181 protein-coding genes, 1 tRNA gene and 5 pseudogenes (1 of these 187 cut by a window edge) are annotated in these 230,686 nt (G+C 66.9%); 103 read left to right on the forward strand and 84 right to left on the reverse strand.

The window, feature by feature from the left end; translation table 11 throughout:
• Nucleotides 1-263: 263 nt before the first annotated feature.
• The 4 genes from rimK to HEP73_RS05510 all read left to right on the forward strand — a co-directional run bounded on the left by rimK (nt 264) and on the right by HEP73_RS05510 (nt 3,891).
• Nucleotides 264-1,157, forward strand: a complete 894-nt coding sequence (rimK, locus tag HEP73_RS05495) for a 30S ribosomal protein S6--L-glutamate ligase (protein ID WP_185822423.1) — start codon at nt 264-266, stop codon at nt 1,155-1,157.
• Between the two features lie 274 nt (nt 1,158-1,431).
• Nucleotides 1,432-1,860, forward strand: coding sequence for a hypothetical protein (locus tag HEP73_RS22575; protein WP_255423680.1), 429 nt, complete (start codon nt 1,432-1,434; stop codon nt 1,858-1,860).
• Nucleotides 1,861-1,874: 14 nt separating this feature from the next.
• The gene (locus HEP73_RS05505) at nt 1,875-2,552 is read left to right on the forward strand and encodes a response regulator transcription factor (RefSeq protein ID WP_046978044.1); all 678 of its coding nucleotides are present in this window, start codon (nt 1,875-1,877) and stop codon (nt 2,550-2,552) included.
• Nucleotides 2,545-3,891 (forward strand): sensor histidine kinase, encoded by a 1,347-nt coding sequence (locus tag HEP73_RS05510; protein ID WP_185822424.1) that lies wholly within the window; start codon nt 2,545-2,547, stop codon nt 3,889-3,891. Before HEP73_RS05505 ends, HEP73_RS05510 begins: the two co-directional genes overlap by 8 nt.
• A gap of 146 nt (nt 3,892-4,037) precedes the next feature.
• Here HEP73_RS05510 and coaE read toward each other — a convergent pair whose 3' ends face one another.
• Genes coaE through HEP73_RS05525 form a run of 3 tightly spaced genes read right to left on the reverse strand, consistent with a single transcriptional unit; the run spans nt 4,038 to nt 6,801 of the window.
• Entirely contained in the window at nt 4,038-4,658 is a 621-nt protein-coding gene (gene coaE / locus HEP73_RS05515) for a dephospho-CoA kinase (protein ID WP_185822425.1), read from the reverse strand.
• Between the two features lie 13 nt (nt 4,659-4,671).
• On the reverse strand, nt 4,672-5,535 hold the full coding sequence (locus HEP73_RS05520; RefSeq protein ID WP_046978035.1) for a prepilin peptidase: 864 nt from the start codon (nt 5,533-5,535) through the stop codon (nt 4,672-4,674).
• Nucleotides 5,536-5,541: 6 nt separating this feature from the next.
• Nucleotides 5,542-6,801 (reverse strand): type II secretion system F family protein, encoded by a 1,260-nt coding sequence (locus tag HEP73_RS05525; protein ID WP_185822426.1) that lies wholly within the window; start codon nt 6,799-6,801, stop codon nt 5,542-5,544.
• Nucleotides 6,802-7,186: 385 nt separating this feature from the next.
• Here HEP73_RS05525 and HEP73_RS05530 point away from each other — a divergent pair, with 385 nt between their 5' ends.
• The 3 genes from HEP73_RS05530 (at nt 7,187) to HEP73_RS05540 (ending at nt 9,999) form a co-directional block, all read left to right on the forward strand.
• On the forward strand, nt 7,187-7,579 hold the full coding sequence (locus HEP73_RS05530; RefSeq protein WP_185822427.1) for a pilin: 393 nt from the start codon (nt 7,187-7,189) through the stop codon (nt 7,577-7,579).
• A gap of 142 nt (nt 7,580-7,721) precedes the next feature.
• A complete protein-coding gene (locus HEP73_RS05535; RefSeq protein ID WP_276568899.1) occupies nt 7,722-8,105 on the forward strand; it encodes a pilin in 384 nt (127 codons plus the stop codon).
• Between the two features lie 52 nt (nt 8,106-8,157).
• Nucleotides 8,158-9,999 carry a hypothetical protein gene (locus HEP73_RS05540; protein WP_185822428.1) on the forward strand — a complete coding sequence of 614 codons (1,842 nt, stop codon included), beginning with the start codon at nt 8,158-8,160 and terminating at the stop codon, nt 9,997-9,999.
• Between the two features lie 262 nt (nt 10,000-10,261).
• On the opposite strand, the gene HEP73_RS05545 is transcribed toward HEP73_RS05540, so the two are convergent.
• The 4 genes from HEP73_RS05545 to HEP73_RS05560 form a co-directional block, all read right to left on the reverse strand.
• On the reverse strand, nt 10,262-11,428 hold the full coding sequence (locus HEP73_RS05545; protein ID WP_185822429.1) for a glycosyltransferase: 1,167 nt from the start codon (nt 11,426-11,428) through the stop codon (nt 10,262-10,264).
• A 63-nt stretch (nt 11,429-11,491) separates the two neighbouring features.
• On the reverse strand, nt 11,492-12,448 hold the full coding sequence (locus tag HEP73_RS05550) for a lysylphosphatidylglycerol synthase domain-containing protein (RefSeq protein ID WP_185822430.1): 957 nt from the start codon (nt 12,446-12,448) through the stop codon (nt 11,492-11,494).
• The gene (locus HEP73_RS05555; protein WP_185822431.1) at nt 12,445-13,233 is read right to left on the reverse strand and encodes a class I SAM-dependent methyltransferase; all 789 of its coding nucleotides are present in this window, start codon (nt 13,231-13,233) and stop codon (nt 12,445-12,447) included. Before HEP73_RS05555 ends, HEP73_RS05550 begins: the two co-directional genes overlap by 4 nt.
• A 33-nt stretch (nt 13,234-13,266) precedes the next feature.
• Nucleotides 13,267-14,124 carry a glycosyltransferase family 2 protein gene (locus tag HEP73_RS05560; protein ID WP_185822432.1) on the reverse strand — a complete coding sequence of 286 codons (858 nt, stop codon included), beginning with the start codon at nt 14,122-14,124 and terminating at the stop codon, nt 13,267-13,269.
• A 149-nt stretch (nt 14,125-14,273) separates the two neighbouring features.
• On the opposite strand from HEP73_RS05560, the gene pilB reads away from it, so the two are divergent.
• Complete coding sequence (gene pilB, locus HEP73_RS05565; RefSeq protein ID WP_185822433.1) at nt 14,274-16,013, forward strand: type IV-A pilus assembly ATPase PilB; 1,740 nt, start codon at nt 14,274-14,276, stop codon at nt 16,011-16,013.
• A gap of 155 nt (nt 16,014-16,168) precedes the next feature.
• On the opposite strand, the gene HEP73_RS05570 is transcribed toward pilB, so the two are convergent.
• On the reverse strand, nt 16,169-17,557 hold the full coding sequence (locus HEP73_RS05570; protein WP_185822434.1) for a sigma-54-dependent transcriptional regulator: 1,389 nt from the start codon (nt 17,555-17,557) through the stop codon (nt 16,169-16,171).
• Between the two features lie 74 nt (nt 17,558-17,631).
• Complete coding sequence (locus HEP73_RS05575; protein WP_185822435.1) at nt 17,632-19,245, reverse strand: sensor histidine kinase; 1,614 nt, start codon at nt 19,243-19,245, stop codon at nt 17,632-17,634.
• 299 nt (nt 19,246-19,544) lie between these two features.
• On the opposite strand from HEP73_RS05575, the gene sucC reads away from it, so the two are divergent.
• From sucC to HEP73_RS05595, 4 genes are all read left to right on the forward strand, one after another.
• Nucleotides 19,545-20,708, forward strand: a complete 1,164-nt coding sequence (gene sucC, locus HEP73_RS05580) for an ADP-forming succinate--CoA ligase subunit beta (RefSeq protein WP_179566646.1) — start codon at nt 19,545-19,547, stop codon at nt 20,706-20,708.
• A 173-nt stretch (nt 20,709-20,881) separates the two neighbouring features.
• Nucleotides 20,882-21,754 (forward strand): succinate--CoA ligase subunit alpha, encoded by an 873-nt coding sequence (gene sucD, locus HEP73_RS05585; RefSeq protein WP_179566644.1) that lies wholly within the window; start codon nt 20,882-20,884, stop codon nt 21,752-21,754.
• A 535-nt stretch (nt 21,755-22,289) separates the two neighbouring features.
• Nucleotides 22,290-24,365: a pyrroloquinoline quinone-dependent dehydrogenase gene (locus tag HEP73_RS05590; protein ID WP_255423681.1), complete on the forward strand. Its 2,076-nt coding sequence runs from the start codon at nt 22,290-22,292 to the stop codon at nt 24,363-24,365.
• Nucleotides 24,366-24,882: 517 nt separating this feature from the next.
• Entirely contained in the window at nt 24,883-26,520 is a 1,638-nt protein-coding gene (locus tag HEP73_RS05595) for an NAD+ synthase (RefSeq protein WP_185822437.1), read from the forward strand.
• A gap of 158 nt (nt 26,521-26,678) precedes the next feature.
• Here HEP73_RS05595 and egtD read toward each other — a convergent pair whose 3' ends face one another.
• Together egtD and egtB are read right to left on the reverse strand one after the other, a co-directional pair.
• A complete protein-coding gene (gene egtD, locus HEP73_RS05600) occupies nt 26,679-27,662 on the reverse strand; it encodes an L-histidine N(alpha)-methyltransferase (protein ID WP_185822438.1) in 984 nt (327 codons plus the stop codon).
• Nucleotides 27,659-28,948, reverse strand: a complete 1,290-nt coding sequence (egtB, locus tag HEP73_RS05605) for an ergothioneine biosynthesis protein EgtB (RefSeq protein ID WP_185822439.1) — start codon at nt 28,946-28,948, stop codon at nt 27,659-27,661. Before egtB ends, egtD begins: the two co-directional genes overlap by 4 nt.
• 154 nt (nt 28,949-29,102) lie before the next feature.
• Between egtB and HEP73_RS05610 the strand changes: the two genes are divergently transcribed.
• Nucleotides 29,103-30,299, forward strand: a complete 1,197-nt coding sequence (locus HEP73_RS05610; protein WP_185822440.1) for an aminotransferase class V-fold PLP-dependent enzyme — start codon at nt 29,103-29,105, stop codon at nt 30,297-30,299.
• A gap of 517 nt (nt 30,300-30,816) precedes the next feature.
• Here HEP73_RS05610 and HEP73_RS05615 read toward each other — a convergent pair.
• The 4 genes from HEP73_RS05615 to HEP73_RS05630 form a co-directional block, all read right to left on the reverse strand.
• The gene (locus HEP73_RS05615) at nt 30,817-32,304 is read right to left on the reverse strand and encodes an ABC transporter permease/substrate-binding protein (RefSeq protein ID WP_185823312.1); all 1,488 of its coding nucleotides are present in this window, start codon (nt 32,302-32,304) and stop codon (nt 30,817-30,819) included.
• 8 nt (nt 32,305-32,312) lie between these two features.
• Nucleotides 32,313-33,050: an ATP-binding cassette domain-containing protein gene (locus HEP73_RS05620; protein ID WP_185822441.1), complete on the reverse strand. Its 738-nt coding sequence runs from the start codon at nt 33,048-33,050 to the stop codon at nt 32,313-32,315.
• A gap of 61 nt (nt 33,051-33,111) precedes the next feature.
• A complete protein-coding gene (locus tag HEP73_RS05625) occupies nt 33,112-34,074 on the reverse strand; it encodes a hypothetical protein (protein WP_458309655.1) in 963 nt (320 codons plus the stop codon).
• Between the two features lie 339 nt (nt 34,075-34,413).
• The gene (locus HEP73_RS05630) at nt 34,414-35,292 is read right to left on the reverse strand and encodes an outer membrane protein assembly factor BamD (RefSeq protein WP_185822442.1); all 879 of its coding nucleotides are present in this window, start codon (nt 35,290-35,292) and stop codon (nt 34,414-34,416) included.
• Between the two features lie 115 nt (nt 35,293-35,407).
• On the opposite strand from HEP73_RS05630, the gene rluD reads away from it, so the two are divergent.
• The 4 genes from rluD to HEP73_RS05650 all read left to right on the forward strand — a co-directional run bounded on the left by rluD (nt 35,408) and on the right by HEP73_RS05650 (nt 38,387).
• Complete coding sequence (gene rluD, locus HEP73_RS05635; RefSeq protein ID WP_185815520.1) at nt 35,408-36,415, forward strand: 23S rRNA pseudouridine(1911/1915/1917) synthase RluD; 1,008 nt, start codon at nt 35,408-35,410, stop codon at nt 36,413-36,415.
• Between the two features lie 241 nt (nt 36,416-36,656).
• The gene (gene pgeF / locus HEP73_RS05640; RefSeq protein WP_185822443.1) at nt 36,657-37,430 is read left to right on the forward strand and encodes a peptidoglycan editing factor PgeF; all 774 of its coding nucleotides are present in this window, start codon (nt 36,657-36,659) and stop codon (nt 37,428-37,430) included.
• The gene (locus HEP73_RS05645) at nt 37,415-37,957 is read left to right on the forward strand and encodes a DUF4166 domain-containing protein (RefSeq protein ID WP_255423682.1); all 543 of its coding nucleotides are present in this window, start codon (nt 37,415-37,417) and stop codon (nt 37,955-37,957) included. The genes pgeF and HEP73_RS05645 overlap by 16 nt, the downstream gene beginning before the upstream one ends.
• Nucleotides 37,944-38,387, forward strand: a complete 444-nt coding sequence (locus HEP73_RS05650) for a thiol-disulfide oxidoreductase DCC family protein (RefSeq protein ID WP_185822444.1) — start codon at nt 37,944-37,946, stop codon at nt 38,385-38,387. Before HEP73_RS05645 ends, HEP73_RS05650 begins: the two co-directional genes overlap by 14 nt.
• A gap of 71 nt (nt 38,388-38,458) precedes the next feature.
• Here the strand turns inward: HEP73_RS05650 and HEP73_RS05655 are convergent, their stop codons facing one another.
• The 6 genes from HEP73_RS05655 to HEP73_RS05680 all read right to left on the reverse strand — a co-directional run bounded on the left by HEP73_RS05655 (nt 38,459) and on the right by HEP73_RS05680 (nt 50,004).
• Nucleotides 38,459-40,312 (reverse strand): methyl-accepting chemotaxis protein, encoded by a 1,854-nt coding sequence (locus HEP73_RS05655; RefSeq protein WP_185822445.1) that lies wholly within the window; start codon nt 40,310-40,312, stop codon nt 38,459-38,461.
• Nucleotides 40,313-40,630: 318 nt separating this feature from the next.
• Complete coding sequence (locus tag HEP73_RS05660; protein ID WP_185823314.1) at nt 40,631-43,060, reverse strand: membrane-bound PQQ-dependent dehydrogenase, glucose/quinate/shikimate family; 2,430 nt, start codon at nt 43,058-43,060, stop codon at nt 40,631-40,633.
• 303 nt (nt 43,061-43,363) lie between these two features.
• Nucleotides 43,364-44,731, reverse strand: a complete 1,368-nt coding sequence (gene otsA, locus HEP73_RS05665; RefSeq protein ID WP_185822446.1) for an alpha,alpha-trehalose-phosphate synthase (UDP-forming) — start codon at nt 44,729-44,731, stop codon at nt 43,364-43,366.
• On the reverse strand, nt 44,728-46,509 hold the full coding sequence (locus HEP73_RS05670) for a glycoside hydrolase family 15 protein (protein ID WP_185822447.1): 1,782 nt from the start codon (nt 46,507-46,509) through the stop codon (nt 44,728-44,730). The genes otsA and HEP73_RS05670 overlap by 4 nt, the downstream gene beginning before the upstream one ends.
• Before the next feature lie 68 nt (nt 46,510-46,577).
• Nucleotides 46,578-47,330: a trehalose-phosphatase gene (gene otsB / locus HEP73_RS05675; protein ID WP_185822448.1), complete on the reverse strand. Its 753-nt coding sequence runs from the start codon at nt 47,328-47,330 to the stop codon at nt 46,578-46,580.
• Between the two features lie 235 nt (nt 47,331-47,565).
• A complete protein-coding gene (locus HEP73_RS05680; protein ID WP_185822449.1) occupies nt 47,566-50,004 on the reverse strand; it encodes a TonB-dependent receptor plug domain-containing protein in 2,439 nt (812 codons plus the stop codon).
• A gap of 238 nt (nt 50,005-50,242) precedes the next feature.
• On the opposite strand from HEP73_RS05680, the gene HEP73_RS05685 reads away from it, so the two are divergent.
• From HEP73_RS05685 to HEP73_RS05705, 5 genes are all read left to right on the forward strand, one after another.
• Nucleotides 50,243-50,722, forward strand: a complete 480-nt coding sequence (locus HEP73_RS05685) for a DUF3574 domain-containing protein (protein ID WP_185822450.1) — start codon at nt 50,243-50,245, stop codon at nt 50,720-50,722.
• A gap of 53 nt (nt 50,723-50,775) precedes the next feature.
• Entirely contained in the window at nt 50,776-51,237 is a 462-nt protein-coding gene (locus tag HEP73_RS05690; RefSeq protein ID WP_255423683.1) for a GNAT family N-acetyltransferase, read from the forward strand.
• A gap of 106 nt (nt 51,238-51,343) precedes the next feature.
• A complete protein-coding gene (locus HEP73_RS05695) occupies nt 51,344-52,942 on the forward strand; it encodes a hypothetical protein (RefSeq protein ID WP_185822451.1) in 1,599 nt (532 codons plus the stop codon).
• Between the two features lie 52 nt (nt 52,943-52,994).
• On the forward strand, nt 52,995-54,179 hold the full coding sequence (locus HEP73_RS05700; protein WP_185822452.1) for a lysozyme inhibitor LprI family protein: 1,185 nt from the start codon (nt 52,995-52,997) through the stop codon (nt 54,177-54,179).
• A gap of 157 nt (nt 54,180-54,336) precedes the next feature.
• Nucleotides 54,337-55,170, forward strand: a complete 834-nt coding sequence (locus tag HEP73_RS05705) for a DUF3014 domain-containing protein (RefSeq protein WP_185822453.1) — start codon at nt 54,337-54,339, stop codon at nt 55,168-55,170.
• 304 nt (nt 55,171-55,474) lie between these two features.
• Here the strand turns inward: HEP73_RS05705 and HEP73_RS05710 are convergent, their stop codons facing one another.
• Entirely contained in the window at nt 55,475-56,179 is a 705-nt protein-coding gene (locus HEP73_RS05710) for a glutathione S-transferase (RefSeq protein WP_185815534.1), read from the reverse strand.
• Between the two features lie 285 nt (nt 56,180-56,464).
• Here HEP73_RS05710 and clpB point away from each other — a divergent pair, with 285 nt between their 5' ends.
• A complete protein-coding gene (gene clpB, locus HEP73_RS05715; protein WP_185822454.1) occupies nt 56,465-59,050 on the forward strand; it encodes an ATP-dependent chaperone ClpB in 2,586 nt (861 codons plus the stop codon).
• Nucleotides 59,051-59,150: 100 nt separating this feature from the next.
• Here the strand turns inward: clpB and HEP73_RS05720 are convergent, their stop codons facing one another.
• Nucleotides 59,151-59,903: a hypothetical protein gene (locus HEP73_RS05720; RefSeq protein WP_185822455.1), complete on the reverse strand. Its 753-nt coding sequence runs from the start codon at nt 59,901-59,903 to the stop codon at nt 59,151-59,153.
• A 199-nt stretch (nt 59,904-60,102) separates the two neighbouring features.
• On the opposite strand from HEP73_RS05720, the gene HEP73_RS05725 reads away from it, so the two are divergent.
• Both HEP73_RS05725 and HEP73_RS05730 read left to right on the forward strand, forming a co-directional pair.
• Nucleotides 60,103-61,389 carry an O-acetylhomoserine aminocarboxypropyltransferase/cysteine synthase family protein gene (locus HEP73_RS05725; RefSeq protein ID WP_185822456.1) on the forward strand — a complete coding sequence of 429 codons (1,287 nt, stop codon included), beginning with the start codon at nt 60,103-60,105 and terminating at the stop codon, nt 61,387-61,389.
• Between the two features lie 349 nt (nt 61,390-61,738).
• Nucleotides 61,739-62,842, forward strand: a complete 1,104-nt coding sequence (locus tag HEP73_RS05730) for a sterol desaturase family protein (protein WP_185822457.1) — start codon at nt 61,739-61,741, stop codon at nt 62,840-62,842.
• A gap of 62 nt (nt 62,843-62,904) precedes the next feature.
• On the opposite strand, the gene HEP73_RS05735 is transcribed toward HEP73_RS05730, so the two are convergent.
• Both HEP73_RS05735 and HEP73_RS05740 read right to left on the reverse strand, forming a co-directional pair.
• On the reverse strand, nt 62,905-63,219 hold the full coding sequence (locus HEP73_RS05735; protein WP_185822458.1) for a PsiF family protein: 315 nt from the start codon (nt 63,217-63,219) through the stop codon (nt 62,905-62,907).
• 213 nt (nt 63,220-63,432) lie between these two features.
• Complete coding sequence (locus HEP73_RS05740) at nt 63,433-64,182, reverse strand: SDR family NAD(P)-dependent oxidoreductase (protein WP_185822459.1); 750 nt, start codon at nt 64,180-64,182, stop codon at nt 63,433-63,435.
• Between the two features lie 97 nt (nt 64,183-64,279).
• On the opposite strand from HEP73_RS05740, the gene HEP73_RS05745 reads away from it, so the two are divergent.
• Complete coding sequence (locus tag HEP73_RS05745) at nt 64,280-64,651, forward strand: winged helix-turn-helix transcriptional regulator (RefSeq protein WP_185822460.1); 372 nt, start codon at nt 64,280-64,282, stop codon at nt 64,649-64,651.
• Nucleotides 64,652-64,745: 94 nt separating this feature from the next.
• Here HEP73_RS05745 and HEP73_RS05750 read toward each other — a convergent pair whose 3' ends face one another.
• Nucleotides 64,746-65,525, reverse strand: coding sequence for an AraC family transcriptional regulator (locus HEP73_RS05750; protein ID WP_255423684.1), 780 nt, complete (start codon nt 65,523-65,525; stop codon nt 64,746-64,748).
• 93 nt (nt 65,526-65,618) lie between these two features.
• Between HEP73_RS05750 and HEP73_RS05755 the strand changes: the two genes are divergently transcribed.
• Entirely contained in the window at nt 65,619-66,848 is a 1,230-nt protein-coding gene (locus HEP73_RS05755) for an MFS transporter (protein ID WP_185822461.1), read from the forward strand.
• A gap of 103 nt (nt 66,849-66,951) precedes the next feature.
• Nucleotides 66,952-67,842: an AraC family transcriptional regulator gene (locus tag HEP73_RS05760; RefSeq protein WP_255423685.1), complete on the forward strand. Its 891-nt coding sequence runs from the start codon at nt 66,952-66,954 to the stop codon at nt 67,840-67,842.
• Here HEP73_RS05760 and HEP73_RS05765 read toward each other — a convergent pair.
• From HEP73_RS05765 to ybaL, 8 genes are all read right to left on the reverse strand, one after another.
• The gene (locus HEP73_RS05765; RefSeq protein ID WP_185822463.1) at nt 67,839-69,035 is read right to left on the reverse strand and encodes a type III PLP-dependent enzyme; all 1,197 of its coding nucleotides are present in this window, start codon (nt 69,033-69,035) and stop codon (nt 67,839-67,841) included. The genes HEP73_RS05760 and HEP73_RS05765 overlap by 4 nt on opposite strands.
• Complete coding sequence (locus HEP73_RS05770) at nt 69,032-70,795, reverse strand: IucA/IucC family protein (protein WP_185822464.1); 1,764 nt, start codon at nt 70,793-70,795, stop codon at nt 69,032-69,034. Before HEP73_RS05770 ends, HEP73_RS05765 begins: the two co-directional genes overlap by 4 nt.
• Complete coding sequence (locus HEP73_RS05775) at nt 70,773-71,942, reverse strand: MFS transporter (protein ID WP_185822465.1); 1,170 nt, start codon at nt 71,940-71,942, stop codon at nt 70,773-70,775. Before HEP73_RS05775 ends, HEP73_RS05770 begins: the two co-directional genes overlap by 23 nt.
• The gene (locus tag HEP73_RS05780) at nt 71,939-73,759 is read right to left on the reverse strand and encodes an IucA/IucC family siderophore biosynthesis protein (RefSeq protein WP_185822466.1); all 1,821 of its coding nucleotides are present in this window, start codon (nt 73,757-73,759) and stop codon (nt 71,939-71,941) included. Before HEP73_RS05780 ends, HEP73_RS05775 begins: the two co-directional genes overlap by 4 nt.
• The gene (locus tag HEP73_RS05785; RefSeq protein ID WP_185822467.1) at nt 73,756-74,982 is read right to left on the reverse strand and encodes an ATP-grasp domain-containing protein; all 1,227 of its coding nucleotides are present in this window, start codon (nt 74,980-74,982) and stop codon (nt 73,756-73,758) included. The genes HEP73_RS05780 and HEP73_RS05785 overlap by 4 nt, the downstream gene beginning before the upstream one ends.
• Nucleotides 74,983-75,235: 253 nt before the next feature.
• Nucleotides 75,236-77,287 carry a TonB-dependent receptor family protein gene (locus tag HEP73_RS05790; protein WP_255423772.1) on the reverse strand — a complete coding sequence of 684 codons (2,052 nt, stop codon included), beginning with the start codon at nt 77,285-77,287 and terminating at the stop codon, nt 75,236-75,238.
• Between the two features lie 97 nt (nt 77,288-77,384).
• Nucleotides 77,385-78,116 carry an HpcH/HpaI aldolase family protein gene (locus HEP73_RS05795; protein WP_185822469.1) on the reverse strand — a complete coding sequence of 244 codons (732 nt, stop codon included), beginning with the start codon at nt 78,114-78,116 and terminating at the stop codon, nt 77,385-77,387.
• Nucleotides 78,117-78,301: 185 nt separating this feature from the next.
• The gene (gene ybaL, locus HEP73_RS05800) at nt 78,302-79,981 is read right to left on the reverse strand and encodes a YbaL family putative K(+) efflux transporter (protein WP_185822470.1); all 1,680 of its coding nucleotides are present in this window, start codon (nt 79,979-79,981) and stop codon (nt 78,302-78,304) included.
• A 665-nt stretch (nt 79,982-80,646) separates the two neighbouring features.
• Between ybaL and HEP73_RS05805 the strand changes: the two genes are divergently transcribed.
• On the forward strand, nt 80,647-82,161 hold the full coding sequence (locus HEP73_RS05805; RefSeq protein WP_185822471.1) for an MASE1 domain-containing protein: 1,515 nt from the start codon (nt 80,647-80,649) through the stop codon (nt 82,159-82,161).
• Here the strand turns inward: HEP73_RS05805 and HEP73_RS22580 are convergent.
• Together HEP73_RS22580 and HEP73_RS05815 are read right to left on the reverse strand one after the other, a co-directional pair.
• Nucleotides 82,151-82,408 carry a hypothetical protein gene (locus tag HEP73_RS22580; RefSeq protein WP_255423686.1) on the reverse strand — a complete coding sequence of 86 codons (258 nt, stop codon included), beginning with the start codon at nt 82,406-82,408 and terminating at the stop codon, nt 82,151-82,153. The two genes, HEP73_RS05805 and HEP73_RS22580, sit on opposite strands and share 11 nt — an antisense overlap.
• Nucleotides 82,409-82,899: 491 nt before the next feature.
• Entirely contained in the window at nt 82,900-85,287 is a 2,388-nt protein-coding gene (locus HEP73_RS05815; RefSeq protein ID WP_185822473.1) for a TonB-dependent receptor plug domain-containing protein, read from the reverse strand.
• A gap of 160 nt (nt 85,288-85,447) precedes the next feature.
• On the opposite strand from HEP73_RS05815, the gene HEP73_RS22585 reads away from it, so the two are divergent.
• From HEP73_RS22585 to HEP73_RS05840, 5 genes are all read left to right on the forward strand, one after another.
• Nucleotides 85,448-86,134, forward strand: coding sequence for a hypothetical protein (locus tag HEP73_RS22585; RefSeq protein ID WP_255423687.1), 687 nt, complete (start codon nt 85,448-85,450; stop codon nt 86,132-86,134).
• 222 nt (nt 86,135-86,356) lie between these two features.
• Entirely contained in the window at nt 86,357-86,968 is a 612-nt protein-coding gene (locus HEP73_RS05825) for a hypothetical protein (protein WP_185822474.1), read from the forward strand.
• 225 nt (nt 86,969-87,193) lie between these two features.
• The gene (locus HEP73_RS22590; RefSeq protein ID WP_255423688.1) at nt 87,194-87,616 is read left to right on the forward strand and encodes a hypothetical protein; all 423 of its coding nucleotides are present in this window, start codon (nt 87,194-87,196) and stop codon (nt 87,614-87,616) included.
• Between the two features lie 54 nt (nt 87,617-87,670).
• Nucleotides 87,671-88,522 (forward strand): hypothetical protein, encoded by an 852-nt coding sequence (locus HEP73_RS05835; protein WP_185822475.1) that lies wholly within the window; start codon nt 87,671-87,673, stop codon nt 88,520-88,522.
• Nucleotides 88,519-90,858, forward strand: coding sequence for a hypothetical protein (locus tag HEP73_RS05840; protein ID WP_255423689.1), 2,340 nt, complete (start codon nt 88,519-88,521; stop codon nt 90,856-90,858). The genes HEP73_RS05835 and HEP73_RS05840 overlap by 4 nt, the downstream gene beginning before the upstream one ends.
• Before the next feature lie 263 nt (nt 90,859-91,121).
• Here HEP73_RS05840 and HEP73_RS05845 read toward each other — a convergent pair whose 3' ends face one another.
• Both HEP73_RS05845 and HEP73_RS05850 read right to left on the reverse strand, forming a co-directional pair.
• Nucleotides 91,122-93,506, reverse strand: coding sequence for a TonB-dependent receptor plug domain-containing protein (locus HEP73_RS05845; protein WP_185822476.1), 2,385 nt, complete (start codon nt 93,504-93,506; stop codon nt 91,122-91,124).
• Nucleotides 93,507-93,754: 248 nt separating this feature from the next.
• Entirely contained in the window at nt 93,755-96,145 is a 2,391-nt protein-coding gene (locus tag HEP73_RS05850; protein ID WP_185822477.1) for a TonB-dependent receptor plug domain-containing protein, read from the reverse strand.
• Between the two features lie 284 nt (nt 96,146-96,429).
• Here HEP73_RS05850 and HEP73_RS05855 point away from each other — a divergent pair, with 284 nt between their 5' ends.
• Together HEP73_RS05855 and HEP73_RS05860 are read left to right on the forward strand one after the other, a co-directional pair.
• Nucleotides 96,430-98,286, forward strand: a complete 1,857-nt coding sequence (locus HEP73_RS05855) for an ABC-F family ATP-binding cassette domain-containing protein (RefSeq protein WP_185822478.1) — start codon at nt 96,430-96,432, stop codon at nt 98,284-98,286.
• A gap of 117 nt (nt 98,287-98,403) precedes the next feature.
• Nucleotides 98,404-98,916 (forward strand): YcxB family protein, encoded by a 513-nt coding sequence (locus HEP73_RS05860; RefSeq protein ID WP_185822479.1) that lies wholly within the window; start codon nt 98,404-98,406, stop codon nt 98,914-98,916.
• A gap of 152 nt (nt 98,917-99,068) precedes the next feature.
• On the opposite strand, the gene HEP73_RS05865 is transcribed toward HEP73_RS05860, so the two are convergent.
• Nucleotides 99,069-99,359, reverse strand: coding sequence for a hypothetical protein (locus tag HEP73_RS05865; protein WP_185815559.1), 291 nt, complete (start codon nt 99,357-99,359; stop codon nt 99,069-99,071).
• Between the two features lie 329 nt (nt 99,360-99,688).
• Between HEP73_RS05865 and HEP73_RS05870 the strand changes: the two genes are divergently transcribed.
• Together HEP73_RS05870 and HEP73_RS05875 are read left to right on the forward strand one after the other, a co-directional pair.
• The gene (locus HEP73_RS05870) at nt 99,689-100,135 is read left to right on the forward strand and encodes a hypothetical protein (RefSeq protein ID WP_185822480.1); all 447 of its coding nucleotides are present in this window, start codon (nt 99,689-99,691) and stop codon (nt 100,133-100,135) included.
• Nucleotides 100,074-100,922, forward strand: coding sequence for an alpha/beta hydrolase (locus tag HEP73_RS05875; protein WP_185822481.1), 849 nt, complete (start codon nt 100,074-100,076; stop codon nt 100,920-100,922). Before HEP73_RS05870 ends, HEP73_RS05875 begins: the two co-directional genes overlap by 62 nt.
• Nucleotides 100,923-100,994: 72 nt before the next feature.
• Here HEP73_RS05875 and ampR read toward each other — a convergent pair whose 3' ends face one another.
• Nucleotides 100,995-101,873, reverse strand: a complete 879-nt coding sequence (gene ampR / locus HEP73_RS05880) for a LysR family transcriptional regulator AmpR (RefSeq protein WP_185822482.1) — start codon at nt 101,871-101,873, stop codon at nt 100,995-100,997.
• Between the two features lie 98 nt (nt 101,874-101,971).
• On the opposite strand from ampR, the gene bla reads away from it, so the two are divergent.
• Together bla and HEP73_RS05890 are read left to right on the forward strand one after the other, a co-directional pair.
• Nucleotides 101,972-102,862 carry a class A beta-lactamase gene (gene bla / locus HEP73_RS05885; RefSeq protein ID WP_185822483.1) on the forward strand — a complete coding sequence of 297 codons (891 nt, stop codon included), beginning with the start codon at nt 101,972-101,974 and terminating at the stop codon, nt 102,860-102,862.
• A 252-nt stretch (nt 102,863-103,114) separates the two neighbouring features.
• Entirely contained in the window at nt 103,115-104,089 is a 975-nt protein-coding gene (locus HEP73_RS05890; RefSeq protein ID WP_255423773.1) for an alpha/beta hydrolase, read from the forward strand.
• Nucleotides 104,090-104,171: 82 nt separating this feature from the next.
• Here the strand turns inward: HEP73_RS05890 and HEP73_RS05895 are convergent, their stop codons facing one another.
• Together HEP73_RS05895 and HEP73_RS05900 are read right to left on the reverse strand one after the other, a co-directional pair.
• A complete protein-coding gene (locus HEP73_RS05895; RefSeq protein WP_185822484.1) occupies nt 104,172-106,322 on the reverse strand; it encodes a phosphocholine-specific phospholipase C in 2,151 nt (716 codons plus the stop codon).
• A gap of 84 nt (nt 106,323-106,406) precedes the next feature.
• Nucleotides 106,407-108,791 carry a TonB-dependent receptor gene (locus HEP73_RS05900; RefSeq protein WP_185822485.1) on the reverse strand — a complete coding sequence of 795 codons (2,385 nt, stop codon included), beginning with the start codon at nt 108,789-108,791 and terminating at the stop codon, nt 106,407-106,409.
• Between the two features lie 320 nt (nt 108,792-109,111).
• Here HEP73_RS05900 and HEP73_RS05905 point away from each other — a divergent pair, with 320 nt between their 5' ends.
• Complete coding sequence (locus tag HEP73_RS05905) at nt 109,112-110,362, forward strand: cation:proton antiporter (RefSeq protein WP_185822486.1); 1,251 nt, start codon at nt 109,112-109,114, stop codon at nt 110,360-110,362.
• Between the two features lie 143 nt (nt 110,363-110,505).
• A complete protein-coding gene (locus HEP73_RS05910) occupies nt 110,506-110,841 on the forward strand; it encodes an FmdB family zinc ribbon protein (protein ID WP_185822487.1) in 336 nt (111 codons plus the stop codon).
• Between the two features lie 115 nt (nt 110,842-110,956).
• On the opposite strand, the gene HEP73_RS05915 is transcribed toward HEP73_RS05910, so the two are convergent.
• Nucleotides 110,957-111,928, reverse strand: a complete 972-nt coding sequence (locus tag HEP73_RS05915; RefSeq protein ID WP_185822488.1) for a DUF3011 domain-containing protein — start codon at nt 111,926-111,928, stop codon at nt 110,957-110,959.
• Between the two features lie 158 nt (nt 111,929-112,086).
• On the opposite strand from HEP73_RS05915, the gene aspS reads away from it, so the two are divergent.
• Complete coding sequence (aspS, locus tag HEP73_RS05920) at nt 112,087-113,844, forward strand: aspartate--tRNA ligase (protein WP_185822489.1); 1,758 nt, start codon at nt 112,087-112,089, stop codon at nt 113,842-113,844.
• 3 nt (nt 113,845-113,847) lie between these two features.
• On the forward strand, nt 113,848-114,369 hold the full coding sequence (locus HEP73_RS05925) for a GNAT family N-acetyltransferase (protein WP_185822490.1): 522 nt from the start codon (nt 113,848-113,850) through the stop codon (nt 114,367-114,369).
• Between the two features lie 305 nt (nt 114,370-114,674).
• Here HEP73_RS05925 and HEP73_RS05930 read toward each other — a convergent pair whose 3' ends face one another.
• Complete coding sequence (locus HEP73_RS05930; protein WP_185822491.1) at nt 114,675-116,876, reverse strand: ricin-type beta-trefoil lectin domain protein; 2,202 nt, start codon at nt 116,874-116,876, stop codon at nt 114,675-114,677.
• A 503-nt stretch (nt 116,877-117,379) separates the two neighbouring features.
• Here HEP73_RS05930 and HEP73_RS05935 point away from each other — a divergent pair.
• The 17 genes from HEP73_RS05935 to HEP73_RS06015 all read left to right on the forward strand — a co-directional run bounded on the left by HEP73_RS05935 (nt 117,380) and on the right by HEP73_RS06015 (nt 131,010).
• Complete coding sequence (locus HEP73_RS05935) at nt 117,380-117,691, forward strand: I78 family peptidase inhibitor (protein ID WP_255423690.1); 312 nt, start codon at nt 117,380-117,382, stop codon at nt 117,689-117,691.
• A complete protein-coding gene (locus HEP73_RS05940) occupies nt 117,663-118,349 on the forward strand; it encodes an esterase/lipase family protein (protein WP_185822492.1) in 687 nt (228 codons plus the stop codon). Before HEP73_RS05935 ends, HEP73_RS05940 begins: the two co-directional genes overlap by 29 nt.
• An 82-nt stretch (nt 118,350-118,431) precedes the next feature.
• Nucleotides 118,432-119,163 (forward strand): YebC/PmpR family DNA-binding transcriptional regulator, encoded by a 732-nt coding sequence (locus tag HEP73_RS05945; protein ID WP_185822493.1) that lies wholly within the window; start codon nt 118,432-118,434, stop codon nt 119,161-119,163.
• 142 nt (nt 119,164-119,305) lie between these two features.
• Nucleotides 119,306-119,818 carry a crossover junction endodeoxyribonuclease RuvC gene (ruvC, locus tag HEP73_RS05950; protein ID WP_185816517.1) on the forward strand — a complete coding sequence of 171 codons (513 nt, stop codon included), beginning with the start codon at nt 119,306-119,308 and terminating at the stop codon, nt 119,816-119,818.
• A gap of 124 nt (nt 119,819-119,942) precedes the next feature.
• Nucleotides 119,943-120,527 carry a Holliday junction branch migration protein RuvA gene (gene ruvA, locus HEP73_RS05955; RefSeq protein ID WP_179566538.1) on the forward strand — a complete coding sequence of 195 codons (585 nt, stop codon included), beginning with the start codon at nt 119,943-119,945 and terminating at the stop codon, nt 120,525-120,527.
• A 52-nt stretch (nt 120,528-120,579) separates the two neighbouring features.
• Entirely contained in the window at nt 120,580-122,499 is a 1,920-nt protein-coding gene (locus HEP73_RS05960; protein ID WP_185822494.1) for a potassium transporter Kup, read from the forward strand.
• A 131-nt stretch (nt 122,500-122,630) separates the two neighbouring features.
• Nucleotides 122,631-123,665, forward strand: coding sequence for a Holliday junction branch migration DNA helicase RuvB (gene ruvB, locus HEP73_RS05965; protein WP_185822495.1), 1,035 nt, complete (start codon nt 122,631-122,633; stop codon nt 123,663-123,665).
• Nucleotides 123,662-124,162, forward strand: a complete 501-nt coding sequence (ybgC, locus tag HEP73_RS05970; protein ID WP_185822496.1) for a tol-pal system-associated acyl-CoA thioesterase — start codon at nt 123,662-123,664, stop codon at nt 124,160-124,162. The genes ruvB and ybgC overlap by 4 nt, the downstream gene beginning before the upstream one ends.
• Nucleotides 124,159-124,935, forward strand: coding sequence for a protein TolQ (gene tolQ / locus HEP73_RS05975; protein WP_003478956.1), 777 nt, complete (start codon nt 124,159-124,161; stop codon nt 124,933-124,935). The genes ybgC and tolQ overlap by 4 nt, the downstream gene beginning before the upstream one ends.
• Nucleotides 124,936-124,975: 40 nt before the next feature.
• Complete coding sequence (gene tolR / locus HEP73_RS05980) at nt 124,976-125,413, forward strand: protein TolR (RefSeq protein WP_179566534.1); 438 nt, start codon at nt 124,976-124,978, stop codon at nt 125,411-125,413.
• Complete coding sequence (gene tolA, locus HEP73_RS05985) at nt 125,403-126,404, forward strand: cell envelope integrity protein TolA (RefSeq protein ID WP_058362288.1); 1,002 nt, start codon at nt 125,403-125,405, stop codon at nt 126,402-126,404. Before tolR ends, tolA begins: the two co-directional genes overlap by 11 nt.
• 236 nt (nt 126,405-126,640) lie before the next feature.
• Nucleotides 126,641-127,960 carry a Tol-Pal system beta propeller repeat protein TolB gene (gene tolB / locus HEP73_RS05990; RefSeq protein WP_185815574.1) on the forward strand — a complete coding sequence of 440 codons (1,320 nt, stop codon included), beginning with the start codon at nt 126,641-126,643 and terminating at the stop codon, nt 127,958-127,960.
• A 71-nt stretch (nt 127,961-128,031) separates the two neighbouring features.
• Complete coding sequence (gene pal, locus HEP73_RS05995) at nt 128,032-128,550, forward strand: peptidoglycan-associated lipoprotein Pal (protein WP_185822497.1); 519 nt, start codon at nt 128,032-128,034, stop codon at nt 128,548-128,550.
• Between the two features lie 3 nt (nt 128,551-128,553).
• On the forward strand, nt 128,554-129,366 hold the full coding sequence (ybgF, locus tag HEP73_RS06000; protein WP_185815576.1) for a tol-pal system protein YbgF: 813 nt from the start codon (nt 128,554-128,556) through the stop codon (nt 129,364-129,366).
• A gap of 46 nt (nt 129,367-129,412) precedes the next feature.
• A complete protein-coding gene (gene queE, locus HEP73_RS06005) occupies nt 129,413-130,090 on the forward strand; it encodes a 7-carboxy-7-deazaguanine synthase QueE (protein ID WP_185815577.1) in 678 nt (225 codons plus the stop codon).
• Nucleotides 130,091-130,205: 115 nt separating this feature from the next.
• Entirely contained in the window at nt 130,206-130,871 is a 666-nt protein-coding gene (gene queC / locus HEP73_RS06010; RefSeq protein WP_185815578.1) for a 7-cyano-7-deazaguanine synthase QueC, read from the forward strand.
• A gap of 63 nt (nt 130,872-130,934) precedes the next feature.
• Nucleotides 130,935-131,010 (forward strand) — tRNA-Lys (locus HEP73_RS06015).
• 258 nt (nt 131,011-131,268) lie between these two features.
• On the opposite strand, the gene HEP73_RS06020 is transcribed toward HEP73_RS06015, so the two are convergent.
• A complete protein-coding gene (locus tag HEP73_RS06020) occupies nt 131,269-132,177 on the reverse strand; it encodes a LysR family transcriptional regulator ArgP (RefSeq protein ID WP_185822498.1) in 909 nt (302 codons plus the stop codon).
• Between the two features lie 102 nt (nt 132,178-132,279).
• Between HEP73_RS06020 and HEP73_RS06025 the strand changes: the two genes are divergently transcribed.
• Nucleotides 132,280-132,897, forward strand: a complete 618-nt coding sequence (locus HEP73_RS06025; RefSeq protein WP_185822499.1) for a LysE/ArgO family amino acid transporter — start codon at nt 132,280-132,282, stop codon at nt 132,895-132,897.
• A 99-nt stretch (nt 132,898-132,996) separates the two neighbouring features.
• Here the strand turns inward: HEP73_RS06025 and HEP73_RS06030 are convergent, their stop codons facing one another.
• Nucleotides 132,997-133,629, reverse strand: a complete 633-nt coding sequence (locus HEP73_RS06030; RefSeq protein WP_185822500.1) for a TetR/AcrR family transcriptional regulator — start codon at nt 133,627-133,629, stop codon at nt 132,997-132,999.
• A 187-nt stretch (nt 133,630-133,816) separates the two neighbouring features.
• Here HEP73_RS06030 and HEP73_RS06035 point away from each other — a divergent pair, with 187 nt between their 5' ends.
• Nucleotides 133,817-135,925 carry a TonB-dependent receptor gene (locus tag HEP73_RS06035; protein WP_185822501.1) on the forward strand — a complete coding sequence of 703 codons (2,109 nt, stop codon included), beginning with the start codon at nt 133,817-133,819 and terminating at the stop codon, nt 135,923-135,925.
• A 296-nt stretch (nt 135,926-136,221) separates the two neighbouring features.
• On the opposite strand, the gene HEP73_RS06040 is transcribed toward HEP73_RS06035, so the two are convergent.
• The 4 genes from HEP73_RS06040 to HEP73_RS06055 all read right to left on the reverse strand — a co-directional run bounded on the left by HEP73_RS06040 (nt 136,222) and on the right by HEP73_RS06055 (nt 140,088).
• Nucleotides 136,222-136,722, reverse strand: coding sequence for a hypothetical protein (locus tag HEP73_RS06040; protein ID WP_185815583.1), 501 nt, complete (start codon nt 136,720-136,722; stop codon nt 136,222-136,224).
• A 174-nt stretch (nt 136,723-136,896) separates the two neighbouring features.
• Nucleotides 136,897-138,705 (reverse strand): DNA helicase RecQ, encoded by a 1,809-nt coding sequence (gene recQ, locus HEP73_RS06045; RefSeq protein ID WP_185822502.1) that lies wholly within the window; start codon nt 138,703-138,705, stop codon nt 136,897-136,899.
• Between the two features lie 59 nt (nt 138,706-138,764).
• Nucleotides 138,765-139,301, reverse strand: a complete 537-nt coding sequence (locus HEP73_RS06050) for a hypothetical protein (RefSeq protein ID WP_185822503.1) — start codon at nt 139,299-139,301, stop codon at nt 138,765-138,767.
• Nucleotides 139,302-139,521: 220 nt separating this feature from the next.
• Nucleotides 139,522-140,088 (reverse strand): Dps family protein, encoded by a 567-nt coding sequence (locus HEP73_RS06055; RefSeq protein WP_255423692.1) that lies wholly within the window; start codon nt 140,086-140,088, stop codon nt 139,522-139,524.
• 94 nt (nt 140,089-140,182) lie between these two features.
• On the opposite strand from HEP73_RS06055, the gene hrpA reads away from it, so the two are divergent.
• Entirely contained in the window at nt 140,183-144,367 is a 4,185-nt protein-coding gene (gene hrpA / locus HEP73_RS06060) for an ATP-dependent RNA helicase HrpA (RefSeq protein WP_185822504.1), read from the forward strand.
• Between the two features lie 268 nt (nt 144,368-144,635).
• On the opposite strand, the gene HEP73_RS06065 is transcribed toward hrpA, so the two are convergent.
• The 7 genes from HEP73_RS06065 to pqqA all read right to left on the reverse strand — a co-directional run bounded on the left by HEP73_RS06065 (nt 144,636) and on the right by pqqA (nt 150,345).
• The gene (locus HEP73_RS06065) at nt 144,636-146,411 is read right to left on the reverse strand and encodes a chloride channel protein (protein ID WP_458309678.1); all 1,776 of its coding nucleotides are present in this window, start codon (nt 146,409-146,411) and stop codon (nt 144,636-144,638) included.
• 16 nt (nt 146,412-146,427) lie between these two features.
• Nucleotides 146,428-146,940 (reverse strand): hypothetical protein, encoded by a 513-nt coding sequence (locus tag HEP73_RS06070; RefSeq protein ID WP_185822506.1) that lies wholly within the window; start codon nt 146,938-146,940, stop codon nt 146,428-146,430.
• A gap of 151 nt (nt 146,941-147,091) precedes the next feature.
• Entirely contained in the window at nt 147,092-148,213 is a 1,122-nt protein-coding gene (gene pqqE / locus HEP73_RS06075; protein ID WP_185822507.1) for a pyrroloquinoline quinone biosynthesis protein PqqE, read from the reverse strand.
• The gene (gene pqqD, locus HEP73_RS06080; RefSeq protein ID WP_185822508.1) at nt 148,210-148,488 is read right to left on the reverse strand and encodes a pyrroloquinoline quinone biosynthesis peptide chaperone PqqD; all 279 of its coding nucleotides are present in this window, start codon (nt 148,486-148,488) and stop codon (nt 148,210-148,212) included. Before pqqD ends, pqqE begins: the two co-directional genes overlap by 4 nt.
• Nucleotides 148,485-149,231, reverse strand: a complete 747-nt coding sequence (gene pqqC, locus HEP73_RS06085; RefSeq protein WP_185822509.1) for a pyrroloquinoline-quinone synthase PqqC — start codon at nt 149,229-149,231, stop codon at nt 148,485-148,487. The genes pqqD and pqqC overlap by 4 nt, the downstream gene beginning before the upstream one ends.
• 25 nt (nt 149,232-149,256) lie before the next feature.
• Nucleotides 149,257-150,156, reverse strand: a complete 900-nt coding sequence (gene pqqB, locus HEP73_RS06090; RefSeq protein ID WP_185822510.1) for a pyrroloquinoline quinone biosynthesis protein PqqB — start codon at nt 150,154-150,156, stop codon at nt 149,257-149,259.
• Nucleotides 150,157-150,219: 63 nt separating this feature from the next.
• Nucleotides 150,220-150,345: a pyrroloquinoline quinone precursor peptide PqqA gene (gene pqqA, locus HEP73_RS22810; protein ID WP_206259900.1), complete on the reverse strand. Its 126-nt coding sequence runs from the start codon at nt 150,343-150,345 to the stop codon at nt 150,220-150,222.
• A 210-nt stretch (nt 150,346-150,555) separates the two neighbouring features.
• Here pqqA and HEP73_RS06100 point away from each other — a divergent pair, with 210 nt between their 5' ends.
• Together HEP73_RS06100 and HEP73_RS06105 are read left to right on the forward strand one after the other, a co-directional pair.
• Nucleotides 150,556-152,712, forward strand: a complete 2,157-nt coding sequence (locus HEP73_RS06100; RefSeq protein WP_185822511.1) for a RelA/SpoT family protein — start codon at nt 150,556-150,558, stop codon at nt 152,710-152,712.
• 179 nt (nt 152,713-152,891) lie between these two features.
• Nucleotides 152,892-154,304 (forward strand): hypothetical protein, encoded by a 1,413-nt coding sequence (locus HEP73_RS06105; protein ID WP_185823320.1) that lies wholly within the window; start codon nt 152,892-152,894, stop codon nt 154,302-154,304.
• 348 nt (nt 154,305-154,652) lie between these two features.
• Here the strand turns inward: HEP73_RS06105 and HEP73_RS06110 are convergent, their stop codons facing one another.
• Nucleotides 154,653-156,749: a glycosyltransferase gene (locus HEP73_RS06110; protein ID WP_185822512.1), complete on the reverse strand. Its 2,097-nt coding sequence runs from the start codon at nt 156,747-156,749 to the stop codon at nt 154,653-154,655.
• Between the two features lie 93 nt (nt 156,750-156,842).
• Here HEP73_RS06110 and mrcB point away from each other — a divergent pair, with 93 nt between their 5' ends.
• The 5 genes and pseudogenes from mrcB to HEP73_RS06135 all read left to right on the forward strand — a co-directional run bounded on the left by mrcB (nt 156,843) and on the right by HEP73_RS06135 (nt 163,693).
• Entirely contained in the window at nt 156,843-159,287 is a 2,445-nt protein-coding gene (gene mrcB, locus HEP73_RS06115; protein ID WP_185822513.1) for a penicillin-binding protein 1B, read from the forward strand.
• Between the two features lie 16 nt (nt 159,288-159,303).
• A pseudogene (locus tag HEP73_RS06120) lies at nt 159,304-159,826 on the forward strand (hypothetical protein).
• Between the two features lie 172 nt (nt 159,827-159,998).
• Nucleotides 159,999-161,999 (forward strand): ATP-dependent DNA helicase, encoded by a 2,001-nt coding sequence (locus HEP73_RS06125; RefSeq protein WP_185822514.1) that lies wholly within the window; start codon nt 159,999-160,001, stop codon nt 161,997-161,999.
• A 78-nt stretch (nt 162,000-162,077) separates the two neighbouring features.
• Nucleotides 162,078-162,779: a tRNA (adenosine(37)-N6)-threonylcarbamoyltransferase complex dimerization subunit type 1 TsaB gene (gene tsaB / locus HEP73_RS06130; RefSeq protein WP_185822515.1), complete on the forward strand. Its 702-nt coding sequence runs from the start codon at nt 162,078-162,080 to the stop codon at nt 162,777-162,779.
• Entirely contained in the window at nt 162,776-163,693 is a 918-nt protein-coding gene (locus HEP73_RS06135; RefSeq protein WP_185822516.1) for an ADP-ribosylglycohydrolase family protein, read from the forward strand. The genes tsaB and HEP73_RS06135 overlap by 4 nt, the downstream gene beginning before the upstream one ends.
• A 66-nt stretch (nt 163,694-163,759) precedes the next feature.
• Here HEP73_RS06135 and HEP73_RS06140 read toward each other — a convergent pair whose 3' ends face one another.
• From HEP73_RS06140 to gshB, 3 genes are all read right to left on the reverse strand, one after another.
• Nucleotides 163,760-166,747 carry a TonB-dependent receptor gene (locus HEP73_RS06140; RefSeq protein WP_185822517.1) on the reverse strand — a complete coding sequence of 996 codons (2,988 nt, stop codon included), beginning with the start codon at nt 166,745-166,747 and terminating at the stop codon, nt 163,760-163,762.
• Nucleotides 166,748-167,414: 667 nt separating this feature from the next.
• Nucleotides 167,415-168,296 carry an energy transducer TonB family protein gene (locus HEP73_RS06145; RefSeq protein WP_185822518.1) on the reverse strand — a complete coding sequence of 294 codons (882 nt, stop codon included), beginning with the start codon at nt 168,294-168,296 and terminating at the stop codon, nt 167,415-167,417.
• Nucleotides 168,293-169,243 carry a glutathione synthase gene (gene gshB, locus HEP73_RS06150; protein WP_185815602.1) on the reverse strand — a complete coding sequence of 317 codons (951 nt, stop codon included), beginning with the start codon at nt 169,241-169,243 and terminating at the stop codon, nt 168,293-168,295. Before gshB ends, HEP73_RS06145 begins: the two co-directional genes overlap by 4 nt.
• A gap of 243 nt (nt 169,244-169,486) precedes the next feature.
• On the opposite strand from gshB, the gene pilG reads away from it, so the two are divergent.
• The 11 genes and pseudogenes from pilG (at nt 169,487) to HEP73_RS06205 (ending at nt 190,126) form a co-directional block, all read left to right on the forward strand.
• A complete protein-coding gene (pilG, locus tag HEP73_RS06155) occupies nt 169,487-169,888 on the forward strand; it encodes a twitching motility response regulator PilG (protein WP_003472648.1) in 402 nt (133 codons plus the stop codon).
• 17 nt (nt 169,889-169,905) lie between these two features.
• Nucleotides 169,906-170,268 carry a response regulator gene (locus HEP73_RS06160; RefSeq protein WP_179566488.1) on the forward strand — a complete coding sequence of 121 codons (363 nt, stop codon included), beginning with the start codon at nt 169,906-169,908 and terminating at the stop codon, nt 170,266-170,268.
• A 1-nt stretch (nt 170,269) separates the two neighbouring features.
• Nucleotides 170,270-170,800, forward strand: a complete 531-nt coding sequence (locus HEP73_RS06165; RefSeq protein WP_185815603.1) for a chemotaxis protein CheW — start codon at nt 170,270-170,272, stop codon at nt 170,798-170,800.
• A 40-nt stretch (nt 170,801-170,840) separates the two neighbouring features.
• Nucleotides 170,841-172,877 carry a methyl-accepting chemotaxis protein gene (locus HEP73_RS06170; protein ID WP_185815604.1) on the forward strand — a complete coding sequence of 679 codons (2,037 nt, stop codon included), beginning with the start codon at nt 170,841-170,843 and terminating at the stop codon, nt 172,875-172,877.
• 112 nt (nt 172,878-172,989) lie between these two features.
• A complete protein-coding gene (locus HEP73_RS06175) occupies nt 172,990-180,132 on the forward strand; it encodes an Hpt domain-containing protein (RefSeq protein ID WP_185822519.1) in 7,143 nt (2,380 codons plus the stop codon).
• Nucleotides 180,119-181,480: a chemotaxis protein CheB gene (locus tag HEP73_RS06180; protein WP_185822520.1), complete on the forward strand. Its 1,362-nt coding sequence runs from the start codon at nt 180,119-180,121 to the stop codon at nt 181,478-181,480. The genes HEP73_RS06175 and HEP73_RS06180 overlap by 14 nt, the downstream gene beginning before the upstream one ends.
• A 44-nt stretch (nt 181,481-181,524) precedes the next feature.
• Nucleotides 181,525-182,007 (forward strand): chemotaxis protein CheW, encoded by a 483-nt coding sequence (locus HEP73_RS06185; RefSeq protein WP_185822521.1) that lies wholly within the window; start codon nt 181,525-181,527, stop codon nt 182,005-182,007.
• Between the two features lie 408 nt (nt 182,008-182,415).
• A complete protein-coding gene (locus HEP73_RS22415; RefSeq protein WP_221899381.1) occupies nt 182,416-187,002 on the forward strand; it encodes an RHS repeat-associated core domain-containing protein in 4,587 nt (1,528 codons plus the stop codon).
• Between the two features lie 456 nt (nt 187,003-187,458).
• Nucleotides 187,459-188,825: pseudogene (locus HEP73_RS06195) on the forward strand (RHS repeat protein); the annotation flags it as partial.
• Nucleotides 188,826-188,898: 73 nt separating this feature from the next.
• On the forward strand, nt 188,899-189,474 hold the full coding sequence (locus HEP73_RS06200) for a HEAT repeat domain-containing protein (protein WP_185822522.1): 576 nt from the start codon (nt 188,899-188,901) through the stop codon (nt 189,472-189,474).
• Nucleotides 189,475-189,778: 304 nt separating this feature from the next.
• Complete coding sequence (locus HEP73_RS06205; RefSeq protein WP_185822523.1) at nt 189,779-190,126, forward strand: hypothetical protein; 348 nt, start codon at nt 189,779-189,781, stop codon at nt 190,124-190,126.
• On the opposite strand, the gene HEP73_RS06210 is transcribed toward HEP73_RS06205, so the two are convergent.
• A complete protein-coding gene (locus HEP73_RS06210) occupies nt 190,118-190,474 on the reverse strand; it encodes a hypothetical protein (RefSeq protein WP_185823560.1) in 357 nt (118 codons plus the stop codon). The genes HEP73_RS06205 and HEP73_RS06210 overlap by 9 nt on opposite strands.
• Before the next feature lie 14 nt (nt 190,475-190,488).
• On the opposite strand from HEP73_RS06210, the pseudogene HEP73_RS06215 reads away from it, so the two are divergent.
• Together HEP73_RS06215 and HEP73_RS06220 are read left to right on the forward strand one after the other, a co-directional pair.
• Nucleotides 190,489-190,851: pseudogene (locus tag HEP73_RS06215) on the forward strand (DDE-type integrase/transposase/recombinase); the annotation flags it as partial.
• A 152-nt stretch (nt 190,852-191,003) separates the two neighbouring features.
• On the forward strand, nt 191,004-191,873 hold the full coding sequence (locus HEP73_RS06220) for an alpha/beta fold hydrolase (RefSeq protein WP_185822524.1): 870 nt from the start codon (nt 191,004-191,006) through the stop codon (nt 191,871-191,873).
• Between the two features lie 302 nt (nt 191,874-192,175).
• Here HEP73_RS06220 and HEP73_RS06225 read toward each other — a convergent pair whose 3' ends face one another.
• The gene (locus HEP73_RS06225) at nt 192,176-192,817 is read right to left on the reverse strand and encodes a hypothetical protein (RefSeq protein WP_185822525.1); all 642 of its coding nucleotides are present in this window, start codon (nt 192,815-192,817) and stop codon (nt 192,176-192,178) included.
• Nucleotides 192,818-193,169: 352 nt separating this feature from the next.
• On the opposite strand from HEP73_RS06225, the gene HEP73_RS06230 reads away from it, so the two are divergent.
• The gene (locus HEP73_RS06230; RefSeq protein ID WP_185822526.1) at nt 193,170-194,219 is read left to right on the forward strand and encodes a N(4)-(beta-N-acetylglucosaminyl)-L-asparaginase; all 1,050 of its coding nucleotides are present in this window, start codon (nt 193,170-193,172) and stop codon (nt 194,217-194,219) included.
• Nucleotides 194,220-194,233: 14 nt separating this feature from the next.
• A complete protein-coding gene (locus HEP73_RS06235; RefSeq protein WP_185823321.1) occupies nt 194,234-194,953 on the forward strand; it encodes a copper homeostasis protein CutC in 720 nt (239 codons plus the stop codon).
• Between the two features lie 642 nt (nt 194,954-195,595).
• Here HEP73_RS06235 and HEP73_RS06240 read toward each other — a convergent pair.
• The gene (locus HEP73_RS06240) at nt 195,596-196,684 is read right to left on the reverse strand and encodes a sialidase family protein (protein ID WP_185822527.1); all 1,089 of its coding nucleotides are present in this window, start codon (nt 196,682-196,684) and stop codon (nt 195,596-195,598) included.
• 424 nt (nt 196,685-197,108) lie between these two features.
• Between HEP73_RS06240 and HEP73_RS06245 the strand changes: the two genes are divergently transcribed.
• From HEP73_RS06245 to HEP73_RS06265, 5 genes are all read left to right on the forward strand, one after another.
• Nucleotides 197,109-197,375 carry a hypothetical protein gene (locus HEP73_RS06245; protein ID WP_185822528.1) on the forward strand — a complete coding sequence of 89 codons (267 nt, stop codon included), beginning with the start codon at nt 197,109-197,111 and terminating at the stop codon, nt 197,373-197,375.
• A 39-nt stretch (nt 197,376-197,414) separates the two neighbouring features.
• Nucleotides 197,415-199,616 (forward strand): hypothetical protein, encoded by a 2,202-nt coding sequence (locus tag HEP73_RS06250; RefSeq protein WP_185822529.1) that lies wholly within the window; start codon nt 197,415-197,417, stop codon nt 199,614-199,616.
• 23 nt (nt 199,617-199,639) lie between these two features.
• On the forward strand, nt 199,640-199,867 hold the full coding sequence (locus HEP73_RS06255) for a hypothetical protein (protein WP_185822530.1): 228 nt from the start codon (nt 199,640-199,642) through the stop codon (nt 199,865-199,867).
• Nucleotides 199,868-200,115: 248 nt separating this feature from the next.
• Nucleotides 200,116-200,679, forward strand: coding sequence for a sigma-70 family RNA polymerase sigma factor (locus tag HEP73_RS06260; RefSeq protein WP_185822531.1), 564 nt, complete (start codon nt 200,116-200,118; stop codon nt 200,677-200,679).
• 158 nt (nt 200,680-200,837) lie between these two features.
• Nucleotides 200,838-201,071: a RebB family R body protein gene (locus HEP73_RS06265; RefSeq protein ID WP_145702145.1), complete on the forward strand. Its 234-nt coding sequence runs from the start codon at nt 200,838-200,840 to the stop codon at nt 201,069-201,071.
• Nucleotides 201,072-201,117: 46 nt separating this feature from the next.
• Here the strand turns inward: HEP73_RS06265 and HEP73_RS06270 are convergent, their stop codons facing one another.
• Entirely contained in the window at nt 201,118-201,636 is a 519-nt protein-coding gene (locus tag HEP73_RS06270) for a hypothetical protein (protein ID WP_221899427.1), read from the reverse strand.
• Between HEP73_RS06270 and HEP73_RS06275 the strand changes: the two genes are divergently transcribed.
• The 5 genes from HEP73_RS06275 (at nt 201,608) to HEP73_RS06295 (ending at nt 205,093) form a co-directional block, all read left to right on the forward strand.
• The gene (locus HEP73_RS06275) at nt 201,608-202,039 is read left to right on the forward strand and encodes a hypothetical protein (protein ID WP_255423694.1); all 432 of its coding nucleotides are present in this window, start codon (nt 201,608-201,610) and stop codon (nt 202,037-202,039) included. The two genes, HEP73_RS06270 and HEP73_RS06275, sit on opposite strands and share 29 nt — an antisense overlap.
• Nucleotides 202,040-202,079: 40 nt before the next feature.
• Complete coding sequence (locus tag HEP73_RS06280) at nt 202,080-202,649, forward strand: hypothetical protein (protein ID WP_185822533.1); 570 nt, start codon at nt 202,080-202,082, stop codon at nt 202,647-202,649.
• Between the two features lie 596 nt (nt 202,650-203,245).
• Nucleotides 203,246-203,572, forward strand: a complete 327-nt coding sequence (locus HEP73_RS06285; protein WP_185815619.1) for a RebB family R body protein — start codon at nt 203,246-203,248, stop codon at nt 203,570-203,572.
• Between the two features lie 86 nt (nt 203,573-203,658).
• Nucleotides 203,659-204,000 carry a RebB family R body protein gene (locus HEP73_RS06290; protein ID WP_185815620.1) on the forward strand — a complete coding sequence of 114 codons (342 nt, stop codon included), beginning with the start codon at nt 203,659-203,661 and terminating at the stop codon, nt 203,998-204,000.
• Between the two features lie 232 nt (nt 204,001-204,232).
• Nucleotides 204,233-205,093: a Crp/Fnr family transcriptional regulator gene (locus tag HEP73_RS06295; protein ID WP_221899382.1), complete on the forward strand. Its 861-nt coding sequence runs from the start codon at nt 204,233-204,235 to the stop codon at nt 205,091-205,093.
• A gap of 153 nt (nt 205,094-205,246) precedes the next feature.
• On the opposite strand, the gene HEP73_RS06300 is transcribed toward HEP73_RS06295, so the two are convergent.
• From HEP73_RS06300 to HEP73_RS06335, 8 genes are all read right to left on the reverse strand, one after another.
• On the reverse strand, nt 205,247-206,380 hold the full coding sequence (locus tag HEP73_RS06300; protein ID WP_185822534.1) for an acyltransferase family protein: 1,134 nt from the start codon (nt 206,378-206,380) through the stop codon (nt 205,247-205,249).
• Between the two features lie 103 nt (nt 206,381-206,483).
• Nucleotides 206,484-207,224, reverse strand: coding sequence for a LytR/AlgR family response regulator transcription factor (locus tag HEP73_RS06305; RefSeq protein ID WP_185822535.1), 741 nt, complete (start codon nt 207,222-207,224; stop codon nt 206,484-206,486).
• Nucleotides 207,221-208,330: a sensor histidine kinase gene (locus HEP73_RS06310; RefSeq protein WP_185822536.1), complete on the reverse strand. Its 1,110-nt coding sequence runs from the start codon at nt 208,328-208,330 to the stop codon at nt 207,221-207,223. The genes HEP73_RS06305 and HEP73_RS06310 overlap by 4 nt, the downstream gene beginning before the upstream one ends.
• 171 nt (nt 208,331-208,501) lie before the next feature.
• Nucleotides 208,502-208,909, reverse strand: coding sequence for a DUF2251 domain-containing protein (locus HEP73_RS06315; RefSeq protein ID WP_185822537.1), 408 nt, complete (start codon nt 208,907-208,909; stop codon nt 208,502-208,504).
• A 58-nt stretch (nt 208,910-208,967) separates the two neighbouring features.
• Nucleotides 208,968-211,694 carry a hypothetical protein gene (locus tag HEP73_RS06320; RefSeq protein WP_185822538.1) on the reverse strand — a complete coding sequence of 909 codons (2,727 nt, stop codon included), beginning with the start codon at nt 211,692-211,694 and terminating at the stop codon, nt 208,968-208,970.
• The gene (locus HEP73_RS06325) at nt 211,691-212,128 is read right to left on the reverse strand and encodes a hypothetical protein (RefSeq protein WP_185822539.1); all 438 of its coding nucleotides are present in this window, start codon (nt 212,126-212,128) and stop codon (nt 211,691-211,693) included. Before HEP73_RS06325 ends, HEP73_RS06320 begins: the two co-directional genes overlap by 4 nt.
• Before the next feature lie 171 nt (nt 212,129-212,299).
• Nucleotides 212,300-212,737, reverse strand: a complete 438-nt coding sequence (locus tag HEP73_RS06330; RefSeq protein WP_185822540.1) for a hypothetical protein — start codon at nt 212,735-212,737, stop codon at nt 212,300-212,302.
• 107 nt (nt 212,738-212,844) lie between these two features.
• Nucleotides 212,845-213,753, reverse strand: a complete 909-nt coding sequence (locus HEP73_RS06335; RefSeq protein ID WP_185822541.1) for a LysR family transcriptional regulator — start codon at nt 213,751-213,753, stop codon at nt 212,845-212,847.
• A 111-nt stretch (nt 213,754-213,864) separates the two neighbouring features.
• Here HEP73_RS06335 and HEP73_RS06340 point away from each other — a divergent pair, with 111 nt between their 5' ends.
• On the forward strand, nt 213,865-214,731 hold the full coding sequence (locus HEP73_RS06340; RefSeq protein ID WP_185822542.1) for an NmrA family NAD(P)-binding protein: 867 nt from the start codon (nt 213,865-213,867) through the stop codon (nt 214,729-214,731).
• Between the two features lie 293 nt (nt 214,732-215,024).
• On the opposite strand, the gene HEP73_RS06345 is transcribed toward HEP73_RS06340, so the two are convergent.
• On the reverse strand, nt 215,025-216,362 hold the full coding sequence (locus HEP73_RS06345; protein WP_185822543.1) for a sensor domain-containing protein: 1,338 nt from the start codon (nt 216,360-216,362) through the stop codon (nt 215,025-215,027).
• Nucleotides 216,363-216,825: 463 nt separating this feature from the next.
• On the opposite strand from HEP73_RS06345, the gene HEP73_RS06350 reads away from it, so the two are divergent.
• From HEP73_RS06350 to HEP73_RS06370, 5 genes are all read left to right on the forward strand, one after another.
• On the forward strand, nt 216,826-217,650 hold the full coding sequence (locus tag HEP73_RS06350; RefSeq protein ID WP_185822544.1) for a DUF5694 domain-containing protein: 825 nt from the start codon (nt 216,826-216,828) through the stop codon (nt 217,648-217,650).
• A gap of 260 nt (nt 217,651-217,910) precedes the next feature.
• The gene (locus HEP73_RS06355; RefSeq protein WP_185822545.1) at nt 217,911-219,065 is read left to right on the forward strand and encodes an MGDG synthase family glycosyltransferase; all 1,155 of its coding nucleotides are present in this window, start codon (nt 217,911-217,913) and stop codon (nt 219,063-219,065) included.
• 209 nt (nt 219,066-219,274) lie between these two features.
• Complete coding sequence (locus tag HEP73_RS06360) at nt 219,275-219,970, forward strand: hypothetical protein (RefSeq protein WP_255423695.1); 696 nt, start codon at nt 219,275-219,277, stop codon at nt 219,968-219,970.
• 161 nt (nt 219,971-220,131) lie between these two features.
• Nucleotides 220,132-220,770, forward strand: a complete 639-nt coding sequence (locus tag HEP73_RS06365) for a DUF1629 domain-containing protein (protein WP_185822546.1) — start codon at nt 220,132-220,134, stop codon at nt 220,768-220,770.
• 35 nt (nt 220,771-220,805) lie between these two features.
• The gene (locus HEP73_RS06370) at nt 220,806-223,388 is read left to right on the forward strand and encodes an XVIPCD domain-containing protein (RefSeq protein ID WP_185822547.1); all 2,583 of its coding nucleotides are present in this window, start codon (nt 220,806-220,808) and stop codon (nt 223,386-223,388) included.
• 94 nt (nt 223,389-223,482) lie between these two features.
• Here the strand turns inward: HEP73_RS06370 and HEP73_RS06375 are convergent, their stop codons facing one another.
• From HEP73_RS06375 to HEP73_RS06395, 5 genes are all read right to left on the reverse strand, one after another.
• Nucleotides 223,483-223,716, reverse strand: a complete 234-nt coding sequence (locus tag HEP73_RS06375; RefSeq protein WP_185822548.1) for a hypothetical protein — start codon at nt 223,714-223,716, stop codon at nt 223,483-223,485.
• A 38-nt stretch (nt 223,717-223,754) separates the two neighbouring features.
• The gene (locus tag HEP73_RS22745; RefSeq protein WP_185822549.1) at nt 223,755-224,003 is read right to left on the reverse strand and encodes a SymE family type I addiction module toxin; all 249 of its coding nucleotides are present in this window, start codon (nt 224,001-224,003) and stop codon (nt 223,755-223,757) included.
• Nucleotides 224,004-224,450: 447 nt separating this feature from the next.
• On the reverse strand, nt 224,451-224,894 hold the full coding sequence (locus HEP73_RS06385) for a hypothetical protein (RefSeq protein ID WP_185822550.1): 444 nt from the start codon (nt 224,892-224,894) through the stop codon (nt 224,451-224,453).
• Entirely contained in the window at nt 224,891-225,391 is a 501-nt protein-coding gene (locus HEP73_RS06390) for a hypothetical protein (protein ID WP_185822551.1), read from the reverse strand. The genes HEP73_RS06385 and HEP73_RS06390 overlap by 4 nt, the downstream gene beginning before the upstream one ends.
• Before the next feature lie 666 nt (nt 225,392-226,057).
• A complete protein-coding gene (locus HEP73_RS06395) occupies nt 226,058-226,612 on the reverse strand; it encodes an AbiU2 domain-containing protein (RefSeq protein ID WP_185822552.1) in 555 nt (184 codons plus the stop codon).
• Between the two features lie 143 nt (nt 226,613-226,755).
• On the opposite strand from HEP73_RS06395, the pseudogene HEP73_RS06400 reads away from it, so the two are divergent.
• Nucleotides 226,756-227,028, forward strand: a pseudogene (locus HEP73_RS06400) (IS110 family transposase); the annotation flags it as partial.
• Nucleotides 227,029-227,036: 8 nt separating this feature from the next.
• Here the strand turns inward: HEP73_RS06400 and HEP73_RS06405 are convergent.
• The 5 genes and pseudogenes from HEP73_RS06405 to HEP73_RS06425 all read right to left on the reverse strand — a co-directional run.
• The gene (locus HEP73_RS06405) at nt 227,037-227,711 is read right to left on the reverse strand and encodes a hypothetical protein (protein WP_185822553.1); all 675 of its coding nucleotides are present in this window, start codon (nt 227,709-227,711) and stop codon (nt 227,037-227,039) included.
• A 67-nt stretch (nt 227,712-227,778) separates the two neighbouring features.
• A complete protein-coding gene (locus HEP73_RS06410) occupies nt 227,779-228,450 on the reverse strand; it encodes a hypothetical protein (protein ID WP_185822554.1) in 672 nt (223 codons plus the stop codon).
• A 517-nt stretch (nt 228,451-228,967) separates the two neighbouring features.
• Nucleotides 228,968-229,600: a hypothetical protein gene (locus HEP73_RS06415; protein ID WP_221899383.1), complete on the reverse strand. Its 633-nt coding sequence runs from the start codon at nt 229,598-229,600 to the stop codon at nt 228,968-228,970.
• Between the two features lie 315 nt (nt 229,601-229,915).
• Nucleotides 229,916-230,428 (reverse strand): annotated as a pseudogene (locus tag HEP73_RS06420) (beta-galactosidase); the annotation flags it as partial.
• A gap of 18 nt (nt 230,429-230,446) precedes the next feature.
• Nucleotides 230,447-230,686 carry the end of an SMI1/KNR4 family protein gene (locus tag HEP73_RS06425; RefSeq protein WP_185822555.1) on the reverse strand. Its footprint extends 315 nt past the window's final position, so the window shows 240 of its 555 coding nt (coding positions 316-555); the start codon falls outside the window, past its right edge — the gene reads right to left on this strand; its stop codon occupies nt 230,447-230,449.

Below are 230,686 nucleotides of genomic sequence, written 5' to 3' on the forward strand. Positions count from 1 at the left end.
TGGGGCCGGCGTGCGATGCGTGACAGCCAACACACGGCCTTGCGGCCCGCTCGCCACGATGCAACGGTTTTGTGAACGTTTCGGGGCGGTTCCGTGTCGTCTGTGGGACAGCGTGTCTGCAGATGCCGACGGCCGAGCGGGCATGCCAACGCCGGTCACGCGCCGCCGCCACGTTCGCGCGCGAGCTATCCGGCATGGCGCCGGCCCCGCAGCGCCGACGGCGCAACGTATGATGCCGAGCCAGCCACCGCCGTCGCGCCTCGATGAAGCTCGCCATCCTGTCCCGCAACACCAAGCTGTATTCGACGCGGCGCCTGGTCGAGGCCGGCCGCGAGCGCGGGCATACGGTGCGCGTGCTCGACCCGCTGCGCTGCTACATGCGCATCGCCGCCGGCGCCTTCACCATGCACTACAAGGGCAAGCCGATCACCGGCTACGACGCGGTGATCCCGCGCATCGGCAACTCCGTCACCCGTTACGGCACCGCGGTGCTGCGCCAGCTGGAGATGATGGGCGTACGTACGCCCAACCCGTCCGACGCGATCCTGCGCGCCCGCGACAAGCTGCGCGCGCACCAGTTGCTGGCGGCCAAGGGCATCGACATGCCGATGACCGTGTTCGGCGACAACCCCGACGACACCGGCGATCTGCTGTCGATGCTGGGCCCGCCGCCGCATGTGGTGAAGTTGAACGAAGGCACCCAGGGCACCGGCGTGATCCTCACCGAGAAGACCAGCGCCTCGCGCGGGGTGGTCGAGGCGTTGCGCGGCCTGTATGCCAATTTCCTGGTGCAGGAGTTCATCGGCGAGGCCGAAGGGGCCGACCTGCGCTGCTTCGTGGTCGGCAACCAGGTGGTCGCGGCGATGCGCCGGCAGGCGCCGGAAGGGGACTTCCGCTCCAACCTGCATGTCGGCGGCAGCGCGCAGTTGGCGGTCGCCAGCCGCGGCGAGCAGGAGGTGGCGGTGCGCTCGGCCAAGGCCCTGGGCCTGGGCGTGGCCGGGGTCGACCTGATCCGCTCGCGGCGCGGCCCGCTGGTGCTGGAAGTCAACTCCACTCCCGGCCTGGAAGGGATCGAGGCGGTCTGCGGGCTGGACATCGCCGGCAAGGTCATCGAACACCTTGAAGCTAGTCTGATTCGAAAGAAATCAGCAACTTAGGGCGATGTTTCGCCCTCCGTTCTGGCTTAACAAGGGTTTAATTCCTGCCTGCGTATGCTTCGTCGGACCGCAGCTCTGCCCTCCTCAGCAGGAACGGTAATCGGGATATATCTTTCGGCCCAAGCGGCCTTGCCGCTTGGGTCTTTTTCTTTGCGCGGGGCATTGCTGTCGGCACAGCCCCGGGCCTGCGTCGTACGCAACTTGCGGCCCCGTTCGCGGGGCGGCTACATTGTGACTCATACCACCAATAGGCGTAGGTGCGGGGATTGATGGGATGGCGCTCGCGCGCAGTGCGGCGGCCGCACCGAAAGGTGAGGCGCCCATGAACGTGAAGAAATCGTTCGCACAGCAACTCAGTACAATTCGCCAGCAGTTGGACGATGGCAAGACCTACTCCGAACTCAGTGCAGAAAATCGCAGCAAGGTGGAAGCCGCGCTGTCGCGCATGGCGACGGTGCTCAATTCCCATCCCGACGTCGATACGCTGCGCGAGGAAGACAAGGTGGTGCTGTTCAACGATCAGGAAACGGTCAACACGCTGCTGTCCAAGGCGTCGTCGGACAGCCGGATGATCTGCAGGCGCGAAGCGGTCCTCGGATCGCTGCGCACCACGACGCAATGCAAGACCGTGGCGGAACGCCGCCGCGACAACGAGGATGCGCAGGAATTGATGCGGCGCAATCCAACTGGCAAGTACGACTGACGGGGTAAATGTTGGTGCGAATTCTAGTGATCGAAGACAACAGCGATATCGCTGCCAACCTGGGCGACTACCTCGAAGACCGCGGGCACACGGTGGATTTTGCCGCCGATGGCGTCACCGGCCTGCATTTGGCGGTAGTGCACGAATTCGATGCCATCGTGCTCGACCTCAACCTGCCGGGCATGGACGGCATCGAAGTGTGCCGCAAGCTGCGCAACGAAGCGCGCAAGCAGACCCCGGTGCTGATGCTCACTGCCCGCGACTCTCTGGACAACAAGTTGGCAGGCTTCGATTCTGGTGCCGACGACTACCTGATCAAGCCGTTCGCGCTGCAGGAAGTGGAAGTGCGGCTCAACGCGCTGTCGCGCCGCGGCAAGGGCGTGCACACCCGCGTGCTGGAGACCGGCGACCTGGAATACAACCTGGACACGCTGGAAGTGCGGCGCCAGGGCAAGCTGCTGCAGCTCAACCCGACGGCGCTGAAGATCCTGCAGGCGCTGATGGAGGCCTCGCCCGCGGTGGTGACCCGGCAGGAACTGGAAACCCGCGTGTGGGGCGAAGAGCTGCCGGATTCGGACTCGTTGCGCGTGCATATCCACGGCCTGCGCGCGGTGGTCGACAAGCCGTTCGAGGTGCCGATGATCCAGACCCGCCACGGCATCGGCTACCGCATCGCCGCGCCCGATGCCTGAAGCTGGAGAGTTGCCGCGGGGGGTGCGGCGGCGCGGACGCTACCGCCGCCGCCTGCGCAGCCGCATCATCCTGTCCTTCGTGCTGTTGGGTTTCGGCCTGACCGCACTGTTCGCGTTCGCCACCAACTGGGCGCGCGCGCGGGTGGAGAACCAACTCGTCGAAGTGGTGTTGAACCGCAACATCGACGAGTACTCGCACCGGTATTTTTCCGAACCCTCCAAGAATCCCAATCCCGATCTGCCGGTGCAGCAGATGGTGGGCCGGGTGGTCAAGAGCGACCGTTTTGAGGCGCTCAAGCGCGAGCAGCCGGAGTGGTACAACTTCTCCGACGGCATCCACACCGTCTCCGGGCGCGACGAATCGGGCAAGCCGTTCTCCTACAAGATCGCCGTGCGCAAGACGCCGGAGGTGTGGTTCTTCCTCGCCTACGACATGACCCAGACCATCCAGGGCGAGGTGCAGCTCAATCGCACCCTGATCCTGTCGGTACTGGTGTTCAGTGCGCTGTCGCTGGTGATCGGCTGGTGGTCGGCGTCGCGGGTGATGCGCCCGGTCTCCGATCTGGCTGCGCGGCTGCGCGCCTACCGCGGCAGCAGTGATCCCAAGCCGCTGGCGCCGCATTTTCCCGACGACGAAGTCGGCCAGCTGGCCGAGGCGCTGGACGACTATTCGGGCCGGCTCACCGAAGTCGTGCAGCGCGACCGCGAGTTCAACGCCGACGTCAGCCACGAACTGCGCACGCCGCTGGCGGTGATCCGCGGCGCCACCGAACTGCTGCTGACCCGTCCCAATCTCGACGAGAAGGTGTTGCAGCGCTTGCAGCGCATCCAGCGCGCCGAACAGCAATGCAGCGACCTGATCGGCTCGTTGCTGCTGCTGTCGCGCAACGAGCGTGGGCAGGGCAACAGCAACGTGGCCAAGGTCGCCGAGCAACTGATCGAATCGCACCGCGCGCAACTGGGCGGCAAGCCGCTGCAACTGTTGCTGGAAGGCGAGCGCAACCTGACCATCGACGCACCGGAGTCGGCGCTGTCGGTAGCGCTGGGCAACCTGATCGGCAATGCGGTCAAGTACACCCAGGAAGGCCAGGTGGTGGTGCGGGTGCTGAGCGATGCGGTGCAGGTGATCGACTCCGGCCCAGGCCTGAGCGCGGAAGACGCCGCCAAACTGTTCCAGCGCGGCTACCGCGGCACCCACGCCGGACACTCGCAGGGCGGCGGCATCGGCCTGTCGATCGTCAGCCGCCTGTGCGATCTGTACGGCTGGCAGGTCAACGTGCGCCCGGGCGTGTCCAAGGGCGTGGTGGCGACGCTGTGGTTCAGGCCGGCGGCTGGTTGAGGTAGCGCCGCGAGATTGCCGAACGCATTCGGATTCTGCCGGCTATTGCAATTGTAGGAGCGGCTTCAGCCGCGACAGACATTCCCTGGAGAGCCTGTCGCGGCTGAAGCCGCTCCTACAAAAGCGCGCGGCCGTATCAGAAACGCCTAGCCGATCTTCGCCGCCGCCAACGCGCGACAGCGCCGATCCAGCGCATCCACCGCATCCTGCAGCCGCTCGGCGTCGCCATCGTTCACCACCACATCGTCGGCGATCGCCAGCCGCGCCGCGCGTGTGGCCTGCGCGGCAATCATCCGCTGCGCCAGCTCGGCGGTGATGCCGTCGCGCTGCATCAGGCGCGCATGCTGCAACGCTTCTGGCGCATCGACCACCACGATCCGGTCAAGCCACGGATACGCGACGCGCGCACCTACTTCGGTCAACAGTGGAATCGCCGCCACGGCATAGGGGCTGGCGGCCTCGCGGCATGCCTGCTGCATCAGCGTGCGAATCGCCGGGTGCGTGATCGCCTCCAGGTCGCGGCGTGCCACTGGATCTTCGAAGATGTGTTGGCGCAACGCGGCGCGATCGAGGCTGCCATCCTCGCGCAGGATCTGCGTACCGAATCGGGCCACGATCTGCGCCAGCGCCGGATGCCTGGGCGCGACGATCGCGCGGGCTGCCACGTCGGCATCGGCCACGACGATGCCCTTGGCCTCGAAGCGGCGGCTCAGTTCGCTCTTGCCGGAGGCCACGCCGCCGGTGAGGCCGACGATGAAATCGCTCACCGCGCCGCTCCGCTCAGCGCAGCCCGGACCAGCGCATATAGGTGTCGATGATTTCCGTGCCCCAGAAGAACACGATCCAGCCGGCGATGGCCAGATACGGGCCAAACGGAATGGGCGTGGCCCGGTCGCGGCCCTTGGCTGCCAGCCAGATCGAGCCGAGCACCGCGCCGACCAGCGAGGAGATCAGGATCGTCGGCAGGATGCCCTTCAGTCCGCACCAGGCGCCGATGGCCGCCAGCAGCTTGAAGTCGCCATGGCCCATGCCTTCCTTGCCGGTGATCTGCTTGAACAGCCACCACACCGACCACAACGACACATAGCCGACCGCCGCGCCGAGCAGCGCCGGCTTGGCCGGCATGTACAGATTGTCCATGCTGCCGACCAGGCCGAGCCACATCAGCGGTAGGGTCAGCTGGTCCGGCAACAAGCGGGTGCGCAGGTCGATCCCCGACATCGCCACCAGGAAGCAACTGAACACGATCGCGCCGAACCCCTGCCAACCGAAGCCGAAGCGCCAGACGCTGGCGACCACCAGCAGGCTGGTCAGCATCTCCACCAGCGGGTACTGGATCGAGATCGGCGCATGGCAATGCCGGCACTTGCCGCGCAAGGCCAGCCAGCTGAACAGCGGAATGTTCTCGTACCAGGACAGCTTGTGCTTGCAGTGCGGGCAGTGCGACGGCTCGACCACGATCCCGGGCGGCGGCGGATCGTAGATGTCCGGCAGCTCCAGGATCTCGCGCGAATCGCGCTTCCACTGCCACTCCATGCGCTTGGGCAGGCGCAGGATCACCACGTTCAGGAAACTGCCTACCAGCAAGCCCAGCCCCGCCGCGGCGGGAAAGCCGAGGCCGGGGTGTTGATCGAGAAATGCCATTAATGCTTATCCAACGACGGAGGCCAGCTTGAAGATGGGCAGATACATGCCGATCACCATGCCGCCGACGATGGTACCAATGAACACCATGATCAGCGGCTCGATCAGGCTGCTCAACGCATCCACCGCATTGTTCACTTCCTGCTCGAAGTACTCGGCCACCTTGAACAGCATCGCATCCAGCGCACCGGCCTCTTCGCCGATCGCGGTCATCTGGATGACCATGTGCGGAAACAGGTTGGTTTGCTTCATCGCTACGTTGACCGGGTAGCCTACCGAGACGTCGTCTCGCATGCGCAATACGGATTTCTCGTACACGCTATTGCCAGTGGCGCCCGCGACGATGTCCAGCGCTTCCACCAATGGCACGCCGGCGCGAAAGGTCACAGCGAGCGTTCGCGCGAAGCGCGCCACCGAGCTGTTGTGCATGATCTGACCGATGATCGGCACCTTCAGGATCAGGCGGTCCATGCCGTGTTGCATTGATGGCGAGCGCTTGTAGGCAAAGATGAAGCCGCCGATGCTTCCAATGATGACAATCAGCAGTACCCACCAATAGGCGACCATGAACTTGGAAGCAGCAACGATCATTTGAGTGAACGCCGGCAATTCTGCACCAAAGCCCTTGAACACATCTTCGAACTGCGGCACCACCCAAACCAGCAGGATCGAGCTGACAAGCAGCGCGACCGCCATGACCATGGCCGGATAGAACAAGGCCTTCTTGATTTTGCCCTTCAGTGCTTCAATATTTTCCTTGTAGGCAGCAACCGTCTCCAGTACGGTTTCGAGCACGCCGGCACCTTCGCCTGCCTTGACCAGGTTGCGGTAGAGCTCGTCGAACTGGATCGGGTGCTTGCTGATTGATTCATAGAGCGATGAGCCGCCTTCGATATCAGTGCGGATCTGATCCACCATTTTTTTCATGCGCGGGTTCTTGTGCCCGCTGGCGATGATCTCCAGCGATCCCACGATCGGCACGCCCGACTTCATCATGGTCGCCATCTGGCGGCTGAAGAAGGCAATGTCCTTGGGAGTGATTTTGCTGCCAGTAGAGCCAAAGAGAGGTTTGGGCTTCGGCTTGACCACCGATGGCGTAATGCCCTGGCGGCGCAATTCTGCCCGTAACAAATTGGCATTTTTGGCCGTCTGCTCGCCCTTCATCTTGACGCCGCGCTTGTCCGTCCCTTCCCAGACAAACGGCACCTGCTGGCTGGTATTGCGGGCGACGGGTTCTTTGGATACTGCGCTACGAGTTGCGGACATCAGGTGGGCTCCCCGTCCAGCCATCCCCAGGTGGACATGCACGGCATGGTATCGGTTTCTGAGGCGTCTGGCATCCGTGGTCAATGGGCGGGAACGCGGCCGGGGCGGGGAAAGCCCAAATTCCGCCGATGTGACGTTTTGCGTCACTTTGTGACACATTCGGACAGGGAGGAAGGCCCGTCGCAAATTCTTCGTTTGCCCATGCTAGGCGGCATTCGATGAGGCATCATGCCGCCTGGGGAACAGGGGGGGGCGCGTGAGGAAGTTGGCACGCGGCCTGCTTGTATCACCCGCACGTGGCGCTCTGCCGCGCGGCGCTCGAGGGGTAGCAAGCTCCGCGGGCCGAGTGTCTGCCAACTTACACACCATCTCTAGGGGATTCACCATGAAGAAGCAGCAGGGCTTTACCCTGATCGAACTGATGATCGTCGTCGCGATCATCGCCATCCTGGCGGCCATCGCGCTGCCGATGTATCAGGACTATGTTGCCAAGTCGCAGGCGACCGCCGGTCTGGCCGAAGTTACTCCGGGCAAGACTCAGTTCGAAGTCAAAAAGAACGATGGCAGCACTCTCGCTACGCCTGAACAGATTGGTCTGCAAGCCAGCACTGCACGCTGCACGATCTCTGTAACTGATACCACTATCGCCTGCGCCCTGAAGGGTAATGCGAGCAAAATTCAGGGTAAGATCATTACCTTGACCCGCGATGACAGCGGTATGTGGACTTGCAATGGCGGTGACTTGGAAGCCAAGTACAAGCCGACCGGTTGCACCTAATAAAATACGCATCGATTCCGATGTTGGAAAAGCCCCGCTTTATGCGGGGTTTTTCTTGAGTGGGATTAAATGTTCTCAGTATTTTTCTTGAGTGGCCATCCCTGTGAATAAAAAGCAAGGCTTCTCTCTGATAGAGTTAATGATGGTGATCGCGATCATTGCCATTTTGGCGGCAATTGCGATGCCGCTCTATCAAGGTTACGTGGCGCGCACACAGGTGGCGAGCGCGCTGGACGAAATTACGATTGGTAAGGTAAGTTACGAGACGCTCATCAGCCAGGGGGCGGATGATTCGAGTTACACCAATGATCGGCTGGGTATGCATGCCTCTACTGTGCGATGCAGTCGTATCAATGTGTATGCCCCAACTGGGGGCGCGGCCGAACCTGCGATTTCGTGCAATATGGCCGGCTCCAGCGGCGTGAACGGCGAGGTCATTCGATGGGATTTGGGTGCTAATGACGTCTGGAGTTGCGGCACCACAGTAGACGCCCGATATGCGCCCATCGGTTGTAAGGTTATTTAGTCTTCTTGAGGAAAACTATGCTTAGCATCTACTCACGTCGAAGCCGTAGCGAATGAGTTCGCTCCGCTATTTTGGGTGTGCTCTGTGCGTCGCCCTTGTGGCATGCGCTGCATTCATCCCTGGCCTGAGTGGTGGTTTCCTGTTCGACGACTTTCAAGCTGTTGTATCAAATCAGCATATCCAGCTCAAACAATTGACGCTGGAAGGCCTGTTGACAGCGGCAAGGGCATATGGAGGCCCGTACGGTCGTCCTGTTTCAACTATAAGCTTGGCGTTAAGTTACTGGTTGCACGGCATGAACGCATCCGCATTCAAGGTCGGCAATCTCTTTATTCATTGTTTGAATATTTTTTTGCTAGGCTGGTTGCTGCGCCAGTTGCTCCAACTCGCTTGGCCTTCGCTTCAGAAAAGAGCTAGAGATTGGTATGCTCTTGCAATTGCCTTGGCTTGGGGGTTGCATCCCCTGCAGGTTTCATCGGTACTTTATGTCGTGCAGCGAATGGAGCTGCTTGGGCACACTTTTACTTTGCTTTCGCTCGTGGTTTATATTTATGCTAGGAACAAGCAAGTCGTGGGCATAAGGTCCTGGCCATTGTTTCTGGCAGGTGGTATGGCCTGTCTGTTAGGGCTATTGGCCAAGGAAAATGCCGCTCAGTTTCCGCTTTATACCTTTGTTATAGAGTTGGTATTGCTGCGTTTTAGTGCGAGTAATCGAACTGTTTCTGCTTCCATTAAGGTGGCCTACGCGGGGCTGTTCTCTGCAGGAGTGCTTGTATTCGTGTGGTTTGTTTTGCCACGCGCCGCGGAACAGTTCAGCCTGCGAGACTTCACCATGTGGGAGCGCGTCATGAGCCAGTTCCGTGCTCTTCCCATGTATCTGTATTGGATGATTTGGCCGTCCCCGAGCAATTTGACCTTCTATCACGACGATTTTTTGCCATCGCGAGGGTTGTTGGCTCCTTGGACAACGCTTGCGGGCCTTACGCTACTGATTGCTCTGCTTCTCTTGGCGGTATTGACGCGCAAGCACCTGCCATTGGTATCCGTCGCGATTGGATTCTTTTTTGCATCCCATGCGGTCACAAGCGCCCCCATTGCGCTTGAGCTTGTTTTCGAACATCGCAACTATTTTGCTCTGTTAGCCCCGTTGCTGGTGATCGCATCTCTCATGCGATGGATGATTGATTCTGGACAGCGCATAGTCGCCTTTTCACTTGTCATAGCCTTGTTGATGGGCTTTGCATTTACTACCTTGCTCCGCAGTGCAATTTGGGGCAGTCCTCTGCTTTTTGCGAATTCGGCGACGATTGACAATAAGAATTCTGCGCGTGCAGCCTATGAGTTGGCGACAATATATCTTCAGAGGTCCGGGGGGGATGTTTATTCCTTTTATTATGCGCTGGCCATGGCTGAGTTGAAAAGGGCAGCCGCGCTGCCTCGTTCATCCCCTCTTCCCGAGCAGGCCATAATTTTAACAAAAATAAAACTTGGACAGCCTGTGGAGTCGGAATGGTGGGTTCGCATAAGAGATAAGTTCAAAAATCAAGCATTGGGTCCCCAGGAATTTAGCGCTTTTTATACGCTGCATAGTGAGCGCATGGAGGGTGTTCCAATAGCGGATGACAAGTTGCAGGAGATCAGTGAGATATATGTAACGCGGCAGCCGAGCTCTTTTGAGGCGCATATTCTCTATGCGGATTATGCTGGTAGGGTATTGCGCGATTTTTCCTTGGCTGCTCGAGAATATTGCGCGGCAATAAAAATAAGAAAAGACGATCCTGGCTATGGTCTGCGAGTGACCTCTTCTCTTGTCAGGCAGGAGCGCTTTGGTGAAGCGCGAGCTCTGGCACCATGTGTAGCCTCGCGAAGTAAGTTAGCGCAGGCGCTGCAATAAATATATGGATTTCAGCGAGTGTTATGGCTGTAAATCCGGAGGTGATGTTGTTGAGGTATTGAAGGCTCTAAGTGGCTCGTAAATGCTGCATCGCTTTAGGCATATAATATTGTTGCACCAGATGGGAGTGGCGCTCAGGCGCACGTTGTTTGTCCTTACTATTCGAATGTCCTGAGTGGTTGAAAATGTTTTGCCTTTCGCTGGGGGAGGGGGCGCAAATCTTCGCTGTGCCAGATTAAAAGCTAGCAGGCTTGGTTTATGGCTAGTTGTCCGTCGAGCGCACCCATTCTTGCCATCGTGATGCGATATTTTCCTGTCCGAGATGCTGGATGTAATAGATGCGGGCTCTCTCTCCTAGCTCGTTGCGAAGTTGGACATTTTCGGCCAAAGATAAAATTCCCTCGGCAATTGCCAGGGGGGTCGCAGAAGTAAAGTGGGCTGGAATTGGTGGGCAGCCGTCGGGTAAGCCATAAAGTTGCTGCGTGACGATCGGTTTGCCAGCTGCCATTGCAATATATAGTTTAAAAGGTAGTACGCGCGAGGCTTTGCCTTCGCCGCCGAAGATGCCTAGGCAGATATCTGACTCATTGACCCGCCGTTTGAGTTCCTCGATCGGTAGCCAATCGCGTAGCCACGTCACGCCAGGATGGTTCAATAAGTAAGGCTCAGCTGCCACTGCCGTCTGTCCATCTCCGAGTACGATAAATTCGAGGTCTATGCGATCACGTAGCAGGTCGAGTGCTTGTGCAATCTTCGTAGTACCTTGCAAGGGGACGAAGGTGCCGAAAAATAGCACTCGAATGGGGTGGTCTGTCGTCCGAGTCTGAGCTGGGCGAATTTGCGGCATTATTAACGCATCATCGGTTGCGAGTGGTAGGGCGTAAACGCGATGCCTGTCCAAGCCGAACGTCGTGGCAATATGATCTGCGTTGGCTGTCGTATCGACGACGACGCGTGTCGCGGCGCGGAGTGCGCGTGACTCAATCCGCAGTAGCAGTTTGGAGACTCGACTGGTGATTTTGCCGCCGATTTCCCTATCTTGGTACAGTGAATCCCAAACAGTAATGTATGCGTCGCATGTGCAGGCTGGGCGCCAGCGCAGTGGAAGCCACGACAGAGCCCAGAGTAAAAATATACCTGGATAGGGAACGTAGATGATGTCGTCCCGACCACGATGCATAAGAAGGCGAATGGCGGAAATTGCATTGCCGCTAATCAGCTTCATGATCGCGAATGCGGCTCGCCAACGCGGTATCCGTGTCAGTTTCCATAGATGGAAGTCTTCAGGAAGCCACTCGCCGCATTCCAAGATAGCAACACCTTGCTCACGCAGGATGCGCAAAGTGTTCCAGGCATTGGGATATCCGCTTCCGCGAAGCGAGACGCCAGCAACGACGATTCTACGAGCAGTCGAGAAGGGGGCGATCATGCGCAGACCGACATCATTCGATATGGAGTACATCACGGCCACTTACGTGTGGCTTGCAAGGCTTCACGAGATCGAGACGCCGCTTTGCTGTCCCCGACTCGTGACAAGAGATAGTAGGAAGACCGCTAGATCGCCCACCATGCTTGACGTTCTGGTTAGTAGAACAAGCAGCAAGATTTGCTCGTGGTTGCCGTGACCTTCGAGTATAAGAAGCATGATGCCCTCTCGTGCCCCCAATCCGGCAGGCGCGCCTGGTGCGAGGAAGCCGAGAGTCCATGAAAGCGCGAAAGCTGCGGTGGCCAGTGGCAGGTCGATTTCCTCGTCAAGTCCCAGTGTTCGGCTAAGAAGCCATATCCCAATTCCCACTGCAAAGAAATTAGTCGCGTATGCAGCAAGCGCTGTGAGTGCAGTGGCCGGCCCAGGAAGGCCGCCCATCTTGCCTAGCATCCGTACAGACCAACGATTACTGCGACAGAGCGATTTTGCAGGCAGGTCGATACAGAGCAGCATCGTGCCTATAAGAGATGCGCCGGTAAGCATATAAAATGGTGCGGAATATCCCTGTGTTCTAAGAAGATTCATGCCGGATTGCGACGCCGCTAGCGCAACAGTCCCTATGCAGAGGCTGGCACCCACGGTGAGAATCGCTTCTTGTCCTGCGCTGGCAATGTAGGACTTGGGTGTTATGCCGATCTTTAAAGAAAGGGCTGCGCGAGAGACGTGTTGCGCTATGTTGCCTGGAATATACTTTGCGATTTGGGTTAGGCCAATAATTCTGGTAAGAGTGATCGCGGAATACTGCTCTTCTTGTCTGAGTAGCAGTTTATGCCAAGCCCATCCAGTCAATGGATAGATTAGTGTATAGCACAAGGTAGCTGCGAGCGTGCCGATTAGAATGTGAATGTTGGAGAGTGCGTCCTTTATTGTCTGCAGTTGTAGAGTTCCTGCAGCAAACACGATCACATACAGCGCCAACGCTGCCGTCAGCAACCTTGAACCCCAGCGCCAAACGGTATTCATGACTTTTTTGCGGCTACAAGGTAGCCGCTACCCCAGTCGGTATTTTTCGCAGCAAACTGTGCAGCCATTGCGGCGCGCATTGCGAGCCTTCCTGGTGCTGATGCGATAATTTTGGAAAGGCGCGAATAGCTGCGCCTATCGACGCCGCTTGAATCCGTTGCCATTTTCTTCGAGAAAGTGCCTCGCTTATCAAGCATCTTTTGATAGGTGAATTCACCTGCCCATTCTGTGAGATTGGCTAGCGGGAAGCCATAGCATTCTAGATGGGTAATGTTTAGACCGTGCGATTCGAGTAGGTGGGTAAGAATGGGGCGTTCGTATCTGCGCCAGTGGCCTGCCCAGATGTCTCCAGCCCCCCAGCGTTGCTGGTGTGCTGGGACAGAAAGCAGCAATATTCCCCCTGGCGATACCCACTTTATCCAATTATCAATAGCTGCTGCATCATTTTCGATATGCTCCAATACGTCGAACGCACAAACGACATCAAAAGAGCCTGTCCATGCATCATGGGCTTCCGAAGCAATTTGGTGGTGTCCGCCATCCAGTACGGCGATCTCTCTTGCCGTGGCCAGCGCTTGCTCTGATGTTTCCAGTCCCGTTGCTTTGAAGCCAAGGCGAGAGAAGTCGCAGAGTAAAGCGCCAGCGCCGCAACCTACTTCAAGCAGGTTCCCGTTTGGAAGTCCTCTCGCCAGTGCGAGAATTCTGGCACGTCGCAACAGATAACGGATCGGAGGAGTCCAACCGAATTCGGGAGCCGATATTCCAAGCAATGACGAATAGTTCATGGCTTCCGTGTGCCTGAGCCTGATGTGGCGAGTTCAGGCGTCACGTCGATACGTCAGATTGGTTATTTGTTCGGAAATCAACCCGATCAAAAAAATGATCACCGCGGCGCTGAATAACAGTGTGCTCATGTTGGTGAATCGGTGCATCGTTGCGAAGGTGTAGCCATAGTAGGTGAGTCCAAGGGCGAAGAACGCCATCGAGACCGGGACGAACAGCTTCAGCGGCGAATACAACGTGGCGATCTTGAAGATGATCAGCAGGAAGCGGATGCCGTCCTTCATGGGGCGGATATGACTGCCGTTACCAACGCGCTTGGCGACGGGGATCGGCACATAGGCGACCGGATAGGCGCTACGGAAGAACGCCATGGTGCTAGTAGTGGGGTAGCTGAACCCGTTCGGGAGCAGGTGCAGGAATTCGCGAAATCTGTTTGCGCGGACGGCGCGAAAGCCTGAGGTGAGATCTTTCACCTCGAAGCCGGTCATGCGGCTCGCCAGCCAGTTGTAGAAGCGGTTGGCGAGGCCGCGATGCACACTGGCCTGACCGCTGCTGTCGCGTGCGCCGACGACCATGTCGTAGCCTTGGCCGAGCATGCCTAACAGTTTTTGGATGTCGCCCGGGTCGTGCTGTCCGTCCGCATCCATGAACACCAGGATGTCGCCGCTCGCGGCCCGCGCTCCGCGCTTAATCGCCGCGCCATTGCCCATCGAGTAAGGACTGCTAATGACTCGGGCGCCTTGGTCGCGCGCCACCTGCGCCGTCGCGTCGGTCGAGCCATCGTCGACGACGATGATCTCGGCGCCCGGCATTTCCTCGCGCAGCCGGGGCAGCGTACGCGCCAGACCGGCTACCTCGTTCTTCGCCGGCAGGATGATGCTGATCTTGTCCAAGGTCGACCCCTAGTTCCCCGTTCGCTATGTTAGTCGCAGTCGCGGCCGGATTCATGGCGTATGGCGGCAACGCCGGCTGTGTAGCTGCGCCAGAGGCGGTTGCGTTGGAATTGAAGTATCTTTGGTCGGTAAGAATGGGGGCTTTTCACATGAACGCAGCTGTCTCGGCCAACCTGGTCGGCATCACCGGCATCGCACGCCGCCTGGTCCAGGACGGCGCACTGGAAGAGACTGTCGCGCGGACCGCCATGGCGCATGCCGCCGAGGCCAAGATCCCGCTGCCGCAGTGGTTTTCCGAGAAGAAGCTGGTCACCGCAGCGCAGCTGGCGGCCGCCAATGCGGTCGAGTTCGGGATGCCGCTGCTGGACGTGTCGGTGTTCGATGCCAGCCAGAACGCGATGAAGCTGGTCAGCGAGGAGTTGCTGCAGAAGCATCAGGTGCTGCCGCTGTTCAAGCGCGGCAACCGGCTGTTCGTGGGGGTCAGCAATCCGACCCAGACCCGGGCGCTGGATGACATCAAGTTCCATACCAATCTGACGGTGGAGCCGATCCTGGTCGACGAGGACCAGATCCGGCGCACGCTGGAGCAGTGGCAGGCGAGCAACGATGCGATCGGCAACAGCTTGGGCGACGATGATGAGGGCATGGGCAACCTCGAGGTCGGTGCCGGCGACGAGGACATGGGCGGCGGCGGCGATACCGGCGTCGATGCCAAGGGCGATGACACGCCGGTGGTCAAGTTCGTGAACAAGATGCTGGTCGATGCGATCCGCCGCGGCGCCTCGGACATCCATTTCGAGCCGTACGAGGACGATTACCGGGTGCGCCTGCGCATCGATGGCCTGCTCAAGAGTGTGGCCAAGGCGCCGGTCAAGCTCAACCAGCGCATCGCGGCGCGGTTGAAGGTGATGTCGCAGTTGGACATCGCCGAGAAGCGCGTGCCGCAGGACGGGCGCATCAAGCTCAACCTGTCCAAGAGCAAGCAGATCGACTTCCGCGTCAGCACGTTGCCGACGCTGTTCGGCGAGAAGATCGTGCTGCGTATCCTCGACGGCAGCGCGGCCAAGCTGGGCATCGACAAGCTCGGCTACGAGCCGGAGCAGCAGAAGCTGTTCCTGGACGCGATCCACAAGCCGTACGGCATGGTGCTGGTGACCGGTCCGACCGGTTCGGGCAAGACGGTGTCGCTGTACACCGCGCTGGGCATCCTCAACGACGATACCCGCAACATCTCCACCGCCGAAGACCCGGTGGAAATCCGCCTGCCCGGGGTCAACCAGGTGCAGCAGAACAACAAGCGCGGCATGACCTTCGCCGTGGCGCTGCGCTCGTTCCTGCGCCAGGATCCGGACATCATCATGGTCGGCGAAATCCGCGACCTGGAAACCGCCGAGATCGCGATCAAGGCGGCGCAGACCGGCCACATGGTGCTGTCCACGCTGCACACCAACGATGCGCCGCAGACCATCGCGCGCCTGATGAACATGGGCATCGCGCCGTACAACATCACCAGCTCGGTGACGCTGGTGATCGCGCAGCGCCTGGCGCGGCGGCTGTGCAACAACTGCAAGCGGCTGGCCCCGTCCATGCCGGAGAACGCGCTGTTGAAGGAAGGCTTTACCGAGGCCGAAATCGCCGCCGGCATCCAGCTGTACGAGGCGGTGGGCTGCGACGAATGCACCGAGGGCTACAAGGGCCGCACCGGCATCTATCAGGTGATGCCGATGAACGACGAGATCGCGGCCATTGTGCTGCAGGGCGGCAACGCGATGGACATCGCCGATGCGGCGCAGAAGATCGGGGTCAAGGACCTGCGCCAGTCGGCGCTGATCAAGGCGCGCGCCGGCATCACCAGTCTGGCTGAGATCAATCGCGTTACCAAGGACTGAAAGGCCGGGATTCGGCATTCGGGATTGGGGATTCGTAAGAGTGGAGCCGCGGCTCCCCCATCCCCGATCTGGCTCCTACCAGGCCGAATTAGGAGAGGAATGGGACGCCGTTGCTTTTACGAATCCCCAATCCCGACTCCCCAATCCCAGCTCTCCTACTCCATCCCCAACTTCTTGAGCTTGTAGCGCAGCGCACGAAACGTGATGCCGAGCTGCGCCGCGGTGCGGGTCTTGTTCCAGCGGTTCTCTTCCAGCGCCTTCTGGATCGCGGCGCGCTCGAGCTGCTCGATGTAGGAGGGCAGGGCGGAGGAGGTCGGGTCGATGTCGACCACGCCGGGCGGCAGCGCGGGGGCGGCTTCGGCGGCGGCGCGGGCGCTGTTGCCGGGCTGCGGCAGGTGCAGGTCGGCGGCGCTGATCTGGTCGTCCTCGGCCATCGCCAGGGCGCGCTCGAGGATGTTCTCCAGTTCGCGCACGTTGCCAGGGAAGGCGTAGCGGTTCAGCGCGTCCAGCGCCGACGGCGACAGCAGCGGGGTGACCCGGCCATGGCTCTTGGCCAGCCGCGCCAGGATCGCCGCGGCCAGTTGCGGCAGGTCGCCGCCGCGGTCGCGCAGTGGCGGCACGCGCAATTCGATCACGTTGATGCGGTAGTACAGGTCGTGGCGGAAGCGGCCGTCGGCGACCAGGTCGGCCAGGTCCTTGTGCGTGGCCGACAGGATGCGCACGTCGGTCGGCACCTCGATCGAGGCACCGACCGGGCGCACCGACTTCTCCTGGATCGCGCGCAGCAGCTTGACCTGCATCGGCAACGGCAGCTCGGCGACTTCGTCCAGGAACAGGGTGCCGCCGTGCGCGGCCTGGAACAGGCCGGCCTGGTCGGCATGGGCGCCGGTGAAGCTGCCTTTCTTGTGGCCGAAGAACTCGCTTTCCATCAGTTCGGCCGGGATCGCGCCGCAGTTGACCGGCACGAATGGCCCGGCCGCGCGCGCGCCCTGCTCGTGGATGGTGCGCGCGACCAGCTCCTTGCCGACCCCGGACTCGCCGAGGATGTAGACCGGCGCCTGGCTGCGCGCGACCTTGGCGATGGTGGCGCGCAGCACGTCCATCGCCGCCGAGGCGCCGAGCAGGCGGCTGGCCTGTTCCGGCGGCGGCGCCGGCGGCGCGGCGCGTTCGCTGTTGTTGAGTTCCAGCGCGTGCCTGACCAGGCCGCGCAGCACGTGGATGTCCACCGGCTTGCTGACGAAGTCGAAGGCGCCGGCCTTCAGCGCTTCCACCGCCAGGTCCATGCTGCCGAAGGCGGTGATCATCGCCACCGGCGTGCGCGGGTAGTGGCGGGCGATCTCGCTGACCAGTTCGATGCCGTTGCCGTCGGGCAGGCGCATGTCGGTGATGCACAGGTCGTAGGGATTGCTGGCCAGCAGTTCGCGGGCTTCGGCGAGGTTGGCGGCGGTGCTGATGCGCAGCCCCATCCTGCCCAGGGTCAGCACCAGCAGCTCGCGGATGTCGCGCTCGTCGTCGACGACCAGGGCGCTTCGGGTTTCGTTCATGTGCGGAAAAGATAGCCCAGGTGCGGGGGGAGCGCCAAATTATCGACGCGGCAGGGTCTTCGGCGACGTGCGTCTCAGCCGGAGAGCATGGTGTGCGGACCAGGCAGGACTACGCGGAAGCAGGCGCCGCCGGCCGGCACCGGGACGTATTCCAGGCGCGCCTGGTTGGCCCGGCACAGTTCGCGGGCGATATACAGGCCCAGCCCGGTGCCGTGCTCGGAGGTGGTGAAGAACGGGCGGAACAGCTGCGCGGCGACCGACTCGGGAATGCCGGGGCCGCGGTCCATGACATCGACGATGGCGTTGCGTTCCTGCATCGCCACGCGCAGCCGCACCCGCGCCGGTTCCTCCATCACCCGCCCGTACTTGAGCGCGTTGTGCACCAGCGCGCTGAGGATCTGGTGCAGGTGCTTGGGATCGACCAGCGCGTGCACCGGCTGCGGGGCGAGGATCGCTTCCAGGCTGTCGGTCTCGATCGACAGGGTCTGCCGGTATTCCAGCACGAAGCGGCGCACGAACACGCCCAGGTCCAGGTTCTCCGGATTGGAGCGCTCGCGCCGGGCCAGCCCCAGCACGCTCTCGACGATGCCGTTGGTGCGCTGGCACTGCATGTGGATGATCTGCAGCAGGCGGCGATCGGCATCGCCGATCGCCGGCGACTCCTCGAGCAGCTGCGAGGCGTAGCTGATCGCGGCCAGCGGGTTGCGGATCTCGTGCGCCAGGCTGGCCGAGAAGCGGCCCAGCGCCGACAGGGTCAGCGATTCGGCGCGCCGCGACACCACGGTCGCATCGTCCAGGAACACCAGGGTCAGGTCGCCTTCCATCAGCAGCCGGGCGAAGCGCGGCTGCACCTCGGGCTGGTCCGGCGACAGCTGCAGCGGGGTCTCTTCCTGGTTCCAGCCGTTGCGCCAGCGCTGCAGCCGTTTGCCCAGCTCCGGCGCGGCGCTGAGCAGGTCCAGGCGGCCGCTGGCGCTGTTGCCGTCGGCGTCGCCGAGCAGGGCCGAGGCGGCCTCGTTGGCCAGGGTGACGCGGTTCTGCGCGTCCACCACCAGCACCCCGGTGCGCATGCGGCGGATGATCAACTCGTTGATTTCGTAGAGATTGGCCACTTCGGCGCCGCGCCGGTCGGCCAGCGTCTGGCTGCTGCGCGCGCGCTGCCCGATCTGGTAGCAGATGTAGGACACCGCCAGGTAGCTGGTGGCGAACATGGCCAGTTCGGCCAGGCTGCGGGTGCTCTCGCCGCCGTCCAGCGAGGTCCACAGGTATTCCAGCAGGGTCGCCGCGGCCGCGGTCAAGGCGACGCCGAAGCCGTAGCGCAGTGGCAGCAGCATTGCTGCGGCGGCGACATTGAACAGCAGCATCATCGCGATGCCGGCGCTGGCCGCCGGCAGCGCGTGCGCGGCCAGGGTGGCCGCGGCGATGTCCGCGGTCGCGCTGCAGAACACGATCGGGATCAGGTGGCGTTCGTTGCGGCCCCACAGCAGGAGCAGCAGCGCCACCAGCAGGTAGGCGCCGGCCAGCCCGACCGCGAGTTGCGGGAAGCGCGGCGCGCCGACCAGCACGCTCAACGGGCTGAACACCAGCGCGGCGATCAGTCCGGCCACCAGCACCCGGTACAGCGCGAAGAAATACAGCTCGCGGCGCGGGATGGATTCGATGCGGTCGATGAGCGAGGCGCTTGTGGGCAAGCCGGACTCCAGCCAGGCGACGGACGGCGCGAGTATAGGCGTCGCGCCGGGGAATGCGATGGCAGGGGCACGCCGGCCGCTGCCGCGGCATGGCCGGGGACGGGCTGCGCGGTACCGCCCCAGCCGCGTCGCGACGGCGCCTGGCCGGGTCCGCAGGGCCGTCCGCGGCGGCGCCCGGACCGGCGCTTTTGCGCCGCCGCCCAGGGTCGGCCACAATATGCGGCCCGTCCGTACCATTCCGGCCGCCCTTCCGGGCCCGGATCGCTGCGGGACGGTCGTTCCTCTTCCCACGGTGACGCATGAATTTCCACGAATACCAGGCGAAACAACTGTTTGCCGACTACGGCATCCCGGTCCCGGCCGGACGCGTCGCGTCCACGCCCGAAGAAGCCGTCGAAGCGGCCAATGCCTTGGGCAATGGCCCCTGGATGGTCAAGGCCCAGATCCACGCGGGCGGCCGCGGCAAGGCCGGCGGCGTGAAGTTCTGCAAGACCACCGACGACGTCAAGGCCGCTGCGGCCAAGATGCTCGGCACCTCGATGGAAACCTACCAGTCCGCTGGCGTGGCCCTGCCGATCAGCCTGGTGCTGGTCACCGAGGCCGGCGAGATCGCCAAGGAACTGTACCTGTCGGTGCTGGTGGACCGCGGCACCCAGTCGATCACCTATATCGCCTCGTCGGAAGGCGGCGTGGACATCGAGCAGGTTGCAGCCGAGACCCCCGAGAAGATCCAGACCCTCAACGTGAACTTCGTCGAAGGCCTGCAGCCCTACCAGGCGCGCGAGATCGGCTTCAAGCTCGGCCTCAACGCCAAGCAAGCCAACCAGCTGGCCAAGATCATGGGCGGCCTGTACACCCTGTTCAACGAAAAGGACCTGGCGCTGGTCGAACTGAACCCCCTGGCGATCCTGGACAGCGGCGACCTGTACGCGCTCGACGGCAAGGTCAACTCCGACGACAACGCCACCTTCCGCCACAAGGATCTGGCCGCCATGCGCGACAAGACCCAGGAAGACGAGGCCGAAGTGCGCGCCAGCGAGTACGACCTGAACTACGTGACCATGGACGGCAACATCGGCTGCATGGTCAACGGCGCCGGTCTGGCCATGGCCACCATGGACGTGATCGCGCTCAACGGCGGTTCGCCGGCCAACTTCCTGGATGTCGGCGGCGGCGCCACCAAGGAACGCGTGACCGAGGCGTTCAAGCTGATCCTGTCCTCGGACAAGGTCAAGGCGATCTTCGTCAACATCTTCGGCGGCATCGTCCGCTGCGACATGATCGCCGAGGGCATCATCGCCGCGGTCAAGGAAGTGGACGTCAAGGTGCCGGTGGTGGTGCGTCTGGAAGGCACCAACGTCGAGGCGGGCAAGAAGCTGCTGGCCGAATCCGGCCTGGCCATCACCCCGGCCGACGACATCAACGATGGCGCCAAGAAGGTCGTCGCAGCCGTCGCTGCCTGACGCATTCCTGGTTCGGGACGGAGCCATCTTGCCCCCTTGAGTCAAGGGGGCGGCAGCGCCGCGCAGCGGCGTTGCGGGGGTTGTGGAAGTACGCCTGAGCGGCGTTTCGCATCGCGAAATGCCGCATCGTTCCGAAGCCGACCAAATAGCAGAACTCTCAAGGACTCAAACGAATGTCTGTTTTGATCAACAAGAATACGAAGGTCATCGTGCAGGGCTTTACCGGCCAGCAGGGGACTTTCCACGCGACCCAGATGGTCGAGTACGGCACCCAGGTGGTCGGCGGCGTGACCCCGGGCAAGGGCGGCACCACCCACATCAACCTGCCGGTGTTCAACACCGTGCGTGAAGCGGTCGACGCCACCGGCGCCGATGCGTCGGTGATCTACGTGCCGCCGCCGTTCGCGGCCGATGCGATCCTGGAAGCGGCCTCGGCCGGCATCAAGGTCATCGTCTGCATCACCGAAGGCATCCCGGTGCTGGACATGCTGCGGGTCAAGAACGTGCTGAAGTCGCACCCGGACGTGACCCTGATCGGGCCGAACTGCCCCGGCGTGATCACCCCGGGCGAGTGCAAGATCGGCATCATGCCGGGCCACATCCACATGCCGGGCAAGATCGGCATCGTGTCGCGTTCGGGCACGCTGACCTATGAAGCCGTGAAGCAGACCACCGCTGCCGGCCTGGGCCAGTCCACCGTCATCGGCATCGGCGGCGACCCGATCAACGGCCTGAACTTCGTCGACTGCCTCAAGCTGTTCAACGAAGACCCGCAGACCCAGGGCATCATCATGGTCGGCGAGATCGGCGGCGACGCCGAGGAAGCCGGTGCCGAGTACATCAAGGCCCACGTCAAGAAGCCGGTCGTCGGTTTCATCGCCGGCGCCTCGGCCCCTCCGGGCAAGCGCATGGGCCACGCCGGTGCGATCGCCTCGGGCGGTTCGGGCACCGCTGCCGGCAAGTTCGCGGCGATGGAAGCCGCTGGCGTCAAGACCGTCCGCTCGCCGGGCGACCTGGGCGCGGCGATCGCTTCGCTGGTGAAGTAAGCGACACGGCGGTTGCGGCCTGCGGCGCTCAGGTGCCGCATGCTGCGACTGTTCGCTGGCGGCAATGCCGGTCAGCGTCGAACGGGGCCTCGCGAAAGCGGGGCCCTTTTTTTGTGCCGGCGTTTTTCGGTGGCGCAGCGTTTGGCGGAGAGTCGCTACTGCTTTCAGTTGGGCGGTGGTTCGCCTCCGTACCCTCACCCCAACCCCTCTCTCCCACGGGACTTCCTTCGGTCGCCGGGGGGAGAGGGGCTTGAGGCTGCAGACGCTGCGCGTGGTGTGCGGCGGCTGCACTTGGCGGCATGTGTCCGCTGGGCGCTGCGGCGCAGATCTTCGCCGCGTCGCTCCTCATGATTCGGCTGTCTGCGAGAGTGTGCGTCCCTGCCTGGCACCGGTCGTCCCTGAGGGACCGCCATTGGTCACTGCCGTGGCCGCCGCCGTCCCTTGGTCGCGGCGGGCGGAGGGGCGCTACGCATACTTGCCGCTCCTTCGAGCGATGACAGGAGCGGTACCGGTGGGCAGCAGATGGCGGGCAGCGATGTGTGGTGCGGGACTGGCGCTCGGCGTCGGCGGGATCTGCGCGGCGGCGCCGGGCGACTGGCCCAGCTATGCCGGCGCGCCCGGCGGCGGCCAGCATTCGCCGCTGACCCAGATCACCCCGGACAACGTGGGACGGCTGCGCATCGCCTGGTCGTTCCGCACCGGCGAACTCGGCGCGGGCCTGCCGGATCCGGAACGGCGCCGCTTCGAGGCCAACCCGCTGGTGCTGGGCGGGCGCATGTACCTGGTCACCGGCACCGGCATCGCCTTCGCGCTGGATGCGGCCAACGGCCGCGAACTGTGGTCGTTCGACGCCAAGGTGTCGCGCGGCAAGCACTACAGCGATCCGGCCTCGCGCGGGGTGAGTTTCTGGCGCGACACGCAGGCAGCGTCAGGGGCGTGCCGCGAGCGCATCGTGTTCGGCACCCTGGATGCGCGGCTGATCGCGCTGGACGCTGCCGACGGCCGGCCCTGCGCCGGGTTCGGCGCTGCCGGCACGATCGACCTGCATGCCGGGATCGACGTGCACGACAGGCCCAGCGATGACTGGGCCAACTATGCGGTGACCTCGCCGCCGGTGGTGGCGGACGATGTGCTGGTGGTGGGCAGCTCGATCGGCGACAACCGCGGGCATGCGCTGGAGCAGGGCGTGGTGCGCGGCTACGACGCGCGCAGCGGGCGCGAGTTGTGGCGCTGGGATCCGGTGCCGCGCGATCCGGCCGCCGCGGCCGCGGCCGGCTGGCAGCCGCAGCAGGCCGCCACGGTCGGTGGCGGCAACGCCTGGGCGCCGCTGGCGGTGGATCCGGCGCTGGGGCTGGTGTACGTGCCGACCGGCTCGGCCAGTCCCGATTACTACGGCGGCGAGCGGCTCGGCGACAACCGCGATGCGAATTCGCTGGTGGCGCTGGACCTGCACAGCGGGCGCCGGGTGTGGGCGCAGCAACTGGTGCATCACGACCTGTGGGACTACGACCTGGCCTCGCAGCCGGTACTGACGACGGTGCAGACCGCGCAGGGGCCGCGCGAGGCGGTGCTGCAGGCGACCAAGACCGGCTTCCTGTTCGCCTTCGACCGCCGCGACGGCAGCCCGGTGTTCCCGATCAGCGAAGTGCCGGTGCCGGCGACCGACGTGCCTGGCGAGCGCATCTCGCCGACCCAGCCGATGCCCGAGCCGGCGTTGCGCCTGGCCCGGCACACGCCGCTGACCGCCGCCGATGCCTGGGGGGCGACGCCGGGCGCGCGCCGCGAATGCGAGGCGCTGATCGCCGGGCTGCGTTCGGAAGGCCTGTTCACCCCGCCCAGCGTGCACGGCACGATCGCGCTGCCGGGCTGGGCCGGCGGGGTGAACTGGGGCGGCATCGCGGTGGACCCGCAGCGCCAGCTGGCGATCATGCCGGTGTCGGACCTGCCGATGCAGGTGGCGCTGATCCCGCGCGAACGTTTCAGCGAGGCCGATCACGCGCGGCATCCCGACCAGCAGTTCAACGACATGCAAGGCACGCCGTACTACATGCGCCGCGGCATGCTGGCCTCGTCGCGCGGCATTCCCTGCGTCAAGCCGCCGTGGGGGCGACTGGTGGCGGTGGACCTGCGCACCCGCAAGATCGCCTGGGAACGCCCGCTCGGCACGCTGGAAGAGCGGTTGCCGTGGCTGCCGCTGGACGTGGGCACGCCGCTGCTCGGCGGCGCGGTGACCACCGCCAGCGGGCTGACCTTCATCGCCGCGGCTGCCGACTCGCGCCTGCGCGCGCTCGACAGCGCCAGCGGCAAGACCCTGTGGGACGTCAAGCTGCCGGCCGGCGGCCAGGCCACGCCCTCGGTCTATGCGGTCGGCGGCAAGCAGTACGTGGTGATCGCCGCCGGCGGACGCGAGGGCATGGGGACGCTGGGCGACTACGTGGTCGCCTATACGCTCGACGGTGAGGGCAAGGAGGTGGTGTTCCAGCACGGCGTGGCGGCGCGCATGGCGACCCTGGGCATCGCAGCGCTGGCGCTGCTCGCGGGCGTGGTGGCGCTATGGCGGCGCTGGCGTCGGCGGCGCCGTGTGCGGGCTGGTAGTCGTGGCAACGGATGAAGCGATGCGCGCCGTGCGGCTCCTTGTAGGAGCGGCTTCAGCCGCGACGCGGAGCCTGCAGTAGCTGGCTTAGGAAATCTTTCGGGACTGAAGTCCCTCCTACAGTGCACTCAGCGAGCAGTCGTCATGCCCCTCCTTGTAGGAGCGGCTTCAGCCGCGACGTGGGGTCCGTCCGCGAGCGGCTTGGGAATATGTCGGGACTGAAGTCCCTCCTACAGTGCACCCAGTGGGCACTAGGCGTGCAGCTCCTTGTGGGAGCGGCTTCAGTCGCAACGCGGAGTCTGTCAGCGATTGGCTTCGGAGCCAGTCGGGACTGAAGGCCCTCCCACAGTGCACCCATCCGGCGAAGGGCACGGCGTGAGGTGGGCGAGCCGGATCGTCGGCCTCAGTGCGGCGCTACACTGCGCATTGCCGTCGTGCGCATGTGTCGGCTCCGCTGCTGCTGGCGCCGCGCCGTCGGCGGCTGGCATCGGCGCGACCGCCGCGCTTTCCCCCTCCCGCTTCTGCAAGGTTGTCCATGTCTTCTTCCCTTCGCATCGCCATGGCCCAGTTCGATTTTCCGGTCGGCGCCGTGGCCCAGAACACCGATCGCATCATCGCGATGATCGACGAGGCCCGCGACGAGTACGGCGCCGACATCGTGCTGTTCCCGGAACTGGCGGTCAGCGGCTATCCGCCGGAAGACCTGCTGCTGCGGCCCGGCTTCCTCGCCGACTGCGAACTGGCGGTGCAGCGCATCGCGGTGCGCGTGCACGGCATCGTGGCGGTGGTCGGCTGGCCGCAGAGCGCCGGCAGCGTGGTCTACAACGCGGCCAGCGTGCTGCGCGGCGGGCAGATCGAAACTACCTACCGCAAGCGCGAACTGCCCAACTACGCGGTGTTCGACGAGCGCCGCTATTTCGATGTCGATCCGGACGGCGGCAGCTGCGTGTTCGAGGTCAAGGGCACCCAGGTCGGCCTGGTGATCTGCGAGGACCTGTGGTTCCCCGAGCCGCTGGCCGATACCGCACGCCACGGCGCCGAACTGGTGCTGGTGCCCAACGCCTCGCCCTACGAGCGCGGCAAGCATGCGCAGCGCGATGCGCTGCTGGCCGAGCGCACCCGCGAGACCGGCGTGGCGCTGGCCTATCTCAACGTCGTCGGCGGCCAGGATGCGCTGGTGTTCGACGGCGCCTCGGTGGTCGCCGACGGCGACGGCAGCGTGCATCCGGCCGCGGCGGCGTTCACCGACCAATGGCTGGTGGTGGACTACGCGACGCAGACGCGTGCGTTCACCCCCTTGCGCTGGATCGACGACGGCGACGAGAGCATGGATGCGCTGGCCTGGCGCGCGGTGGTACGCGGGCTGCGCGACTACTGCGACAAGAACCGGTTTTCCAAGGTGTGGCTGGGCCTGTCCGGCGGCATCGATTCGGCGCTGGTGCTGGCGATGGCGGTGGACGCGCTGGGCGCGGACAACGTCACCGCGGTGCGGCTGCCGTCGCGCTACACGGCGGACATGTCCAACGACCTGGCCGACGAGCAATGCCGCGCGCTGGGGGTGAAGCTCGAGACGGTGGCGATCGAGCCGGCGTTCGAGGGCCTGCTGCAGGCGCTGGGTCCGTTGTTCGCAGGCACCCAGCCCGACGTCACCGAAGAGAACCTGCAGTCGCGCAGCCGCGGCGTGATCCTGATGGCGCTGGCCAACAAGTTCGGCGGGCTGCTGCTGACCACCGGCAACAAGAGCGAGTACGCGGTCGGCTACGCCACTATCTATGGCGACATGTGCGGGGGCTATGCGCCGCTGAAGGACCTGTACAAGACCGAGGTGTTCGGGCTGGCGAAATGGCGCAACACGGTCGGCGGCGCGCCGGTGATTCCGCCGGCGGTGATCGCGCGGCCGCCGTCGGCGGAACTGCGCGCCAACCAGACCGACCAGGATTCGCTGCCGCCGTACGACGTGCTCGACGGCATCCTGTATCGCTACGTCGACCAGGAGGAATCGCGCGACGAGATCGTCGCCGCCGGCTACGCCGCCGAGGTGGTCGATCACGTGGTGCGGCTGGTGCGCATCACCGAATGGAAGCGGCACCAGGCCGCGCCGGGTCCGAAGGTGTCGCGCCGCGCGTTCGGGCGTGAACGGCGTTATCCGATCACCAATGGGTATCAGGCGTAGGCGAGGGAGGACGTCGCGGCCTCGCGGCGCTGCGTCGCAGTTCCCAGGATGGATGGGTGTGGGTCGCGGCTGAAGCCGCTCCTACAGGAGCCGGCCACGGCAGCATCCGCATCTGGGATTCGCCGCTCCGAGTCCCGAGTCCCGAGTCCCGGCTTTAATCACACCGCCTGCAACAACCGCAACCCGAACGCATCGTCCTGCGCGTTCCAGCCGTGGCTGACGCGCAGGCCGGCGGCCGCGGCCATTTCGCCGAAGCTCTGGTCGCTGTACTTGTGGCTGTATTCGACCTGCATCGCTTCGCCGGCGGCGAAGTCGAAGCGGTGTCCGGCCACGTGCACCTGTTGCGCGCGCTGGCTGACCAGGAAGGTCTCGATGCGCTGGCGCTCGCGCGCATACACCGCGCGGTGGCGGAACTGCACCAGGTCGAAATCGCTGCCGATCTCGCGGTTGAGGCGGCGCAGCAGATTCAAGGTGAATTCGGCGGTGACGCCGGCCGCGTCGTTGTAGGCCGCTTCCAACACTGCAGGATCCTTGTCCAGATCGATGCCGATCAGCGCGCAGCCGTCGTGGTGCATGGTCTCGCGCATCGAGCGCAGCAGCTGGATGCCATCGTCGCGGGTGAAGTTGCCCAGCGTGGAGCCGGGGAAGAACACCAGGGTGCGGCGCGCGCTGCGCTGCGGCGCCGGCAGCGCCACCGGCGCGGTGAAGTCGGCGCAGACCGGTAGCATCTGGATGCGCGGGAAGCGCTCGGCCAAGCGCGCGGTGCTGGACATCAGCATGTCGCGCGAGATTTCGATCGGGGTGTAGGCCACCGGCTCGCGCAGGCCTTCCAGCAGCAATTCGGTCTTGCGCCCGCTGCCGCTGCCCAGTTCCACCACGTGCGCACCGCTGCCCACCGCCTGCGCGATCGACGGCATCCGAGCTTCCAGCAGGGCCAGTTCGGTGCGGGTCAGGTAGTACTCGGGCTGGCGGGTGATCGCTTCGAACAGGCGCGAGCCTTCGGCGTCGTAGAAATATTTGGACGGCAATTGCTTGGGGCTGCGCGACAGGCCGGCGATCGCGTCGGCGGCGATGTCGTCCGGTTGCGGATGCAGGTCGGTGAGTGCGGCTTCGGTCAATGCGCGGGCGGTCGCAGCGTTCATACGGGATCCTTGGCCAGGCGTACGCCGGCGAATTGCCAGCGCGCATCGGAGGGAAAGAAGTTGCGGTAGCTGGCGCGGATGTGGTCGTGCGGCGTCGCGCAGCTGCCGCCACGCAACACCCACTGCGCGTTCATGAATTTGCCGTTGTATTCGCCCAGCGCGCCCGACCACGGGCGGAAGCCGGGGTAGGCCAGATAGGCGCTGCCGGTCCATTCCCAGACATCGCCGAACAACTGCTGCAGGCCGGCCTCGCCCTGCGCGGCGGACTGCGGATGCAGCGCGTCGGCATCGACGAAATTGCCGTCGATGGCCACGCCGGTGGCGGCCTGTTCCCATTCGGCTTCGGTCGGCAGCCGGGCGCCGGCCCAGCGCGCGTAGGCGTCGGCTTCGAACAGGCTGATGTGGCAGACCGGCGCATGCGGATCGCGCTCGCGCCAGCCGCCCAGGGTGAACTCGCGCACGCCGTCGGCATGCCAGTACAGCGGCCGCTGCCAGTCCTCGGCGTTGCGCCGCGCCCAGCCATCGCTGAGCCACAGGGCGACGTTGCGGTAGCCGCCGTCGTCGATGAACTGCGCGTACTCGGCGTTGCTCACCGGACGGCTGGCCAGCGCGTGCGCCGGCACCAGCACGCGGTGCCGCGGCGATTCGTTGTCGTAGGCGAAGGCCGCGTGCGCCGGCCAGCCGGGCGCGCCGATCTCGCACAGCTGTTCGTCGCGCTGGATCCAGCGCAAGGTTCGCGCCGGCGCCTGCGCCATGGCCAGGTCGTGGCGATAGGCCGGGGCCAGCGGGTTGCTCCAGAACGCGTGCTTGATGTCGGTCAGCAGCAGCTCCTGATGCTGCTGCTCGTGGTGCAGGCCCAGTTCCAGCACCTGCAGCGTCTGCGCCGACAGGTCGCCGGCCTGCAGCCGCGCCAGCACCCGTGCCTCGACCTCGGCGCGGTAGTCGCGCACCTGCGCCATGGACGGGCGCGACAGCACGCCGCGGCGCGGCCGCGCATGCATCGGGCCGACGCTCTGGTAGTAGCTGTTGAACAGGTAGTCCCACTGCGGATCGATCGCGCGGTAGCCGGCGTCTGCAGCCAGCACGAAGCGTTCGAAGAACCAGGTGGTATGCGCCAGATGCCATTTCGCCGGACTGGCGTCGTCCATGCTCTGCACCATCGCGTCTTCCTCGCTCAGCGGCGCGGCGAGCAGGCCGGTGCGCTGGCGCACGCTGCGGAAACGCGTCGCCAGCGGCACGCTGGACGCTGCGGGCGAGGGGGATGCCGCCGGGGAGGTCGCTTGCATCGGGCAAGCTTAGGGGAAGACCGTGAACATGCCGTCATGCGTGGTGGAACGTCGCGTTACGCTAGCGCCTGTTCATGCGATGGGAGCCTTCCTCTCCCGATCGCGCCAACCGGCCCGACCGCACATGTCCACGCCAGACCCATCCCACGCATTCATGCCCGCATCCGTGGCCGGCGCCGCCGTGCCGGCCGGCTTGCTCGACCTCGCCGAGGCGGCGCAGGCCTTCGTCCTTCCCGACGGGGTGCGCTACCTGGATACCGCCAGCAAGGGTCCGCGGCTTGCCAGCGTGCTTGCCGCCGGACAGGCGGCGCTGGCCGATTCGGTCGCGCCGTGGACGCTGTCGTTCGACGCCTGGCGCGCACAGATCGAGACCCTGCGCGGCCTGGCCGCCGCCACGCTGTTTGAAGGCGACGTCGACGGCGTGGCGATGCTGCCCTCGGCCGCTTACGGCCTTGCTACCGCGGCGCGGCAATTGCCGTTGGCGGCCGGCGAGGCGGTGTTGCTGCTCGACGGCCAGTTCCCGTCGAACCTGTTGCTGTGGCAGCAGCGCTGCGCCGAGACCGGGGCGCACCTGGCGGTGGTGCGGCGCGGGCCGCAACAGGACTGGACCGAAGCTGTGCTGGCGGCCTTGGACGCGGAGCCGCGGGTGCGCATCGCGAGCCTGCCCAATGCCTACTGGCGCGATGGCGCGCTGCTGGACCTGGACCGCATCGCCGCGTGCGTGCGTGCGGCGGGCGCGGCGCTGGTACTGGATTTGAGCCAGAGCCTGGGCGTGCTGCCGGCGCGGCTGGCGGCGTGGCGGCCGGATTTCGTGGTGGCGGTCGGGCACAAGTGGCTGCTCGGGCCGATGGGGCTCGCCTGGTTATGGGCCGCGCCGCATTGGCGCGCGCACGGCGTGCCGATCGAACACCATTGGCAGGCCCGCGATCCCGGCGCCGACTGGAATTTCCCGGTCGAGGCGCCGCCGCCGTTCCGCACCGGCGCGCGCCGCTTCGACGCCGGCGGCGTGGCCGAGCCGTTGCGGCTGGCGATGGCCACTGCGGCGCTGCAGCAGCTGCAGCACTGGCAGCCGGCGCGGATCGTGGCGCGGCTGGGCGCACTCGGTGCGGCGTTCGAGGATGAGCTGCAGGCGCTGGGTGCCGGCGATTGGACCGTGCCCGGGCATGCGCCGCACCTTGGCGCGCTGCGCCCGCCTGCAGCGGCGATGCAGGGATTGCTGCCGTGGCTGCAGCGCGCGCAGGTGATCTGCACGCATCGCCACGGTGCGTTGCGCATCGCGCCCTACCTGCAGCTGACGCCGGAGGCGATGCGTGGGCTGGCGCGCGAGATGGTCGCTGCGGCGCGCGGGTGAGCGGTGGCTTGATCGTTTCTGGAAGAACTTGCGGCCAGCCTGCTGGGTGCACTGTAGGAGGGGCTTCAGCCCCGACAGATAGCCGAAACCACGCGAGTTCCGACTTCGCTCGTCGCGACTGAAGTCGCTCCCACAGGGGCTTGCGGTGGGCTTGCTGGGGTGCACTGTGGGGCAGGTTTTTCAGCCCCTACAATGACCGGCCTGGGCAGGTCTGTCACTTCGTTCGTCGCGGCTGAAGCCGCTCCTACAGGGACTGCGGTGCCTGATGATGCACTTGTAGGAGGGGCTTCAGCCCCGACAGATAGCCAAAACCACACGGGTTCCAACTTCGTTCGTTGCGGCTGAAGCCGCTCCTACAGGAACTTGCGACTAGTCGGGTGGGTGCACTGTGGGAGGGACTTCAGTCCCGACGGGTGCCGAAGCCGATCGCTGGCCGGCGCCGCGGTGCGATAGATGGCCGAACGCAGGATTACTTTCGCTGCCGCGCCGATGAGCGGCGCCTGGACGCGCCGGGGCCTCAACGCCGCGCCGCCAGGCGCAGGCCGCGCGGGGTCAGCCAGCGCTCCAGGCCCTCGAACAGCGCCTGCACCAGCAGCGCCAGCGCCGCCGCAGGCACCGCGCCTTCCAGGATCAGGCCGATGTCGTCCAGGCGGATGCCGGTGAGGATTGGCTGGCCGTAGCCGCCGGCACCGATCAGCGCGCCCAAGGTGGCGGTGCCGACGTTGATCACCGCTGCGGTCTTGATCCCGGCCAGGATGGTGCGCAAGGCCAGCGGCAACTCGATCCGCCACAGCCGCGTGCCTGGCGGCAGGCCGATCGCTGCGGCGGTCTCGCGCAGGTCGCGGGCGATACCGGTCAGGCCGGCATGGGTGTTGCGCACGATCGGCAGCAGGCTGTACAGGAACAGCGCGGCGATCGCCGGCTTGGCGCCGATGCCGAACAGCGGGATCATGAACACGAACACCGCCAGCGACGGCAGCGTCTGCAATACCCCGGTCAGCGACAGCACGACCTGGCCGAGCCGCGGCCGATAGGCGGCGAGGATGCCCAGCGGCAGCGCCACCAGCAGGGCCAGGCCCAGCGACAGGCCGACCAGCGCCAGGTGTTCGCGGGTGCGTTGCAGCAGGCGCGTCAGCCTGGTGTCCTGCGCCGGCGCGGCGATGCCCAGCCAGTGCGCGGCGATCGCGCTTTCGGCACGCTTGTCCAGCTTCGCCTCGGCATTGAGCCGTTGCATCGTCGCCGCGTCGATGCGTCCGCCCAGGCCCTGCAGCGCCTGCACGAAGTGCGGCGCGCGCTGCGTCAGGTCGCTGCGGTACAGGAACACCGCGGCGTAGCGCGGAAAGTAGCGGCGGTCGTCCTGCAGCACCAGCAGGTCGTGCGCCGGGATCTCGGCGTCGGTGCTGTACAGGTCGGTGATGTCGATCGCGCCGCTGTCCAGCGCGCGGTAGGCCAGGTCGTGGTCCAACCCGGTCGGCGTCTGCGGCAACCGGTAGGCATCGCGCACCCCGGGCCAGCCGTCGGCACGCGACACGAACTCGTTGCTGAGCCCGAGCTTCAGCGACGGATGCGCGGCCAGGTCGGAGATGCGGGCGATGCCCAGCGCCTGCGCGCGCTGCCGGCGCATGCCGAACGCGTAGGTGTTGTCGAAGCCCAGCGGCGCGCTCATCGCCAGGCCGCGCTGGGCCAGGGCGCGGCGCAGCGCGGCATCGTCGGCATCGGGCAGTTGCAGCAGTTCGGTGGCCAGGGTGCCGGTGTATTCGGCATAGGCGTCGATCGAGCCCTGCTCCAGCGCGCGCCACAGGATGCGGGTGCCGCCGAGCTGGCGCCGGTGTTCGACCTCCACCCCGGCCTGGCGTCCGGCGCCGGCGGCGATCTCGCCGAGCACCACCGCCTCGGTGAAGTTCTTCGAGCCGACCACCACCTTCTCCGGCGCTGCCGCAGCGCTGCCGGCGAGCAGGGCGAGCGCGGCCGCGAGCACGAGCAGTGCCGCCGCGCGGCGCCGCACCGACGCCGTCACCGCGCATCCTCCAGCGTGCGCTGCGCGTGCAGGAACTGGCCGACGAACGGTTCGGCGGGCGCATCCAGCAGCTCGCGCACGCTGCCTTCCTGGACGACGCGGCCGTTGCGCATCAGCACCAGGGTGTCGCCCAGGTAGGCGGCCTCGGCGACGTCATGGGTCACCAGCACCACGGTCTTGCCGAGCAGCGCGAACAGCTCGCGCATCTGCGTCTGCAGTTCGTGGCGCACGATCGGGTCGAGCGCACCCAACGGTTCGTCCAGCAGCAGCACCGGCGGGTCCAGCAGCAGCGCGCGGATCAGGCCGACGCGTTGGCGCTGGCCGCCGGACAGTTCGGCCGGATAACGCGCCAGCAGCGCGTCCGGCAGGCGGCACAGCGCGGCCAGCTCGTGCAGCCGCGCGTCGATCCGCGGCCGCGCCCAGCCCAGGGTCTGCGCAAGCAGGGCGGCGTTGTCGCGCGCGCTCAGGTGCGGGAACAGCCCGCCTTCCTGGATCACGTAGCCGATCCGGCGGCGCTGCGCCAACAGGGTGTCCCGGCGCAGCGGTTCGCCCTGGAAGCGCACCTCGCCGGCGTCCGGCCATTCCAGCCCGAGCAGCATGCGCAACACGCTGGACTTGCCGGCGCCGCTGGGCCCGATCAGCGCGGTGGTGCGGCCCGGGGCGATGCGCAGATCGACCCGGTCCAGCGCAAGTGCGTCGCCGTAGCGGCGGGTGACCCGATGCAGTTCGAACATGCGCCCAAGCATAGCCGGGCTGCGGCGCATGGCGCGCGAAGGCAGCGCGCGGCTGGCGCGCTCAATCGGCGAATTCGGTCAGCAGCTGCAACGTCGGCTTCGGCCGCGCCAGGTCGTACATCAGCCCGAAGTGGCTTTCCACGCCCTGCAGGTTGGTCTGGTCGAGCAGTTCGTAGAGATTGATCTCGGCGACCACGTCGGCGTAGTCGCTCTGCAGCGTGCGCACGATCTGCGCCACGCTGTCGTAGCAGGCGCCGTCGCCGGCATGGCCGCCGTCGCTGTTGCCGGTGTAGACCTCGGCGCAGTTGACCTCGTTGAAGAACACCTTGCCGCCGTACTTCTGCGCCGCGCCGCGCATCTGCCCCAGATACAGGTCCATCCAGTAACCGCGATCGTGGTGGAACGGGTAGTAGTGGAAGCTGATGTGGTCGAAATCGAAACCCGAGGCCTTGGCCATGTCCAGGAACCACAGCGAGCCGCGGCGGTCGCCGGGGCAGCGCGCGTTGGCGGAATGGTCGTCGCTGTTGCAGGCGGTGATGTTGATGGTGAATTCCAGGCCGGCGCCGTGTTCGTCCGAGGCCTGTTTCATGCCGCGGTACATCGCGGTCATCGCATCGATGCGCGCCTGCGCACCGTCGCGGCTGTAGTCCTGCTCGTTGCCGATCTCCCACAGTTTGATGTCGGCGGCGTAGCGCCGCGCCAGTTGGTAACCGATCTCGCGCGACATCGGGTACACCATCGGCCGCAAGGCGATGCGGTACTGGCGCGACAGCGCCACCAGCCGGTCGAGCACGGCGAAGTTGCGCGGATCCACGTCGAAGCGGTAGCTGCGCAGATTGCGCCGGTCGAGCAACTGGAACACCGCCTCGGCCTGGCTCAGCGGATAGGCGGGGCGGTCGTCGTGGCCATTGACCCCGAACACGATGGCCGGCGCGGCGGCGCTGCGCTCGGCGGCGCCGGCGGGCAGGGCGCCGGCGGCGAGTGCGAGTAACAGGAGCAGCAGTGGGGCGGACAAGCGGGGCATGGCGCGTCTCCTGGCAGGGCCGGCGAGCGCTGTGGCGACGGGCGGTGCCGTGGGGACACAGCGGCGGCGGGTGGGTCGGTCGAGCCTAGCAAGCGGCGGTTGCGCTCGGCGCGCAGCGGCTGGGCGCTGCACCACAGATCGCGCCACTGGTGCCGGCCAGCGTCAGTGGCCGGGGGGCGCATGTCCAGGGCGCTGTCGCTGGCGGCTGCCCGGACAGCCGCGGTCCTGCGTGGACGCCGGCGGCCGGCGCTCGGTGCGCACGGCTGCGTCGGCAATGCCTTGGGCACCAACGAAAAAGGGGCCTCGCGGCCCCTTTTTCATTACAACCGGCAGCGTGGCTCAGTTGGCCATCTGCGAGTTGGACTGCCCGGTGGAGGCGGACTTCTCGCCGGCGAACGGGTTCAGCTTGCGGATCATCCACGGGTACTTCGGCCAGTGGCCGGTCAGCCACGGATGCTTGGGATCGTTGAGTTCCAGCACCCGGCGCGCGTCGTCGGCCAGCGGCTTGTTGCCCAGGTGGGTATAGGCGTCGGCCAGCACCGCCACCGCGTCGTACTGGTAGGCGCTCTGCGGGTAGGTTTCCAGCAGGTAGGTGGCGCGGCCGGCGGCCGACACCCAGGCGTTGCGGCGCAGGTAGTACAGCGCGTTGTCCAGCTCGTGCTGGGCGAACACGTTGCGCAGCGCGATCATGCGCTGGCGCGCGTCGGCGGCGTAGCGGCTGTTCGGATAGCGCTCGGCGACGATGTTGAAGTCGGCGTAGGCCTGCTGCGGCGTGGACAGGTCGCGGCGGCTCGGGTCCAGCGACCACACCCGGCGCAGGAACACCGTGTCGCGGTTGGAGTTGGACAACCCGCGCAGGTAGTACATGTAGGAGATGTTGCGGTGGGTCGGATAGGTGCGGATGAAGCGGTCGATGCTGGACACCGCGTCGTCGTGCTTGCCGGCCTTGTACTGCGCGTAGGCGGACTCGATCATCGCCTGTTCGGTGTACTGGCCGTAGGGGTACTGCGCGATCAGGCGCTTGAAGCTGCCCTCGGCGCCGGCCCAGTTGCCGGTCTGCATCTGCGTGTGTGCCTTCTGGTACAGCTGCTCCGCCGGCATCCCTTCTTCGGGATTCTTGTTCTTCTGGCGGTGGCAACCCGTTGCCACGACGACCATGACCAGCATCAGGGCGATGAAACGGACGTGCGCGGAGAGCGGGACGGAGCGTCGGATCATGGGTTCGGGCAGGACACGTCAGGAATACGAAGGGGCGATGATAGCCTAGTGGCCTGTCCGGCGACTGACTATGGCCGCCGCGACCCTCCCTTTCCGACGTAGCCGTGCCCTTTTCATGCCCAATACCCTCCCGGACACCCCTGAGGACGCCGTCTCCGACGGCCCGCGCCAGGCGCGCGTGCCCGACCACGCCGCCGGCCGCCGCTTCGACGCGGTACTGGCCGAGCTGTTTCCCGAATTCTCGCGTTCGCGCCTGGCCGAATGGATCAAGTCCGGCGACGCGCTGCTGGACGGGGCCCAGGCGCGACCGCGCGACGCCCTGCGCGGCGGCGAGATCGCCAGCCTGCATGCGGTGCTGGAAACCCAGACCCATGCGTTGCCGGAGGACATCCCGCTGGAGGTGCTGTACGAGGACGACCAGGTCATCGTGCTGAACAAGCCGGCCGGGCTGGTCGTGCATCCGGGTGCCGGCAACCCCAGCGGCACCCTGGTCAACGCCCTGCTGTACTTCGATCCGTCGCTGGCGTCGCTGCCGCGCGCAGGCATCGTGCACCGCCTGGACAAGGACACCAGCGGCGCCATGGTGGTGGCGCGGACCCTGCCGGCGCACACCTCGCTGGTGGCGCAGCTGTCGGCGCGCGACGTGCACCGCCAGTACCTGGCGGTGGTGGCCGGGCCGCTGGTCTCCGGCGGCACCGCCAATGCACCGATCGACCGCCATCCGCGCGACCGCCTGCGCATGGCGGTGCGCGAGGACGGCCGCGACGCGGTCACCCATTACCGGCTGCGCGAGCGCTTCCGCGCGCATACCGCGCTGGAATGCCGCCTGGAGACCGGGCGCACCCACCAGATCCGCGTGCACATGGCGCATCTGAAGCACCCGATCATCGGCGATCCGCTGTACGGCGGCCCGCTGAAGCTGCCCAAGGGCGCGACCGAGGAGCTGATCGCCGAGTTGCGCGGTTTCAAGCGCCAGGCGCTGCATGCCGAGACGCTGGAGTTCAAGCACCCCACCCATGGCGAGCCGGTGCGTGCCACGGCCGCGGTGCCGGCCGACCTGCTGCGGCTGCTGGCCGCGCTGCGCGTCGATTCGCGGCTGGCCGCCGAGCAGGCGCGGCGCTGAGCATGGCGCCGGCGGGCGAGGGCAGGCCTGGCGCCTCGCAGCCATTCCCGGGCGGACCTGCCTGGGAATGGGCGACACGATTTGGCTCGCCGGTGCAGGCGGCGCGGACGCGCAGCCTGCGTAGTGGTTTCCGATACGCCCGCGCGGCGGTAGTCGCAGCGCTGGCGGTCGCAGTCGGCAGCGCGACGCTGCGCCTGATCGCGGTGTTTGCCGGCGCTGCCCCACCGTGGTCCGCACGCGCATGAGCGACTTCGCCCTCGCCGCCGACTGGCCGGCATCGCCGCGGGTGCATGCGCTGACCACACTGCGCAGCGGCGCCGGGGCGTCGTCGTCGCCGTTCGACCGGTTCAACCTGGGCAACCGCAGCGCGGCCGACGGCGACGATCCGGCCACGGTGCAGCGCAACCGCGACGAACTCGCCGCGCGCCTGGCGCTGCCGTCGCCGCCGCACTGGCTGCGGCAGGTGCACGGGGTGCAGGTGCTGCGCTTCGAGCGGCCGCCCGCCGCGGCCGGCATCGACGCCGAGCCGACCGCCGACGCCGCGGTCACCGCGGTACCCGGGGTGGTGCTGGCGATCCTGACCGCCGATTGCCTGCCGGTGACCTTCGCCGCCCGCGACGGCAGCGAAGTCGGCGCCGCGCATGCCGGCTGGCAGGGCCTGGCCGGCGGCGTGCTGGAAGCCACCGTCGCCGCCCTGCGCACGCCGCCGACGCACCTGCAGGCCTGGCTGGGCCCGGCCGCCGGGCCGCAGGCGTACGAGATCGGCGAGAACGTGCGCGATGCCTTCCTCGGCCACGATCCGGCCGCGGCCAGCGCCTTCGTCGCCACCCGCCCCGGACACTGGCGGGTGGACCTGTATGCGCTGGCGCGGCAGCGCCTGGCCGCCGCTGGGATCGACCCGGCGCAGGTGCACGGCGGCGGCCTGTGCACGATTTCCGACCCGCAGCGCTTCTTTTCCTATCGGCGCGACCGCCGCAGCGGGCGCATGGCGACGCTGGCGTGGATCGCGCACTGAGTACGCCGCTGTTCGCGCAACTGCTGGGGCCGGCGTTCGCGCGGCTGCCGCCGGCGCTGCGCACGTTGCATTCGGTGCCGCAGCGGCAGCGCTACCGCGGGCAGGCCGAAGTGCGCCGCGGCCGGCATCCGTTGCTGCCGCTGTGCGCGTGGCTGGCGCGCCTGCCGCCGGCCAGCGCCACGCTGCCGATCGAGGTGACCTTCAGCGCCGACGCGCAGGGCGAGCGCTGGCAGCGCCGTTTCGGCACGCACGCCATGCCGTCGCGGCTGTGGCTGCAGGACGGCCGGCTGCGCGAGCGCTTGGGCGCGGTCGAATTCGAATTCGCGCTGCGCGTGGACGGGGCCGCGATCGTCTGGAGCGCCGCGCGCGCCTGGGCGTTCGGCGTGTTGCCGCTGCCGCGGCGCTGGCTGGCCGGCGTGCATTGCCGCGAAAGCGAGCGCGACGGCCGCTATGCGTTTCTGGTGGAGGTGGCGCTGCCGTGGATCGGTCCATTCATCCGTTACGAGGGCTGGCTTGAACCGGCCTGACCCCGCGCGCGGCGCAGTGCCCGCGGCGGGCGCCGACAGCGCGATCGTGGTGTTCGACGGGGTATGCCTGCTGTGCAGCCGCTGGGTGCGTTTCCTGCTGCGCTTCGACCGCCGCGGCCGCTACCGGTTCGCGTCGATCCAATCGGCCAGCGGCCGCGCATTGCTGGTCGGCAACGGGCTGGATCCGGACGACCCGCTGTCGTTCCTGCTGCTGACGCCGCAGCGTGCGTTGACCGATTCGGACGCGGCGATCGGCGTGATCGCCGGCCTCGGCGGCGCATGGCGCGTCGCGGCGGTGTTGCTTCTGTTGCCGCGACGCTGGCGCGATGCCGGCTATCGGGTGCTGGCGCGCAACCGCTACCGCTGGTTCGGCACTTCGACGCAGTGTTTCCTGCCCGATCCGCAGCAGCGCTCGCGCTTTCTGGAGTGAGCGGCGTGCGGCCGCTGCGGGTCTAGCTGCGCGACGTCGCGTCTGGACCCGCTTGCCGCATACGCCCCAGCTCAGCGAGCGCCGCGCAGCAGCGGGGTGACCTTGCCTCCACCCGGCTGCGCGCGGCTGGACTCGATCCGGAACACCGCCACCGCGTTGGCCAGGCCGCCGGCCTGTTCTTCCATGCTGCGCGCCGCGGCGGTGGCTTCTTCCACCAACGCGGCATTGCGCTGGGTCACTTCGTCCAGCTGCATCACCGTGCGGTTGACCTGCTCGATGCCGCTGGATTGTTCGGCGCTGGCGGCGCTGATCTCGCCGATCAGCCCGGTCACGCGCTGCACCGAGCCGACGATCTCGTGCATGGTGGCGCCGGCGCGGTTCACCAGCCCCGAGCCCAGCGTCACCTTGTTCGTGGAGTCCTCGATCAGGTGCTTGATCTCCTTGGCCGCATCCGCCGAGCGCTGCGCCAGCGAGCGCACTTCCGAGGCGACCACGGCGAAACCGCGGCCCTGCTCGCCGGCGCGCGCGGCCTCGACCGCGGCGTTGAGCGCGAGGATGTTGGTCTGGAACGCGATCCCGTCGATGACGCTGATGATCTCGCCGATGCGCCGCGACGAGGTGCTGATCGCGCTCATCGTGGCGACGACCTCGTCCATCACCTTGCCGCCGGACTGGGCGATCTCGCCGGTGCCGTGCACCAAGCCGTTGGCCTGCTGCGCGTTGTCGGCGTTCTGCTTCACCGCCGAGGTCAGTTCCTCCATCGAACTGGCGGCTTCCTCCAGGCTGGCCGCCTGCTGCTCGGTGCGGTCGGACAGGTCGGTGTTGCCGGCGGCGATTTCCATCGCCGCGCGGCGGATCGCCTCGACCGCGCCCTGGATGCCGACGATGATCTCGGTCAGCTTGGCCACGGTGCGGTTGGTGTCCTCGCGCAGCCGCGCGAACACGCCCTGCGCGTCGCCGTCGACGCGATGGGTGAGGTCGCCTTCGGCCAGCGCCGCCAGCGCACTGGCCAGCGCCGCCAGGTTGCTCTCCACCGAATCGGAGATGCGGTTGACGCCTTCGGCCAGCGATTTGAGCACGCCGTCCATCGACGCGGTATCCAGGCGGCGGCTGAAATCGCCATGCGCAGCGGCGTCGATCACCGCGGTCAGCGCCTGCTCGGCGTTGACCTGCGCGGTCACTTCCTCCCACTGCGCGATGGTGCCCAGGCGCACGCCGTCGGCGCCGGTGATCGGGCTGTAGACGAAGTCGATCTGGCGGCCGAAGAACGGCGCGCGCACGCGCTTGGAACCGGTCAGCGCGCGCATGCGGTCGATCGCGGCCTGGCTGTCCGGATAGATGTCGCCGATGCTGCCGCCGACGAACTGCTCGGCGCTGAATTCGGGGCGGAAGCTCTGCACGTCGGGCTCGATCGCGCGCAGCATCTGCAGCAGCTTGCGGTTGGCGAAATGCACGCGGCCGTCGTCGTCGGCGATGCGGACCATGGTGTCCAGGTCGTCCAGCGCCTGGAGCACGAAGCGGCCGCGGCGCAGTTCTGCCTCGGTCTCGGCCTGGCGTGCGGCCAGCCGCGCCTGCGCCGTCTGCACTGCGCGCAGCAGCGCGGCGTCGGCGGCGTCGCCGGGATCGAGGCGTTGCTCGAAGCGGCCTTCGCCCAGTGCCTGGACTGCCTGCAGCGCGCGCTGCGACGGCGCCGCGCGCCGCGTGCCGGCCCAGGATAGCGCCGCCACCAGCAGCGCCGCGGCGGCCAGCGCCGGCGCCAGCCGCGCCAGCGCCGGCCCGTTCGGCCCGAGTTGGCGGCCGAGGTGCAACGCGTACAACGCCATCGCCAACAGGCCCAGCGCATAGGCCAGGGCGAACAGCAAGGCGCGTGGGGGCAGGCGCGAGCCGCCGATCGGGCGAGGGGATGCGACGTCTGGCAAGGTCATGGTGGCTACCGGCTGGAGAGATCGGCGCAATTCGTGCGCGTCGAAAAATAGATGAATGTGCCTTCCAGTATCGGCCGGCAGGATCGCTGGCTTGACCGCGGTAAAGACCGCTCGTCGGAAATATCGCGCCTGAATAGGCGAGATAGGTCGCTGAAAACACTGTATTTTTTGCTGCAGTGCAATAGATTGCCCGGCGACGGCTGCGCCCGCAACGCGGACATGCGCGAACGCGCCGCCGCTGGCTGGCAGCGCTCCGGGCACAAAAAAACCGGCCGTCTTGTGCGACGGCCGGTCGGGTCCAGCGGAAGCGGGCCGACGTTACTTCGCCGGCGCGGCGTCCGGCAGGGTCCAGGCGATCACGCTGTCGCCGGGCTTGGTTTCCATGCGGTCGTGGCCGCCGACCGCGGCGACGATGTACTGCTTGCCGTTCACCGTATAGCTCAGCGGCGCGGCCTGCGGGCCGGCCGGCACCCGCACTTCCCACAGCAGCTTGCCGGTCTGGGTGTCGTAGCCGCGCAGGAAGTTGTCCAGCGCCGCGCCGATGAAGGTGACGCCGCCGCCGGTGGCTAGCGAGCCGCTGTTGTTCGGCGTGCCCAGCTCGAACTTCATCTTCGACGGGATGCCCATCGGGCCCTGGTCGTAGCCGGTGCCCAGCGGACGCCGCCAGATCACCTGCTGGGTGCGCAGGTCCACACCGGAGACATAGCCCCACGGCGGGGCGATGCATGGCGTGTTCAGCGGCGACATCCACGGTTCCTTGCGCGCGCCGTAGGCCAGGCCTTCCTGCGCCATGTAGCCGGGGGTCTTGCTCTTGCCGTTGAACACCGAGACCACGCCCAGTGCGTTCATCTCCTGCCGCGGGTAGACGTGTTCGGTGTACGGCAGGCGGTTGCTGTTCATCACCATGATGCCGCGCTGCAGGTCCACCGATACGCCGCCCCAGTTGATGCCGCCGTGGTTGCCGGTGAACGACAGCGATCCCTGCAGGCTGGGCGGGGTGAACATGCCTTCGTAGCGCAGCTGCTTGAACTGGATGCGGCAGGCCAACTGGTCGAACGGGGTGATGCCCCAGGCGTCGGATTCCACGATGGTCTCGTAGCCCTTGCTCGGCGCGCCGACGGTGTTGGGCATGCCCGGCGACACCGGCTGGGTCTTGGCGGTCCAGTCGCCGTGGTCGGTGCCCTGCGGCACCGGCAGTTGCTGCACCGGCATGATCGGCTTGCCGGTCTCGCGATCGAGCACGAACACCTGGCCGGACTTGGTGGCCTGGATCACCGCCGGGCGCGTGCCGCCGCCGGGAACCGGGAAATCGACCAGGTTCGGCTGCGGGCCGATGTCGTAGTCCCACAGGTCGTGGTTGACCGTGCGGAAGTGCCAGCGCTCCTTGCCGGTGGCCGCATCCACGGCGACCAGCGAGGCGGTGTATTCCTCTTCCTGCGGGGTGCGGCCCTTGCCGAAGAAGTCGCCGGAGGCGTTGCCGGTGGGCAGGTAGACCAGGCCCAGTTCGTCGTCGGCGGCCATCAGCGACCACACGTTCGGGGTCGAGCGGGTATAGGTCTGGCCGGCCGGCGGCGCGGCGTCGATGGACGGATTGCCCAGGTCCCAGGCCCAGCGCAGCTGGCCGCTGATCGCGTCGAAGGCGCGCACCACGCCGGACGGCGCATCGCGTTCCTGGCCGTCGCGGACCTGGCCGGTCGGCTGGATCACCACGCCGCGCATCACCACCGGCGGCGAGGTCGGGCCGACGAAGCCGGGCTTGGTGTTGCCGGTGTCCTTGTTCAGATCCACATAGCCGTGGTCGCCGAAACTCTCGCACAGCTTGCCGGTGGCGGCGTTGAGCGCGCCCAGGCGGCCATCCACCATCGGCCAGAAGATGCGCTTGGCGCATTCGGCGACCGGGGTGGTGGCCTCGAAATAGGACACGCCGCGGCAGGTGGTGGCGGCGACGCCGGCCATCGCCTTGGGGTTGGTCTTGGGATCGAAGCGCCAGCGCTCCTTGCCGGTGCTGGCCTCGACCGCGATCACCTTCTGCGTGGGTGTGCAGATGTAGACCAGGTCGCCGACCTTCAGCGGGGTGTTCTGGAACGCGTAGCCGAGCTTGGAGCCGGCGGGCTTGAGGTCGCCGGTATGGAATTCCCAGGCGATCTTCAGGTCCTTGACGTTGTCCGGGGTGATCTGCGCGCCGGGGCTGTAGTGGTTGGACAGGTTGGAGCCGGCGTAGGCGGTCCAGTTGCCTGCGTCGTGGTTGGCGGCGACGTTGCCGTCGGGGCTGCTGACCGTGGCGCGGCTGAACGCGGCCTGCGGCCGTTGCGCGGCCAGCGCGGGGTCGGCCAGTTCGACGGTGCGCGGGAAGAACAGCGGCACGAACACCAGCAGCGCGCCGAGCACCGGCAGCACGCCGGTAACCAGTGCATAACTCAGCCCGGACAGCGGCGCCAGGCGCCGGCGCGCGACCTTCCAGAACGGCAACAGCAGCAGGCCCAGCACCGAGATCATCGCCAGGCGCGGGATCAGCGCCCAGCCGTCCAGGCCGACTTCGGCCAGCGCCCAGGCGATGGTCGCGGCCAGAGTCAGGCCGAACAGCCACAGCCCGGCGCGGCGGCCGAGCGCCAGCAGCACACCGGACACGGCCAGAGCCAGGCCGGCCAGCAGGTAGTACCAGGAGCCGCCGGCGGCGACGAGTTGGCCGCCCATCGCGGCCAGGGCGGCGCCGATCAGGGCGATGACCACGGCATAGGCAACGAACAGCCAGCTGCCGGGTCCGTGTTTCGGAGAATGAGCGTTCATGGAATAGGGTCTGCAGAAGATCTGGCGGCGCCGTGCTGGCGCAGGGAGATCGTGGAGGGGATCGAGCGCTGGTTCGGCTGCATCGGCGGCGACCTGGCGCTCAACGAGCACGCCGCGCGCCCCTCCCAGGGTTCCGATGCGCGGCGTATGGGCAACGATTTTAAAGGAAGCCGCGTGGGCGGTCCGTGACCGCGCAGAAACCTGCGTTCTGCGTGCGGTGGCGTGCCTGCCGCAAGCGGCAATGGCCGCCGCGGCAGGCGCGGATCAGCGCCGTTCCAGCGCCTGCAGGTAGCGCTGCCGCCACACGCCGATATCGTTCTTGCGCAGGTGTTCCATCATCGTCTGCCAGCGTTCGATGCGCTTGGCCTTGGGCAGCGAGGCGGCGGTGGCGATCGCATCGGCGACGCCGTCCAGGTCGTGCGGATTGACCAGCAGCGCTTCCTTCAGTTCGTCGGCGGCGCCGGCCAGCAGCGACAGCACCAGCACGCCGGGATTCTCCGGGTCCTGTGCGGCCACGTATTCCTTGGCCACCAGGTTCATGCCGTCGCGCAGCGGCGTCACCAGGCCGACCTGGGCGGCGCGGTAGAAGCCGGTCAGGGTGGCGTGGGTGAAGTTGCGGTTGACGTAGCGCAGCGGGGTCCAGTCCGGCTCGGCGTGGCCGCCGTTGATGTGCCCGGCGATCTGTTCGAGCTGGTTGCGCAGCTGCTTGTATTCGGTGACGTCGCCGCGCGAGACCGGCGCGATCTGCAGATAGGTCAGGCTGCCGCGCTGGTCCGGATGCCGCTCCAGGTAGCGCTCGAAGCCGAGGAAGCGTTCGGGCAGGCCCTTGGAGTAGTCCAGCCGGTCCACGCCGATCGCCAGTTGGCGATCGCGCAGGCTGCTGCGCAGGTCGCGCACCGCCGGCTTGGCCACCGCCGCGCGGGCCTGCTGCGCGATCAGTTCGGTGTCGATGCCGATCGGGAATTTCTCGGCGCGGAAGCGGCGCCCGCCGGGCGCCTCCAGCACGCCGGCCTTGATCACCTTGCCGCCGCCGAACAGGCGCACGTAGGCCTGGAAGCGGTCCACGTCGCGCTGGGTCTGGAAGCCGACCAGGTCGTAGGCGTAGAAGCCGGAGAACAGTCGCGCATGGTCGGGCAGGGCCTGGATCAGGTCGGCCGAGGGGAACGGCACGTGCAGGAAGAAGCCGATGCGGCAGCCGATGCCGCGCTCGCGCAGCAGCGAGGCCAGCGGGATCAGGTGGTAGTCGTGGATCCACACCGTGTCGTCTTCGCGCAGCAGCGGCGCAAGCTTCTCGGCGAACATCGCGTTGACCCGGCGGTAGCCCTCGCGGGTGGCGCGGTCGTAGTCGACCAGGTCCAGGCGGAAGTGCAGCAGCGGCCACAGCGTGCGGTTGGCGAAGCCGTTGTAGTACGCGTCCAGGTCGGCGCGGTTGAGGTCCATGGTGACGAAGCGGATGTCGCCCTGGGTCTGCTCGTGCATCGCACCGCTGTCGCCGCGCACGGTCTTGCCGCTCCAGCCGAACCACACCCCGCCGCGTTCCTTCAACGCGGCGAGCAAGCCCACCGCCAGGCCGCCGGCGCGGTTCTCGCCGGGCAGGGCCACGCGGTTGGATACCACTACGAGTCTGCTCATGAAGCCTCCTGCCAGCTGCGCGACAATCGCATCGCGGCGATGATCAACCCGACATGCGAGTAGGTCTGCGGGAAATTGCCCCAGGCCTCGCCGTTGTCGAAGGCTAGATCCTCCGACAGCAAGCCCAGGTGATTGCGGCGCGCGAGGATGCGCTCGAACAGTTCGCGCGCTTCGTCCTTGCGCCCGATCGCGGCGAGCGCGTCGATGTACCAGAACGTACAGATGGTGAAGCTGGTTTCCGGCGCGCCGAAATCGTCCGGCGCCACGTAGCGGTACAGCGCGTCGCCGTGCTTGAGATCGCGGCCGATCGCCTCGACGGTGGCCACGAAGCGCGGATCGTCCGGGGCGATGAAGCCGATGTCGGCCAGCAACAGCAGCGAGGCGTCCAGGCGATGGCCGTTGAAGGTGTCGGTGAAGTGGCCGCGCTCGGCGCTCCACGACTCGGCCAGCACCCGCGCGTGGATGCGGTCGGCGCGTTCGCGCCAGTACGCCACGCGTTCGTCCAGGCCCAGCCGCGCGGCGATCTTGGCCAAACGGTCGCAGGCGGCCCAGCACATCGCGCTGGTGTAAGTGTGCACCTCGGCGCGGCCGCGGAATTCCCACAGCCCGGCGTCGGGCACGTCGTGCAGCGCGAACGCGTGCTCGCCCAGCGGTTCCAGGCGCAGGAAGGTGTCCTTGTCGCCGGGATCCTTCAGGCGCAGGTCGAAGAACAGTTGCGTGGACGCCAGCACCACGCTGCCGTACACGTCGTGCTGCTTCTGGATCCAGGCCAGGTTGCCGCGCCGCACCGGGCCCATGCCGCGGTAGCCGGCCAGCGACGGCACTTCGTGTTCTTCCAGCGCCGCCTCGAAGCCGATGCCGTACAGCGGCTGCAGGCTGCCGTCGGTGGTGGCGATGTTGAAGATGTAGCCGAGGAACTGCTCCATGGTGCGGGTGGCGCCGAGCCGGTTCAGCGCGCGCACCACGAACGCGGCGTCGCGCAGCCAGCAATAGCGGTAATCCCAGTTGCGCGGGGTGTCCGGCGCTTCGGGGATGGAGGTGGTCATCGCCGCGATGATCGCGCCGCTGTCCTCGTACTGGCACAGCTTGAGGGTGATCGCGCTGCGGATCACCGCGTCCTGCCAGTCCAGCGGCACCGACAGGTAGCGCACCCACTCGCGCCAGTATTCCTCGGTGCGTTCCTGCGCTTCCTGGATGTAGCCGGTCAGCGAACGGGTCAGCGATTCGTCCACGCCGAGCATCAGGTTGACCGGATGGCTGAGCACGAACGGCAGTTCGTCGCGGATGAAGCGCACCGGCACGTCGGTGGTCAGGCGCAAGGTGAAATCGGGCAGCAGCCAGCGCACGTGGTTGCTGCCCCAGGTGCTTTCCGGCTTGCGCGCGCCCCAGTCGGCCAGCGGACGCGCCAGCACGCGGATGCGCGGGTTGCCGGACAGCGGCCGCACCTGGCGGATGATGCTGACCGGCCGGTAGAAGCGGCCGTTGTTGCGCCAGCGCGGCGCGAAGTCGATCACTTCCACCGCACCGCCATGCGCGTCGCGCAACACGGTGCGCAGAATCGCGGTGTTGGCCAGGTAGTGCTGCTCGCTGTCGGCGAAATCCTCCAGCTCGATGCTGAAATCGCCGCCGTCGTGATCGCGCGGCGACAGCAGGGCGCAGAACGCCGGGTCGCCGTCGAACGCCGGCAGGCAGCTCCACACCACGCGGGCTTGCTTGTCGACCAGCGCGCCGAAACTGCCGTTGCCGATCACGCCGAGGTCGAGGGTGGGGGAGCTCATGGAGAACGTGGATCCTTGTGCGCGGTCGGGGAGGGGGCGAAGCGTGGCGATTCCGCTGGGCACGGTACTCATGCGGCGTTGTCGCGCAACCAGGCGTGTACGCCGCGCGGATCGGGCAAGGCATACGTCGCCGCGCTGTGTTCGCGCGTACCGACCAGCACGCTCCAGCCGCCGGCGGCATTGGCCGCGGCGAAGCCGAACTCGTCGGTGAGGTCGTCGCCGACGAACACCGGGCGGCGGCCCTGGAACGGCGGCTGCTGCAGCAGCGCGGTAAGCGCCAGGCCCTTGTCGCTGCCCTCGGGCACGAACTCGACCACGTGGTCGCCGGGCTGCAGGCGGTAGCCGGGCAGCGCCTCGATCTGTGACTGGGCGAAGGCCAAGACCTGCGCGCCGGCTTCCGGCGCGGCGCGCCAGTGCAGCGCCAGGCTGGCGCCCTTGTCTTCGACCAGCACGCCGGGATGCGCCTGGCGCAGGTGCGCGGCGCGTTGGTGCAGGCCGTGCAGCCACTGCGAGGTATCGGCCGGCATCGCCGCGCGGGCATTGATGTCGCTGCGCAGTTCATGGCCGTGCAGGCCGGCAGCCGGCAGGCGCAGGGGCGCGAACAGCGCGTCCAGCTGCGCCAGCGGGCGGCCGCTGACCAGCGCCAGCGCGCCGTGCAGGCGGTCGCTGATGCGACCGATCGCCTCGCGCACCTCGGGCAGCAGGTGCACGCCGTCGGGACGATCGGCGAATTCGATGAGGGTGCCGTCCACGTCCAGGAACAATGCGCAGGCATCGTCCAGGCGCGGCGGCGGCGGTCGGAGGGGGAGCGCGTCTGCCATCCGTTCATGATGAACGAGACAGCGTTAGGGCCAGGTGGATTGGAGGCTGGGAATCGAGAATGGGGAATCGGGAATGGGAAAGGCAGGAGCTTTGGCTCCTGACCCATCCCTATTCCTTTCCTTTGTCAGTAATCGGGATGGAGAAACGGGAATGGGAATAGCAAAAGCGGGAGCCGACGCGTGGCTCCTGCTTCTACCCATTCCCTATTCCCGTTTCCCCATTCCCTCACCTTCGTCAGAAGGTGAACCGCACGCGCCCGTAGTAATAAGCGCCATTGCTGCCGACCGGCGACAGCACGTCGTAGGGCAGGTTGCCGAAGTAGTAGATGTCGGTGTTGGAGCGGTCGGAGTAGTTGTCGGTGAGGTTCTGCCCGCCCAGCGCCACGCTCCACTGCGGGGTGATGTGGTACTCGACCTCGGCGTCGAGCTGCCACTCGGCGCCGTAGGTCTGCCGCGGCACGAAGCCGCCGCCGAAGTCGAACACGCGGGTGGCGCTGCCGTAGCGGCTGACCCGGGTCTGCAGCGCCCAGCGGTCGTTGTTCCAGTTCACCGCGAACTGGGCGCGGGTGCGCGGCGCGGCGTCGGTCAGGGTGTTGCTCTCCTCCACGCCGAACAGCACGTAGTCCGGATTCAGCGCCAGCAGCTGCGGCGGCGTGGCGACCAGGTTCTTCAGTTCGGTCTTGGCGTAGCTCCAGGTGCCGGTCAACTGCAGTTGGCCGTCGCCCAGCGCCTGCCGCCAGTTGCTGACCAGTTCCGCGCCGCGGGTGCGGGTGTCGGCGGCGTTGACGAAGAAGCTGGCGCTCTGCAGGCCGGTGACGCCGAAGTTCTGCGCCACAAACGCGGTCAAGGCATCGCCGCTGATGTCTTCGGACAGCGCGATGCGGTCGTCGATGTCGATCTGGAACAGGTCCAGCGACAGGTCGAAGTGCGGACCGATGCGGCTGGTGAAGCCCAGGCTGTAGTTGACCGACTTCTCCGGCTTCAGTTCCTTCGCGCCCAGCGCCTGTGCGATCGGGTTGTTGACCGACAGCAGCCGGCCCTGCAGCAGCTGCCCGGCCGCGTCGTAGCCGCTGGAGGTGGCTTCGTAGCCGATCTGGCTCAGCGACGGGGCGTGGAAGTTGTTGGAGATCGCGCCGCGCAGCGCGAACGCGGGCACGAACTCGTAGCGCGCGGCCAGCTTGCCGGTCAGTTCGCCGCCGAAATCCTGGTAGTGCTCGTAGCGCGCGGCCAGGTCGGTGGAGAACTTGTCGCCGAATTGACTGGACACGCTGGCGTAGGCGCTGGCGACGTTGCGCGACAGGTCGGCCGCATCCTGCGGGGTCAGCCCGCCGCCGGCCTGGGCGCCGGTGGGACGATCGGTGAAGGCGCCGGCGGCATAGCTGGCCGGGTCGCCGGGACGGGTGCGGTAGTGCTCGCGGCGCAATTCCACGCCGCTGCCGACGGTGTGGGTGGCGCCGGCGGCGTCGAAGCTGCGGCTCAGGTCGAGGTTGGCCACGCTCTGTTCGAAGGCGTAGTCGCCGGTCTTGAAGCGGGTCGGGCTGCCCGGGCCGAGCGAGGCGTTGAGCGAATTCTTCAGCCGGTAGGTGAAGTCGTTGCGGCCGTAGTCGATGCTGGCGTCGTAGGCCCACTCGCCCCATTGCCCGCGCGCGCCGGCTACGCCCTGCAGGTCGCGGTTCTCGCCCAGCGACACCGGGCGGTAGCCGTTCGGGTAGACCTCGGTCCAGTTGGCGTCGCTGTCGGGATAGCGGAAGTAGTTGGCGCCCTGCGTGTCGCGCTGGTTGTAGGTGCCGAAGAAATAGAACTCGCTGCTCTGGCCGAACGGCAGCTTGCCGTTGATCCAGGCGTTGAGGTCCTTGCTGGCGCCGTCGCCGAGCACGTAGTTGCGCTTGCCGGCCAGCGCCAGGTTGGCCGGCGTCTGCGCCTCGAACGGGGGGATCTGGTCGTAGCCGGCGCGGTTGGTGCCCTCGCGGTTCTTCAGTTCCAGGCCGACCTTGAAGAAGCCGCCGTCGTCGCCGAGGCGGGTGCCGACCTTGGCGCTGGCGTAGCCGGTCTGGCCGTCGGTGACGGTGCGGTCGATCGGCTTCACGTCGGTGTGGTTGGCGCCGAAGCTGGCTTCCAGCGCGCCGCTGTCCGGATCGTCGTCGAGGATCACGTTGATCACCCCGGCCACCGCGTCCGAACCGTACTGCGCGCCGGCGCCGTCGCGCAGCACTTCGATGCGCTTGATCGCGCTGATCGGGATCGAGTTGAAGTCCACCGGGGTGGTGCCCTTGCCGATCTTGCTGTCGGTGTTGACCAGCGCCGAGGTGTGGCGGCGCTTGCCGTTGACCAGCACCAGCACCTGGTCGGGCGAGAGCCCGCGCAGCTGCGCAGCGCGGATGTGGTCGGCGCCGCCGGAGTTGGACTGGCGCGGGAAGTTGAACGACGGCAGCAGCGCCTGCAGCGCGCTGCCCAGTTCGCCGTTGACCACGCCGGCCTTGCGGATGTCCTCGGCGCTGAGCACGTCCACCGGCGCGGTGGACTCGAGCACGGTGCGGCCGCTGGCGCGGGTACCGGTGACGATCACCGTGTCCAGGTTGGTCGCGGTGCCGGGATCGGCTTGCTGGGCCAGGGCGGGGGCCGACAGGGCCAGGGCGATGGCCAGGCTCAGCGGGCGGGCGAACGGATACGACATGGGGGGCTCTCTCCTGCGGTGACGCAAAGACCGCTGCGGCGGTCGTCCGTGCCGCGCAGGCGGAATACAATTCGGGTACATCCATCCGGATGAAGCGATATATTATCTTATCGTTAACGCGGCGGCGAGCCGTCCGTGCCACCGCGTTCGGCATGAGCTGATGCCCGGCGGTTATCGGGCGCACGTTGCCGCGGTCGCCTACCATCGCGTCCTTCCGTTCCGCTTCCGAGACTTGCCGATGCTGCTGCGTGCCCCCTTGCTTGTCGTGTTCCTGGCCCTGACCGCCTGCGCCAGCGTGGCGCCGTCCGCTTCCACCGCGCCGGCCAAGGTCGCTGCCGCCATGCAGGGCGATGCCGCGCGACCGGCGCAGGCCAGCGGCTGGGTGCGCAGCGAGCTGTACTTCGGCGTCGGCGAGGAGAGCGGCCCGGCCGATCGCCCGCAGGCCGAGCCGATCAGCGAGGCGCAATGGCGCGCGTTCCTGGACAAGCAGGTCACCCCGCGTTTCCCCGATGGCCTGACCGTGTTCGACGCCTACGGGCAGTGGCTGTTCCGCGGCGCCAAGGAGCCGAACCGGCTCAGCACCAAGGTGCTGGTGATCCTGCACGAGGACACCCCGCAGCGCCGCGCCGACATCGAGGCGATCCGGCTGGCGTGGAAGCAGGCGACCGGGCACCAGTCGGTGCTGTGGGCGCGGTCGCCGGTGGAGGTGTCGTTTTGAAGCTGGGATTGGGGATTGGGGATTGGGGATTGGGGATTCGGAACAGCGGGGCGGTGACGTTTTCGATCCGCCGGGACGATCTGTCCGGTGAGGCGGTGCGTGCGTTGCTCGCGTACCACCTGCAGCAGATGCATGCGCAGTCGCCGCCGGGCAGCGTGTATGCGCTGGACCTGTCCGGATTGCAGCGTCCGGATGTGACCGTGTGGAGCGTCTGGCGCGGCGAGGCGTTGGCCGCGGTCGGCGCGTTGCGGGTGCTGGACGATGGCGGCGGCGAACTGAAGTCGATGCGCACCCATCCGGATTTCCTGCGCCAGGGCGCGGCCGCGGCGCTGCTGGAGCACATCGTGGCGGCCGCGCGCGCCGCCGGCCTGCACCGGCTGAGCCTGGAGACTGGCAGCGGCGCGGCGTTCGAGGCGGCGCTGGGCCTGTACCGGCGACGCGGCTTCCGCAATGGACCGGCGTTCGCCGATTACCTGCCTAGCGCGTTCAACCAGTTCCTGCATTTGCCGCTGTAGCCGCGTCGCATAGCGCAGGCCGGGATGCTGCATCCCTGTTCGCGCGCCAATTCGCAAGCGTCGCTTCCATTACCATCCATCGATCCCTCACCTAGCCATCGCCCGCATGCCCAGCACCGCTCCTGTTTCCTCGCGCCCGCGCTGGTTCGTCGCCGGCGACCTCAATGGTTTCTTCGGCCTGGTGGTCGACAACCTGTCGATCCTCGGCTTCATCACCCTGGCCCTGGTCGGCCTGTTCCAGTTCCCGGCCGAGGTGATCTATACGCGGATGATTCCCGGCACCGCGTTCGGCGTGCTGATCGGCAACCTGCTGTACACCTGGATGGCGCGCCGGCTGGCCGCGCGCAGCGGGCGCAGCGACGTCACCGCCATGCCGCTGGGCCTGGACGCGCCGACCAGCATCGGCATGGCCCTGCTGGTGCTCGGCCCGGCGTTCGTGCGTTACAAGCAGCAGGGCCTGGACCCGCAGGCCGCGGCGCTCGCCACCTGGCACCTGGGCATGGCCGCGTTGGTGGTGATGGGCCTGCTGAAGACCGTGCTGTCGTTCTTCGGCGATGCGGTGACCCGCGCGCTGCCGCGGGCGGCGCTGCTCGGCTCGATCGCCGGCATCGCGCTGGTGCTGATGGGCTTCCTGCCGCTGCTGGAAACGCTGCGCGCGCCGCTGGTCGGGCTGGTGGTGCTGGGCCTGCTGCTGTACGTGCTGATCGCCAAGGGTCGGCTGCCGTACGGCCTGCCGGGCGTGCCGCTGGCGCTGGTGCTGGGCACCGCGCTGTACTACTGGTCGAACGCGGCCGGTTTCGGCATTCCCGGCTACCAGGCGCCGCAGTGGGTGGCGCCGCAACTTGTGTTGCCGTGGCCGAGCCTGGGGTTCGTCGCCGGCCTGGCCGACACCGTGCCGCTGCTGCCGCTGCTGCTGCCGTTCGGCCTGCTGATGGTGGTGGGCGGCATCAACGTCAGCGAAAGCGCGCGTGCCGCGGGCGACGACTACCGTACCCGCGACATCCTGCTGGTCGAGGCCTGCTCGACCCTGGTCGCCGGCGTCTGCGGCGGCGTCGCCCAGACCACGCCCTACATCGGCCAGCCGGCGTACAAGCACATGGGCGCGCGCAGCGGCTACACGCTGCTGACCGGGCTGTTCATCGGCCTGGGCGGCATGCTCGGGCTGGTCGCCGGGCTGGTGCAGTGGCTGCCGCTGGCGGTGCTGGCGCCGATCATCGTGTACGTGGCCATCGACATCACCACCCAGGCGTTCCAGGCCACGCCCAAGCGCCATGCCGGGGCGATGGTGTTGGGCTTCCTGCCTTCGGTGGCCTATCTGCTGGCGATCAAGGCGCCGGGCTGGATCCCGGCGGACAAGCTGGCCGCGCTGACCACCACCCTCGACGGCCACGGGCTGCCGGAACTGGCGGTGATCTTCACCCTGGGCAACGGCTTCATCATCACCGCGATGCTGTGGACCGCGGCGGTGGCGGCGATGGTCGATGGGCGCCTGCGCCGCGCTGCAGTATTCCTGCTGGTGGCGGCCGCGCTGACGTTGTTCGGGCTGATCCATTCGGTGGATCCGCGCGGCGGCATCTACCTGCCGTGGACGCTGAGCGGCCTGCCCAAGCTGATCGCCTGGCAGTTCGTCGGCGGCTACGTGGCGCTGGCCGCACTGCTCGGCCTGCTGTCGCTGCAGAAGCCGCGCGCGGTGCTGGTGGACTGAGCGTTCCGCGACCGGCATGCTCGTCCACCCAAACGCAACAAGGACGTCGCCCATGACCCCACGATTCCATTCCCTGGTCGGCCTTGCCCTGGCGACCCTGCTGCTGGCGCCGGCCGCGTCGGCCGCCTCGTTCGATTGCGCCAAGGCGGCCAGTCCGATCGAGCGTCTGCTGTGCAGCGATGCGACCCTGGGCCACCAGGACGAGCAGCTGGCCAACGGCTACGCCGCGCTGCTGGAGAGCGCGCCGCGCGCCGAGGTCGCATCGCTGCGCAGCGCGCAGCGCGCCTGGCTCACGCAGCGCAACGCGTGCCTGCAGCAGGCGCGGCCGGCGGCCTGTGTGCAGCGCGCCCTGCAAGTGCGGATGCAGCAGTTCGACACACAGACCGCCGCACAGGCGGCACGCCTGGACCGCATCGTCGCCGGTATCCCGGCCGCACCGGGGGCCGCCGCCGCGCAGCTGCGCGACTACGACGGCGGGCTGGCCTCGGCGTGGCTGGTCTATCTGCAGCACTTCGAGCCCGGCGCCGGTGTGAGTGCCGATGAAGCGCGCAAACGCTATGCCAGTGCCGCCGCTGCGTTGCGCGCACAGGACGATTTTGCCGCATCGCTGCTGGACGATATCCGCAAGGATCCCAAGGAACCGGCGGGCAAGGCCGAGTTGATTCTGCTGCGCAACTGGATCGAGCTCAGCGGCTACGACGGGCTGTCGCGGCCGTACGTGCATTGCTTCGTATTCGTACGCCAGGGCGAACTGGCTTACGAGGCGATGGGGCCGTTGTACGGCTCCACCCGCGACGGCAGCGCGCCGCTGTGCGCGCCACAGGGCGGCCTGTTCGATCTGCCGGCCTGGAAGCAGTTGCAGGCGGCGTTCGAGCCGGCGATCGGCAATGCCTCGCAGAACGCCGGCACCATCCGCTTCGCCAGCTATGCGGCGTGGAGCGTGCAGGAACTGCGTGCGACGCTGTCGCCGCTGGATTTCCTGCAGGCCGCGAAGGTGCCGTTGGCGGCCGATCCGGCGCCGGCGATCGGCACCATGCACGACGACAAGCTGTGGCCGTCCGCTGCGCGCAAGGCCGCGCTGGCGGCATTGCCGGCCGCGCGCGCCGCGACCGCGGCGTGGCTGCGGCAGCACAAGGGGCTGCCGTCCAAACAAGCCGATGCCGTCGCCGCAGCGATCGTCGCCGACTGGGCCGGCTCGCGGCTGGCATTCATCGACGAAAGTACGCAGGAGCAGTAGCGTGCAGGCAGCGACGCGGGGTGTGCGCAGCAGTCGGCCGACACGGCGCCGCTGACGTCGCTGCGCCGGGCCTGGCTTAACGCAGCCGCACTCGCTGCGGAACCTCGGCGGCTGCGGCGGGTCACAGCCCTGTGTTCCCGACGAGACCTGGATGCCGATGCAAACCCAACAATCGCGCTGGCCATGGGTGCTGGTGGCGCTCGCGGTGCTGGCCGCCGCGGGGTGGCTGTTCCGCGACAATCTGCGCGGCCTGATCCCGCCTTCCGCGCCATCGTCCGCTGCCACGGCGCCGCCCCCTGCGCCGAGCGCGGCGCCGCCCGCGCCGGTGGCGGCACCGGCAGCATCGCCGCCGCCGATCCAGCATCCGATCGACCCCGCCGCCGCGGCCGATGCGGCGATCCCGGCGCTGGCCGACAGCGATGCCGCGGCGTGGGCTGAACTGGCGACGCTGGCCGGCAGCGACGCGCCGCTGGCGCTGTTGATCCGCGACCATCTGATCCAGCGCGCGGTGACGATGATCGACAACCTGCCGCAGCGCCGCGTCGCTGCGCGGACCCTGGCGTTGAAGCCAGTGCCTGGGCAACTGCAGATCAGCACCGATGCCGCCGGCACCAGCGCCATCGCCGAGGCCAACGCGCAACGCTACGCCCCGTACGTGCAGGCCTTCACCCAGGCCGATGCCGGCGCGATGGTGGCCGCGTACCGGCGCTTCTATCCCTTGTTCCAGCAGGCGTATGTGGAGCTGGGCTATCCCAAGGGCTATTTCAACGACCGCCTGGTGCAGGTGATCGACCATCTGCTGCAGGCGCCGGTGCCGGCAACGCCGCCGGCGGTGGTCGCCGATGCGCGCACCGGCAAGTACCGCTTCGTCGATCCGGCGCTGGAGTCGCTGTCGGTCGGACAGAAGGCGCTGCTGCGCCTGGGGCCGACGCAGGCCGAGGCGGTGCGCAAGCAACTGCAGGCGATCCGTGTGGCGTTGGTGCGGACCTGAGGGCTGTTGGCTCGATAGGCGCGCGCCTTGCCGGTGGCAACACTGGACCGCAGCGACGATGCGGCTGACATTTGCGCACTAGTGGGCACCCGGTGCCCCATGTAGGAGCGGCTTCAGCCGCGACGAACGGAGCCGGTAAGCCGGCTGGTTCCGGAAACGGTCGGGGCTGAAGCCCCTCCTACAGTGCACCCGGCCAGCGCACGCACAGCTCGTGTAGGAGCGGCTTCAGCCGCGACAAACGAAGACGGCAACCGCATGCCGTCGAACAAGTGCCGATGCCGAAGGCCCGCACCCCCCTAACGCATCACCCATCCAGCTCCGGATAACGCCGGAAAATCCCGTTGTCGTTGAACGGCAGGCGCCGCTCCGACGCCAGATACGCGGCGATGGCCGGACGTTCGGACACGCGCTGCTGCAGCGCGCGCAGTTGCGGCAGCTTCGGCGAGAGCTTCTTCATCGCGCTGGGGAACGCGTAGTCCAGTCCGCTCATCAGCTGGAACAGCGACAGATCCACGTAGGAATGCTCGCGCAATGCATGGCGCCCTCCGCCCTGGCTCATGACCTGTTCGAAATAGCCGAGGAACTTGGGCAGCCGCTGCCTGCGCAGGTCCTCGGCGCGGCGCCGCGCCTCCGGCTTCTGGTCTTCGTAGTACAGCGCGCTGCCGATGGGATGATGGCTGTCGTGGATCTCGGTCACCAGGTCGGCGATGGTCAGCTGCAACTGCAGCGCCTGCATGCGCCGCGACTCGCTGTCCGGCACCAGCCCCAGCGAGGGACCCAGGTAGTGCAGGATGTTGGCGACCTGCGCGATCACCAGCCGCCCGGCCTTCAGGAACGGCGGCGCGAACGGCCGCGCGCCCGGCTGCTCGCCGTCGAGAAAGGGCTGCAGCACCGCGTCGCCTTCCTCGCGGGCGACGTCGCGGTAGGCCGCGCCGGCATCCTCCAGCGCCAGTCGCACGAACTCGCCGCGGCCCTGGATGCCGGTCCAGTAGTAGAGGTCGTAGTGCATTGCGGCTCCTGTGCGGGAAGGTTCGAACGCCGAGGGTAGGGGCTGTAGCGGTAGCGGCGTGTGACCGTGCGGCGACTGGCGCAGGGAACCGTGCGCTGCAAGGCGCTGTGCGGACAGCGGCTCGGCAGGGCGCGCGCATCGCGGCCGTCGCAGCGCCTGGCGTGGAACCCTTCGTCAGGCGGCGCAGGTGTATACAGACAGCCCCGCAGCCTTGAAACATGCCGCGCCAACCGCATCTGACTAGCATGCCGGCGCGGCCGGCCCCCCTTCCAGAGGAACTTCCCGATGCGGATGGACAAGCTCACGTCGCGTTTCCAGCAGGCGCTGGCCGACGCCCAGTCGCTGGCCGTGGGCCGCGACCACACCATCGTCGAGCCGGTGCACGTCTTCACCGCGCTGCTCGACCAGTCCGGCGGTAGCACCCGGCCGCTGCTGGCGCAAGCCGGCGTCAACGTGCCGGTGCTGCGCGAGCGGCTGGGCGAGGCGCTGGACAAGCTGCCCAAGGTCAGCGGCCAGCCCGGCAACCTGTCGATCGGCAACGACCTGAACCGGCTGCTCAACCAGACCGACAAGCTGGCACAGCAGCACAACGATCAGTTCATCGCCAGCGAGTGGTTCGTGCTGGCCGCGGCCGACGACGCCGGCGCGCTGGGCCTGGCGCTGCGCGCCGCCGGTGCCGACAAGAAGAAGCTCGAAGCGGCCATCGACAAGCTGCGCGGCGGCGAGACGGTGCAGTCGGAAAGCGCCGAAGACCAGCGCCAGGCGCTGGAGAAATACACCATCGACCTCACCGCGCGCGCCGAGAGCGGCAAACTCGATCCAGTGATCGGCCGCGACGAGGAAATCCGCCGCACCATCCAGGTGTTGCAGCGGCGCACCAAGAACAACCCGGTGCTGATCGGCGAACCCGGCGTCGGCAAGACCGCCATCGTCGAGGGCCTGGCCCAGCGCATCGTCAACGGCGAAGTGCCGGAGGGCCTGCGCGGCCGCCGCGTGCTGTCGCTGGACATGGGCGCGCTGATCGCCGGCGCCAAGTTCCGCGGCGAGTTCGAGGAGCGGCTCAAGGGCGTGCTCAACGACCTGTCCAAGACCGAAGGCCAGGTCATCCTGTTCATCGACGAACTGCACACCATGGTCGGTGCCGGCAAGGCCGACGGCGCGATGGACGCGGGCAACATGCTCAAGCCGGCGCTGGCACGCGGCGAGCTGCACTGCATCGGTGCCACTACGCTGGACGAGTATCGCAAGTACATCGAAAAGGACGCGGCGCTGGAGCGGCGCTTCCAGAAGGTGTTCGTCGGCGAGCCGACGGTGGAGGACACCATCGCGATCCTGCGCGGACTGAAAGAGCGCTACGCGGTGCACCACGGCGTGGAGATCACCGACCCGGCGATCGTCGCCGCGGCCACGCTGTCCAACCGCTACATTGCCGACCGCCAGCTGCCCGACAAGGCCATCGACCTGATGGACGAGGCCGCCAGCCGCATCCGCATGGAGATCGACTCCAAGCCCGAGGAACTGGATCGCCTGGAGCGGCGCCTGATCCAGCTCAAGATCCAGCGCGAGATGCTGAAGAAGGAAAAGGACGAAGCCTCGCGGCAGCGCCTGGCCGATCTGGAAAGCGACATCGACAAGCTCGAGCGCGAGTTCTCCGACCTCGACGAAGTGTGGCGCTCGGAGAAGGCCACCTTGCAGGGCGCGACCAGGATCAAGGAGCAGGTCGAGCAGGCGCGGGTCGAGCTGGAGGCGGCGCAGCGCCGGCAGGACTACGCCAAGATGAGCGAGATCCAGTACGGCCTGCTGCCGAACCTGGAGAAGCAGCTGGCCGCGGCCGGCGATGCCGAGCATCACGATTTCAAGCTGGTGCAGGACCGCGTCACCGCCGAGGAGATCGCCGAGGTGGTGTCGCGCTGGACCGGCATTCCGGTCAACCGCATGCTCGAGGGCGAGCGCGACAAGCTGCTGCGCATGGAAGACGAACTGCACCGGCGCGTGGTCGGCCAGGAAGAGGCGATCAAGGTGGTGTCAGATGCGGTGCGGCGCTCGCGCGCCGGCCTGTCCGATCCGAACCGGCCCAGCGGCTCGTTCCTGTTCCTGGGCCCGACCGGCGTCGGCAAGACCGAGTTGTGCAAGGCGCTGGCCGAGTTCCTGTTCGACAGCAGCGAGGCGATGATCCGCATCGACATGAGCGAGTTCATGGAGAAGCATTCGGTGGCGCGGCTGATCGGCGCGCCTCCGGGCTACGTCGGCTACGAGGAAGGCGGCTACCTGACCGAGGCGGTGCGGCGCCGGCCGTATTCGCTGATCCTGCTCGACGAGGTGGAGAAGGCGCACAGCGACGTGTTCAACATCCTGCTGCAGGTGCTCGACGACGGCCGCCTCACCGACGGCCAGGGCCGCACCGTGGACTTCCGCAACACCGTCATCGTGATGACCTCGAACCTGGGCTCGCACCAGATCCAGGAACTGAGCGGCGACGGCTCGGCCGAGGCCTACACGCAGATGAAGGCGGCGGTGATGGGCGTGGTGCAGGCGCATTTCCGCCCGGAGTTCATCAACCGCCTGGACGACATCGTGGTGTTCCATCCGCTGGACAAGGCGCAGATCAAGTCGATCGCGCGCATCCAGCTGGGCGGCCTGGACAAGCGCCTGGCCGAGCGCGGGCTGAAGATCGAACTCAGCGACCGCGCGCTGGAACTGCTCGGCAACGTCGGCTTCGATCCGGTATACGGCGCGCGGCCGCTGAAGCGCGCGATCCAGTCGCAGCTGGAAAACCCGCTGGCGCAGCAGATCCTGTCCGGGCAGTTCCTCAGCGGCGACACCATCAACGTCGGCGCCGAAGGCGGACGCCTGACGTTCGAGAAGAGCTGAGGCGCGGCGAAGCGCTGTTTCGCTCCCTCGTCGTCAGGTCCGAAGTCGACGCCGGCCATCATGCCGGCGTCGGCTTGCCACGAGTAGCGGTACGGGGTGCCTATTTTTCCAGGGACAGCGTGATTTCCGCCACGCACGCCGCCTCGGGATGGGCGCGTTGTTCGACGAACCGTCCCTGCAGGCTCGCTCCGACGGCAACGTTGCCGCGCTGGAAGCTGGCGCTGACGCCGTAGTCGGATTCCGCAAACTGCCCGCTGGGCGGCTCCAGGGAGTCGTACTGTTTGGAGAATCCGGCAGCGGCGAGCTTTTCCGCCAATTGGCCGAGCCGCAGCGGGCACGCCTGGCCCATGTCGCGATAGCGGTATCCCGGCTCGTCATCCGCAAACACCGGGGCGTCCTCGTGCGAACTGATGGACAGCGCGAGCGACGCCTGTTCTGGCGTGTAGGTCGCTTCGAGCCTTTGCTGAAACGTCGAGCCCGGCGCGTCCACGGATGCGAAGAAGACGCTGCCGACCGGTTGCGGCGGCGAGGGATTCCACGGCTCGGCGCGTGCGGGCGGCAGCATGCCAGGAAAGAAATCGACGTCGAAGCGATCGCACAGATGGGCGAACTTCAAGGCCGCCTCGTCGCCGGCGATCACCTCGTCGAGCACGCCGAGATAGCGTTGGGTCAGGACCTGCGCGGAAACCCCATCGCCGGACGCGTGATCGGCAGCATGCCGCCGCTGCGGCATCTCGCAATTGCCTGGCTGGCTCCATTGCTCCATGACGTAGGACGGCGGCGGCGCAGCCCGCGCGAACGCCGGCAGGGCCAAGAGCAGCAGCGAGAACGAGCGGATGGCAGTGTGGTTCATCGGGGAGCGTCTGCTGGCTGGCTGATCTGCGCATCATACGAGGCGCCTGCGCACTGCCGCATCGGCGCGCCTGCCCAGCCGCGCAAGCGCCCATGTCCGCAGGCGCTGACAACCCAGCGGCATGGCCTCATAACCGCAGGTTTGCATTCCGCGCCGCGCAGGGCGCTATCGTCTCGGCTCCTCTTGCCGAGACCCGCCCATGTCCGACCCGAACTGGAAGCTGGAAACCATCGCCGTACATGGCGGCTACCGCCCCGATCCGACCACGCGCGCGGTGGCGGTGCCGATCTACCAGACCGTGGCCTACGCCTTCGACGACACCCAGCACGGCGCCGACCTGTTCGACCTGAAGGTGCAGGGCAACATCTACAGCCGCATCATGAATCCCACCACCGACGTGCTGGAGCAGCGCATCGCCGCGCTGGAAGGCGGCATCGGCGCGTTGGCCGTGGCCTCCGGGCAGGCCGCGGTGACCTATGCGATCCAGACCATCGCCGAGGCCGGCGACAACATCGTCTCCTCCAGCGCGCTGTACGGCGGCACCTACAACCTGTTCGCGCACACGTTGCCGCTGTCGGGCATCGAAACCCGCTTCGCCGACTACCGCGATCCCGGTGCGTTCGCCGGGTTGATCGACGACCGCACCAAGGCGATCTTCGTCGAATCGATCGGCAATCCGCGCGGCAACGTCACCGACCTGGAAGCGGTCGCCGCGATCGCGCATGCGCACGGCGTGCCGCTGATCGTCGACAACACGGTGCCCACGCCCTACCTGCTGCGGCCGATCGACTTCGGCGCCGACATCGTGGTGCATTCGCTGACCAAGTACCTGGGCGGGCACGGCACCAGCCTGGGCGGGGCGATCGTGGACTCGGGTAAGTTCCCATGGGCGGCGCATGCGCAGCGCTTCCGCCGCCTCAACGAGCCGGACGTCAGCTACCACGGCGTGGTCTACACCGAGGCGCTGGGCGAGGCGGCCTACATCGGCCGCGCGCGGGTGGTGCCGTTGCGCAACACCGGCGCGGCGCTGTCGCCGTTCAACGCATTCCAGATCCTGCAGGGCATCGAGACGCTGCCGCTGCGCATGGACCGGATCAACCAGAACACGCTGGCCGTGGCCCGGCACCTGCAGAGCGAGGCCAAGGTGGAGTGGGTGAACTATGTCGGCCTGCCCGGTCATCCGGAGCATGCGCTGGCGCAGAAATACCTGCGCGGACACGGCTCGGGCGTACTCACCTTCGGCCTGCGCGGCGGCCGCGCCGCCGGCGCGCGCTTCCTCGACGCGCTGCAGTTGTTCACCCGGCTGGTGAACATCGGCGATGCGAAATCGCTGGCCACCCATCCGGCCTCGACCACGCACCGCCAACTGTCGCCAGAGGAACTGGAACGCAGCGGGGTCAGCGAGGACACGGTGCGGCTGTCGGTTGGCATCGAGCACATCGACGATCTGCTGGTCGACCTGCGGCAGGCGCTGGCGCAGGCCTGATCCGGGCCCGTTCCACGTGCGGCAGCGGCGAGCTGGACGCCGCCGCCTGGACGAACGCGACAGCGGGCACGCGCGCGCGGACAGCCAGGCGAAAGGATCGGCCGCCACGCTAAGGCGTGTCGTCCATCCTCGCGCGGGTCGCGTCGTGGGTTGGCGGGCCGTCGGCGGGCGGTGCGTGGCGTAGCGCCAGACTGGGCGGTCGGGTCGCGCCGCGCGACGCCGGTCGGCGGCCTGCCAGGCCCACGCCGCAGCTTCGCTGTCGGCGCGCGCTGCGCGGGGATGGACGACACGCCCCAGATCCCGGCAACCGCGCCGGCGTCGTCGTGTCCGCAGGCCAGGAGCCGTCGTCATGTTGTCCATCGCGCATGCCTGGTCTGTCGTCGTCGCCGCGGTGGCCGAGCATGCGGTGGCGCCGCTGCTGGCGGCGTTGCACCTGACCGGACTCAGCGACGATCCGCGCGAGATTGCCGCTTCGTTGCTGATCGCGGCCTTGCAGCTGTGCATCATCGGTGTGCTGTTCCGCCCGCTGGAAAGCCTGTGGCCGGCCGAGCGCTGGGAGCATCGGCGCCTGGCCAGGATCGATTTCCACTACACCTGGCTGATGCTGGTCGGCGTGTTCCCGCTGTTCTCGTTGCTGATCCTGACCCCGCTGGCCAATGCGCTGGGCGGTGCCGACGCGAGCGCCGCGTCGGCGCCTGCCTACGGCCTGCGCCACGCGTGGCCATGGCTGGACCGGCATCCGCTGGTCTTGTTCGCGCTGTACTACCTGGCCTACGACTTCACCTACTACTGGATGCACCGGATCCAGCACTGGCTGCCGTGGTGGTGGGCGATGCACAGCATGCACCACAGCCAGCGCCAGCTCAGTTGCTGGGCCAACGATCGCAGCAACTACCTGGACGGCGCGCTGCAATCGTTCGTGCTGGCCGCGGTGGGCGTGGCGTTCGGCATCGCCGCCGACGAGTTCGCCTGGCTGATGCTGCTCGGCGAACTGGTGCAGAACCTGTCGCATGCCAATGTGCGCTTCGGGTTCGGACCGGTGCTGGACAAGATTCTGGTCGATCCGCGCTTCCACCGCCTGCACCACATGCGCGTGGATCCGCAGCGGCCGAACCTGCACAACTGCAATTTCGGCCAGGTGTTCGCGTTCTGGGACGTGCTGTTCGGCACCGCGTTGTACGGCGAGCCATTGCGTCCCACCGGGGTCGGCGACCCGATGGTGGACCGCGACAACCAGCTGGGGCTGGTCGCGCTGCAACTGGAGGGATTGAAACGGTTCTGGGGCGCGGTGCGCCGGCGTGCCGGATGGCGGCCAGGCGAGGTCGCCTTCCGCGAGGACTACGTGCCCATCCCGGTTGAGCATGTTCCGCTTGAGCACGTTCCGGTCGATCACGCGACGGTGCAGATCGACCGCGTCGCGTCAGCGGACCGCCTCGCCGATCCTGCGGCTTAGCATTGGCAGACGCTGGACGCGGCCTGTGCGCAGGCCGCGTCCACGGCGCGTGCGCCGGCCGATCAAGATTTCTTCAGACAGCCGCTCATGAAGGTCTTGCGCGCGTCGCCCTGCAGTTTCTGCGTGGCCGCCTTGGCATTGCAGTCCTTCATCCGCTGCTGCGAGGCGTTGCCCGACGCCGGCGCCGCACTGCCACCGCTGAGGCAGGCTTTCTGCGCGGCCTTGTAGTCGTCGCCTTTCTTGCCTTTGTTCTGTGCCGAACACTGGGCCATCAGCGATTGCTGCGCGGTCTGCGGCTTGGCCGCGGCGTCGGCCAGCAGCGGCATGGCGCTCACGCTCAGCAGCAGGCACATGGCGAGGGAAATGGAACGGGTCATGGCGGTGTTCCGGTCGGGTGGTGCGCGCATCCTGCGCCCGCGGCGCTGACCGAACCGTGACACGGCTCACGGGCTGGCTGGGGGCGGCCCGAACTGGCGCTCGAACCGCCGTAGCCGAGCGCGCCCGCCACGTCGATGAGGCAGCCAGCCGTTCCAGCCTGCGGCAGAGGCGCTGCGGTCATCGGCCGCAGCGCTTCTGCCGCCAAGACGCAATCAGACCTGCGCGAATCCGCCATCCACGAACACTTCGCTTCCCGTCATGAAGCTGCTCTCGTCCGATGCCAGGAACAACGCGGTCGCCGCGACTTCCTCCGCCCGGCCAATCCGGCCCAACGGCAGCTGCGCGATCATGCCGTCGACGATCGCCTGCTGCTGGCCGGTGCCGGACAGCGCCAGATCCAGGCCCGGCGTGGAGATCGGCCCGGGCGACAGCACGTTGACGCGAATGCCGGTGCCTTTCAGGTCCAACGCCCAGCTCCTGGCGAAATTGCGCAGCGCGGCCTTGGTGGCGCTGTACACGCTGAATGCCGGGGTGCCCATGCTGCCGGTGGTCGAGCCGGTCAGGATCACCGAACCGCCGGCGCGCATCAGCGGCAACGCCTTTTGCACGGTGAACAGCGTGCCTTTGACGTTGATGCCGAAGGTGCGATCGAAGGAGTCTTCGGTGATCGAGCCGAGCGGCTGGAAGTCGCCCAGCCCCGCATTGGCGAACAACACGTCGATGCGGCCCTTGTCGGCTTCGACCTGGGCGAAGACGCGGTCCAGATCGTCCAACTTCGAAATGTCGCCTTGAATGGCGATAGCGTCGGCACCGATCAGGCGCAGCGCCTTGTCCAGTTCGTCCTGCCGGCGTCCCACGATGACGACCTGCGCGCCTTCGGCCGCAAAGCGCACCGCGCTTGCCAGACCGATGCCGCTGTTGCCGCCGGTGACCACTGCAATCTTGCCGTTGAGCCTGCTCATGATGCGCTCCAGAGAATGTCGAGGCGCAACTGTAGATCTGGGCTATTCTTTTGAATAGTATGCACCATCAGGTAAGTGCCTTCGGAGCGATCGGATCATGGCCAACAGCACGTTCAATTGCGGTCTCGAGGCCGCCCTGGCCGTGATCGGCGGCAAGTGGAAACCGCTGGTTCTCTACAATTTGGCGAAGAACGTGCACCGCTACGGCGAATTGCGCCGTGCCATCGGCGGCGTGACCGACAAGGTGCTGATCCAGCAACTCAAGGAGCTGGAGCGCGACGAAGTGGTTGCGCGCATCGACTTCCAGGAAATCCCGCCCAAGGTCGAGTATTCGCTGACGCCGTTCGGGCAATCCCTGGCGGAAGCGATGGCCGGTCTGTGCGTGTGGGGCACCGAACACATGCAGACGGTCGAACGTCTCAGCCAACGCCGCGCGTCCGCCATTTCCAAAGCCCAATCCGCAGCCTGATCCTGCGGCCAGCCGCGCAGGGCGGTGGCGTCGGCCGGCCCGACAGCGCGTGCGGCGTCGATGCGCCGCGGCTTCGCTCTCGCCAGCGGCGCTGCTAGCGGAAGAACTGGCTCGGCGGCTGGCCGAACTGGCGCTTGAACATCGCGGTGAACGCACTGGGACTGTCGTAGCCGAGTTCGACCGCCACGTCGATGATGCGGTCGCCGGCGGCCAGCCGTTCCAGCCCGCGCAGCAGACGCAGCTGCTGCCGCCACTGGCCGAAGCTCATCTGCAGCTCGCGCCGGCACAGGCGCTGGATGGTCTTGACGTCCACGCCCAGCCGCGCCGCCCAGGCGTGCAGGGTGGTGCTGTCGGCGGGGTCGGCATCGAGCGCGGCGGCGATGCGCAGCAGGCGCGGATCGTGCGCTTGCGGCAGGTGCAGCGGCAGCGCCGGCAGGGCATGCAGCTCGTCCAGGATCAGCCGCATCAAGCGCCCGTCGCGCGATTCGGCGGCATGGTCCCAGGGCACGCTGGCGGCGCTGCGGATCAGCGCTTCCAGCAGCGGTTCCACCGCCATGACCGTGGGCTGCGTGGGCATGCCGGCGATCGCGCCGGGGCGGATATACAGGCTGCGCATCGCGAGCGTGCCGACGCAGCGCACGCTGTGCACGGTGCCGGCCGGCATCCACAGCGCGCGGGTGCTCGGCACCACCCAGTGACCCTGGCCGGAACGCACCACCATCAGCCCGTGCAGCGCATAGACCAGCTGGTGGCGCGCATGCTTGTGCGGGGCGATGGCGGTCTCGCTGGGATAGTCGGTGGCCTTGCACACCACGTCGGCGGGCGCATCGTCGATGCTCCGCGCGGGCGGCGGCGCGGCGCCGGTGCTGGCCATGTCCTTTTCTCGACGAGTGGTGGGCATGTTGCGCAGGAAGGTCGAAGCGGGCCAGCCTACCATGCGCGCCGTGCCCCCACTGCCCGGTCCGCCATGTCGAGTTTGCGTCCTGCCACCGCCCCCGTTCCTGCCGCCGCCGCGCCCCGCCCGGTGGTGACCGGCGTCCTCGCCGCGATCACCTCCTCGCACCTGATCAACGACATGATGCAGTCGCTGATTCTGGCGCTGTACCCGGTGCTGAAAGGCCAGTTCCAGCTCAGCTTCGCCCAGGTCGGGCTGATCACGCTGACCTACCAGCTCACCGCCTCGCTGTTCCAGCCGCTGATCGGCCTGCGCACCGATCGCCGCCCGGCGCCCTACTCGCTGCCGCTGGGCATGACCTCGACCCTGTGCGGCCTGTTGCTGCTGGCGTATGCGCCGAGCTTCGCGATGGTGTTGGCGGCCGCGGCGCTGGTCGGGATCGGCTCGGCGATCTTCCATCCCGAATCCTCGCGCATCGCGCGGCTGGCCTCGGGCGGGCGCCACGGGTTGGCGCAATCGGTGTTCCAGGTCGGCGGCAACACCGGCACCGCGCTGGGGCCGCTGATCGCTGCGGCGGTGATCGTGCCCAACGGCCGCCACAGCGTGGCCTGGTTCGGCGCCGCGGCGCTGCTCGGCATCGCCCTGCTGTCCTACGTCGGCCGCTGGTACGCGCTGCACCTGCAGGCGGTGCGTGCCGCGCCGCGGCCGGTCGCCACGGCGCCGGCACTGCCGCGCAAGACCGTGCTGCGGATCGTGGCGATCCTGCTGTTGCTGATCTTCTCCAAGTATTTCTACATCGCCGGGCTGAGCAGCTACTACACGTTCTACCTGATCCAGCGCTTCGGGGTGTCGGTGCAGAGCGCGCAGCTGCACCTGTTCGCGTTCCTGCTGGCCTCGGCGCTGGGCACGCTGATCGGTGGTCCGGTCGGCGACCGGATCGGGCGCAAGCCGGTGATCTGGGTGTCGATCCTGGGCGTGGCGCCGTTCGCGCTGGCGCTGCCCTACGTCGGCCTGCATGCGGCGACCGCGTTGACCGTACTGATCGGCTTCGTGCTGTCCTCGGCGTTCTCGGCGATCCTGGTGTACGCGCAGGAAATGATGCCCGGCCGCATCGGCACCATCTCCGGGCTGTTCTTCGGCTTCGCCTTCGGCATGGGCGGGCTGGGCGCGGCGGTGCTCGGCCTGCTCGCCGACCGCGAGGGCATCGTGTTCGTGTACCAGGCGATGTCCTATCTGCCGCTGCTGGGCATCGTCGCGGCGCTGCTGCCGAGCCGGCGTCCGCTGCCAGAGCAGGCGCACTGAGCGCAGCCGGGGAAAGGCGACCGGACCGCGCGATCGGCGCAAGATCGGGAACGCGCGGCACCACATGGCGCGGCACACTGGCCCGACCTTGCGGAGAGCGGCCATGCACCAGACCCGGATGTCTTCCCAGCAGCGCGGCATCGAACGCGCGCTCGCACACCTGCAGCAGCGCGTGCAGGCGCGCGCGGCCTTGCCCGACCTGGCCGAGCTGGCGGCGGTGGCGCACCAGTCGCCGTTCCACTTCCATCGCGTCTATCGGGCCATGACCGGCGAAACCGTCGGCCGCACCGTGACTAGGCTGCGCCTGCTGCATGCCTTGCGGTTGCTCGCCGGCACCGCCTCGATCACCGAGATCGCGCTGGCGGTGGGCTACGAGACGCCGCAGGCGCTGGCACGCAGTTTCCGCAACGCGCTCGACGCCAGCCCCAGCCAACTGCGTGCCGATCCGGCGGCGCTGGCCGCGCGAACGCAGGCGTTGGCGCAGCCGCCGCGGCAGGCCGCGGATGCGTCGTCGGCACCGTTGCAGATCGCGGTGCAGACCCTGGCGCCGTTCGAGGTGGTGGTGCTGCGCCGGCGTGGCGCCTTCGACGCGCTGGATGCCGGCTTCGGCCGCCTGTTCGCCTGGGCGCAGCGCGCCGGCGTGGCCGAGCGGCTGCAGGCGCTGGTCGGCATTCCGCTCAGCGACCATCGCGATGTGTCCGCGCGCGAGCACGTGTTCGAGTGCGCGATGGGCTTCGACGCCGCGGTCGCGCCGCCGGCGCCGTTCGCGCTGCGCACGCTGGGCGGCGGCGACTACGCGCTGCTGCGCCAGGTCGGCAGCTACGCGCAGCTGGAGGACGCGCTGGATCGGGTATTGGCCGACTGGCTGCCGGACAGCGGCTATGCGTTGCGCGATGCGCCGCTGCACTACCTGTATCTGGACGACCCGGAAACGGTGGCAGAAGCCGAACTGCGCGCCGACATCTGCGTGCCGGTGCAGCGCGACGCCAGCTAGCCCGCCGCGTCCACGAACAGCATCTGCGGCGGCGGATGCATCAGGAACTGCTGGTGCGAAATGTTCCAGGCATAGGCGCCGGCCAGCGGGAACGCCAGACAGTCGCCCGGCGCCAGGGCAGCGACCGGTTGCGCGCGCGCCAGCACGTCCTTGGGTGTACACAGCTGGCCGACCAAGGTGACCCGCGTATCGCGCAGCACCGGTGGCTGCGTGCCGCGCAGCACCAGGAACGGATGGTCGTGAGCTTGCGCGGCTGGGGTACGGAAGTGATGGGTGCCGCCGCGGCCGATGGCGAAATAGTCGCCATGGCTGCGCTTGATGTCGAGCACTTCCATCAGGTACCAGCCGCAGCTCGCGCTGACGTAGCGGCCCGGCTCCAGGCGCAGGCGCAGGCCATCGCCATGCGCGCGCAGCAGCGCCGGCAGCCCGGCGCAGAACCCGGACCAGTCGAACGAGGCCGCCACATCGGCGTAGTTCACGCCGAAGCCGCCGCCGGCGTTCACCGTCAGCGCACCCAGCGCGTAGGCCTGGCGCCAGCCCTGCACGGTCTGCAGGTAGCCGGCGACCAGGCGCAGCTGCGCCTGCGCGTCGCACTGGTGCGACATCAGGTGGAAGTGGAAGCCGGCGAGCTGCAGCGCCGGGGCGTCGCGCAGCAGCGGCATCGCCGCTTCCAGGTCTAGCGCGTCCAGCCCGAACGGCGAGGGCCGCCCGCCCATCACCAGGCGCGTGTCCTGCATGCCGGGCACGGCGATGTTCATGCGCAGGAACACCGCCACGCGGCGCCCGGCGTGCGCGGCGATGCGCGCCAGCCGCTGCAGTTCGCCCAGGCTCTCCACGTGCAGCGTGCACTCGGGCAATGCCACTGCCAGCTGCAGTTCGGCATCGAGCTTGCCGGGGCCGCCGAACAGCAGCGGCCGCCCCGGCTGGTGGTCGTGCAGCCACTGCAGTTCGCCGCCGGACGCCGCCTCGAAGCCGTCCACCGATGGCGCCAACGTGCGCAACAGCGGCGGCTCGGCATTGGCCTTGGCCGCGTAGTACAGCTCGCACTCGGCAGGCAGCTGCGCGCGCATCGCTTGGGCATGGCGGCGCAGCGCCGCCAGGTCGTAGACGTAGGCGCACACTGGCCCGTCGCCGCGCTCGCGCAACTGCGCCAGCGTCGTCGCCAGCGGCGCCGGATCGATGTGCAGGCTCATGCCGCGGCCTGCCGTTGCGCCGGCAGCGCGATCGGATTGGGCAGCAGGGTGTAATCGGCATGGCGGTCGGCGCGTTGCAGCAGGCGCAGGCGCAGGTTGTTCTTGGCCGGCAGCGGCGCGCCGTCGAGCAGCGCCTGCAGTGCCGGTTGCGCGCCGTGGCGTTGCTGCCAGGCCTGGGCGATGTCGCCGACGATGCGCCACAGCTGCTGTTCGCGGCGGTCGTGGCCGTCGGCCAGGTGGAAGATCGCCTCGGCCAGGTTGTTGACCAGCGCGCAGTAGGCGATCCGGTTCCAGCCCTGTTCGGCGCTGTAGTACAGCGACTGCCGCGCGGTTTCGGACATGCCGTGCAGACGCGCGGCCGGCCAACGCGCCGGCAGCAGCTTGGTGCCTTCCAGGTCGCGGATCCAGACCCGCGCCGGCAAGCCGTCCGCGCAGCCGATCACGGTGTTCTGCAGGTGCGGTTCGAGCACGATGCCGTAGTCGAACCACGCGCTCCAGACGCCGTCCAGCAGCAGCCGCGCATAGGCCTGGAACCAGGCCGCGGTGGCCGCATCCAGGCTGCCGTAGCGCCGTGCCAGCGCCTGCAGTGGCGCGGCGCAGGCGGCATCGCCGCGCGCGTCGCGGGTGAACAGCGCGCCAGCCACCTGCGGTTGGAAGCGCAGCCGTTGCGGCGCGGGAATGGCCTGCCGGTAGAGCATGCCGAAGCTTTCGCCGAGGTCGCGGCAGGCGTGCGCATCGCCGCCCAGTGCCGAGAAGTCCAGGTCGGTGGCAGCCGGTTCCAGCAACACCTGGAAGCCCGGCACGCGCTGCGCCAGTTCGCGCCAGGCCGGCGCCAGCAGGCGGGTCAGCGCGACCGCGCTTTCCAGTTCGTACCAGGCGTTCTTGCGCACGCAGTTGGTCAGGCGCACATGCACCGACAGCTTGAGGAAGTAATCCAGCTCGGCGTGGTAGAGCGTGCGCACCGACGAGGTCGGGCGCAGCGCCAGGCCGCGTTCGCCCAGCGGTTCGATCCAGCCGCGCGCCTGCGCCTGGCGCAGCAGCGGGTGCGCCAGCACGCGCTCGGCTTCCCATGGATGGCACGGATACAGATCCGCTGCGCCGCCGGCCTGCGCCAGCGTGGCGCGCACATCCTGGCCTTGCGCGCGGTACAGGCGCGGGTCGATGCGGAACCAGAACAGCGGGAAGCGGCTGCGCGCTTCCGGCGCGCACGCCAGCACCTGCGCCAGCGGCACGCCTTCGCGGCTCTTCGGCGTCGGGTGCAGCGCGTGTCCCCACAGCATCGATTGCTCGGCATCGATCATCGCCTCGCCGCTGGGCGCGGCGGCGTCGGCACAGCGCAGCAGCTGCGCGGTCACCGCGATGCTGTTGTCGCTCTGCGCGAGCAGTTCGGCGTTGAACGCTTCGCCGTCGGCCAGTTCCTGCAGCAACAGGCGCACCAGCACCGTCGCGTCCAGGCAGTGCCACGGCTGTCCGTTGGCTTTCAGGTACGGTGCCGAGTCGAAACGGCAGCGGCCGAGCGTGTCGGCCTGGGCCACGCGGATGCACAACGCGGCGCCCGAAGGCAGGTGCAGGCGCAGCCAACGCTCGCCGGCGCTGGCGATGCCGGGGCGGTCCAGGCCGCGGTAATCGAAGTCGGCCTGGCCGCGGCCGATCGCCACTTCGCGCAGGTAGCAATTGAGCCAGCAGGTGATCGCCTGCGCTTGCGCCAGGCTGTCGTACCACGGGTCGTGCAGCGGGTCATGCGTCGCGAGCGGGGACATGCGCGGTTCTCCGGACGGAAGTGAGCGATAAGGCCGGCGCCAGCGCCAGCAGGGCCGCGGCGGTCGCGGCGAGGAACGGCACGGCCAGGCCGTGGCCTTGCACCAGGACGCCGGCGAGCGCGCCGCCGGCCACGCCGGCGTATTTGCCGAATGCGTCGAAGCGGCCGAACAACTGCCCGGCGGCGTGCGCGCTGGCGATGCCGGCCAGGCTGCGGTTGAGTCCGCGCAGCGCCATCCACATGCCCACGCCGAACAGCAGGCGCGCGGCGATCAGCCATGCCGGCGCATGCAGCAGCGCTTGCAGCAGGCAGGCCAGCGCGAACAGCGCCAGCCCGGCCGGCAGCGGCGAGGCACGGTGTTCGCTGCCGCGCCAGCATGGCAACAGCACCAGGTAGACCAGATGCGGCAGGCTGTACAGCAGGCCCGCGGCGGCCGCGTTGCCGATGCCCTGCGCCTGCGCGTAGGGCAGGAAATACGGAAACGTCACCACCATCGCGAAGCAGAACAGGAATTGCGTGCTCCACAGCGCCCAGCGCTGGCGGCGGCTGGCGTCGTCGTGCGCATCGCTGGCCGTTGCCGCCGCGGCATGGCGTGGCCGCGGCGGATCGGCGGGCAGTCGCCAGCTCAGCGCGAAGGCGAGCAGCGGCAGCAGCGCCAGATAGCGGTACAGCGATTGCGCCGGACCCAGCGCGCTGGCCAGGCCGAGCAGCGCCGGCGCGGTGACCATCGCCAACCGTGCCGAGAACTGGGTCCAGTCCAGCGCGCGCGCCAGCGGCCCGGTCCGTGCCTGCGTGGTCAGATAGGCATTGGTCGCGGCCAGCGAACCGCCGCAGGCGCCTTGCACCACCAGCCCGGCCACCAGCCAGCCAAGATCCGGCGCGAAGCCGGCCATCGCGAAGCCCAGCGCCAGGCCCAGCTGTGCGCGCAGCAGCGAGCGCTTGCGTCCGTAGCGGTCGGCCAACCGGCCCCAGGCGCTGGCGGTGAGCGCGGTGCACAGCGTCGGCAGCACGTACAGCACGCCGCTCCAGCCGATCGCCGCGCCCGGCGCCAGTTGGTGCAGCACCTGCGGCAGGAACAGCGGCATGCCCAGCGCGGTGAACGCGGCCAGGTAGTGCGCGGCCAGCACCGGGCCGAGCACGCGCTTCATCGCGACGCTCCGTGCGCGAACGCGGCCTGTGCCGGCATTGCGACAGTGGGCGTTGCCGCGGCGTCGATCTCCTCGCGCAGCAGATTGGGCGCGCTGTCGCCGTAGAACTTGTTGATGTCGGCGGCGCCGGTGATCTGCTTGCCGAGCAGGCTGCCGGCACTGAGCAGGTACTTCACCGGCAGCCGCGGCGCTGCCAGCAGCGCCTGCGCCGGCGCGATATCGATGCCTTCGGCCTGCAGCTCGCGCAGCGTGCCGTGCAGGCGCGCGCGCAGTTGCGCGTACAGCGGCGCGCGCAACGCGGGCCGTGCTTCGGCCAGGCCTTCCAGCACCGCCTGCAGGTCCAGTTGCAGGATGATGGTGCAGAACATGCGCGCCAGCGCGGTCTCGTCCTCCACCGCGATGCGCAGGTCGCGCGGTGGTCCCAGCTGCGCCAGTTCCGGACGTTGCGCATACAGCCGCGACAGTTTCACCCGCGCCGCGTCGTTGTCCTTCAGCAGCAGCCGCGGCGCGCGGCCGGGCGCGTAGATCAACACGCTGTTCTGCTGGTTGGCTTCCAGCGCGATGCCGTAGCGCAGCCACAGCCGCAGGTGCACCTGGCACATCAGCGCGAGGTAGGCGTCCCACCACGCGTGCAGGTCGCCGCCATGGAAGCGTTCGGCCAGGTGCAGGGCCAGCGGGCGGCCGTCCGGCAGCGGCGCGCACAGGCCGGCGACCGGCACCAGCGTCGCTTCCGGCAAGCGCGGATAGCGGCGCAGCAGATAGGCCAGGTGGCGCGCCTCGCCGACCTGGCCGGCGTGGGATTCGTCCACGTGCAGGTAACGTTCGTCCAGGGCCGGATCGTGCGCGGCGATGGCGCGCAGCAAGCGTTCGAACCAGTGCCCGTCGTACAGCGTGGAGGGCTTGATCAGGCGCAGGTTGAGCGCGCCCAGGCTGCGCATCGGCAATGGCAGCTTGAGGTGGTGGTCCGGATAGTCCAGCGGGATGACGGTGCGTACCGACAGCGACGGGCGCACCTGCAGCCATGGCTGCGGTGCGGCGATGGCGCCGTCGGGCAGCGCGAAGTCCGCTTCGCCCAGGCGCGCGAAGGTCAGCGGGTGCAGCGGCCAGGCGATATGGCTGGCGTCCAGCGCCGGCGCCAGGCCAAGCTGGCTCGGACGCGGCCAGAACGCCGGCGGCGGCGTGGTCTGCGCCACCGCGGCCGCCGGCAGCGCCAGCCAGCGCAGCGCGAAGCACGGTGCGAACTCGGGCGCATGGTGCGGCAGTTGCGGGTCGTCCAGTCCGACCTTGGCGCGTGCGGTCGGATAGAACGGATGGTCGCGATGGCTGGCCAGCTGTTCGCAGCGGTAGGTGCGTTCGTGCGCATCGGCTGCGTCCAGCGCGGAGGCCAGCAGCGGGCGCTGTTGCGCGTAGGCCTGCCGCGCCAGCGCACGCTGGCGCACGGCGCAGTCCGCTTCGTCGGCATAGGCGCGATGCAGGCGCTGCGTGTCCGCGTCCAGCCCCGCGCTCATCCGTGCCAGCCAGGTGGCGGCGCCGGATTCGAAGGCGATGCGCTCGCCGTCGCGCAGCAGCCAGCTGTCGCTGCAGGCGCTGAGCTCCTGCAGGTAGCCGCGGCGTTGCAGCGGCAGCCACAGTTCGCCGTCGGGCAGGTGCGCGATACGCCACCACAGCGCGTTCGGCAGCGGCGCCGGCCAGGCCGCCAGCAGCGCAGGCGATGGCGTGGCCGCGGCGCCACGGCTGACGATGCCGCGCAGGTCCTCGCGCAGGCAGGCGTCGATGATGCGCAGCTCGACGTAGCGGCGGTCGTCGTCGCGATTCATGGCTGGGCTCCTGCGCTGCTCTCGATCCGCCACTGCAGCGGCGCCTCGGCCGCGGCCAGTGCAAGCGGCAGGTCGGATGCGGCGTCGGCGAGCACGTCCAGCGCGCCGAGGTAGTCCTTGTTGGAGTGGCTCAGGCGTATGCTGTCGCCGGGTTGCCGCAGGCGTCGGTAGCGCGCTTCCCAGCGCGTGTCGTCGTAGGCATGGTCGTCGCTGGCCATGGCCAGGGTGCCGTCGGCGTCGGCGACGTAGTAGCGCACCAGCGCGTGTGCGCGTTGCGCGCGCAGGGTCGGCAGCGGCTGTCCCAGGTGCAGGCCGAGCACGCTGTCGAACCAGCGTCCGCCGAACATGCGGTCGAGCAGGAATTCGCGGCCGTCGCCGATGCTGCGGTAGTTGATCTCGACCAGCACCGGCCCGTCGGCGGTGAGGATGAATTCGCTGTGGCAGGCGCCGAAACCGATGCCGAACGCCTGCAACTGCGCCAACGCCTGGCGCAGCGCCGGCGTGTCGGCATCGCCGCGCCAGTTGGCTTCGCATTCGACGAAGTGCGGCGGTGGCGACAGGCGCACGTCGAAGCCGCCCAGCGCCTGCAGGCGCTGCCCGTCGCCGAGCGTTTCCATGGTGAACAACGGCCCTTGCAGCACGCTCTCCAGCAACACGCTGCGCTGCGGATGGCGCTGCCAGAAATCGTCCAGATAGGCCTGCAGCGCGGCGGCGTCGGCGCAGTGGCGCACATCCAGGCTGGCCACGCCTTCGCGCGGCTTGGCGATCAACGGCCACGGCGCCTGCGCCGGTAGCGCGGCACCCGGCGCCAGACTGCAGAACCACGGCGCCGGCAGGCCGCGCGCGCGCAGCCGCTGGCGCATCGCGGCCTTGTTCTTGGCCGCATAGCAGATCTGCCAGTCCTTGCCCGGCAGGTCCAGCGCGGCGGCGACCAGCGCGGCGCTGGTCTGCAGATGATCGCTGTTGCTGAACACCGCGCGCGGTTGCACTTGCAGGGTGCTGAGCAGGTCGAGCACGCCGAGCGGATTGAACACGTCGCACTCCAGGATCTGCAGCGGCACCGTGGGCGGATGCAGGCGGAAGTGCGCCAGGTGGTCGTGGCGGTGGTCGCTCAGCAGCAGCACCGGCACGCCCAGGCGCTGCGCGGCGGGGACGAAGCCATCGGTCACCGCCGGATGGCAGACGTGGCTCAGGATCAACAGGGGAGCGTCATGCGGGGTCATGATCGGTTCTCGTTCGGAAGACGGGGACGGACGCACGCGACGGCGCGCGCGGCCGCGATCTGCGGACACGGGGAGCACAAGGCCGCGGCTGCGGCGCCAAAGGGACTGCCTGGCGCACGCATCGGGCGCGCGCTGGGTGCGTGGCGAACGCGGCCGCGTTCGCCTTGAAGGCCCGCGTCTCCCGCGGGCGGCGGCGCGCCAGGAGGCGCGCGGTGTTGCGAACGCTACCGTCGTCGTTCGACGGTAGCGGCGATCAGAAGCGGTATTCCAGGCCGAGGGTGACGCTGCGGCCCGGCGCCGGCTGCCGGCCCCACGGACTGGTGTCGATGCCGCGATACCAGTACTTGCGGTCGAACAGGTTGTTCACTGCCAACGAGGCGCTGAGCTTGCCGCTGTCGCGCTCGCTGAGCACCTGGCTCAGCTGCGCGTTCCAGACCCAGTACGCCGGCAATTCGCCGACCGAGCCGATCGCATTTTCCTGCACGCTGTTGGCGGCATCGCTGAAGGCGCGGCTGAAGTAATAGCTGGACACTGCGACGGTGGTGTGACCGGGCTGGTAGGACGCGCCGAGCGTGAGCTGGTTGCGCGAGGTGTAGGGCACCAGCTTGCCGTCGTAGGCGCCCGATTCCTGGCGTGCATCCAAATAGGCGTAACCGGCGTTGAGGGTCAGCGCACGCAGCTGCGCCGGACTCCATTGCAGTTCCACCTCGCCGCCCTGGTGGCGGGTCTTGCCGAGGTTGCGGTAGGTGCGGGTGGTGTTGTCGAGCTGGATCTGCTGGTCGAAATCGATCAGGTAGCCGCCGAACTGCACGCGGGTGCGGTCGTTGGGCTGGTAGCGCGCGCCTGCCTCGTAGTTCCAGGCCAGTTCGGCGTCTAGATTGTCGCCGAAGATGATCTGGGTGACCTGCGGCGCGCGCAGCGAGCGCTGCCCGTCGGCGTACAGGTACCACTGCGGCGTGGCCTGGAAACCGAGGGTCAGGCCGGGCAGGACGTCGCTGGTCTTGTTGCGCGTGCTGGCGCCGCTGGCGAGGTTGTAATAACGCGCATCCACCCGCTCGTAGCGCAGCCCGGGGGTGATGGTGATGCGGTCGTCGGCCAGCCCGATCGCATCGCTGACGTAGGCGGCGGCGCCGCGGTCCTTGAAGCGCCAGTCGCGCACCAGGGTGTACAGCCCGTCGCTCAGCCGGGTGTTGCCGACCAGAAAGTCGATGTCCTCGCTGATCGCGCGCGCGCCGACGGTCCACTGCTGGCTCACCGCACCGGAGTCCATCTTCCAGCTCAGTCGCGGCTCGCTGCCGTAGACCTTGAAATCGCGCGGCGCGCTCTGCCGCAACTGCGGCGGCAGATCCGCACGCCAGGTCTCGCTGGATGCCGAGCGCATGCCGACGACGAAGTTGCGGCTGCTGCGCGCGCTGAAGTTGCTCCAGTCCAGGCGCAGGTCCTGGAACGGCCCAAGGTCGCCGAAGTCCTGCTGGTAGACCAGTGAGGCGCGCGTGGTGCGGCCCGTGAATTCGTCCAGCGGCCGTGTCGATTGGCGCGGGTCGCGCAAATAGTCGGCGGTGGACAAGGCGCCGGCCATGTCCATGTCGGCCACGTAGCGCTGCACGCTGGCCTTGAGCAGCTTGTCCGGCGCCAGCCACCATTCGGCGCGCAGGCGCAGGTTCTTGATGTCGGTGTCGCTGTGCTCGCGCCAGTACTCGCCCTTGCTCCAATTCGCGTCCAGCTGCAGGCCGAAGGTATCGCTGGCGTAGCCGCCGGTGCTGATCGCGGTGTCGCCCAGGTAGTGCCCGGCGCCGCCGGCAGTGACTTTCTGCCCGAGCGTGGTGGTCCAGGTCGTGGGGATGTCCGGACTGATCAGGTTGATCACGCCGCCGACGTTGTTGGGGCCGTACTGCACCGCCGCGCCGCCGCGCACGATGTCGATGCGGTCGACCTGGTTCATGCCGACCGGGAACAGCGACAGGCTGGTCTGCCCGTACGGCGCCAGGGCCAGCGGAATGCCGTCCTCGAGCACCTGCACACGGCCGCTGCGGCTTTCGTACAGCCCGCGCAGCATGATCTGCGGCAGCGCGCCGGTGCCGGTCTCGTCGAACACCTTGATCCCCGGCACGCGCTGCAGCGCGTCGTCCAGCGAGCGGTTGGCGCCGTTGCGCAGCTGCGCGCTGTCGATCACCTGGCGGCTGCCGGCGTAGTGCTGCACGTCCTGCACGGTGGAGCGGCCGAGCAGGCTGCCCTGCACCTGCACGGTATCCAACTGGCGGATCCGCGCCGCCGCGTCCTGCGGGTCCTGCGCTTCCTGGGCGATGGCCGCGGACGGCGCGAGCAGGGCGAGGCCGACGGCGACGGTCAGCAACGAGGGGGAAAGCGAAACGATCAAGGCGAAGACTCCGGAGAACGAAAGATCAAGGCGCGCGCAGTTCGGCGGCGTGCTGGCGCAGCGCGGATTGCAGCAGCGCGCGGTCTTCGCCGGCGAACAGCCACTGCAGGTCCGCCTGCGCCAGCCAGTGCCGGCGTTGTGCCGCGTCGCGCGGATTGGGGCAGAACGGGATGCCGGCGTCGCGGCAGGCCGCGGCGATCGCCAGCAGCTGCGCCCACACCTGCGGATGGGTCGGTTGCGGGCCGACGCCCAGGTCCAACGCCAGATCGAGCGCGCCCTCCATCACCAGCGACACCCCCGGTACCTGCAGGATCTGCGGCAGCGCGCGCACGCCGGCGGCGCTTTCGATCATCGGCACCACCCGCAGCGTGTGCCGGGTGCGTTCGATGTAGTCGGCCAGCGCGAGGCTGCCGAAGCCGGTGACGCGGCCGCCGCAGATGCCGCGCCGGCCGTGCGGCGGAAAATGCGCGGCAGCGACCGCGCGCTCGGCCTGCTCCGCGCTGTCCAGTCCGGCCAGCACCACGCCGCGCGCGCCGGCGTCGAGCACCCGGCCGATCAGCTTGGCGTCGACCTCGGGCACGCGCACCCAGGCTTCGCAGCCGCCCAGCTCGCAGGCGCGGATCGCGTGTTCCAGTTCCGCCGGCGAGCGCAGCACGTGCTCCAGGTCGAGCACCGCGAAGTCGTAGCCGAGGTGGCCGAACATCTCGCACAGCAACGGGCTGGGCACCGAATTGAGCAACCCGATCTTGCAAGCCATGGGGGTGGGCGAGCGGGGCTGGGAAGGGGCTGCAATCCTGGCTTAAACGATAATGATTATCAAGTAGGTTCTGCGCCGCTGCCGCTGCATTCGTGTAGACGCTTTTTGTGCGCGCCGACATCCGTGCGGCACGCAGCGCCGCGCGGATGCCGTACGGGTCTTCGCAAACGAACGGCGTGCGCGTTTCAGCCCGGCGCGGTGCGCATGGCGCGGTACGGCGGCGTCGCCATCACCATCTCGGCCAGCGAATAGGCCAGCTCGCGCTCGGCCATCACCGTGCCGTCGGCGCCGTGTTCGAGCAGATGCTTGACCTCGGCATCGCTGTGCGCGCGGGCTAGCAGGGTCAGCCCCGGATTCAGCGCGCGCAGCTTGGCCAGCGCCTCGCCGGCCTCCAGCGGCTGCGGGATCGCCAGGATCGCGATCTTGGCCTTTTCCGGATGCGCCTCGGCCAGCACCCGGTCGGCGGCGGCGCTGCCGCGGATGCCGGGGATGCCGTCGGCATGCGCGCGTTCCACGTGCTCGCGGTTGTCGTCGATCACCAGCACCGGCACGCCGCGTTCGCGCAGCACAGCGGCCAGGGTGCTGCCGACCCGGCCGTAGCCGATCACGATGGCGTGGTCGACCAGATCCAGCGACGGCCCCGGCGGCAGTTCCACCTCCAGCGTCACCGGCGCTTCCACCGCCTGTCGGGCCTGCCAGCGGTCCAGCCAAGTGAACAGCAACGGGTTGGCGATGATCGACAGCAGCGCGCCGGCCAGGATCAGGTCGCGCCCGGTCTCGGGCAGGATCGCCAGGCTCACCCCGAGCCCGGCCAGGATGAAGGAGAACTCGCCGATCTGCGCCAGGCTGGTGGAGATGGTCAGGGCGATGCCGGTGGGATGGCCGAACGCGCGCACGATCACGAATGCGGCCAGCGACTTGCCGACGGTGATGGTCAGGAACGTGGCCAGCACCTGCCACGGATGCTCGAGCAGGATGTGCGGGTCGAACAGCATGCCGACCGAGACGAAGAACAGCACCGCGAACGCATCGCGCAGCGGCAGCGAATCGCTGGCCGCCTTGTGGCTGAGCTCCGATTCCTTCAGCAGCATGCCGGCGAAGAACGCGCCCAGTGCGAACGACACTCCGAACAGGGTGGCCGAGCCGAACGCCACGCCCAGCGCGATCGCCAGCACCGACAGCGTGAACAGCTCGCGCGAGCCGGTCGCGGCGACCTTCTCCAACACCCACGGGATCGCGCGGCGGCCGACCACCAGCATCACCACCACGAACGCGGCCATCTTCAGCAGGGTGAGGCCCAGCGCACCGAGGATCGCGCCGGTGCCGGCGCCCTTGCCGCCGAGCGCGTCGGCCAATGCCGGCAGCAGCACCAGCGCCAGCACCATCACCAGATCCTCGACGATCAGCCAGCCCACCGCGATGCGTCCGCGCAGGGTTTCCAGCAAGCGCCGTTCCTCCATCGCGCGCAGCAGCACCACGGTGCTGGCCACCGACAGCGCCAGGCCGAACACGAGCCCGTGCAGGGTCGGCCAGCCCATGCTCCAGGCCAGCCCCCAGCCGAGCAGGGTGGCGACCGCGATCTGCGCCAGCGCGCCGGGGATCGCGATCCACTTTACTTCCATCAGATCTTCGAGCGAGAAATGCAGGCCCACGCCGAACATCAGCAGCATCACCCCCAGTTCCGACAACTGATTGGCCAACGCCTGGTCGGCGACGAAGCCGGGAGTGAACGGACCGACGCAGATGCCGGCTACCAGATAGCCGACCAGCGGCGAGAGCTTGATGCGGTGGGCGAGGGCGCCGAGCACGAAGGCGAGGGCGAGCCCGACCGCGATGATGTCGATGAGACTGGTGTCGTGATGCATGCAGATTCGCGGAACAAGATTGCAAGGAGTGTGGCCGATGCGGCTTTTATCGGCAAATCAGGGTGTTGGCTTCATGCGGGGGCGATGCTTGTCGGGCGCTTCATGACGCGGTGACCGGATTCGCGTCATGCAAAGCCGATTTGCGCATCGGAGGGCCGCTCCTGGTTGTCGAGCGACGATGTCGCACGACCGTGCCTGGGGGCCGGTAGCCGGCACGATCTGCGTTGCACGAGGGCGATGCAGAGCGTGCCAGGGCAGGGCCCGGTCGGGCGCTTCGGCAAGACATGCGTCGCGTTCCCATTTCCCCGCGTTCCGCCACCTCTGCCGAGTGCCGGCCGCTCCGTCTGATTCTGGTCAAGCCGCGCCGCTCCGACAAAACACCGACATCGCGCCCACCGCGCCAATGCAGGCGCTCGCGTCATACGCTGCAAGCCCAATGGTGGCGGCACTCTCACGCCCACGTGATACGCGAAACCGGCAAAATTGCGCGGGTCCGGGGCCGCGTCGAATGAGATGCCGGTCCCAGCATCTCCGAAATCCCCGCAAACCCCCGCCGCGCAAGGCGTTGCCGCCGTATTGCACCGCGCAAACTGTCTACTGTGCGCGCTTGCGCCGTGCTGTATGTTTGCGCCAATTGGGCACCCCCTGCCAAGGATCAAGGTGGCATGGCTACACTGAAAAAATTCGCTGGCGGCATCCTTCTGAGCGCGGTCTATTGCGCGCTCTATATGTTCGTGTGGCGCTGGTCGGTGGACCAATGGTTCCTGCCGGCCGGCTTGCGCGCTGCGGCGTTGCTGTTCCTGCCGTACCGGCTCTGGCCCTATGTGTTCCTGGGTGATGCCGCCGCGATGCTGACGATGCGCTTGCCGATGGCCAACCACAACGGGGTCAGCGAGCTATGGGCGTACCTGAGTCCGTTCCTGGCGGCGCCGTTGTTCGCGTTGCTGCCATGGGCTTTTCGCAACCGTTTTCCCGCTTCGTCGGCGGTGCAGCGCTGGTTGCCGTTGCTCGCGCTGGGCTTGGGACTGTGGGGCTTGCTGGTCAACAAGGCGGTCAACGCGATGTTGGACGGGCCAGCCGCCTTCATCACCCTGGAAACCAGCGTCAGGTACTGGATCGGTAGCTACCTCGGCATTCTGATGTTCTTCTTGCCGGCATTGCTGTGGTTGCGTCGCAAGACGGATAAATTCGCACCCAGCAAGCTGTTGCGCGACTCTGCGATCGCGGTCTTGGCGGTGGCGGGCATCTTCGTCCTGGCCATGCAGACGTCGGGCCTGATGCACCAGGTCGTTTTGCTGATGCTGTTGATGCCGGGTGCCTGGCTTACCCTGTCCTACGGCTGGCGCGGTTCGGCGGTCGGCGTGGTGCTGGCCAACCTGGCCGTTGCAATGTCGCTGCCGCGGGTGAACTACCCGGGCGCCTACGATCAGCAGGGATTCGACGTGCAGATGCTGATCGCTGTCGCGGCGACCCTGCTGTTCGTGCTCGGCTCGAAGATTTCCAGCGCCTTCCGCCAGGCGCGGCACTTCGGCTATGCCGAGCAGCAGGCACTGCAGGTGGCGCAGGCCAGCTACATGTCGGCCGAGCGCACGCTGCGCAACCGGGTGATCGAGTACACCGATATCCATACCCATCTCAACAAGCTGCGTCGCGACATCGCCTCTTCGCTGAAGGAGCGTGGCCATTACGCTGCGGCCATGGAAATGAACCGCACCGGGGTGATCCAGGCGCAGCTGATGGACGACTACGTCGCCGCGCTGTATCCGCTGGACATCGAAACCCACGGGTTATACGGCGCCCTGAGTTCCATCGCCTTCGCCAATGCTTGCGACACCGAAGTGGAGACGCGGCTGCGCGGCGAATCGCGTCAGCTGTCGATCGGCCTGCAGCTGGCAGCGTACCGCTGCGTGCTCAATGCGATGGAGGTGCTGCCCGGCGGCAGCCGCCATCGGATCACGGCGCGGGTATGGAGAGCGCGTGGCCGGCGTGGCCTGGTGCTGACGATCGCCGCCGATCCGACGCTGCTGATCGACAAGAACGCAAGCAAGCGCGTGGACGAGATCGAGTGGGAACTGGCGAGCCGGCTGAAAGCCCATGACGGCACCTGTCGGCGCCGCCATGAGCTGAAGATCAGTTTCCTTGTCTCCGAACCGTCGGAGCGGCGCCCCGTCACTTCTTGATGGTGACGGTCCACGCGTCGCCGCTGGTGGTGCTGGCCCGCTGCACGGTGAAGTAGCGCGCATCGTAGACCACGGTGCCGCGGCTGTAGTCCAGCGCCTCGACGATGCTGACCCGATCCACGTCCTTGCCCATCGGCGTCACCCAGGCGGTGTTTTCGATGCGTCCGATCGCGCCACGCACCTGTCCATTCGCGTCGTTGATCTGCAGGTAGGTCACCCCGTTCCGCTCGAACTGGTAGATGCTCACGGTCGCATTGGCCGACAGATCGGTTGCGGTCGGTGCACTTTCGCCGAAGCCTTGTCTGGCGATCTGGCTACCGCCCCCGGTGGGGCAGCAGGTCTGCGCATGAGCGGCTGTTGCAAACGCCGAGCACAGCAAGATGCCCGACGCCAGCGCCGCGATTTTCGACATATTCCATTCCATAGCTTTTTCCTTCCCCTGCTAAGGGTCTATCGCCTGCCGTTCAGGCGGTTCCACCTTACGCGAGTCGCAGAGCCCAGCTGTTGACAAATATGCGGTAGATACACGGCGTGCAGCGATATGCCGTTGATAGTTTAGGGATTGCACGATTGTCTACAGAAGTAACTTCCTGCAGTTCTTGATTTGTGCTATTCGCTAACGTTAATCGGTAGCCGTTGTGCGCCGATTAACTGGCGATCGCCGCCTGCGCGTGGCGCACCATAAAAAAAGCCCCGGCGAACCGGGGCTTTTTCGCATCGGTCAGCGCCGCGCGCGCATCACCATTTGTAGTTGACGTTGGCGTAGGCGAGTGCGCCGTTGAACCCGAACGGCGAGGAGGTGCTGTAAGGCAGGTAGGTGCGGGTACCGGCGCCGGCACGCGACTGGTCGGGATATTCGTTGAGCACGTTGTCGCCGCCGATGGTGAAGTCCCAGTTGCCCAGCTTGTAGCTGGCGGCCAGATCCAGCGTCCACTTCGCCGCATAGGTCTGGTCGGCCGCGGCGGTGGTGCCGAAGTCGGTGAACTCGCCCCAGCGCGTGGCGGTGGCGGTGAACGCCCAGTTGCCCGGCGCCCAGACGCTGCTCAGGAAGAACTTGTCGCGCGGCGCGCCCTTGGTGATGCGACCGATCTCGGCGCGGCCGATGCGCACCGCGGACGGGTCGATCGCCTCCAGCACCGCCGGGTTTTCGGCGATCTTCTCGATCTCGGTCTTGTTGTAGTTGTAGCCGGCGGTCAGGTCCAGATTGCTGTTGCTCAATGCGATCTTGTAGGTGCCGACCGCATCGATGCCCTGGGTCTTGGTGTCGATCGCGTTGGTGAAGTAGCGGCCGCCGCCGATGCCGGCATAGCCGTTGGCCTGCAGGTAGTTGCGCACCGCGGTGGAGGTCAGGTTTTCCGACAGCACGATGCGGTCGTCGATGTCGATGCGATAGGCGTCGACGGTGACGTACAACGCATCGACCGGCTGCAGCACGAGGCCCAAGCCGTAGTTCTTCGACTTCTCGGCCTTCAGCGGTTCGGCGCCGAGCGCGACCGCCGCCGGATTGTCGGTGCGGAAGGTGCCGATCTCGAACGGCGTGGCGGTGATGCTGCCATCGGGCTGGGTGACGTTGATGAAGTTGGTGGCGATGGACTGGAAATACTGCTGCTGCAGCGACGGCGCGCGGAACCCGCTGGAGGCGGTGGCGCGCAGCGCGATCTTGTCGGTGAACGCGTAGCGCAGCGACAGCTTGCCGGTGCTGGTGTCGCCGAAGTCGCTGTAGTTCTCGTAGCGCCCGGCCAGGCCGGCGGAGAACTTGTCGGTGATGTCGCCTTCCAGATCCACGTAGGCCGAATAGCTGTTGCGGTCGTAATGGCCGGAATCGCTGGGCTTGAAGCCGGCGAACACCTGCGCGCCCGGCAGCAGGCTGCCATTGGCCGAGGGCACGCCGCCGTTGACGTAGGAGGCCGCATCGCCCGGCGATTCGTTGAACTTCTCGCCGCGCCACTCGCCGCCGAAGGCCAGCGTGACCGGATAGGCCAGGCCAACCTCCAGCGACTTGGTGAAGTCGGCGTTGAGCAGGTTCTGGGTGACTTCCAGGGTGCCGGCATAGAAATCGGTCGGACTGGTGGTGCCCAGGCTGTTGTTGAGGCTGTTCTTGACCTCGAAGCTGAGGTTGTTGCGGCCGTAGTTGTAGCTGATGTCGATGCCCAGACCGCCCTCGGTGCTGGCCTTGAAGCCGCCGACCCAGGACACGTCCTTGCTGACGTTGTAGATCTGCGGCAGGAAGCCGTTCGGATAGATCTCCGGACGGTTGCGGTTGTCGCCGGACCAGCGGAAGTAGCCGTTGGACAGCACCTCGCGGCGGCTGAGCATGCCGTAGGAATAGAAGGTCAGGTACTCGGCCGGGCTGTATTGGCCGTTGTAGGAAAATGCGCCCTGGTCGATGTCCGGGTCGCCGTAGCGCTGCTGCACTTCGCCCTGGTAGGGCTTGGCGCGGTCGGTCTGGTCCTGGTGGCCGGCCTGCGCGGCGAAATGCACGCTGCCGTTCTCGCCGAACTTGACCCCGGCGTCGCCGGACAGCTGGTACTGCTCGCCGTCGCCGGCGCTGTACTTGCCGTAGCGCGCGGCGATGCTGCCGCCTTCGCCGCTGCCCTTGAGCACGATGTTGATGACTCCGGCGATGGCGTCGGAGCCGTATTGCGCCGAGGCACCGTCGCGCAGCACTTCGATGCGTTCGACCGCGGCGATCGGAATGGTGTTGAGGTCGGCCGGCGACGAGCCGCGGCCCTGTGCGCCATTGAGATTGACCAGCGCGGTGGTGTGGTAGCGCTTGCCGTTGACCAGCACCAGCACCTGGTCGGGCGAAAGTCCGCGCAGCTGCGCCGGGCGCACCGCGTCGGAGCCGTCGGTGATCGCCGGGCGCGGGAAGTTCAGCGACGGCACCGCGCGCGACAGCGCGGTGGCCAGTTCGGTGGTACCGGTGGACTGCAGCATTTCCGGCGAGATGATGTCGATCGGCGAAGCCGATTCGGCGACGGTGCGGTCGGCCACGCGGGTGCCGGTGACGATCACGGTATCCAGCGTCTGTGCGCTGGAAGAGGAACTCTGTGCGAGCGCAGGCGCTGCGGATGTGGCCAGGGCGAGGGCGACGGCAGTGGCGAGAGGGCTGAACGTGCGGGTCATTGGCGGGACGGCTCCAAAATGGGGGAAGAGTCGGCGCCGCCGCATTCGCCATCACCCCCTCCCGGGTGTTGCGCGTATGGCGAATGTAGCGGCTGCCGCAATGGATTACCGGCATATGTCCAATGTGTCAATGTTCCGTTAAACCCGTGCGCGTGGTTGCATGTGCAACGAACGCCACGATGCTTGCGGCAGCGGCGATACAGGTTTTTCATGCGCTTGTAGACAAAAGCCTAGTGCGCTTCCTAAACGGCCTCTGGCGCGCGTTCAATTTCCCCCAGAGCGGCGAATTGGCGGAATCGAGGCCGCCAAGTACGGTTTACGCGATTCCACCTTCAATGGCTTTGGCACTGCGGACCTGATCGACGGCCCGCCGCAACGTGGTTGCCACCTCACCCACTACCGAATGGCCGGCGACGTGGTGAGCGCGATCAGCCCGCATATCGGCGAAGTGGTGTCGTTGGCCAGCCAGGATGACATGCAGAGCCTGCGCGTTGGCCGGTATCTGGATGCTCCTGTCGGCGCGCCACAACCCAATGTGCTGATCGCGATGCGGCTGGGCGACCATGCCATGGCAGCGAGCAGCACTTCAACAGCAAGAGCCTGGCAATGCCTGCAACTCCGACGCCTCCAGAAGCTGCGTCGCGCTACGCGGAGCATAAGGTCGCCATCGACCATTTCGACAGCGATGCCGTCGACCATGCGTCTTATCATGGCCGTCGCCGGCCATGGCCTCATTGGTGCCACGGGCACGGCAAGCAGAGCAGTGGCGGCATGGGAATCGTGGCGTAATATCGCAGGCGCAAGTTGGAGGCTTGACCAGACAAAGGGAGAGGTGGCGCGCGATTAGCAGCAAGATGAATGATGGCAGCTGCAATCCCGATCGCCCGGCACACGCACGGTTCGCGATGCGCAGCTCCCGCGCGATATGACCAACGTCAATGCGGACGTTCACGCCAAGGGCGCATTGCCACCTGACGGATTAACGCTACAGCCCAAGCGCTAACCCGACCTGCCACTGCACCCGCCTGTTGCCGCCGCATCCGCGGCTTACCCGTTTGAGAACAACCCGATGAAACTGCACCACCTGGCCGCTGCGGCCATCATGCCCATGGTCGTGGCCACCGCGGGTTGCTCGAAAGGCATCGATGTCGGTAATGATGGAGCAACCGGTCATCTGAACCCGCACCCGGTCAAACGCTACGAAGTCATTGCCACCTCCTATGCGCCGGGGTCGTGGGATTCGTTTGAAGGGGGCTACATCGGATATGACGTCATCAATACCAAATGCGTGCCGATGGTCCCGGTCATTGGCGAGCAGCACGTGCCTAATACCGGGTTAGACGTTCCCATGGTTCGCATGGACGATCACACTTGGAAAGGGTACTTCTACCGCGATGCCTTGCGGGACGAGGATTACTTCAAGTTGGGCGTGTGCCATTGGGATGTCACCAGTGTGAGCGTCAGTGCGATAGGGCAAGGCGTAAGGTTTGCTTGGAGCGGTTCGCTTGAAGAGCTCCTGCGCGACGGTTCTGAGACCAGATATTTCAAGAAGAGTGTTTACGGGGACCGATTTTTCGTTCCCGATGGTGCGCCAGATCTGGATCCTGCCGAGCCTGAAGTTCTTCAAGATCCGGATGCCTATTTCCCGGTGACCATCGCTGTCAAGGAAGCCAAGCCATGAAGCCTATCGCTCAAGCACTCGCTGACGCAGCCAATGACACGTATGCCAAGCGCACACGAAGCAATATTGATAAAAAGCCGACATGCGCTCACCACGCTGCAGGACATTGCGGTCGATGCCAAGATAGTGCGCGACATGGTCAACACACAAAACCCGCGGCCGATGCCTTCGCCGAGCAAATGATTGCTAAGGCGGCCATGCAGTGCCTTCCAAAGGACCAAATATTTGCCACCGGCCACTCCCAGGGCGGCGCAGGCGGAAATCGAAGCCACAAAGTACGGCCTGCACAGTTCCACCTACAACGGTTTCGGTGCGGCGGATCTGATCGACGGCCCGCCGCAACTGGGATGCCAGCTCACCAAATACCGCATGGCCGGCGACGTGGTTAGCGCGGCCAGCCCGCATATCGGCGAGGTGGTGTCGCTGGCCAGCCAAGACAATCTGCAGAACGGCGCCGCCTTTGCCCGCGCGACCGGCCGTGCCGCGCACGACCTGGGCGAGCGCGTGGCGTCGGCGGCGCGCGAGGCCGGCGCGTATGGGGCCGTCGTTGTCCCCTGGCGCCGCTGGCGGTGCGTGACCACCGCTGGTCATGGCTTCGCCTGCCCCATAGGTACTTCAGGCAGTGGCAGCTCGGGGTCCTTGGCGTAATATCGCGTGCGCAGGTTGGAGACTTGGTCAAACAATAAGGATAGGTAACGCGCGATGAGCCGCGACAAGAACGAGTACAGCGACAACCCCTATCGCCCCCGCACGCGTGCGGCGCGCGATCCGCATCACGAGGCGCAGCTGCTGCGCGATGTGGCCCTCATCAATGCGGAGGTTCACGCCAGGCTGCGCGGACTGCCACCGGGCGGATTGCCGGTGCAACCCAAGCGCAAACCCAATCTGCCGCCGCCCCCATCCGTTATTGCCGCATCCGCGGCTTACCCGCCCGAGGAAGACCAAATGAAACTGCACCACCTGGCCGCTGCCGCCATCATGCCCATGGCCGTAGCCGCCGCGGGGTGCTCGAAAGGCATCGATGTCGGTAATGACGGCGCAACCGGTCATCTGAACCCGCATCCGGTCAAACGCTACGAAGTCATTGCCACCTCTCATGCGCCGGGGCCGTGGGAGTCGATTGAGGCGTATATTGGATATGACGTCGTCAACGCGAAATGCGTGCCGATGATCCCTTTCATCGGCGAGCAGCACATGCCTAATACCGGGCTAGATGTTCCCATGGTTCGCATAGACGATCACACCTGGAAGGGATATTTCTACCGCGATGCCTTGCAGGACGAGGATTACTTCAAGCTTGGTGTATGTCATTGGGATGTCACGAGCGTAGGCATCAGCGCTTTAGCGCAGAGCGTAAGATTCAATTGGGGCGGCATGTTAGAAGAGCTTCTACGTGATAGTCCAGAGAAGAGCTATTTTAAGAAGAGCGTGTACGGAGACCGGTCTATGGCAGGTTATCCGGCATTAACTCTGAATAATACTGACACTGAAGTATTCGAGCGTCCTGACGATTATTTTGTCGTCACCATCGCTGTCAAGGAAGCCAAGCCATGAATCCCATCAATCAAGCGCTCGCCGACGCAGCCAATGACTCGTATGCCAACCGCCCACAAAGCGATCTTGAGAAGCAGAAAAGAGTTCTTCTGGATGGGCGCAATTATCAGGTCTTCGGGTACGCCAACGACCCGGCCACCGGCTTCCACGCAACGGCGTATCAGAGTATCGATAAGCCACATAACGTCATCATCGCCTACCGCGGCACCGACCCAGGATTATTCGCCGGCGAAACCAAGGCCGAAAAGGTCGACCATGCGCTCACTACGCTGCAGGACATCGCCGTCGATGCCAAGATGGTGCGCGACAACATCAACGCGCAAAAACCCGCGGCCGATGCCTTCACCGAGCAGATGATTGCCAAGGCGGCCGCGCAGGGCATCCCCAAGGATCACGTCTTCGCCGCCGGCCACTCCCTGGGCGGCGCGCATGCGGAACGCGAAGCCGCAAGGTACGGTCTGCGCGGTTCCACCTACAACGGTTTCGGTGCGGCGGATCTGATCGACGGCCCGCCGCAACCGGGCTGCCAGCTCACCAACTACCGCATGGCCGGCGACGTGGTGAGCGCGGCCAGCCCGCACATCGGCGAGGTGGTGTCGCTGGCCAGCCAGGAGGATGTGCAGAGTCTGCGCGCTGGCCGCTATCTGGATGCGCCGGCTGGTGCGCCGCCGCCCAATGCGCTGATCGCGATGCGGCTGGGCGACCACGGCGGCCAGCAGCACTTCAGTAGCAAGAGCCCGGACAATGTGCTGCAACCCCAGCGCTTCCAGGAAGCCACGCAGCGTTACGCGGAGCACAAGGCGGCCATCGACCAATTCGGCAGCGACGTGTCCCGCGCTCGCGCGGAACTGTCCGAGTCCTTGCGCCAGATGCACGGACACGGCGGCCAGGGTCACCTGTCGCCGAACGTGCAGCGGCAGGTGAACGAATTCCTGGCGGTGAATGCCGACCCGTCCATCCGCGAAGGCATCGAACGCAACGCTTCGGTGCAGGGCGCCGAACACGGCCTACTTTACGGTGCCGGCTTCGCCCGCGCGACCGGCCGTGCCGCGCACGACCTGGACGAACGCGTGGCGTCGGCGGCGCGCGAGGCCGGCGCCTATGGCGCACCCGTCATGCCCCTGGCGCCGCTTGCGGGGGCCGTTGCGGGCGAAGTGGCGCATCTGCACGGACAGCTCGCCGATTCCGCAGGCCGCGTCGTGGGCGATGGCTTGCAATCGGCCAAAGGCGCCGTGGAACAGGGGGCGCACGATGCCGCCGAGGCAGTGGTGCGGCGTATCCACGACCCCGGCTTCCAGGCCGGCGCGGCCAATGCCGTCAATCACATCGTCGACACCTATGACGCCGCCCGAGTTGGCGCGCAAGCCGCCGAGCAGAAGTACCAGGACGTCAAGCACGCCGTCTCTCAGCGAGTCGAGCACGCCGAAAACGCCGCCATGCACACTTATGGCGCGGCCAAGCATGCGGTCTCGGAAGGTGTGGATAGCGCCGAACGTGCCGCTACGCAAACGTGGGACGCCACCAAACACGCGGTTTCGCAGGGTGTCGATCGAGCCGAACATGCCGCCACGCAGGGGTACGACGCGACCAAGCACGCGGTTTCGCATGGGGTCGATCAAGCCGGACATGCGGCTACGCAAGGCTACGAGGCGACCAGGCAGGCCGTGTCGCGCGGGCTCGACACCGCCACACACGCCGCCGGAAACGCCTACGACACTCTCACCCATCCTGGGCAGTGGTTCCAGCACGACGCGCCGGCCCATGCGCCCACGCAATCGCATGCTCCTGCCGTACCGCATCCTCACGCGCAGCCGCACGCTCCGGCCACGCCGCCTGGTTCTGGCGCGTCGCGGCATCCATCCAATGCCCATCCTGCGCCCCATCACGATGCGGGCCATGCGCAGATGCCGGCTCCGGCGCGTTCGCCGCATCTTGTCGGCCAGGCGGCGCCGGCCGAACGCGCGCCCGGGCAGGCACACGGCATCGCTGCGCTGTCGGCCGCCGACCAGGCGATGTTCGCGCGGATCCGCCAGGACGTGCCGGCGCATATCGGCGACGCGCACGTGGCGCAGGCGATGCTCGCTGCCAAGCAGGTGGGGATCGCCGATGCGGGCAAGATCGATCGGGTGGTGATGTCCGGGGACGCGCTTTGGGTGGCCGGCACCACACCCGGCTTCCGCGCTTCGACGGATCTGGCGCAGCAGGCCGCGCCGATGCAGGAGACGGTGCAGCAGACTCAGGCGCTCAATCAACAGCGCGAACAGCAGCTGGCGCTGGAGACGCAGCAGCGGCATCAGGAAGGTCCCGGTGGCAGGGGCGCACCGGTCATGGGCTAAGTTCTGTGTCCATTCCCGAGTAGGTGTCGGCGTTATTGCGCGTGCATGCGCCGGCAGCAACAAGGAGGTTGACAGAGCCGTCCACGCCCGAGCGCCGATACGGCCCGCGGCGCCAGCAATAGTCAGTGCAATTCCGACCCATGCCAGCGAATCTAGGCGTGCAGCCGCTGGATGGTACGCACGCCGGGGAGCTAGCCGGTCACGTGCGAAATCCTCCCCCGCGAACGGAGGAGGGGGGCAATCCGCACTGCCTTACGCCGCGATCACCAGCGGTAGTTGATCCGCCCATACACGTAGGCGCCGTTGAAACCGTACGGCGAGTAGTTGCTGTAGGGCAGCATGCCGTAGGTGGAGTTGACCAGATTGGTGGTCTTGTCCGGGTACTGGTCGAGCAAGTTGTCGGCGCCCAGGGTCAGCGTCCAGTTGTCGCTGGGCTTGAAGCTGGCCGAGGCGTCCACCACCCAGCTCGCGTCGTAGGTCTGGTCGCGCGCCGCGCTGGCCGAGTTGCGCACGGTGAAATCGCCGTAGCGGGTGGCGGCCAGGTTGAGGTCCCAATGCTGCAGCTTCCAGGTGCCGCTGAGGATGATCTTGTCCTTCGGGAAGCTGTCCTCCAGGCGCCCGATCTCGTCGCGGCCCAGGGTGGTCTGGGTCGAGCCGATGTCCACCAGCGCCTGCGGCTGCTCCACCGCATGGGTGATCTCGGTCTTGCTGTAGCCGTAGCTGGCGGTGAGGTCCAGCGAGCTGGCCGCGAACGGGATCGTGTAGGTGCCGACCAGGTCGACGCCGCGGGTGCGGGTGTCGGCCGCATTGCTGAAGTAGCGCACGCTGGTGACGTTGGAATAGCCCAGGCTCTGCAACTGCGCGAGCACGGCGGCGTCGTTGAGGTTGGAGGACAGCAGGATGCGGTCGTCGATCTTGATCTGGTACGCGTCCAGGGTCACGTACAGACGTTCCACCGGCTGCAGCACCAGGCCCAGGCTGTAGGACAGCGAGGTCTCCGCCTTCAGCGGCGCGGCGCCCAGCGCCTGGGCCACGGCGCTGTCCACCGGGAAGGTGCCCGATTCGAAGAAGCTGCCGTTGATGTAGCTGCTGGTCACCGCCTGGTACTGCTGCTGCGCAAGCGACGGGGCGCGGAAGCCGCTGGCCACGGTGCCGCGCAGGGCGACCTTGTCGGTGAACGCGTAGCGCGCCGACAGCTTGCCCGAGCTCTTGCTGCCGAAGTCCGAGTAGTCCTCGTAGCGGCCGGTGAGGCCGGCGGAGAACTTGTCGGTGAAGTCGGCTTCCAGCCCGGCGTAGACCGCGTAGTTGTGGCGGTCCGAATGCACGGCGTTGGCCGGCGAGAAGCCGGCGAAGCCCTGCGCGCCGCCGGTGGTGCCGGTGTAGGAGGCCAACTCGCCCGGCGACTGGTTCCACTTCTCCTGGCGGTACTCGGCGCCGAAGGACAGTGTCACCGGATAGGCCAGGCCCCATTCCAGCGGCTGGGTGAAATCGGCATTGACGATGTTCTGGGTGTACTCCAGCGCGCCGTCGTAGAAGCTGCTCGGGCTGTCGCTGCCGAGGCTGTAGTTGATGCTGTTGCGGGTGTTGAAGCCGATCTTGTTGTAGCCGTAGTTGTAGCTCACGTCCCAGCCGAAGCCGCCTTCGGTGCTGCCCTTGAGCCCGGCCACCAGCGAGCGGTCCTTGGAGTACTGCTCGATCTCCGGCACGTAACCGTCGGGATAGGTCTGCGCCAGCAGCGCGCTCTGCCCGTTGTGGTTGCGCGAGCGGTAGAACGCGAACGAGGTGATGTCGCGGTTGCTGGCGATGGCGGTGGCGTAGCCGGTGACGCGGTCGCTGAAGCGGAACTCGCCGTTGGCCGAGACCGCGGTCGCGTCGACCTGCGGATCGCCGTAGACGAAGGTGGTCTCGCCGATGCCCGGGTAGTTGCCGGTGTTCGGCGCGGTGCCCTGGTACGGGCCGGCGCGGTTGGTTTCGTCCTGCTGGCTGATCTGGCCGGCCACATGCAGGCTGCCGCGGCCGTCGCCGAAGCCGACCCCGGTATCGCCGGAGAGTTGCGACTTGGCGCCGTCGCCGGCCGAGTACTGGCCGTGGTCGATCGCCAGGCTGCCGCCTTCGCTCGAACCCTTCAGCACGATGTTGATCACCCCGGCGATGGCGTCGGAGCCGTACTGCGCCGAGGCGCCGTCGCGCAGCACTTCCACACGCTCGATCGCCGCGATCGGGATCGCGTTGATGTCCACCGCCGAGGCGCCGCGGCCGATGCTGCCGTTGACGTTGATCTGTGCGGAGGTGTGGCGGCGCTTGCCGTTGACCAGCACCAGCACCTGGTCCGGCGACAGCCCGCGCAGCTGCGCTGGGCGGATGCCGCTGGTGCCGTCGGTCAGTGCCGGGCGCGGGAAGTTCAGCGAGGGCAGCACGCGCGACAGCGCGGTGGCCAGCTCGGAGGTGCCGGTGGACTGCAGCGCTTCGGTGCTGATGATGTCGATCGGCGACTGCGACTCGGCCACGGTGCGGTCGCTGACCCGGGTGCCGGTGACGATGACGGTATCGAGGGTGCTCGGGGTATCGGTGGTGGTCTGGGCCAGGACCGAAGGGGCGGCGAGGGCGGCGAGCACGGCGCTCGCCAACAGGGACAACGGACGGTTCATGGAAAACTCCAACAGATGCCGAAACGGCAAAGGGGGGCGGTCGCTGTGCGACGCCGGCCAGGCGGGCCTGCCCCAGGGGTCGTTATTATTATTTAACAATCGCGCCGCAGTGCAGCATGCCTCGGCATGTTCTTATGCCCTTAAGTTCTAAGCGGAATGGCGGCTCGCCCCAATGGCACAGGCCGCCCGCGCCCTGTGGCGGAGCGGCCTGTGCCGGGTGCCGGCAGTACGGCTGGCCTGGAGGTTGCCTAGAAGCGGTAGCTCACCCGGCCGAACCAGTAGCGGCCGTTGAAGCCGAACGGGGACAGCGACGAGTACTGCAGGCCGCTGGGGCGATCCTCGTAGATGTTGTTCGGTGCCGAGCGGGTCGGGTACTGATTGGTGAGGTTGTCCGCGCCCACGCTGAAGATGAGGTCGCGCCAGGCGTAGCTGGTGGACACGTTCAACAGCCAGCGTGCGGCGAAGCTCTGGTCCTGGCTGCCGTCGGCGTTGTCGCCGCGGCGGGTGACCGCGCCGTAGCGGGTGGCGTCGCCGCGCACGCTCCAGCCGGCGCGGTTCCATTCGGCACTGAGCACGTACTTGGTGCGCGGGGTGGCATCGGTCAGCAGGCCCTGGCTGGCGCGCCGGAAGTTGGGATCGGAGACTTCCAGGATCTCGGTCTTGTTGTAGTTGGCGCTGAGGCTCAGGTTGAGCTTGCCGGCCTGCTCCAGATCGAGCAGATAGTTGTTCACCCAGTCGACGCCGCGGGTACGGGTGGTGGCGCCGTTGACGAAGAACTGCACCGCGGTGACCTGCCCGATCGGCACGTCCAGCGACAGCTGGTCCGAATACAGGATCTGGTCCCAGATGCGGATCTGGTACAGGTCCAGGGTGGAGCTGAAGGCGGTGCCGGCCTGCCACACCGCGCCGACGCTGTAGTTGCTGGATTTTTCCGGGGTCAGCGGCTTGGCGCCGAGCGCGATGGCCACCGGGTCGGAGGTGCGGTAGGTGCCGATCTGGGTCAGTTGCCCGTTCTGCAGCAGGGTCACCACCGAGGCGTAGTTCTGCTGCGCCAGCGAGGGTGCGCGGAAGCCATTGGAGACGGTGCCGCGCAGGGCGAAGGCGTCGCTGAGCTGGTAGCGCGCCGACAGCTTGCCGGAGCGGGTGGAGCCGGCATCGCTGTAGTCCTCGTAGCGCGCGGCCAGGCCGCCGGAGAGTTTCTCGGTCAGGTCGGCCTCCAGGTCGGCATAGACCGCCTTGCTGTGCCGCTCGAAGTCGCCGGCCACCGCCGGCGACAGGCCCGGGAACACCTGCGAGCCGCCCGGATAGGCGCTGCCGGTGTCCGGGTTGAGCGTGGTCGGGTCGAAGAAATACGAGTCCGGCGAACCGGCGTTGACGGCGTACTTGTCCTGCCGGTATTCGGCGCCGAAGGCCAGGTTGACCGGATAGGCCAGGCCCCAGTCGAAGGACTTGCTGAAGTCCGCATTGAGCACGCCCTGCCGGTTGCGGAAACCGCCGGCATTGAAGCGGGTGGGCGAGGCACCGGTGGTCCAGTACAGATTGGTGTTGATGGTGTTGAGCAGGTTGAAGGTCACGTCGTTCTCGCCGTAGTCGGCGGAGACGTCCCAGGTCCAGTCGCTGTCGGTGCTGCCCTTGAGGCCGAGCACCGCGGCGCGGTCGTTGGACGGGTTATAGATCTGCGGCAGGAAGCCGTTGGGGTAGATTGCCTGCACGTTGCGGTCGCTGTTGTCCCAGGCGCGGTAGTAGCCGTTGGACACCACCTCGCGGCGGCTGAAGTTGGCGTAGCCGTACAGGTCGATGCGCGGGGTCAGCGCATAGCCGAAGCTGAGCAGGCCCTGGTAGGTCTTGACCGCGGGGTCGCCATAGCGCTGGTACGGAATGCCGCTGGGATTGTCGGCACCGGCCACGGTGGTGGCCTTGTCGGCGTTCTCGGCGCGGTTGGTGTTCATCGCGTTCTGGTAGTTCCAGGACAGCCGCGCCCAACCGGGCGCTTCGCCGTCGTTCGCGCCGCCGAAGGCCAGCCCGTACGAGCCGTCCACGCCGTTCTGCGCGCCGTCGCCCTTGTCCATGATGCCGCCGTTGACCGAGACGCTGTTGCTGCCGGGCTTGGCGCCGTGCTTGAGCACGATGTTGATCACCCCGGCGATCGCATCGGAGCCGTACTGCGCGGAAGCGCCGTCGCGCAGCACCTCGATGCGCGCGATCGCCGACATCGGGATCGAATTGAGATCGGCCGGCGCCGAGCCGCGGCCGACCGACGGGTTGTAGTTGACCAGCGAGGTGGTGTGGTAGCGCTTGCCGTCCACCAGCACCAGCACCGCGTCGGGGGACAGGCCGCGCAGGGTCGCCGGGCGCAGCGCGTCGTTGCCGTCGTTGATCGCCGGGCGCGGGAAGTTCAGCGACGGCAGCAGCTTGCCCAGGGCGCTGCCCAGGTCGCTGGCGCCGGTCGCCTGCAGCGATTCGGGGCCGATGATGTCGATCGGCGATTGCGACTCGGCCACCGTGCGGTCGGCGATGCGGGTGCCGGTGACGATGACGTTGTCCAGAGTCTTGGGCGCCTGGTCTTGCTGGGCGAAGCCGGTGCCGGAGGCGAGGGCGAGCAGGATGGCGCTGACCAGGGGGAGCGGGCGGTGCTTCATCGTACGGAGACTCCAGTGGCTGGGGGAATGGCGTGGGTCTGAGTGCCCGGAGGGGGCAGGCGCGGCATGCTGCAGTGCAGCGATGGATCGCCCCGATTGAAATGGTTTTTTCATCTGGCCGCGTATACAAAAACGGCATTGGATCCAGTTGCCGGGTACCTGACGGGTCGGATCCAAGGCCCGCGCGGCGGGGGCCGATGGCCTGCCGCGGCCCGGATCCGGGGTGGGCCATCCGGGACGAAGCGGATACACTGCCGCCTCGAACGTCGAGTGCCCCCCATCCCGTGATTTCCCTCAGAAACTTCGCCATGCGCCGCGGCGAGCGGCTGCTGTTGTCCAACGTCGATCTGACCCTGCATGCCGGCTACCGCGTCGGCGTGGTCGGGCGCAACGGCACCGGCAAGTCCAGCCTGTTCGCGGCGATCCGCGGCGAGCTGGAGGCGGACAAGGGCGATGTGGAACTGCCCGGCAAGCTGCGCACCGCCAGCGTCGCCCAGGAAACCCCGTCGCTGCCGGATCCGGCGCTGGACTTCGTGCTCGGCGGCGATACCGAGGTGGCCGCGGCGCTGCAGGCCGAGGCCGATGCGCTGGCCGCGGAGGACTGGGAGGCGGTCGCCGCGGCGCACGTGCGCCTGGAAGAGGTCGGCGGCTACGACGGCACCGCGCGTGCCGGCAAGCTGCTGCACGGCCTGGGCTTCCCGGCGGCGACGCATTCGCGCCCGGTCAAGGACTTCTCCGGCGGCTGGCGGGTGCGGCTGAACCTGGCGCGGGCGCTGATGATGCCTTCGGACCTGCTGCTGCTCGACGAGCCGACCAACCACCTGGACATGGACGCGGTGCTGTGGCTGGAACAGTGGCTGCTGAAGTACCCGGGCACGCTGCTGCTGATCAGCCACGACCGCGAATTCCTCGACAACGTCGCCACCCACACCCTGCATCTGCACGGCGGCGGCGCCAAGCTGTACGTCGGCGGCTATACCGATTTCGAGCGCCAGCGCACCGAGCAGCTGCGCCAGCAGCAGATCGCGCACGACAAGGAACAGGCCGAGCGCGCCCACCTGCAGAGCTTCATCGACCGCTTCAAGGCCCAGGCCAGCAAGGCCAGCCAGGCGCAGAGCCGGATGAAGCGGCTGGCGAAGATGGCCGGCACCGAGGCGGTGCGCGCCGAGCGCGAGTTCCGCATCGAGTTCGCCCAGCCCAACCGCCTGCCGCATTCGCTGATCCGGCTCAACCATGCCGACTGCGGCTACGGCAGCGAGGTGATCCTGCGCCAGGCCGGGTTCGGCCTGGAGGCGGGCGACCGCATCGGCCTGCTCGGCCCCAACGGCGCCGGCAAGTCGACCCTGGTCAAGAGCCTGGTCGGCGAAATCCCGCTGCTCAGCGGCGAGCGCAGCGCGCATCCGGACCTGCGCATCGGCTACTTCGCCCAGCACACGGTGGAGTCGCTGCACGAAGGGCAATCGCCGATCGACCATTTCCGCGAGATCTCGCCGGATGCGTCGATCCAGGCGTTCCGCGACTTCCTAGGCAAGTGGAATTTCCCCGGCGACCGCGCGTTCGAAGTGGTGGACGGCTTCTCCGGCGGCGAGCGCGCGCGCCTGGCGCTGTCGCTGATCGCCTGGCAGCAGCCCAACGTGCTGCTGCTCGACGAGCCGACCAACCACTTGGACCTGGAGATGCGCGAGGCGCTGGCCGAGGCCTTGAGCGATTTCGAAGGCGCGATCGTGATGGTCTCGCACGACCGCCACCTGATCGGCCTGGTCTGCGACACCTTCTGGCGCGTGGCCGACGGCGTGGTCGAGCCGTTCGCCGGCGACCTGGACGAATACGCGGCGTGGCTGCGCAGCCGTCCGGCCGCGCAGGGCACCAAGCAGAAGATGGCCGAGGTCGCGCCGACTCCGCCGCCGCCGGTCAAGCCGCTGCCGGCGAAGAAACCGCCGAACCCGCACAAGCTGGCCGCCGCCGAAAAGCGCGTCGGCGAGCTGGAAGCGGCGTTGGCCGAGCTCGATCGCCAGCTCGCCGACCCGAAGAACTACGCCGATGCGGAGAAGATGGCGGTGCTCGGCCGCGATCGCGAAGCCACCGCGCAACTGCTTGCGCAGGCCGAGCAGGCGTGGATGGAATTGATCGAAGGCGCATAGCGCGCCGCGTCTGCGTTGCGATCGCAGGCGCAGTCCGTTGCGGTGCTGTGCGCCCAAGCGCGTTCATGCCGACGCCGATAAGCTTGTGCCGATGACAGCGAACGGGTCCAGCCAACCATGATCAGCGGCATCATCAGCGTGGACGACTATCTCGCCGCGCAACGCTTGCACCACGGGCGCCTGTTCCGGCGTGCAGTGATGCTGATGGCGGTGCTGCTGCTTGTCGGGATGCCGCTCTTGCTATTCGATAGCCCCGATTCCATCCGAAGTCTGATCGGCGGCCTGCTGGTCGGCATGGGCGGCGGCGGTCTGATCGGCTTTCCCTTGCTGTACAAGTGGAAAATACCGCGCAAGGTGCGGCGCCTGCATGCGCAGCAGGCGACGCTGCGGCATGTCATCACCTATGCCTGGGACGAGGATGGCTTGGAGGTGTCGTGGTCGGGTGGACGGGCGCGCCGTCCCTGGGCCGATTTCATCCGCTATCGCGAGAGCCAGCAGGTGTTGCTGCTGTATCACAACGACATGTTGTTCGACATGGTGCCCACCTCCTGGTTCGTCGATGACGCCCAGCGCGAGGCGTTTCAGCGGTTGGCGTCGCAGGTGGGAAACGGCGCTGCGCGCGCGGTGTAGCGACCGCTACGCATGCGCCTGGGGCCGACGCGAACGGCGATGCCGCGTGGCTGATGCACGACGATCGTCTACGACATGGCCAGAACGCCTGGCCAGGAAGCCAGGCGCCCACTTCACGCTTGCCGGCACGTGCCGGCGTGCTTCGGCCTGGCTCAGGCGGCGGCGCTGGCTACCACCAGCAGTCCGCCAGCGATGGCGGCCCAGTCCAGCGGCGTACGCGAGCGCAGGCCGCGCAGCGACGGGCGTGCCGTCGGCGTCGGCCGCAAGCCGGCCTTGATCCCCATCAAGGCCAAGCCGGCCGCGCTCAGCGCCCAATGCCATTCGCTCGCGCCGCTGCGCAGGAAATAGGCCAAGTGCAATACGCACAGGCAGGCCAGCACGGCGGCCAGGACGATGTCGCGCGAAACCAGGGCCGGACGAGCGGCCATGACGAAACGGTTCATTGCGTGTTCCCCCCCAGAAACAGGATTGCCTTCCCCAGGCACACATTACGACTGCGACTCTGATCATAGTTCTGCATCTGGACGGTCGCCAAGCGGCAGTGCACAAATTCTTCACATCTCTTGGCCTGTGCGCCGTGCGCCTCCCGGTCTCCATGCCGGTGCGGCGTCTACCAGGTGCGGCGGCGGGGCTGAAGTCTTGTGCGATGGCCGGAACCGGCCCCGGTATGCGTTGAATCATGGGATGTGGACGTGGGGACGGGTGCCAGTGGATGCGGTGCGCTGGCGGCGGCCTCTGGAGGCGACTCAAGGAGAACGGCATGAACCGAGTCATGGCAACGGCACTGCTGTTCGCGTTGCTGGCCGGCTGCGCCAGTTACGGCCAGCAACGGACGCAGCGGGCGAGCTGCCGAGAGGTCTCGCCCCTGGCCAGCGCGTGCAAGGCGGCGGAATTCATCGTGCTGGATGGGGATGGCACGGCGCCGGCGCCGGCGCTGGCCTTCGTCGAGTTCGACCAGAAGGGCGTGCCCTACGATCCAGCGTCGATCGACGACGTCATCGACAAGATCGCCGCGAGCGCCGCGCAGCCGCCGCAACGCCTGCTGCTGGTCGTGTTCATCCATGGCTGGAACCACAACGCGGCGCAGAGCGACGGCAACGTCATCGCCTTCAAGGCCTTCTTGCGCCAGTTGCAGGCGCAGGAACAGGGTGCTGGCGGTGGGCAAGCGGCGTGCGGTGGTCGGCGTCTACCTGGGGTGGCAGGCCAAAGCCTCGGATAACAGCCTGCTCGAACTGCTCTCGTATCGGGACAAGAAGGAGTTGGGGCTGACCACCGGCGTGGAGGGCGTGCGCGGCGTGCTGGCGCGCCTGGCCGAGTTGCGCCGTGCCGCGCCGGAGAGCCGCCTGGTGCTGATCGGGCACAGTTTCGGCGGCGGCGTGTTGTTCGCCGCGGTCAAGGACCACATCGTCGCCGCCGTCGGCGATCCGCAGGCGCGTCGGCAGACGGCGTATGCGGATCTGGTGATCCTGCTCAATCCAGCGATCGAGGCCGAACAGTTCGTTGCGCTGCACCAGGCTGTCGCGCAGACGACGTTCCGCGCGTGCGAGCCGCTGGCGATGGCCAGCTTCACCTCCGAGGCCGATACCGCGCTGTCCAGCGAATTCCCGCGCGGCATGCGTCTGTTCTACCCGCAGCGGCTGGCGGCGGCGAGCGCGGACCAGGCCGCATTGATCACCACCGCGTACGGTTTGTATCCGCCGTTCTCGCGCTATCGGCTGCGCGTGCTGCCGGGAGCGACAGTGCAGACCGCGCTGACCCCGGCGGCATTCACCGCGGCGGCGCGGACCTGGGGCGGCTTCAGGGCCGGCACCGGCGCATTCGCGCTGGGCGGGATCGAATTGGCGTCCACTGCGGCGCAAGCGCCGCAACCGTGGGTGCCGCTGTTGAACGTGCGCGTGGACAAGGCGCTGATCCAGGAGCACAACGCGATCTGGGATCCCAAGTTCGCCTATTTCATCCGCGGTTTGGTTGGCATGGAATTCGCCAAGGGCGACGCTTGCCGATGAGCCTGCGGCGCGTGCGGGACCGTCGCGCGCTGGCAGCGTGGCGCACGGCCGAGCTTTCCGTGCGCGCTCCGCTCAGCTCGCCGCGTGCTGTCGCTCGGCCAGCAGCCATTCGCGCAGGCGGCGGCCGGCCTCGCTTTCCGCGCGCGAGCGCAGCCGGGTGAGCCAGTAGCGGCCGGCGTCGATGCGGGTCGGGAACGGCGCCAGCAGGCGTCCGGCGTCCAGGTCCTGGGCGAACAGGCGCAGCGGCAGCAAGGCCACGCCGGCGCCCGCCGCCGCGGCGCTGGCCAGGGTCAGCGACGAATCGCAGATCGGTCCGCTGGCGACCACTTCCGGCGCGCCGGCCGCCTGCAGCCAGCGCGCCCATTCGTCCAGCCGGTAGGAGCGCAGCAGCGGCACGCCACCCAGGTCGGCCGGCACGCGCAACGATCGCGCCAGCGCCGGCGCACACACCGGCGCGAACGGCGCGTCCAGGATCGGCGTGGCGCACTGGCCCTGCCAGTCGCCGTCGCCGAAGCGGATCGCCAGGTCCAGGCCTTCGCCGGCCAGATCGACCCGGTTGTTGTGGGTGTGCACGCGCAGTTCGATGTCCGCATGCGCGGCGTGGAAGGCGTCCAGCCGCGGCAGCAGCCAGCCCACCGCGAAGGTGCCGACCACGCCGATGCTCAGCGTCTCGCGGTAGCGGCCGCCGGAGAAGCGCTGCAGGGTGGCGGCGATGCGGTCGAAGGCCTCGGTCAGTACCGGGTGCAGGCGCTGGCCTTCGTCGGTCAGGGCCACGCCGCGCGGCAGGCGCTGGAACAGCACCACGCCCAGGCGCGCTTCCAGTTGCTTGATCTGGTGGCTGAGCGCGGCCTGGGTCACGCACAGCTCGGCGGCGGCGCGGGTCAGGTTCTGGTGGCGCGCGGCGGCTTCGAAGGCACGCAGGGCGTTCAGCGGCAGCTGCGGGCGGATCATCGTGCGCCATTAGTTATTTTCATGATTGCGATTGAATAACCTCGCTGGTGGGCCGCGGTCAAGCTGCGCATGATCGACGCTTCCGACGGAGGTGGACGATGCTGGCGAGACGACGATTCCTGCAGGGCATGGGGCTGGCGGCGGCCGCGCTGGCGGTGGCGGCGGTGGACGCGAAAGTGCAGAAAAACCAGGCGCAGACGTTGGCGCAGCGGCTGGCCGCAATCGAGCGCGGCACGGGCGGGCGGCTCGGCGTGACGCTGCTCGACGGCAGCGGCGCAGTGCTCGGCGGGCAGCGCCAGGACGAGCGTTTCCCGATGTGCAGCACCTTCAAATTTGTATTGACGGCCGCGGTGCTACAGCGGGTCGACCGCGGCGAACTGAGCTTGCAGCAACCGGTGCAGATCCGCGCCGCGGACATGCTGGCGCACGCGCCGGTCACCGAGCGCCATGTCGGCGGCGCGCTGAGCGTGGCCGAACTGTGCCGGGCGACGATGATCTTCAGCGACAACCCGGCGGCCAACCTGCTGTTCCCGCTGGTCGGCGACCCGCCCGGGCTGACCCGTTTCCTGCGCGGGCTCGGCGATCCGCAGACCCGCAGCGACCGCCACGAGCCGGAGATGAACCGGTTCGCCGCCGACGACCCGCGCGATACCACCACGCCGGCGGCGATGGCCGCGACCCTGCGCACGCTGTTGCTCGGCGATGCGTTGCGGCCGGCTTCGCGCGAGCAGCTGACCGCGTGGCTGATCGACAACCGCACCGGCGACGACTGCCTGCGCGCCGGCCTGCCGCCTGGCTGGAAGATCGGCGACAAGACCGGCAGCAACGGCACCGATACCCGCAACGACATCGCCATCGTGTGGCCGCCGGGCCGGCGCACGCCGTTGCTGCTGACCGCCTATCTCAATGGCGCCAAGGTCGATGACGCCGCACGCGACGCGGCACTGAAGGCGGTGGCGGTTGCGGTGCGAGAGACGCTCGCGGGTTGAGCGTTGCGGCGCCGCTATGCCGCACGCGTTCGAGGCGTATCCATCGCGCGCTCGGTAACTGTCGTGGCCCAGCGGATGTCCGCCGATGGCTGGCGGCATCGCGCATTCCCAGCTGGGCGCGGCAGCCGCGCACGCATTGCAGATCACGACATCCAGGCGCATGCGCTGCCAGGCCTGCAATCGGACGCATCGCGTTTTCCACGCATCGCATCCACTCCTCTCCCATCCTCGCCATCCACTGGACCACTGCCAATGCGTAATCCGCTTCTTTTTGCAGTCGCAGCCGCCGCACTTGTGCTCGCTCAGACACCGGCGCAGGCGGAGATCTGGCAACCAGCGCCGGGCCATGTGCAGGTGCCGATCTGGCCTGGCAAGGTTCCCAATGCGTTGCCGCATCCGAAGCCGGAATCGGTCGGTCCAGGCGAAGGGCACACGTGGTGGGCCAGGGCCAACGATGTCAGCCAGCCGACGATGACGGTGTATGCGCCCACGGGCCGCAACACCGGTGCGGCGGTGGTGGTGTTTCCCGGCGGCGGCTATCAGGTCCTGGCGATGGATCTGGAAGGCACGGAGATCTGCGATTGGCTGACATCGCGTGGCATCACCTGCGTGCTGCTGAAGTACCGCGTGCCGAATTCGGGGCCGACCTGGGTCAACGGCAGCCGCTACTACCCGAAAGTGCAGACCGCGCTGCAGGACGCGCAGCGCACGCTGGGACTGGTGCGCCTGCATGCGGCGGAATGGGGGATCGACCCGCACAAGGTCGGCGTGATCGGGTTTTCCGCTGGCGGACACTTGGTCGCCGCGGCCAGCACGCATTTCGCAAAGCGCACGTATGCGGCGGTGGACGCCGCGGATGCGCAAAGTTGCCGCCCGGACTTCGCCATCGCCGTCTATCCCGGCCACCTGTGGGCGCACGAGGACGAGGATCGTGCCGAGCGCGATCCGACCCATCTGGAGCTGCGGCCGGATATCACCGTGAGCGCCGGCACGCCGCCGACCTTCCTGCTGCAGGCCGAGGACGACGAGGTGGATGGCGTCACGCAATCGTTGGCCTACTACGTCGCGCTCAAGCAGGCCGGGGTGCCGACGGAAATGCATCTGTATGCGCAGGGCGGCCATGCGTTCGGGCTGCGGCCGAGCACGTTGCCGATCGCGCAATGGCCACGGCTGGTGGAAACGTGGCTGGGGACCATCGGCGTGCTGGACGCGGTTGCGGCGCACTGAGCGCCGCTGCATTGCTGGCGGGGCATGCTCCACACGCAGAATCCCGCCTTGCGCGCCGCCATTGCGGTGCAAGGCGGCTCGCTCAGCCGAGCGCGCCGATCGCGTTCGGGTCGTCCTGATACAGCCGCGCCGGCCCGCCCATCGCCGGATCGGTGACGCCGGGTTTTCCGGTTTCCACACGCCCGGCCAGACGCTGGCGCGCGCCGTCCTGGATCACCCACAGGTCGTACCAGCCGCCGCTCGCCGCCGCACTCCAACTGCGCCGCTGTTCGGTGCCGGGCGCCAGCGTCACGCTGCCGTGCGGTTGCGCCTGGGCATAGGCGCCGGGCTGCAGTTCCACGCGCAGCGTGCTGTTGCCGGGGTTGCGCAGCAGCAGGCACAAGGCGTGCGGATCGCCCGCGTCCTGGGCGATCTCGGCCTGCAGCGGCGGCGTGCCAAGGTCGCCGCGGTAATGGCGGTGGAAGCCGTTGGGGCCGAGCAGCCACAGGTCGTAGCGGCCGTCGTAGGTGGTCCAGGTGGCGTCCAGCGTGGCGCCGGCGCCCAGCGTGTAGCGCCGCGGAATCGCGGCCAGGTCGTAACGGTCGTAGACGTGCAGCACCGCGGCGGCGCCGGCATTGGCCATGCGCAGCAGCACTTCGCCGCGTGCGTCCACGTGCTGCAACTGCACCGTCGGGCGATACGGCAACGCGCGCGAGCGGCGCACGCCGAACGGCTGCTGCGGCGCCTGCACGGTGTCCGGCAGCGGTGGCAGCGCGTGTTCGTGCAGGGCCGCCGCGCGTGCGGCGGCGGCGCTGACGTCGGGCAGGGAAGCGAAGAACGGACGCGTATCGGCCTGGCGGAAATCGAAGGCATCCACCAGGTCGCCGCAGACCGCGCGGCGCCACGGCGTCAGCCCGCTCGCGGCGACACCGAAGCGGCGTTCCAGCAGGCGCAGCACCGAGGTGTGATCGTAGACCTGCGAATCGATCCAGCCGCCGCGGCTCCACGGCGAGATCACGTACATCGGCACCCGCGGGCCCAATCCGTAGGGCCGGCCGCGCAGCTCGGGCAGATCGGCCTTTTCGTCGCCCGGCGCGGGGTGCAGGTGGTATTCGCCGTCGGTGTTCACCGTCGAGGCGCCGGCCCGGCCGCCCGCCGCGGCGGGGTCGGGCGAGGGCGGCGCCGGCGGCGGCACGTGGTCGAAGAAGCCGTCGTTCTCGTCGAACATCAGCAGCAGTGCGGTGCGCGACCAGGCCTTCGGGTCCGCGGTCAACGCATCCAGCACGCGCGCGGTGTAGGCCGCGCCCTGCGCGGGGCTGGACGGATCCGGATGCTCGCTGCCGGCGGCGTCGGCGATGATGAAGCTCACCGCCGGCAGCCGCGCGCCGAGTACGTCCTCGCGCAGCTGCGCCAGCGTGCGCGTGCCGACCCCGCGTTCGCGCAGTTGCGGATCGTGCCCGGGCGCGCCGCGCCAGGCGGCGCGGAATGGGGCGAAACCGGCCAGCGGGTTGTCGGTGAAGTTGTCGGCCATGTCCTGGTAGATCTGCCAGGACACGCCGGCCTGCTGCAGCGCTTCCACGTAGCTGGGCCAGCGGTAGTCGTCGGCATGCCCGCCCAGTTCGGGGAAGTTGTCGTGCGAGTTGGCGATCACTGGCCCGCCGGCGCGCGCCTGCGCATCGTTCTGTCCGGTCCACAGGAACACGCGGTTGGGGTTGGTGCCGGCCTGGATCGCGCAGTGGTAGGCGTCGCACAGGGTGAAGGCCTCGGCCAGCGCGAACTGGAACGGCAGGTCGTCGCGTTCGAAGTGGGCCAGCGCATGATCGTGCTTGGCGGCGGCCCAGCGGCCCATGCGGCCATGGTCCCAGGCCTGCTGCGCGTTCGGCCAGGTGTGCGGGGTGCCCTGCACGCGCATGCTGCGGAAATCGCGTGCGGTGTGCAGCGGGAATGGCGTCAGCAACCGGTTGCCGTCTTCGCTGGGTTGCAGCCACACGTTGCGCGGGGCGATGCCGGGCAACGGCGGCGCCGGGATCGGGAAGCGGTCGCCGAAGCCGCGCGCGCCGGCGAAGCTGCCGAAGTAATGGTCGAAGGCGCGGTTCTCCTGCATCAGGATCACCACGTGCTGCAGGTCCTGCAGGGTGCCGCTGCGCACGTCGGGAGCGATCGCGGCGGCGCGGGCGATGCTGGGCGGCAACAGCGCGGCGGCGGCGCCGGCGACGCCGGCCTGGAGCAGGCGGCGGCGGGGAAGATCGGTCATGGCGCGGGCACCGGCAGGACATGGGAAAAGGACTCGCCGGCGGCGCCAGGCCGCCGGCGAGGACGCAGCATGGCGGCTGCGCGATTACAGATCCAGCGTCAGGGTCAGGCCGACCGTGCGCGGTGCGGCGATGAACGCGCTGTCGCTGCCGTCCACGCCTTCCAGGTAGCGCTTGTCGGCGAGGTTGCTGACGTTGAGGTCCAGCTTCAGGCCCTGCAGCTGCGCCGACAGCTGCGACAGGCTCAGGCCCAGGTGCGCGTCGAAGGTGGTGACGCCGTCCAGGCTGTTGCTGTTGGACGCATCCAGGTAGCGCTTGCCGAGGTAGCGACCGGAGATGCCGAACGCCCAGGCCTGGCCCTGCCAGTCGGCCGAGGCCACCAGGGTGTTGCGTGGCTGGCCGATCACCTGCGAGCCGGGGGTGATCTCCAATGCCGTGTCGCGTGCGGCGTCGCCGCTGCCCAGGTAGGTCGCCTTGTTGAAGGTGTAGGCGCCGTTGACCCGCCAGCCGTTGTCCCAGCCATAGCCCAGCGCCGCTTCCACGCCGCGCGCATGTACGCCGCCGAAATTCTCGTAGACGCCGTCGGTCTCGCCGAGATAATCGATGCCGCTGACGAAGTTGGCCGGCACGTAGACGATGCGGTTGTCGAAGCGGATGTCGTACACGGTGACGCTGCCGGTCAGCGGCCAGCGGCTCATGCGCAGGCCCAGCTCGATGTTGTCGGCGGTCTCCGGCTTGACCCGGCTCAGCGCCATCGGGTCGGTCTCGCCGAGCACGCCGGAGGGAATCGCGGCGAAGTTCTGCGAGTAGCCGGCGAAGGCTTCCAGGCCCTTGACTGGGGTGGTCCAGGTCAGGCCGGCGGAGAACAGCGGATCGGAATGCGAGTCCGACTCGACGTGTTCGCTGTCGCCGATGCGGCGGTCGCGGGTCTGGTCGACGAAGAACTGCTTGACGCCCACGCGCCAGGCGAAGTTGCCGTAGCGCATCACGTCTTCCACGTAGTACATGCGCTCGTCGGTGTCGTAGTTGTCTTTGAACTGCACCCAGTACGGCACGTGGTCGAAGGCGATGTTGCTGCCGACATCGAGCAGCCGGTGCCAGTCGCGGGTGACGCTGCGCTGGTATTTTTCCAGCCACACGCCGCTACGCACGGTGTTGTCGATCGCGCCCAGGTCGGTGCGCCATTCCGCATCGGCGGTGAAGCCGGCGCGGTCGTTGTCGTAGTGGCTGTGACGGTAGGACTGCACCGCCTGCGAGCCAGCCGGGTAGCAGGCCGCATTCGACTCGGCCGGCACCGTCGCGCTGCCGCTGCAGCCGGCCAGCATCGTCGCCGCCGCGCCGGTGGGGGTGACGAAGTAGATCTTGCCCAGGTCGCTGCCGCCGTAGACGGTGCGTCCGCCGGTGTATTCGGATTCGGGCTTGCCGCTGCCGTCGTCGGTCACGTCCACCAGGTACGGCGGGATCCAGTCGCCGCGGCCTTCCATGCGGTGCGCGTAGCCGGCGAGGGTGGCCTTGAAGCCATTGCCGCCGTCGAACGCGCCGCGCAGGTAGCCGAAGGTGTTCTTGCGCAGCGCGCGCGAGCCGGAACGGTAGTTCTGGTCCAGATACGGAATGCCGGTGAGGGTACCGGTCAGCAGATCGTGCTCGGGATCGCGCGCGAACTGCTCGGGGGTGACGCTGCTGTACTCGGATTCGTCGGCGTCGTCGTAGGACAGGTAGCCGCTGAGCTTCCACGCGCCCAGGTCGCTGTCGAACTTGCCGGCGAGATGATCGCGGGTAGTGTGGCCGCTGCCGTCGATCCAGTCGGTGTTGCTGCTGTGCGAGGCGCTGAGCCAGGCCTTGCTGCTGCCGATCAGGCCGGTGTCGTAGCGCGCGTAGTACTTGCGCGCATCGTTGTCGCCGATGCCCACTGCCATGCGCACGCGCTGCGCATCGAGCGGTTCGCCGGTCAGGTAGTTGAGCGTGCCGCCCAGCGCTTCGTTGGAGCGCGACGCGATGTCGGCCGTGCCCTGGCTGACTTCGACCGTTTCCAGATCCAGCGTGTCGATGAAGCGATTGGCCTTGGAGCCGCCGCCATAGGCCGAGCCGCCGTTGGGCAGTCCGTCGATGGTGGTGCCGATCTGCTGCGTATCGCGGTTGCTGACGAAGCCGCGCATGCTGATCTGCGTGCCCCAGTCGGAGGAGCCGAACGCATCGGCCTCGGTCACGATCACCCCGGGCAGTTCGTTGAGCACGTCGTTGACGCTGCCCATCGCGAACTGGCGGTCCAGCATCTCCTTGCTGACGCTGGTCTTGGCGTAGGTGGTGGCTTGGCCGACGACCTGCACCTGGTCCAGGGTGGAGACCTGCGCATCGGCGTCGGCGGCGGGAGTGCTGGCGTCGCTGGCGGCCTGGGCGTGGGCGACCATCGCCGACAGCAGCAGGGCGAGTGTCGTGCGGCGCGGAACATGGAAACTTTTCGGAAAATTCATCAAGGGTGAACGTGGGTGTGGGGGCTGTGATGGTGTCGACACATGGTTGCGTGTGTGTGACTGCCTGTTTGCGGCAGGCGCCACTTGGTGCGCGTATCCGAAAGACGGCATAAGCGGTGCGCGTATTCGTGGCGAGGTGTAAAGGCACGCATCCTCGCTGCCGATGCAGCCGGCACCACGCGGGCCTTGCCGCCTGCGTGCACGGCAGGTCGGGGCAGGTGCCGGTGCTGGCGCCGGTGCGCCGTAACGGCACTCGCGCGCGCCACGCGGCATCATTGGCGCCGCTGCCGCCGGTGGCCCCTCGATGGACGCACTACCCGATGAGCCACGAACTGATCTACCTGCTGCTGATCTTCGCCCTGCTGGTGATCCCGCGCGCGCTGCAGCGCTTCAAGCTGCCGGCGCCGCTGACCTGCCTGCTGTTCGGCATCGTCGCGATGCTGGCGATGGGCGAGCGCGCGCACGATGCGGTGATCGCGCTGCTGGCCACGCTCGGCATCTCCTCGCTGTTCCTGTTCGCCGGGCTGGAGGTGGACCTGAAGGCGCTGCGCCGCGGGCTGTGGCCGCTGCTGCTGCATCTGCTGGTGCGCGGCGGCACCTTGGTCGGGGTCGGCTGGCTGGCCTGGCGCTACGCCGCGCTGCCGTGGCAGGCGGCCGGATTGCTGGCGCTTGCCCTGCTGACCCCGTCCACCGGCTTCATCATCGATTCGCTGGGCCGGCTCGGGCTCAGCGAGGAGGAGCGCTTCTGGGTCACCAGCAAGGCCATCGCCGGCGAATTGCTGGCGCTGGCGGCGTTGTTCGTGATCCTGCAGGCCGGCGATCCCTGGCGGATGGGCCTGTCCAGCCTGGCCTTGCTGGCAATGCTGGTCGGCCTGCCGTTGCTGTTCGTGGCGTTGGGGCGCTGGGTGGCGCCGCAGGCGCCCGGGTCGGAGTTCTCGCTGCTGGTGATGGTCGGGCTGATCGCCGCCTACATCACCTATTCGCTGGGCGTGTACTACCTGGTCGGCGCATTCATCGCCGGGCTGGTCGCGCGTCTGCTGCGCCAGCGCATGCCGCTGCTGGCCTCCGACGAGAACCTGCACGCGGTGCGCCTGTTCGCTTCGTTCTTCGTGCCGTTCTACTTCTTCAATGCCGGCACCAAGGTGCCGAGCGGGGCATTGAGCCTGCAGGCGCTGGGACTGGGCCTGGCGCTGACCGCGTGCGTGCTGCCGCTGCGCATCGGCATCGTCTGGCTGCAGCGGCGGTTGCTGTTCGGCGAGGACGCGCGCAGCAGCCTGCGGGTGTCGCTGGCGCTGGCGCCGACCCTGATCTTCAACCTGGTGCTGGCCGCGATCCTGCGCGAGCGCTTCGCCATCGCCGATGCGCTGTTTGGCGCGCTGCTGCTGTATGCGGCGCTGAGCACGCTGCTGCCGTCGCTGCTGTTGCGCATGCCGTTCGACGTGGACCCGGTCGAGGCCGCGCCGCTGCCGGCGGCACCGGCCCAGGGCCTGCTCGAGGCGCCGGCTGCGGAAGATCCGGCGGCGCTGCCGGTCGATCCGCCGCGGCCGGGGTTGCCGCAGCCGGCCGTTTGAGCGGCCCGCGCTTCCCGAACCCGCGCGGCGGCGTCGCGGCCGGCTGGAGAATGCAGGCCAGGGCGCCACGCGCCGGTATCGCTTGAAAGCCGGCGCCCGGGCCCCATACTGGCTGCCTCTGTTCCTTTCGCGTTTTTGCCGCCATGCCGATCTATGCCTTCCAATGCGCCGAGTGCGGTCACAGCTTCGACCGCCTGCAGAAACTGTCCGATCCCGATCCAGACGCCTGTCCGTCGTGCGGCGCGCCCGCGATCAAGCGCCAGCTGACCGCGCCGTCGTTCCGCCTGTCCGGCAGCGGCTGGTACGAGACTGACTTCAAGAAGGATGGCGACAAGAAGCGCAACCTGGCCGAATCCGGCAGCGGCAGCGCCAGCGAGGCCAAGCCGGCCGCCGCGGCCGCCTCCACCGACAGCGTGGCCAAGCCTGCCGCAGCACCCGCGGCCACGCCGGCACCGGCCGCCAAGCCCGCTGCCACCTGAGCGCGGCGTCGCGGAGCGGGGCGTCCCGAATTGGGGCTTCCCGGGGCGGGGCGTCCCGAAAATGCGAACGGCCCGGAGTCGCCTCCGGGCCGTTCGCGTTTCTGCCTGACAGGTCTTAGCGGGCGCCGAAGCGGGCCCGGCAGCCTTCCTTGACCCACACCGCATTGCCCTCGTAGCCCCAGTTGCGGCCTTCGACGCAGGTGGTGCCGGACAGCTGCTGGATCACCGCCGGTCGGCCCTGGCGGCGGTCCCAGGCGCAACTGCGCAGGCGCTTGTCGTCGCTGCTGCAGGTCACCGAGTAATCGCTGCCGGACGGCGGGCGCCCCGGACCCCAGCCGCCACCGCCACCGCCGCCCCGGCCTTCGGCGAACTCGCCGCGGCAGCCATCGTCCACCCACACCGCGCCGTCGCGCTGGCCCCAGCTGCGGCCTTCGATGCAGCGGGTGTCGGACAGCTGCCGCACCAGCACCGCATTGCGCCAGCCGGTGTTGCAGACGCGCTGGCGCTGGTCCTGGCTCTCGCAGCGGATGGTGCCGCCCGGGCCGGGACCTGGGCCAGGACCCGGCCCGGGGCCGCCGCCGTCGCCCCAACCACCGCGACCTTCGGCGAAGCGGCCGCGGCAGCCGCGGTCCACCCACACCACGCCGGGGCCGGAGCCCCAGGTCTGGCCCTCGATGCACGGCGAATCCGACAACGCGCCGACCAGCCGCGCGCGGCCGCGGAACGGCGTCGCGCACTGGCGGCGCTTGCGGTCGTTGCTGGAGCAGGCGATGGTCTGCGCGTTGAAGCCAGGCTGCGGCCGCCACTGACCGCTGCTGCCGCGCAGCGAGGTGGAGATGTCCTGCTGGATGCGGCCGAAGCCCCAGCCGCGGTCGACCTGGTCCAGGTAGAACTCCAACTGGTCGTCGGGGATCTGCCGGCCGCGGGTCTGGTCGGCGTATTCGCGCTCGATCACCCGCACCCGGCTCGGCACCGACAGCTGCCGCAGGTCCTCCGGCGCATAGGCGCGCGCGCTTTGCGCGGCCACCGGCCCGCTGGCCAAGGCCAGACCGGCCACCAACAACCAACCGCTCAGCTGCTTCAACATGGGTCCCCTCCGACGCCCGTGACTGTGGGCGGACTATAGCCTCACGGAAACTTAAGGCCAGGTGAGTTGCGGCCGGATTTGCCCGGGCCGGCGCCGCGCCGCAGAATATCCGGCTTGCCGGCGCGTTCTGCGCCGGCGGCCCCACCTTGGAGTTTGCGATGCGTACCCACTTCTGCGGCCTGGTCGACGAGACCTTGATCGGCCAAACCGTCACCCTGGCCGGCTGGACCGATGTCGCCCGCAATCTCGGCGGGGTCTGCTTCATCGACCTGCGCGACCACGAGGGCATCGTGCAGGTGACGGTGGAGCCGGAGAGCGCGGAGGTGTTCGCGGTCGCCGCCTCGCTGGGCTACGAGGACGTGCTGCAGGTGGAAGGCGTGGTGCGCGCGCGGCACGCGGTCAACGACAAGCTGCGCAGCGGCAAGGTCGAGGTGATCGCCACCCGCATCGCCATTCTCAACAAGGCCGCGCCGCTGCCGTTCCATGCGCACGAGAACCCGGGCGAGGAAACCCGCCTGAAGTACCGCTACCTGGACCTGCGCCGCCCGGAGATGCAGCGCATGCAGCGCACCCGCATCAAGCTGGTGCAGGGGCTGCGCCGCTACCTGGACGAGCGCGGCTTTCAGGACATCGAAACCCCGATCCTGACCAAGGCCACCCCGGAAGGCGCGCGCGACTTCCTGGTGCCGGCGCGCATGCATCCGGGCGAGTTCTACGCCTTGCCGCAGAGCCCGCAGCTGTTCAAGCAGATCCTGATGGTGGCCGGCTTCGACCGCTACTACCAGATCGCGCGCTGCTTCCGCGACGAGGCGCTGCGCGCCGACCGCCAGCTCGAGTTCACCCAGCTCGACATGGAGTTCGCGTTCGTGCGCGAGCGCGATGTGCAGGATGCGGTGGAACAGATGATCCGCCACATCTTCAAGGAAGTGGTGGACGTGGAGCTGGCCGCCGAATTCCCGCGCATGACCTGGGCCGAGGCGATGCGCCGCTTCGGCTCGGACAAGCCGGACCTGCGCATTGGCCTGGAACTGGTCGACGTGGCCGAACTGGTCAAGTCCAGCGAGTTCCCGGTGTTCACCGCTGCTGCCAACGATGCCGACGGTCGCGTCGCCGCGCTGCGCATTCCCGGCGGCGCCACGCTGTCGCGCAAGCAGGTCGACGACTACGCCGCGCACGCGGCCAAGTACGGCGCCAAGGGGCTGGCCTACATCAAGTTGTCGGAGACCGGCGAAATCAGCTCGCCGATCGCCAAGTTCTTTTCCGAAGAAGCCTTCGCCGCATTGGTCGCGCACGTCGGCGCCGGCAACGGCGACATCGTGTTCTTCGGCGCCGGCGGCTACAACAAGGTCTCCGACTTCATGGGCGCGCTGCGCTTGAAGGCCGGCAAGGACTTCGGCCTGGTCGCGCAGGGCTGGGCGCCGCTGTGGGTCACCGATTTCCCGATGTTCGAATGGGACGATGAAGCGCAGCGCTACGTCGCCCTGCATCACCCCTTCACCGCGCCGGCGGTGGACGACATCGCGCAGCTGCGCACGCATGCAAGGACCGCGGTGTCGCGCGGCTACGACATGGTGCTCAACGGCAACGAGATCGGCGGCGGCTCGATCCGTATCCATCGCCCGGAGATGCAGAGCGCGGTGTTCGAACTGCTCGGCATCGGTGCCGAGGAAGCGCGCGCCAAGTTCGGCTTCCTGCTCGACGCGCTGAACTACGGCGCGCCGCCGCACGGCGGCATCGCCTTCGGCATCGACCGCATCGCCGCGCTGATGGCCGGCACCGAGTCGATCCGCGACGTGATCCCGTTCCCCAAGACCACCGGCGCGCAGGACCTGATGACCGACGCGCCGTCGCCGATCGCCGACGCGCAGCTGGCCGAAGTGCATGTGCAGGTGCGCGCCAAGCCGGTGCAGGGCTGAGCGATGGCATTGGCGATCCGCCAAGCCACGCCGGACGACGCCGCCACGCTGGCTGCGCTGGCCGCGGCCACTTTTACGGAAACGTTCGGCCACCTGTATTCGGCGGAAGACCTGCACGGATTTCTCGACGAGCACTACACCGCGGCGCGGCAGCGCACGATCCTGCAGCATCCGGACTACGCGATCTGGCTGCTGGAGGACGACGGCGTGGCGGTGGGCCATGCCGCGGCCGGCCCCTGCGGCCTGCCGCATGCCGAGGTGCAGCCCGGCGATGGCGAACTGAAACGGCTGTACCTGCTGCGCTCGCACCAGAACAGCGGCTGGGGCAGCCGCCTGTTCGAAACCGCGCTGGCCTGGCTGGAACGCGAAGGCCCACGCACGCTGTGGATCGGCGTGTGGTCGGAAAACTTCGGCGCGCAACGCTTCTACGCGCGCTACGGCTTCGAGAAGGTCGGCACCTACGAATTCCCGGTCGGGCAGACCCGCGATCTGGAGTTCATCCTGCGTCGCGCGCCGCGCCAGTAGTCTGGCCGTCCGTCGTCCGCAGCGATGGCGGCGCACTGCCTAGATGGCTTTATGCCCTGTTGATCGCCAATCGCTGTTGGCAAAACGGCATCTTTTTTTTGGTGCAGTCGTCGTTGTCACTAGGAACGCTGTGCATGCCGAAGAGGTCTGCAGCGGTGCACTTTCTTACACTGTACATGCCGCCACGCCAGCAGGGCATGTCGTTCATTTCCATCCGTTCTTGTTGCTCGCATGCGCAACAAGAGCGATCCGATGGGGAATGAACGACACGCCCTTTTGAGAGAGCGCTCTCGCCGGTCGCCCGGTTAGTTGGGCTGCACTTCCCAGGTCTGGTTGGGGTTGCCCAGGCAGTCCCACATCTGCACGCGTGCGCCGTTGGTCCTGCCGCCTTCGGAGTCATCGAGGCACTTGTTGCTCAGGTCGCTACGGATCTGCCCGCGAATCCGCCATGTTTGCGCGGCGCTTCCATTGCAGGTGGCCATCAGGATGGCGTTGCCGTTCGCGCCGGACGGGCCGGTGGCTTCGAGGCAGTTGCCGCCGTAACCGATGAGCGAGCCATTCGTGCCCAGCGTCCATTTCTGGTTCTTGTTCCCCGAGCAGTCCCATAGTTGCACTCCAGTGCCACTGGTCACGCCGCCGCCCATCACGTCCAGGCATCGTCCGCTGGCCACCTGGATGGCGCCGGTGGCCGGATCGAACTGCCATGTCTGGTTGGTGCCGCCGAGATTGTCCCAGGTTTGCAAGCGCGCGCCGTTGGCAGCCCCACCGTTGACCACATCCAGCACCTTGCCGCCGGTGGCGATGATGGCGGACGACCGGAAGCTCCAGCGTTGATTGGACGAGTTGAATGCCTGGTAGAGCTGCACACCCGCGCCGTTGCTGCTGTTCACCCCTGCGATATCCAGGACCTTGTCGGTGCCGTTGTTGCGAAGTGCCCGGCTTTTGCTCTGCCAATACCATTTCTGCTGGCGCAAGCCATTGCATCCCCAGACCTGAATCGGCGCCGTGTTCTGGGTGCTGCCGTCCACCACGTCCAGGCACTTGCCGGATGGGCCAACGATCTGGCCTGGCGAACTCGAGTCGTCGAACGGCACGACGGTCGCTCTGTATTGAACAACGCGAGGGATGGTAAGCATGAACGCGGTCGCATTGTCGGCCTGGGCAATCACGCCGCAGGACTGCCCATAGCACCCCTGAATCGTGGGGGTCGAGTAGATGTTGACCTCGCGCTGGTCGTTGACGGCGTACGCCATGACCGTGTGGAAGCTGCCCACGTCGCTACGGTGCCCGTAGTTATATCCGGTTTCTTGTCCGGTTTCGCGTTGGTGATACGAACCAAGCAGGTGCCCGAGTTCATGTCCAAGCGTTGTCGGGGTGCAGTAGTAGTTTCCGTCGATGCCATCGGAAACGATCGCGTACGCATAGCGGGAGTCGGTTCCTCCGTTCACCCAGGCAACGCCGCAATCACTCTGGCTGGTGCTGTCTAAACGGCGGACCAGTCCGACTAGGTCGGCGCCATAGTTTTCGCGCACCTGGCGAATCGGGCGGAAGGCGTCGTCGTAGGCCTGGATCCAGGTCAGTTCGTCCAGCGCCTGGCTATTGGAATTTTTTTTGGTGTAGCCGACTTCTATGGTGCCCACCAGGCGATAGCGCGCCTGCACATTGGCATTGGCGAAGGCTTGGTTGGCGACCTCGACGAGATTGGTCAACACCGTCTCTGTGGCCGATTCCCCGCCCCGATATGCCTTGTAGTCAGGCGTATAGCCAAGCACGACATCGATCGTATTGGTTGAGGTGGTGCCGGCTGCGGCATTGACCTTGTCCAAGCTGCTGTAGTTGGGAATGACGCCGGTGGCCGCCGCGAGCGGCGAAGCCTTGGCGCTGGGCAGAATCTCCCGCGCGTCGCCGCGCTTGCTGGGGGTCGCCGATCGCAATTCGACTTCGGATGCCGCCATGACATAGGGCTGCCCGTCGACGGTGGAAATCCGGTAGACCTTGCCGCCGCTGGCGCCGAGCGAACCGAACACCGCGTTCTTGCCGAATGTGATGACCGATTCCTCACCCACCAGCGCGCCGGGCAAACGTCCAACCCAGGTCCAGTTGCCGTTCTTGCCTTCCGTGTGGCGGACGTAATCCATCTGCAGCCGGGTGCCGTCCGGCGCAACGATCGTCATCTTGCCCTCCATCGTGGCTCTCAACGCATAACGCTCGCTGATGCGCGCAGGAAAGAGCTCGAATGGACCTTCCTTGGTCGGCGCGGCGTGGCCGACATAGGTGACCAGCGTACCGTTGTCCGGTGCGTCGAAGTGGGGGGAGATGCCCGGAGCAGAGGCGCCATGGGCGGCGCTGAGGGGAAGCGCGGCTTTGACCGAGCCTTGGCCCTGCGCTGCGGCTTGGCCGGCGTTCGATGCGTCGTGAGAGGCTCCGCTCTTCGAGACGCAACCTCCAAGCCAGACGCCTGCCGCCACGGCGACGCAGGATGCCAAAATGATGCCTCTGTTATACATGCAGCGATTCTCCTTGATGACTGCGCATACCTGCGTTCCGATCCTGTTTCCGTTGTCGCTGCTAGCCGATAAGCAGGCTGGCCCTGAATCGCATCCGGATTGAGAATTCCTTGGCGCGAAAGTTGATGCGTGGGGATTGAATTTTCTATGGCTTGGTATCTAACTCCCGCGATTACCGCTTGACACGCAGCGATTGCTCCATGCATGTAGAGATAACGCGGGTTCCTTCGCCATTGCTACATTGGGTGGATGTGGCAATGGGTTACTCTGCGTTAACGACCGGCAGCTAGCTTTCTTGAAGCAGCTGAGGCGAGAATGTCGCCCTGGTCTTTCGAACTGTGACGCTTTACCGTATTGAGTCCGCGTGGCCGCCGCGCTGATGCGTTGAGCGCGTCGTGATGCCACGACGTATCGTCTGGACCGGCCCTGGAGCGATGTTGCGCTTTGCTCGAACGTTGCGTGCTATGTCGTGCCGCAGGCCATGTGATTGACAGGAGATCGCCATGTCGCGACCAATGAAATGCGCCGCCGCCTTGCTGCCGCTGCTGGCCGCGTGCGCGCCAACTGCCTCACTGCAATCGGCGAGTAGCGGGCCGGCGGTGCAGGGCGATGGCCGCTGCCAGGCCGAGCCGGTGGCGTGGGCGGTTGGCCAGGCCGCGACCGAGGCGACCCTGGCGCGGGTCCGCCAGGAGAGCGGCGCCGGCCAGCTGCGGCCGATCGCCCCCGGCCAGGCGACGACCCGCGACCTGCGTCCGGACCGGCTCAACGTGTTCGTGGATGCGTCCAATGCCATCGTCCGCATCACCTGTGGCTGAGGCCGGGCGCACGCTTGCCGCGGACGCCGCGGTCGGGCCCTTGCCGCAGGTCCTGCTGGTGCACGGGATCTGGAACGGCCGTGCCTGGCTCGGGCCGCTGGCCTGGCGCCTGCGTCGCGATGGCTTCCGGGTCGCCAGCTTCGGCTATTCGACCGCATTCGGCGGCGCCGAGGCGGCGCTGCCGCGGCTGCAGCAGCGGATCCAGCGCCTGGCGCAGCACGGGCCTGTGGCGCTGGTCGGGCACAGCCTGGGCGGGCTGATCGCGCTGCAGGCCTTGCGCCAGGCGCCGCAGCTGCCGGTGACCCGGGTGGTGTGCCTGGGCGCCCCGCTGGCCGGCAGCGCGGTGGCGCGGACGCTGCTGCGACGCGGCCTCGGCGTGGCTCTCGGGCGCAGCGCGGCCTTGCTGCAGCAGGGTCTCGGACACTGGGACGGGCGCGCCGCGGTCGGCATGGTGGCCGGCAGCGTCGCGTTGGGGCTGGGCAACCGCATCGCCGCGCTGGGGCCGGAATCGGACGGCACCGTGGCCCTGGCCGAGACCCGCGTGCCGGGCCTGCACGACCATTGCCTGGTGCGCGCCAGCCATAGCGGCCTGCTGTTCTCGCCGCTGGCCGCGCGCCAGGCCGCCGCGTTCCTGCGCCAAGGCCGCTTCGCCACCTGAGCGGGGCGCGTCGCCGATGCGGGCGCGGCGGCGCAATCGAGTAAAATCCGCCGCTTGTCCTTACTGATGTCCGGAACGCCCCATGGGTAGAGGCCCCTCGATCGAAGCCCGCAAGAACGCATCCGATGCGAAGCGCGGCAAGATTTTCACCAAGATCATCCGCGAGATCGGCGTCGCCGCGCGCGCCGGCGGCGGCGACCCGTCCAACAACCCGCGCCTGCGCGTGGCGATGGACAAGGGTCTGGCCTCGAACATGTCCAAGGACGTGATCGAGCGCGCGATCAAGAAAGCCACCGGCGAGCTGGAAGGGGTGGAGTACGAGGAGATCCGCTACGAGGGCTACGCGCCGGGCGGGGTCGCGGTGATCGTCGATTGCCTGACCGACAACCGCGTGCGCACCGTGGCCGACGTGCGCCACGCCTTCAGCAAGTGCGGCGGCAACATGGGTACCGAAGGCTCGGTGGCGTTCATGTTCAAGCGCCTGGGCGTGCTCAGCTTCGCCGCCGGTGCCGACGAGGAAACCATCACCGAAGCGGCGATCGAGGCCGGCGCCGACGACATCGTGGTGTATCCGGAGGACGGCGCGATCGACGTGCTGACCTCGGCAGACGCGTTCCACGCGGTCAAGGACGCGATGCAGGCCGCCGGCCTGGCCGCCGACCACGCCGAGCTCAGCTTCCGTGCCGACAACGACATCGCGGTGGAAGGCGATACCGCGCTGCAGGTGCGCAAGCTGCTGGACATGCTGGAAGACCTGGACGATGTGCAGGCGGTCTATTCCAATGCCGATCAGTCCGCGTTGAGTGGCGGCTGATATGGCGACGGCCGGGACGCGGGACCCGGGACTCGGGACTCGGAACAGCGAGTCGACGGGGCCCGACGGATCGCCGGCGCCCCGGGGCGTACCCGCGCAAGCCGGCCGTGTCGCCAGCGCTTCGAGTCCCGCCAAAGTCCGCATCCTCGGCATCGATCCGGGCTCGCAGCGCACCGGCGTGGGCATCATCGACATCGACGGCAGCGGTCGCACCACCCATGTCCACCACGCGCCGCTGCTGTTGCTCGGCGAGGGCGACTTCTCGCAGCGGCTGAAGCGCCTGCTGCACGGGCTGGGCGCGCTGATCGAGGAATACCAGCCGCAGGAAGTGGCGATCGAGCGGGTGTTCATGGGCAAGAGCGCCGACGCGGCGCTGAAGCTCGGCCACGCGCGCGGCGCGGCGATCTGCGCGGTGGTGCTGCGCGACCTGCCGGTGCACGAGTACGCGGCCAAGGAGATCAAGCTGGCCATCGTCGGCAAGGGTGCGGCCGAGAAGCAGCAGGTGCAACATATGGTCGGTCTGATGCTGAGTCTGACCGGAAAATTGCAGGCCGACGCCGCCGACGCGCTGGCGGTGGCCATCACCCATGCCCACGTGCGCGCCACCGCGCAGCGCCTGGGCGTCAGTACGCAACAGGCTTGGAGCAGGAAATGAGTGGAGCAGGGATTCGGGATTCGGGATTCGGGATTCGTAAGAGCGGGGTGCCTGCGCCTGCGCGCGGCTGTACCCAATCCCCAATCCCGAATCCCCAATCCCGGCGCCTCGCACGAGGCGCCCAGTGATCGGCCGTCTGCGCGGCATCCTCGCCTACAAGCAGCCGCCGTGGCTGGTGATCGACGTGGGTGGGGTCGGCTATGAGCTGGAGGCGCCGATGAGCACCTTCTACGACCTGCCCGACGTCGGCCGCGACGTGATCCTGTTCACCCACTACGCGCAGAAGGAAGACAGTGTGTCGCTGTACGGCTTCCTGCGCGAGGGGGAGCGGCGCCTGTTCCGCGACGTGCAGCGGGTCACCGGGATCGGCGCCAAGATCGCGCTGGCGGTGCTGTCCGGGGTCAGCGTGGACGAGTTCGCGCGCATGGTCACCAGCGCCGACGTCACCGCGCTGACCCGCATCCCCGGCATCGGCAAGAAGACCGCCGAGCGCATGGTGGTGGAACTGCGCGACCGCGCTGCTGACTTCAGCGGCGGCGCGCCGGTCACCGGCCAGCTCGGTACCGATGCGGTGTCCGAGGCCACCGTGGCGCTGCAGCAGCTCGGTTACAAGCCGGCCGAAGCGGCGAAGATGGCGCGCGATGCCGCCGCCGACGGCGACGAGGTCGCCAGCGTGATCCGCAAGGCCTTGCAGGCCGCGTTGCGCTGACCGCGCGCCGTACCTCCTTCTTCACGCCTCGCGGCGCTAACCTGATCCCCACATGTCCACCACTCCCGCTCCGTCCCCCGGCTCCGGCCATTCGGTCGATGCCTCGCATGGAAAAGCCGGCTTTGCGCTGATCATCGGCGCCATCGGCGTGGTGTTCGGCGACATCGGCACCAGCCCGCTGTACACGCTCAAGGAAGCGTTCTCGCCGCACTACGGCCTGAGCAGCGACCACGACACCGTGCTCGGCGTGCTGTCGCTGGCGTTCTGGTCGCTGATGATCGTGGTCACGCTGAAGTACGTCACCATCATCATGCGTGCCGACAACGAGGGCGAGGGCGGCATCATGGCGCTGATGGCGCTGACCCAGCGCACCATGCGCAAGGGCTCGCGCTCGGCCTACGTGGTCGGCATCCTCGGCATCTTCGGCGCCTCGCTGTTCTTCGGCGACGGGGTGATCACCCCGGCGATCTCGGTGCTGGGCGCGGTCGAAGGCCTGGAGGTGGCCGCGCCGGGGCTGCATGCGTTCATCGTGCCGATCACCGTGGTGGTGCTGGTGATCCTGTTCCTGGGCCAGCGCTTCGGCACCGAGAAGGTCGGCAAGGTGTTCGGCCCGATCACCTGCCTGTGGTTCCTGTCGCTGGCGGCGATCGGCATCTGGAACATCGTCGACGCGCCGGAAGTGCTGAAGGCGTTCAACCCGTGGTGGGCGATCCGCTTCTTCCTCGACCACGGCTGGCACGGGGTGTGGATCCTCGGCGCGGTGGTACTGGCGGTGACCGGCGGCGAGGCGCTGTACGCGGACATGGGCCACTTCGGCGCGCGCCCGATCCGCCACGCCTGGTATTTCTTCGTGCTGCCGTGCCTGGTGCTGAACTACCTGGGGCAGGGCGCGCTGGTGCTCAAGCATCCGGCGGCGCTGAAGAACCCGTTCTTCGAAGCGGTGCCCGGCTGGGCGCTGTACCCGATGATCGTGCTGGCCACGCTGGCGGCGGTGATCGCCTCGCAGGCGGTGATCACCGGTGCATTCTCGATCGCGCGCCAGGCCATGCAGCTGGGCTACATCCCGCGCATGCTGATCAAGCACACCTCGCACGACACCATCGGCCAGATCTACATCCCCGGCATCAACTGGCTGCTGATGGTGATGGTGATCGCGCTGGTGCTGATCTTCCGCAGTTCCACCAACCTGGCGGTGGCCTACGGCATCTCGGTGTCGGCGACGATGCTGATCGACACCCTGCTGCTGGCGCTGGTGGCGCGCGCGCTGTGGCCGCGCTGGCGCAACTGGGTGCTGCCGCTGTGCGTGGTGTTCTTCGTCATCGACGCCGCGTTCCTGATCGCCAACGGCGCCAAGCTGCTGCAGGGCGCCTGGTTCCCGGTGGCGCTGGGCATCGTGATGTTCACCATGATGCGCACCTGGCGCCGCGGCCGCGAGCTGCTGCGCGAGGAGATCCGCAAGGACGGCATCCAGATCGACAGCTTCCTGCCCGGGCTGATGCTGGCGCCGCCGGTGCGCGTGCCCGGCACCGCGGTGTTCCTGACCGCCGACGCGACCGTGGTGCCGCATGCGCTGATGCACAACCTCAAGCACAACAAGGTGCTGCACGAGCGCAACGTGTTCCTGACCGTGGAAACCCTGCCGGTGCCGTACGCATCGGCCAAGCAGCGGCTGAAGATGGACGCCATCGGCGACGAGTTCTACCGGGTGATCGTGCGCTTCGGCTTCATGGAAACGCCCGACGTGCCGCTGGCGCTGATGCGCTCCTGCGACCAGGGAGGCATCTACTTCGACCCGATGGACACCACCTATTTCGCCAGCCGCGAGACCATCGTCGCCAGCGCCAACCGCGGCATGCCGATCTGGCGCGACAAGCTGTTCGCGGTCATGCACCGCAACGCCGCCCCGGCCACCGGCTTCTTCCGCATCCCCGGCAACCGGCTGGTGGAGCTGGGGGCGCAGGTGGAGATCTGAAGCCGCCTGCGGCGGCCGGGATTGGGGATTGGAGATTCGGGATTGGTCAAGGCCATAGCGCCGAAGCTGTCCTGCAGTCGATACTATTGCGCTACCAATCCCGAATCTCGACTCCCCAATCCCGGCTCTAAATGGACCGCATCATCGCCAGCAGCGCCACCCGCGAAGACGACGCGGTCGAGGCCAGCATCCGGCCCAAGCGGCTGGCCGACTACCTCGGCCAGCAGCCGGTGCGTGAGCAGCTGTCGATCTATATCGAAGCGGCCAAGGCGCGCGGCGAGGCGATGGACCATGTGCTGATCTTCGGGCCGCCGGGCCTGGGCAAGACCACGCTCAGCCATGTCATCGCCAATGAATTGGGGGTCAATCTGCGCGCGACCTCCGGCCCGGTGATCGAGAAGGCCGGCGACCTGGCGGCGCTGCTGACCAACCTGCAGCCGCACGACGTGCTGTTCGTGGACGAGATCCACCGCCTGTCGCCGGTGGTCGAGGAAGTGCTGTATCCGGCGATGGAAGACTTCCAGATCGACATCATGATCGGCGAGGGCCCGGCTGCGCGCTCGATCAAGATCGACCTGCCGCCGTTCACTCTGATCGGCGCCACCACCCGCGCCGGCCTGCTGACCGCGCCGCTGCGCGACCGCTTCGGCATCGTGCAGCGCCTGGCGTTCTATACCCCGGAAGAACTGGGCAAGATCGTGCGCCGTTCCGCCGCCATCCTCGGCATCGCCTGCGACGCCGACGGCTGCGCGGAGATCGCGCGGCGCGCGCGCGGCACCCCGCGCATCGCCAACCGGCTGCTGCGGCGGGTCCGCGATTTCGCCCAAGTCCGCGCCGGCGGGCTGATCGACCTGGCCGTCGCGCAGGCGGCGATGCAGATGCTCGGGGTCGACCCGGAAGGCTTCGACGACCTGGATCGGCGCCTGCTGCGCACCATCATCGACTACTTCGACGGCGGCCCGGTCGGAGTCGAGTCGCTGGCCGCCTCGCTGTCGGAAGAGCGCGGCACCCTGGAAGACGTGATCGAGCCCTACCTGATCCAGCAGGGCTACCTGATCCGCACCGCGCGCGGGCGCATGGCGACCAACAAGGCGTATCTGCACTTGGGCTTGCCGCCCAAGCGGGATTCGGGATTCGGGATTGGGGATTCGGGAGGGCTGTTTTGACCGCAAGCCAGCAGGACACGCCGTCGCCCGGCCAATCTCCAATCCCGAATCCCGAATCCCGGCAGCTATTCAGTTGGCCGACACGCATCTACTGGGAAGATACCGACGCCGGTGGCGTGGTCTACCATGCACGCTACGTCGCCTTTCTGGAGCGGGCGCGCACGGAGTGGCTGCGCGCGCTGGGCTACGGACAGGAGCGCCTGCGCCTGCAGCACGATCTGGTGTTCGCGGTGCGCGCGATGCAGCTCGACTTCCTGCGCCCGGCCCACCTGGACGATACGCTGCAGGTCGGCGTCGCGCTGACCCAGTGCAAGCGCGCCAGCCTGCTGTTCGCGCAGTCGATCCATCGCGACGGCGAGCTGCTGTTGCGCGCGCAGGTGAAGGTGGCGGCGCTGGGCGCCGGCAGTTTCCGCCCGCGCGGCATGGACGACGCGTTGTACGACATTTTGAAAGCTCTCGAAATCACTGAAGCAGCATTACTGAGGAACGACGGATGATCGCATTGCTCCTGGCCCTGCAGGACACGGTGGCGGAGGCGCTACCGCAGGACGTGACCCAGACCGCCGCGCAGGCCGTCGCCAGCACCGCCGCCCATGGCGGCATCAACTACCTGGATCTGCTGATCAAGGCCAGCCTGCCGGTCAAGGTGATCGTGCTGCTGCTGCTGCTCGGCTCGCTGATCAGCTGGGTGATCATTTTCCGCAAGGCGCGGGTGTTCAAGCAGGCCAACCGCGACGCGGACGACTTCGAGAACCGCTTCTGGTCCGGCACCGACCTGACCAAGCTCTACGCCGGGGCGGCCGACCGCAACCGCGTGGTCGGCGGGCTGGAGGCGATCTTCGAGGCCGGTTTCCGCGAATTCACCCGCCTGCGCGACAAGCGCAAGCTCGACGCACGCATCCAGCTGGAAGGCGCGCAGCGGGCGATGCGCGCGACCTATGCGCGCGAAGTGGACCGCCTGGAGCGCAATCTGGAACTGCTCGCCAACATCGGTTCCACCGCGCCCTACGTCGGCCTGGTCGGCACCGTGTTCGGCATCATGGTGACCATGCACGACATGCTCAACAGCGGCCAGCAGGCGGGCATCGCCGCGGTCGCGCCGGGCATTTCCGAGGCGCTGTTCGCCACCGCCATCGGCCTGTTCGTGGCGATCCCGGCAGTGTGGGCGTACAACCGCTTCACTACCCGGGTCGAGCGGATGGCGGTGCGCTTCGAGACCTTCTCCGAAGAGTTCAGCTCCATCCTGCAGCGCCAGGCCAGCGGCGACTGAGCGCCGCCGCGCGCTCCGCCCACGACCCCAGGATTCCCGCATGACTGCCGCCATTTCCCGCCGCAAACGCCGCAAGCTCAAGTCCGAGATCAACGTCGTGCCGTACATCGACGTGATGCTGGTGCTGCTGATCATCTTCATGGTCACCGCACCGCTGCTCAGCCTGAGCGTGGACGTGGACCTGCCCGATTCCACCGCGCGCTCGGTGGAAAGCAAGAAGGACCCGGTGATCGTCAGCGTCGACGCCGAGGGCCGCTACACGCTGACCCTGCAGGACGGCAAGCCGGAGAAGATCGGCGCGCCGGAACTGAAGGCGAAGATGCAGGCCTTCGTCAGCCAGAACAAGGATGTGCCGGTGTTCGTCGCCGCGCCCGGCAATTCCAACTACCAGCTGGTCATGGACACCATGGTCATGCTGCAGCAGGCCGGCGTTCCCAAGGTGGGCCTGATGAGCCAGCCCGGTACCAATGCACGCTGAAGCCGATTCCCGACCGCCCCGCGAACAGGACAGCGACCAGGGCCTGATCGTCGGCGTGCTCCTCGCGCTGGCCGTGCACGTGCTGCTCGGGCTGCTGTTCTTCCTTGCCTGGTGGTGGTCGCCGGTGCGCGAGGTGGAGCCGGCGGCCGGGTCGCCGATGGTCGAGGCCTCGCTGGTCGTGTCGGCCGCCGACGTGCGTTCGGCGCAGAAGGCGGTGCAGGACGCGCCCAAGCCCTTGCCCGAGCCGCTGCCCGAACCGGTCAAGGACGTCGCCGAGGACGACACCGTGCCGCCGCCGCAACCGGTGCCCGTTCCCAAGCCGCAGCAGGCGCCGACCGAGCAGCAGCAGAAAGCGCAGGACTTCATCCCGGTGCCGGACAAGGTCGACCAGGACCGCGCCAGCCGCACCGCGATCTCGCAGGAAAAGGAGAAGCAGGAGCAGGAAGCCAAGCGCCGCCAGGAGCAGATCGACCTGACCGAGCAGAAGCGCCAGCAGGAGGCCGAGCAGAAGCAGCGCCTGGCCGCGCAGCAGGAAGAGGAGCGGCAGAAGAAGATCGCCGACATCCGCAAGCAGCGCGAGCAGGCCGACCGCGAAGCCAAGCTGGCCGAGCAGAAGCTGCGCCAGCTGGCCGACGTGCGCGCCAAGCAGGCCTCGGCCACCGCCGCGTCCACGCCGCAGGCCGCGCCCGGTCAGAACGGGACCAATACCGATCTGTCGGCCAAGTACGCCGCGGCGATCCAGCAGGCCGTGCTGAGCCAGTGGGTGCGCCCGGATTCGGTGCCGCTGGGGCAGAAGTGCAAGATCGCGATCAAGCAGATCGTCGGCGGGCAGGTGATCGAGGCCAAGGTCAGCCCCGACTGTCCCTACGACGAAGCGGGCCGACGCTCGATCGAGGCCGCGGTGCTGCGAGCGCAGCCGCTGCCGTACCGGGGCTTCGAATCGGTGTTCGCGCGCGACCTGACCTTCAACTTCACTGCGCAGGATCGCTGAGAAGCCGGGATTAGGGATTCGGGATTGGGGATTCGGGATGCGTACGCCCCCTGTCCCGGGTCCAAAAAGCCCGCGTCCGGGCCTGGCCAGGCCCGGGAACTCCCCGGGCGGCGGTGCGATAGGCGATAATCCACGCTTCCTGCCATCGGCTTCACATCTCGATGGTTCATGATTGCGAATACGTTCACCCGCGCATTGCTATCTCTTGCGCCTTCCCGAGTACCGCTGAGCGACCCATGAAGAAACTGCCGCGCTGGCTTGCCGTCCTGACTGCCCTGTTGCTCCCCTTGGCCGCCTCCGCGCAGGACAAGGGCCTGGAAATCGACATCGTCGGCGGCAATGCGTCGGCGACCCCGATCACCGTCGTGCCGATGCCCTACCAGGGTTCGGCGGCCGCACCGTCCACCGACGTGTCCGCGGTGGTCCGCGCCGACCTGGACCGTTCCGGCCAGTTCCGCAACCTGCCCGAGGCGCAGATCGTCGAGCGCCCGACCCGCGGCAGCGAAGTGCAGTACGCCACCTGGCGCGCGCTGAAGCAGGATTACCTGGTCGCCGGCCGGGTGATGGATGCCGGCGAGGGCACCTACCGGGTCGAGTACGAATTGTTCAACGTGGCCAAGGGCGAGCGCATGCTCGGCCTGGCGATGACCGCGCGCGCCAGCGCGATGCGCGACGTGGCGCACCAGATGGCCGATGCGATCTACGAGAAGATCACCGGCGTGCGCGGCGCGTTCTGGACGCGCATCGCCTACGTCACCGCCAGCGGCAAGGGCGGCGCCATGCGCTATGCGCTGATGGTCGCCGACTCCGACGGCTACAACCCGCAGACCATCGTGCGCTCGGCCGAACCGCTGCTGTCGCCGAACTGGAGCCCGGACGGCAAGAAGCTGGCCTACGTGAGCTTCGAGCGCGGCAACTCCTCGATCTACCTGCAGGACATCTCCACCGGCGCCCGCCAGCTGGTGTCCAGCTTCCGTGGCATCAACGGCGCGCCCTCGTTCTCACCGGACGGCCGCAAGCTGGCCCTGGCGCTGTCGCGCAGCGGCAACCCGGAGATCTACGTGATGGACCTGGGCAGCAAGCAGCTGACCCAGCTGACCAACCACTTCGGCATCGACACCGAGCCGACCTGGGCGCCGGACGGCAGCAGCATCTACTTCACCTCCGATCGCGGCGGCCGGCCGCAGATCTACCAGGTGGCGGCGACTGGCGGCAGCGCCAACCGGGTGACCTTCCAGGGCAACTACAACGCCACCGCCAGCGTGTCCTTCGACGGCAACAAGATCGCCGTCGCCCAGGGCAGCGGCAACACCTACAAGATCGCGATGATGGACCGCAGCCTGGGTTCGCCGCGCTGGAGCACATTGTCTACGGGGTCGCTGGACGAATCGCCGAGCTTCGCCCCGAACGCCAGCATGGTCCTGTACGCCGCCCGCGAAGGCGGGCGAGGGGTGCTTTACGCGGTCTCGGCCGATGCCCGGGTGCGCCAGCGCCTGGTCCTGGCCGACGGCGATGTGCGCGAGCCGTCGTGGTCGCCGTATCGGACTGCGCGTTGACACGTAAGTTTGATGTTAATATTTCGCTGCGTTGAACCCCCTTTCGGCTCAGGAGCCATATAGGTATCCCCATGAACAAGACCACCCGCGTACTGCTTGTTTCGCTGTTGTCCGTTGCAGCTCTGGCCGGCTGCTCCAAGAAGGTCAAGGAAGTTCCCCAGACCGACACCACCGGCACCACCGGTTCCACCACCCCGACCGGCCCGTCGACCTCCGGCCTGTACGGCCCGGGCGATCTGGATACCGATGCCTGCCTGCGCCAGCGCGTGGTCTACTTCGATCTGGACCAGGACTCGCTGAAGCCGGAGTTCCAGGCGATCATGGCCTGCCACGCGAAGTACCTGCGTGACCGTCCGTCCTCGCGCATCACCCTGCAGGGCAATGCCGACGAGCGCGGTTCGCGCGAGTACAACATGGGCCTGGGCGAGCGTCGTGGCAACGCCGTGTCTTCGGCGCTGCAGGCTGCCGGCGGTTCGGCTGCGCAGCTGACCGTGGTCAGCTACGGCGAAGAGCGTCCGGTGTGCACCGAGTCGGGCGAGTCCTGCTGGTCGCAGAACCGCCGCGTCGAGATCGTGTACACGGCTCAGTAATAGATGCGTATCGGTGTCCTCACATCGATGATCGTCGCGGCGGCCCTGGTGGCCGCCGCGCCGGCTCATGCGCAGCGCGCAAGTCTTGCCGATCGCGTGTCCGCGCTCGAGCAGCAGGCAATGAATACCCAGGGCAACACCGACATGCTGAACCAGCTCAACCAGCTGCGGACGCAGGTGCAGTCGCTGGAAGCCACGATCGAGCAGTTGCAGCACGATAACGAACAACTCAAGCAGCGCGCCAAGGACCAGTACCTGGACCTGGACGGTCGCCTGAACCGGATCGAGGGTGGCGCGACGCCGCCGTTGCCGCCGGCTGGGGCTGCCGCACCCGCCGCTTCCGCACCTGCCGCCAAGCCGGCTGCCGCCGTTTCCGAACGGCCGCCGTCGGTGCATGGCGACGCCGGCACGCTCGCCGCCAGCGGCGACGAGCGCACCAGCTACAACGTCGCCTTCGATGCGCTGAAGGCCGGCAAGTACGCCGACTCGGCGAATCTGTTCCAGAGCTTTCTCGAGCTGTACCCGAACGGCGTCTACGCCCCCAATGCCTTGTATTGGCTGGGCGAGAGCTATTACGCCACCAAGAATTTCCCGCTGGCCGAGGCGCAGTTCCGCGACCTGATCGGCCGCTACCCGACCCACGACAAGGCCTCCGGCGCCCTGCTCAAGCTGGGCCTGTCCCAGTACGGCGAAGGCCGCGCCCAGGATGCCGAGCAGACCCTGCAGCAGGTGATCAGCCAGTATCCGGGATCGGATGCCGCGCGCACCGCGCAGGACCGCCTGCAGTCGATCCGCATCGGCCAGCAGTTGCGCTGAGCCCCCGAACGCTGCCGCCATCGTCGCGGGGGCATACTTTCCCGCCATGGCCGCCGTTCCCAGCGATATCGTACAAAGCCCGCTGCCGCGCCTGAAGCTGACGGAGATCTTCCTGTCGCTGCAGGGCGAGGCCGAGAGCGCCGGCTGGCCGACCGTGTTCGTGCGCCTGACCGGCTGCCCGCTGCGCTGCAGTTATTGCGACACCGCCTACGCCTTCCACGGCGGCCAGTGGTGGGACATCGACGCGATCCTGGCCGAAGTGGCACGCCACGGCGTGCGCCATGTCTGCGTGACCGGCGGCGAGCCGCTGGCGCAGAAGCGCTGCCTGCGCCTGCTCGAGCAACTGTGCGACGCCGGCTACGACGTATCGCTGGAAACCTCCGGCGCGCTGGACATCGCCGAAGTGGACCCGCGCGTGTCGCGGGTGCTCGACATCAAGACCCCGGCCTCGCAGGAAGCGCATCGCAACCGCTGGGAGAACCTGCCGCTGCTGACCGCGCGCGACCAGATCAAGTTCGTGCTGTGCGGCCGCGCCGACTACGACTGGGCGCGCGCGATCGTCGCCGAACACCGCCTGCACGAGCGCTGTACCGTGTGGTTCTCGCCGAGCAAGAGCGAACTGGCGCCGCGCGACCTGGCCGACTGGATCGTCGCCGACCGCCTGCCGGTGCGCTTCCAGATGCAGCTGCACAAGCTGCTGTGGAACGACGAGCCGGGGCGGTGAAAGGCCGGGATTGGGCATTCGGGATTGGGGATTCGCAGAAGCCCTCGCCGACGTCCGATCGCGTGCTGTAGCTTTTGCGAATCCCCAATCTCCAATCCCAAATCCCGGCCCCCCAATGAAAAACGCCGTCGTCCTACTCTCAGGTGGCATGGATTCCGCCGTCGTCGTCGCCATCGCCCGCGAGCAGGGCTATGCCGTGCATGCGCTGAGCGTCCGCTATGGGCAGCGGCATACCTCCGAACTGGACGCGGCCACGCGCGTGGCCGCCGCGCTCGGTGCGGTGGCGCACAAGACCGTCAACGTCGACCTGCGCAGCATCGGCGGCTCCGCGCTGACCGACGACATCGAGGTGCCGGACGCGGGCGGCGAGGGCATCCCGGTGACCTACGTGCCGGCGCGCAACACCATCATGCTGTCGGTGGCGCTGGGCTGGGCCGAGGTGCTGGGCGCGGCGGACATCTTCTGCGGCGTCAACGCGGTGGACTATTCCGGCTACCCCGACTGCCGCCCCGAGTTCATCGACGCGTTCCAGACCCTGGCCAACCTGGCGACCAAGGCCGGCGTCGAAGGCGCCGGGCTGCGCGTGCACGCGCCGCTGCAGCGCATGAGCAAGGCCGACATCGTGCGCGAAGGCGAGCGCCTGGGTGTGGATTTCGGCCTCACCGTGTCCTGCTACCGCGCCGATGCTGACGGCCGCGCCTGCGGCCATTGCGACGCCTGCCGCCTGCGCGCCGCCGGCTTCGCCGATGCCGGCGTGGCCGACCCGACCCGCTACGCCTGATTTCGCGTTGACGCGGGGCTGGGGTAGAATACGCACCCCGGCGCAAGGCCGGGGTGTTGTTTTGGGCCGTTAGCTCAGTCGGTAGAGCAGAAGACTTTTAATCTTTTGGTCGATGGTTCGAATCCATCACGGCCCACCAATTCGATCAGCGATTCAAGTGTCGTCTTCGCTGGTTTCGCCACCGCCTCCTGAAATCACGCCTGAAAACGCTGGCGGTGAACGGGCACGCGGAACTTTGGTTGCCGCAGTGAGTGCAGCGCCGGAAATACATCGAGCAAATCCGCAGGCAGCTTTCGTTAGTCGAAGCCTCTTTGCCGTGCATCCAGACGCCTGACCGCAAGTCACTGTGCGAAAGGCTTTGGTCGCGACACATGCAGCAACTGAGCATGTCCTCGGTTCAAGCGCGTTGCCGGTCGCCCTGCATGCCGTGCGCCGCCGTGCGCAGCGCTTGGCTGATCTGCTGCAGTGCGCTCGAACGCACCGCCGCGTGCTGCCAATACAGCGGCACGTCGAGCCAGCGCTGCGGATCGATGACGACGATCCGCTTCTCGCGCAATCCGGACGTGAGCAGTTGCTCGGGGGCGAGGCACCATCCGAGGCCGCGCGCGGCGGCTTCGACGAAGCCGGTCGAGGTCGGCAGGTAGTGGATGGGCGGGCTCAGGCGGGTGCGAGTGATGCGCCGCACGAAGCGGGCCTGCAGCGCGTCCTTGCGGTTGAACACCATCATCGGCGCCTGTGCCAGCGCCGCCGCTGTGAATCCTGCGGCGAAGTGGCGCGCGACGAACGCTGGCGAGGCGATCGCGTGGTAGCGCATGCTGCCCAGCGCATGCACGTTGCAGCCCTGCAGCGGCTTGCTCGCGGAGGTGACCGCGCCGAGCACGGTGCCGTTGCGCAGCAGCTCCAGCGTGTGGTCCTGGTCGTCCACGTGCACGTCGAACAGGAAACCGTGCGCATCGTGGAGGGCCGACAGCGCGGCGAGGAACCAGGTCTGCAGCGAGTCGTCGTTGACCGCGATCGCAATGCTGCGCGCGGGTCCGGCGTCGGCCGTGCTCGGCCGGAAATCGGCCATCGCCTCGGCCTCCAGCGCCTGCATCGGCCGCACCCGGCGCAGTAGCGCTTCGCCTGCGGGCGTCGGCCGGCACGGCGACTGGCGCACCACCAGCACCTGCCCGAGGCGGTCCTCGAGCGCCTTGATCCGTTGCGAGACCGCCGACGGCGTCAGCGACAGCCGGCGCGCGGCCGCCTCGAAGCTGCCTTCATCGAGCACGGCGGCGAAGGCAGACAATTGCGGATGAAGCAGGTCCATGCATCCAGCCGGTTAGAATTTCTTCATAGCCTACAGAATAATTAGCTTGGCTAATCAGGCCGCCCAAGCCAGCATGCGCCTCCCGCAGTCCTGGCCATCCTCATGGTTCTCGAAGCATCGCTTGCCGGCTTCATCGCCGGCGCCGGCTTGATCGTCGCGATCGGCGCGCAGAACGCGTTCGTGCTGCGCCAGGGTCTGCAGCGGCAGCAGGTGGGCATGGTGGTGGCGGTCTGCGCCGTCGGGGATATCGCCTTGATCGTGCTCGGGGTCGCCGGCATCGGCGCGCTGGTGCAGCAATGGCCCGCACTGCTGCAGGTGCTGCGCTACGCGGGCGCGGCCTTCCTCGGCGTCTACGGCCTGATGGCGGCGCAACGCGCCTGGCGCGGTGCCGGCGCGTTGAAGGCTCAGGGCGAAGCGCCGGCGAGTTGGCGCCGCGTGCTGCTGGCCTGCCTGGGCTTCACGTTTCTCAATCCGCACGTGTATCTCGACACGATGGTCCTGCTCGGCAGTCTGTCCACCCGCTATCCGGGCGCGCTGCGCTGGGCGTTCGCGTGCGGCGCCTGCCTGGCGAGCGTGGCTTGGTTCTGCAGCCTGGGCTATGGCGCGCGATTGCTGCAACCGGTGTTCCGCAAGCCCGGCGCATGGCGGGTGCTGGATGCCTGCATCGCAGTGTTCATGCTGGCGCTCTGCCTATTGCTGCTGCTGCGACCGCTCTGCTGACGCGCTCGGCCGCAATGCGAAGTACTGCAACGGCACGCGCCGGTTGCTGTTACGCCAGCGGCAAGCAGCTGCAAGCCAAGCGCCGGCCCCGCTTGGTCGCTACGCGGAGGCGGGCGCGCTCCTGAGCATCCCGGCCAGGCTTTCGCTCAGGATCATTTGCAGGTGCATGCGCTTGAGTTCCACGCCCATCATCATCAGTTGCAGGCCGGCGCACATCGCCGCGACCGCGTAGACGCGCGCCTGGAATTCCTGCTCGCTGCCGTTCCAGCTGCCGTGTTCGCGCAACAGACGCTTGAGCATGTTGCCGAGATGTTCGACCAGGGAGACGGCCAGACGCCGCGCATACGCGGTCAGCTCGGGGTCGCGCGCGGCGGCCAGGTCCATTTCCAGGTTGAACCTCAACCGCCGCTCGTCGACCTCGGACAGCAGCCATTCTTCCAGCGTGCCGGCGATGAAGTCGGTCGCGTCCAGGTGCGGCGGCCGTTCGGTCGTCCACATCGCGCGCAGCGACCTCTCGTAGCTGCGCTCCATCAGCGCCCGCACCAATCCGCGCCTGTCGCCGAAGCGCCGGCGCAATGCGCTGCAGGAGACGTCGCTGGTCTCGGCGATCAGTTCGAAGGTGGTCGCGCCGACACCCTTGTCGGCGATGCACTGTTCGGCCGCGTCCAACGCGGCGTCGTAGCGGCGTTGCTCGCGTTCCCTGACGCTGCGCAGGTCAACGAGGTTGGACATGGAGATCGATCCTGGACGGGAAAATACATGGTGACGCGGTTGTGCCGTTGGCGCCATGCCGGACCAGCGCGAGTGCGGAGTTGCGATACGGGGACGACGGCGGCCGAATCATGTCTTCGCGTATAATAATCATTCTCGTTAGTCGGCGGCGCCTGGATGGTGTCGTCTCATCCCCAAGGACCCGTTGATGCGTTTGCCGCTTTCCCTGTTCGCCGCCATGTTGCCGGCGACGGCCGCCATTCCCGATGCCCGGGCGCAGTCGCCTTCCACGCAAACGCTGGACGCCGTGGTCGTCAGCGCATCGCGTACCGACCAACCCGCGGACACGGCGCCGCAGACCGTGGTGGTGATCGACCAGCAGGAGATCGCCCAGCAGCTGAGCATCAGCAGCAATTCGTCGGATCTGCTGTCCAGCCTGCTGCCGTCGTATACGCCCAGCCGCGGCAAGATGAACGGCAGCGGCGAGACCTTGCGCGGACGCACGCCGCTGATCCTGGTCGACGGCATCCCGCAGTCCAATCCGCTGCGCCCGACCGGGCGCGAAGCGCACACGATCGACTATGCGATGGTCGAGCGCATCGAGGTGATCCAGGGCGCCAACGCGATGAACGGCCTGGGCGCCACCGGCGGCACCATCAACCTGGTCACGCGCCGCCCGCAGCCGGGCGCGCTCAACCAGCATGTCGAGGTGCAGGCGACCGTGCCGACCACCGATGTCGATGCCGAGACCACGGGCTACAGGACCAGCTACCGCATCGACGGGCACCGCGACAAGCTCGACTATCTGTTGGCGGTCGGCTACGAGGACCAGGGCCTATACCTGGACGGCGACGGGCGTGCGATCGGCACCGACGTGACCCAGGGCGATCTGATGGCCACGCGCGCGTACGATGTGCACGCCAAGCTGGGCTACTGGATCGACGACCGGCAGGAGCTGCAGTTCAGTTCAAACCGCTACCGGATCAAGTCCAAGGCCGAGTACCTCGGCGTGGCCGGCGATCGCGATTTCGGCATCCCCACCACCTCGGTGCGCGGCCGGCCGCAGGGCACGCCGCCGTGGAACGACGTGTGGACCACCGGCCTGTCCTATGCCCATCACGACCTGGCGGGCATGGAACTGAAGGCGATGGTGTTCAACCAGGAGTTCGAGGGCCTGTTCGGCGCCGACAACTCGGCCACCTTCCAGGATCCACGCATCGCACCCAACGGCACGCTGTACGACCAGTCGCGCTCGGTCGCGTCCAAGTGGGGGTCCAAGACCAGCCTCGGCAAGGACGACCTGCTCAATGGCCGGCTCAAGCTCACCGGCGGCTTCGACACCCTGTGGGACAGCGGCAAGCAGGACCTGTACGGCACCGGCCGCACCTATGTGCCCGAGTCGGAGTACCGCGACCTGGCCGCGTTCGTGCAGGGCGAATACCGGCTGCTGCCGCAGCTGACCGTGCATGGCGGCGTGCGCCACGAAGACGCGAAGCTGAGCATCGACAGCTACCAGACGCTGGCGCGCTACAACCGGGTGCAGGTGCAGGGCGGCAGCCTGTCCTTCGCCGAGACGCTGTACAACGCCGGCGCGGTGCTGGCGCCGAGCGAGCGCTTCAACGTCTTCGCCAGCTATTCCGAAGGCTTCGGCATGCCCGACGTGGGCCGCGTGCTGCGCTCGATCAATACGCCCGGCACCAGCGCCGCCAGCCTGAGCGCGCTGCAGCCGGTGCTGACCCGTAACGTCGAACTGGGTACGCGCCTGCGCGGCACGGCGTGGGATGTCGATGTCGGCGTGTTCCAGTCGCGCTCGGACTACGGCACCCGCGTGATCGCGGTGGACGGCGCGTTCCAGATGGCGCGGGAGAAGACCCGCATCGAGGGCGTGGATGCCAGCGCCAAGTACCGGCTCAACGAGCGGCAGCGCCTCGGCCTGGCCTATGCGTATACGCGCGGGCGCTACGACAGCGACGGCAATGGCAGCCTGGACGCGCATCTGGACGGGCTGAACATCGCGCCCAACCGGGTCATCGGCAGTTGGTCGTCGCAATGGACGCCGCGGCTGTCCAGCTTCGTGCAGGCGCAATACGCGTTCAGCCGCAGCTTCGACGATCCGCAAAAGCGCTTCAGCGGCTACGCGCTGGTAGATGCGGCGCTGAACTACCGGCTGCGCCAGGGCGAACTGCGCCTGGCCGTGGCCAACCTGCTCGATCGCCAGTACATCACCTATTACTCGCAGAGCGCGCTGGTCGAACCGGACCGCTACTTCGCCGGGCGCGGGCGCACGCTGACGGTGGGCTACAGCCTGGATTTCTGAGTGATTGCCGCTGTGCGGCCCAGGCGTGGAACGTGCGGGTTCGTGTGCCGCGCGCACGTTTCGACGTGCTTGCTTCTGGCGACGGATGCAGAGGAGGCGGCGGAAGCGAACGCTCCGCCTGCCGATCCCACCCCTGCGAATTCTCCTGCGCGTCGCGACGCTGGAGCCTGGCTTGGCGCATACGCTGGCTGGCGCGCTTACCGAAACGTTGGTTGCCTATGACCTCGGTGTGGCGGGTGCATGCTCGCGCGGTGCTGGCGCAAGCACGCTACCCCTACTGCGTGGCGGGCTAGCGGCTACCAGCCGCCGTAGGGATAGCCGTAGCCGCCGCGGCCGTAGTAGCCGCCATGGCCTTCGCTCTGGCCGACGCTGATGCTGATGCCGACTTCGCGCGGTTTGCCGTCGTCGTTGTAGTAGGTCTTGCACAGGTTGAGGTTGGCGGCCTGGTAGTTGCTGTTGCCGCCGCGCGAGGAATAGCCGAAGCCGGTGGCGACGCTGCCGTGCACGTCGCCCTTGCAGCGGTCGGCACGCGCCTGCTCGGCCTCGGCCAGGGCCTGGGTGGCCGCCGCCTTCTGCGCCGAAGCCGAGGTGCCGCTGGTGTCGCCGTAGTAGGCGCCGGGCGGATCGGCCTTGTACACCGGGTCGGTGCCGTAGGTGATCGGCTGCTGCGGCACGCTCAGGTCCAGCGCGCGCTTGGCCGCTTCGCTGTCGCTGCTGCCGGAACCGCCGTCGGCGGAGGTTTGCGCCATTGCCGGGCCGGCGAGCAGGGCGCAGGCAAGCAGAAGGGATCGTTTCATCGGACGTACGCCAAGGAAAGAGGGACTGGATGGCGGCAGCGCCGCTGCGCGTCACCATGAGCCGACGCTATCAATATCACGTTGAACCCGGCCTGTCGGCGCCGGGGAATTTTCTTGCCGGCGCCGGCCATGTCCCGCGATGCGGCGGCAAGCGCCGTCTTCCGCCTACTGCCGCTAGCCTTGCTGAAGCACGATATCGACCAACTGCTGGCCGTAGCGGGCCAGTTTGGTACCGCCGATGCCGCCCACATGGGCCAGCTCGTCCAGGCTGGTCGGGCGCTGTTCGGCGATATTGCGCAGGGTGCTGTCGTGGAAGATCACGAACGCCGGCACGTTCTGCTCCTTGGCCAGGCCGGCGCGCAGGTCGCGCAGCGCGTTGAACAGGCTCAGGTCCTGCGGCTGCACCGGCACGCCGGTACGCGGGCTGCCGCTGCGGTCGCCGCGTTCGCGGCCGCGGCTGGGCGCCTCGCGGCGCATCATGATCTGGCGTTCGCCCTTGAGTACCTTGCGGCTGGCGTCGGTCAGGCGCAGCCCGCCGTAGGCGTCGCTGTCCACTTCCAGCAGCCCGGTGGCGACCAACTGCCGGAACACGCCGCGCCAGGCGCGCGCGTCCAGGTCCTTGCCGATGCCGTAGGTGCTGAGCTGGTCGTGGCCGAACTGCTTGATCTTCTCGCCGTCGCTGCCGCGCAGGATGTCGATCAGGTGGCCGACGCCGAAGCGCTGGCCGCTGCGGTAGACGCAGCTCAGCGCCTTCTGCACGGCCACGGTGGCGTCCCAGGCCGCGGCCGGGGTCAGGCAGTTGTCGCAGTTGCCGCAGGGCTGCGGATAGGTCTCGCCGAAGCCGGCCAGCAGCACCTGGCGCCGGCATTGCATCGATTCGCAATAGCCCAGCAGCTGGTCGAGCTTGCGCCGCTCCACCCGCTTGCGGTCTTCGCCGGCTTCGCCCTTTTCGATCATCTGCTTGAGCAGCACCACGTCGCCCAGGCCGTAGCACAGCCAGGCCTCGGCGGCTTCGCCGTCGCGCCCGGCGCGGCCGGTTTCCTGGTAGTAGCCTTCCAGCGACTTGGGCAGGTCGGTATGCGCGACGAAGCGCACGTCCGGCTTGTCGATGCCCATGCCGAAGGCGATGGTGGCGCACATCACGATGCCGTCCTCGCGCAGGAAGCGGCGCTGGTTGGCGGCACGCACCTCGGCCGGCAGGCCGGCGTGGTAGGGCAGGGCGTTGAGTCCTTCCTTGGCCAGGAACTCGGCGGTCTCCTCGACCTTGCGCCGCGACATGCAGTAGACGATGCCGGCGCTGCCGCGGTGCGCGCGCAGGAAATCCAGCAACTGGCGCTTGCTGTTGTCCTTCTGCACCACGGTGTAGCGGATGTTGGGGCGGTCGAAGGAGCTGACGAAGTGCCGGGCCTGGGTCAGGTCCAGGCGTTCGGCGATCTCGCGCTGGGTCGGCGGATCGGCGGTGGCGGTCAGGGCGATGCGCGGGATCTGCGGCCAGCGCTCGTGCAGCACGGTGAGCTGCCGGTACTCGGGGCGGAAATCGTGGCCCCATTGCGACACGCAGTGCGCTTCGTCGATCGCGAACAGGGCGATGCGGCTGCGTTCGAGCAGGGACAGGAAGCGCGGGGTCAGCAGGCGTTCCGGGGCGACGTACAGCAGGTCCAGCTCGCCGGCCAGCAGTTCGCGCTCGACCCGCTGCGCGGTCTCGCCGTCCAGCGTGGAATTGAGGTATTCGGCGCGCACGCCGAGCTGGCGCAGCGCTTCGACCTGGTCCTGCATCAACGCGATCAGCGGCGAGATGACGATGCCGGTGCCGTCGCGCAGCAGCGAGGGGATCTGGTAGCACAGCGACTTGCCGCCGCCGGTGGGCATCAGCACCAGCGCGTCCTGGCCGGCGGCGACGTGTTCGACGATGTCCTGCTGCGGACCGCGGAACTGGTCGTAGCCGAACACGCGGCCGAGTACGGAATGGGCGGAAGATTGCATGCGCCTAGGATACCGCGTAGGTCAAGCGCGGCAGTGCGCTGCTGCCACGCAGCGCGATGTCAGGTGCCAGCGGCCGCGTGCGTAGGCATCGACCGACGCGCGCGGCGCCTGCCGACGAAGTGGCCTATCAGCAGCACCGGCAACGCGACCAGCAGCGCCACCGAGCAGGCCAGCACCGGCGCGATCATCGCCAGCACTTGCGCGGTATCGTCGGCGTCGTATCCGCGCGCCCGCACCGCCATCGCCACCAGGCCCAGGCCGCTCAGCAGCACCAGCAGCGCCAGTGCGGTCATCTTCGGCACGCTGCGCTGCTGCTGCTGGCAGCAGTCCACTGCCAGGGCCAGGGCGACGCACGCGGCCCATACCCCGGCGAACCAGTTCAGCGCGGGGACGAGAAAACTGATGCTGTAGCCGATCGCGGTGAGCACGGCGAGCAACAACGCGACCAGGCCATGTCCGCTATTGGTGGGCACGCCCGAGTCGTCGAGCTGCCACAACGCATAAAAGCCGGCGGACAAGCCCGCTGCGATAGCGACGACGCATCCCAGCACGATGGCCAGCAGCGGGCGACGCAGCGAGGGATACGCAGCACTCATCGAACGTCCATGTGGGCGGGCCGCGACCCTGGTGCGTCAGTATGCAGGATGTACGCGAGGCAGGAGGCCTCTTGCGTAGAGGCTTCCAGCGTGCAAGCCCCCTTGAGTCAAGGGGGCGCGCCGACAGGCGCGGGGTTGTGGCAGGCGAGTGAGCAGGGGCCCAAGGTTTCGCCATCGGCGAAATTTTGGGTAAGCCCGCCAGGGGGCGAAGCCCCAGGGCTTATTGCAGCAGCGACCGCAGCATCCACGCGTACTTCTCGTGGGTCTGCAGGCGCTGGGTCAGCATGTCCACCGACGGATCGTCGCCGGCATCGTCGGCGGTCTTGAGCGCCTTGCGCGCAGTGCGGCACAGCGCCTCGTTGCCGACCACCAGCTGGCGCACCATCTCGCGCCAGTCGGCGCTGTCGCTCAGGCCCGGCTCTTCCGGGATCGAGGTCAGCGCGGCGAATTCCTTGTACGAGCCCGGCGCGTTGAAGCCCAGCGCGCGGATGCGCTCGGCGACGTCGTCCAGCGCCGCCCACTGCTCGGTGTACTGGGTCTCGAACATCAGGTGCAGCGAGTTGAACATCGACCCGGTCACGTTCCAGTGGAAGTTGTGGGTCTTCAGGTACAGGGTGAACGCGTCGGCCATGAAGTGCGACAGGCCGTCGGCGATCTTCTTGCGGTCGCCGCCGCTGATCCCGATATCGATGTTGGGCGCGGACGGCGCCAGCGCCGCCAGCGGCGTGGTGGACGCGGCCTGCTTGGCAGGGCTCTTGGTCTTGCCGGGGGTCTTGCTCTTGGCCATCAGGGAATCCTCTTGAGGGGTTGGGAACGATATGGCGTCACAATAGACAGACTAAAGCATGCGCTGTTATTCAAAGTTCAACGGCACCCGATTGATGAGCACTATCGAAAAACACTTGGCCACCCGCCTGCGCGAGCGCCGCGACGCGATCGACGGGGCGCTGACCCGCGACCGCGGCCGCCTGTTCGGCCTATGGTCGCGCTGGCAGGCCGCGCCCGGCAATCCCGCATTGGAGGCAGCGTTCGAGCAGGCGCTGGGCCAATCACGGGCGCGCTGCGAGGCGCGTGCGGCGGCGGCGCCGGCGATCACCCTGGACGAGCAGTTGCCGATCGCGCGCGAGGCTGAACGCATCGTGGCGCTGATCCGCGCGCACCAGGTGGTGGTCATCGCCGGCGAGACCGGCTCGGGCAAGACCACGCAGCTGCCGAAGCTGTGCCTGGCCGCCGGCCGCGGCGCCGCCGGCATGATCGGCTGCACCCAGCCGCGGCGCATCGCCGCGCGTGCGGTGGCCGCGCGCGTGGCCGAGGAACTGCGCACGCCGGTGGGCGGGGCGGTGGGCTTCCAGGTGCGCTTCAACGACCGGGTCGGCGAGGAGACCCGGATCAAGTTCATGACCGACGGCATCCTGCTGGCCGAGATCGCCAGCGATCGCTGGCTGTCCAGCTACGACACGATCATCGTCGACGAGGCGCACGAGCGCAGCCTCAACATCGATTTCCTGCTCGGCTACCTCAAGCAGCTGCTGCGCAAGCGTCCGGAGCTGAAGGTGATCGTGACCTCGGCGACGATCGACACCGCGCGCTTCGCCGAGCATTTCGACGGCGCGCCGGTGATCAGCGTCGAGGGCCGCACGTTCCCGGTGGAAGTGCGCTACCGGCCGCTGGAAGAGCCGGGATTGGAGAGTCGGGATTCGGGATTGGCAGAAGCGCGAGAAGGCCAACGTTCGCCGCGAACGGCCGCTGCGAATCCCGAATCCCGAATTCCGAATCCCGGCCTCACAGTCAACGACGCGATCGTGGCGGCGGTGGACGAGATCACCCGGCTCGACCCGCGCGGCGACGTGCTGCTGTTCCTGCCCGGCGAGCGCGAGATCCGCGATGCGCACCAGGCGCTGGAGCGGCGCAAGTACCGCGAGACCGAAGTGCTGCCGCTGTACGCGCGGCTGTCCAACAGCGACCAGGACCGGGTGTTCAATCCCGGGCCGCGGCGGCGCCTGGTACTGGCCACCAACGTCGCCGAGACCTCGCTGACGGTGCCGCGGATCCGCTACGTGGTCGATCCCGGCTTTGCGCGGGTCAAGCGCTACAGCCCGCGGCAGAAGCTGGACCGGCTGCACATCGAACCGATCTCGCAGGCCAGCGCCAACCAGCGCAAGGGCCGCTGCGGGCGCGTGGCCGAGGGCATCTGCTACCGGCTGTACGCCGAGGCCGATTTCCAGGCGCGGCCGGAGTTCACCGATCCGGAGATCCGCCGTTCCAGCCTGGCCGGGGTGATCCTGCGCATGCTGCAACTGGGGCTGGGGCGAATCGAGGACTTCCCGTTCCTGGAGCCGCCGGACGAGCGCGCGGTGGCCGACGGCTGGCAGCAACTGGTGGAACTGGGCGCGGTCGGCGAGCCCGACCGCCATGGCCTGCGCAAGCTCACCGAGATCGGCCGCAAGATGGCGCGGCTGCCGGTGGACGTGAAGCTGGCGCGGATGCTGGTGGCCGCGCAGCAGCATGGCTGCCTGCGGCCGATGCTGGTGATCGCCGCGTTCCTGGGCATCCAGGACCCGCGCGAGCGCCCGCCGGAAGCGCGCGAGGCGGCCGACAACGCGCACGCCAGGTTCGCCGATGCGCGCTCGGAATTCGTCGGTATCCTGCGCCTGTGGGACGGCTACCGGCAGGCGCACGAGGAGCTGACCCAGTCCAAGCTGCGCGACTGGTGCGGGCGCAACTTCCTCGGTTTCCTGCGCATGCGCGAATGGCGCGAACTGCATCGCCAACTGCACCTGCTGTGCGAGGAACTGGGCTGGAGCGAGGAGCCGGCGGCGGCCTCGCTGCTGCCGTTGCTGGCCGGCGCTGCGTCGCCGCCGCCCGCACGCGATGCCGAGACCAACGCGCGCGCCACGCGTGGGCAGCTGCATCGCGCGGCGCGGCTGGCGCGCGAAGGGCGCAGCGAGCCGGCAGCGGTCGCGCCGGCCGCTGCCACGCCCGCGCCGCCCGCCAACGAAACCGACGACGCACCACGTGCCAGCGAGCGCGAACGCGCCGCCGCCTACCAGGCGCTGCACCGCGCGCTGCTCGCCGGCCTGCCGACCCAGGTCGGCCATCGCACCGAGAAGGGCGATTTCCTGGCGCCGCGGCAGCGCCGCTTCCTGCTGTTCCCCGGCTCCACGCTTGCCCGCAAGCCGCCGCCGTGGGTGCTGCCGGCCACGCTGCTGGACACGCAGAAGGTGTGGGGCATGACCAACGCCGCGGTCGAGCCGGACTGGGTCATCGCCGAGCTGCCGCACCTGCTGGCGCGCAAGCACTTCGACCCGCATTGGTCGCGCGCGCAGGGGCAGGTGCTGGCGTCGGAGCAGATCAGCCTGTTCGGGCTGGTGCTGGCGCCGAAGAAGCCGGTGCACTACGGCCGCATCGACCCGCCCGGCGCGCACGAGCTGTTCGTGCGCCAGGGCCTGGTGCCGGGCGAGATCAACACCCGCGCCAGCTTCGTCGCCGACAACCAGAAAGTGCTGGCGCAGGCGCACGAGGAAGAAGCCAAGCTGCGCCGCGCCGGCATCGTCGCCGACGAGGACTGGCAGGCGCGCTGGTACCTGGACCGGATTCCCGGCGAGATCCATTCGGCCGCCGGCCTGGACGCGTGGTGGAAGGCGCTGCCGCCGGAGCAGCGGCGCGCGCTGCACTGGTCGCTGACCGATCTGCTGCCGGGCGAAGGCAGCGAGGCCGACCGCTATCCGAAGTATTTCGCGCTGGGCGACGCGCGGCTGGCGCTGCATTACAGATTCGAACCCGGTGCGGCCGACGACGGGGTGACCCTGGAGGTGCCGCTGCACCTGCTCAATGCGCTGGATGCGGCGCGGCTGTCGTGGCTGGCGCCGGGCTTCGTCGCCGACAAGGCCGCGGCGCTGATCCGCAGCCTGCCCAAGGCGCTGCGCCGCAACTACGTGCCGGCGCCGGACTTCGCCCGCGCCTTCTACGAGGCGTTCCCGCAGCCCAGCGCCGACGACATGCGCGGCGAGCTGGCGCGCTTCCTGCAACGTGCCACCGGCGCGGCGCTGAGCGCGCTGGACTTCGACGAAAGCGCGCTGGAACCGCACCTGCGCATGAACCTGCGATTGCGCGACGACGCCGGCAAGGTGCTGGCCGAAGCGCGCGACCTGGACGCGTTGCGCGCGCGCTTCGGCGACCGCGCCGGGCAGGCGTTCGCCGCCCGCGCCGGGCGCGAGATGGCCGCTGACGGGCTGCGCGAGTTCCCGTCCGCGCCGATCCCGCTGCAGGTACCGGGCGAAGCGGGGGTGCCGGCGTATCCGGCGCTGGTGGACGAAGGCGAGGCGGCGGCGCTGCGCATCTTCGCCGACCGTGCGCAGGCCGAGGCGGCGCATCCGCGCGGGGTGCGCCGCTTGCTGGAGATCGCGCTGGCCGACAAGGTCAAGCAGGCACGCAAGCAGCTGCCGGTGTCGCCGAAGACCGGGCTGCTGTATGCGGCGATCGAGTCGCAGGAGCGCTTGCGCGGCGATCTGGTCGATGCGGCGTTGAATGCCTTGCTCGAAGATGGCCTGGATGCGATCCGCGACCCGGGCAGCTTCGCCCAGCGCCGCGATGCCGCCGGCAAGCAGTTGTTCGGCGAGGCGATGGAGCGGTTGAAGCTGGCCGAGGCGATCATGGGCGCGGCGGCGGAACTGAAACCGCAGCTGGAATCGCCGCTGATGGGCTGGGCCAGCGGCAACCTCGACGACCTGCGCGCGCAGCTGGCGGCGCTGGTGCATCCGGGCTTCCTGCGCGAAACGCCGGCGACCGCGCTGGCGCAGTTCCCGCGCTACCTGCGCGCGATGATCCTGCGCGCCGAACGCGCCAAGCGCGATCCGGCGCGCGACCAGGCGCGGATGCTGGAGTTGAAGCCGTTCGTGGATGCGCTGGCCGATGCCGCCGCGGCCGGGCGCAGCGCCGATCCGCAGTGGCAGGCACTGCGCTGGGACCTGGAGGAATTGCGCGTGTCGCTGTTCGCGCAGGAGCTGGGTGCCAAGCCGGGGATCTCGGCGAAGAAACTGGCGCAGAGAGTTACGGCGTTGAGGTGAGACTCGGGACTCGGGACTCGGGACTCGGGACTCGGGACTCGGGACGACAGGATGATGTTCCTGCGCAAATCGCTGTCAAGCGATTTGATGAAAAAAGTGCCGCTTTCTTTGAAGAAAAAGCGACTTTTCTAGCTGTGGATCATTCGCTTTTCTGTAGGAGCGGCTTCAGCCGCGACGCGTTATCGGTAAAGCGTCGCGGCTGAAGCCGCTCCTACAGAAAAGCAAACATGCGGCGCACTTGCGAAAATCCCGAGTCCCGAGTCCCGAGTTAATCGTCGACCCGCTCGCCCATCAGCTCGCGCTGTCGCTTGTCCAGCTCCTCGGCGTAGCGTTTGCGCACGAAGCTTTCGGTCAGCACGCCGAGCACCTTGCCGTCGGCGTCGACCACCGCCAGTTCGTCGCTCTGGGTCAGGTCGAACTGGCGCATCGCGGTGACCACGTCGGTCTCGGCGCGTAGCGCCACGTCGCGGTTGCCGGCGTAGTCGGCAATGGCCGCGTCGGCGTTCACGCCGTCGGCGTAGGCCGCGGCCAGCGTCACCAGCCCGGCGTAGTGGCCGTGTTCGTCCTCCAGCACCACGCGCACGCCCGAGCCGAGCGGGAAACGGCGGCGGAACTCGGCCACCGAGGTGCCGGCGGCGAGCGGGTGCACGTCCTGGCGCATCATCCGCCCGGCGCTCAGGTGCTTGACCCAGCCCACGTCTCGCGCGCTCTTGATGGTCTCGCCGCGCAGGTGCAGGCGCCAGGTCGAGAACGAATAGCCGAATACCTGGCGCACGATGGTGTTGGCCACCAGCACCGCCACCATCACCGCGCTGGCCAGCACGAAATCGTGGGTGCCCTCGAGCACCAGCATCGCCATCGTCATCGGCGCGCCGACCACCGCCGCGGCCAGCGCGGCCATGCCCGCCAGCGAGGCGGCGGTGCCGTCGACCAGGGCCATGCCGGTGCCCAGGTTCAACAGCCCGGCGAACAGGCCGCCGACCAGCGAGCCCATGAACAGCGAGGCGAAGAACAGGCCGCCGCGGAAGCCGAAGCCCAGGGAAATGCCCGAGGCCAGGCACTTGAGCAGCAACAGCACGCCCAGCCAGCGCAGCGAGGTCGGGCTGGTCAGGTCCAGGTGCAGCGCGCCGTGCCCGGAGGAGAGCACCTGCGGGGTGATCAGCGCCAGCGGGATCAGCATCAGGCCGCCGGCCACCGGCCGCGCCCAGCGCGGCAGCGGGCTGCGGTTGACCGCCTGCTCGATCGCCGTGACCAGGCGCATCACCGCCACCGCCAGCAGCGCGCAGATCACGCCGAGCAACGCGTACAACACGTAGTCGCGCGCTTCCAGCGCGGACGCCGCCGAGGCCGGCAGCAGGTACGGCTGCACGCCGGCGGCCTGGGCCACGAACACCGCGCCCAGCGAGGCCACCGCCACCGGCGCCAGCGCCGATGGCGAATACGCGCCGATCACGATCTCGAATGCGTAGAACGCGCCGGCCAGCGGCGCGCCGAACGCGGCGGCGATGGCCGCGCCGGCGCCGGCGCCGACCAGGGTGCGGATGTCGGCGCGGCGCAGGCGCAGGATCCGTCCCAAATGCGAGCCGCTGCCCGCGCCCATCTGCGTGTACGCCGCCTCCAGCCCGACCGAGGCGCCGCAGCCGTTGGACAGCAGGGTCTGCGCGGACACGATCAGGTTGTCGCGCATCGACATGCGCCCGCCGTACAGCGCATTGGCTTCGACCGCATCGATCAACTGTCGCTTGCGCGCGCGTGCGGCCATGCCGAGCAGGCCGACCAGCAACCCGCCCAGCGGCAGCACCAGCAACTGGCCCAGGCTTAGTTCGGGCATCGCGCTGAGCCGGGCATCCACGTCCAGGCCGTACAGCCAAGCCTGCGCGCCGTGCGCCAGCCCGCTCTGCAGCAGGGTCAGCAGGCCGGCGACCAGGCCGACCAGCAGGGCCAGCGCGATGAACCAGACATCGCTGGCGCGGAAGCGCCGGCGCAGCGCGTCGGCGAGGCTCTGCGAGGCGTCGGCCAGGCCCAGCCGCGGATGCTGGCGCACGTTCACGGCACGCGCCTTACTTGACGCGGCGCACCTTGGCCTGGGTGTTGTAGTTATCGACCTGCATGTACCACACGCCGGCGATGCCCGGCTTGATCCGCACCTTGGGCGCACTGCGGTGCACGCTGCTCAGGCTGGCGGACTCGGTCTGCTCCCATTCCTGGCCGTTGGCCAGCACGTAGCGGCGGCCCTTGGAGAAGCCGGTGAATTCGCCGACCAGGGTGCTTTCGATCGGCTCCTGGCTGCCGAAGTCGAAGAAGCCGCGGTTCTTCACGATCACTTCCTGGCGGCCTTCTTCCTTGGCCTTCTCCAGCGCCACCGCGGTCTCCTTGGCGACCTTGCCCTGCAGCCAGTCGTTCAGTGCGGTCAGTTCCTGCGGCGAGAGCTTGTCCAGCCCGGCTGCCTTGAACTCCTGCGCCGACATCTGCGTCTGCAGGTCGCCAGCGACGGTGCGCTGGGCGGCGGCGGGAGCGGCGGACACGGCGAGCGCCGCGCACAGGACAAGGGGAGTGAGGCGCGCAAGCAGCATGGCGGGATCCGGGCAGTGGGATGCGGGCTAGTGTAGTCGCAAGCTGCGGCGCCGGTGCCGGGTGCGTGGCGGCGCGCCGTCATGCCGGGCTGCGCGCCATCCACGCCCCAGCCGATCGCCGCTGGCGCAGGCGGGTAGGGCGATCCGACGCTCAGCCGCTGCTTGGCTCGGTGGCGGCATGCGGCCGCGCCGGGCGCCGGTACACGAATTCCGGCGCCGCGCCGGCCGCCTCGCGCTGGGCCAGCGCCTGCAGGTCGGCATGCCCGGGCGCGCGCTCGCAGACCGGGTCCAGCGTGGCCGCGTCGCCGCTCAGCGCCAGCGCCTGGCAGCGGCAGCCGCCCCAGTCGATCTCGCGTTTCGGACAGCCCTGGCACACCTCCGGCATCCACGCGGTGCCGCGGTAGCGGGCGAACGCCTCGCCGTCCTGCCAGATCGCCGCCAGTGGCCGCTCGCGCAGGTTTTCGAACACCATGTCCGGCAGGGTCTCGGCGGCGTGGCAGGGCAGCACGTCGCCGCGCGGGGAAATGTTGACGAAGCGCTGGCCCCAGCCGCCCATGCACGCCTTGGGCCGGTGCGCGTAGTAATCGGGGGTGACGAAGTCGATGGTCAGGCGCTCGCGCAGCCGTTCGCGCGCCGCGGTCACCGCGACCACGGTGGCGTCGATCTGCGCGCGGCTGGGCATCAGCGCGGCGCGGTTGCGCAGGCCCCAGCCGTAGTACTGGGTGTGGGCCACTTCCAGGCGTTCGGCGCCCAGTTCCAGCGCCAGCTCGATCATCGCCGGCACCCGTTCGGCGTTGTGGCGGTGGATCACCGCGTTGATCGTCAGCGGCAGGCCGAGCGCGGTGACCGCGGCGGCGAAGGCGCGCTTCTTGGCCAGGCTGTCGCGGTAGCCGGCGATGAAGTCGGCGCCGGCGGCGTCGGCGTCCTGCACGCTCAGTTGCACGTGTTCCAGCCCGGCGGCCGCCAGTTGCGCCAGCATCGGCGCGCCGCCGGCCACGCCGGAGGTGATCAGATTGCTGTACAGGCCCAGCGCGCGCGCATGCGCGACCAGCTCCGGCAGGTCCTTGCGCAGCATCGGTTCGCCGCCGGAGAAATGCGCCTGCAGCACGCCCATCGCCGCGGCCTGGTCCAGCGCCGAGCGCCAGCCGGCGGTGTCCATCTCCTCGCGCAGGGCGGCCAGGGCGATCGGGTTGGAGCAGTACGGGCAGGCCAGCGGGCAGCGGTGGGTCAGCTCGAGCAGCAGCGACAGCGGCGGCGGCACGGTCGCGTTCATGTGCGCAGCAGGCGCTTGCCGTGCAGGTCCGCGGCCAGTTCGAGCACGTCGCGCTCGACCTCGGCCGGATCGGCGTCGAACTCCGCGGCCAGTTCCGCGGCGATCGCCGCCAGCGAGCGCGCGCCGTCGCAGCGCGACACGATCGCATGCGCGATCTCGTCCAGTTCGATCACCCGTTCCGGCGCCAGCAGCACCCATTGCGCGCGGGTGCGGTCGTGCTGCAGGCGCACGCCGGCCGCCAATCGCGGGCAGCTGTCGGGCGCCAAGGCGCTCATGCCGCCGCCTGCGCCGGGGTGGCGACGAACGCGTCCGGCCAGGCCACGCCGGGTTGCACGTAGGCGAAGTGCAGCGCGTCGAGCTGCGACCACAGCACGCCGCACTTGAAACGCAGCGCGTCCTGCACCAGTTGCTGCTTTTCCACCGTGTCGGCGTGGCGCTTGACGTAGTCCAGGGCGAAGTCCGAATCGCGCGGCGCCTCGTGCAGGCGGTGCTCGAAATACGCCAGCGCCTCGCGTGAGACGAAATCGTAGTGCTGCAGCATGCCGGCGACGCGGCGGCCGATGATGCCCGGCGCGAACAGCTCGGTCAGCGACGAGGCGATCGCCTCCAGCAGGCTCTTCTCGCGCACGAAGTGCAGGTAGGCCTGCACCGCGAAGCGGGTGCCGGGCAGCAGCGCGCGGCCGGATTGCACCAGCTCGCGGTCCAGGCCCAGCGCGTCGGTCAGGTGCAGCCAGCGCGCGATGCCGCCTTCGCCCTCGGCGCTGCCGTCGTGGTCGACGATGCGCTGGCGCCAGATCCGGCGCAGCGCCGGATCGTCCATCCGCGCCAGGATCGCCGCGTCCTTCAATGGGATGCAGCGCTGGTATTCGTAGCGGTTCAGCGCCCAGGCCTGGACCTGGCCGCGCTCGAGCCGGCCGCTGTGCAGCAGCGCGTGGAACGGATGCTGGTCGTGGTACAGGCGCGCGCCGATCGCGCGCAGTTCCGCTTCCAGCTGCTCGGGGCTCAGCAATGCGTTCACGGGCGGATGCTCGCAGGTGGAGTGTTCACAGGGTGATGGCCATGCCGTCGTGGGCGACGTCCCAGCCGTGCGCGGCCACCGCCGCGCGTTCGGCCGAGCCGGCGTCGAGGATCGGGTTGGTGGTGTTGATGTGGATGAAGACCTTGCGTGCCACGTCCAGGTCGGCGAACGCACTCAGCGTGCCGGCCTCGCCGTCGATGCTGAGGTGGCCCATGCGCTGGCCGGTCTTGGCGCTGACCCCGAGCTGCACCAGTTCGTCGTCGCGCCACAGGGTGCCGTCGAAGAACACCAGTTCGGCGCCGCGCAGGCGCGTCCGCAGCGCGTCGGTCATGGCCGCGCAGCCGGGAATGTAGTGGAAGCGATGGTGGCCATCGTCGATGGTCAGCCCCAGGGTCTCCTCGTCGGAGCCGGCCAGGTCGCCGCTGTGGCGGCTTTCCATGAACAGCGGCACCTTGCCCGGCACCGCGAACGGGGTCACCTGCAGGCCGAGCAGCGACAGCGGCGTGTCCAGGGCGAAGGCATGGCGCTGCACGTAGGCCGGGTGCAGCGCGTCGAAGATCGGATTCTGCGCCAGCAGGTCCAGCACGCGGCCGCTGGCATGCAGGTCGAAGCGCTGGCTTTCGCGCATCGACAGCAGACCGGCGATATGGTCGATCTCGCCGCTGGTCAGCAGCACGGCTTCGATCGGGGAATGGCGCAGGTCGCGTTGCGGCCACAGCGCCGGGGTCGCCAGCAGTTGCTGGCGGAAATCGGGTGAGGCGTTGATCAACAGCCAGCGCTGGTTGTCGGCGCTGACCGCGATGCTGGCCTGGGTACGACGTTGGGCACCCGCAAGCTGTTGCCATGCCCGCAGGCTCGCGGGTGTGTGGCAGTTCCATTGCGGGTGCCCGCCGCCGGCCGCCGATCCCAATACGATGAGGTGCATCCGGCCTCCGTCTACGGCGCCTGGCCGGTCACGCATCGTCTCGGGAACGGGGCTGTCACGCGATCAAAGCTCGCCGGAGGCGTAACAGTTGATTTCCGCACCGACGCAGATTTCGCGGATCACAGGCTTGTTCCACTTCTTCATGGGCGTTCCTCTTCGGGTGGGATCACAGGGCGACGACGACGACATCGGTTTCAGCGGAGCGCGGCGTCGGTTTCGAGAATAGGCTTGCCCCTTACGGGTGATGTGAAATTTCCGGTAAGGCCGGCCAAGTCGCAAGCCGGTCACAATGAGCTTCCGGTGCGTATGCAGCCACGGCGGTCCGCGTGGCGCGCAATTGTGGGCAGGCGCGCAAGCGCGCTAGTGTAGGCAGCACCGCTTCGTCACGACCATCCGTCCTTGAATCACTCTCCCCATCCCGGCCTGGAGGCGCTGCTGCAGCGTCCGGCCGCCGCTGCGCTGGCGCCCGCGCTGCGCGAGGCACTGCTGCAGACCTGGCAGGCGCAGCCGGAACAGACCGCGCGCGCGCCATGGCCGGTGCTGGCCGATACGCTGGACGCGCTGGCGCTGCTGTCCGCCGACGAAGCGGCGCTGCTGGCCGCGCTGCTGTTCGACCTGCCCGGCTTGCGCGCGCAGCTGGCGCAGTTGCCGGTCGCGCCGCCGGCGCGGGCGCAGGCGGTGGTCGGCCTGCTCGACGGCCAAGACGCGGCCGACCAGGTCTGGGCGCTGCACGCCGGGCGCGAGGCCGGGCGCAACAGCGAGGGCCTGCGCCGGCTGCTGCTGTCGATCGTGCAGGACCTGCGCGTGGTGCCGATCCTGCTGGCGCGGCAGCTGGCGAAGATGCGCGTGGCCGACAAGCTGCCCGAGGCGCAGCGTCGCGCGCTGGCGCAGCTGACCCGCGACATCCACGCGCCGCTGGCCAACCGGCTGGGCATCTGGCAGTTGAAATGGGAACTGGAGGACCTGGCGTTCCGCCACCTGGAGCCGGACACCTACCGGCGCATCGCGCGCGAGGTGGACGAGAGCCGGGTGGCGCGCGAGCGCTACATCGAAGCGGTCAAGAAGCTGCTGTCCAAGGCGCTGGGCGAGCAGGGCCTGCAGGCGGAGATCAGCGGCCGGCCCAAGCACATCTACAGCATCTGGCGGAAGATGCAGAAGAAGCGGCTGGCCTTCGACCAGCTGTACGACCTGCGCGCGGTGCGGGTGATGGTCGACGACGTCGCCGCCTGCTATGCCGCGCTGGGCGTGGTGCACGCGCTGTGGGCGCCGGTGCCCAGCGAGTTCGACGATTACATCGCCCGGCCCAAGGCCAACGACTACCGCTCGCTGCATACCGCGGTGGTCGGCCCGGAGGGGCGCACGATCGAGGTGCAGATCCGCACCCACGAGATGCATGCGCAGGCCGAGCTGGGCGTGGCCGCGCACTGGAAGTACAAGGAAGGCGGCAAGGGCGCGGAGAAGGCGTTCGACCGCAAGATCACCTGGATGCGGCAACTGCTGGAGCAGTCGCAGGACGGCGAGCAGGGCGGGCTGGCCGGCGCGCTCGACGCCGAACTGGTCGAGGACCGGGTCTATGCGCTGACCCCGATGGGCGAGGTGATCGACCTGCCGCAGGGCGCCACACCGCTGGATTTCGCCTACCACGTGCACACCATGGTCGGGCACCGCTGCCGCGGCGCCAAGGTCAACAACCGCATCGTGCCGCTGACCCACAAGCTGCGCAGCGGCGACCGCGTCGAGATCCTGACCGGCAAGGAGGCCGAGCCGCGCCGCGACTGGCTGCTGCCGGCCAACGGCTACCTGGCCAGCGGCCGCTCGCGCGACAAGGTGCGCGCCTGGTTCCACAAGCTCGACCGCGCGCGCAACGTGCAGGCCGGCAAGGACCTGCTCGAGCGCGAGCTCAAGCGCCTGGGCCTGCAGCATGCCGATCTGTTGCCGGCGGCGAAGAAGTTCCATGCCGACGGCATCGAGGAGCTGTACATCCAGGTTGCGCTGGGCGACGTCGGCCCCAGCCAGGTCGGCCGCGCCCTGCACGAGGCCGAACGCGCCGCGGCGCAGCCGGCCGCGCCGGCGCTACCGCGGCCGACCGCGCGCCGCAGCGGGCTGGCCAAGTCCAAGTTCACCGTGCAGGGCGTGGGCAACCTGCTGGTGCAGCTGGCGCGCTGCTGCCAGCCGGTGGCCGGCGAGCCGATCGCCGGCTACCTGACCCGCACCCGCGGCGTCACCGTGCACCGCGTCGATTGCGCGTCCTTCGCCCGGCTCGCCGCCAGCAACCCGCAACGGGTGCTGCCGGTGGAGTGGGGCCAGGCCGGCGGCGGCTATGAGGTGGACGTGCTGGTGCGGGCGATGGACCGGCGCTGGCTGCTCAAGGACATCACCAACCTGATCGCGCAGGAGGACGCGCACGTACTGGAGATCAACAGCGACAACGTGCGCGACAGCGGCCGCACCCAGTTGCGGCTGCGGCTGAAGGTCGGCGACTACGGGCAGCTGTCCACCTTGCTCGGCAAGCTCGACGCGCTGCCCGGGGTGGACGAGGCGCGGCGCCTGGGCTGACCCGGGCCGCGCGCTGCGTGCGCATGCATGGTCTTGCCATGCACGCACGCTAAGCTTGCGCGGTGAGCAAGCCGCCAGATCAGGTCAAGGACGAACGCCGGCGCCCGCAGCGGTCGGTGCCGCTGTGGCGCGACCGCCGTGTCTGGCGTTGGGCCCTGGCGGCCTTGCTGCTGGTGGCGATGACCCTGGTGGTGTTCCGCCGCCCGCTGGCCGATCTGCTGTGGCCGGAAACGCGTATCCAGCAACTGCTCGATCAGGGCAACGCCGCATTGCGCGCCGGCCGCCTCAGCGCAGCCGACGGCAGCGGCGCGCGCGAGCGCTACGAGGCGGCGCTGGCGCTGGACGGCGACCGCCTGCAGGCGCGGGCCGGGCTGGCCGCGACCGGCCGCGCCGCGCTCGGCCAGGCGCGTGCGGCGCTGGCCGCCGGGCGCTATGCGCAGGTGCGCTCGGCGTTGGCGCTGGCGCGCGCGCTGCAGGTGCCGCGCGCCGACGCCGATCGCATCGACGCCGCCTTGCGCCAGCGCGAGGCCGCGCATGCCGGGCTCGACCAACTGCTGCAAAAGGCGGCGCAGGCCCAGCGCGAGGGCCGCCTGGACGGCAACCCCGACGCGGCGCTGCCGCTGTACCGGCAGGTGCTGGAGTTCGCCCCGGAAAGGACCGAGGCGCTGGAAGGCCGCGAGGATGCCTTGTCGGAATTGCTGCAGCGCGCGCAGGCGGCGCTGGCGCGTGGCGACGTGGCGGCGGCCGCGGCGCTGGTGGACAGTGCCCGCGATTACGATCCCGGGCACGTCGACCTGCCGGCGGCGCAGGCGGCGCTCAATCGCGCGCTGGAAGCCTTGCAGCGTGAAGCCGATGCCGCGCTGCGCCGGCAGCGGCCGGACGCCGCGGCGCGCGCCCTGGCCAAGCTGCGCGCCGCGGCTCCCGATGCCGCCGGCGCGCGCGATGGCGAGGAACGCGTGGCCGCGGCATATGCGGCGCAGGCCACGCGCGCCGCGGCCGATTTCCGTTTCGCCGAGGCCGAGCGCGCGCTGCAGAAGGGGCAGGCGATAGCGCCCGACAACCGTGCGCTGGCCGACGCGCGGCAGGCGCTGACGCGTGCGCGGCAGAGCCAGGCCACGCTGCACTCGCCGCTGTCGCCTGCCGCGCGCGCGCGCCGGCTGCAGACAGTGCTGGCGCAGCTGCAGGCGGCCGAGGCGCGCGGCGACTGGCTGACCCCGCCCGGCAGCAGCGCCTACGACGCGCTGCAGGCGGCACAGGTACTGGCGCCGCGCGATGCGCGCGTGCGCAGTGCCGAGCAGCGCGTGCTGGCGGCGTTGCGGCGCTGCTTCGACGACGAGTTGCGGGGCAATCGGGTGCTGGCGGCGAGCACGTGCTACGACGCCTGGCGTGCACTGGCGCCGGGCGGCAACGGCGTGGCTGCGGCGCGGCGGCGCCTGGCGCAGCGCTGGCTCGCGGTCGGCGACGAGCGCCTGAGCGCCGGCGACGCCGACTTCGCGCGCGAAGCCCTGCGCCGCGCCCGCGCGATCGATCCGGGCACACCGGAACTGGACGCGTTCGAGCGCCGCTTGCGGAGTCTGTCGACTGGGCGTTGAGCGGTTTTGTGTCGCGCCCGACCTTGCAGGAGGCTCCAGTGCCAGCGACGCTGAAGCTTGCTGTTTCTGTCGCGGTTGATTACCCGAGGACGCCGCAACCGCTCCTGCAGAAGCTGGCCGGCATACTGCTTGCGCTTCTTCGGACGCAATCCGAAACCGTTGGATCCACCGCTTCGTTTGTCGCGGCTGAAGCCGCTCCTACAGTGCACCCAGCAAGTTCGCGGCAAGCTTCTGTAGGAGCGGCTTCAGCCGCGACGGGTTACCGGGAAGAGCATCGTGTCGATGACCCAATGTCCGCCAGAGCCGCTGCTGTTCGCCCTGCCGGGGGCGTCAACGAATCGCAGCAGCCTAGTCCAGAAACACCTGCCGCACCGTGGCGCGCGCCGCGTCCAGCGAGAAGTGAGTGGCGATGTTGCGCAGGCCGTTGCTGGCGAGCGTGTTCCACAGCGCCTCGTCGGTGTACAGCTGCGCCAGTGCGGCGACGAACTGCGGCGCGCTGTCGGCGATCAGCACGTCCTCGCCGTGGCGCAGGTGCATGCCTTCCACCGCGCAGGGCGTGGCCACCACCGGTTGCCCGTGCGCCATGCTCAGGTTGACCTTGCCCTTGACCCCGGCGCCGAAGCGCAGCGGCGCCACCGCGATGCGGATCTCGTCCATGTAGGCGACGATGTCCGGCACGTAGCCGTGCAATTCCACCCCGGGCGTGGCAGCGCCGAGACGGCGGATGTCGTCGGGCATGTCGGCGCCGATGCAGTGGAAGCGCAGGTCCGGCAGCAGCGCGCGCAGCGGCGGGAACACCTCCTGCAGGAACCAGCGCACCGCATCCACGTTCGGCGCGTGGCGAAAGCCGCCGACGAACACCAGGTCGCGACGCTGCGCCCACGGCAGGCCCGGTCCGGCCACTTCGTGCAGATTGGAGATCAGCGCGGTGCGCACCTGCGGCGCCTCGCGTTGCAGCTGTTCGCGCTCGACCCCGCTGACCAGCACGGTGACATCGACCTGGGCCATCACCTCCAGCTCGCGCGCGCGGGTGCGTTCGGCCTCGCGCAGCAGCCGTGCGTCGCCGGCCAGCTCGGCGCCGCGGCGCTCGCGCAGGTAGTGCAGATCGACGGTATCGAACAGCCGCCGCGCCTGCGGCGCGAAGCGGCGCAGCAGCGGGAGGCAGGCGTGGGCGACGTGGTGGCGCACCAGCAGCACCGCATGGAAGCGCGCGCCGTGCTGCTGCAGGAATCCGCTCACGCTCTTCAGGTACGGCGCATACCACACCTCCACGCCGAGCCGCTGCAGCGCCTCGCTGTGACGGCTGGCGTACTCGCGGCCGCTGGGCACGAACACCACGTGCGCGCCTTCCTGCAGCAGCAGGCGGATCAGGTTGAGCTGGCGCAGCGAGGCCGAGTCGCGGTCCGGCTGCGGCAGCGCCTCGTCGAGGATCAGCACCTGGCGCTGTTGCCGGTGCAGTTGCGCCGGGGTCGGCGTGGTCCCCGGCGGCAGTTGCTGCGCCAGCACGTCGGCCCATTTGGCCGCGAACACGCCGCGGTTGCGCACCTGATAGGCCTTGATGCCGCTGCCGGTATCGGTGCCGTTGCTGGTGCCCTCGTCGTGCACCACCTGGCTGGCCGGCTGCAGCAGGGTGCGCAGTCCGGCCTTGCGCACGGCGAAGGCGAGGTCGGTGTCTTCGTAGTAGGCCGGCAAGTAGCGGGTGTCGAAACCGCCCAGCGCCAGGAAGCGTTCGCGCTCGATCGCCAGCGCCGCGCCGGCGCCGTAGTCGATGTCGCGCAGGTAGGCGTAGCGCGGATCGTCCGGCGATTCGAAGCGGCCGTAGCTCCAGGCGCTGCCGTCGGCGAAGACCACGCCGCCGGCTTCCTGCAGGCGTCCGTCCGGATACAGCAGTTGCGCGGTGACCAGGCCGGCCTGCGGCACCTGCGCGAAGGTGTCCAGCAGCGCATCCAGCCAGCCCGGCTGCGGCACCGTGTCGTTGTTGAGGAATACCAGGTAGCGGCCGCGCGCGCGCGCCGCGCCGTCGTTGCAGGTGGCGATGAAGCCGCCGTTCTGGCTGCGCACGTGGTAGTGCAGGCCCTGGATCTGCGGCAGCCAGTGAATGGTCTCGTCGCTGCTGCCGTCGTCGATCACCAGGATCTCGCAGGCCGCCGCCGGCGGGTGCGCGGCCAGCGCGCGCAGGCAGGCGAGGGTATGCGCGACGTGGTTGTAGACCGGGATCACGACGCTGACCAGCGGCGCGTCGCTGGCCGGCACGGCGAAGGCGGCGAACGGCTGCGGCGCGACCGCGAACAGCGTGCGCCGCGGCGGCGGCAACGGCTGCGCATGCACCCGCAGCCGTTGCCAGGTGCTGCGCCAGCCGCGCGCGCGCAGGCTGGCCAGGCCGCGCCGCAACAGGCCGGTAAAACGGTTCAGGGCGTAGCGCAGGTTCGCCCAGGACATCGACATCCGTTGCAACTCCAGCTTAAACAAATGGGACCCCGCGCCGCGCTGCCTGCTGGCCTGCGCTAGACTCGCCGGAATTTACATTCTCGCATCCCCGTGCCACGACGCTACGACGACAACGACACCGACGATCAGGACACCGACGATCTCGACAGCGGCGCCTCGCCCTGGCGCCGGCGCCTGCTCACCTGGGGGCTAGCCGCCACCGCGCTGGGCCTGGGCTTCCTGATCCCGTACACGGTCTATCTGAACAAACAGGTGACGCAGCGCTTCGGCGAACTGCGCTGGCAGATTCCGACCCGGGTCTACGCCCGCCCGCTGGGGCTGGCGCCGGACACGGCGATGGATGCGCAGACGCTGAAGACCGAACTTGACGCGGCCAGCTACCGCGAGGATGCCGGTGCGCAGCGCCCCGGCACCTACCAGCAGGACGGCAGCCGCTTCGTCATCGCCAGCCGCGGCTATATCGACGTGGACGGCCGGGTCGCGCCCAAGCGCGTGGAAGTGAGCCTGTCCGGCGGCCGCGTGGCGGCGCTGCGCGATGCGCAGACACGCAAGTCGCTGACCGCCGCGCGGCTGGATCCGGCGCGCATCGCCACCTTGTACGGGCAGAAACAGGAAGAGCGGCGGCTGGTGCGGGTGGACGAAGTGCCCGAGCTGCTGGTCACCGGCCTGCAGGCGGTGGAAGACCGCGACTTCAACTACCACCACGGCATCGACCTCAGCGGCATGGTGCGCGCGGCGTGGGTGATGGTGCGCTCCGGCGGCAAGAGCCGGCAGGGTGCCAGCACCTTGACCCAGCAGCTGGCGCGCAGCGGCCTGCTCGGCATCGGCAAGGAGCAGACGCTCACCCGCAAGTTCAACGAGATCCTGTACGCGCTGATCATGGAAGCGCGCTACGACAAGCGCACCATCCTCGAGGCCTATCTGAACCAGGTCTACCTGGGCCAGCGCGGCAGCCAGGCGATCCACGGCGTGGCTTCGGGCGCGGAATTCTGGTTCGGGCGCGAACTGGATTCGCTGCCGCCGGAGCAGGTGGCGTTGCTGATCGGGCTGGTCAAGGGGCCGTCCTACTACGATCCGCGGCGCTTCCCCGAGCGCGCGCTGGACCGGCGCAACTTCGTGCTCGGCAAGCTGCGCGAGAGCGAACTGATCGACGAACCCACCTACCGCAAGGCGCTGGCCGCGCCGTTGGGCGTGCCGGCCAATCCGGGACTGGTCGCGGCCAACCGCTTCCCGGCCTACGTGGACCTGGTGCGTCGCCAGCTGGCGCGCGACTACCCGGAAAGCGCGCTGCAGGGCGCCGGGCTGAGCGTGCTGACTGGCATGTCGCCGTCGGCGCAGGCCTATGCCGAAGGCGCGGTGACCCGCACCCTCACCGCGCTGGAAACCAACAAGAAGCGCCCGCCGCTGCAGGCCGGACTGGTGCTGACCGATACCCACAACGGCGACGTGCTGGCGGTGGTCGGCAGCCGCGACGTGTCGCAGCCCGGCTTCAACCGCGCGATCGAGGCGCAGCGTCAGGTCGGCTCGCTGCTCAAGCCGTTCGTGTATCTGCTGGCGCTGGCGCAGCCGGACCACTACTCGCTGGCCAGCTGGGTCGACGATTCGCCGGTGACGGTGCAGCTCAGCCGCGGCAAGCGCTGGACGCCTGGCAATTCCGACAACCGCAGCCACGGCACGGTGCGCGTGGTCGATGCGCTGGCGCATTCGTACAACCAGGCCACGGTGCGGATCGGCATGCAGGTCGGGCCGGAACGGGTGGCGCAGCTGATCAAGGTGCTGGCCGGGCTCGAGGCCGAGAACAATCCGTCGCTGATCCTGGGCGCGACCGACCAGAGTCCGTACGCGATGACCCAGCTGTACCAGTTCCTCGCCTCCGGCGGCGAGATCCAGCCGCTGCATGCGGTGCGCGGCGTGCTCGATCCGCAGGGCAAGCTGCTCAAGCGCTACGACAAGGCCCCGGCGCCGGCGCAGGAAGGCGATTCGGTCGCCGCCAATCTGGTCGGGCTGGCGCTGCAGCAGGTGGTCAGCAACGGCACCGCGCGGCAGCTGCTCGGCGACGGCCTGGGCAAGCTGACCCCGGCCGGCAAGACCGGCACCAGCAACGACGGCGTGGACAGCTGGTACGCCGGCTACACCGGCGATCATCTGGCGGTGATCTGGATCGGCAACGACCAGAACAAGCAGACCGGCCTGTACGGCGCCACCGGCGCGATGCGGGTATGGTCGGGCATCTTCGCGCGGCTGCCGAGTTCGCCGTTGAAGGTGCAGGGCAAGGGCATCGACTGGCAATGGATGGACCCGGCCGGCAGCAACAGCACCGATCCCAGCTGCCCCGGCGCGCGCCAGTTCCCGTTCGTGGTCGGCTTCGCCCCGGCGTTTGCGCCGTGCGCGCCGCCGCAGGCGCTGCCCGAAGAAGGCCAGCCCGCCGCCGAGGGCGAGCAGAGCCGCGGCGGCGGCTGGCGCAGCTGGTTCGGCCTGGACAAGAAGAAAGAAACGCCGCCCGCCGACGCGGCGTCCACCCCTCCGGCGCAATGATCCACGGATGCCTGCCATGACCCGATACGCCCCCACCGTCGCCATCGCCGCGCTCAGCCTGTTGCTGGCCTCCTGCGTCAGCGCGCCGCCGCCGCCCCGCCGCCGCCGGTGGACACCACCACCCGGCGCAGCGCATCGCCGCGATCGACGCCAGCGGCGGTGCCGACGACACCGAATTGAGCGTGCAGCCGTTGCGCGACCCGCAGGTCGAGGACCTGCGCGACAGCGCCAAGCGCAAGCGCGCGGCCGGCGACCTGGCCGGCGCCGCGGCGGCGCTGGACCAGGCCCTGCAACTGGTGCCCGAAGACCCGGCGCTGCTGCAGGACCGCGCCGAACTGGCCTTGCTGCTGAGGGACGACGCGGGCGCCGAGGCCTTCGCCAAGCGCGCCGTCGACCTGGGCTCGCAGACCGGCCCGCTGTGCCGGCGCCACTGGGCCACCATCGAGCAATCGCGGCTGGCCCGCGGGCAGAAGGAGAACGCGGCGTCCGCGCATGCGCATATCGAGGGCTGCACGGTGGCGGGGATCAAGCGGTATTGATTGGGAGCCGGGATTAGGGATTGGGGATTCGGGATTGTTAGAAGCGACGGCGGTTCGGTTGTTTGTGGCGGGCCGATATCGCCGCTTCGGTGGGCGCACTAAATAGCGAAACCGACGTGCCGCTCTAACGAATCCCCAATCCCCAATCCCGAATCCCCAATCCCGGCCCCCAATGTCCCTCGCCCACGCCAGCACCGAAGCGCTCAGCGAAGGCGGTGCGCTCGCCCGTCAGCTGGATGCGTTCGTGCCGCGGGCGGCGCAGCTGCGGCTGACCGCGGCGATCGCCGAGGCGTTCGAGCAGCGCGACGTGCTGCTCGCTGAGGCCGGCACCGGCACCGGCAAGACCTATGCGTATCTGGTGCCGGCGCTGCTGTCGGGATTGAAGACCATCGTCTCCACCGGCACCCGCGCGCTGCAGGATCAGCTCTACCACCGCGACCTGCCGCGGGTGCGCGCGGCGCTGGGTGTGGGCCTCAACAGCGCACTGCTGAAGGGCCGCGCCAACTATCTGTGCAAGTACCGGCTGGAGCAGGCCAAGGGCGAGCCGCGCTTCACCTCGCGCGAGCAGATCGCGCAGTTCCAGCGCATCGTCGCCTGGGGCGGGCGCACCCGCTTCGGCGACATCGCCGAGCTGGAGGCGCTGCCCGACGATTCGCCGCTGCTGCCGATGGTCACTTCGACCATGGACAACTGCCTGGGCACCGAATGCCCGTTTTGGGGCGAGTGCTTCGTGGTGCAGGCGCGGCAACGCGCGCAGGCCGCCGACGTGGTGGTGGTCAACCATCATCTGCTGCTGGCCGACCTGGCGCTGAAGCAGGAAGGCTTCGGCGAGATCCTGCCCGGCGCGCAGGTCTTCGTCATCGACGAGGCGCACCAACTGCCGGAACTGGCGGCGAACTTCTTCGGCGAAAGCTTCGGCATGCGTCCGCTGCAGGAGCTGGCGCGCGACTGCCTGGCCGAGAGTCGCCACGTCGCCGGCGCGCTGGCCAGCCTGCAGGCGCCGGTGCAGGCGCTGGAGCAGGCCTTGCGCGAACTGCGTGCGGCCATGGAAGGGCTGCCCACCCGCGGCACGCAGTGGCGGCTGCTGGCCAAGCCGCAGGTGCGCGACGGCTTCGATGCGCTGCTGGCGGAACTGGCGCGTTTGCAGGAGAGTCTGGCGGCGCTGCGCGAGGCCTCGCCTGGTTTCGACGCCTGCGCGGCGCGAGCGCAGGAGATGCGCGCGCGCCTGGGCCACTGGCTCGGCGACGACGCGCCGATCGCCGATTTCGACGCCGAGCCGGAACCGCCCTCCAACGATGTGCTGTGGTACGAACTCAGCGCGCGCGGCTTCCGCTGCCAGCGCACGCCGCTGGACGTGTCCGGCCCGCTGCGCCTGCACCGCGAGAAGTCGCACGCGGCCTGGGTGTTCACCTCGGCGACGCTGGCGGTGAAGGGCGATTTCGAGCACATCGCCACCCGCCTGGGCCTGAGCGATCCGATGACCCTGCTGCAGCCCAGCCCGTTCGACTGGGCGCGGCAGGCGCTGTGCTATCTGCCGGCGCTGCCGGACCCGAACGCGCGCGGCTTCGGCACCGCCTTGATCGCCGCGCTGCATCCGGTGCTGCAGGCCTCGCAGGGCCGCGCCTTCCTGCTGTTCGCCTCGCACCGCGCCTTGCGCGAAGCCGCCGAGGCGTTGCGCGACGGGCCATGGCCGCTGTTCGTGCAGGGCGAGGCGCCGCGCGCGAGCCTGCTGCAGCGTTTTCGCGAGTCCGGCAACGGCGTGCTGCTCGGCTCGGCCAGCTTCCGCGAAGGCGTGGACGTGGTCGGCGATGCGCTGAGCGTGGTGGTGATCGACAAGCTGCCGTTCGCCGCGCCGGACGATCCGGTGTTCGAGGCGCGGCTGGACGCGATCCGCCGCGACGGCGGCAACCCGTTCCGCGACGAACAGCTGCCGCAGGCGGTGATCGCGCTGAAGCAGGGCGTGGGCCGGCTGATCCGCAGCGAGACCGACCGCGGCGTGCTGGTGCTGTGCGATCCGCGGTTGCTGTCCAAATCCTACGGCCGCACCTTCCTGGAGTCGCTGCCGCCGTTCGCGCGCACGCGCGATGTCGAGGACGTGCGCCAGTTCTTCGGCGCCGGCGCCGCGGCGCCGGTGGATAATCACGAACACGTCGCGTCGCCGCCGTTCGACTAGCCAGCGCACGGCATCCGCTTTTTCGCCCTCGCTTCGCTTTTCGAATCCCCAATCCCGAATCCCCAATCCCGGCCTCCAATGAAAATCCTCGCCTTCGAAACCGCCACAGAAGCCCTCTCCGTCGCCGTACATGTCGATGGCACGGTCTTGGAGCGCTTCGAGCTCGCGCCGCGCCGGCATGCCGAGCTGGCGCTGCCGTGGGCCGAGCAGTTGCTGGCCGAGGCCGGCATCGCCCGCAGCCAACTCGATGCGATCGCCTTCGGCCGCGGCCCCGGCGCGTTCACCGGCGTGCGCCTGGCGATCGCGCTGGCGCAGGGCATCGCGCTGGCGCTGGACCTGCCAGTGTTGCCGGTGTCCACCTTGCATGCGCTGGCCTTGCGCGCGCCGGTCGACGCGCCGCAGGTGCTGGCCGCGATCGACGCGCGCATGGGCGAGATCTACGCGGCGGCCTATGTGCGTGACGCCGACGGCCTGCGCGCGCTGACGCCCGAGCAGGTGCTGATCCCGGACGCGTTCGTGTTGCCGCAGACGGACGCGCCCTGGCACGGCGTCGGCACCGGTTTCGCCGCCATCGACGCGACGCTGCAGCGGCGCCTGCACGCGCAGTTGCGCAGCGTCGATGCGCAGGCCTTGCCGCATGCCGCCGACGTGCTGACCCTGGCGCTGGCCGCCCATGCGCGCGGCGAAGCGATCGCGCCGGAGCGCGCCGAGCCGGCCTACCTGCGCGACAACGTCGCGCTGACGCTGGCCGAACAGCAGGCGCAGCGGGCCGCACGATGAGCGCGGCCGAGACCGAGCGCGCGCGTTTTCGCGGCTGCCTGCTGGGCCTGGCGGTCGGCGATGCAGTGGGGACAACGCTGGAATTCAAGGCGCCCGGCAGCTTCGCCCCGATCGACGACATGGTGGGCGGCGGTCCGTTCGAGCTGCAGCCGGGGCAGTGGACCGACGACACCTCGATGGCGCTGTGCCTGGCGCACAGCCTGCTGTACCGCGAAGGTTTCGATGCCGCGGACCAGATGAACCGCTATTGCAACTGGTACCGCCACGGCTACCTGAGCAGTACCGGCGCGTGTTTCGACATCGGCAACACCGTGCGCCAGGCGCTGGAGCGTTATCTGGACGGCGGCCCGGCGTTCAGCGGCAGCGACGACCCGCGCGCGGCCGGCAACGGCTCGCTGATGCGGCTGGCGCCGGTGGCGATGTACTACGCGCATCGTCCCGCCGTGTTGGCCGAACGCGCGGCGGACAGTTCGCGCACGACCCATGCCGCCGCCGAGGCGCTGGATGCCTGCCGCCTGTTCGCGTTGCAGTTGCGCGCGGCTCTGCTCGGCGGCGATCGCGCGCAGGTGCTGCAGGCGCCGGATGTGGCGCTGGACACGCCGGCGCTGCGCGCGCTGGCCGTGCGCGACCATGCCGCGGTGCCGGCAACGCAGATCCGCGGTACCGGTTACGTGGTCGATGCGCTGTCGGCGGCGTTGTGGTGTTTCGCGACCACCGATTGCTTCGCCGATGCGGTATTGCGCGCGGCCAACCTCGGCGACGATGCCGACACCACCGCGGCGATCTGCGGCCAGCTGGCCGGCGCCTTCTACGGCATCGACGGCATTCCCGCCGCCTGGCGCGCGCGCGTGCAGGACGCGGCGGAGATCGTGGCGCTGGCCGATCGCCTGCACCAGGCCAGTGTGGCGGGATGAACGCATGCGGGGAGGTCGGCGATGGCGCGCCGGCCTCCCCCCCGCGTTGCGACCGCGCAGTCGCGGTCAGTAGTCGTAGCTGACGCTCAACCGCAGCGAACGCGGTGCCTGGCGCAGCAGCGCCGCGCCGTAAACCGGATCGCTGTTGCCCGGATCCGTTTCCGAATACGGATACTTCCACAGCGTGGCCTGGCCGTTGAAGGCGTTGAACACGTCCAGGTTGAAGGCCAGCTTGTGGTCGGCGTAGGCCGGCCGCCACGACACCCCGAGATCGAGCTGCTTCAGCCACGGCAGGCGGCCCTGGCTGCCCGGAGGCGCCGCTTGGCCCTGGTAGTAGTGGTAGGCGATGCCGTAACCGGACGGGTCGCTCTGGTCGGCGCCGTACGAACCCAGCGCACTGAACGGCGTGCCGGACACCAGCTTCAGATTGGCCGACACCAGCCATTCCGGAGTGAACTGGTAATAGCCGTAGAACTTGAACTGATGGGTGTGGTCGTTGCTCTGCGGGCCGTTGGTGTGTTCCATCAACTGCGCGTAGTCCCAGGCCTGGGTGGTGGACACCGCGGTCTGGCCGATGCCCGACAGCAGCTGGCCTTCGGTGGTGCCGTAGCTGCGCGACCAGGTGTAGTCGAAGCGCCCGTACCAGCGCTGGTCGAACGGGTGCTCCAGCGACAGGTTGAGCCCGTAGTAGTTGCGCTTGAACTTGGGAAAACCGAGCTCGGCATTGCTCAGCGGCACGCTGACGTAGTTGCCCGAGGTATCCACCAGGGTGAAGGTGTTGGACTTGCCCGGATTGATCAGCCAGCAACTGACCGGATTGCTGTCCAGGGTCACCGAATGCCCTTGCGCCGCCGCCGCGGCGAATACCGTGTCGCTGTCGCAGTAGTCGTCCACACCGCTGCGCAACACGCGGTAGGTGCCCTTGGCGCCGTAGACCCAGCTGTCGCCCCAGGCCTTGGTGAAGCCGAGGATGAACTCGTCCTGGAACGAGGGCTTGATGCCCTGCGTGGCCACGGTCTTGGCATCGGGCAGGATGCCGTAGTTGTTGTTGGAGGAGACCGCGCCGGAGATCTGGGTCAGGTCGGTGGGGTAGCCGTTGCCGTCGATGCCGCCGTAGGTGTAGTAGGTCGAGGTCGCCAGGGTCGCGCCGGCGGCATTGAATGCCGGATTCAGCGGCAGCGCCAGGTAGTAGCGGCCGGCGTTGCCGTAGACCTTGAAGCGCGCGTCGCCGTCGACGTCCCAGCTGAAGCCCAGGCGCGGCGCCCACTGCCCGCTGGTCTGCTTGATGTAGGCGTCGCCATCGCGGTTGTAGTTGGTGAACTGGTCCAGGCGCAGGCCGAGGCTGAGCAGGAAGCGGTCGCTGACCTGCCAGTTGTCCTCGATGTATTGCGCGCGCTGCACCGCGCGCACCGAGGCCAGGGCGCTATAGACGTATTGGCGCACGTAGTAGCCGTCCTCGCCGTTGGCGTAGCCGCCGGTGGCCGGTACGCCGAGTCCGGTGTTGATCGGTATGTTCGGGTTGGACTGGCCGTAGATCCACTGGTACCCGTCGCCGGAGGCCACCGAGCCGCGGTTGAGCGCGCGCGCGTTCTGGTTGTCGATGCCGACGGTGATGCTGTGCTCGCCGATGACGTAGTTCAGGTCCAGCCGCAGGTTGTCGGTGCGGTTGCCGCGGTCGGGGTCGACCAGCAGCGCGGTGGTCTGGGCGTTGGTGATCGGGGTGCCGCCGGTGTAGGCCGGGTTCTGGAACGAGGCGTCGTCGACGTAGGTCAGGGCGCCGTTGTAGTTGGGGTTGCCGGTGTAGTCGTCGGTGCGCTGCTTGCCGTACTGGGCGCTGAAGGTCAGGCGGTCGGTGAGGTAGCCGGTGTACTTGGCGGTCCACAAGTCGCCGCCGGTCTTGGTGGTGTCGGCGCTGCCGCGGCGCGCGCCGATGTCGTAACCGCTGTAGTCGTAGTAGCTGCCGCGGGTGATGTAGCGGCTGGAGGCGCCGGTGATTTCCAGCAACTGGTTGTCGCTGATGTTCCAGTCGAGCTTGGCGTACCAGCTCGGCCGGCGGTAGTGGTAATCGTAGTAGCCCGTGTTGGTCTCGCGCGTACCGTAGAACCTGTCGCCGTCCTGGCGCTGCAGTTCGTAGGAGCCGAAGAAGAACAGCTTGTCCTGGATCAGCGGGCCGCCCGCGTAGAGGCTCTGCGTGCTGAGCGTGGAACTGCTCTTGCTGTCCGGCCGGTACAGGCTGCCGTCGCCAGGCGCGTAGACGTCCTTCTGCGAGGAGCGCAGGCCGTCCGGCTCCCAGGTGGCCTGGCCGCCGAAATGCCATTCGTTGCTGCCGCGCTTGCCGACCGCGTTGATCACGCCGCCGTCGGAACGCCCGTACTTGGCGCTGTAGCCGCCGGTGTAGACCTCCAACTGGTCGATGCTGCCGTAGGGCAGGGTCAGCCCGCCCAGCCCGCGCAGCGGGTCGGTGGTGTTGAAGCCGTTGATGTAATAGGCGTTCTCCGCGGCCGAGGAGCCGCCGAAGCTGAGCAGTTGCGCGCCGGTCGGACCGGTATAGGTGCCGCTGCCGCTGTTGCCGGCCACGCCGGGCGCCAGCTGCGCGATCGCCTCGGCCGAGCGTCCCAGCGGCAGCCGCTGCAACTGTTCGGCGTTGATCACCGTGCGCGAGTCGACGCTGCTGACGTCAATCGCGGCGGCGGCGCGGTCGGCGCTGACGGTGACCCCGGTCAGGCTGGTGACCGCGGCGAAGGAGACGTCGGTGACCGCGCCGACGGTCAGGCCTACGCCCTCGCGGCTACCGAGCACGGCGTCGTCGGCGCCCTTGGCGACGACGCTGTAGGTGCCCAGCGGCAGCTGACCGATGCTGTAGCGGCCGCGCGCATCGACCGCGACTTCGCGGCTGAGGCCGCTGTCGCTGCGCACCTGCACGCGTTGCGCGTTGGCCGGCGCCTGGCCGGCGACGGTGCCGGTGGTGGACTGGGCCAGGGCGGCCGGCGCAGCGAGGGCGGCGCTCAGCGCCAGCGCGAGCAGGGCGGGCCTGCGAAGGAGGGGGCTTTTCATGGGAGGCGGCTCGGGTGGTGGGGGCGGGGATGCGCCGCGTCTGCTTCCGAGTCACTCGTCCTTGGCGATGCGGTGTGCGCGGTAACGTTCCCCGCCACCATTAACCTTAATGTGATGCCTATTCAGAAATGCCGCGTCGTTATGTCGGTGGCACGAATGGTTATCTCGATCGTTGCCGTGGGCGCGCATGCGGCGCCACGTGAGGCAACTCCCTTCTCCCGTCGGGAGAAGGTGCCCCGTAGGGGCGGATGAGGGTACGGGCGAAGCCTCGAAATGTTCAGTGCCGCCAGGCGATCCATGGCGGCCGTACCCTCACCCCAACCCCTCTCTCCCACGGGACTCCCTTCGGTCGCCGGTGGGAGAGGGGCTCGATTTTCCTTCTCCCGTCGGGAGAAGGTGCCCCGCAGGGGCGGATGAGGGTACGGGCGAAGCCTCGAAATGTTCAGTGCCGCCAGGCGGTCCGTGGCGGCCGTACCCTCACCCCAACCCCTCCAATGGGAGAGGGGTTTGATTCATCCCTTCTCCCGTCGGGAGAAGGTGCCCCGTAGGGGCGGATGAGGGTATGGGCGCAGCCTAGAAATGTTCAGTGCCGCCAGGCGGTCCGTGGCGGCCGTACCCTCACCCCAACCCCTCTCCCGATGGGAGAGGGGCTTGTCGCTGCGCGCGCTCAGCGGTCGTCGCGCAGCGTGCCGCCGGGCAGGAACACCCAGGTGCGGGTGACCTGCAGGATGTCGATGTTGTCTTCGGTATGCGGCAGCGGCGGGAACGGTTGCGCCAGTTGCACCACCCGCATCGCCGCGGCGTCGAGCATCGGCACCCCGCTGGAGCGCAGGATGCGGCTGCTCTCGATGCTGCCGTCGCGGCGCACGCCGACGCTGATCACCACCTGGCCGCCCAGCCGCTGCCGGCGCGCCTCGTCGGGATAGTTGAGGTTGCCGACGCGCTCGGCGCGGTCCACCCAGGCGCGCAAATAATTGGCGTAGGCGTATTCGCGGGTGCTGGCGGAGACGAACTTGCGGTTCGGGCGCTTGGCGTACTGCTCCGACCGCAGGTGCACTTCGGCAGCCAGGCGCGCCATCTCCGCATCGCGCTGCTCGCGCTGCGCATCCACCGGCTGGGTCGGGGCGTCGGTGCGCGGCTGGGTCTGCGCTGCCGGCTGCGGCTGCTCGCCTCGCGCGCTGCTGACCACGCGCGGGGTCGGCTCCGGCGCCGCCGCCGCGGTCTGCGCGCGCAGCGCCTGCGGCGCCAGGCCGTCGTGCTGCTGCGGCACGATGCCGGGCTGGCTGTCGCGCGGGCGTTGCGCCTTGTCGTGGTCGCCGCCGCCCTGCTGGTTGGCCTGGGCCAGGAAATCGGCCTGCTTCGGCGTCAGCGGAGTGCTGGTCTGGCTGAAGATCACGTCCAGGGTCGGCACCAGCGGCGCGTCGTCGTCGATCGCGAAGCCCACCCCCAGGATCAGCAGACCGTGCACGATCAGCGACAGCACCAGGGTGGCGCTGAGCCGGTCGCGCTCGCCGATGCGCGGCGCGGGCGTCGCGGCGGCCGCGCTCATCGCGCTGGGTAGGCCTCGATCGCGTCGAACAGCAGCCCGGCGATGTTCAGCCCGAACTGCGCGTCCAGTTCGCGCACGCAGGTCGGGCTGGTGACGTTGACCTCGGTCAGGAAATCGCCGATCACGTCCAGGCCGACGAAGCGCATGCCGCGCCGCTTCATTTCCGGGCCGACCTGGGCGGCGATCCAACGGTCGCGCTCGCTCAGCGGGCGGCCTTCGCCGCGGCCGCCGGCGGCCAGGTTGCCGCGGAATTCGTCGCCCTGCGGGATCCGCGCCAGGCAGTAGTCCACCGGCACCCCATCGACCAGCAGGATGCGCTTGTCGCCGGCGCTGATGTCTGGAATGAAGCGTTGCGCCAGGGCCAGCGTGCGGCCGCCGTCGGTCAGCGTCTCCAGGATCACGTTGAGGTTGGGGTCGCCGGTGCCGCTGCGGAAGATCGAACGCCCGCCCATGCCGTCCAGCGGCTTCAGCACCGCCTGGCCGTGCTCCAGCACGAACGCCTTCAGCGCGGCCGCGTCGCGGCTGACCAGGGTCGGCGGGCAGCATTGCGGGAACAGCTGCGCGGCCAGCTTCTCGTTGAAGTCGCGCAGGCCCTGCGGGTCGTTGACCACCTGCGCGCCGGCGCGCTGGGCCACGCTCAGCACGTGGGTGTCGTACAGGAATTCCGAATCGAACGGCGGGTCCTTGCGCATCAGCACCACCTGCCCGGTACCGAACGCCAGCTCGGCGAACGCGCCCAGTTCGAACCAGCCGCTCTTGTCGTCGCGCACCTGCAGCGGCGCGGCCTGGGCCAGCGCGCGGCCTTCGCGCAGCGACAGCCCGCCGGGACGCACGTAGTGCAAGCGGTGCCCGCGGCGCTGCGCTTCCAGCAACATGGCGAAGGTAGTGTCTTTGGCAATCTTGATGCTGGCGATGGGATCCATCACCACGATGACATCGAACGACATGGCGTTACCCGGGGGACTGAACGGAGGATGGTAGCGGGTCGGCGGCGGGGGTGCGCAAGGGCCGCGGCACGGGGCCGTGCGGTGACCTGCGGCGGCAATCAAACTGTGACATAGTTAGCGCTGGAAAGTGACACAAAGCAGAGCCGTGGCGGCGGCCTTGACAGTCCGAGCGGGTCTTGGGATACATGTCGTTTCGCAGCGACGTCGGAACCGATGAAGCGTCGCGCGCCTGGGGGCAAGTGAATGAGTGAAAACACGACTGCGGGTGGGGAACTCGCAGGACTGAGGGTCATGGTGATCGATGACTCGAAGACGATCCGCCGTACTGCCGAAACGCTGTTGAAGCGCGAGGGATGCGAGGTGGTCACCGCCACCGACGGCTTCGAGGCCCTGGCCAAGATCGCCGATCAGCAACCGCAGATCATCTTCGTGGACATCATGATGCCGCGGCTGGACGGCTATCAGACCTGCGCGCTGATCAAGGGCAACCAGCTGTTCAAGGCGACGCCGGTGATCATGCTGTCCTCCAAGGACGGCCTGTTCGACAAGGCGCGCGGGCGCATCGTCGGTTCCGAGCAGTACCTCACCAAACCCTTCACACGCGAAGAACTGCTGGGCGCGATCCGTACATACGTCAACGCCTGACCAGGGGGAAAGGCACCATGGCTCGAATCTTGTTGATCGAGGACTCACCGACCGACCGGGCGGTGTTTACGCAGTGGCTGGAAAAAGCCGGGCACGAGGTGCTCGCCACCGACAACGCCGAGGACGGACTGAAGATCGTCCGCGAGCAGGCGCCGAGCCTGGTGCTGATGGACGTGGTGCTGCCGGGGATGAGCGGCTTCCAGGCCACCCGCGCGCTGTCGCGCGACGAAGCCACCCGGCACATCCCGGTGCTGATCATCAGCACCAAGAGCATGGAGACCGACAAGGTCTGGGGCATGCGCCAGGGCGCCACCGACTACATCGTCAAGCCGCCGCGCGAAGACGAGCTGATCGCCCGCATCAACCAGCTGGTCGGCTGACGTGCGTTCGCCCTTCGACATCCTCGAGGCCTACGAGCAGCGCAGCCTGGCGCACGCGGTGCAGATGCCCGAGCGCGAATTCGACGAGGACATCTGGCGCGGCGTCGGCTTCCGCGTCGGCAACCGCCATCTGGTGTCCGACTTCCGCGAGGTGGTGGAAATCGTGCGCATGCCGCCGATCATCCCGGTGCCGGGCGCGCAGCCGTGGCTGCTGGGCGTGGGCAACCTGCGCGGCAACCTGTTTCCGGTAGTCGATTTGAAGCAGTTCATGGAAGGCCAGCGCACGTCGCTGCTGGAAGGCCAGCGCGTGCTGATCATGCGCCAGAGCGGCGGCGACGTGGCGCTGACCATCGACGAACTGTTCGGCCAGCGCAGCTTCGCCGAATCGCAGGCGGTGGAACCCGGCGAGCTGGCGCAGGGCCGCTACGCGCACTTCGTCGACCGCGCGTTCCGCGGCGACACCCACGACTGGGGCGTGTTCTCGCTGTCGCTGCTGTCGCGTACACCCGAATTCCGTCAAGCCGCCGCCTGAGCGCGCGGCCTGCCTTCGCATCGAAGATCGAGGTCGAATCATGAGTACTGCACCGGACGCCCCCAAGGCCAGCAAGCTTGGCAGCATGGGGACGAGTTTCTGGCTGGGCCTGTTGGCGCTGTCGCTGATCGTGTTCGGCGCCAATACCGGCGTGGCCACCTGGCAGGGCAACCGCCTGGCCGGCGCCAGCACCGGCGCGGCCGACCTGCAGGTGCTGTCGCAGCAGCTGGCCAACCAGGGCCGCGATGCGGTCTCCGGCAACGCGGCCACCTACAAGCAATTCAAGCAGACCAAGGCGCGGGTGGAGAGCACCGTCGCCGCGCTCAACGCGCGCTATGCCAACGAGACCGGCATCGCCGGCCCGCTGGAGGAACTCAACCGCACCTGGACCCCGCTGGGCAAGAACGCGCAGCAGGTGGTGGACAGCGAGCCGGCGGTGCTGGCGCTGGCCGGCAACGCCGAGCGCTTCGTCGGCGGCGTGCCGCAGCTGCAGGCGCAGTTGAACGAGGTGGTGCGCGCGATGACCGTCGGTGGCGCGCCCGCCGCGCAGATCTACAACACCCTGCAACAGGTGGTGGTGGCCGGCACCATGGCCCGCCGCGTCACCGAGATGCGGGCGGGCGGCAGTGGCGCGGCCAGCGCCGGCGATGCGCTGGCGCGCGACTCGGTGGTGTTCGGGCAGATGCTCGAGGGCCTGCGCAACGGCAACGAGGAACTGGGCATCGCGCCGGTGCGCAACGCCGCCGCGCTGGCCGCGCTGGAGCAGTCGCAGGCGCAGTGGGCGGAAATGAAGAAGGACCTGGACGCGTTGCTGGCCAGTTCGCGCAGCCTGTTCGCCGCGCAGTCCTCGGCCGCGGCGTTGACCGCCGGCTCGGACAAGATGCTCGACGACAGCAAGAAGCTGTTCGACGCATTCTCCGCGTTCGGCTCCACCCGCGACACCCGCCTGTTCCCGAATTTCTGGCTGGGCGTGGTATCCGGTCTGCTGGCGCTGCTGTCGATCATCGGTTTCGTCTGGACCTCGGTGCGCAGCCGCACCCGCGACCAGGAAATCCGCTACCAGACCCAGGTCGAATACAACAGCCGCAACCAGCAGGCGATCATGCGCCTGCTCGACGAAATCAGTTCGCTCGGCGAAGGCGACCTGACCGTCAAGGCCTCGGTCACCGAGGACATGACCGGCGCCATCGCCGACGCGATCAACTACGCGGTCGACGAGCTGCGCCACCTGGTCACCACGATCAACGACACCTCGGCCAAGGTCGCCATCTCCACCGAGGAAACCCAGGCCACCGCGCTGCAGCTGGCCGAGGCCGCCGGCCACCAGGCCGAGCAGATCGGTTCGGCGTCCGAGCGCATCAACGAAATCGCCGCCAGCATCGAACAGGTCTCGCGCAACTCCAGCGAGTCGGCCGAAGTGGCGCAGCGCTCGGTGGTGATCGCCGCCGAGGGCGCCGGCGTGGTCCGCGAGACCATCCAGGGCATGGACCAGATCCGCGACCAGATCCAGGAAACCTCCAAGCGCATCAAGCGCCTGGGCGAATCGACCCAGGAGATCGGCTCGATCGTCGAACTGATCAACGACATTTCCGAGCAGACCAACATCCTGGCGCTCAACGCCGCGGTGCAGGCGGCCTCGGCGGGCGAGGCCGGCCGCGGCTTCGCGCTGGTCGCCGACGAAGTGCAGCGCCTGGCCGAACGCACCTCCGGCGCCACGCGCCGGATCGAAGGCCTGGTGCAGACGATTCAGGCCGATACCAACGAAGCGGTCAGCTCGATGGAGCAGACCACCTCCGAAGTGGTGTCCGGCGCGCGCCTGGCCGAAGACGCCGGCACCGCGCTGACCGAGATCGAGCGCGTCTCCAACGCGCTCAACAACCTGATCAAGAACATCTCCATCGCCGCGCACCAGCAGTCCGCCGCGGCGACCGACATCACCCAGACGATGGACGTGATCCGCCGCATCACCGGACAGACCTCGCAAGGTGCCGGCCAGACCGCCGAATCGATCGGACGGCTGGCGCAGCTGGCGGCGGATCTGCGGCGCTCGGTCGCCGACTTCAAGCTGCCGGCGTGAGCGGATCGGAACAGGGTGGAAGGAAAGCGCACATGACGTACCGTGAACACTCCCTGCTCACCGCCGCCGCGCTGGCGACGCGCGGCGCGTGGCCGTCCGCGGGAGCGCCGCGATGAGCGCGCTGCGCGATGCGATGAGCCATGCCGCCCTGGGCTGGGTCAAGCCGGAGCTGGACGAGACCCTGCGCCAGGTGCGCGGGGAGATCGAATACTTCGTCGAAGACCCGGCCGACACCAGCCGCATGCGCTTCTGCGCCGGCTACCTGCACCAGGTGCAGGGCACCTTGCGCATGGTCGAACTGTACGCGCCGGCGATGGTCGCCGAAGAACTGGAACTGCTGGCCATCGCCGTGCAGAACGGCCAGGTGCCCGACCGCGACGAGGCCTGCGCCACGCTGATGCGCGGCACCGTGCTGCTGCCCGATTACCTGGAGCGTCTGCAGGACGGCCATCGCGACATCCCGATCGTGCTGCTGCCGCTGCTCAACGAAATCCGCGCCTCGCGCGGCGAGCCCGGGCTGAGCGAAGGCGCGCTGTTCGCGCTGTCGCCCGACGCCAGCGCCGCCACCGAGGCCGAACTGGACCATGCCCGCGGCAGCCTCAGCGGCCGCAACCGCGAACTGCTCGACACCGTCGGCACCGCGATCAAGGAAGAACTGCTGCGGGTCAAGGACGCGCTCGACCTGCACCTGCGCACCGGCGGCGACGTCGCCGCGCTGCAGACCCAGGTGGACGAACTGGGCAGCGTCGCCGACACCCTGGGCGTGATGGGCCTGGGCGTGGCCCGCGGCGTGGTGGTGCAGCAGCGCGATGCGCTGCGCAGCATCGTCGAGGGCGAGCGCCAGGCCGACGAGGGCCTGTTGCTGGATATCGCCGGCGCGCTGCTGTACGTGGATGCCTCGCTCGACGATCAGGTCGCCTATCTCGGCGCCAGCGCCGGCATCCACGACGATGCCAGCGCCGCCGAGGCGCGGCGCACGGTGGAAGTGCTGGCGCACGAGGCGATCGCCAATTTCGCCGCCGCGCGCGAGCATTTCGTCGCCTTCATCGAGACCAACTGGGAACACGAGCGCCTGACCGAAGTGCCGCGCCTGCTCGGCGAGGTCGCCGGTGCGCTGCGCATGCTGGAACTGCCGCAACCGGCCGATTACCTGGAAGGCGTGCGCCGCTACGTGGCCACCGAACTGATCGGCAAGCGCCGCGTGCCCAGCGGGCGCCAGCTGGACACGCTGGCCGATGCGATGGCCAGCCTGGAGTACTACCTGGAAGCGCTGCGCGAGCGCCGCCCGGGCCGCGAGGAAATCCTCGACATCACCCGCACCAGCCTGGAAACGCTGCGCTACTGGCCGTTGCCCAGCGAGGTGCCGGCGCCGCAGGGCGTGGTGCCGCAGGCAACCGATGCGCCATCGCTCGCGCCCGTGGCGGAGCTGGATGCCGCGTCGGCCGACGACATTGCCGATGTGCCGAGGACGGTGTCCGCGCCGCCGCCGGTGCCGTCCTGGGATCTGGCGCCGGTCGCTGACGCGCCGATCGCCGCGAGCGTGCCGCCGCCGTTGCCGGGCGAGACGCCGCAGGCGCCGCAGTGGACGCTGCACGAAGATACCGACGCCGTTGCGAACGCCGAGGCTGCCGAGCGTATCGACGCCGATGTCGATGCCGAGTCCTCCGCCATGGCAGTCAGCGCTGCGGGCAACGCCGATGCGTCCGTCGTCGCCTCGTCGCCGATCAGCTTCGATCCGGTCGCCGCCGAACAGGAAGAATGGTCGGCCGCCGTCGAGCCGCTGCAGATCAGCACCGACACGCTGGCGTTGGAAGGCGATGCGTTGCATTGGACGAGTGCCGATGCGTCGGCCGAGCAGGCGGTCGCGCCTGGCGAGGCCACGCCCGCGACCGACGAAGCGCCGGCCAACTACGGTTTCGACCCGGTGGCCGCCGAATACGCCGAACTCGAAGCCGCTGCCGAGCACGACGATCCGGCCCTGGTCATCGTCGACGCCCCGGGCGCCGCGCCCACCGACAACGTCCACGACGATGTACTGGTGATCGAACTGGAGGATGCGCCGGCCTTCGCCGATGCCGCGTCCGACGAGGTCCACAACATCGTGTGGAACGAGACGCCGGCGACCCTGGCCGACGACGACAGCGACGCTGTCGCCGAGCACGCCACGCCGACCATCGACCTTTCGTCGAGCGATACCGTGTTCGTGGCCGAGGCCGAGAGCGACACAGCCCCGCACGCGGACACCGGCGAGACCGAGCATACCGACGCCGATGCAGGCGCCGAACAGAGCCCGTTCGTGGACCTGGCCTGGCCGGAGCCGACCCCGGAGCCGGAAGCGCCGGCGCCCGGCGTGCACAAGGCCAGCATCCAGCCGATCGAACTGGATGCCGCTTCGGCCGCATTCCTCGCCGAACTCGACGCCGCTGCCGCACAGTTCGATGTCGCCGCGCCCGCCGCTAGCGAGTCCGCTGGCGCAACCGAGACCGCCGCCGACCACGCGCCAGCGCCGACCGATGCGGTCGCAGCGCCCGAGGCGCCCGCGCCGGTCGCCATCGATGGCGGCTTCGTGGACGACGGTGGCGAGATCGACGCCGACATCCGCGAGGTGTTCCTCGAGGAATTCGACGAGGAACTGGTCAACCTCGGCACCCTGCTGCCGGCATGGCGCGCGTCGCCGAATCACATGGAAAGCCTGCGTCCGATCCGGCGCGTGTTCCACACCCTCAAGGGCAGCGGCCGACTGGTCGGTGCGCGCGTGCTCGGCGAGTTCAGCTGGAAGATCGAGGGCATGCTCAATCGCGTGCTCGATGGCACCCGCGTGGCCAGCCCGGCCGTGGTGACCATGGTCGAACTGGCTTACGAGGTGTTGCCGCAGCTCAATGCGGCACTGCGCGGGCACGGCGTCATCCATGCCGATCTGGGCGCGATCCAGGCGGTCGCCGACCGCATCGCGGCAGGCGAGGACGCCTATTATTTCGCCGCCGCGCCGGCACCGGCCGTTGCCGCGCCGCGCGCCGGCACGCCGGCCTCGGTGGACAGCGTGCTGCGCGAGATCCTCGAAGCCGAAGTCGGCACGCATCTGGAGACGGTCCGCGACTGGCTGCAGCATGCGCCGCAGCCGGCCACCGAGGCGCTGCTGCGCGCGGTGCACACGATGAGCGGCGCGTTCGCGATGACCGACGTGCCGGAAATCACCGACGTCACCGGCCCGGCCGAGAGCTACGTCAAGCGCCTGCTGGCCGCCGCCGTGGTGCCTGACGCCGATGGCGTGCGTGCGCTCGACGATGCCGCTCAGGCCATCGCCGCCACCATCGAGGAACTGCAGGCGCCGTCGCCGGTGATCCCGCCGTTCACCGAGCTGGCGCAGCGTCTGCAGGCCCTGGTCGCCACGTTGCCGGAAGTGCAGTGGCCTTCGATCGCGCACGACGAAGAAGACGAGGACGAACCGCAGCCGCACGCCGATGCCGGGCTGGACGCGCAGTTGCTGCAGGCGGTGGAACTCACCTCGGCCGACGACCTGTCGGCGTACCTGGGCGATGCACGGCATCTCGAAGCGGCCGGCAGCACCGATGCGGATCACGCCGCCGCCGCGCCTGTCGCCGAAAGCACCGATGCCGATGCCTCGGCGGCGTCTGCAGCCGATGCACCGGCATTCGATGCCGAGTATTCCCATGCGCCGAGCGAAGAAGTTGCCGACGGCACGGCATCGTCGCCGCCTGCGTTCGACGTACACGACGCATCCGCCCACGACGAGCGCGACAGTGCCGCATCCGACGTTGCACACGATGCGGACGGCGCAGCAGAGGAATCGGACGCGGTCGCCGCCGCGCCAGCCGACAGCGAACCTGTCGCGATCGACGCCGATGAACAGGCCCTTCTGGCCCAGGAAGGCAAGCTCGACGAATTGACCGTCGAGGCGCCGCTGGCAGAGGAGCGTGTGCCGGCGGACAGCGATCTGCCGCCGCCCGTGGAAGCGACGGTCGAGACGCAGGAGCAGGACGTAGCGGCCGACGAGGGCGCGACGCACGACGAAACCCATCACGGCGAGCACCAGGAAGACCCGCAAGGCGCGCACGACCAAACCGGGCATGCCGAAGGCGAGCACGATCAAGGTGAGCACGACCAGGAGCGCGATCCGCAGGGGTATGCGTTCAACGCAGAGCCGGTGCAGCCGTCCACGCATTGGCATGGCAGCGAGCCGGTATCGGCGAATGACGATGCCGAGCCGCTACCCGTGGCGGACGACGCGGCGGCGCATGCCGACACCGCGCCACACGCGCACGACGACGTGGATGCCGCAGCGCAATCGCAGCACGAGACCATCGACCAGGATGTCGATGGCCATGCCGCGCAGGCCGACATCGAAACGCATCCGGCCGACGCCGAAGCGGTCGAGGCGACCGACGCGCACGATCACGCGCCGACGCCGCACGCCGAAGATGCCGCACCCGAATCCGCCGATGCCGATGCGGACGCAGCGCTCGGCGCAACGGCCGACCTCGAACACACGCATTCGACCGACACGGCCGACGCGCCAGAGCACCATGCCGGGCACGAAGGCGACACCGGTTCCGACCCGGAACCGGTCGAAGCGCCGCATGCCCACGAGACGCACGCCGACGACACGCAAACCAGCGACGTTGCCGACGTCACGCTGGACAACGCCGAACATGCGGGCGACGCGGTGCACCCCGCGGACACGGATGCCGAGCCGGCACACGCCCAAATCACCGAGCCGTCCGACATCGCGACCGACGACGCGCATCGCGTGCCCGCCGACGTTGCCGACGCACCGTCGTTCGCCGAATCCACCCAGCACGACACCGCCTCGACCGAATCCATCGACTTGGCCGCGGTCGATCTCGGCCCGCTGGACTTTGCCGATCTGGACCGCGAGCTGGTCGATATCTTCGTCGAGGAAGGCAAGGACCTGCTCGACCATTGCGACCGCCTGATCGCCGAACTGCGCGCCGCGCCGCAGGACCGCGACGCGCTCGCCGGCCTGCAACGCGACCTGCACACGCTGAAGGGCGGCGCGCGCATGGCCGGGGTCAACCCGATCGGCGATCTCGGCCACGGCATCGAATCGCTGCTGGAGGCGGTGGCCGCCAACCGCACCGAACTCGACCGCAGCGACGTGCAATTGCTCGAACGCGGGTTCGACCGCCTGCATCAGTTGCTCACCCTCACCGGTAACCACCGCGCGGTGGCGATGCCGTTCGATCTGATTGGCCGCTTCGACGCGCGCGCCCACGGCCGCAGCCTGCCGTTCGCCGCTGACGACATCGATACTGCTGCCAATACCGAGACCGATGCGGATGTGGCGGCGATGATCCAGGCCGCGGTCGATCCGGAGTCGGTGCCCGCACCGGCGCCGGCGCCGCTGTCGGCGCCGCTGCCGGTGGACGGCACGCTCGACGAAGAGTCGATGATCGCGCGGCCGATGCAGGAACAGGTGCGCGTGCGCGCCGACCTGCTGGACCGCCTGGTCAACCATGCCGGCGAAGTGGCGATCTACCGCTCGCGGCTGGAACAGCAGCTCGGCGCATTCCGCGGCGCGATGTCCGAACTGGACCGCACCAACGCGCGACTGCGCGACCAGCTGCGCCGCCTGGACCTGGAAACCGAAGCGCAGATCGTCGCCCGCTACCAGCGCGAGCAGGACCAGACCCAGCAGAGCTTCGATCCGCTGGAACTGGACCGCTTCTCCACGCTGCAGCAGCTCAGCCGCGCGCTGAACGAATCGGCGGCCGACTTGGGTGGCCTGCAAGGCGTGCTCGACGACCTGGCGCGGCAGTACGACGGTTTGCTGCAACAGCAGTCGCGCGTGAGTTCGGAACTGCAGGACGGGTTGATGCGCGCGCGCATGGTGCCGTTCGACGGCCTGGTGCCGCGGCTGCGCCGCGTGGTGCGGCAGGCCGCCAGCGAGACCGGCAAGCAGGTGCATCTGACCCTGGAAGGCACCCACGGCGAACTCGATCGCAATGTGCTCGACCGCATGATCGCGCCGCTGGAACACATGCTGCGCAACTCGGTCGCGCACGGCCTGGAAACGCCCGAACAACGCCGCGCTGCGGGCAAGGCGGAAGAGGGCAGCATCGCCATCCGGCTGCGCCGCGAAGGCTCGGAAATCGTGCTGGAAGTGGCCGACGACGGCGCTGGCCTCAATCGCGACGCGATCCGCCACCGTGCCGAACAGCGCGGCCTGATCGCGATCGGCGCCGCGCTGTCCGACGAAGAACTGGATTCGCTGATCTTCGCTCCCGGCTTCAGCACCTACGACCAGGTCAGCCAGTTGGCCGGCCGTGGCGTGGGCATGGACGTGGTACGCAACGAAGTGCGCCAGCTCGGCGGCTCGGTGGACATCCACTCGGTGTGGGGGCAGGGCGTCACCTTCACCCTGCGCCTGCCGCAGACGCTGGCGGTCACGCAGGCGGTGTTCGTGCAGATCGGCGAGACCACCTTCGCCGTGCCGGTGGCCTCGGTCAGCGGCATCGGCCGCATCAGCCGCGAGCGTTTCGAAGCGGCCGACGGCGGCTACCACTACAGCGGCGAGGAATTCGCGCTGCACGACCTCGGCTCGCTGGTCGGCCAGGCACCGGCACGCGCCGAAGGACAGGCGCAGGTGCCGCTGCTGCTGGTGCGCGCCGGCGACCTGCGCGCCGCGGTGGCGATCGACCAGGTGCTCGGCAACCGCGAAATCGTGGTCAAGCCAGTCGGCCTGCAGATCGCCTCGGTGCCAGGCATCTACGGCGCCACCATCACCGGCGATGGCCGCGTGGTGGTGATCCTGGACGTCGCCCCGCTGGTGCGCCGCTACCTGGCGCAGCCGGCGCGGCCGGTGGTGGAAGCGGCGCCGGCCGAACAGCGGCGCATGCCGCTGGTGATGGTGGTCGACGATTCGCTGACCATGCGCAAGGTTACCGGCCGCGTGCTGGAACGCCACAACTTCGACGTGATCGTCGCCCGCGACGGCATCGAGGCGCTGGAGCGCCTGGACGAGCGCGTCCCCGACCTGATGCTGCTGGATATCGAGATGCCGCGCATGGATGGCTACGAATTGGCGACCGCGATGCGCGCCGACCCCCGCTACAAATCGGTGCCGATCGTGATGATCACCTCGCGCAGCGGCGAAAAGCACCGCCAGCGCGCCTTCGAGATCGGCGTGCAGCGCTACCTGGGCAAGCCTTACCAAGAGTTGGATCTGATGCGCAACGTGTACGACCTGCTGGGGATCGCCCGTGTTCGCGAATGACGGCGCCGCCAGCGGGACCCCGGTCGCATTGCTGGCGCGTCCCGGCCAGGCGCGCGAGCGCCTGCGCGAGGCGCTGCACCAGGTCGGCGCGTCGATCGTGCTCGAGGACGACCCCGGCGCGATCGATGCGCAGACCCTGGCCGACGCCGCGCCCGACGCGGTGCTGATCGCGCTGGAACCGGCGATCGAGGACGCATTGGAACGGCTGGATGCGGCGCTGGACCTGCCCGGCCTCACCGTGATCTTCGACGAGGCCGAACTGGCCGCGCGCCGCGAGGGCTGGGAAGCGCAGCGCTGGGCGCGGCACCTGGCGGCCAAGCTGCAAGGCCACCAGGACGTGCTGCCGCCTGGGCGCGAAACCGACACAGGCCTGCAGCCCGAACCCGGCCTGCCGGCCACCCCGGCGCAACTGCACGAAGGCGCGCCGATCGGCTTCCACGTCGAGGAAGCGGCCAGCTTCGCCACCACCGTGCCCGGCGACAGCTTCTATGCCTGGCAACCGCCGGCCGATGCCGCGCCCGGGTTCGAGGATCTGCAGTTCTCGCACGATCAGATCGCTGCCGGCGATATGGCCACGCCTGCAACGGTGCCCGAACCGGTGACCGCGACCGAGGCGGCATCCGCCGCTGCACCGGCCAGCTCACCGCCGCCGCTGCCGGCCAGCGCCTGGTCGCTGGTGGACGACGACGCGCCGCTGGTGGTGCAGGCGCGCGCGCCGCTGAGCCAGATGCAGATTTCCACCGAAGGCCTGTCGCTGGTCGCGCTGGATTCCGAGGAGGAGTCCACCATCGATAACGCCGCTGCCGCGGCAGTCACGGTCGCGCAGGGTGCGGTGCTGGTGATGGCCGGCATCGGCGGTCCCGATGCCATCCGCCGCCTGCTCGCCGCCTTGCCGGCGGACTTCCCGCAACCGCTGTTGGTGCAGTTGCGCCTGGACGGCGGCCGCTACGGCAACCTGGTCAAGCAAATCGCGCGCGTGTCCGCGTTGCCGGTGCTGCTGGCCGAAGCCGGCCAGGCTGTCGGCGTCGGCAACGTCTACATCCTGCCCGACGATGTCGGCGTGCGCAGCGGCGAAACCGCCGGCCTGCGTTTCGTCGCCCAGCAGGCAGGCGCCTCGGTGGTTGGCGGTTTGCCGGCCGCGCACAGCGCCGTGCTGCTGCTCAGCGGCAGCGACCCGCAGCAGGTCGAAGACGTTCTCGCGCTCGCCGCACAAGGCGCCTGGGTGGCCGGCCAGACCGGCGACGGCTGCTACGACCCTGCCGCCGCCGCACAGCTGATCAGCCACGGCCACCCCAGCGGCGATCCCGTGCAGCTGGCGCAGGCCCTGTCCGCGCGATGGGGCGGCTGAGCCGCCGCCCGCGTGCTTTTTCCGGTTTCAGGACGACGTAATCCATGAGCAGCTACGCCAGCAACGACGAAATCCGCGGAGTCCTGATCCAGGCCGGCAGCGAGCGGGCCCTGCTGCCCAACGCCACCGTCGCCGAAGTGATGTCGCGCGTGCCGGTCGAACCGCTGCCCGACGCCCCGCACTGGCTGCTCGGCCAGATCGCCTGGTACGGCTGGAAAGTCCCGCTGCTCTCGTTCGCCCGCCTCACCGGCCTGGGCAGCGAAACCGTAGCCTCCAATAACAAGATCGTCGTGCTGAAGGCGCTGGGCGGCAACCCCGACCTGCCGTACTTCGCCCTGATCACCCAATCCTTCCCGCAACTGATCTCGGTCCCGCGCGACGGTTTGCTTGCTGACGCCTCTGAAGAAACTTTGCCTGCCGGCGTGCATATGCGTGTGCTGCTAGGGGAGCAGAGTGCGTTGCTGCCGGATATGGAGGCGATCGAGGGGATGATTGGGGAGCGGTTTTCGGCTGTTGGCTCGACCTGAGGTCAGTCTTCTAACGGCCTTCCTTCTGACTGCGGACTGCAACCGTCATGGTCGATGGTAGGCAAGCTTGAGCGGAGCCGGCTGCGCCCGATTGCCAGTGGCTGTGCCATTGTTTAACATCATGGATCAGGATGACAAGGATTGTCGTATGCGTAATGTGCATCCCCCATCCGTACTGCCTCGCTCAGGGATGAGACGACATGCCCGATGCCGGGCATTTCCATATGTATGATTTTCGATGCACCGACCGCGTATCCAGCCGCCGTTGGCTGAGTGCTGCTGTGTGCCGAGAGGAGATCGGTCGCCGCACCCAATGGAGCCGATCGGCCTCCCGTGGGATACGCCCGCGGGATATGCGTCGGCGATGCCTGATTCGACTGAATTGACTGACTTTTGCAAGGACGCGCAATGACCACGATGCACCGCAATCGTACATACAAAAACGCCACGCGCTTCGCGCTCGTGACGGCGCTGATCTTCCTGTTCATGGCTTCCGCGTTCGCAGCGACAGAAGGGAAGAAACAGCAGTTCCTTGTCCGCGATGCGCTGGGAAATTCATATGGAACCTACGACACGCAAGCGCAAGCCGAGGCGGTTATTCGGACTATCCCGGGGCCATCCGATGCACCTGATGCGTATCAATACGTAACAGAAATAAAATCAACTCTCCCTTCTGAAAATGGTGAAATTTCCATAACATACTGGATGGGAAAAAAGGAGCGGAAAGTCCAATTCTGGGGTATCAATTCCCTGAGTTCGGATAAGGAGGATGAGCTTGTCGAGAAGATGGTTGCCTTGCAGAATCAAGGAAATAGCCCTCCTTGCGCATCGTCAACGTTTGTGCGGACTAGCGATTGGTATCCCTACTCCTCAGACTATGAGGGGCTGGAGCTAGGGGATTATCAATACACTTATTCACATTTTGATGCAGACGATGGATCCTGCACTCCTGATTCCGGTGAGTTTCAAGTTTATAAGATATCGACTTGTCCGAATCCTTACATGCACTGGGATAGTGATCAAAATGCCTGCATAAACGAAGATATTGCAGCAGTAATTGTCACCAAACAGTTGCAGTGCGATGGTGATTCCAATGATTCATCTGGGCTGGTCGGAAACCCTTGCGACGTAAAAACCGGAGAGAAGTTCCAGACCGAGCGCGACCTTGATCTGGGCTGGGTCACCCTGACGCGCTACTACCATTCGGGCATTGCACTTAACGCTGGAGGGTTCGGGCCAGGTTGGACCTTCTCGCACAGCCTGCATCTGACGGTCCAGGGCGATGCGTTGGGCCTGGTGGAGGGCAGCGGTTACGCCGTACCGTTCCGCAAAGTGGGCTCGGACTATCGCGCGGCCAATGCCTCCGGCGAGCGCATCATCGCCAATGGCGATCAATGGGTCCTGTATCGCCAGGACGCCATCTACACCTTCGACGTCCAGGGCAAGCTGATCTCGCGTATGGGGGAGGATGGCAGCGGGCTGGTGTATGCCTACAACGCGCGCGGCCGCTTGCAGAGCATCGCCTCGCTGCAGGGCCGCTCCATCGAGCTGGTGTACGCCGACGACAACGACGACGCACTGATCGCCGGCGTCGTCTCCGGTGGCGTCCAACTCGCCAGCTACGGCTACGATCAACAGCGCTTGGTCACCGTGACCTACGCCGATGGCAATGGCCGGACCTATCACTACGAGGACACGCGCTTCCCGCGCCATCTGACCGGAGTGACCACGGAAGACGGCCAGCGCTTCAGCACCTTTGCCTACGACGAGGCAGGTCGCGCAATCTCCAGCCAGCACGCCGGCGGCATCGACGGCGTCACCCTCACGTATTCGTCTACCGGCACCACCGTCACCGACGCGCTGGGCGACACGGCCGATTACACGATGACCAATGCGGGTGGCGCATCGCCGAAGGTCGGAGCCGTAGTCAGGAACGACGGCACGCTGCAGTACAACTACAACGACCAGGCCAGCGACTTCCGCCGACGGTTGAGCAGCGTGATCGATCGGCGTGGGGTCGAGACCGGGCACAGCTACGTCGAGGCGACCGAGAATGGCGTCGAGGTGAACATCCACACCGTCCGCGATGCCATCGGGCAATCGCAGGAGCGCACGACGACGACGCGCACGGCCGCCACCAGCAATCGCCTGCTGTCGGTGCAGAGCGGCGGTCGTACCCTTTCCTACACCTACAACGGCCGGCTGCAACCGGTGCAGATGTCGACCAGCGGCGCGACCTCCAGCGAACAGCGCACCCTGACATACAGCTATTGCGAAGCGTCCGACGTGGCCGCGACCGACAGCGCCTGCCCGATCCTGGGCTTGCTCAAGGCGGTCGATGGCGCCCGCACCGACGTCGACGACACCACCCGCTACACTTACTATCCTAGCAACGACAGCACCTGCGCCGCGGCACCGGCCACCTGTGCGCACCACAAGGGCGACCTGTGGAAGATCAGTGATGCCCTTGGTCGGACGACCGAGTACCTGGCCTATGACGGCGCTGGCCGCGTGCTGTCGGTGAAGGACGCCAATGGCATCGTCACCGACTACGCCTACCACCCGCGCGGCTGGCTTACGACCACTACCGTGCGCGGTGCCGATACCGCCAGCGACCGCGTTACCAACATCGACTACTGGCCGACCGGGCTGGTCAAGCAGGTCACCCAGCCGGATGGCGCATTCACCCGCTTCACCTACGATGCGGCGCATCGGCTGACTGACATCGTCGACAACGCCGGCAACACCCTGCACTACACGCTGGACAATGCCGGCAACCGGGTCAAGGAGGACACCAAGGATACGTCCGGCACGCTCAAGCGCACGCTGTCACGGATCTACAACCAGCTCGGCCAGCTGGCCACGCAGGCCACCTCCAGCGGCGACCCTACCGACTTCGGCTACGACGCCAACGGCAACACCAAGACGGTGACCGACGCACTCGGTCACGTCACCCAGAACGACTACGACCCGCTCAACCGCTTGGCGCGCACGCTGCAGGACGTGGGCGGCATCAATGCGGAGACCAAGTTCGGCTACGACGCGCTGGACAACCTGACCAAGGTCACCGACCCGAAGGGCCTGGACACCACCTATGCCTACAACGGCCTGGGCGACCTAACCAAGCTCACCAGCCCGGACACCGGCGTCACCACGTACACCTACGACAGCGCCGGTAACCGCGCCACGCAGACCGATGCGCGCAACATCAAGACCACCTACGGCTACGACGCCCTGAACCGGCTGATCAAGGTGGCCTATCCGACCAACAGCCTCAACGTGAGCTACACCTACGACGTGAGCCAGACCGCGTGCGCCAGCGGCGAAACCTACGCGATCGGCCGCCTGGCCCGGATGCAGGACGGCAGCGGCACCACCGACTACTGCTACGATCGCTTCGGCGATCTGGTGCGTAAGGTGCAGACTACCAATGGCAAGGTGTTCGTACTGCGCTATGCCTACACCAAGGCCGGCCAGCTGAGCCGGCTGACCTATCCCGACGGCGCGGCGGTGGACTATGTCCGCAACGCCCAGGGCCAGATCACGGAAGTGGGCGTCACCCCGGCCGGCGGCACGCGGCAGGTACTGTTGAACAACGCGACCTATTACCCGTTCGGCCCGGTGGCGAGCTGGTCCTACGGCAACGGCCGCCCGATGCAGCGCGTGCTGGACCAGGACTACCGCCCGCTGGCGATCAGCGACACGCGCAGCGACGGCCTGAGCACCGGCTTCGCCTTCGACCCGGCCGGCAACCTCAGTGCCCTGACCGCCGCCGGCAACACCGCCCCGGTGGTCAGCCTGGACTACGACGCCCTGGGCCGATTGACCGCATTCAAGGACGGCCCGACTGGTGCGGTGATCGACGGCTACAGCTACGACGCCACCGGCAATCGGCTCAGCGCCAAGGTCAACACCGCCACCCAAACGTACACTTATCCGACCACCAACCATCGCCTGAGTGCGGTGGCAGGCACAGCGCGCACCTACGATGCGATCGGCAACACGACCTCGATCGGCGGCACGGCACTGGAATTCGTGTACGGAGCGAGCGGCAGGATCGGACAGGCCAAGCGCGCTGGAACGGTCGTGATGAACTACGCCTACAACGGCCGAGGCGAGCAGGTTCGCCGGGTCGGCAAGACCAACACCTACACGCTGTACGACGAAAACGGCCATTGGCTGGGCGACTACGACAACAACGGTGCCCCGCTTCAGCAGGCGATCTGGCTGGACGACCTGCCTGTGGGCGTGCTGGCCAAGAACACCTTGCGCTACGTGCAGCCGGACCACCTGGGCAGTCCGCGGGCGGTGATCGACCCGGTGCGCGACGTGGCGATCTGGACCTGGGACCTGAAGGGTGAAGCGTTTGGCAACACCTCACCCAACCAAGACCCGGACAAGGATGGCACCGCGTTCGTGTTCGACATGCGCTTCCCGGGGCAGCGCTACGACGCGGCGACGGGGTTCAATCAGAACTATTTCCGAGACTATGATCCGGGCACTGGGCGGTATGGGCAGAGTGATCCGATTGGGTTGAGGGGGGGCGGGTCTACTTATAGTTATGCACTATCTAGCCCTGTGAATTTTTTTGACCCCCGGGGGTTGGAGCCTATTTGGGATACCAAAACCTGTGGTGGAGCGTATGGGCTGACGTATTGCGATGGAAAGGGGGGTATAGAGGCTGGGAACTGCAACACCGGCTGCAGCGCAGAATGCACTCAGCTTCATGAAAATGAACATAAGCGTTTCCTAGAAGCGTTACATCCCGGGTCATGTATTGGTCGACCCAGGGGGGCTCAACCTTGGCCCAAAGATTATGATTATGAGAAATGGAAAAGAGAGTCTTTTGAGACGGAGTGCCGGGCTGATAAAATAACAATATCCTGTCTTAAAAAGCTGAAAGCCAAAGGAGTCGATGACAAGGGTGTTATTGATCAACTCAATCAAGCTATAAGGCGAAGAGAGGAAAATAAATGCGAAAGTTTTGGTTACTAATGCTCATGGCGGTGTCCTGTCCGGCTTTTTCCGAATGTTGCAAAACTGCGTTGGGTTTAGATGAAAATCCGCCAGATGAAGTGAAGAGTGCCTTGCAAGAGCGTGGGTTGGAGAACTTCAACCTCATAGATAGAAAAGATTGTAAAAAAACCATTCGATGGCTTGCTATACCCAATACCTATCCTGTGGACTCGCCGCGACCTCCTGGCTCGGAGCATTGGCTAATATTAACGATAAAAACTCGTAAAATTGAGTTCATTCCTGCGCCTGGTTAGTGGTTAATGGGAGTCTGTTGATTTTTGCTTAAATAAATTTATTTCGTTATCCCTCACGAAAGCTCCTTGTCGACGGCAGTCGCTTAAGGGACGTTTCTGCATGAAAAATGGACCAGAGGAAAAATGGACCAGAGGGAGTATCTGTTTGAAGTGCATGTTCCCTCGGGTCCCCTTTGATCCGTCGGTGAAGGACGCCAATGACATCGTCACCGACTACACCTATCACCCGCGCGGCTGGTTCACCGTCAGCAAGGTGCGCGGTAGCGACGACAGCAGCGAGAGCGACGACCGTATCACTCAGCTCGACTACTGGCCGACCGGACTGGTCAAGCAGGTGACGCAGCCGGACGGCGCCTTCACCCGTTTCACCTGTGACGCGGCGCATCGGCTGACCGATATCGCCGACAACGCCGGCAACACGCTGGACAATGCCGGCAACCGGGTCAAGGAAGACACCAAGGACGCCTCGGGCAAGCTCAAGCGCACGCTGTCGCGGGTCTACAACCAGCTCGGCCAGCTTGCCACGCAAGCCACGGCCAGCGGCGACCCGACCGACTTCGGCTACGACGCCAACGGCAACACCAAGACCGTGACCGACGCGCTCGGCCACGTCACCCAGAACGACTACGACCCGCTCAACCGCCTGGCGCGCACGCTGCAGGACGTGGGCGGCATCGCGGCTGAGACCAAGTTCGGCTACGACGCGCTCGACAACCTGACCAAGGTTACCGACCCGAAGGGCCTGGACACCTCCTACGCCTACAACGGCCTGGGCGACCTGACCACGCTGACCAGCCCGGATACCCGCACGACGACCTATACCTACGACAGCGCCGGCAACCGCGCAACGCAGACCGATGCGCGTAACGTCGCCACCACCTACAGCTACGACTCTCTGAACCGGCTGATCCAAGTCGCCTATCCGACCAGCAGCCTCAACGTCACCTATACCTACGACGTAAACCAGGCCGTGTGCGCCAGCGGCGAAACCTACGCGGTCGGCCGCCTGACCCGCATGCAGGACGGCAGCGGCACCACCGACTATTGCTACGACCGCTTCGGCGACCTGGTGCGCAAGGTCCAGACCACCAATGGCAAGACGTTCGTGCTGCGCTACGCCTACACCAAGGCCGGCCAGCTGAGCCGGCTGACCTATCCCGACGGCGCAGCGGTGGACTACGTGCGCAACGCCCAGGGCCAGACAAAGGAAGTGGGCGTGACCCCGGCCGGCGGCACGCGCCAGGTGCTGCTGGGCAACGCCACCTACTACCCGTTCGGCCCGGTGGCGAGCTGGTCCTACGGCAACGGCCGTCCGATGCAGCGCGTGCTGGACCAGGACTACCGCCCGCTGGCGATCAGCGATACGCTCAGCGACGGCCTGAGCACCGGCTTCGCCTTCGCAACCTCAGTGCCCTGACTGCCGCTGGCAATACCGCCCCGGTGGTGAGCCTGGACTACGACGCCCTGGGCCGATTGACCGCATTCAAGGACGGTCCGACCGGCACAGTGATCGACGGCTACAGCTACGGCGCCACCGGCAACCGGTTGATATTCAGCGTGAATTTCCACCTAGGCTTCGGGGCAAGAGTTTGAATGAAATTCGTCGTATTTGTGGGTTGGTATGGCTGCTCTAATTAATATAGTAGGAAAGTCGTTTGATGAATTAATGGGGCTTTTTTTCTGTGAAGTCCTTGATGATGACGACTTTTACGACGTAGTCGCCGCTGAGCTGGCGAAGGACTACAGACATGCGTTGGAGACGATATTGGGAAGTCTCTCCAATAAACGTCTACGTGCAGGTATCTGTGGCCTGGGGATGACTTCTTCTATTGAGAGTGAGGCGGCGATAAAGAACTTCCTCCATCATGATGAAGCGTTGGTTGTCGCCGCTGCTATTGATGGGCTGAGGCGGATCGGTTCGGCGGAATGGCCGATCATTTCATCGCAACTGCACCATCCTTCTCCCTATGTCCGGGGCGCGGCTCTCAGATATGCAAAAGAAGCGCTTGATAAGGAAGCACGGCCGCTGTTGCTGACGGCCCTGGATGACGAGGATCCAATTGTTCGAGAAAACGCAATCGATGAACTTGACGGGCTTATCTCCGCAGATGAAGCTTGTCTGATAACGCCTTACCTGAACGATCCGGCTGCCCATGTAAGGCAGGCAGCTCAGACGCTGTTGGACTCTCTTTGCTAGTCACGTCGCGTGGCGTGCTCTAAGCGTCATCGTGTTCGACCTTCCGGGATGATGGCGACACCCGCCATCCGAGTGGTGTGCGTTCGCGATCGACGCACCCGAACGGCTGTGCAATTCTCCGTTGGCGGATCCTGCCGCCGTAGGCCAGTCCCTCGGTCGAGCGGCGGCGGCTGTCGAAAAAATGGACCAGAAGAAATATCTTTTTGAATCGGATGTTCCTCTGGTCTATCTTTTGTTGGGAGCCACTCCTTAGTCAATATTTTCAGTACGGCTGTATCATGCCATCCTGATTTAGCAGGCCGCATTGTTGCTCCTGACCTTCAATATCTCCTTTGCCAGTGCAAGGTCAAACCACTTGTCGCCGAAGACGGCCTTGGTGTTGAGAAGTTCTTTGCAGATGGGTGAATTTAGATCGAGCTTGTTCTTTCGTGCTGCACACAACCTTGTCAGAAGCGGCATAGTTGTCCGGTTCGGCCATGACGTCCGCGATCAGGGCCTGGGTGCCCAGGATGCAGTTCTCTGCTTTCGGCAGATAGAACTTCACGATCCGATCATCGATCTTCGCTGCCGTGGCGCCTATTTCCTGCGGCAGTGGGGTTCTGATGATGCCGCCGATCTCGTCGCCGAACTGCTTTGTCTGTTCCTACAATGAGCTTTGGGACATGAAGGACGAGTTCAACAGTCGGCTTGGATAGGGCGGCTGTTGCATGGTGCAGAAGTCCATGGCTTCACAGGTATAGCGCTCGATTCCGGCGTAATAGCCATCGGCGGTGCGTAGGTGCTGGACGTAAATCTCGCCCAGCTTCTGGTTCGAGGAAAACAGGCTGAGCTTGTTCTTGCTGGCTTTCAGGTTCGGGTGCGACGACGCGGTCAGTGCGAATGCTGCCAGCAGTTCCTTTTCCAGTGCTTTGCGGACTTCTGTGCTCAGGTGATCTGCAGGTCGGGATTTGGGTGGTTGCAGTGCGCTGCGCCTCCCGTCTCTCATCTGATGAAGCACCATGGCTTGAAGGCGCGCTGGAAACGCAGTTGGCCTGCGCCGCCTTGCAGATGGCCATCATCATGCGCCAGCCCAAACCAGGACTGATCGTGCATACCGACCGCGGCAGCCAGTACGCCAGCCAGGCCCACCGCGACCTGCTGGCCAAGCACGCCCTCGTGGCCAGCATGCGTCGTAAGGGCAATTGCTGCGACAACGCGGTGATGGAGCGGTTCTTCCTGAACCTGAAAGTGGAGCGCGTCTGGCAGCGCCGCTACGCCAACCCCACTGAAGCCAGCGCCGACATCACGCACTACATCGTCGCTTTCTACAACACCCAACGGCTGCACTCCACGCCCGGCTATCGATCGCCGGCCGACTATGAGCACGCGGCTGCCTGAATCCCCTATCGCGGTATCCACTAAAACGTGACCACGATAGTTGTCGCCTGCAGAAAACCTAACTATAAGGGTTGGCGGCATCCCGCCACCCCGCCCGCTTGCACCCACGCAATGCATGACCTTGTCCGGGGAAGGAAAAATGGAGCGTTGACATGAGCCATGGAAGTTTTGTCATTGAACAACTTTACAAGCACTACAACGTCCACGTAGAGCGACTGGGAAACGATCCACACAAGAACACCGTTCTGTTTGTCAACGGGGCGCTCGCCACCACGCGGTCCTTTGCGCGCACCAGCAAGTGCCTGGCCGAGCACTTCAATGTGCTGCTGTTCGACCTGCCATTCTCCGGTTATTCGCGCGAACACAACGCCGACCTTGACCTGGTCACCAAGGACGACGAAGTGCAGATCCTGCGGGCGCTGGTGGAGCGCTTCGAGGTCAACCATCTGGTGTCGGCCTCCTGGGGCGGCATTTCCACCCTGCTCACCCTGGCGCATAATCCGCCCTCCATCGAAAGCTCGGTGGTAATGGCCCTGGCGCCCAATCTCAACCAAGCCATGCTCACCTATGTGGAACGCGTGCGCGTGCTGATCGAGGCCGATGACAAATCCGCCGTCGGCCATTTGCTCAACGAAACGGTGGGCAAATACCTGTCGCCGCGCCTCAAGCGCAATAACCACCTGCACCTGTCGAACATGGCCACCACCGAATACCGGCAGGCGCGCTTTCATATCCACCAGGTGCTGGCACTGGGCGACGGCAACTACTTGCCGGCACTGCGGAAAATCGAAACGCCGGTGCATTTCCTCAACGGCGCGCTGGACGAATACACCCCCGCCGCCGACGCCCAGCTGTTCAAGCGCTATGTGGGGCGCAGCAGTTATTCGGTGGCGCAACACACTGGCCACCTGCTGGACCTTGAGTCCCGCGAAGCCGCCTTGGCGGTGCATCGCGCGCTGTTGGATTTCCTGGTGGCGGACACGCAGTGTTGTCGGATTAGACGAACAGCCAGTGGGAGATAGGTGGGGTTCTGGTTGTCTGTGTGGTGATGTAGGTAGGGTTGTAATTGCGATTGTTTACGAAAATTTAGCAAAATATGGCTGGTTTTAGATGGCTCTGTTAAGATGAAATCGGATGGATGATTTGGTCGGCTGCTTCGCGCGGCATGGATATCGGGGTCGCGATGGGCGCTTCATGCTCAATGATTGCATCAGTGACCACCTCGCTAACGGTGGTGCATGGCATCGCTCGAAGGCAATATCACATCTCGGTGGCGAGCTGCCTTCGGTCATGAGTTCAGGATCAGTCGTTCATGTCATCTGATTTAGCAGGCCGCATTGTCGTCCCCGATCTTCAACATCTTTTTCGCCAGTGCAAGATCAAACCGCTTGTCGCCGAAGACGGCCTTGGTGTCGAGAAGCGCTTTGCAGATGGGTGAATTCAGATCGAGCTTGTTCTTGCGTGCCGCAAACAACCCTGTCAGAAGCGGATACGCATAGTTGTCCGGTTCGGCCATGACGTCGGCGATCAGGGCCTGGGTGCCCAGGATGCAGTTCTCTGCTTTCGGCAGATAGAACTTCACGATCCGATCATCGATCTTCGCTGCCGTGGCGCCTATTTCCTGCGGCAGTGGGGTTCTGATGATGCCGCCGATCTCGTCGCCGAACTGCTTTGTCTGTTCCGATAACGAGCTTTGGGACATGAAGGACGAGTTCAACAGTCGGCTTGGATAGGGCGGCTGTTGCATGGTGCAGAAGTCCATGGCTTCGCAGGTATGGAGCTCGATTCCGGCGTAATAGCCATCGGCGGTGCGTAGGTGCTGGACGTAAATCTCGCCCAGCTTCTGGTTCGAGGAAAGCAGACTGAGCTTGTTCTTGCTGGCTTTCAGGTTCGGGTGCGACGACGCGGTCAGTGCGAATGCTGCCTGCAGCTCCTTTTCAAGTGTTTTGCGGACTTCTGTGCTCATGGTGATCTGCAGGTCGGGATCTGGGTGGTTGCATTGTGCTGGGCCTCCCGTCTCCTATCCATAGCTCTCCTGGGCAGCCCGGCCCGCCGGCATGTGCTGCGCTGGGTCCTGAATCTGTTGGAGCGTTCGCTGGCTGGCCCAAGTGCAGGTCCACATCGATGGCATGTACTTCACTGCGCGGTCGCGCTCTTGCTGAGCGGCAGCGTATCGGCGCGTACTCGACGTGGTACTCCAATCGCAGTTTCGCCGGTCCTATGTGCGTTCGCCCATTCAATCCAGGTCCGCTCTGTCGCATGATGCAGGACTAGCTGCATCACGCTGCGCCTCTCTTCCCCGCGCTGGAGCCCACACAATGCACGAACGCCGCCACTTCCTGAAGACTGCCGCCTTCGGCGCCCTCGCCACCGGCTTGGCCGCCGCGTTGCCGCGCGCGTGGGCGACTGCCAAAGGCGGCGTCGCGCCGCTGCCGCGCGGCGCGGCGCGGGTGATCTCGACCTGGGACTTCGGGATCGCGGCGAATCAGGCGGCGTGGCAGGTGCTGTCGCGCGGCGGCGCGGCGCTGGATGCGGTGGAGGCCGGGGTGCGGGTGCCGGAGGCCGATCCCGACAATCCGACGGTGGGGCTGGGCGGCTATCCCGATCGCGATGGGCGGGTCACGCTCGATGCCTGCATCATGGATCACACCGGCGGCTGCGGGTCGGTCGCGGCGCTGGAGGACATCGTGCATGCGATCTCGGTGGCGCGGCGGGTGATGGAGAAGACGCCGCACGTGATGCTGGTCGGCGACGGGGCGCTGCAGTTCGCGCTGGCGCAGGGCTTCGAGCGCACCAAGTTGCTGACGCCGTCGTCGGAGAAGGCGTGGCAGGAGTGGCTGAAGAAATCCGAGTACAAGCCGGAAGCGAACATCGAGAACCGTGCCTACCAGAAGGGCACGCTGCCCGGCGGCAAGGACAACCACGACACCATCGGCATGCTGGCGCTGGACGCGCACGGCAATCTGTCCGGCGCCTGCACCACCAGCGGCATGGCGTGGAAGATGCACGGGCGGGTCGGCGACAGCCCGATCATCGGTGCCGGTCTTTACGTCGATAACGAAGTGGGTGGCGCGACCTCGACTGGCGTCGGCGAGGAAGTGATCCGCAATGTCGGCAGTTTCGCGGTGGTGGAGATGATGCGCCAGGGCAAGAGCCCGGCCGAGGCCTGCCGGGAGGTGGTGATGCGCATCGTGCGGCGCAAGCCGCAGTTGACCCGCGACCTGCAGGTCGGTTTCCTGGCGATGAACAAGCGCGGCGAGGTCGGTGCGTTCGCGATCCAGCCCGGTTTCAGTTACGCGGTCTGCGATGCGCAGCGGCAGGATCTGTTGCTGCCGGGGCAGAGCCATTTCGCGAAGCCGGCCGCATGAGCCAGGCCGTGCCGATGGGACTCGAAGTGGCCGCCGATTCGATCGGTTCGGCGCTGGCGGCGCAGGCCGGCGGGGCGATGCGGGTGGAGCTGTGCGGGGGCCTGGACGGCGGCGGGCTGACGCCTTCGTTCGGCACGCTGGCGGTGCTGCGCGATCGCTTGACCATTCCGCTGTACGTGCTGATCCGCCCGCGGGTCGGCGATTTCGTGTTCGACGCCGCGGAAGTGGAGGCGATGCGCCGCGACGTGGAGCAGTGCGTGCGGTTGGGATGCGACGGCGTGGTGCTGGGGGCGCTGGATCCGGCTGGGGAAGTGGATATGGCGACGATGCGGGTGCTGATTGCGGCGGCTGGGTCGCTTGGGGTCACCTTTCATCGCGCCATCGATGTCAGTGCCGATCCGCGGCGTGCGTTGGAGGATGCGATCGCGCTGGGTTGCGAGCGCGTGCTGACCTCGGGTGCGCGCGAGACGGCGGAGGAGGGTGCTGCGCTGATCGCGAAATTGGTGCAGCAGGCGGGCACGCGCTTGAGCGTGATGCCGGGGTCGGGGGTATCCGATACCAATCTGGCGCGGCTGCGTGCGCTGACCGGCGCGCGCGAGTTCCATGGTTCGGCGCGCGGGCCTCTGGCGTCGCGGGCGCTGATGCCGCATCCGCATGTGCGCAGCCTGGGCGGCGATCGCATGCAGACCGATGTAGAGCGGGTGCGGCGGATGGTGGCGTTGCTGGCGGAGTAGTGGGGCGCCGGTGGTTTGTGGGCGGGAGTGATTTGTCCGCAGCGGCAGTCTAGGCGGAGCGATTGAGGTTGCCGCCGATGATGCGGATTGCGGTCAGCGTCCGCGACATGGCAGGAGGAGCTTCGGCCCCGTCAGGTCACCAAATCGGTGGGGCGACAGCCTCCGTTCGTCGCGACCTGAAGTCGCTCCCACAGGGACTGGCGACCGGGCTGCTATGTGCACTGTGGGACGAGCATCAGCCCTAACTGGTTGCCGAAGTCTGCTGCCTCGTCGTGGTCTGTGTCGCGGTTGAAACCGCTCCTACAAGGGGTTTGCGATTAGCTAGCTGGGTGCACTGTAGGAGGGGCTTCAGCCCCGACGGGCGGCTGCCGGAGCCTGCTATCTCGTCGTGGCCTGTGTCGCGGTTGAAACCGCTCCTACAAGGAGTCTAGCGGTTAGCTGGCTGGGTGCATTGTGGGAGGGACTTCAGTCCCGACGGCTGCCGAAGTCCGCTACTTCGGTGTGGCCAATGTCGCGGTTGAAATCGCTCCTAGAGGGGGAAGCTGCGCTGCGTTCGTTGGAGCTGCGGTGTCGGATCGCCGATTCGCACGAGGCACAAATGGCGCTTCGCGCACCGAGCGCCTCATGCCGTGACGGACAACCTCACTCCTTGCCCGACTGCGCCGCGGCCGCGCTCAATCGCTTCGGGTCCAGCACCACGTGCTTGATGCGGGTGCGTTTCCAGGTGTAGCTGATGTGCACCAGGCCGTCGCGGGTCTGGATCACTGCCGGATAGGAGAATTCGTCCTTGGCGCTGTCTTCCAGGGTCAGTACGCGGGTCCAGTGGCTGCCGTCGGCAGACAGGGCCACCGCCAGGGTGCCGCGGCCGTCCCACCAGTCCTTGCCTGCTTCGGTGGGGTTGTAGACCAGCAGCGAGCGGCCGTCGGCCAGGACCACGGCGTCGGTGCCGGAGTTGGGGTTGGCCAGGTCGAGCAGGGTCATCGGCCCCCAGCTGCGGCCGTGGTCGTGCGACCAGGTGCTGAACACGTGGTTCTGCTGGCTGCGGCCCACCGCCTGCACGCTGCCATCCGTGTGCACCAGCACGCTGGGCTGGATCGCGCCGATCCGCGCCGGGTCGTTCAAGGCCGGGCCGCGGGTCCAGTGCGCGCCGTTGTCGTCGGACCACTCCATGTGCGCGACCCAGCCGGCGTCCTCGCTGCTGCTCGGGCTGAGGATGCGGCCGTCGGCCAGTTGCACCGGCTTGTTCTTGATCGGGCCGAGGATGCCCTCGGGCAGGCGCTCGGGCGCAGACCAATGCGCGCCGCCATCGCCGGAGGTGATCTGCATGCCCCACCAGCGTTTCGGGTCCGGGCCGACCTTGTAGAACAGCCGCAGCGGTCCCTTTGCCGGCTGGAACAGCACCGGGTTCCAGGCCGGCAACGGCGCGCCCTGCGGCTGCTTGCCGTCGGCCACGCGCTGCGCCGGCTGCCAACCGTGCGCATCGCGCCGTGCGACCCAGATGCCGACGTCGTCGGCGCCCTCGTGGCGCCCGCCGAACCACGCGGCGAGCAGGCCGTCGCGGGTTTCCAGCAGGGTCGAGGCATGGCACTGCGCGGTCGGCGCCGCGGCATTGACGAATTCGCTGTAGACGATCGGCGAGGGCGGGCCGAGCGTGGGCGTGGTCGGCGCAGGCGCGGCGATCGCGCGCACGGCGAACAGCGACAGGAGCGGGAGCAGCGTTGGGTACATCATGGTGGTCCGGTCCTGTTCCGGTCTAGGGGATACCTATTTAACATCAATTAAATACCACATGATGGCTGTGCGGGAAGCAAACGGCGGCCCCGACGACTGCGAGGACCTGCGACGCCGAGCCGCACGCTCTCCGATCCGCTGGCTGACCCCGCCCGTCTGCGCCACGCACAGGCAGCCTCTGGTCATCCGCCGGGCGCGGCCTTTTTCACATTGCGGCGAAGGCGGCGTTTAGGACAGTGTCGCCGAGCATCGCGCGATGCCTGCCCTGCGCTGCGCGGACGAGGCATGCGCGAGCCGATGGCGGTGCGTTCCCAAACGGAGAATCGCCATGGTCAGCAGGGCAGGTGGACGCCGATCCCGTTTCCGATCGGCATGGACACGTTGCAGGGTCCGGCGCCGCGCGCGCCTGCGTCAGGGATGGTGCGTGGCGCTGGCGTGCATCGCAGTGATGCTGGCGCCGTCGTGGGACACGCGTGCGCAGCCGCTGTCGGCCATGGCCGAGGTTTACCGCGATCCATTGCGGATCGTCCGCGAGCCGCCGATCACGACTCGGCATCCCGGCGCGCCGCTGGCGCCGATCAAGCGCGACGATTCGATCGATGCGCTGCAACGTGCCGCGCTCGCTGCCGACCGTCCCCGCTCGCGCTGCGCTGCGGACTCGGAGCGATCCGGCTTTCATTCTCGTCCCTAGGCGGCGGATGCCGCCCGTCTCTTCCCAAAAGGAACCGCCATGGCCTATTTCAAGCTCGCCGAACAAACCCAGCTGACCCGCTACGTCTGCGATTACCACAGCCACTTCACCGGCATCCTGCCGACCCAGCGCAAGCAGGACGATGCGGCCGGTCCGTCACTGGCGCAGTTGCTGGCGCAGCGCTTCTATCCCAACGATGCGCACAGCTTGGCCAAGGGCGAACTGCTGCTGTTCGACTATGCGCTGGCGCTGATGACCGATCCGGCCAGCAATCCGTTCGCACGGCTGCTGCGCAAGGCCAATCGCGCCGAGTACGAGCGCGCCGAGTGCGTGGCGGAAAATCTATACATCGCCTGCCAGGTGCTGGCGGCGAACGCGGGCTACCTGCAGGAAGAACTGGCGCTGCCGCCGCAGTCGCCGGCGCTGTATGCGCTGGTCGGCCGCGAGATCGTCGCCCCGGCGCTGGCGTCCGCGGCAGGACCGGACGCACGCTTGCGCGAGCTGGTGCGCTACTTCAACAACAAGCTGTACAGCGCCAGCAAGTACACCCCGTTCGACGATGCCTACAAGCTGCGCGGGAATTTCGTGAAGCAGCTGTGCCAGGGCGACCCGGCCCGCTATGGCAGCTGGAGCGAAGCGCAGCAGGCCGACTACCGGCTGTGGGTGACCGCGACCTTCGACTACCTGCGCGAGGACGGCGTGCTGCTGACCCAGAGCGCGGCCACCGAGGACGAGATCCCGCAGCTGGCCGCGCTCGCGCAGCAGTACAACGCGCAATACGGCACCGACTACCGCCTGCTGGTGCACACGCCGCACCAGTACATGCCCGATGGCGCGCTGACCAAGTACCTGACCGACAAGGTCAAGCCGTTGCTGGCCGAGCCGGGCGACGGCTACGCGACCATCGTCGGACTGGATCTGCTGGGCGCGGAGAACAAGGTCGGCAACTACGGCGAGCTGTTCGCCTGGTTGCAGGCCAATGCCGATGCGTTGCGCGGCAACTTCGGCAGCGGCGACGGCACGCGGGCGTTGCGCGCGATCGTGCACATCCACTGCGGCGAGGGCAGCGGCTTCGGCACGGAGAACCGCTCGCTCACCGGCTATTACATCCATCAGGCGGGCGAGCCGGACCAGGCGTTCTACGCGGCGCTGTCCGCGCATGTGCTCGATGCCTGGAACGCGGCGCAGGCCAAGCGTCGCGACACACCACGCGGCACGCGTGGGACCGCCACGCCGCAGGGCCTGTTCGAGGAACTGTTCACCAATACCGCGTTCGGCCATGCCGGGCACGTGCTGCGCCGTTTCGACATCAATGCGCCGCTGTCGCGCGAGCTGGCCGGCTACCACGCCAAACGCAACGTGATGGCGCTGAGCGAGGCGCTGGACCAGCCATCGGCGCCTTCCGCGCCCGACTTCTACAGCGCCTTGGTGCAGGACAATCCGCTGTACGCGTTCCGTCTCGGCCACGACTACTACTACCGCAGCTACATGGTGTCGCGCTATCCGTGGCTGGCCTTCGACACCAACCTGGGCAGCAACGCGATCACCGGCGCCTCGGCGCTGTTCGATTCGGTGCAGGGCTACCGGCTCAATCGCGGCTACCGGCATCTGGACGGTTACATCGATACCGACGTGCTCGCCGCGGTCGGCAACGCGGTGCTGAGCATGGAGGCGCAGGGGCTGAGCCGCGCGCAGGTCGCCACCTTCATCGGCCTCAGCCAGCCCGACGATCTGGCCGCGACGCTGCAGCAGAACCGGGCCGCGCTGCAGCTGCTGCTGACCGACGCGCTGGCGCCGATCCACGATCCGGCGCAGGACGATTTCATGTTCGACACGTACTGCAAGCTGACCCTGTACTGCGCCGGCGACGACCCCGCCGCCGCCTCGCGCTATCAGGCGATGGTGCGCAGCCTGCTGGTGTTCCAGAACTGGCGCTCCTATCTGCTCGGCGCCGATGGCCAGGGCGTGGAGCATACCGGCGTGCAGCACGAGTACCTGCGCATGCTGGTGCTGCTGATCTACACGCTGCTGCCGAACAACCAGAACGATCTGCAGGTGGACCTGTTGCAGACCGTGGCCGCGCTGCTGCGCAAGCTCGCGCTCGGCTACTGGCGGGCGACCATCGGCCAGCCGGGCATGCTCGAGGTCAACGCCGATCCGCTGGGCCTGGAATCGCTGGATGGCTTCAAAGGTCCTGCGTCGGTGGTCGTGGTGCGGCGCACGCCGCCCGCCAAGCCGTGACATCCAGGCAAGGGGACAGTGCGATGGACGAGATCACCGAGTACCTGTGGCAAGAGCAACTGGCGCGCCCGCCGGCCGTGGCGGCAGACACACCGCCGTCGGACGCCGCCGCGGCGGCGCCGTCGCAGTCGCCAGTGCCGCCGCCGACTGAGCCCGAGCAGCATTACCAGCCCAACCTGGAACAGCTGCTGCGTGCATTGAGCGACCCCGACGTGCGCGAGGCCTTGGTCAAGTTACTGCAGCCTCGCTGATCCACGCCGACACGTTCCGATCCGGGCCTGACTGCATGCGCAGCAGGCCCTTCTTTTTGCGTGCGCGCGCGGCAACAAACGCGGCCGCTGCGGCGCACGCGCGGATGCATTCGTAGACAAAGCAACGCGGCATGCCGCATGTGGCGCGGCACGCCGCCGATGCGGCGCGGCGTTGTCACCCAGGGAACAGCTATTGCTTGCGAGCCCCGCAGAGACTCGTTGCACAAAGGACTTCGGGAGTGCGTGCGATGGATGTGGCAACGGGGAAAGAAGAAGGGGATGCCGGCCGTTTCGCCAGGGCCGACGAGATGTTTACCCGGGCATGGCGCAACGCCTTGCCGGATTTGCGCAGGCGTGCGTTGCGGCTGGCCAACGGGCGCATGGATGCGGCGGAAGACCTGCTGTCGGATACCGCGGTGAAGGCGCTGCTGTTCATGCGCCGCTCGCCGGAGGCGATGACCGATGCGCAGGGATTCCTGTTCGTGGTGCTGCGCCACGTGTTCCTGGACGCGGTCAGGCGTCGTCGTGGCGGCGAGCCGCTGGATCGGCAACACGAGGCGCACGACGTGGACACGGTGGCCGACCAGGGCATGACCGCGTTGCAGCGCGCCGAGTTGAGCGATCAGATGGAACGCGTGGTCGCCGCGGTGGCGGCGCTGACCCGCGAACAGCGGCGCCTGTTCGGCTACCGCTTCGTCGAGGAATTGCCGTATCCGGTGATCGCCAATCTGCTCAGCATCAACCAGCCGCTGGTGCGCAAGCGCGTGGAGTTGCTGCGCAAGCGCCTGCGCCTGGCGCTGGTGTCGGAGTGAGCGTGCGCTGCCAGGGTTTCACAAGCCGCCCACGGCGGCGTTTTCATTCAACGCCGGGCCGGCGCGGGCTGCGGCATCGCGGGTGCTGCGGCTGACCCACGGCTCGTCCGTGACAACCGCAGCGCCTCCCGGCAGGCGACTTACGAAGGAACAGGTTCATGGCAGACAACACGCTCGTCAATTCGCAGATCACCGATGCGGTCACCCAGACCAACGTCAAGGTGGTGGCCGAGGCGCCCGCCCAGGCGATCGCCTCGCTGTACCAGGTCTCCAGCCACTCCACCGGGCTGGCGTTGCAGAACGCGGTGTACAGCCAGCAGGCGCTCAACCAGATCTCCACCGCGGTGGTGTCCAAGGCGGTGGCGCTGATCATGGCGATCGGCGAGAAGTGACGCGGTCCGCATAGCGCCGGGCGATACCGCGGCGTCGTTCCATCCTTCAGGAGAGTGGCATGTGGCCTTTCAACAGCAAGACCAACCCGCCGCCAGCGGCCGCCGCAGCGCCGGTGCCCGCGGCAGCGTTGCCGGCGGCAGGTGCTGCGGTGGTATCCGGCGCACCGGCAGCGAGCGTTGCGACGACAGGCGCGCCAGCGCCGACAGTGGACGGCGCAGTGCCATCCGCGCCCGCCGCATCCGCATCCGAATCCGCCGCTGCTGCTAGCGCGACCGCTGAGGTGGTGCCTGCCGCCGCATCGACGGCTGCGCCGACGGAAAGCGCTGGCATCGCCGATGCAGGCGGTGCCGGCGCGGCATCCGCATCGAACGCCGCGGACACCACAGCGGCCAGCGCAGGTAGCGCTGCGGCTGCCCCGGTCAGCGATGGCGCGTCGTCGTCGCCGGCAACACCGACCTCGCCTCCGCCGCCGCCGCCACCGCCACCGCCATCCATGCTGAGGACGTTCAACGCGCGCATGCTGGAACAGTCCTCCATGCCGACGCCGGCCAGCGATGCGCTCAACAGCAAGATCGTGCAGGCGGTTCGGCTCACCAATGCCGAAACGATGGCGTACGCGCCATCGCAGATCGTGATCGGTTCGGACATGCTGATCAGCCAGGCGGCCGGTCTGGTCGCACAGTCGGCGGCGGTCTATTTCGACGGCGTCAGCAAGATGGCGCTGGCCAGCCAGGGCGTGCTGATCAAGCAGATGACCGAGAACCTGGCCGAGAACAAGCTCGAGCAGGCCGCCGAGGATGCGCTGGGCGTGCTGGCGACCGATGTGCTGGTCGGCGCAGCAGCGGCGGTGGCGGCCGCAGCCGGCGCGCTGGAAGCGGAGTCGGCCAGTTTCGCCATCGACAAGATCGACCAGAGCATCGCCAAGTACGCCGACCTGATGCGCGGGCGCAAGTCGGCCAGCAGCTGAGCGCGCGCACCGCGCGAGACATCCGCCATCGGGAGCCACCATGCAGGACACCCCAGAATCCGAACTCGATCCCCTGTACGGCTTCGCTCAGCGCTGGCTCGGGCGCGAACTGAGTCCGGTCGAACGCGTGCAGTTGCAGGCGTTCGCGCAATCGGCCAATGCAGCGCAGAGCAAGCCGTCGGCCAAGGCGCGGGAGATGTCGAAATCGCTGATCGACGCGGAGCGCCAACGCGTGGACGGCTTGATAGCGCAGATGATGCACGGCATGCAGGACGCAGCGCGCGGCGTCGAACTGGCCGACGGCGCCAGCGGCCAGGCGGTACTCGATGCGGTCGCTGCCGCGCCGTCGCTGGACGCGCTGCGTCCGAGCCGGCTGCGGCAGCCGCAGAGCGGCGAGACCATCGGCACTCAGCTGCTGGTGGCGCAGATCGCCGATCGCCTGGGCAACCTGGTGAGCAAGGAAGTGCAGGCTTGCTTCGATCGCGAGTTCGGCAACCTGGCGCAACAGATGCAGGCGGTGGTGGACGCGGCGCGCGCGGCCGGATTGGTCGCTGCGCCGCCGTCGGCGGAGACGGGCGAAAGTACGCCGGCAGCGCCCGCTCCGGGTTGATCCCTCCGAACGCGCATGGCCGCGCATGTCCGCTTTCCCGGCGGATGTGCGCGGCCGTGCGCGTTTGCGCATCTGCGGTGCGGCAGTGCTGCGGTGTGTGCTGTGCAATCCGTGCGGAAGACGCTTGCGCACGGATTTGCCCCAGCAGTGGAGATACGGCGATGGCGGCCGCGCTCGATGGCGCACAGGTCGATTATGCATGGGCGGCCGAATGCAATGCCTCGGTAGCCGCTTGCGGGCATCGCATGCGCGTGCCGTAGGCAGCCGCCGCCATGTCGCCAAGCGCACTTGGCGATACCGGCTATTGCGAGGCAGGCGATGCAGCTGCAAGGCGACTGTACCGCAGGCCATGCGGTTCTATCGCGCCATCGCCATCGCCATCGCCGTCGCCGTCGCCGTCGCCATCGCCATCGCCGACGCCGACGCCGACGTCCATCCTGCGCGACGATGCGCACGCGTTTGCCGACGCCCCACCGGCCTGCACCAAACCAGGCGGAACAGCGAGACAAGTGCGGCGCCTGCTTTCACAGTCCCTGCACTGCGCCGTTTTCAGTGATCGTACGGCGTGGGCCGTACGCCAACCCAGGAGCGAACACATGGCATTTCCAACCGCCGTCAACGACCAGATCACCGATGCGGTCACCCAGTCCAACGTCAAGGTCATCGGCGAAGCGCCGGCCTTTGCGATGGCGTCGATCTACCAGAGCATGGCGCACTCGACCGGCATCCTGTTCGAGAACGCCGTCTCGGCGCAGCAGCAGCAGAACACGCTGGCGCAGGCCGCGGCCAACCAGGGCGTGATGCAGATCTACAGCCTGGATACCACCGCCGCCGCCGGCGCCACCGAGAAGGTCGCGCAGACCGGTGTCTCCGACAACCTCACCAGCCTGCTGACCGTGCTCCACGCGTTCACCAACAAGTAAGCGTCGGCCCGCTTGCCGTCGCCGTAGCGCGGCGACGGTAGCGCGGAGCGCGAGCCTGCTATTCCTTTCCTATCGAGGAGCGTTTCATGGCTTATCCCACCGCAGTCAACAACCAGATCACCGATGCCGTCACCCAGTCCAACGTCAAGGTCATCGGCGAGGCGCCGGCCTTCGCCATGGGCTCGATCTACCAGAGCCTGGCGCATTCCAGCGGCATCCTGTACGAAAACGCGGTCGCCTCCCAGCAGCAGCAGAACACGCTGGCGCAGGCGGCCAACAACCAGGGCGTGATGCAGATCTACAGCCTGGATACCACCGCCGCGGCGGGGGCGTCGGAGAAGATCGGGCAGACCGGCGTGTCCGACAACCTCACCAGCCTGATGACCGTGCTGCAGGCGTTCAAGGGCGGCACGCCGACGGGTCTCTGAGCCGGCGCTGGCCGGCATCCGGAACGGCGTAGCGCTCGGTTGCGCCGTTCCTTCTGCGCCGTGTCGATACCGCCGCCCCTGGGCGCGCGGTGCAGCGGCACGCAGCGGCAGCGCCACCGTGCTGCTTTCCATCAATCATGACCCGCCAAGGCCGGCCCGCGTCGCGGTTGCCGCCATGGCCGGGCACGTCGATGCCGGGCGCCGCGCAATGCGGGGCCCGAAAAGGGGGGCTATGGACGTTCTTGCAGTCGCCGCGCCGATGGCTGAAGACATCGGCGATCCGATCCACGGCAGTGTCGGCCTGCAGCCGCATGCAACGGACGATGGCTACCGCTCGCTGCTGGAGCGGTCGATGCTGTTTCAAGGATTGCCTGGCGGACTGCTCGACCATCTCCTCGACCACGCCAGCGAATGCGAGTTGGCGCCCGGCGCCGTGCTGTTCTTCAAGCACGACCCGAGCAGTTTCGTCGGCGTGCTGGTGCGTGGACGCCTGTACAAGGTGCTGTATGGCCCCGATGGGCAGGAGTTGATCGTCGGCACCATCGAACCGGGTGGGTTGGTGGACGAGGCTGCACTGCTCGAACCGCACGGGCGCAGCTTCACCGCCATCGCCTTCGGCGCCAGCACCGTGCTGAAGCTGTCGCGCCGCCATTTCGCCAAGCTGCTGGCCGCGCCGGTGTTGCACCAGCGCATCGACGCACTGTTGCGCCTGCGTCTGCGGCAGACGCTGGACAGCCTGGAAAGCATGTGCCTGCACCGGCTGGAAGTGCGCCTGGCGCGCTACGTGCTGCGCCAGCTGGAGGTGCAGGAGTGGCAGCGCGGCGGCAGCTGCGCGATCGCGCTGCCGCCCAACCAGAGCATCCTGGCGGCGATGCTCAACGTCAGCCGCTCCAAGCTCAATGCGCAGCTGCAGCAATGGAAGCGCAGCGGCCTGGTCAGCCGCCGCCGCAACCTGCTGCGCATCCACGACCTCGACGCACTGCGCGCCAAGGCATGCCTGCACGCCAACGCGCCGCCGCGCACGCCGGCCTGGCACGGCGAGGACGGACTGCGGCCGGCCCCGTGCCTGCCGTTGTTGCCTTGCAGCGGCTAGCGCACCGCCGATGCACAGTCCCCTGTAGGAGCGGCTTCAGCCGCGACAGCATGTCCCCGGAGCACGGATGGCAACCGACTGATTACCTGTTCTTTGGCATCCCCGCACCGCCCAGGAAAGCAGCGGACGAACGAAACTTTTCGGATAGGGGCGTCATTTCGAACCATGACCCGAACGCGCAGGCTTCTCCCTCATCCCGAAGGCAAGGCGCAATACGGCAAACCTCCGCAGGCACCCCTCGTAAAGCACAAGGCACGCGCCCATGCTGAGAAGCAGGATGGCGAAGTATTTCATCCAAGGCCCCCACGCGCATTGGATGACGTAGTAGCCGATCGCGACAATGATCGTCTGATGCATGATGTAGAACGGATAGCTGGCGTCCTTCGCCCAGGCAAGGACGCGATTCGTGCGGGAAAGATAGCGGTAGCCGTAACCGAGGAACACCATGAGCCATAGCCAGGTGAAGAGATTGGAGCCGACCCTGTCGATCAGGGAGTCGTGCAGGATGATCCCCGTGGCGAACAGCGAGATCAGCAAGAAGAACGCCGCGAGTCCAATGGCGAGCGACCATCGGCGGAAATCGGACAGCCACTTCCAGACACCGGGCATGGAGGCCATGAAGTATCCGTACGCCGTCAGCAGCAGGTAGTGGTTGAAGATGTACCAATCGCTGATGAGATTGTGCGTCTCCGGGAACCGCAGTTTCAGCACGGCTTCGTTGACGCCCAGCGGGATCCCCAGCAGGAAAAGCCACTTTCCCGGCGCTATGTGTTTTGCGGTTCGCTTCCACCACAGCATTGCGGGGAGCAGCAGCAACACGTACACGTACAGGTAAAGGACGAACCACAGGTGGTGCCAGCTGAAATCCCCGGCCGGGTAGAAATGGAATTGCAGAACGCGCGCCAGGTAGAAATCCAGATAGCCGCCAGTCCATTGTCCATGCAGCAGCCGCTCGTAGTAGATCTGCGGCGGGACCACCAGGAACATGCCGACGATCAGCGGCAGCAGCAGTTTTTTCGTGCGTTCTCGCAGGAACAGCCCGGTACTGCGCCGCTGCAGCGCGAACCACATGCCGGCGCCGGCAATGACGAACAGCAGCGGCATGCGCAAACGGTGGGCGATGTCCATCGGCCACTCGAGAGAGGGGATGGTCTGGCTGTTGACGACATGCCAGCCCCAGCCGACGAAGATCATCCCCGTATGGAAGAAGAACAGCACGAAGATGGCGATGACGCGTAACCAGTCCAGGAAGTCGTAGCGTTCCTGCGGTTGTGTGGTGGCAAGCATCGGTTGGGTCTCCCGTATCCGCGATATCGGGAAGCCTGCGCGATCGGCAGCTGGCCAGCAGCGGATTTGGGGCGGACGGAGGCCGGCCGTGGCGAGGAGGACGCTACCAGCCCATGCGCGCGAACAAGGCTTCGCGATACCGCCGGCTGAGCCGCAGGGTGCGACCGTTGCGGAGATGGAGTTCGTAGTCGCCCTTGAACAGCGGCGTGAGCGATCCGATGCAGGCGACGTTCGCCGCGGCCGACCGATGGATGCGGACGAAACGCTGTTCGCCCAGCTGCGCCAGCAGATCCTGCAGGGTCCTGCGCATCAGGTAGGTGCGCGCGGCGGTATGCACGTGCACGTAGTTGTCGTCGGCTTCCAGCCACTCGATCGATGCGGTCTCGATCAGGTGCAGCCGTTCGCCATCGGGCACGAGCAGGCGCTCGCACTCCGGGGTGCGTGCCCGCCCTATCGCGACCGCTGCCGCGCCGGATTCGTGCGCGTCCAGCCGCACGCGCACGCGTTGCACGGTGCGCGCCAGCCGATCCCGGTCATAAGGCTTGAGCAGGTAGTCGATCGCATTGAGATCGAACGCCTTCACCGCGTGCGCATCGAAGGCAGTCACGAACACGATCAGCGGCGCGCTCGAGGGTTCGAGTTGCGCTGCGACCTGCAGTCCCGACAGCGTCGGCATGCGCACATCGAGAAACGCCACGTGTGGCCGGAGTTGCCTGATGCAGTGCGCTGCCGACAATCCGTCCGCGGCCGACCCGACCACGGCGATGCCCGGTTGCTCCGCCAGCCAGCGTTCGAGCTTCTCGCGCGCGGGCGCCTCGTCGTCGGCGATCACGGCGCGGATCATCGCGTGGTCTCTGCCAGCGGGATCGAGACGCGTGCGGCGACACCGCCACCCTCGTTGCGGACGACAAGGGATGCAGCATCGCCATAAATGATGCTCAGCCGCTCCCGGCAGTTGCGCAATCCCAACCCGTCATGCCTCTCCAGCGCCGGCAGCATGGAACCGGAATTACGCACTTCGATTTCCAGCGAGCCGCCTTCATCTCGCGCACCGATCGTGATGTCCACGCGCGCCAGCGTGGGTTCGACGGCATGCTTGAACGCATTCTCCAGCAAGGGTTGCAGAAGGAGAGCAGGAACGCTGGCGTCCAATAGTGCCGGATCGACCTGCCAGGTCAGGGTCACCCGGTCCCGGAACCGTTCGCGCATGATGTCCGCGTACAGCTCGAGCGTGCGCAGCTCCGCAGCGAGCGGCGTCATCTCGTTCTCGATTGTCCCAAGGCTGGTGCGCAGCAGGTCGCCGAGTGCGGCCAACAGGCGGTCGGCCCGCGCCACGTCCATATGCATCACCGAAGAAACGGTATTGAGCGCGTTGAACAGGAAGTGCGGCCGCAGCTGACCCTGAAGCTGCGCCAGCTGCGCTTCGGCCAACGCCTTCTGGGTTTGCAGCAGGCGCGTCCGCTGCAGTTGCCATTGGCCATGCGACTCGAGTCCAAACAGGATCCCCAGCCACAGTCCCACGAAGACCGTCAGCTTGGCGGTCTCGTACACGAACAGGTAGCGCCAGCTCGGATGCGCGTAGGTGAGGCCCAGCGCGGCATAGACGCCATGCCGGATCGCGTATACCGTCACGATGAACGTGACCGCGACCACCGGCAACCAGCGCAGGTAGCGGCTGAACCAGGCCAGGGGTTTGTCCAGAGAAGGCGCATGGCGTCCACGCACCCGGAACGCAAGCCACATCCATCCGGTCGCGACCAGTGCGGAACTTCCTTCCCACAACACTGGCTCCCACCAACGGGTGAGCGGATTGCGCAGACCTTCCTGCAGGGCGACGCCGATCATCAGCAGACAGAACCCTGTCCACAACACGATCAAGGCGTTCCGGGTGAATGCCGCGCCGTTGGCGGCGTGGATGCCTGCCGCTGATGGATGGGGTGGCGCGTTCATGTCGAGCGAGTTTACCCGCGGCGATAGGCGCGGGTGCGCCTATGTGGCAAGCGGGACCTGCATGGGGCGAGTGGGACGTGATGGGGGCTGCTGCTTCCACGCTGTTGCCAGGTTCGAGCAGCAGCCCCAGTGGTTTGGCGTCTTGTCTTGTTGACTGGCTCCGGGAGCCGGTTACGCGAACAACTCCACGGCGGCATCGCTCCACTCATGCCCGTGCAGCCCCCAGAGAGTGTTTTCCGGTGCGGGCGGGAATCCGGTGCGGCAATAGCCGCGCTTGGCTTCGAAATCGAAGATCGCATGCGGATAGTCGTTGATCAGCAGTACCACCTTCTTGCTGTCCTGGGACCAGCCGATCTTCACTTCGGAAGGCGTCTCCCTGTCGGCGACGTCGGCAGCGTTGTAGATGTGCAGCGCGTCCTGGATCGGGTTGTCATCCGCCGACGGATCGATCGCATAGAAATAGCCGGTGTCGCCGTCGTCCTCGAAGACGGCCACGAACGGTTGTTCGGGCGCTTGCGCCTCGACGACCAGGGCGGTGCCGACGATCAGTTCGCTTTCGGCGGTGAGGGTGATTGGCATGTTCGTTCGCTCAGATGCTGGATAAGGCAGCGCTGTCGCTCAGCGCCTGTAAGGTTATTTACACCGCCGGTCCTCCACGACCGGGGACATCTTGATTGCGTTGCGTCGCTTCCTGCGCAAGCTGCTGCTCCTGGTGTTTGTTGAACGCCAGCGATTGTTGCGACGTTTCCTGCAGCGAGGGGACGGGTTCGTTGGTATTGACCGAGGCCCTGAAGCCCGGCGTGGTCCCCGTCACCCATAACGTGTCCCCCGCCAGTCGTACGCCATCGATCTTGCCGGCGTCGGTCATGCCCTCCTTTTTGCTCAGCAGCATGGCGTGGGCGACATGGTCGTCCGCGATATGGGGTGGCGCGCCATCCCTGAGCTTCGCGAAGAGCGCCTGATCGTTCGGCGGCAATTGCCCGAGCGGCGAAGCCTGCTTGTCGGTGTGCTCGATAGCGGCGGATGTCGGTGAGCCGTGCGCCGGCAAGGATGCATGTGGTGGGGATTCCGGTGGCTTGGTCCCGCTTTGGATCGCCGGGCCTTTGCCTTCCAGTGCCGGCTTTTCTGCTTGCTTGATGTCTTCCGCGGTGGTGATCGCTTTGGGCACCATCTTGCTGTCGGACAGGAAGCCGTCGCGGCCATCGTCCATCATCGTCACGATCGCGCTGTTCGGCCCCGGGCGGCCGGTCTTGGGGTCGGGCTGCAGCATCAGGGAATACGGCTTGCCGGCATCCAGGCCGTCGTGGGCGTGGGTGCGGGAGACGGCGGCCGTGGCGGCGTCGATCTCCGCTTCGGTTCGCGCAATCCCAGCGTTGGCGTAGGCGCCGGCCACCATGCCGCGCATCGTCGTGGCTTTCGGCAAGGTGGGATTCGCCTGCGCTTCGGCTGCCATGGCCGCGTATTCCTGCAACCCGGCCTGCTGGCTGCGATGCACTTCGTTCAATTCGTCGCGGACGTTGCCCTGGGCCTGGTTGGTGCCGTAGATCATGCCCGGCGTCGCCCACTCGCCATTGGCGCCACGGGTGTAGGTGTGGCCATCGGACGCCTGCAGGGAGTCCGTCTGCGCGCTGGCGTGCTTCACCGCGGCCGGCATGTCGCCGTGCTGGTGCCAGCCGAACTGGTTGTAGGCCACTTCGTAGCGGCCAGCGATCGCGGCCGGCGTGTTGGCCGCGTTCTGGGCGATGATCAATTTCGAGGCCTGGTCCAGCTCGGCCGCGCGTTGCGGGGTGGCGGTTTCGGCATGGGTGACCTTCATGCCGTGCTCGATGTATTGGTCGACGACCGTCCGCGACCAGGTGTGGGTCTGCGGATTGCGGTTCCAGTGTCCTTCCCCATCCAGGCTGGGGGTTTCGCCTTTGCCCGAGGGGATGGAGTAGGGGTTCTGCGGCTGCGACAGATTCGCCAGTCCCAATTCGTAGGACGCGTTGGCGGACTTGTAGTTCAGTTGGTTGGCCAGTACGTCGCCGGCCACGTATCTGACCTTGCTGTAGGTGGCGCTTCCGCTTTCCGGCGATGCCGTAGTCGTGGCCTTGATTTTTTGCGTCTCCGCCACCCGCGACCAGGTGCCTTTCGGATCGTTGGGATCGCGGCTCCATTCGTTGCCGTCCCGGTCCTTCTGGGTGAAGACGCTGTCGATGTCCTTCTGCTGCGCCCATTTCTCGCCGAGGAAGGCACCGCCGACGCCACCGGCCACGCCGCCGATCGCCGAAGTGACGAGGGCGCCCGGGCCGCTCGGCGAGCCGCCCGCCAGGCCATATCCGGCGCCCGCCAGGAAGCCGACGGCGATGCCGCCACCGATGCCGCCGACGTTGCGGCCGATGAAATGGGTCTTGGCCGACTCGGCGCCTGTCGCGTTGCCCTGCGCTTCCAGTTTCACCACTTGATGGCCGGTGGTGGAGAAGTCGTATGCCAGTGCGGCCACCGCGATCACGGTTCCGCCTTTCGCCAGCATGCCGGGACGCAGGCCTTTGGACGCCGCCACCGCTTCACCGGTGATGGCCGCTTCTCCCAGCGACGCCGCCGGCGCGCCGAATCCGGTGGGCGCACGGGTCAGGCCCGCGTTTGCCAGTTCGGCGGCGGGCGGGAACTTGGCGGCGTCTGCGCCGAGGGTTGCGGCAACCTCCTGCGAGAGCGAGACCTTGGTGACTTTCGGTCCCACATTGTCAGGCGATACAAAAATGCCCTTGGGCACCGCTTCGATGAATTGCGCCTGCACCTTCGGCAGTACGGCATCGGCGCCACCTTGGGCGTAGAGCGCTTTCAGTTCGCTTACCGGCTGCCCGCCCAGGGTTCTGACGTTGGGGTTCTCCAACACGACGGGCAGTTCCACCTTGCCGAAGACACGTTCGATGTTGGCATTGGTGGCGACTACCTTGATGTCGCCGCGCAGCGAGCCTGCGAATTCATGCGACGCTTCGCCCCAAAGGGAGCCTTCCAATGACGTCGCGCTCCTGGCGACAGCCTTGGGATTGCCATACAGAAAATCACCAGCGGACTTCCCGGCCTGCTCAAGACCTTGGCCCTGTCCTTTGAAGAGGCGCTCTGCCGCATCGTGGATGGCAGTTTCGACCTGCTTGTCGCCAAGGAATTGCGCCCTTGGCGTGTTGTTGATGATGGGCTCGCCCGTCTTGCTCGCAAGCTCCTTGGCGATCGTCTCGGACGATACCTCGCCGACCGGGCGGCTATAGAGGATGCCTCCCTCGCCTATGGCTTTGGCGGGATATTGGCGTGCGACCGCCTGGATTTCCTCCAGCGATTGGGCTCTTCTGATCTGCTCGATCTGCTTGGAGTAGTCGTCGCTCATGTCGCGGCTCCATCATCGGCAACTAGAATCCAGCCATCCCTGAAAAGGACTTGCCCCATGAAATGGGCGTCCGGGTACTCGTTTAGAAGGGATGGCCTATTCGCATAGCGGATCCCGGCAGCGATCAGTTGAGCTATCAGGGTATGGATGATGCTTGCTTCTGTTGCCGCGAAGATCCGACATGTCCTCCCCTGCATTGGCATGCCTATGTCGCCATCACGGCCATAGCCAAACGAGACCACTTCGATGTTGAAGTCGTTGCCATTGGGCAGGAACGCCCTTTGGATTTCGCCGAAGTATTCTTCGCCATCCACCTCGATCGCGAATGTCTCATGACGCTGTTCATCCATGATGCCGCGCACACCGCCCGAAAATCTGGCGCGCCCTTCCGGGAATTGCAGCCAATCGAAGGTGGAGTGGTTGGATAAGTCCATGTCTAGTGCTCCATGTTGGATCATCGGAAATTACAACGTTGCGCGGGCTTCAAGTTGTCGGTCTGGTCAAGCGGTTCGCTTGATGCTTGGCCGACGAAGCCCTGCGCTCCGAGTCGGCGATAGCTTCTGCCATCACGGTGAGGATTTCAAGAAAGGCGCCGATGGCTGCGATCAGGGGGTGATTCGATCATCCTCGACTAAAGTCCAGTCCTTGCTGAAGCTCACTTGGCCCATAAAGTGGGCGTTCGGATATTCCGTCAACAGAGATGGCCTGTCCGAAAATTGAATGCCAGCAGCGATCAATTGAACTGTGAGTGCCTGAATGTCGCTTGCCTGTGTTGCCGTGAAGACGCGGCATGTCCTCCCCTGCATCGGCATCCCTATGTCGCCGCGGCGGCCGTAGCCAAATGAGACGATTTCGATGTTGTAGTCATTGCCATTGGGCAGGAATACGTTTTCAACTTCGCCGAAGTACTCTTCGCCGCCTACCTCGACGGCGAACGTCTCATGGCCCTGTTCATCCATGATGCCGCGAACCAGGCCAGAAAATCTGGCGTGCCCCTCCGGGAATTGCACCCACTCGAAGGTGGGATGGTCATGTAAGTCCATGCTTGTTGCTCCTGTCGGGCGAAGGGTAGGGGGCTAGGGATCAATTGCCTCCGTCCCCTTTTGTTCTACAGCCGGTCACCACCTCGCCTGGGTCGCCTGGCCCCAACTCACCGCAGCAGGCCGACCACGAAGTCCAGCAGCGCCCGCGTCTTGGCCGGGACGTGGTGCCTGGTGGGGTAGTAGGCGTGCAGTGGAAAGCGCTCGTCCTGCCAATCAGGGAACAAGGGCACGAGCTTGTTGCCGGCGAGGTAACTCTCGGCACCCAGCTCGAACAGCTGGGCGATGCCGTGGCCAGCCAGGCAGGTGCTGTAGAGGGTGCCGGCATCGTTGACAGTCAAGGCGCCACGGGCCGCGACGGTGAGCTTTCGTCGGCGCTGGTGGAATTCCCAGGGGAATGGTCGACCAGTGATCGAGTCACGAAACAGGATGCACCGGTGGTGACCTGTCTCGAGTTCGCGAGGATCGGTCGGCCGTCCGTAGCGTCGGAGATAGGACGGCGACGCGACGGTCAACACCCGTGTATCGAGCAACTTGCGGGACACCAGCGACGAGGATTGCGGATGACCAAAACGGATCGCCAGATCGAACCCGTCGGTCACCATGTCGCCAAGGTCGTCCCGGCTGCGCAGTTCCACCTCGAGATCCGGATGACTGTCCAGAAACGCGCCCAGCATGGGGCCAAGGACCAGCCGGGAAAAGAATGGGTCGATGTTGACGCGCAGCCGACCGCGTACCGCGGCAGTGCCTCCCGCGGCGCTGCTGGTGGCCTCTTCGAGCGCACCGACCAATGGCATGACCTGCTCATAGAAACGGCGCCCCTCGTCCGTCAAACGCACGGACCGGGTGCTGCGCTCGAAGACACGGATGCCCAGCCTGCTTTCGAGTCGCGCCACGGCCCGGCTGACGCCTGATTGGGACATGTCGAGTGCTTCTCCGGCCCGGCTGAAGCTGGCCATGTCGACGACGGCTGCCATGACGTCGAGGCCTTCGAGCAGTTGCGGGTCGAACATTGCCATTGATGACTGCCGCGCATGAACAAGATTTCTCCCATGCTATCGCCTTTCGCGGAGTTCGTATCCAGACTTCCGCTCAACGCTACGCACCCCGCGTGGCATCAGGAGAACCCCATGTTTGTCATCACCGGAGTGACCGGCCAGGTCGGTGGTCGGATCGCCAGAGCGTTGCTCACCGAAGGCGTTTCCGTGCGCGCCGTTCTGCGGGACGCGACCAAGGCATCGACGTGGGCCAGTCTCGGTTGCGAGACGGCATTGGCCGCGATGGACGACGCCGCGGCGTTGGCGGACGCATTCGCCGGGGCCGAAGCCGTGTTCGTGCTCTTGCCGCCCGTGTTCGATCCGGCGCCGGGCTACGCCGAAACCCGGGCCAATGTCGCAGCGCTGGTCACGGCACTGCAGCAGGTACGGCCGCAGCGTGTGGTGGCGCTTTCCACCATCGGCGCCCAGGCGAGGCAAGACAGTTTGCTGGTCCAGTTGCAGATCATGGAACGCGCCTTTGAAGCGCTGCCCATGCCGGTCGCCTTTCTGCGCGCCGCGTGGTTCATGGAGAACACCGCGTGGGACATCGACGGTGCGCGCTCGCTTGGTGTCGTGTCGAGCTTCCTGCAGCCGCTGGACAAGCAGGTGCCCATGGTGGCGACGGCAGACGTCGCCGCGATGGCGGTTCGGATGCTGCGCGATGTTTGGGAGGGACGCCGGGTGGTCGAGTTGGAAGGGCCGCGCCGCATCACGCCGTTGGCGCTGGCCGCCGCCTTGGGCCGGGTGCTCGGGCGCGATGTCGTGGCGCAGCCGGTACCGCGGGCGACCTGGGACGCGCTTTTCCGCTCACAAGGCATGGCCAACCCAGAGCCGCGCATCCGGATGCTGGACGGTTTCAACGATGACTGGATCGAATTCGAAGTCGGCTGTGAGGCATCGCTGAAGGGCACGACGGAACTCGAGACGGTGTTGCGGGGCCTTGTCTCGGCGAGCGCCTGATGCGCCAGGAACAAAGGGGGCGCAGGTAATTAAGCGACCAAATCCCATGGGTTGCCGTGGTAGTGCCTGACGGCATGCGCGGTAGGCGACGAGCAGGTTTGGATCTTTCCCATCGTCATGTGAGTTGCCATGCGGAGTCGGCGGCGCATGGAGCTTCCAGGCATTCCGATGCATGTCGTCCAGCGTGGGGTCAATTCTCCTGGACGACGAAGATCGACATGGCTATCGCGGTCTGCTGTGCCACGTGTGTGAGCGCTTTGGCATGCGGGCACGCAATGGTGGACAGATACCCGTCAATTCCCTTTGACATTTTTGACAAAATACATCGCTTTGTCGGCATGTTCGAGAAGCTGATGCTCGTCATTGCCGTGCTCAGGATAGTGCGCGATCCCAATGCTCGGCGCGATGTTCAAACTGTGGCCGTCCAGAATAAAGGGATGACCGAAAGCGTCGCGGATTTTTTCCGACACCCGCGCTACGTTCTCCGGTGAAGAGGTCCCGCGGAGCAGAACAACAAACTCATCGCCACCGACGCGAGCAACGGTGTCCGATTCGCGAATGCATTGCTTCAGGCGTATAGCGACCTCTTTCAGCAATAGATCCCCGATGCGATGACCCAGTGCATCGTTCACCTGTTTGAATTTATCCAGATCAAGATAGAGCAAAGACAGTTGCCCCTGCTCTCGTCGTGCCGCGGACAGCGCAACTTTCAGACGATCGTGGAAAAAAACACGATTGGGAAGTGCGGTCAGTTGATCGTACTGCGCCATGTATTGCAGTCGAACCTGCATTTGCTGGCGCTCGATGGCGGCGGCAATTTGAGTCGAGACGAACTGCAGCAATTCCTGGTCCTGTTCGCTGTAGCAGACGCCACCAGGATAGCTTTTGACCATGAGCAGGCCAATTGTCCCTTTCTGCGATTTGAGTGGAACACCCAGCCAGGAGAAGGGATTCCTGCCAAAGGAGAGACGCAGCACTTTCAGGCGATCAACCATCGTCTCAGGTGTCAGCAGCAGCGGCTGGCCGGTATGAATAATCTCGGCGTAGAGCGTCCCCGGGATCAGGTTGAAAGGCTCTGGCGTTTGCAGATGCTCATCCACATGATAGGGGAAGCTGAGTTGGTCGGTTTCATCGTCGTAGAGCGCCACGGAGAAATTATCTGCGGGCAGGAGTGTGCCGACGATCTGATGGATGCGTTGGAATAACTTGAGAAGATCTTCCGCGGTTTGCGCTGCTTCGGAAATGGAGTAGAGCGCAGACTGCAAGGATTCGGATCGCTTGCGTTCGGTGATATCGCGCGCAACGCCAATGCGCAACTGATCGGCCGGCGACCAGCGCGCTGACCACATGATGTGGACGACTTTCCCAGTCTTGTGCAAGTACCGGTTCTCGAAATGCAGCTGAGGCTGGCCTGCCATCACCGCCACCAGAGAGTTGCGGGTCAGTTCGCGATCTTCAGGCAGCATCATGTCGAACATGTTTTTGCCGATCATTTCCTTCGGCGTATACCCGAAAATTCGCTCGCACGAAGCGCTCGCAAAGACGACGTGGGCTTCAATATCCACCGCAAAAACGGCATCCATCATAAGATCGATAAAGCTGGCTGACGGCGCGTGGGGATTGGGTTCCATAAAGAATTATAAGGCCTGAATGGCTAGGAAAGCCGGGGACAGAGTGCGCTTGGCGTGCCCCGGTACAGGAGGTTGCTGGATGGGTGCTTCGTTTGGAGGTGCGGCACTGGTTCCAGCTCAGAGCGGGGGATCGCACATGCCATGCCAATCCCGGCTGGATCTCCCGGGTGTCGCCCGGCATCTCAGAGGAAAGTGCACGCTGACCCTGTGCGAGCATCCCGGCATCGTCTGAGCCGTGGCGAGCGCTTGTTCTGTCGCCCTGCGGATGCGCTGTGCGCGGGAGGGTAGCCGGCAAAGCGCGGAGTCCTTTGGGCGTCGTAACAGAAGCAGCGGCACAACGGCGAGGTGGCGTGCCGGCTTTTCGTCTGCCCAGGCCGGCGAACAGCAACCCCTATGCCCAACGCGCGAACGAGTGCTTTAATGCCGGAGCCGCTATCGGCTTTACCGTCCTGGAGCAAGCACCTTGAACGCCCACCGATTTTTTGTCGCCGCTCTGTCCGCTTGCCTGACCACGGTGCCCGCGCTCGCTGTCGCTGCGACGCAGACGCCCGTCACTCCGGCGAAAGTGATGATGCTTGGCTCGTTCCACTTCGAAAATCCGGGGCGGGACATGGTGAAGTTCAAGGTCTCCGACGTGATGTCGAAAGACAATCAGGCCTACCTCGCGGGTCTTGCCGCGCGGCTAGCCGCGTTCCGTCCCACCGACGTGCTGGTGGAATGCGATCCATCCGAGCAGGCGAAATACGACGCCGCTTTTGCCCGCTACCGCGACGGCCAGTCGACCCTGCCGGCTAACGAAGTGCACCAAATCGGTTTCCGCGTCGCCAAAGCCTCAGGGATTGCGGGAGTGACGTGCTTCGACGAAGGTAAAGTCGGCTGGGAGGCCGATCCGATGTTCGATTACATCAAGGCGAACGACCCGGCGATGCAGGCGACGATGGATGCCACGTTCAAGAATCTTTCCGAGCGCGCCGACCGCGAGCAATCGACGTTGCCGCTGGCCGAGCTGCTGCGCCTGACGAACGATCCCGCACGCGACCGCGAAAACAAGAATCTCTACATCAGCACCAATGCGGTGGATGCCGGTGGCAGCTTTGTCGGTGCTGACGCTGCGGCCAGTTGGTGGCACCGCAACTTCCGCATGTATGCCAACGTGCAGAAGGCCGCGCAACCCGGCCACCGTTTGCTGGTGATTGCCGGATCCGGCCACACGGCGATCCTCAAGGACCTGCTGGCGATCGACATGCAGCGCACCGCCGAGGACGTGAACGGGTATCTGGTGCCGTAAGTCGACCTGGCGTTAAGGGCAACAGCGGGGCTCAACAGTGGGGCCAGAAGGAATATGTGCTTCAAATGGATATTTCCTCTGGCCCCGTTGTTGGCGATCCTCATTGGTGTGGTAACGGTGAAGATGCGCCATGCGGGCGCTTTTGCAAACCAAGGTCGCTGCACAATGTTGATTGCCAAGAACTAAAGCTGGGGATGCCTCAGACTCTGCGCCCTGTTTTCCCAGTTTCATCCCCGACACCGACCACGCCGACTCCAGCCATGACCAAAGTTCTGATCCTCAGTGTAAGCGCCGGCAATGGCCACGTGCGCGCAGCACAGGCGCTTGCTGCCGCCGCGCCCTCTCTCGCTCCCTCGTGCACGGCTGTACATATCGACACCATGGCCCATGTGTCGGGGGCGTTCCGCCGTATCTACACCGATTGGTACATCCAGCTCGTGAATCGCGCGCCCGAACTGTGGTCGTATCTGCATCAGCGCAGCGACGTCACGCCGCACCACGCGGCGTCGCAGCGCTTGCGCCGCGGTATCGAGCGACTGAGCACCGGCGCGTTGCTGCGCGAGATTCGAAACGCGAAGCCCGATGCCGTGATTTGCACCCACTTCCTGCCGGCCGAGTTGCTGATGCGCGAACGCAGAAACGCTGACCTCAACTATCCCGTCTGGTTGCAGATCACCGACTACGATCTGCACAACATGTGGCTCGTTCCCGAGATGACCGGCTACCTGGCGGCGAACGAAGAGGTCGCGTTCCGGCTTCGTGCACGCGGCATTCCGGCCGACCGTGTGCACGTCACAGGAATTCCGGTGATGCCAGCATTCTCGAAGCCTGACGCGCCGACGCTGGAGCGCGACGCTTGCGCGGCCGCCCTGGGTCTGGAGCCATCGCGTTCCACGCTTCTGATGGCGTCGGGCGGCGCTGGCGTTGGCGATCTTGCGAGCATGGTCGAACGTGCACTGGGCATGGCAAGCGATTTCCAGGTAATCGCCGTGGCGGGCCGCAATGCCGAAACGCACGCCAGGCTGTCGGCGCTGGCGCTTCGCCATCCGGGCCGGATGATTGCGGTGGGCTTCACCGACGAGATGCACAAGCTCATGGCAGCTGCCGATCTGGTCGTCACCAAGCCCGGCGGCCTCACCGTGTCCGAGTGCCTGGCACTGGGCAAGCCGATGCTGCTGATCTCGCCGATCCCTGGCCAAGAAGAACACAACGCCGGCTTCCTGATGGAAGAAGGCGCAGCATGGCTGGCCTACGATGCCATTGGCCTTGACTACAAGGTCGAACGGCTGATGGCCGATCGGCCGAAATTGCGAACCATGGCCGCGTGCAGCCTTGCGCTCGGCAAGCCCCAGGCCGCAGCGACGGTGCTTCAACGTGTGCTGCAGAGCATGCCGCATGATGCGGGCCGCAGATAGAGCGCCCATCCGTCGCACACTGGTCTACCTGGCCTGGGTACTTGTGATGACGTTCTTTTTCGCCAAGATCGAGGTGCAGATCGAGGGGCTGTAACGGAGCCGCGTTCACTTAGGAAGTCAACCTTACCCAGTTTCTGGAAGAAAGAAAGTTAGACTGAAACCAGAGCCCTTAGGTTGGCTGCGGACATTCAGCCACAAGGAGGCCCAGCTTGCGCTTGCTGATTCGCAGTGTTGTTTCCCTGGCGGTGTCGTTGGGCCTGTTGGCCTGTACGCAAATCCCAGCGGATGCCAAACGACCCGAAGAGAAGGCCGCGGACGAACGCCCGCCCAGTACGGCCGAGTTGCTCGCCGAGCAGGACAAGGCTGCGGAGAGCGCGGATCGGGCTGCCGATCAGGCCAGTGCAGCGGCTAACCCCGTTGAAGGCTTTGCCCCCTTGCCGCAAGGCCCGGAACTGACGCCGAGCGCCTTGCTCCAAGCCATTGCTCAGGTGGCGAAGTCGCTTCAATCCCAGGCCGATATGGCGCCGGAAAATGTCGCTCAAGTGATGGGGTTGGAGCTTCGACCCGACACGGAAGGACGGCGAACCGGCGCCCAAGGAACACTCGGATCAGGCCGCTACGAAATCGCCATTTGGAAGCCCTATGCCCGCCATCCCGGGCATACCATCGAGATCAGGGTGCGCCCGTCGGAGGCCTGCGCGTTCGCATTCAAGCCGCTACATGACCAGTTGGTCGCGGCAGGGTTCGGCATCAGCAAGAATGCGCCGGGTTTCAAGCCCGAGGTCTACTTCGATCGAGCGGCCGCCGGCAATCTTGGCTTGTATGTCATCGCCCGTACGGATCAGAGAGAGGCGCCGCGCTGCGTCTCTATCGTGACCCTGGAAATGGAGCCGCGCGATGGCTGACCAGCGCGATATCGACAGGTTGCTGCAAGATCTGGAGAAGTAGCCGGCATGCGCACGCAGGTGCTTAGGGCGATTTGGTCACCTGATGGGTTGGACCGGGCCAGACGTTGGAGTTAAGCTTTTCCTGACCAGCCGAGAGGCGCGCGGACGGGATGTAACGTATGGAATCGACAACGCACAACCAGCCTAAGCCCGGGGAGTTTTTCATCCTCGAAGCAGGCACCATCAATGGCCCAGTGAATGGCGTTGTGTTTGAGAACCTCGACCGTTTGCTGTCGCCACCGCGCCTGATTCTGAAGCCCCAAGGTGGCGGCTTCCCGCCGCTGTGCGAAACCCCACGTTTGGTCTACAACCCCAGCAAAGGCCTTCCGCCAAAAGACCTGGAACCCGGTTTCAGTGGTTATTGGTTGGTGTCGGAACGACTTCATCAGGTCATGGTCTCGGTCGATTCCAACGCGTTTGCGTTCGCAGAGGTGGACTACCGCTTGGCCGACGGCTCGAAGGGACCGCGCCACCTGCTCTGCGATGTAATCCAAGAAATTGATGCGCTGAACGAAGAAGCGTCCAATCTCTTCATCGATACCACCGAAGACTTCGTCAACGGCAAGTTCTACGACCTGACCGGCGGCGCAAGCATCACGTTCGATCGCGAACGACTTGGTTCGGCGCATGTATTTAAGACGCCTTACACCGGTAGGATCTTCTGCGACCGAGTATTCAAGGATGCAGCCGCTGCAGCAGGCATTGAGACCAATACCGACGCCGACGGCCTGTGGTTCATCGACGCTTCGGACATCTAGCAGTGCAGAGCGGCGACCAGGAAGGAGCCTAATTCATGCCTCGAAACGGGCCTGTTTTCCAAGACCATCACGCCATTGAGCAGCAGACGCTGGAGCGAAACCAGCTTCTCAAGGCGCTATCGGGCGCAGGGTATTTCGACATCCATTCTCCCGAGAACCGGATCTTTCTACCGGCCGATCCAGCGTTTGCAAAGACCTTGGGCACCACGCCGCATAGTGGTGGGCCCATCTCCGACTACCAGAATGGGCTGATTGATCGTTTGGGGCGCCTTGAGCAAACCCCTGACGGTATGAAGGCCCTATCAGGCGATCCAGATGCATTGGGAAGAATCGCCGGCCGCGTGGAAACGCTCCGCGACACAGTGCGCGTGGGTCTCGTCAACGGAGACTTGCACACCAACGCGCCGCTTGGTCTTCGAGCCGACGACATCCGTCCGAGTGTCCAGAACTTCTTCCGCAACGAAGTTGCGTATGGGCAGGCCAATGCAGCGCAACTCCAGGGCCTGCAAGGCTACGCGCCGGTTGATCACGGCTGGGTAGCGGTGACCCACACCGAAGGCCGTGTGGTGAGTACCCTCCAGCACATTCAGAGCGTCCCCAATCCTTTGACCCGTGGTGGCGCGGTCGAACTCCAGCGCCATGGTCTATCCCAGGCCATCTCAAACGCCTACCACGACGGCCGCTTGACCCTGTCGCCGGGCGGCGTGGCGGTGATCGAGAACACCTTGGGCGAGGAAGCTGCACGCAACCTCCGTGTTCCCCGCGGCCAGCGCGGCGAAGTCGCCATGCAGCTACTGATGGGCGAGGCGTCCGCCCGCGGCCTGACCCGTGCCGGCGGACTCCTGGCGACCGGCGCGGACGCCGTCATGACCGCGCGCACCGCCTCGGCGCTGATGGAGCAGGGCAACACCACGGCCGCGCAGTCGGAGGTCGATCACGCCATTGCACGCAACGTTGGTGGCTGGGCCGGCGGTGCGGCGACGGCGGCTGCGCTGGGCAGCAGCAGCGGGTTCGTGCCCTCGGCGCTGGTGGTGGGCGATGCCATCTTGATGAGCAAGGCCTTCGACAAGGCCGTCGACCTCAACGAGAACCGCGACATCTTCCACCAGGCCGACAAGGCCGGGGTGGAGTGGCAGTTCAACGGGCGGGATTGGGAGCGCCAAGGCGCGTTCGACCGCACGCCCGATGGGCGCGATACTCCTGCTCAGGGACCGGTGGGAGCCAGTTACGTCAAATCGCAGGAGCTGGGCGCCATGGCGAATGCCAAGGCCGCCGAGTTCGCGCTGGGCAAAGCGCCCCCGCCGCAGGATCCGTTCAATCTCCCGGCCCAGGCCGGCGACCGGACGGGCCTCGACAACCAGAACTGGCAGCGCAATCCGACCACCGAGTCTTGGGAGCGCCAGGTCAAGACAGGCGTGTCGGGTGCCAACGATCATGGCGTCTATGAGCCGCAGGCCGCTACACCGGAACAGGCGCAGCGCCTGAACCAGGAAGCCCTGGCGCGCATCGAGAACAACGTCGCCACCGGCCGCGAGGCCATCGCCCAGGCCTATCTGGAAAGCCATGCCGCCCAGCGCGGGCAGGACTACGGCGTGAGGGTGCCCGCCGCGGTGGAGAATGCCCGGGCCAAGCAGGATCAGATGCAAGGCCACGACGGTCAGCTTTACCAGCGCACTGCTGAGGGGCAATGGGCCGGGAAGGACGGGGTGGCCAGTGGCAACCTTGCGGTGGAGCTGGAGCTCACCAACCAGATGCGCCAGCCGTCCCTTGAGCGTGCCCAAGAAACCTTGGCGGCCATCGAAGCGCGCCCCGCGCCGACGGCCGCGCAGATGGAGCACAACGAACTCCTGCATCGCTACCGCGCCGCCGGCGTCGACCTCAACGCCCAGGAAAACAACTTGGAGGCGGTGAAGCTTGCCACCCAGCGGACAAAGGAAGCCGAAGGCCTCACCGGCCCGATGATGCAGCAGTTGAAGCCGAACGAGCAGGGGCAATACGGCTACGACAGCCCGATTGTTCACTACCAGATCGGACAGGACGGGGTCGCCCACCAAGTCGCGTTGACCACCCCGGAGGAGTTGCGCCAGGCCAAGGCTGAGTTGAGCCAGTCTGCTGTGGCGCACGTGCCGACGCTGGCCACGGTCTTGGTCACCGCACCGGGCCGCAGCAAGCAGCAGGAGGCCGAGCCGGCGCAGGAGAAGAGCGCGCAGGGTCCGATGCTGGCCGACAATCCCGCGCATTCAGACCACTCCACCTACCAGACGATCCATTCTTGGGTCAGCGGAACCGGGAACTGGAACGAGGAGGAAAGTCGCAACGTCACCGCCGCGCTCTACAAGCAACAGGCCGAGGACCCACTGGTGAAGCGGGTGGACCGGGTCACTGGCGCGCTGGGCAAGGATGGGGCCGAGAGCGTGCTGGCGGTCTACGCGCCGTTCGGCGACAAGCTGCCGTTCTTCCACGCCCGCGTGGATGGGCGCGAGGCGGCCCAGCAGCCAGCAGAACAGAGCCTGGTGCAGGCCGAGCAGATCAAGGTGGAGCAGGTGCGCCAGCAGCAGGTGGAGATGACGCAGCAGCAGACCACGCAACAGCAGGCAGGCCCAAGCCGGTCTCTGTGAGGGCGGCTGCCGGCGTGGCGCTGCGGTGCGTGTTGCGAGGGAGCGGACCCCGCAGCACAAGGGCCCTGTTTCCGTTCGCCGCGTGGTTCACCGCCTACCGGGCGGTCGTGTCCTTGAGCGCTTGCGCGCCCACCTGATCCAGGATGCCGCGCGCCGCGCGGGCGGCGGTGTAGATGGCCTCTCCCAGCGCGGGCAGCGTGCGGGGATCCAGATAGGGCGCCGTGCCGGCGGCGAGGATGTCGCCATGCGCGGCGATGGTGCGGATCAGGCCGTCGAGCGCATCGGCCTGGTCGAGGGTGATGCCGAAGACAAAGCGGTTGCACGCCATCTCAGCGATCCTCCGGTGCGTGGTGGGCGATGGCCGCGTCAGTCTTCGCGGGCCACGCTCACCACCAGTTCGCCGTCGCGCACCTGCACGCGCAGCGTACTGCCGATGGCAAAGCCCAGTTCCTCCATCCAGCGGCCGCCCAGGCGCAGCGCGGGCGTGCGCTTGCCGCTGGCGGAGTGGCCGCAGCCCACGGTGCAGGTCTGCGGCGGGCGAGGGCGGCGGGGCGCGCGTGGCGGGCGGGCCAGCTCGGCGGCGATGGCGGCCGCGGCGTCTTCAACCGACATCATCGGCGTGAACGGTGGCTCGATGTAACGCAGGAAGCCGGCCGGCTCGGGCGCGGGACCGGGCTTCGGTTGGCGCGTTGCACGGTTGCGGGCAGGCGTGGGGCGGGTGGGGACGCTACGGGGACGGTTGACGCATGGCACAGCCTCCTTGGCAGACAGGAACCCGCGCCGAACGGCGACGGGATGTCGGGAGGTTAGAAACCGCACACAGCCGGCGGGCTTATTTCCCCGAAGGGTGTTGTATTCGCCGCCCTCCCGACGCAGGCAGCGCGTCGGAGTGTGCCTGCGAACAGGCACAAAAAACCCACCGGTTTGACGGAGGTGGGTGCCGCTGTGTGAGGAGTTTCTACGCTCCTTGGAGGGAATGGTGCTACTGGTTTTTATGGATGTCAACTTGGTTTGGGCTGTAACGCGAAGGTGAGCTTTAGCGAGTTCGGTTTGAATGAATTGTCAGCCGCTCTGCCTAAGTACTAGGCTGTACTCACGAATGCTGGCCGACCTGATCTGGTCCTTAGTCATTGACTTGTTGCCGAGGACGGCGGCTATCGGCACAACCATGACTATAGTTCGCCGGTCCTTTGTGTTCCAGCCATAGGCCACAAACGATTTATCTGCAAGAAATTGCTGACTCCCCTCCTCAATGTCAGATGAAAGGATACTGCCGCCAGGCTCCAAGTTATTTGAAGCTGTCAGGTGCACGAAACCTATTGAGCTGTCGACAAGAATCTTGTCCTTGTGACCGCAAGAGTTTGTACGGCCTTCCACGACCGATGCTGTGTGACCTAGCGACATGAGATGTTGAACAACAATGTTCGCTAGCGACCTTTTACGATCGAGCTTGCTCTTCCCTTCCATCATCGGTTGTTCCTCCAAGCCTGCGGAGCCGTGGGTCATGGTGCCTGAACGTGCTCGATGAGTTGTGCCTCCAGCCACCCCTTGGAGGAGCATGTGAGAACCTTGTTCTTGTCTCGGGTCTTTTCAATGAAGAACGGCGCGCCCTCATTGACGTCCATGTATCCGTCGAGTGTGATCTTTACAGAAATATCTGAACTGGTTTCATCAATAGGCTTAATGACTACCTGATAGGTTGCGGCAGTCTTGGTGCGCTTGTCTTTCAGGTATGGAATGCCGAACATCTTTCCGCAATCTGCTTGATCAGGTGTAAGCTTTACTTGCACCGGATCGGTCTTAATGATCAAAAGCTCCTTGTCTCGGAAGGTTGGCATAGCACCCATGTCAATGAGCACCGTAGAAGCCTTTTGAAATGCATATTCAGCTGACATCGGGACCTCAGCTGCCGAGGCGGCTGTCGGAAGAAAATACCCTGCAAAGGCGAAAGCGGCGTATACCTTGATTTTATTTTTCACACGGTTAAATTTTTGATTGATCACGGTCCTGGTGCCTTAGCTAAGTCGCGCTGTGAAAAATGGGCTGTATATCCTGAAGAAGTCTGTTGAGGACTGGCGCCGCGCATCAGTCGCGGATTTTCCGTGGCGCAGCAAAGGCAAAGACGTAGGCTGCATGCGATTATTGGTCTGGCACCATTACTCATATAATTTCCGTTTGATTGGGCGAGGCCGGCCAGCAAGGTATAACCGCAGGTAGATTGTGCGCCCCTTAAGGGCCGCTGGGCTGGTACTGAAATGCTGGATCTCGGCGAAGGATAGCTTGACGCTGGAGTGCGCGCCAAGCTTAATGTCCTCAATGTTCTCCTCTGAATCCATGCTGTGGGACTGCTCCCACCTGAAAAGCTTGCGCTTGCACCATACAAGCTCCCAGTACGTAATGATCAGCGGAGTGGCGCCGAGGTTACGAATGATTACCTCGTTTCCGATGTATTCGTCGCTCGTGAATTTGTACCCAACTTCGATTCGAACGCGCGCGCGCCAGATCTCCAAAATCTTGACTATAGCAAGCAGCGTGGAAAGCACCGCTCCCCATAGAGCTATGGGCGTTGACCCTTGTAGTAATGCGCTCAGGTATGAATTCATCTTCTTTTAGGTCCGGCGCTTGAATTAATCCGAGCCGCGAAGCGGATTCGGCTTGGAAGAAATTTTTTAGGTCTCAATGCCCATCTCCCTGAATATCATCAACCAGCCGTACTGCACTGTCGGTTTGCAAGTTGCGTTGTAGTCAACGGCGAGTGCAGAAGAGCACTGGACACAAAGCTTATCCATTGCGTCGATGGCCTTCTCAACGTCATCGAAAGTCGGTGTGTAGGATGGCTTTCTCTTGTCGCTATGCGCAATTACACGGTCCGCAAAGCTCTCAAGCTTCTTTGCGTTCTGCTCGAATTGGTCGAGCTTTATCCGAATCTCATCAGTGAAATTAGTGTCTGGCGCCACCGCCCTATTGGCGTGCAAGTCACTTGCTAGTGCAGCTAGAGAGATGCTGTCTGAACTACGCTTTAGATGTTTCCGAACCATCATTAGAACGTGCGCTACATACGTATCTTCCATGTACTCGTGAAAGTAGTCGGCCTGCTGCATCTTCGGATTTTTCTCTATCATCCTGTGCAGATCGCGAAACATGTCTCTACTAAGGAGTACGTTCGCACAGTCGTGACTCGCCACGTCAAGCCACCTCTTCCACTTCACGACCTTATTGCTCATTGAGACCTGACGCCTAAGTAAGCCGCGCGGAAGGCGTCGGCTTGAATGAGTAAAAAGGAGACTTCCCCGCCGACGGCCCAGCCGTTCGGCCTCGTGGGCCATGATTGGTTTGCACCTCAATCAACGCAGCGGAGAAGACTCCCATGGGCACTATAACCATCGGCATCGACCTGGCAAAGCTCCTGTTTTCCACGTGCAGCATGGACGAGGGCGGCCACGTTCTGCAACGTCGCGAACTGCGGCGCGAGGCGTTCATCGCCTGGCTGGCGCAGCTGGCGCCGGGAACCGTGGTGGCCATGGAAGCGTTTTCCGGTGCCCATCACTGGGCGCGGCGGTGTCTGGAACTGGGGCTGGTGCCGCGGCTGATGGCCGCCCAGTTCGTCAAACCCTTCCGCAAGCAGCGCAGCGGCATGAATTGTTAGACCTAAAGTGGTGATGCAAAAAGGAATTTATAAAAGAATTCACGTGGATCACTTATTTTTATCGTCAATGTGCCATTGAGCAACTCTGTTGCGCATCGCTCAATTATATCTTCGATATCTTCCTTGAATTTTCTTGTATTTATCTTTGTGATGTACTGAGTTACGGAGTCGTGATAAATCCCGTCCCATTCAGTAGTCGGATGGGTGATGGTGCTCGATGCTTCAGGGGATAAGCGAAAAACTACTTTGGCATTCCCGTTTTTGCTTATGTTAACCAAGCTGCCATCATGGTACAGCCCGTTTCTCAGCGAATAAAGTTTCTCGATCTCATCTTTGTCATATTTGCTGAATGTGGCGAGGGCAACCTTGATGCCCGCTTGATATTGCGTCGAATTCGAGTGGTTGCCATATGCGCCTCCAATTTGATCTAGTATTGCAAAGCATGAAAGGAGTGGGGTGTATATTCTGGTTCTGTTATTATTGAAGGATGACTGGGCTGTTTCTATTAGGTCGTACAGGCTGGATGAAACTATGCAGTTTGATAGGTGGACTTTTCCGTTCAAGCGATTTAGGTGGGCGTACGCTAGCTCTGATACGTCAAGATCTTCCAGTGCCTTGCTTTTGAAATATTCAGATACATCGAATCTGCTTTTTGATTTAAAATCAGTAACTGGCATGAAGTTCCATCCTTTAGGTTTAACGCCCGAATTAAGCCGGCTGGCGAGGCCAGTTCGGCTTGAATTGTTAGAGCGCGGGCTCTGATATGAAGTCAAGGAAAGCATCGCCAATGGCGGTGGTACGTTTCCCGACTAAGCCCTGCCCAGTCATCATCACTTGCAACCCGACGTTGTCTACAAGTCCGCGTGCAACAAGATCGTTCCATACCTGTCCGTACACTTGTCTTTTGTCCCTTAGGTTCGGCATCCCATGCTCTATTACGGACGACAGCGCCCCCATCATTACATTCGACGTGTCTGGAGGTTGCTGAAAGAACTTGAGTAGCTGCACGTGAAGGTCTGAGAAGACGTCGATGTACTCAAGAAATATCTGCTGTATGGATTCCTCGGGAGCCTTGCCAGAAGCAATGTTGAACAAAGCATTGCGAAGGGCCTCTCGCTTCTCTTGACGGTGAGTGCGAACTGCTAGCTGCGAAGCATGCAGAACAGCCGAAACAAACTCTTCGTTCTCGCTGAGCTTCCCAATGTCAACGCCGCGATGCTCTAACTCAATGAGCTTCTCGCCTACATACTCCATCCACTCAATGCGCCGTTTCTCAAGTGGCGGTTGCACAATGTGCTGGAACAGCTCAGCGCCTGGGCCTCCAACTATTGGAATTGCCGATATGCCAGCCTTAGTTAAGGCGTGGGCGGTGTCGCCTTTGCTGTACTTCGGTGGTTCCAGCTTGTCAGAAGCCATGACGTGTCCTGAGTGCTCTAACGCCTGAATTAAGCCGACCCGCAGCGGGGCGACGACTGGGTGCGAATATAGCCGAAGGCGCACACTCTGGCGCCGGCCCGATGTGGGTTCGGCTTGAACTGTTAGGCATCATTGCCACGGCTACAACTTGGCCGCTAGTGACTTAAGTCGCTTGCTTGGCTTGGACAACTTGACGTGAAGCTTTCCATCATTTGACGACCTGAGACCCGTCACATAGTCCTTTACAAGATCAAAAGTTGCCGAATCGCTGATCTGATACCAGCCAGATTTGTATTTTACTTTCCCGCATGTGATTAGGCTCTCCATGTCGGGATAGTTCTCAGCGAACTGCTTGGTTCGCCTTTTGAGTTCTTCAATTTCGGATTCTGTGAGTGACATGACTGAGTCCTATGATGCCTAACGTAGAGCTAACCGGCGCTGCGCGGCTTTATCGCGCAGCGTCCAGTGACCGAAGGGGGCGAGGTTGAGCGCCATGTTAGGCCGATGGCTGCGACAACTATGCATCTAGGATGTTTTGCAAAAATGGAAACTCTTGTAAGCAAACTGCATTTATTTGAGAGCGCAGCAGGTCATCGCCACTATTGTGTTTTCCGAGGCTGAGATAGTAGTTCTTTCCTTCGTGCTTAGCAAAAATGAGCCATTCGCCAGTAAGCGCCTCGTTATTTATAAGGCGTTCCCAGTTGGACACGACTGCATCATGTGCAATTTGCACTACATCGGCTTCCGTGACATACCTTTCTTCGCCACTGGCTTTTGCGTCTGCAATCTTTTGCTTAAACCACGGAAGGCCAAATTTACCGATGCCTTTTTGAATATTGCGAGCCATGCTTGGTAACCCGTCTTCAAGGTAGTGCTGATGCCAAAGTCCTTGAAGTGGCGGGTGCTTGAACGGGGTGGCTGCTTTTAATCCTCTAGCCGCCTCAACGCCCTCCAAAACTCGAATTTGGCTCACGACTTTTGCCGGATTAAGCATTTCAGATTGAGTTGCGCCAAATAGTTCAAGCAAAAGCAAAAAACTATATCTGCCCGCGACGACTGATTCGAGGCCAATTGCTCCGGCGAAAGATAGCAACTCTGAAGTAGCGTCGCTGCCATCACTACGGGTTGCTTTGAATCGTGGGCTAGACATTGCTTGGGTGGCCTAACTACTGTTCGGCGAAAAAATGGTGTGTAAAACAGATGTGTAGCGCACCGATACCGCTACCTGTCGGAGCAGCACGCATCCTGAATTTGATCTTCCGCAAGTCACGCTGCCGCACAATCCTTGCGTCTAACCCCACGGCCATTCCCCAGTGCATCCCCGCACCAGACCGACGCTACCACTTGTTGACGGCCGTCACAAGTTGAAGGCCACTCGGCGGAACCGCCGGCGGCCTTAATTTGTAGACAAGTTGTTTGATCCCGCGCCATCCAGACTTACTGGATAGCGCGTTCCGCGGATAACTCAATTGCTCGGCGCACTCCAAACCTGCCCCTTAACCCCACGCACACTCGCATCCGCCGCGCCATCCAGATCGAACACAATCACACTGTTCTCGCCCTTCCGCTGCATCGGCGCCGGGAAATACAACGCCCGCTGCGGCCCGATGTTCCAATGCCGCCCCAGGTTGTGGCCGTTGGCCCAGGCGAAGCCTTTGCCGAAGGCCTGCATGTCCAGGAAGGTGTCGGTGGGCGTGCCGATCTTGACGGTGCCGCGGTGGAAGGCGGGGCCGTCGACCTTGGCGGTGGTCCAGCCGGTGAGTTTGCTCGGGTCGTCCATCGGCAGCGGGAAGGTCTGCCAGCCGGTCAGCGGCTTGCCGTCGAGCAAGACGGGGTCGACTAGGCCGGCGCGGCCGTCGGGCAGATGAGCGCCGTAGTTGATGCGGCCGCCGTTTTCCACCAGCACGTCCACGGTGTGGGGGCCGGCGGGGATGTCCACGTCCACGGCCACCTGCTCCAGGCGGCGCTCGGCGCTGCCGTCCAACTGAATGAACTGTTAGGCAGCGGCGTTCTCCAACCACTCGCCGTCCCACGTGGCCGACTGCAGCCACTCAATTAATGCCTCTACATATTTCTGAAAGTCGGACGCCAGGCGTACCTTTGTGTCTTCGTCGCGACCGAAGGCAATGATTTGACCGGAATGGCCCTGTATATCTGGGTCGAAGTCCAAGCCGTGATGATTTCCACCCCAATCATGGGTGAGGGGTATCCATGCTCGATTGCAGTACATGGGCTT

The sequence above is a fragment of the Xanthomonas sp. GW genome, from assembly GCF_014236815.1.
GTDB lineage: Bacteria > Pseudomonadota > Gammaproteobacteria > Xanthomonadales > Xanthomonadaceae > Xanthomonas_A.

What these genes read in the sequence shown, in the direction of transcription:
- tolA (WP_058362288.1), top strand. Translation starts at nt 125,403, where the DNA reads ATGCACGCTGAAGCCGATTCCCGACCGCCCCGCGAACAGGACAGCGAC.
- HEP73_RS05570 (WP_185822434.1), bottom strand. Translation starts at nt 17,557, where the DNA reads ATGAACGAAACCCGAAGCGCCCTGGTCGTCGACGACGAGCGCGACATC.
- HEP73_RS05940 (WP_185822492.1), top strand. Translation starts at nt 117,663, where the DNA reads ATGCCATCGTCCGCATCACCTGTGGCTGAGGCCGGGCGCACGCTTGCC.
- HEP73_RS06020 (WP_185822498.1), bottom strand. Translation starts at nt 132,177, where the DNA reads ATGGACCTGCTTCATCCGCAATTGTCTGCCTTCGCCGCCGTGCTCGAT.
- HEP73_RS05720 (WP_185822455.1), bottom strand. Translation starts at nt 59,903, where the DNA reads ATGAACCACACTGCCATCCGCTCGTTCTCGCTGCTGCTCTTGGCCCTG.
- bla (WP_185822483.1), top strand. Translation starts at nt 101,972, where the DNA reads ATGCTGGCGAGACGACGATTCCTGCAGGGCATGGGGCTGGCGGCGGCC.
- HEP73_RS06050 (WP_185822503.1), bottom strand. Translation starts at nt 139,301, where the DNA reads ATGAGTGCTGCGTATCCCTCGCTGCGTCGCCCGCTGCTGGCCATCGTG.
- HEP73_RS05770 (WP_185822464.1), bottom strand. Translation starts at nt 70,795, where the DNA reads ATGTCCCCGCTCGCGACGCATGACCCGCTGCACGACCCGTGGTACGAC.
- HEP73_RS22585 (WP_255423687.1), top strand. Translation starts at nt 85,448, where the DNA reads ATGTGCAACGAACGCCACGATGCTTGCGGCAGCGGCGATACAGGTTTT.
- HEP73_RS05700 (WP_185822452.1), top strand. Translation starts at nt 52,995, where the DNA reads ATGACCCCACGATTCCATTCCCTGGTCGGCCTTGCCCTGGCGACCCTG.
- gshB (WP_185815602.1), bottom strand. Translation starts at nt 169,243, where the DNA reads ATGTCGTTCGATGTCATCGTGGTGATGGATCCCATCGCCAGCATCAAG.
- HEP73_RS06240 (WP_185822527.1), bottom strand. Translation starts at nt 196,684, where the DNA reads ATGATGTACCCAACGCTGCTCCCGCTCCTGTCGCTGTTCGCCGTGCGC.
- HEP73_RS06280 (WP_185822533.1), top strand. Translation starts at nt 202,080, where the DNA reads ATGCAGGACACCCCAGAATCCGAACTCGATCCCCTGTACGGCTTCGCT.
- HEP73_RS05850 (WP_185822477.1), bottom strand. Translation starts at nt 96,145, where the DNA reads ATGAAGCACCGCCCGCTCCCCCTGGTCAGCGCCATCCTGCTCGCCCTC.
- HEP73_RS06320 (WP_185822538.1), bottom strand. Translation starts at nt 211,694, where the DNA reads ATGAGCGACGACTACTCCAAGCAGATCGAGCAGATCAGAAGAGCCCAA.
- HEP73_RS05535 (WP_276568899.1), top strand. Translation starts at nt 7,722, where the DNA reads ATGGTGATCGCGATCATTGCCATTTTGGCGGCAATTGCGATGCCGCTC.
- HEP73_RS06125 (WP_185822514.1), top strand. Translation starts at nt 159,999, where the DNA reads ATGTCCCTCGCCCACGCCAGCACCGAAGCGCTCAGCGAAGGCGGTGCG.
- HEP73_RS05750 (WP_255423684.1), bottom strand. Translation starts at nt 65,525, where the DNA reads ATGGCCAGCACCGGCGCCGCGCCGCCGCCCGCGCGGAGCATCGACGAT.
- HEP73_RS05805 (WP_185822471.1), top strand. Translation starts at nt 80,647, where the DNA reads ATGGCTACACTGAAAAAATTCGCTGGCGGCATCCTTCTGAGCGCGGTC.
- ybgF (WP_185815576.1), top strand. Translation starts at nt 128,554, where the DNA reads ATGCGTATCGGTGTCCTCACATCGATGATCGTCGCGGCGGCCCTGGTG.
- HEP73_RS06275 (WP_255423694.1), top strand. Translation starts at nt 201,608, where the DNA reads ATGCCGACGCCGGCCAGCGATGCGCTCAACAGCAAGATCGTGCAGGCG.
- otsB (WP_185822448.1), bottom strand. Translation starts at nt 47,330, where the DNA reads ATGGCAGACGCGCTCCCCCTCCGACCGCCGCCGCCGCGCCTGGACGAT.
- HEP73_RS06030 (WP_185822500.1), bottom strand. Translation starts at nt 133,629, where the DNA reads ATGTCCAACCTCGTTGACCTGCGCAGCGTCAGGGAACGCGAGCAACGC.
- HEP73_RS06295 (WP_221899382.1), top strand. Translation starts at nt 204,233, where the DNA reads ATGGACGTTCTTGCAGTCGCCGCGCCGATGGCTGAAGACATCGGCGAT.
- HEP73_RS05780 (WP_185822466.1), bottom strand. Translation starts at nt 73,759, where the DNA reads ATGAATCGCGACGACGACCGCCGCTACGTCGAGCTGCGCATCATCGAC.
- tolQ (WP_003478956.1), top strand. Translation starts at nt 124,159, where the DNA reads ATGATCGCATTGCTCCTGGCCCTGCAGGACACGGTGGCGGAGGCGCTA.
- HEP73_RS05775 (WP_185822465.1), bottom strand. Translation starts at nt 71,942, where the DNA reads ATGAAGCGCGTGCTCGGCCCGGTGCTGGCCGCGCACTACCTGGCCGCG.
- HEP73_RS05590 (WP_255423681.1), top strand. Translation starts at nt 22,290, where the DNA reads ATGTGTGGTGCGGGACTGGCGCTCGGCGTCGGCGGGATCTGCGCGGCG.
- egtB (WP_185822439.1), bottom strand. Translation starts at nt 28,948, where the DNA reads ATGCAAGCGACCTCCCCGGCGGCATCCCCCTCGCCCGCAGCGTCCAGC.
- HEP73_RS06110 (WP_185822512.1), bottom strand. Translation starts at nt 156,749, where the DNA reads ATGTCGATGTCCTGGGCGAACCTGCGCTACGCCCTGAACCGTTTTACC.
- HEP73_RS05935 (WP_255423690.1), top strand. Translation starts at nt 117,380, where the DNA reads ATGTCGCGACCAATGAAATGCGCCGCCGCCTTGCTGCCGCTGCTGGCC.
- sucD (WP_179566644.1), top strand. Translation starts at nt 20,882, where the DNA reads ATGTCTGTTTTGATCAACAAGAATACGAAGGTCATCGTGCAGGGCTTT.
- HEP73_RS06370 (WP_185822547.1), top strand. Translation starts at nt 220,806, where the DNA reads ATGCCTCGAAACGGGCCTGTTTTCCAAGACCATCACGCCATTGAGCAG.
- HEP73_RS05795 (WP_185822469.1), bottom strand. Translation starts at nt 78,116, where the DNA reads ATGGCTTGCAAGATCGGGTTGCTCAATTCGGTGCCCAGCCCGTTGCTG.
- HEP73_RS05785 (WP_185822467.1), bottom strand. Translation starts at nt 74,982, where the DNA reads ATGACCCCGCATGACGCTCCCCTGTTGATCCTGAGCCACGTCTGCCAT.
- pqqD (WP_185822508.1), bottom strand. Translation starts at nt 148,488, where the DNA reads ATGAGCGCCTTGGCGCCCGACAGCTGCCCGCGATTGGCGGCCGGCGTG.
- HEP73_RS06305 (WP_185822535.1), bottom strand. Translation starts at nt 207,224, where the DNA reads ATGATCCGCGCCGTGATCGCCGACGACGAGGCGCCCGCGCGCGAGAAG.
- HEP73_RS05525 (WP_185822426.1), bottom strand. Translation starts at nt 6,801, where the DNA reads ATGTCCGCAACTCGTAGCGCAGTATCCAAAGAACCCGTCGCCCGCAAT.
- HEP73_RS06055 (WP_255423692.1), bottom strand. Translation starts at nt 140,088, where the DNA reads ATGGCCAAGAGCAAGACCCCCGGCAAGACCAAGAGCCCTGCCAAGCAG.
- HEP73_RS05670 (WP_185822447.1), bottom strand. Translation starts at nt 46,509, where the DNA reads ATGAGCTCCCCCACCCTCGACCTCGGCGTGATCGGCAACGGCAGTTTC.
- hrpA (WP_185822504.1), top strand. Translation starts at nt 140,183, where the DNA reads ATGAGCACTATCGAAAAACACTTGGCCACCCGCCTGCGCGAGCGCCGC.
- HEP73_RS05895 (WP_185822484.1), bottom strand. Translation starts at nt 106,322, where the DNA reads ATGACCGATCTTCCCCGCCGCCGCCTGCTCCAGGCCGGCGTCGCCGGC.
- pqqE (WP_185822507.1), bottom strand. Translation starts at nt 148,213, where the DNA reads ATGAACGCGACCGTGCCGCCGCCGCTGTCGCTGCTGCTCGAGCTGACC.
- HEP73_RS06325 (WP_185822539.1), bottom strand. Translation starts at nt 212,128, where the DNA reads ATGGACTTATCCAACCACTCCACCTTCGATTGGCTGCAATTCCCGGAA.
- HEP73_RS05945 (WP_185822493.1), top strand. Translation starts at nt 118,432, where the DNA reads ATGGGTAGAGGCCCCTCGATCGAAGCCCGCAAGAACGCATCCGATGCG.
- HEP73_RS06410 (WP_185822554.1), bottom strand. Translation starts at nt 228,450, where the DNA reads ATGGCTTCTGACAAGCTGGAACCACCGAAGTACAGCAAAGGCGACACC.
- ruvB (WP_185822495.1), top strand. Translation starts at nt 122,631, where the DNA reads ATGGACCGCATCATCGCCAGCAGCGCCACCCGCGAAGACGACGCGGTC.
- HEP73_RS05620 (WP_185822441.1), bottom strand. Translation starts at nt 33,050, where the DNA reads ATGTTCGAACTGCATCGGGTCACCCGCCGCTACGGCGACGCACTTGCG.
- HEP73_RS06365 (WP_185822546.1), top strand. Translation starts at nt 220,132, where the DNA reads ATGGAATCGACAACGCACAACCAGCCTAAGCCCGGGGAGTTTTTCATC.
- HEP73_RS05930 (WP_185822491.1), bottom strand. Translation starts at nt 116,876, where the DNA reads ATGTATAACAGAGGCATCATTTTGGCATCCTGCGTCGCCGTGGCGGCA.
- HEP73_RS05725 (WP_185822456.1), top strand. Translation starts at nt 60,103, where the DNA reads ATGTCCGACCCGAACTGGAAGCTGGAAACCATCGCCGTACATGGCGGC.
- HEP73_RS06210 (WP_185823560.1), bottom strand. Translation starts at nt 190,474, where the DNA reads ATGGTGCTTCATCAGATGAGAGACGGGAGGCGCAGCGCACTGCAACCA.
- tsaB (WP_185822515.1), top strand. Translation starts at nt 162,078, where the DNA reads ATGAAAATCCTCGCCTTCGAAACCGCCACAGAAGCCCTCTCCGTCGCC.
- HEP73_RS05595 (WP_185822437.1), top strand. Translation starts at nt 24,883, where the DNA reads ATGTCTTCTTCCCTTCGCATCGCCATGGCCCAGTTCGATTTTCCGGTC.
- HEP73_RS06105 (WP_185823320.1), top strand. Translation starts at nt 152,892, where the DNA reads ATGACCCTGGTGGTGTTCCGCCGCCCGCTGGCCGATCTGCTGTGGCCG.
- HEP73_RS06230 (WP_185822526.1), top strand. Translation starts at nt 193,170, where the DNA reads ATGCACGAACGCCGCCACTTCCTGAAGACTGCCGCCTTCGGCGCCCTC.
- aspS (WP_185822489.1), top strand. Translation starts at nt 112,087, where the DNA reads ATGCGTACCCACTTCTGCGGCCTGGTCGACGAGACCTTGATCGGCCAA.
- HEP73_RS06175 (WP_185822519.1), top strand. Translation starts at nt 172,990, where the DNA reads ATGAGCGCGCTGCGCGATGCGATGAGCCATGCCGCCCTGGGCTGGGTC.
- HEP73_RS05910 (WP_185822487.1), top strand. Translation starts at nt 110,506, where the DNA reads ATGCCGATCTATGCCTTCCAATGCGCCGAGTGCGGTCACAGCTTCGAC.
- HEP73_RS06035 (WP_185822501.1), top strand. Translation starts at nt 133,817, where the DNA reads ATGCGTTTGCCGCTTTCCCTGTTCGCCGCCATGTTGCCGGCGACGGCC.
- HEP73_RS06260 (WP_185822531.1), top strand. Translation starts at nt 200,116, where the DNA reads ATGGATGTGGCAACGGGGAAAGAAGAAGGGGATGCCGGCCGTTTCGCC.
- HEP73_RS05865 (WP_185815559.1), bottom strand. Translation starts at nt 99,359, where the DNA reads ATGAACCGTTTCGTCATGGCCGCTCGTCCGGCCCTGGTTTCGCGCGAC.
- HEP73_RS05870 (WP_185822480.1), top strand. Translation starts at nt 99,689, where the DNA reads ATGGCAACGGCACTGCTGTTCGCGTTGCTGGCCGGCTGCGCCAGTTAC.
- HEP73_RS05915 (WP_185822488.1), bottom strand. Translation starts at nt 111,928, where the DNA reads ATGTTGAAGCAGCTGAGCGGTTGGTTGTTGGTGGCCGGTCTGGCCTTG.
- ybaL (WP_185822470.1), bottom strand. Translation starts at nt 79,981, where the DNA reads ATGCATCACGACACCAGTCTCATCGACATCATCGCGGTCGGGCTCGCC.
- HEP73_RS05540 (WP_185822428.1), top strand. Translation starts at nt 8,158, where the DNA reads ATGAGTTCGCTCCGCTATTTTGGGTGTGCTCTGTGCGTCGCCCTTGTG.
- HEP73_RS05680 (WP_185822449.1), bottom strand. Translation starts at nt 50,004, where the DNA reads ATGTCGTATCCGTTCGCCCGCCCGCTGAGCCTGGCCATCGCCCTGGCC.
- HEP73_RS05550 (WP_185822430.1), bottom strand. Translation starts at nt 12,448, where the DNA reads ATGAATACCGTTTGGCGCTGGGGTTCAAGGTTGCTGACGGCAGCGTTG.
- HEP73_RS06415 (WP_221899383.1), bottom strand. Translation starts at nt 229,600, where the DNA reads ATGTCTAGCCCACGATTCAAAGCAACCCGTAGTGATGGCAGCGACGCT.
- pilB (WP_185822433.1), top strand. Translation starts at nt 14,274, where the DNA reads ATGAACGCAGCTGTCTCGGCCAACCTGGTCGGCATCACCGGCATCGCA.
- HEP73_RS05735 (WP_185822458.1), bottom strand. Translation starts at nt 63,219, where the DNA reads ATGACCCGTTCCATTTCCCTCGCCATGTGCCTGCTGCTGAGCGTGAGC.
- HEP73_RS06025 (WP_185822499.1), top strand. Translation starts at nt 132,280, where the DNA reads ATGGTTCTCGAAGCATCGCTTGCCGGCTTCATCGCCGGCGCCGGCTTG.
- HEP73_RS06285 (WP_185815619.1), top strand. Translation starts at nt 203,246, where the DNA reads ATGGCATTTCCAACCGCCGTCAACGACCAGATCACCGATGCGGTCACC.
- HEP73_RS05905 (WP_185822486.1), top strand. Translation starts at nt 109,112, where the DNA reads ATGAGCCACGAACTGATCTACCTGCTGCTGATCTTCGCCCTGCTGGTG.
- pqqA (WP_206259900.1), bottom strand. Translation starts at nt 150,345, where the DNA reads ATGTCGTCGTCGTCGCCCTGTGATCCCACCCGAAGAGGAACGCCCATG.
- HEP73_RS05510 (WP_185822424.1), top strand. Translation starts at nt 2,545, where the DNA reads ATGCCTGAAGCTGGAGAGTTGCCGCGGGGGGTGCGGCGGCGCGGACGC.
- HEP73_RS05630 (WP_185822442.1), bottom strand. Translation starts at nt 35,292, where the DNA reads ATGATCCGACGCTCCGTCCCGCTCTCCGCGCACGTCCGTTTCATCGCC.
- pilG (WP_003472648.1), top strand. Translation starts at nt 169,487, where the DNA reads ATGAGTGAAAACACGACTGCGGGTGGGGAACTCGCAGGACTGAGGGTC.
- pgeF (WP_185822443.1), top strand. Translation starts at nt 36,657, where the DNA reads ATGAGCGACTTCGCCCTCGCCGCCGACTGGCCGGCATCGCCGCGGGTG.
- HEP73_RS06310 (WP_185822536.1), bottom strand. Translation starts at nt 208,330, where the DNA reads ATGAACGCGCCACCCCATCCATCAGCGGCAGGCATCCACGCCGCCAAC.
- HEP73_RS05520 (WP_046978035.1), bottom strand. Translation starts at nt 5,535, where the DNA reads ATGGCATTTCTCGATCAACACCCCGGCCTCGGCTTTCCCGCCGCGGCG.
- HEP73_RS05530 (WP_185822427.1), top strand. Translation starts at nt 7,187, where the DNA reads ATGAAGAAGCAGCAGGGCTTTACCCTGATCGAACTGATGATCGTCGTC.
- HEP73_RS06265 (WP_145702145.1), top strand. Translation starts at nt 200,838, where the DNA reads ATGGCAGACAACACGCTCGTCAATTCGCAGATCACCGATGCGGTCACC.
- HEP73_RS05745 (WP_185822460.1), top strand. Translation starts at nt 64,280, where the DNA reads ATGGCCAACAGCACGTTCAATTGCGGTCTCGAGGCCGCCCTGGCCGTG.
- HEP73_RS05815 (WP_185822473.1), bottom strand. Translation starts at nt 85,287, where the DNA reads ATGACCCGCACGTTCAGCCCTCTCGCCACTGCCGTCGCCCTCGCCCTG.
- ampR (WP_185822482.1), bottom strand. Translation starts at nt 101,873, where the DNA reads ATGATCCGCCCGCAGCTGCCGCTGAACGCCCTGCGTGCCTTCGAAGCC.
- HEP73_RS05685 (WP_185822450.1), top strand. Translation starts at nt 50,243, where the DNA reads ATGCTGCTGCGTGCCCCCTTGCTTGTCGTGTTCCTGGCCCTGACCGCC.
- HEP73_RS05625 (WP_458309655.1), bottom strand. Translation starts at nt 34,074, where the DNA reads ATGCCCCGCTTGTCCGCCCCACTGCTGCTCCTGTTACTCGCACTCGCC.
- HEP73_RS06170 (WP_185815604.1), top strand. Translation starts at nt 170,841, where the DNA reads ATGAGTACTGCACCGGACGCCCCCAAGGCCAGCAAGCTTGGCAGCATG.
- HEP73_RS05695 (WP_185822451.1), top strand. Translation starts at nt 51,344, where the DNA reads ATGCCCAGCACCGCTCCTGTTTCCTCGCGCCCGCGCTGGTTCGTCGCC.
- HEP73_RS05760 (WP_255423685.1), top strand. Translation starts at nt 66,952, where the DNA reads ATGCACCAGACCCGGATGTCTTCCCAGCAGCGCGGCATCGAACGCGCG.
- HEP73_RS06395 (WP_185822552.1), bottom strand. Translation starts at nt 226,612, where the DNA reads ATGAGCAATAAGGTCGTGAAGTGGAAGAGGTGGCTTGACGTGGCGAGT.
- HEP73_RS06315 (WP_185822537.1), bottom strand. Translation starts at nt 208,909, where the DNA reads ATGCCAATCACCCTCACCGCCGAAAGCGAACTGATCGTCGGCACCGCC.
- HEP73_RS05860 (WP_185822479.1), top strand. Translation starts at nt 98,404, where the DNA reads ATGATCAGCGGCATCATCAGCGTGGACGACTATCTCGCCGCGCAACGC.
- HEP73_RS06135 (WP_185822516.1), top strand. Translation starts at nt 162,776, where the DNA reads ATGAGCGCGGCCGAGACCGAGCGCGCGCGTTTTCGCGGCTGCCTGCTG.
- HEP73_RS05730 (WP_185822457.1), top strand. Translation starts at nt 61,739, where the DNA reads ATGTTGTCCATCGCGCATGCCTGGTCTGTCGTCGTCGCCGCGGTGGCC.
- HEP73_RS06145 (WP_185822518.1), bottom strand. Translation starts at nt 168,296, where the DNA reads ATGAGCGCGGCCGCCGCGACGCCCGCGCCGCGCATCGGCGAGCGCGAC.
- HEP73_RS05740 (WP_185822459.1), bottom strand. Translation starts at nt 64,182, where the DNA reads ATGAGCAGGCTCAACGGCAAGATTGCAGTGGTCACCGGCGGCAACAGC.
- HEP73_RS06200 (WP_185822522.1), top strand. Translation starts at nt 188,899, where the DNA reads ATGGCTGCTCTAATTAATATAGTAGGAAAGTCGTTTGATGAATTAATG.
- HEP73_RS22575 (WP_255423680.1), top strand. Translation starts at nt 1,432, where the DNA reads ATGGCGCTCGCGCGCAGTGCGGCGGCCGCACCGAAAGGTGAGGCGCCC.
- HEP73_RS06255 (WP_185822530.1), top strand. Translation starts at nt 199,640, where the DNA reads ATGGACGAGATCACCGAGTACCTGTGGCAAGAGCAACTGGCGCGCCCG.
- HEP73_RS06355 (WP_185822545.1), top strand. Translation starts at nt 217,911, where the DNA reads ATGACCAAAGTTCTGATCCTCAGTGTAAGCGCCGGCAATGGCCACGTG.
- HEP73_RS05755 (WP_185822461.1), top strand. Translation starts at nt 65,619, where the DNA reads ATGTCGAGTTTGCGTCCTGCCACCGCCCCCGTTCCTGCCGCCGCCGCG.
- HEP73_RS05555 (WP_185822431.1), bottom strand. Translation starts at nt 13,233, where the DNA reads ATGAACTATTCGTCATTGCTTGGAATATCGGCTCCCGAATTCGGTTGG.
- HEP73_RS06070 (WP_185822506.1), bottom strand. Translation starts at nt 146,940, where the DNA reads ATGCTGCTTGCGCGCCTCACTCCCCTTGTCCTGTGCGCGGCGCTCGCC.
- HEP73_RS05545 (WP_185822429.1), bottom strand. Translation starts at nt 11,428, where the DNA reads ATGATCGCCCCCTTCTCGACTGCTCGTAGAATCGTCGTTGCTGGCGTC.
- HEP73_RS05900 (WP_185822485.1), bottom strand. Translation starts at nt 108,791, where the DNA reads ATGAATTTTCCGAAAAGTTTCCATGTTCCGCGCCGCACGACACTCGCC.
- HEP73_RS06160 (WP_179566488.1), top strand. Translation starts at nt 169,906, where the DNA reads ATGGCTCGAATCTTGTTGATCGAGGACTCACCGACCGACCGGGCGGTG.
- queC (WP_185815578.1), top strand. Translation starts at nt 130,206, where the DNA reads ATGAAAAACGCCGTCGTCCTACTCTCAGGTGGCATGGATTCCGCCGTC.
- HEP73_RS06340 (WP_185822542.1), top strand. Translation starts at nt 213,865, where the DNA reads ATGTTTGTCATCACCGGAGTGACCGGCCAGGTCGGTGGTCGGATCGCC.
- rimK (WP_185822423.1), top strand. Translation starts at nt 264, where the DNA reads ATGAAGCTCGCCATCCTGTCCCGCAACACCAAGCTGTATTCGACGCGG.
- HEP73_RS06405 (WP_185822553.1), bottom strand. Translation starts at nt 227,711, where the DNA reads ATGCCAGTTACTGATTTTAAATCAAAAAGCAGATTCGATGTATCTGAA.
- HEP73_RS05710 (WP_185815534.1), bottom strand. Translation starts at nt 56,179, where the DNA reads ATGCACTACGACCTCTACTACTGGACCGGCATCCAGGGCCGCGGCGAG.
- clpB (WP_185822454.1), top strand. Translation starts at nt 56,465, where the DNA reads ATGCGGATGGACAAGCTCACGTCGCGTTTCCAGCAGGCGCTGGCCGAC.
- HEP73_RS06140 (WP_185822517.1), bottom strand. Translation starts at nt 166,747, where the DNA reads ATGAAAAGCCCCCTCCTTCGCAGGCCCGCCCTGCTCGCGCTGGCGCTG.
- HEP73_RS06335 (WP_185822541.1), bottom strand. Translation starts at nt 213,753, where the DNA reads ATGGCAATGTTCGACCCGCAACTGCTCGAAGGCCTCGACGTCATGGCA.
- HEP73_RS05960 (WP_185822494.1), top strand. Translation starts at nt 120,580, where the DNA reads ATGTCCACCACTCCCGCTCCGTCCCCCGGCTCCGGCCATTCGGTCGAT.
- pqqB (WP_185822510.1), bottom strand. Translation starts at nt 150,156, where the DNA reads ATGCACCTCATCGTATTGGGATCGGCGGCCGGCGGCGGGCACCCGCAA.
- otsA (WP_185822446.1), bottom strand. Translation starts at nt 44,731, where the DNA reads ATGAGCAGACTCGTAGTGGTATCCAACCGCGTGGCCCTGCCCGGCGAG.
- HEP73_RS05655 (WP_185822445.1), bottom strand. Translation starts at nt 40,312, where the DNA reads ATGACCTTGCCAGACGTCGCATCCCCTCGCCCGATCGGCGGCTCGCGC.
- HEP73_RS06250 (WP_185822529.1), top strand. Translation starts at nt 197,415, where the DNA reads ATGGCCTATTTCAAGCTCGCCGAACAAACCCAGCTGACCCGCTACGTC.
- HEP73_RS06375 (WP_185822548.1), bottom strand. Translation starts at nt 223,716, where the DNA reads ATGGCGTGCAACCGCTTTGTCTTCGGCATCACCCTCGACCAGGCCGAT.
- sucC (WP_179566646.1), top strand. Translation starts at nt 19,545, where the DNA reads ATGAATTTCCACGAATACCAGGCGAAACAACTGTTTGCCGACTACGGC.
- HEP73_RS06235 (WP_185823321.1), top strand. Translation starts at nt 194,234, where the DNA reads ATGGGACTCGAAGTGGCCGCCGATTCGATCGGTTCGGCGCTGGCGGCG.
- recQ (WP_185822502.1), bottom strand. Translation starts at nt 138,705, where the DNA reads ATGCAATCTTCCGCCCATTCCGTACTCGGCCGCGTGTTCGGCTACGAC.
- tolB (WP_185815574.1), top strand. Translation starts at nt 126,641, where the DNA reads ATGAAGAAACTGCCGCGCTGGCTTGCCGTCCTGACTGCCCTGTTGCTC.
- queE (WP_185815577.1), top strand. Translation starts at nt 129,413, where the DNA reads ATGGCCGCCGTTCCCAGCGATATCGTACAAAGCCCGCTGCCGCGCCTG.
- tolR (WP_179566534.1), top strand. Translation starts at nt 124,976, where the DNA reads ATGACTGCCGCCATTTCCCGCCGCAAACGCCGCAAGCTCAAGTCCGAG.
- HEP73_RS06385 (WP_185822550.1), bottom strand. Translation starts at nt 224,894, where the DNA reads ATGACCCACGGCTCCGCAGGCTTGGAGGAACAACCGATGATGGAAGGG.
- pal (WP_185822497.1), top strand. Translation starts at nt 128,032, where the DNA reads ATGAACAAGACCACCCGCGTACTGCTTGTTTCGCTGTTGTCCGTTGCA.
- HEP73_RS06290 (WP_185815620.1), top strand. Translation starts at nt 203,659, where the DNA reads ATGGCTTATCCCACCGCAGTCAACAACCAGATCACCGATGCCGTCACC.
- HEP73_RS06220 (WP_185822524.1), top strand. Translation starts at nt 191,004, where the DNA reads ATGAGCCATGGAAGTTTTGTCATTGAACAACTTTACAAGCACTACAAC.
- egtD (WP_185822438.1), bottom strand. Translation starts at nt 27,662, where the DNA reads ATGAACGCTGCGACCGCCCGCGCATTGACCGAAGCCGCACTCACCGAC.
- HEP73_RS05925 (WP_185822490.1), top strand. Translation starts at nt 113,848, where the DNA reads ATGGCATTGGCGATCCGCCAAGCCACGCCGGACGACGCCGCCACGCTG.
- HEP73_RS06300 (WP_185822534.1), bottom strand. Translation starts at nt 206,380, where the DNA reads ATGCTTGCCACCACACAACCGCAGGAACGCTACGACTTCCTGGACTGG.
- HEP73_RS06185 (WP_185822521.1), top strand. Translation starts at nt 181,525, where the DNA reads ATGAGCAGCTACGCCAGCAACGACGAAATCCGCGGAGTCCTGATCCAG.
- HEP73_RS05840 (WP_255423689.1), top strand. Translation starts at nt 88,519, where the DNA reads ATGAATCCCATCAATCAAGCGCTCGCCGACGCAGCCAATGACTCGTAT.
- HEP73_RS05835 (WP_185822475.1), top strand. Translation starts at nt 87,671, where the DNA reads ATGAGCCGCGACAAGAACGAGTACAGCGACAACCCCTATCGCCCCCGC.
- rluD (WP_185815520.1), top strand. Translation starts at nt 35,408, where the DNA reads ATGCCCAATACCCTCCCGGACACCCCTGAGGACGCCGTCTCCGACGGC.
- HEP73_RS06345 (WP_185822543.1), bottom strand. Translation starts at nt 216,362, where the DNA reads ATGGAACCCAATCCCCACGCGCCGTCAGCCAGCTTTATCGATCTTATG.
- HEP73_RS05765 (WP_185822463.1), bottom strand. Translation starts at nt 69,035, where the DNA reads ATGAGCCTGCACATCGATCCGGCGCCGCTGGCGACGACGCTGGCGCAG.
- HEP73_RS05845 (WP_185822476.1), bottom strand. Translation starts at nt 93,506, where the DNA reads ATGAACCGTCCGTTGTCCCTGTTGGCGAGCGCCGTGCTCGCCGCCCTC.
- HEP73_RS06330 (WP_185822540.1), bottom strand. Translation starts at nt 212,737, where the DNA reads ATGGACTTACATGACCATCCCACCTTCGAGTGGGTGCAATTCCCGGAG.
- HEP73_RS05890 (WP_255423773.1), top strand. Translation starts at nt 103,115, where the DNA reads ATGCGTAATCCGCTTCTTTTTGCAGTCGCAGCCGCCGCACTTGTGCTC.
- HEP73_RS05705 (WP_185822453.1), top strand. Translation starts at nt 54,337, where the DNA reads ATGCAAACCCAACAATCGCGCTGGCCATGGGTGCTGGTGGCGCTCGCG.
- HEP73_RS05610 (WP_185822440.1), top strand. Translation starts at nt 29,103, where the DNA reads ATGCCCGCATCCGTGGCCGGCGCCGCCGTGCCGGCCGGCTTGCTCGAC.
- HEP73_RS05825 (WP_185822474.1), top strand. Translation starts at nt 86,357, where the DNA reads ATGAAACTGCACCACCTGGCCGCTGCGGCCATCATGCCCATGGTCGTG.
- HEP73_RS06225 (WP_185822525.1), bottom strand. Translation starts at nt 192,817, where the DNA reads ATGAGCACAGAAGTCCGCAAAACACTTGAAAAGGAGCTGCAGGCAGCA.
- HEP73_RS22415 (WP_221899381.1), top strand. Translation starts at nt 182,416, where the DNA reads ATGACCACGATGCACCGCAATCGTACATACAAAAACGCCACGCGCTTC.
- HEP73_RS06040 (WP_185815583.1), bottom strand. Translation starts at nt 136,722, where the DNA reads ATGAAACGATCCCTTCTGCTTGCCTGCGCCCTGCTCGCCGGCCCGGCA.
- HEP73_RS22745 (WP_185822549.1), bottom strand. Translation starts at nt 224,003, where the DNA reads ATGATGTCGGTTGAAGACGCCGCGGCCGCCATCGCCGCCGAGCTGGCC.